Genomic DNA, 230686 nt, shown 5'->3' with positions numbered 1-230686 from the left:
CGCTCGGGGCGACGGGTGCGCTCGGTCTTGACGGATTCGGTCTTGGGCGCCGACACCAGGCGGCCCTTCGTGCCCTGGGGGATGTTGAGGTCCTCGTACAGGTGCGGGCTCGACGAGTAGGTCTCGATGGGCTCGGGCTGGCCGAACTCGAGGGCGCGGTTGATCAGGGCCCACTTGTGCAGGTCTTCCCAATCGACGAACGTGACCGCGATGCCGGTCTTGCCGGCGCGGCCCGTGCGGCCTGCGCGGTGCAGGTACGTCTTGTCCTCATCCGGGATCGTGTGGTTGATGACGTGCGTCACGTCATCAACGTCGATACCTCGGGCGGCCACGTCGGTCGCGACCAGCACGTCGCGCTTGCCTGCCTTGAACGCGGCCATCGAGCGCTCGCGCTGATCCTGGCCCATGTCGCCGTGTACGCCGCCCACGTTGAAGCCGCGGTCGCTCAGCTCGTCGACGAGGCGCTGCGCCGCTCGCTTGGTGCGGGTGAAGATCACGGTCTTGCCGCGACCCTCGGCCTGCAGGATGCGGGCGATGACCTCGTCCTTGTCCATCGAGTGCGCACGGTAGACGAGGTGCTTGATGTTCGCCTGCGTGAGGCCCTCGTCGGGGTCGTTGGCGCGGATGTGGATCGGGTTCGACATGAAGCGACGCGCGAGGGCGACGATCGGGCCCGGCATCGTCGCCGAGAACAGCTGCGTGTGACGGACGGCCGGAACCTTCTGGAAGATCTTCTCGATGTCGGCGAGGAAGCCGAGATCGAGCATCTTGTCGGCCTCGTCGAGCACGACCTCGGTCGCGTTCGAGAGGTCGAGCAGGCGCTGACCGGCGAGGTCGATCAGTCGACCGGGCGTGCCGACCACGATCTGCGCGCCCGCCTTGAGCTGGTCGATCTGTCCCTCGTAGGCCTTGCCGCCGTAGATGGCGACGACGCTGGTCGAACGGTTGCTGGTGAGCAGGTCGATGTCTTCGTACACCTGCACCGCGAGCTCGCGCGTCGGCACCACGATGAGTGCCTTGACGCCGTGTTCCGGGTCTTTGCCGAGGCGCTGGACGACGGGGATGCCGAAGCCGAAGGTCTTGCCGGTTCCCGTCTTGGCCTGACCGATGATGTCCTGGCCGGGAAGACCGAGGGGGATGGTCTGCTCCTGGATGGGGAACGCGTCGACGATGCCCTTGGCGGCGAGAGCGTCGACGATGTCCTGATCGATGCCGAGATCGGCGAAAGTTGTCACTTTATTCAGATTGCCTGTCCGGCGACCCTGCGGGATCGCCACGTTAACGGATCCACGCCGTCTCTTGTGCCACAGGCGCGGGGCCCCGCTCCTGCGGCGGGGACACGCCCAGCCTACCCGAGGGGTGCCGCCGGCCAGGAAGGAGGCTTCGGCACGGGTATTGTGAACGACGTGGTGGACTCGGGAGGACGACCTCGTGGTTAAGTGGTTCTGGCAGCGCGACGACGCGCCGCGACGCACCCTTGCGCTGCGCGGCAGAGGTGAGCAGGGAGATGCGACGCGCATCGACTTCGCCGAACTCGCCCCCGAGCTCAATCGGTTCCTCGGGCAGGCCGCCTATCTGCAGCTGGGCTACTTCGAGACGCTGACGCGACTCATCCGTGCCACGACCGCGCTCTCCGAGAAGGAGTCGCTGTCGCGTGCCGCCGGGGCCGCCTTGACCAAGCACCGGGGGATCGTCGAGCTCATCACCGAGCATGGGGACGACCCCACTCAGCTGATGCTCCCGTTCCGGGAGAACCTCGACGCGTTCCGTCGCAAGACCATCGGCGCGCGCCCGCGGGAGACGCTGCTGGCTGTGTACATCACCGCCGGGATGCTCGACGACTTCTATCTCGCGCTGGCCTCCAGCTACGGCGACACCGGGCGGCGCGTGGCCGAGATCCTCCGGGAGGATGATGCGCGGCACGAGATCGTCGCCATCATCCAGGAGACGATCGAGAGCGACGAGGAGTGGCGTTCGCTGCTGTCGATGTGGGCGCGCCGACTGGTCGGCGACACGATCCTCGTCTGCCGTTCGGCGCTGCGGCCCGAGCGTCTCGAGATCGACGAGGAGCGCATCGAGCCCGTGTACACCGAGCTGATGGGTGCGCACGCTCGCCGCATGGACGCGATGGGGCTGGCCTCCTAAGAGGCGCACCCGGGACCGGTCAGATGCCCAACGCAGCCCTGCTCGCGGCGTCTGAACGCTTGCGCATCCCGGTGATCGCCACGGTCGCCAGCGCGGCGACGACGGGAGCACCGAGAACGCTCGCAAGCCACAGCCAGATGCTGTCCTCGCCCACGCCCGACCATTGCAGGCCCGTGTAGGTGATCGCCGAGACGGCGGTCGCGATCGCCGGGGTGAGAGCGACGCCGCGCAACTCGCGATCGCCGATCAGGAAGTGCGCGGCGATTCCCAGAGCGCACGCGCCGATGAGTGCGAGGAGGATGTACATCGCCGGGTCAGGCGACGAAGCCGACGCGACGCGATTCCTCGGTGCCCAGCTCGATGTAGGCGAGGTTCGCGGTCGGGACGATGTAGGAGTTGCCCTTCACATCGGCGAAGCTCACGTGCGACGCGCTCTGCTCGAGCGCCGCGGCGACCTGGGTGCGGACCTCTTCGGCGCTTGCGCCGGTGTCGAAGCTCAGTTCACGGCCGGTGTTGATGATGCCGATGCGGATTTCCACGCGTGCTCCTTGAAGTTCGGGGACTGCGCCAACTCTACCCCGCGAGCACCGGGCGGGATCGGCCGTTGCAGCCGGTTTCGCCGTGAGCGCACAGCCCGGACCGACGGGACCTCGCGGGCGGCTGGCGGGTGCGGCCGGCGATGTCCGCACGTCCGGATAGCGTGGAGGGCATGACACCGGACTCCGCTCAGCGCGCAGTGATCGCCGCAGAGCCGGCTGCATCCGGAGTCATCATCGGCGCACCGGGAACAGGCAAGACGCGCACACTCATCGAGCGTGTCGTGCATCTGCTCGACGCCGAGGCTCTGCGCCCAGAGCAGGTTCTCGCGCTCACCCCGAACCGCCAGGCGGCGACGGCGTTGCGCGATCGGATCGGCGTGCGCATCGGCCAGGCGACGCCGGGCCCATTGGCACGGTCGCTCGGATCCTTCGCCTTCCAGCTCGTCCGGGGAGCGATGGTGCGTGAGGGCGCTGAACCACCGGCGCTGCTGACCGGCGCCGATCAGGATCGCATCATCGCCGAACTGCTCGCCGGAGACGCGGAAGACGGGCGCATCCGGTGGCCGGACGCGCTGAGCCCCTCGGTGCGCGCCTCGAAGGGGTTCCGCTCTGAGCTGCGCGCGTTCCTCGCCGAGTGCACCGAGATCGGCGTCGACGCCGCAGAGCTGCGGGCATCGGGCAACGACGTCTGGGCGGCGACGGCGGAGTTCCTCGTCGAGTACCGCTCGGTGCTCGACGCGCTCCGCTCGGCGCACCGTGACGCCGCCGATCTGCTCAGCGAAGCGAGCACGATCCTGCACACGGCAGACACGAACACCCTCGGCACGCTCGCTTCTCTGCGCGTCGTGCTCATCGATGACGCACAGGAGCTCACCCGCGGCGGGATCGCCGTCGTGACGGCCTTGCGCAGCCGCGGAATCGCCGTGCTCGCCTTCGGCGATCCCGACATCTCGTCCGGATCGTTCCGCGGAGCCAGTCCCGAGCTGTTCGCGCAGCTCGCCGGAGTGCTGGGCGACGTGCACGTGCTCGACGGCCCGCACCGCCAGCGCCCGGCGCTCACCGCGCTCACCCGCACCGTGACCCAGGCGATCGGCGTGTCCGGTCGGGTCGAGCACCGGCGTGCCCCGGTGCCGGTGACGGCCGAAGAGGTCGAAGCCGGGGTCGCCACCTTCCTCGCTCCTTCCCCGTACGAGGAACTCGATCGCATCGCGGGCGTCATGCGCGAGTGGCACCTCTCCGACGGCGTCCGCTGGGACCGGATGGCGGTCATCGCCCACGACACCCGGCAGGTGACCACGCTCGAGACCGAACTCGCCGCGAGGGAGATCCCGACACGTGCGGCCGGTGTGCAGCGTCCGCTCGGCAGCGAAGGGATCGTGCGCGACATCGTCGGCATCGTGCGTCTGGCCCTCACCCCGGTCGAGGAGCGCACGTCGCCGGCGCTCGAGGAGGCACTGCGCACCCCTTTCGGGGGGATGGACGCGATCGGACTGCGGCGCCTGCGTGCACGCCTGCGGCACGTCGAGCTCGAGCAGGGGGGATCGACGCCCGCGCGCGAGCTGCTGCGGCAGGCGATGGCGAATCCCGCGCACCTCACGCTCATCGACGCGCCCGAATCGCGCACGGCCGAGCGGTTCGCCGAGACGATCGAAGCACTCGCCAGCGGCGCGGCGGCGGGGGAGACGATCCACGACCTGCTGTGGCGGGTATGGGACCAGGCTCGGGCCGTCGACGGCAGGCGGCTGCAGATCGCCTGGCGCGAGATCTCCCTGCTGCCGACGGGAGCGGAGACGGCGCGTTCGCTCGATGCGCTGGTCTCGCTTTTCGACGCCGCGAAGCGCTTCGTCGAGCGCACGCCGAACGAGAAGCCAGAGGCCTTCGTGCGCGACATCCTCGACAGCGAGGTCCCGGAGGATTCGCTGTCGACACCCGACCGGCCGGGAAAGGTCACCCTGCTGACCCCCGCAACGGCCCTCGGCACCGAGTTCGACGCGGTCGTGGTGGCAGGCGTGCAGGACGGCATCTGGCCGAACGTGCGATTGCGCGGCGGTCTGCTGCAGACCTGGCGTCTGCCCGACGCGATCCACGCGGCCCGCACGGGCGCCCTCATCGAGCCTCCGGGCGCCCTGGACCGTCGACGCGCCGCGCTGCACGATGAGCTCCGGCTGTTCGTGCGCGCCGTGTCGCGTGCGCGCGATCGCCTCCTGATCACGGCAGTGGATGACGACGACCTGACGCCCAGCGCGTTCTTCGGCTTTCTGCCCGCGCCGGAGCCACCCGAGCGGCACGCCTCGGCGGAGCATCCGTTGACGCTGCGCGGACTCGTCGCCCGGCACCGACGAACCCTCACGACGGCGGCCGCCGAGCCGGTGCGACGGGGTGCCGCTGCACAGCTCGCCGTCCTCGCCCGCGAAGGCGTCCCGGGGGCGGACCCGGCGGAGTGGTACGGCATGACCCCGCCATCGACCGACGCACCGCTGCGCGATCTCGCCGTGACCGGTGCGCGGGTCTCGCCGTCGAAGATGGAGTCCTACGAGGAATGCGGCCTGAACTGGGTCGTCTCGGCGCTCGGCGGCGACACGGTGATGCCGCCGACCGCCGGCATCGGCACGATCGTGCACGAAGCGATGGAGCGGGTGCCCGATGGCGACCTCGAAGAGATGAGAGCGATCGTGGCCGAGCACTGGCCGGAGCTCGATTTCGAGACCGAGTGGATCGGCCGCAAGGAGCGACGGCGCGCCGATGTCCTCGTCGATCGGCTGCACACCTACCTGGGCGACGTGCGCAGGGAGGGCGGGCGGGTGATCGGCAGCGAGGTCGAGTTCCGCTTCGCCGTCGACGTGGCCGGCGGGACCGGCGAGCACGCCGTGCCTGCCGTGCATGCGGTGGGGGACGACCGAGCGAATCAGGCGATCATCCACGGCTACATCGACCGGGTGGAGGCCTACCCGCCCGGCGCGGGCGAGCATGCGCAGGCACGAGGGCGCGGGTGGGAGCGGATGCCGGAAGGTCCCGACGGCCCGACGGTCGTGGTCGATCTGAAGACCGGGAAGAACGATCCCGAATCCGATGCGGGTGTGCTCGAGCACGCGCAGTTGGCCGCCTATCAGGTCGCCGTTCAACAGGGACTGGTCGAGGGCGCCCCGCCGACATCGCTGGCCGGAGCGCGGCTGGTGATCGTCTCCAAGACTCTCGCCAAGAGCGACTACCGCATCGCGCATCAGCACACGCTCGACGACGAGTCGCGCTCGGCCTTCCTGATGCGCGTGTCCGATGCGGCTCGGGGCATGTCGGCATCGAGCTTCACCGCACAGGTCGAGTCGCACTGCGCCGACACTCAGCGCCGGGTGCATCCCTGCCGTATCCACACGGTGCCGGCGGTGAGCTCATGATCGGTGGGAGCGAATCCGGGTGGAGTGCCGGCGAAGGGATCTCGGCCACCGACATCGCCGCGGCGCTGGGGCAGCCGTCGCCGACACCGGCCCAGCAGCGGGTGATCGAGGCGCCGCCGGAGCCCGCTCTCGTGGTCGCCGGTGCAGGCAGCGGCAAGACCGAGACGATGTCGGGACGTGTGGTGTGGCTCGTCGCCAATGGGCACGTGCGTCGCGACGAGATCCTCGGCCTGACCTTCACGCGCAAGGCCGCGGGCGAGCTCGCGGAGAGGATCGGCCATCGGCTCGCCGTCATCGACGAGTACGGACGCCGCGGGCTTCTCCCGCACCTGTCCGCGATCGTGGCCGACGGCTCCCTGCGCCGGGTCGACGAGGCCGCGCCTGGTCGGCAGCGTGAGCTGGTGCGCACGCACGTGCTCGACGAGCTCGCCGACCAGCGCGCAACCGGGTGGGACCCGGTGACGCCCCGTGCCGCGGAAGACCTGATGATCCGGCCGCGTGTCTCGACCTACAACGCCTTCGCCGACGGCATCGTCCGCGAGCACGCGGCGCGCATCGGACGGGACCCCGACGTGGCGATGCTCAGCCAGGCCGCGTCCTGGATGCTGGCGCGCGAAGTCGTGCTCCGCAGCGACCTCCCCGAGCTGGAGAACATCGATTTCGCGCTCGGCACAGTCATCGATGCGGTGCAGCGGCTCGCCGGTGACGCTCTCGACCACCGCGTCGATCTCGACCTCGCCGAGCGCATCGCGCGGGATCAGGCACTCGCGTTCGCTCCCTATCGCGGCAACGCCGATGTCGAGAAGGCGGCGGTGAATCTGCTCAGCCTGCCGACGCTGTCCCACCTCGTGCGCGACTACATCGACGAGAAGCAGCGCCGCGGCGTGCTCGACTTCGCCGACCAGGTGGGCGGGGCCTACGACATCGTCGAGTCCGCTCCCGACGTGCGGGCCGAACTGCGCGAGCAGCACCGCGTCGTGCTGCTCGACGAGTACCAGGACACGTCGGTGATCCAGACCCGCTTCCTCGCCGAGCTGTTCCGCGACTCGGCGGTCATGGCCGTCGGCGACCCGCACCAGTCGATCTACGGCTGGCGCGGTGCGAGCGCCGACAACCTCTACGCCTTCTCCCGCACTTTCTCGAGCACCGGTACGGCCGAGACCTACAGCCTCATGACCAGCTGGCGCAACGACCGCGCGGTCCTCGGAATCGCGAATCGCGTGCTCGAACCGCTGCAGCGCCCGGGGCTCGACGTGCCGCCGCTCGAGCCGCGCCCCGGTGCGGGAGACGGCACCGTGACGGTGGAGAACCCGTTCACGGTCGACGAGGAGGCATCCGTCGTGGCGGAGTGGTTCGCCCAGCGCCGTGCCGCGCACGATGCCCGCGGCGCCGGCGAGGCGCAGGGGGCGAAGCCGCACACCGGAGCCATCCTGTTCCGCTCGAAACGGCACATGCAGACCTTCGCGGCGGCGCTTGCGGCGCGTGGCATCCCGCACCGCATCCTCGGGCTCGGCGGTCTACTGGCGACGCCTGAGGTCGTCGACGTCGTGTCGACGCTCCGCGTGGTGCACGACCCCACCGCCGGGTCGGCGCTCATCCGCCTGCTCACCGGACCGCGTTTCGGCGTCGGGGTGGCCGATATGGCGGCGCTCTACGACCTCGGCCGCACACTCTCGGAGCGTGACCCCGCGATGGCCCCGCTGCCCGAGGAGGTGCGCGCGCGGCTGCGTTCTTCGCGGGGCGCCGACGAGGCGGTGTCGATCATCGACGCGGTCGACGTGGTGCGGGCCGTGCGCGACGACTATCGACTTCTCGAGCCCATCACGCCAGACGGCAGAGCGCGGGTGCGCGCGGCGGGAGAGATGCTCGAGCGACTCCGCCGCGCGTCCTCCCAGCCGATCCCCGAGCTGATCCGGCTGATCGAGCTCGAGCTGCGGCTGGACATCGAGTTGGCGGCCAACGAGACCAGAGGCCCGGCTCGCATCGCCGCGACGCAGCTGCGAGCCTTCGCCGACGAGGTGCGTGCTTTCCTCGCCGCGGACGAGCGGGGCAGCATCGGCAGTCTGCTCGCCTGGCTCGACAAGGCCGAGAGCACCGACGAGCTCATGCCACGGCCCGAGCCGCCAGAGGCCGGTGTCGTGCAGCTGCTGACCATCCACGGGTCCAAGGGGCTGGAATGGGATGCCGTCGCGGTGGTCCGGCTCGTGGTCGACGAGCTTCCCAGCCGGGTCTCCGACACGTCGGGGTGGTTCGGGTTCGGCGTCGTCCCCTTCGCTCTGCGCGGTGACCGCGACGCATTGCCCCGTTTCGAGTGGGATCCGATCGAGGCGATGGGTGACGAGGCAGACCCCGTGAAGCGCCAGAAGCTCGCGCAGGCATCTCTGTCCGGTGGCGCGACGAAGGCGAACCCACAGGGCGGGGCGATCAAGCGCTTCAAGGACGCCTATCGGGCGTACCAGCAGCAGGAGGAGCGGCGCCTCGCCTATGTCGCGGTGACCCGTGCGCGGACCGATCTGCTTCTCAGCGGCGCGCACTGGGCCGGACAGAAGTCGCCGCGCACGCCGAGCCCCTATCTCGTCGAGGCCATCGAGGTTCAGGGCCTCGATCCGATCGACGCGGTCGATCCCGACGACAACCCGTACGACGGTCCCGGGGCGACCCTGCGCTGGCCCCTCGATCCGCTGGGGGCTCGACGGGCTGTCGTCTCGACGGCGGCTGCCGCCGTGGAAGACGCGGCCCGTGCAGGAACCGCAGAGCCCTCGGTGGAACTCGCCCGCCTGCTGGCCGAGCGCGCGGCCCGACAACGCGGCACCGACGCCGAGGCCCCGACACGCGTCCCGGCATCGAGATTCAAGGACTACGTCACCGACTTCTCCGGCACGCTCGCCTCGATCGTCAGACCCATGCCTGAGCGGCCGTATCGGCAGACCCGGCTCGGCACCCTGTTCCATGCCTGGGTAGAGCAGCGGTCAGAACTGGTCGGTGTCGGCAGCCGCCCGGACGCGGCCCTCTGGGAGCTCGACGAGGACGAGATCGCGGCGGAGCCCGCGCACGTGACGCCGGAGACCTCGGAGGGGCCGGGTGCAGCCGCCGACGCCGCCGATCTCGCCGTCCTGCAGGCGACGTTCGAGAGCTGCGAGTGGGGCGGGCTGCAGCCGATCGCCGTCGAGATCGAGATCGACTTCGCGCTCGGTGCCGGACTCTCGGCGTCGGAGGCGGCGGGGGCGCACATCGTCATCTGCAAGCTCGATGCCGTGTACCGTCGAGCCGATCGCGGCGGACGCATCGAGATCGTGGATTGGAAGACCGGCAAGGCTCCGCGAACGGCGGCCGAGCGCGACGAGCGGATGCTGCAGCTCGCGCTCTACCGCCTGGCGTACCATCGGCGCTTCGGCGTTCCGCTGGAGGAGATCGACGTCGCGCTGTACTACGTCGCGGACGACCTGATCATTCGCGGCGACCGTGTCTACTCGGAGGAAGAACTCTTCCAGCGCTGGAGTGCCGCCCGCGCCGCGCGCTGAGCCTCGTCCGAGTCGGACTCGTCGTACGCGGAGGCCGTGTTCGACGCAGGAGGACGCGTCTCGTCGCGGGGCGCGGAGCCCTGGGTTCCCGCGAAGATGCTCCGAGCTTCGGAGAGATCCTCGGTCTCGACGTTGAGCATTTCCGCGCGATGAGCGCTGTCGTCATGGCTTCGGTGCGTGTCGACGGTGCGCGGGGACTCTGGCGACTCCGTGTCGGCCGGTGTGGACTCCGCCTCCTCCGGAACGTCGATCCACAGTTCCTCGGGGTTGTAGGCGTCGGTGTGCATCGAGGTGTCGACCTCGGCGACGGCATCCCGGGGCACGCGGTCGAGCGCGTCCATCGCAGAGTCGACGCCCGCGCTCCGGGCATCGATGATGCTGAGGTCGTCGGTTCGCAGACCTTCGGCGAGAGCGTCGAGCAGTGCGGCGGCGTCGTCGACGATGTCCGGCCGACGCATGGAGTCGCCGTGCACGAGCCAGCGCGCGAACTCAAGCTCGGCGAGCAGGCGCGCACGCACCTCGAGGCCGGCGTCGGGCGCGCGATCGATGGCCCGGGCATACGCGGCGTGGACGTCTTCGGAGGCGTCGGGAGCCGCGGAGAGCCAGGAGAGGTCGAGTGCCGGATCCCCGACCGAGAGGCCGTGCCAGCCGAGAAGACCGACGACTTCGGGGCCGAGTTCCGGATCGTCCGTGAAGAGGAACGAGGTGGACTGCACGCCCCCGAGGACCACGGTCGATTCGAAGCGCCACAGGTCGTCGTCGGCGATGGCATCGCGCCAGCGAACGGTGAGGCGAGCCGGAACACGTCCGGTGGCCGCGGCCGTGTCGATCAGGCGCTCCAGTTCGGCACGGCTCTCTTCGGCGGTGCGTGTGGCGAGGCCCGCACCACGCACGACCGATGTGGGCAGACCGTGCACAGCGGCGATAGAGGCACCCATCGACGGCGCGGCGCCGCGCCCGGCGGGCACCAGCGCTGCCTCGATCTGGAAGCCGGGGAGGAGTTCAGTGACCAGCGCCCGTCCGTCGCCGATGCGCGTCTCCCCGATGTAGGCGGGTACGCGGAACGGCAGCATGGCGCGAGCGCCGTCGGTGAGCGCACGAAGAGCGATGGCTTCGGCGGCGAGTTCACGCGACGTCTCGTCGTCGTCCGCGACGCGGATCGCGAGTTCACGGCCGTCCGCCAGCGAGGCGACGGCGGAGTCGAATCGACCGTCGCCCCCGGCGCTCAGACCGCGGGCACCCGTGACCTCTGCCCCGGGCAGTGCGGCGGTCACTGCCGCGGCTAGAGTGAAAGGAGAGCGTCCCATGCCCCCAGGGTAGGTCGGCTCAGGGGCGGTCCCGCCTCCGCCACGCCCGTGAAAGAGGGAGTCGATGACCATTCAGCGCCCGTCCCTCGACCGTGCAGCCGAACTCCGCGAGGAGCCGGGCGTGCTCGATCGCCTGCGCGCCGACCCGGCGACCCGCGTCATCGTCGTGCGCGAGGGCCGCGTCCGGGTCGTCGATTCCGCGCTGCTGCGCGTCACACCGAATGCGGTCGTCGAGGCGACGTGGGCTCTTCTCGGACGCGACGCCGATGGCGCCGTGCTGCTCCTCGCCGCCGCCCCGCCGGAGAACGACGCACTCGACACGGCACCGGATGAGATCTGGCTCGGTCTGCGTGATCTCGGCGGACGAATCGACGGGCAGGAGTCCGAGCTCCTGATCAGTGCGATCGCCCTCGCCGGATGGCTCCGCGATGCCCCGTTCTGCCCCGCGTGCGGTGGAGCGACGGAACTTCAGCAGGCCGGGTGGTCGCGGCGCTGCCTCGTGTGCGGGCGCCAGCACTTTCCGCGCACGGATCCCGCCGTGATCGTCGCCGTCGAGAGCAGGAACGGCGAACGACTCCTGCTCGGTGCCAACGCGAACTGGGGCGGACGGATGTTCTCCTGCTTCGCGGGCTTCACCGAGGCAGGGGAATCCCTCGAATCGACCGCGTACCGCGAGATCGAGGAGGAGTCGGGCGTGCGGTTGTCCTCGCTGCGGTACGTCTCCTCGCAGGCCTGGCCTTTCCCGCGATCGCTCATGGTCGGGTTCCGGGCCGTCGTCGACGACGAGTCCGCTGCGCGCCCCGACGGCGAGGAGATCATCGAGGTGCGCTGGTTCACGCGCGCGGAGATCGGATCCGCGCTCGCCGGACAGGGCCCGGTCGGGCTTCCGGGCCCCGCGTCGATCGCCCGCGCCCTGATCGTCGACTGGTACGAGGATCACGCGTGAGTGCACTCGATGCCCTCGATGAGCGGCAGCGGGCGGCGGCATCCGTGCTGCGAGGACCCGTCGCCGTGCTCGCCGGAGCGGGGACCGGGAAGACGCGGGTGATCACGCATCGCATCGCGCACGGCGTCGACACCGGCGCCTACTCGCCCTCGCGCGTCATGGCCGTCACCTTCACCGCCAAGGCTGCGGGCGAGCTGCGAGGCCGTCTGCGCGCGCTCGGGGTGGAAGGGGTCGCCGCCCGCACCTTCCACGCGACCGCGCTCGCGCAGCTGAACTTCTTCTGGCCCACGTTGGCCGGCTCTCCTGCACCGTCGATCATCGACAACAAGGTGAGGATGCTGGGGCAGGCCGCCGACGCGATCCGCCTCCGTCCCAGCACGGCGACGCTGCGCGACATCGCCTCCGAGATCGAGTGGCGCAAGGTCTCGATGCTCTCGATCGACCAGTACGCCGCGCTCGGACGTCCGATCAGCGGCGTCGACGCGGGACAGCTGATCGAGCTGATGCGGGGATACGAGGCGCTGAAGGACGACCGTCGTCAGCTCGACTTCGAAGACGTGCTCCTCGCCTGCGCCGGAATGCTCGAGGCTGAGCCGCGAGTCGCTGCGTCCGTCCACGAGCAGTACCGGCATTTCACGGTCGACGAGTTCCAAGACGTCTCGCCGTTGCAGAACCGGCTGCTCGAGCTCTGGCTCGGCGATCGGCACGACATCTGCGTGGTGGGTGATGCCAGTCAGACCATCTACTCGTTCGCCGGGGCCGAGCAGCGATTCCTGCTCGAGTTCGAGCGCCGCCACCCGGACGCGACGGTCGTGCGCCTGGAGACGAACTACCGTTCGCAACCGCCGATCCTCACCGCGGCCAACGCGCTGATGCACGGCCGCCCCGGCGCGTTGGAGCTCGTGCCGGCACGGGAGCAGTTCACCGCCGATGCTCCGACGATCACCGCGTACGAGACCGAGGGGGAGGAAGCGGCCGGGATCGCGGCGGCGATCTCTGCGCGCCTCGAAGCGGGCGCATCTCCTTCGGAGATCGCTGTCCTCTACCGTGCGCACGCGCAGTCCGCCGTGCTGCAGCAGGCGCTCGCTGCCGAGGGCATCGCGACATCTGTGCTGGGTGGCACGCGCTTCTTCGCCATGCCGGAGGTCCGCCAGGCGATCCTCGCGTTGCGGGCCGCCGCCGTGGCGCCCACCGAACAGGGGTTCCTGCCCGGTGTGGAGCGGGTGCTTCGCGAGCTCGGACTCACGGAGGAGCCGCCAGCGGCGGGGGGAGCGCAGCGCAGCGGATGGGAGGCGCGACGCGCGATCCTGAGGCTCGCGGAAGAGGCGGGGCCCGACGCGGATCTGCGCACCTTCAGCGATGCCCTGATGGCACGCGCGAAGGACCAGCACGAGCCGACCATGCGCACGGTCACTCTGTCGACCCTGCATGCGGCCAAGGGCCTCGAGTGGCCGCACGTGTATCTGGCCGGCTGGGCGGAAGGGTCGCTGCCCATCTCGTATGCGACGACCTTCGAGGCGGTCGATGAGGAGCGGCGGCTGGCGTACGTGGGTGTCACGCGCGCCGCGCGAACGCTGGCGCTGTCGTGGTCGAGGTCAGCGGGGCGGGGGGAGCGGTCCCCATCGCGGTTCCTGGCGGAGATGGGCACCACGAGTCGCGGCACCGGCATTCTTCGTGAAATGACACCGAACGCCACTCGCGCGAACCGTCCGCGCTGACGCGCACCAGCCGCCCGACCGCAGTCTCATCATCGGCGAGGAGCAGGGCTGCGAGACGGCCGGCCTCGGCGACCTGCGCGGCGCGGATCAGGCCCGGATCGCGACCGATCATCTGCGCGTGCAGCAGCGGTCAGGCCGGGTCGAGCTCTCGGGCATGAGCGTCGCGACAGGCGAGGCAGGCCGTGGCGCCTGGCATGACGAGCGGTCCCACCGTCACGCGGCCGGGTTCGAACGACACCGGCAGGTGGGCCGTATCCTCGCGCAGGTAGCGGGCGAACTGCAGAGCGGCGGCCGCGCCGTTCACGAGCACGATGCCGACGCCGGGACGACGGCCGAGGTCGACGAGGGTGATGCCTTCGTCGGTGAGCGCTTCGCGCATCCGGTATTCGCTGCGGTCATCGGTGATCCCGATGCTCTCGACCCAGGCCGGGCGTGCCGGCGCGACGTCATCGAGCAGTAGCGGATCGAGGCGTTTCAGGAGCGCGCGTGACGCATCCCGCGGTGCACCGACCGCGTGCGCGATCACGTCGAAGGACCCCCGTCGGAAGCCGGAGCGCAGGCGACTGAGCAGCGGTTCCACCCATGCGTCCTCCGCATCGATGCGCAGACCGCCGTCGTCACCGAGCTGGAGCGTGTGCTCGTCGCGCCACAGCAGAGGCGAGCCAGGGTGCAGTCGCGTGAGGAGCGGAGGAGTGAGCGGCATCTCTCCGATTGTGGAGAGGACGGCGGCGCCACGGGGACCCAACCGGGCATCCGTGGACAACTCACCGACGGTGCGCGTGTGGGGGAGGAAAAGTGCGGGCTGCCGCGGAATCGACCGGACGCCCGCACTCACCGTGGTCAGACCGGCTTGTCGCCCTCCGGGGCCGCGTCTCCGTCGGCCTCATCCGTCGAGCCCTCTGCGGGCTTGTCGTCGGAGAAGTCGTCGCCGTCGAGCAGACGCGCCAGCGCCTCGTCGAACTCGTCGGCCACCGGCTGCTCGCCGCGCTCAGCGGCCTGCAGACGGCCGACCAGCCCGCTCGGGTCGTCGATGTCCTCGGCCGTCGGCATGAGGTCGGGGTAGTCCCACAGCGAGTCGCGTCCGCTGATGCCGACGGCGTCGGTCACCGCCTGCCACATCGCCGAAGCCTCGCGCATGCGTCGTGGCCGAAGTTTGAGCCCCACCAGGGCGCCGAGTGCGTCCTCCGCAGGGCCGCCCACCGCGCGGCGACGTCGAGCGGCTTCCGCGATGCGTGCGCCGTCAGGCAGACGAGATGTCGCCTCTGCGGTGACCACGTCGACCCAGCCGTCGATCGTGGCGATGAGGTTCTCGAGCCGGGTGAGCGCCTCGCGCTGAGCCTCGCTCTGCACGGGGAGGAGTGCGCCGCCCTCGATCGCCGCGCGCAGCTCCTCGGGGTCGGAGGGGTCGAGGCGGCTCGCCACGTCTTCGAGCGCGTCCACATCGACGGTGACCCCACGCGCGAAGTCGGTGATCTGCGCCATCACGTGCAGGTGCAGCCACTTCGCGTGCCGGTAGAGCCGCGCGTATGCGAGCTCGCGGGTGGCGAGGTAGAGCGCGATCTGGTCTTCGGGGATCTCGAGGCCCTCGCCGAAAGCGGTGAGGTTCTGCGGGATGATCGCCGCCGTCCCCGCAGGGAGCACGGGGATGCCCACATCGCCTCCGGACACGACCTCGAGCGAGAGGTTGCCGAGCACCTGCCCGAACTGCGCCGCGAACACCGAGCCGCCGAGGCCCCGCATCAGCTTGCCAGCGCCTTGGACGACGCCGCGCATCTCCTCCGGCACCTGGGTGTCCAAGGCCGAGGTCAGCGCGTCCGCGATGCTCGTCGACACCGGGTCTGCGATCTCCTTCCACACCGGGAGAGTCTTCTCGACCCATTCGCCGCGGGTCATCGCGGTCGGTGTCTCGGAGAGCTCCGAGATCGTCGTCGCCTCTCCGAGCCACAGGTTCGCGAGCGCGAACGAGTCGGCGAGCGAGGTGCGCGAACCGTCGGTCACACCCTGTCCATCCCGGTTGGCGATGAAGAGAGCCTGGCGCAGCGCGTTCTCCCAGGGGTCGCCGCCGAAGGCGCCCTGCAGCTGCGACATGATCGTCTGCATCATCGCGGGGTCGAGTGTGAAGCCGTCCATTCCCTCGAAAGCGCCCCGAAGCGCCTCGGGATCGATGTCCCCGCCGCTCTGATTCGAGAGCATCTTCCGCAGGAACTCCTGGAAGTCCTCGGGTGTCGGGTCGTTGTCTGCCATGTCGCTCGCCCTCTCAGCACTTCTGTTGCCGTGGCCTCTACGCTAGTCACAGGTTTCTGCGCGCGAACCCGATGCGGGCAGATCGGTGTACGCCGCTCGCGAACGACGGAGGAATGCAGTGGATCGAACGCGGTCTGGGAAGCTCGGACTCGGAGTCTGGGCGCTGATCGTCGCGCTCATCGCGCTGGTCGTGCTGACGTTCCTGCCGTCGCCCTATGTGATCCAGCGGCCGGGTCCGGTGTACGACACCCTCGGCACCGCGAAGGGCGCCGACGGTGAGCAGGTTCCCCTCATCAGCGTCGAAGGTGCCGAGACCTTCGAGACCGCTGGCACCCTGGACCTCACCACGGTCCAGGTCGTGGGCAACCGTGAGCGCACACCGAGCTGGTTCGAGCTCGCGCTGGCATGGATGGATTCTTCCAAGGCGGTCGTCCCGCTCGACGCGGTGTTCCCACAGGGAGTGACGAGCGAGCAGCGCGATGAGCGCAACGCCACGCTGATGGTCGACTCGCAGCACGAGGCGACGGCTGCGGCGCTGAACGAGCTCGGATACGACACCGGCGCCCAGGTCGTCGTCGTCGAAGCCGTCGCCGACTCCCCGGCCGCCGGGATCCTCGAAGCCGACGACGTGATCACCGCGATCGACGGCACTCCGGTGACGTCGGCCACACAGCTGCGCGAGGCGATCCAGGCGGCGGGGGGAGCGGCCGTGCAGCTCACCGTGCTGCGTGACGGGACGGAGCAGACGGTCGAGGTCACGCCCGAGAAGCACACCGAGGGCGACGTGAGCATGTGGCTCATCGGGATCACCCTCCGCACCGACTACGACTTCGAGATCGACGTCACGATCCAGCTCGACAACGTCGGCGGGCCCAGCGCGGGGATGATGTTCGCGCTCGGCATCATCGACACGCTGACGGAAGGCGAGCTCAACGGCGGGAAGGACGTCGCCGGTACCGGAACGATCGACGCGGCCGGCACCGTCGGCCCGATCGGGGGCATCCGGCAGAAGCTGTACGGTGCCAGGGACGCGGGTGCCGAGTACTTCCTCGCTCCTGCGGCCAACTGCGACGAGGTCGTCGGGCATGTGCCGGATGGTCTCCAGGTCATCCGCACCGCGACGCTCGACGAGTCGCTCGCCGCCCTCGAGGTGATCGCGGACGACGGCGACGTCGCCGCGCTCCCGACCTGCGAGCGCACCGGCAGCTGAATGCGATGGAGGCCGTGACCTCGCCGTGACCGGGATGACAGCCTGCCCACAGTGAGCGATGCCTAGGATGGAGGGGTGACCTCCTCGCCTTCAGCTCCGAACCCGGCCACGCCTCGAACCTCACGACGCATTCTCGGCATCTCCCTGGTGATCATCGCCGCCTTGATCGCGGTGTTCTTCGTGTTCGCCTCCCTCTACACCGAGTTCCTTTGGTTCGACCAGGTGGGCTTCACGGGCGTCCTCACGACGCAGTGGATCGCCACGGCGGTGATGTTCGTGGTCGGCTTCCTCGGGATGGCCGTTCCGCTGTTCGTCGTCATCCAGCTCGCGTACCGCCTGCGTCCGGTCTACGTGCGACTCAGCTCGCAGTTGGACCGGTACCAGGAGGTCATCGAGCCGCTGCGTCGCCTGGCGATGTGGGGCATGCCCATCTTCTTCGGGCTGTTCGCCGGCTTCGCGGCCGCGGGGCAGTGGAAGACGGTCTGGCTCTGGGCCAACGGCGTGGCGACCTCTGACGTCGACCCCCAGTTCGGCATCGACACCGGCTTCTACATGTTCGCGATGCCGTTCTACACGATCCTGCTCGCGTTCGTCTCGGCTGTTCTGCTGCTCTCGCTCCTGGTCACCGCACTCGTTTCGTACCTGTACGGCTCGGTGCGCATCGGCCAGGGTGAGCTGCGCATCTCGAAGCCCGCACGCATCCAGCTCGCGGTCATCGCGGGTCTCTACCTCCTCGTGCAGGCGGCGAGCCTCTGGCTCGACCAGTACAAGACGCTCGTCGAGCCCGACGATCGCATCACGGGTGCGGCCTACACGGGCGTCAACGCGACGATCCCCGGTCTCGCGATCCTGGCGATCATCGCCGCCGTGGTGGCGATCCTCTTCTTCGTCACGGCTGTCATCGGCCGCTGGCGCTTCCCGCTGGCCGCGACGGCGCTGCTGATCGTGGCGTCGCTCGTCGTCGGCGTGGGATACCCCTGGGTCGTCACCACCTTCCAGGTGAAGCCGAACCAGAACGCCTACCAGGCCGAGTACTACCAGCGCAACATCGACGGAACGAAGGAGGCGTACGGGGTCGCAGACCTCGAGACCACGCCCTTCGCCGCCAAGACCGACGCCGAAGCAGGTCAGCTGCGCGCCGACGCCGAGACCACCGCGTCGACGCGCATCATGGACCCGAAGGTCATCCCGCCGACGGTACGCCAGCTCGAGCAATACCGCGGGTACTACCAGTTCCAGACGACGATGGACGTCGACCGGTACGAGATCGACGGGAAGATGCAGGACACCGTGGTGTCCGTGCGCGACCTCGACATGTCGGGCCTCGGCGACGGCGACAACTGGAACAACCGTGTCGCGGTCTACACGCACGGCTACGGTCTCGTCGCCGCTGCCGGAAACCAGCGCACGACCGACGGCGAGCCGGTCTTCCTCGAGCGCGGCATCCCCACGTCCGGGTTCCTGTCGGACCGCGAGAACTTCGAGCCGCGCGTGTACTTCGGCGAGAACTCGCCCGAATACTCGATCGTCGGTGCCCCCGAGGGGTCCGAGCCCGCGGAGATCGACTATCCGCGTGGTAAGGACGGCTCGAGCGAGACGAAGACCACGTTCGAGGGGAACGGTGGCCCGAAGATCGGTGACACGTTCACCAAGCTCCTCTACGCACTGAAGTTCCAGTCCGAGCAGATCCTGTTCTCGAACCTGGTGAACGAGGACTCGCAGATCCTCTACGACCGCGATCCCAAGACGCGCGTCCAGAAGGTGGCGCCCTACCTCGAGCTCGACAGCGATCCGTACCCGAGCGTGGTGGACGGCCGCATCGTCTGGATCGTCGACGGCTACACCACGAGTCAGACGTACCCGTACTCGACGAGCGTGAGCCTGTCGGATGCGATCGCCGACTCCAACATCCCGTCGCCGACGCTCGCCATCGACGACATCAACTACATCCGCAACTCGGTCAAGGCGACGGTCGACGCCTACGACGGCTCCGTGACGCTCTACGCGTGGGACGACGAGGACCCGGTGCTGAAGACCTGGCAGAAGGTCTACCCGTCGACGGTGAAGCCCATCAGCGAGATGTCCGGCGAGCTCATGAGCCACGTGCGCTACCCGACCGACCTGTTCAAGGTGCAGCGCGACATCCTCGGTGTGTATCACGTCGACAAGGCCGGATCGTTCGCCCAGCAGGACAACCGGTGGCAGACGCCGAACGACCCGCGCAGCGAATCGATGCTGCAGCCGCCGTACTACCTGACCATGCAGATGCCGGGGCAGGACACTCCGAGATTCTCGATGTTCTCGACGTTCATCCCGAACTCGCAGGGCGCGGGTGGAAGCCGTGACGTGCTGATGGGCTACCTCGCGGTCGATTCGGACGCCGGCTCGGAGAAGGGCAAGAAGGCGGAGGGCTACGGCCAGCTGCGCATGCTCGAGATCGACACCGACACGACCGTTCCCGGCCCCGGTCAGGTGCAGAACACCTACAACTCCGACACGTCCGTGGTGCCTCAGCTCAACCTGCTGCAGCAGGGGGAGTCCGAAGTCATCTACGGCAACCTGCTGACACTGCCCGTCGGCGGCGGTCTGCTCTACGTGCAGCCCGTGTACGTGCAGTCGTCCGAGGGGACGCAGCTGCCTCGACTGCAGAAGGTGCTGGTCGCCTTCGGTGACCGCGTGGCCTTCGAGAACACGCTCACCGAAGCGCTCGACACCCTCTTCGGCGGTGACTCCGGTGCGACCGGCGGTGACGACACGGTCGAACCCGATCCGGATGCTCAGGTGCCCGATACCGGCGAGGTGCCGACGACGGAGCCAACGCAGCCCACGGGCGCCGAGGCGGAGGCGCTCGCGGCTGCGCAGTCTGCCTTGGTCGACCGTGAGACGGCACTGAAGGCGGGAGACCTCGCGAAGTTCGCCGAGGCGGACGAGCGTCTCACCGCAGCGGTGCAGAAGCTGATCGAGCTCGACTCCGCCGCAGGCAACTGATTCGAGACATCCGCATCGAATGGGCGTCCCTCCGGGGGCGCCCATTCGCGTCTGTCCGGTGGACCTCCCTCGGTCAGGCGGGCCGAAGTGCGGCGGAGGCGGCGTCGATGGCCTCGACGTCGAGGGAGAAGTACGCCCAACGTCCACGCTGCTCGCGCCTGACGAGTCCCGCGTCGGAGAGGAGCTTCATGTGGTGGGACACGGTGCCCTGAGAGAGCCCGACGGGCTCCGTGAGATCGCAGATGCACGCCTCCCCGCCGTCACCGGCGGCGATGAGGGAGAGCAGACGCACACGGGTCGGATCTCCCAGCGCCTTGAACACGCGGGCCACCCTTTCGGCCTCCTCGGTGCTGATGGTCGAGGTGATCCGCGGTACGCAGCAGGAGGTGCCGGCGTCGATCGTCGCAGGGATGGTCATAGCGCCATGCTACCCACGTATTGACAAACATCGATAGATCACCCACTGTGTTCATATCGAAGTTCATCAATGTGAGGAACGTGATGTCCGAGCTTCCCGTCGTCGTCATCGGCGCAGGCCCCCAGGGGCTGGCCGTCGCCGCACACCTCACCGAGCGCGGGTGCGATGTGATCGTGTTGGAGCGTGGGTCGGGCCCCGCCACCGCGGTCTCCGAGTGGGGGCACGTGCGCTTGTTCTCCCGCTGGCCCGAGCTGACCGATGCGGCCTCCCGTCGCCTGCTGGAACCCTCGGGATGGACCGCTCCGACGGACGGGTATCCGACCGGCGCGGAGTGGATCGTGCGGTATCTCGCGCCCCTCGCTGAGCTGTTGGGGGAGCGGGTCCGCTACTCGACGACGGTCACCGGCGTTGCGCGCAAGGGGCGGGACCGTGTGGTCGAGAGCGGCCGCGCGGGACAGCCCTTCGTCGTCCACGCGATCGGCGCGGATGGCGAAGAACTCCGAATCAGTGCACGTGCCGTCGTCGATGCGAGCGGTACCTGGGGTCGCCCCAATCCGGCCGGAGCCGAGGGGCTCCCCGCGATCGGCGAGACAGGCTTCGCCTCGCATATCTCCTACCGAATTCCGGATGATGTCACGGCCCAGGCCGGGCGGCACGTGGTCGTCATCGGGTCCGGGCACTCGGCCACGCACACCGTGCTGCGCCTGACCGCGTTGGCGCGACGACACCCCGGTACGCGAGTCACGTGGCTGATGCGCCGGGGAAAGGCGGCGTCCCGCCTGCTCGGTGGCGCAACGGGCGATGCGCTTCCCGAGCGCGCGGCGCTGGGTGCGCGGGCTCGAAAAGTCATCGAGTCCGGTCTCGTCGATGTCATCCAGGGCTTCCGCGTCGCGGAGTTCCGCGCGGACGAAGAGGGTCTCACGATCATTGCGGACAGCGGAGGTGCGGTGAGGGGCGTCTCGCACGTGTTCGCCTTGACGGGATTCCGTCCCGACCTCGGCATGCTCTCGGAGGTGCGTGTGGCATGGGACCCCTCTCTGGAGGCGGTGGCCGGCATCGCCGCAGACATCGACCCGAACGTCCACTCCTGCGGGTCGGTCGGGGCGACAGGGGCGGTCGAGCTCACTCAGCCGGAAGAAGATCTCTACATCGTCGGCGCGAAGAGCTACGGGCGTGCGCCCTCATTCCTGGCGCTCACGGGCTTCGAGCAGGCGCGGAGCGTCGCCGCACAGCTCGCGGGCGACCTGATCGCCGCGCGGAGCACGCAGCTCACCCTGCCTGCGACGGGTGTCTGCGGGGGAGCGGGTGACTTCGATGGCGAAGGAGGCAGCTGCTGCGCGAACCCTCTCGTCCAGGTCGGCACGGTTCGGGCGAGAATGGAGTTGATTCCGGCAACCGCCGATCACGCCGCAGAGAATCCCGACAGCACGCCCGCGAGGAGCACCCGATGACCGACGTACCCGTCAAGCCCTCCGTCCTCTTCGTCTGCGTGCACAACGCCGGCCGCTCGCAGATGGCCGCGGGTTTCCTGCGTGAGATCGCGGGGGATCGGATCGACGTGCGCTCGGCCGGTTCCCTGCCCGCGGATCAGATCAACCCGGTCGCGGTGGAAGCCATGGCCGAGCTCGGTGTCGACATCACGGCCGAATCGCCCAAGGTGCTGACCACCGAAGCCGTGCAGGCCTCCGATGTCGTGATCACGATGGGCTGTGGCGATGCCTGCCCGTTCTTCCCGGGAAAGCGCTACGAGGACTGGGAGCTCGATGATCCCGCCGGCCAGGGGCTGGACGCCGTGCGACCGATCCGCGACGACATCCGCACCCGGATCGAACGTCTGGTGGCCGACCTGATCTGAGCCGGGGCGGCGCATTCCGGCGAATCCGATCGGGCGCGTCGCACGCGAAGCAAAGCGAAAGGCCCCCTGACCTGGATTTCTCCGAGTCAGAGGGCCTTTCATTTGTTGCGGGGACAGGATTTGAACCTGCGACCTCCGGGTTATGAGCCCGGCGAGCTACCGAACTGCTCCACCCCGCGGCACAAGAAGTAACTTATCACGGATTCCGAAGGCGGGCGAATCGAGGGGGCTTCCCGGTGACGCCCCGGGCGTGTCGATACGAGAAGATGGAGGCATGTCCGAGACCGCTGCCGTCCCCGTCGCCGTGTGCCAGTTCGCGCCCACCGCATCCCGAGCCGACAACCGCGAACGCATCGCGGAACTGACGTCCGATGCGGCGTCCCGCGGAGCGAAGCTGATCGTGTTCCCGGAGTACTCGAGCTACTTCGTCGATCCCATGGACGAGAGCCTGGCGGCAAACGCGGAGGACCTCGACGGCGAGTTCGTCGCGAACCTGACCGCGCTGGCCGCCGAGTACGCCGTCGTGATCGTCGCCGGCTTCGTCGAGCGGGCGACCGGGGGGCGCCGGGTGCGCAACGCGGTCGTGGCGGTACGCGGTGACGGAGTCCTCGCCGTGTACCGCAAGCAGCACCTCTACGACGCGTTCGGACAGAAGGAGTCCGACTGGGTCGAGCCGGGCGACGTGGGTATCGCCGCAACCTTCGATCTCGGCGGTCTGCGGTTCGGACTCATGACCTGCTACGACCTCCGCTTCCCCGAGGTGGCCCGGCTTCTGGTCGACGAGCAGGCCGATGTCCTCGTCGTGCCGGCCGAATGGGTCAGGGGGCCACTCAAGGAGCACCACTGGACGACCCTGCTCGCGGCTCGCGCCATCGAGAACACCGTCTACGTGGTCGCGGCAGACCACCCGACTCCGATCGGTGTGGGGCATTCGCAGATCATCGATCCCCAGGGGGTCGTCCTCGCAGGCGTGGGCACCGCTGCCGGTATCGCGACCGCTGTCGTCGAGAGAGAGACGATCGAACGGGTACGGGTGACGAACCCGTCGCTGCGCGTGCGACGGTACTCCGTCGTTCCGCATGAGGTCGATCCGCACGAGGCCGTCGCTCCCGAGGCGTACCTCTAGACCGGGCGCGGTCGGGGCCTCGTCGGACGGCGTCAGGCGGAGGATCGGGCGAGCCGCGCCGCCGCCTCTTCGAGCACGTCGACGCGCTTGCAGGCCGCGAAGCGCACCAGGCCCGAGTACTCCCCCCGATGCGCCTCGGAGACGAAGGCCGTGAGCGGGATCGCGACGACTCCCGCACGTTCCGGCAGTGCGCGGCAGAACGCCGCGGCGTCTATTCCGCCCAGCGCGGTCGCGTCGGCGACGGTGAAATAGCCGCCCTGCGGGGCGTGCACGGTGAACCCGGCCGTCCTCAACCCGGCTCCGAGGATCTCGTGCTTTCGCGCGAGCATGGCGGCGGCATCCGTGAAGTACGCGTCGTCCATCCGCAGCCCCACAGCGATCGCCGGCTGGAAAGGCGAGCCGTTCACGTAGGTGAGGTACTGCTTCACGGTGAGCACGGCGGTGATGAGCGTGGCGGGTCCGTGCACCCAGCCGATCTTCCATCCCGTCGTTGAGAAGGTCTTGCCCGCGGAGGAGATGGTCAGGGTGCGCTCGGATGCTCCGGGCAGGGTCGCGATCGGCGTGTGCGGCGCATGGAAGACCAGGTGCTCGTAAACCTCGTCGGTGACGATGATCGCGTCGTGCTCCTCAGCCAGACGGACCACCTCTTCGAGAACCTCGCGCCCGAAGACCGCGCCCGTCGGGTTGTGCGGATCGTTGACCAGGATGATCCTGGTGCGGTCGGTCACCGCCGCCGCGAGCCGATCGAGGTCGGGCTGGAAGTCGGGGGCGCGCAGCGGCACCGTACGAAGGCGTGCCCCTGCCAGTGCCACGGCCGCGGCATAGGAGTCGTAGTACGGCTCGAAGACGACCACCTCGTCGTCCGGACCGTCGATCAGCGCCAACAGGGTCGCGGTCAGGGCCTCCGTCGCCCCGGCTGTGACGATCACCTCGGCGGCGGGATCGACGGACAGCCCGTAGAAGCGACGTTGATGCGTGCTGATGGCTGCGAGGAGCTCCGGGGTACCGCGACCGGGAGGGTATTGGTTCGCGCCGTCCGCGATGGCCTTCCGTGCCGCTTCCAGCACCTCGGCGGGACCGTCCTCGTCAGGGAAGCCCTGGCCGAGATTGATCGCGCCGGTTCGGGCCGCTGCTGCCGACATCTCTGCGAAGATGGTGGGCGCAACGGTTCCGTCCGCAGCGAGCAGACCTGCACCCGCTGCCGTGCGACGCCATGCGCCAGGAATGACACTCATGAAGAACAGGCTAAGGCCATAGCTGAAACTCATCTTCGACATAAGGAACGCACAGATACAGGCGTCATTCTGAAATGGTCGTCGAAGGAGCACACACCATGAACGAAGACAACCCCCAGGACCAGTCGGTACCCGCGTCGAACGATGCCGTGCCGTCCACCGAGGCCGCAGAGGTCGCCGCTCAGCCGGTGCCGGATGCCGCCGCTGACACCACCCCACCGGCACCCGCCGCGCCCGCCGCCGCCGCGCCGGTACAGGGGCATGAGATGCCGTCGACCTTCACCTCGCAGGCCCCGGCCGCGCCCGTGATCGCCCCGGTCCCGCACGGCTACGCGGCGCCCGCCGCCGCTGCCCCGGCGACCGCCACCGCGCAGGGCGCGGCCTTCGGCATCCCCACTGCATCGTCGTACACCCAGCCGACGCAGCCGCTCGACGGCGGTACCGCCGGCGCCCCGGGCGAGGGGACGAAGACCAAGGAGCAGAAGCCTCGTAGCGGCGCGAAGTTCGCTGCTTTCATCGTCGCGGCCGCTCTGGTCGGCGGAGTCGCCGGGTTCGGCGGCGGAGCGCTGCTGAACGGGCTCCAGGACCAGCCCTCGTCGGGCACGGCGACAGGGCCGCAGACGGTGACGGTGAACAACCCCGGTTCCGTCAACGAGACCACAGCGGTCGCCACGGCCGCCCTGCCGTCCGTGGTCACCATCGAGGTGGCGGGCTCTGACCAGGCAGGCAGCGGATCCGGTGTCATCATCAGCGATGACGGCTACGTGCTCACCAACACGCACGTCGTGACGCTCGGCGGCGCTGTCGCGGATCCGACGATCCGGGTGACCACATCCGACGGACGCATCTTCGAGGCGACCGTGGTCGGCACCGACCCGATCTACGATCTGGCCGTCATCAAGCTGAAGGACGCCAAGGGGCTCACCCCGATGGACTTCGCCGATTCCTCGAAGCTCAACGTCGGCGACACCGCGGTGGCGCTCGGCGCTCCGCTCGGGCTCGCGAACTCGGTCACGACGGGAATCGTGAGTGCGCTGAACCGCAGTATTCAGATCGCCTCTTCCGCACTGCCCGACTCGTCGTCCGAGGACGCTCCGAACCAGCAGCAGACGCCCGATCAGGGTCAGGGCCAGGGGCCGTTCCAGTTCGACATCCCCGGAAGCGGCACACCGCAGACCTCGAACTCCATCTCGATCGCCGTCATCCAGACGGATGCCGCGATCAACCACGGCAACTCCGGCGGCGCGCTCGTCAACAGCAAGGGCGAGCTGATCGGCATCAACGTGGCGATCGCGAGCTCGGGAAGCTCCGAGGAGTCGGGCTCGATCGGCATCGGCTTCTCCATCCCGTCGAACATCGCCAAGCGGGTCTCGGACGAGATCATCGCGGACGGTGCGGCGACGCACGGCCTGCTCGGGGCATCGGTCCAGGACGCGTCGAGCGTGCAGGGTGCGACCGTCTCCGGGGCGTACATCGCCAAGGCGACGGACGGCGGTGCTGCCGCAGCCGCCGGTATCCAGGAGGGCGACGTGGTCACCACGTTCAACGGGGTCCCGATCACCAGCGCGAGCGATCTCACCGCTCAGGTGCGTGCGGCGGCGGCCGGTAGCGATGCCAAGGTCACCTACGTGCGCGGCGGCAAGGAATACGACGTCGAGGTGACGCTCGGCGAACTCGCCGGCTGAACCCCACCGCGCACAGAGAAGGACGCCACCCCGCGATAGGCTCGCGGGGTGGCGTCCTTCTCTTTCGGCACCGGCAATGCGGCCAAGCTCCTGCGGATCCCGCTGTATGCCGTCGGGCGCATCGGCACTCTCCTTCTTCCGCGCGGGCGGCGTTGGGTCTTCGGCTGCGGTGCCGGCGTCGGCGACGGGGCTCTCGCGTTGCAGCGCCACGCGTCCGCAGTCGGTCACGACACGGTGTGGCTCACCTCGTCAGAGCGTGAGGATCGGGATGCGGCCGCCCTCGGCATCCGCTACGCGCGCAAGGGCGGCGTCCGCGGCTGGTGGCACACCGCCAGGGCGGGGGTGCTCGTCGTGACCCATGGACTCGGTGACGTGAACCGCTACGCGAACGGCGGCGCGTTCGTGGTGCAGCTCTGGCATGGCATTCCCCTGAAGCGCATCGGCCTGGACTCGCCCGCGACCACCCAGGTCCCGAACGTTCCCGGTGCAGCGTTGCTCCGCCGTGCCGTCGGCATCCTCTACCGGGCGGCGGCCCAGCGGATCCAGGTGCTTCCGGCGGCTTCACATCGGGCGCGAGGGCGTCTGGAGTCGGCCTTCGGTCTCGGAGACGATCGTGTGGTCGTGACCGGGGAACCTCGAGTCGATGTGCTCTCGCGCGATTCGTTCGACGAGGCACGATCGGCCGCAACCGCTGTGCTCCGCAGCGTCGCCGGAGAGATCCCCGACACGGCGCGCACCCTCCTGTACGCGCCGACCTGGCGTGATGGCGCTCCTGATCCCGCGGTCCCCACCGCAGAGGAGTGGATCCGCATCCTGCGGGTCCTCGAAGAACACGACGCTGTCCTGTTCGTGCGCTCGCATCCGCTGGGCGAGGGCGGATATGCGCCCCCTCTTCCGAGCAGACGGGTGCGCACGCTCGGCGCCGCGTCGCTTCCCGACGTGACACCGGCGCTCGCCGCGTTCGACGTGCTCGTGACGGACTACTCGTCACTCGCGTACGACGTCGGCCTCCTGCGTATGCCGGTGCTGTTCCTGGCGCCCGATGCGCAGGAGTACGCCGCGACGCGCGGCTTCTACGGCCGATTCGAAGATGTCTCAGGACCCGCCGCCGCCGCCGATTGGGCGGAGGCGCTCGTGCAGCTCGAAGCCCTGCTCGTCGACGACGCGGTCCGCGACGCGGCGTCCGTCCGTTCCGCTACGCTCAGCGCGGGGATGCACGCGTATCGGGACGGACGCAACACCGAGCGCGTCTATCAGGTCATCCGCGCGCGGGGGATTCCCGCGCCGAAGGGAGCAGCATGACAACGGCCCGCATCGATGACGCGGCGGAGGCCCTGATCATCGAAGGGACCGGCGAGCGACCGGGGGCGGCCGATCTGCGTGGGCCACGAGCACACGTCGAGGCTCGCATCGGCAGCGACGGCTCGACCTGGAAGGCGACGTTCCCGCTGCAGGCATCCCGGTGGGGTGGCCCTTCGCTCCCGCTGCCGACCGGAGCGTACGAGCTGAGGATCGATGGCGTCGACCTCGATGAGGTCAGACTCCCAGCCGTGGTGCTCACCGGGGTGCGCATCGCCGTCGACGCCGGCGTCGTGCGGATCGCCGCTCCGATCGACCCGGTGTACGAGACCGCTGAGGGGCGGTCGACCCTCGAGGAGCGGTACGTGGCGCAGGCGGGTGGCACCGAGAACGCCGTGTTCTTCGAGAGTTTCTACGGGCGCAGCGTCGGCTGCAACCCTCGGGCCATCGACCGAGAACTCGCGGCACGTGCGCCCGAGGTGCGACGGTACTGGAGCGTGGTCGATCTCTCCGTCGAGGTGCCGGAGGGGGCGATCGCGGTCGTCGAGGGCAGCCCGCAGTGGTGGCATGCCCGGGGAGCCGCGCGACTGCTGGTGGTGAACGACTGGTTACGCCGGCGGTTCGCCCGCAAACCGGGGCAGAAGGTGCTGCAGACCTGGCACGGCACACCTCTCAAACGGCTCGCACTGCACCGCCCCGGCTTCGACCCACGGCGCATGGCGGCTGTCGTGAAGGAGTCGCGACGTTGGGACGTCCTGCTGGCGCAGAACACCTATTCCGAACGCATCCTCCGCAAGGCCTACGCCTTCTTCGGGCGCCCGATCTGGGTGGAGGGATACCCCCGGAACGACGCACTCGTCACCGGTGACGCGTCCGCGGTGCGCGCGGCGTTGGGGATCGGCCCCGACGAGCGCGTGCTGCTCTACGCCCCGACCTGGCGCGACGATCGTGCCGAGATGGTCGACTTCGTCGATGCGGAGCTGCTGGCACGTCAGGCGAACGCGGTGGTTCTCGTTCGTGGTCACTCCCGCACCCTGGAACAGGGGCGTGATCGCGCCGGTGCGCGGGTCATCGATGTAACGGGGTACCCCGAGACCGCGCGGCTGCTTCTCGCCGCTGATGCGCTGATCACCGACTACTCCTCTGTGATGTTCGATTTCAGCGTCACCGGCAAGCCAATGTACTTCCTGGTGCCGGACATCGATCACTATCGCGGACAGTTGCGCGGCTTCTACTTCGATCTCGCGGAGAGGGCACCGGGTCCGCTGGTGCGCACGCAGGAGGAGCTCGCTGCCGCGCTTGGTGACCCGGGGCACATCGACGCATTCGCCGAACGCTATGCGGCCTGGCGGAAGCAGTTCAACTCCCGAGACGACGGTCATGCGGCCGAGCGTGTCGTCGATCGCATCCTCGACCTGGGGTTCGTCGCGCGCTGAGCGTCGAACCGGCGTCGGGGCAGCGGTGTCACGGCAGGGGCGTGTTGCGCGTGCCGAGACGGGAGGAATCCACGGTGTCGCGAGCTCCGCGCAGCACACCGCCGAGGAATCCCAGCCCCCAGGAGATGTGCATCGTCGGCAGGACGAGGAGCGTCCACATCCGCTGGCGCACGCCACCTCCGCCGGGAGCGAGCGCGACACCGAGCACGAGCAGCAGGTACAGCGCGAGCGGTCCGTACACGAGAAGAGACGCGACCAGGGAGGCCACCCCGCTGAGTATGCCGGTCAACTGCAGGACCGCGACGAGGATCGCGAGGACGACGACCACGACGAGTGCCGGCGGGGCGAAGTAACGGAGGCTGTTGCTGCGTCCGAAGCGGCGCACGAGCTCGCCCCGCCAGGCGCCGGTGGCGCGGAACTGCCGTGCCAGGCGCAGCCAGCTCTCCCTCGGCCAATACGTGACGGAAAGGTCGGGATCGAACCAGACCCGGTGGCCGGCCTGGCGGATCCGGAGGTTCAGCTCCCAGTCCTCGCCACGTCGGATCGACTCGTCGAACAGCCCGACCTCATCGAGCACGTCGCGCCGCATCACGCCGAGGTAGGCCGATTCCGCCTCGCCTTCCTGTGAACTCCCGTGGTAGGCGCCTCCGCCGAGCCCGACGGGAGAGTTGTACAGGCGCGCCACGGCCTTCTGGAAGGGCGTGCGTCCCTCGGCGTGCATCACACCGCCGACGTTCGCGGACCCCGTACGATCCAGGGTCTTCAGCGCCCGGGCGGCGTAACCGGGGGAGAGCTCGGAGTGCGCGTCCACGCGCACGATCGTGTCGTAGCGGCTCGCGCGGATCGCGGCGTTCAGGCCGACCGGGATGTGCGCCGCAGGATTGTCGACCAGCCGGATGCGATCGTCCGCGGCGGCGAGTCGTCGCGCGAGATCGTTCGTGCCGTCGGTCGAAGGCCCCAGCGCGAGCACGAGTTCGGTGGGGGCGTCGACGTCCTGCGCGAGAACCGACGCGATCGCGTGTTCGAGGTACGCGCGCTCGTTGAGCACCGGCATCACGAAGGACACCCCGGGCAGGGGAGCGGAGGTTTCGTCGGCGGGCACATGACGATCATGGCATGGTGTCCACGGACGTTGCCTGAGGGGTGCGCGAGGCGCTGCCCCTCAGCTCTTCGAACCACATGCGGCCGGAGGGAGCGACCAGGACGAACTATTCTGGAGGGATGGGTGCACTGTCTGACGCGAAGAAGGCATACCGTCTGCTGAAGCGGGCGCTCGCGTCTCGCACCGCCGTGCAACGCGTGCGGCGGCGGCTCGCCGAGCGCGAACCGCTTCCGGCCGAGCACTTCAAGATCGCGGTCTACTTCGCCGACGGCGCCGTGAACATGTACCAGATGCGGCAGTGGTACCGCCCGCTCGCCGAGCTGTCGAAACGCTGGCCCGTGGTCGTGCTGTCGCGTCAGGCGACCGGAACCGAGAAACTGCTCGAAGAGGACTCGCCGCCGGTGGCGTTCGTGCCCAAGGTACGCGACCTCGAACGCTTCATCGCGACGCAGGACATCCGCGTCGTGCTCTACGTGAACCAGAACACGCGCAACTTCCAGATGTTCCGGTACGGGCGGCGTTGGCACGTGTTCATCAATCACGGCGAGTCCGACAAGATGTACATGACGACGAACCAGTACAAGGCCTACGACTATGCCTTCGTCGCCGGTCAGGCCGCTCGTGATCGCCTCTCGCGCACGCTGTGGGACTACGACGTCGACCGGCGCACGATCGAGATCGGGCGCCCGCAGGCCGATCACTACGCGGGTACCCTTCCCTACACGCCCGATGAGCGCACCGTCGTGCTCTACGCGCCGACGTGGGAGGGCGACCGTCCGAGCGCTCACTACGGGTCGATCGCGTCCCACGGAGAGACGCTCGTCACACGCCTGCTGGCGACCGGTGCCCACCGCGTCATCTACCGCCCGCACCCACGCAGCGGGGTCGTCGACGAGGAGTACGGTGCCGCGCACCGTCGCATCGTGGCTGCGATCAGCGCGGCGAATGTCGCGGACGCGGCGGCTCACCACATCTACGACGCATCTCCCGAGCTCGGCTGGCAGCTCACGGCGGCCGACGTCTCGATCGTCGACATCTCCGCGATGGTGTACGACAGGCTCGCGGCAGGGAAGCCGTTGATGATCACCCGGCCGACGGACGAGCAGGCGTCGATCGACACGCAGGGCTACCTGGCGGACTGCGAGTGGCTGACCGCCGAAGCAGCCGTCGACATCGTCGCCGAGGTCGACCGGGTTCGCGCGGACGAGGCGGCGATCGTCCGGCTGCGGATGTGGGTGCAGCACTACTTCGGTGACACCACGCACGGGGTGGCGACCGCGAAGTTCCACGCAGCGGTGGAGGGGCTCATGCAGGAGTGGGAGCGCTGGCAGGCCCATGAGGTCGGGATCGTTCGTGACGACGAGGACGATGACGACGAAGAAGCCGACGACGAGGACGCCTGACCATGGATCTGCCGCTCGCGCGCGCGACCGCTCGGCGCCTCGAGGTGGTGGCGGACACCGGTTCGACGAACGCCGATCTGCGGGCGAACGCGTCTGACGCCGAAAGCTGGCCGCACCTGGCGGTGCTGGTCACGAACGACCAGACCGCCGGACGCGGTCGCCTCGATCGCACGTGGGTCGCTCCCGCGGGCTCGGCCCTCGCCGTCTCGGTGATGCTCCGGAAGCTTCCCGCCGATCCCGCCGCGCGGGGATGGATCCCGCTCGCCGCCGGAGTCGCGATGGCGGAAGCGATCGCCGAGCAGCTTCCCGCACATGACGTCGCCGTGAAATGGCCGAACGACGTCCTGGTCGATGGGCACAAGATCTGCGGCATCCTCGCGGAGGCGACGACCGATGCGGTCGTCGTCGGCGCCGGCGTCAACACCGCCATGACGATCGAGCAGCTTCCGGTGCCGACGGCGACGTCGTTCGCAGCACTCGGCGGCGTCGCGGATGAGGATCGCCTGCTCGCGGGCTACCTCGAGAAGCTCGACGCCCATCTGTCGGCGCTGACCGTCTCGGAGGATGCGGTCGTGAGCGGGCTGCACGGTGCCGTGTCCGCCCGGTGCGCGACCCTCGGACAGGCGGTGCGGGTGTCGCTGCCGGCCGGTCGCATCCTCGAAGGCACGGCCACGGCGATCGATGGGGAAGGCCGTCTTCTCGTCGAATCGGAGGGGATCGAACACCCGATCTCGGCGGGCGACGTGGTGCACGTGCGCCCGGCCGGAAGCTGACACGCCGCCACACAGACGGCTTTGTCGCCGATCACGGGCACAATGGTGGGGTGACCCAGCCAGTGACGCTCGGCGGGCGGCCCCTGATGCCGCCGCCCGGTACGCCTTCGGAAGAGCTGCTGATCGCGCGCTTCCGCAGCCACGCACGTCGGTTGTTCTGGTCCGCCCTCGTGCTCATCGCCGCTTTCGGGGCGACAGCGTACTTCTTCGGCAACCTGCCGGCTGGGTTCGAGGACTGGATGCTCCTCGCCGCGGCGGGAGCACTGGTGCTGCTCGCCGTCGTGCTGCCGTTCCTCATCTGGTACTCGCGGAGCACCACGGTCACGACCCGGCGGGTCATCGTGCGCCAGGGACTCGGTTCCCGTCGACGCCACGAGATGTCGCACGCTCGGGGCTACACGATCTCCGTTCGTCGCGGGCCCCTGCAGCGCATGTGGGGGTCGGGCACCATCACCCTGTCGAACGGCGTCGATGCACCGCTGCGGCTGCCGAATGTGCCGAACGTGACCCTCGTGCACGAGACTCTCGCCGACCAGATCGAGGTCGGGCAGATCCTCGCGCATCGCGACGCCCAGGCCGTCGGCGACTGAATCGTTCGTCGTCCGCGCGGGTCGACGTCCGCCATCCGCGCCGCCGGATCCGCATTCTGTCGTGCGAGCCCGCATCGGTGCGGGAGAATGGTGGCAGACGAATGGAGGCGGCGCATGGCGTTGCGTGTTGGCGTGATCGGCGGAGGACAGCTGGCTCGGATGATGATCGCTCCGGCGGTCGAGCTCGGGCTCGAGCTGCGGGTGCTCGCAGAGGGTGAAGGGATGTCCGCCGGGTTGGCGGCGACCGCGGTCGGCGACTATCGCGATCTGGGGACCGTCCGTGCCTTCGCGGCCGACGTCGACGTCGTGACGTTCGACCACGAGCATGTGCCGCAGGACGTCCTTCGTCAGTTGGTCGCAGACGGCGTCGTCGTGCACCCAGGGCCGGAGGCGCTCCAGTACGCCCAGGACAAGCTCGTGATGCGCGCACGCCTTGCGGAGCTCGGAGTCCCTCAGCCCGACTGGGCGGCAGTGCGCACCGCCACCGAGCTGCAGGCCTTCCTCGATGAACATGCCGGTGCGGGTGTGGTGAAGACGCCGCGCGGAGGGTATGACGGCAAGGGAGTACGCGTCGTGCGCTCGGCGGAAGAGGCGCAGGACTGGCTAGACGCGCTCACCGACGCAGACGCTTTGCTCGTCGAGGAGCTCGTTCCGTTCGTGCGCGAGCTCGCCCAGCAGGTGGCGCGTCGTGTCGGCGGCGAGATCGTCGCCTATCCGGTGGTCGAGACGGTTCAGCGCGACGGGGTATGCGCGGAGGTCATCGCGCCGGCCCCTGCCGCGGCCGAGCGCCTGGCGGAGGTCGCTGAGGCGATCGGCCGCACCATCGCCGAGGGTCTCGGCGTGACCGGGATGCTCGCGGTCGAGCTGTTCGAGACCGACGACGAACGCATTCTGGTCAATGAGCTCGCCATGCGTCCGCACAACAGCGGGCACTGGAGCCAGGACGGCGCCGTCACCGGCCAGTTCGAGCAGCATCTGCGTGCCGTCGCCGATCTTCCTCTCGGGAGCACCGCACCGCGTGCCGCGTGGTCCGTGATGGTGAACATCCTCGGCGGGCCCGTCGAAGGCACGCTCGACGAGCGCTTCGGCGCGGCGATGGCCGAGCACCCGCAGGCGAAGATCCACACCTACGGGAAGGCGCCGCGGCCGGGTCGCAAGGTCGGTCACGTGAATGTGGCAGACGACGATCTCGACGATGCCGTCTACGTCGCACGTGCCGTCGCCGCGCACTTCATCTGATCCACGCTTCGCATCGCCTCTTCGCCGACGCATGCGCGGCAAGTGGTGTGCCGTTCGGGGAATCTCACAGCGGCAGACCGTACCCTGATCTGGTGACCGAGCCACTGCACTCTTCCGCCGACCCTCTGGTCGGCGTCGTGATGGGATCCGACTCTGACTGGCGCGTGATGAGCGATGCGTCCCAGGCGCTCACGGACTTCGGGATTCCGCACGAGGTCGAGGTGGTCTCCGCGCATCGCACCCCCGACAAGCTCATGTCGTACGCGCGCGACGCGCGTTCACGCGGTATCCGCGTCATCATCGCCGGTGCCGGGGGAGCAGCCCATCTTCCCGGGATGCTCGCTTCGATGACGCCGCTTCCCGTTGTCGGTGTTCCCGTGCCTCTCGCCTATCTCGACGGCATGGATTCCCTGCTTTCCATCGTGCAGATGCCGGCCGGCATCCCGGTGGCGACGGTGTCCATCGGCGGGGCCCGCAACGCGGGGCTGCTGGCCGCGCGGATTCTCGGGACGGCGGACACCGCTCTCGCCGACCGCGTCGAGGAGTACGCACGCGAACTCGAGGCGCAGGTCGAGGAGAAGAACGAACGGCTGAAGGGTTCACTGTGACTCTTGCGCCTCCGCGCGCAACACGGCGCCCGCTCATCGAGACCCGGCCGCTGCGGCATCCTGATCCCGCCGATGCGGGGACGATGGTCAAACGCGGGTGGTGGCTGATCGCGGTGAACCTCCTGGTTCCGGGCTCCGCGCAGGTGCTCGCCGGCAACCGTCGCCTCGGGCGATTCGGTCTCGGCGCCACGTTGCTCTCCTGGTTCCTCGCGATCGTGGCACTGGGCCTCGCGCTCTTCGCCCGCCCTGTCCTGCTCTGGCTCACGATCGGCGGCGGGTTCTTCTCCGCCGTGGTCCTGACGATCGTGCAGGTGCTGCTGGTGGGGTACGTCGTGCTCTGGGCCGTGCTCACCTTCGACACTCTCCGCCTGGTGCGACTCGTGAAGGTGCCCGGGCCGTCGCGGTTCGCCATCCCGGTCGTCGCGTTGGTGCTGCTGGGACTCGTGGGAGGCGGCGCCGGCTACGCTGCGACCGCCGTCGGATCTGTGCGCAACACCATCGGCTCGATCTTCGGTCAGAGCGGCCCGAGCGTGGAGCCCAGCGACGGCTACTACAACATCCTCCTCCTCGGCGCCGACAGCGGTGACGGACGCGACTCCATGCGGTTCGACAGCATTTCGGTGGTCTCGGTGAATGCCGATACCGGGGCGGTAACGATCACCGGCATCCCTCGTGAGCTGCCCAACGCCCCGTTCAGCGACGGCAGCCCGATGCAGGAGCTGTATCCGAACGGGTTCGAGGGCCACGGCTCTTCGACCTGTGGCTGGAACGGCTGGATGAACCACGTCCGCAATGCGGCGGAGGTCTGCCGTGAAGACGGTGGCGCCGGCCTCTATCCCGATGCCAAGGCCAATGGCTCGGAACCCGGTATCGAGGCGACGAAGGATGCGGCCGAGGGCGTGCTCGGGATCGAGATCCCGTACTACGTGTTCGTCGACATGCACGGCTTCGCGGAGCTCGTCGATGCCCTGGGCGGTGTCGAGATCGACGTCACCGAGCGTCTGCCCAAGGGGGGCCCGCCGGAAGGGTGGTCGGGCGATGACGTGAACGAGTGGGCCATCGGATGGATCGAGCCCGGTAAGCAGCGCATGGATGGCGACACGGCGCAGTGGTACGCGCGCTCGCGGTACACCACCAGTGACTGGGATCGTATGAAGCGCCAGCGAGAGCTGCAGGCGGCGATCCTCGCGCAGTTCACACCGCAGACGGTCCTCACCCGTTTCAATGAGGTGGCTGCGGCAGGGACGGCACTGATCAGCACCGATCTCCCTTCAGACAAGCTCCCGGAGTTCTTCGATCTGATGCTCAAGGCCAAGGAGCAGCCGGTCACATCGATCGAGCTCACGCCGGAGGCCGGCGTCGACGAGCACCAGCCCGACTACGCATTCATCCGTGACATGATCCAGCAGAAGCTGCACCCGCCGACGGAGAGCCCGACCCCCGCGCCGTGATGGTGGCGGTTCCGAGTGGCCCGGACCTCGGTACCGGGTCCTGTCGCTGGACCACCTGACAGCGCGCACGACAAAGCCCACGGTCGCCTCCCGAAGGAGAGCGACCGTGGGCTTCCGGTGGGTTCCACCGGATGCACCAGACGACGGTGATCGGAGGGGGAGGGATCACCGTCGTCCAGTCGACCACCGCACGAGGCGGCAGCCGGACCTAGGCGCGCTTGCGGCGAGCGGCTCCGACCACGACGAGGGCTCCGCCGGCGACCAGCGCTGCTGCTCCGCCTCCGAGCACCCACGGCGACACGCTTCCGCCGGTGAGGGCCAGCTCGATGCCGCCGCCGGTGAGCGGCAGCTCCGAACCCGCGGCTGCGACACCGGGATCGTGGTCGCAGCTGGCGGCAGCGTCGTGGCCGTGAGAGACCGTGATGGTCGCCGTGTACGAACGCGAGCCGTTGAAGGCGACGGCGTAGGAGCCTTCTCCATCGGACGGCGGGCGGAACGTGAGGGTCAGGCTGCCGTCGCCGGCAGCGGTGTTGCCCGAGACGGCGGCCTTCCCGGCGTTGTAGCCGGAGACCGACACGTTCACGTTCTCGGACGGCAGGAAGTAGCCCGGGCCGAACACGATCGTCGAAGCCTCGCAGATGTCGATGATCGGATCGCCGACCTTCGCGCCGGGAGGCGTCGGGTACGAGTCGGACGACGCGCCAGGAACGGTCGGCGCAGCGGTGGCCACGGTGGGCGCGACAAGTACGAGCGCGCCGGCGGCAAGGCTGATGGCAGCCAGTTTCTTCAGCATGATTTCTCCCCAGAATTTCACGCGGAATCGCCTTTGGACACACCCCTGCGTCCAACTGCGTGGCGTCTTCCTGCCCCCACGGCAGGATGGCGACGCCAGATATTCCCCAGTGAGTCGACAGTACCCTATCGAGCCGGGAATGTCACGAAGCGCATCGGAGAGGTTTCCGCGTCGTGTCGGGGGTGTCGATCAGCGGAGTGTGAAGAACCTCGGTGAGTCGCTCTCCCGCGCCGGTTCCCTGGAATTCGATCGTGATCGTCGTCGATTCGCCCGGCGCGAGGGACACCTCATGCTGCACCGTGGAACGGTCGCCGATCATCGCCGTCTGCACACCCTCATCGGTGCCGTCTCGATCGATGTGCGAAGGCGTCGCCCCCTCGGGCCCGTAGACGGCGATCAGAGTGCGCACGGTGCCGGCGGGTACGCCGTAGAAGCCGTCTGCCGTGACGTACGCGGGCAGCGAGGTGGCGGCATCGGCGGGGGCGGTGTTGGTCCAGGTCACTCGCACCTGCGTGGTCGGCGTCCCCTGACAGGTCCCGATCGACGTCTCGATCGCTGCGCGGGTGTAGTAGTCCATCTTGCCGCCGGTGGTGTCGTTCATCAGCACGCCCACGTAAGTCGCGTCGACGCCGTCACCGGGGATCGTTCCGCCCAGCGCAGATCTCGCGAGCACGGCCTCTTCGGCTTCGTGTGCGCTCCAGATGCGAATGCGTCCTTCGGCCGCGGAATCAGACAGTGCTCCGAACAGCGCGCGTGGGTCTGCGCCCGACAGCGCGGCACCGAAGAGTGCCCCTGCGGCCTGGGCGAAGATCTCGTCCTGTATCACCGGGTCCGGGACGGCGGCGTAGATCTCCGAGAGGAGGATGTCGGTGACGTTGTCCGATGTCGCGGTGAACGGGCCGAAGGCGAGGTCGCCGGTCGCCGCCAGCAGATGCCTCGCGACGACGGCGTCCACGGCGATGACGCCGTCGACGGTCCCGCCGAATCGTCCCTGCCAGCGGGCTGCGATGGCCGCGCCGGCCTCGCTGAAGTCGGGGATGCTCGTGATGTTCTGCAGATATCGGCCGGGGCGATCCTCGAACAGCGCGATCGTCGAGTCGCTGAGCGGCAGGGCGGTCTCCAGCGGAGGGAAGTCCCGAGTCGACGCCTGGCTCTGCAGCGTGATCCTGCCGCCCTCGGCGTGCAACAGGGCGATCGAGCCGATGATCCCGCCCGAGGAGCGCAGTTCTGCGTTGTTCTGCATCGCGAGCACGTAGTTGCGCGGTCCCTCGCCGCCGAGCATCGTCGGCAGCAGCACGGCGGCGCCGTGGAGCGATCCCACGACCGTCGCGGCCTCGCCGACCGATGAACGCAGCGTGCGGATGGCTTCGGCAAGCGGGGGGAGTGTGGCATCGGCGTCGATGTGTCTGGCCTTCAGCTGCGCGGCGGTGAGCGCGGCGTCGGCCGTACCGAGCGGGCCGGCGATCTCGGCGAACGGTGTCAGGTCGATGGTCCCACCGGCGAAGCCGAGGCTCGTCAGGTCGACGTCCGCCGCGACATCGAGGAGAGGCGTGAGGGCGTCGCTCGCCACATCGTCGGCGATCTCGGCGATGTCACTCACCGCACGGAAGTTCGGTCCGATCCACGGAAGCGCACCGAAGGCGTGCCACACCGGGTCGGAGGTCAGACCGTGGGCGGACTCCGCGTTGTGCGCGACGCTCCGCGCGAGGGGCTTGGCGCCGTCGAGGTCTCCGGCGGCGATCGACGCCTTCAGCTGCGTGGCACCTTTCGCGACCTGCTGGAGGTCGTTCACCGCGCCGATTCCGCGGATGGCGACCCAGCCGATGGCGATGAGGAGAAGGGACAGCAGAACACCGACGGTCCACCCGATCCATCGGCGCCGGACGGGAAGTCGACCATCGCTCACCCGAGCATTCAAGCATGAACCGCTGCAGTGGTGGTGGGCGAAAACTGTGCGAACGCTGACATTCGGGCAGCGCGGGCGGTGCGCTCCCCGGGGGAGTGGCATCGCGAGGATAGCCTGTGGGCATGGGTGCTCGGCTGCGTGTTGTTCTGGATCAGCTCGTGGACGTCGTCGATGCCGATCACGCGGACGCCGCGGTGGGACTCGCCGCCGGACTGATCGCGACGGCGCCCTCCGGTTGCGCGGTGGACGCCATCGTTCCGGTTGGCGCGTCGGTGCCGGTGGCGGGCATCGGAGACATCCGCACACTCGGGATGGGGCGTCGTGAACTCGCCGCGGCCTGGCAGCTCGGGATAGCTCCCGGTGTCGGCGGCGGACTCATCCATTCGCCGACGCTGATGGCGCCGCTCGTGCGCCACGACCGAGTGCACGACAACGACCAGACCACCGTCACCGTGTGGGACTTGCGCGCATGGGATGCCCCGGAGATGCTCTCCAGGGGGCGCGTCGCCTGGCAACGTGGAATGCTCAGGCGAGCCGTGAGACATGCCGACGCGGTGGTGGTTCCCTCCCACGCGGTCGCCGAGCGACTTTCGGAGCTGGCGAAGATCGGCGACCGAGTGCGGGTGATCGCCGGTGCGCCGCCGCAGGGATTCGGCGTTCCCTTCGATACTGCCGTGCGTCGGAGCGCGCTGTCGCTTCCGGACCAGTATGTGGTTCTGTCCGGCTCTCCCACGAGCCTTTCCGACGGGTTCCGAGGTGCGGTGGCGGCAGGTCTGGACGCTGTGATCGTCGATGCACCGGACGGTGCGGAACCCCGGTACGCCGATGCGGCATCGGCTGCAGGGCTCCCGGAGCGGCGTGCACATGTGAGAGGCAGACTGAGCGGCGTGGACCGCGCGGCGGTTCTCGCCGGGGCATCTGCCTACGTGGCGACCGAAGCCGTGGCCGGGTGGCCATGGCGTGCGGTCGAGGCGATGGCGCTGGGCATCCCGGTGGTAGCCGTCGCCAGCGGTTCGCACCACGACGTCATCGCCGACGGAGGGATCCTCGTCCCCTCCGCGGAGATCGCCGACGCCGTGGTCGAGGCGGCCGGGGGAGCGGCGGAGCGGCTCCGGGTGCTCGCCACCGATCGGTCCCGTGCGTTCTCGTGGGCGAGCTCAGCCGAACGGCTGTGGGGCCTGCACGCCGACCTGTGATTCGCTGAGAGCAACCTGCGCATACGGGCGACACGCCGAAAAGTTGTGGCGCAAAGCGTGTAACAGTGGCATCATCCCGCAACTTCCGTCACACTGGTCACATGTCTCGACGTGCCCCACGCTCGCGAAACAACATGAGGTTCCCCCGACTCCTCACCTGTTTCCTCGCTGTCTCCGCCCTGGTCCTCGGCACCGTGGTCCCCGCCACCGCCGCCACCGCATCCGTCTTGGCGGCCGGCACGAGTGTCGCGCGGAACGCCGGCGATCCGGCCGCGACCGGGATGGTGAAGACCACGCTGGCCGGCTTCGAGGCCGGCAACATCATCAGCGACGCCGTGTTCACCGACAAGAACACGATGAGCGAGGCGCAGATCCAGGCCTTCTTCAACAGCAAGGTTTCGAGCTGTCAGAGTGGCTACGTCTGCATCAAGGACTTCTCGATCACCTCTGTCACCCGCCCAGCCGACGCCTATTGCAAGGGCTACACCGGCGCGGCGAATGAGTCGGCTGCGAGGATCATCTACCGTGTCGCGCAGTCGTGCAACATCAACCCGCAGGTGCTGATCGTCATGCTCCAGAAGGAGCAGGGCCTCATCACCCACACCTGGCCGAGCGCGTGGCGCTACAACATCGCATTGGGACAGGGATGCCCTGACACGGCGCCCTGCGATCCGAACTACATCGGCTTCTTCCATCAGATCTACGGTGCCGCACGTCAGATGCAGATCTACATGGAGGGCAAGTGGTTCCAGTGGTACGCGCCGGGCAAGACCTGGAACATCCTCTACAATCCGAACGCGAACTGCGGAAGCTCGCCCGTGTACGTTGCGAACAAGGCAACCTCGGCCCTGTATTACTACACGCCGTATCAGCCGAATCCGGCGGCTCTGCGTGCCGGCTACGGCGAGGGCGACGGCTGCTCCGCGTACGGCAACCGCAACTTCTACAACTACTTCACCGACTGGTTCGGTTCGACACAGGGCGCGGCGAACAACCCCTTCGGTAACATCGAGTTGGTGCAGGCGGCACCGGGGAAGTTCCAGGTCTCCGGGTGGGCCATCGACCCCAACACGACGGACCCGATCGCCGTGCACGTGTACGTGGCGTCCGCAGGAACGGCGATCACGGCGAACGTGCCGCGGGCGGATGTCGGGGCTGCCTATCCGGGGTCAGGCAACAATCACGGGTTCTCAGCGACGGTACCGGCGATCGGATCAGGCGTTGTAAGCGTCTGCATCTACGCGATGAACAGCGGGCCAGGGGCCAACGTGCTGCTCGGCTGTCGTGATGTCGAGTCGAAGAGCGGAGTGCCGCTCGGCGCGATGACGGCGAAATCCACGGATGCAGGCATCCGCGTGACGGGATGGGCGCTCGATCCCGACACGGTGGATCCGGCGACTGTGCACGTCTACGTCGACAACGTCGGCGTTGCGATCACCGCGGACAAGACCACCGGCGACGTTCCGGCCGCACTGGCGGAGTACGGGACCAAGCGCGGCTTCGACACCACGATCCCCGCGTCGGCAGGTTCACACAGCGTGTGCGTGTACGGCATCAACGTCGGTCCAGGCGTGAACGTCTCCCTCGGCTGCACGACGGTCCAGGCGTCGACGCCTGGCATCGTGGAGAAGGGTCGGGCGCCGATCGGTGCGCTCGAGGCGGTGACGGTGTCCGGGAACACGGCGTCCGTGACCGGGTGGACTCTGGACCCGGATACGGCGTCTCCGATCACCGTGCACCTGTACGTCGGTGCGACGGGTACCGCGTACACGGCTGATAAGGCACGCGCGGACGTCGGCGCGGCAAACCCCGGCTATGGGGATCGTCATGGTTTCGCGGAGACGTTGACACTGCCGGTGGGAACCTCGACGATCTGCGCTTATGGGATCAACGCCGGCCCCGGTGGGCACACGTTGCTGGGGTGCAAGACCGCGACCGTCAACGCGCCTGGCATCGTGGAGAAGGGTCGGGCGCCGATCGGTGCGCTCGAGGCGGTGACGGTGTCCGGGAACACGGCGTCCGTGACCGGGTGGACTCTGGACCCGGATACGGCGTCTCCGATCACCGTGCACCTGTACGTCGGTGCGACGGGTACCGCGTACACGGCTGATAAGGCACGCGCGGACGTCGGCGCGGCAAACCCCGGCTATGGGGATCGTCATGGTTTCGCGGAGACGTTGACACTGCCGGTGGGAACCTCGACGATCTGCGCTTATGGGATCAACGCCGGCCCCGGTGGGCACACGTTGCTGGGATGCAAGACCGCGACCGTCAACGCGCCTGGCATCGTGGAGAAGGGTCGGGCGCCGATCGGTGCGCTCGAGGCGGTGACGGTGTCCGGGAACACGGCGTCCGTGACCGGGTGGACTCTGGACCCGGATACGGCGTCTCCGATCACCGTGCACCTGTACGTCGGTGCGACGGGTACCGCGTACACGGCTGATAAGGCACGCGCGGACGTCGGCGCGGCAAACCCCGGCTATGGGGATCAGCATGGTTTCGCGGAGACGTTGACACTGCCGGTGGGAACCTCGACGATCTGCGCTTATGGGATCAACGCCGGCCCCGGTGGGCACACGTTGCTGGGATGCAAGACCGCGACCGTCGCTCCGCCGACCTCGGATGCCGGTCGAGCGCCGTTCGGGAACTTCGAGTCCGCGGCAGGCACTCCGGGTACCATCACGGTGACGGGCTGGGCGATCGATCCCGACACCAAGGACCCGATCTCCGTCCACATCTACGTCGGCGCGGTGGGGCTCGCCTATTGGGCGGACAAGGAGCGAGGCGATGTCGGAGCTGCGTATCCGGCCTCCGGCAGCCGTCACGGCTTCTCACAGCAGATCACGGTTTCGCCCGGAACGTATTCGGTGTGCGCCTACGCGATCAACAACGGCGCCGGGGGGCATACCCTCCTGGGATGCCGCAACGTCGCCGTCGGCTGACGGCCATCGATGCCGAGTCTCCCTCCCGCTTGAGGCGGAAACGAAAGCACCGGAGCCCCGCAGGGGTCCGGTGCTTTCGTGTGAGGCGCGAGATGTCTCCGCCAGCGGGCTGTCAGGCCAGATAGGAGCGCAGCCGGACGAGCATGTCCGACGGGACGAAACCCGTCGAGACAAGCTTCGAGAGATCCAGAGTGCTGTTCGCAGGCCGCGGGGCGACGGCCGCGGCCACGGAGGAGAAGTACTCGTCTGTCGACACGCCGGTGACCCGCTCGGGGCCGTGGCCGGACAGAGCAAAGACATGCTCGGCGAGCTGTGCCCAGCTCTGCGGCTCACCGGAGGATGTCACGTTGTAGATACCAGCGGGTGCAGAGGAGTCGAGCAGATGCCGGATGGCTCCGGCGAGATCGTCCGTGAATGTCAGCCGACCGACCTGGTCGTCGACCACGCTCGGGTCTACCCCCCGCTCGGCGAGCGACGCCATGGTTCGAACGAAGTTCTTGCCATCACCGATCACCCAGGAAGTGCGGACGATGTAGTGGCGCGGAACCGTGCCCACGATCGCATCCCCGGCCGCCTTGGTCTGGCCGTAGACACTGAGCGGACGGATGGCGTCGGCCTCGGTGTACGCGCCCTCCTTCGTGCCATCGAAGACATAGTCGCTCGACACGTGCACCAAGGTGATGCCGTTCTCGGTGGCGATGCGGGCGAGAACGGCGACTCCGGTCACATTGGCCGCCCAGGCGTCCGCGCGCCCGTCGGGGGTCTCCGCGAGGTCGACCGAGGTGTACGCGGCGGCATTGATGATCGCGTCGTAGTCGCGCCAGCGACGCGATGTCGCGAACGCGGGGTCGGAGAGGTCGAGCGTGTCGCGGCCCGCATACTCGTAGCGAGCCGAGTCGCCGAAGACGTCGCGAAGAGCCCGTCCCAGTTGGCCGTTGGCTCCGACCACGAGTGTCTTCTTCGGCGGGATCGGCGTCACATCAGCAAGGCGCGGGTGTGCGAGATCCTTCGCGGATACCTCGACATCTGCGAGGGGAATGGGCCACTGGATCGCCGCGGTCTCATCGGCCAGGTTGAGGAAGGAGTACTCGGCATCGGGTGACCAGTGGTCGTTCACGAGGTAAACATATGCGGTGTCGGGCTCGAGCGTCTGATACGAGTTGCCGACACCGCGTGGCACGAAGATCGCTTTCGAAGGATCGATCTCGGTCGTGAAGACCTGGCCGAATGACGGACCCTCTCTCAGGTCGACCCACGCCCCGAAGATCCGGCCGGTGGCGACCGAGACCCATTTGTCCCACGGCTCGGCGTGGATGCCTCGGGTCGTGCCGACCTCGTCGTTGAAGGAGATGTTGTTCTGCACCGGACCGAAGTCGGGGAGCCCCGCCGAGGTCATCTTCTCTCGCTGCCAGTTCTCTTTGAACCAACCACGGGAGTCGCCGTGCACGGGCAGATCGGCCACGAGCAACCCGGGGATCGCGGTCTCGGTGAAGGAGAGCGTCTTACCGAACTCCGTCATCACTGGCCCTTGGAGGCGTAAAACGATTCGGTGGCGGCCTTTGACGGGGCCCACCATGCTTCGTTGTCGCGGTACCAGGCGATGGTCGAGGCCAGACCCGACTCGAAGTCGCTGAACTTCGGCGACCAACCGAGCTCGGTGCGCAGCTTCGTCGAATCGATCGCGTACCGCAGGTCATGGCCGGCACGATCGGTGACGTGATCGTATGCGTCGGCAGGCTGCCCCATCTCGGTGAGGATCAGTTCGACGACGGACTTGTTGTCCTTCTCGCCGTCGGCACCGATGAGGTAGGTCTCGCCGACTTCACCCTTGTCGAGGATCGTGAGAACGGCCGAGGAGTGGTCGTCTGCGTGGATCCAATCGCGCACGTTCTGTCCGGCGCCATAGAGCTTCGGGCGGATGCCTCGGATCACGTTGGTGATCTGTCGCGGGATGAACTTCTCGACGTGCTGATACGGGCCGTAGTTGTTGGAGCAGTTGGAGATCGTGGCCCTCACACCGAACGAGCGCACCCACGCCCGAACCAGGAGATCGCTTCCCGCCTTCGTGGATGAATAGGGAGACGAAGGATTGTACGGAGTCGACTCGGTGAAGCGTTCTGGGTCGTCGAGCTCGAGGTCTCCGTACACCTCATCGGTTGAGATGTGGTGGAAGCGACGGTCATGGCGGCGGGCCGCTTCGAGCAGTGTGTACGTGCCGATGATGTTCGTGTCGAGGAACGGCCGCGGGTCGTGCAGGGAGTTGTCGTTGTGAGACTCTGCCGCGTAGTGCACGACGGCGTCGGCATCTGCGATGAGGCCGTCGACGAGCTCGGCGTCAGCGATGTCACCCTGGACGAAGCGCACGCGTTCCGGGGGGAGCCCGTCGAGCGACGCCCTGTTGCCGGCGTAGGTGAGTTTGTCGAGGACCGTGACGTGGGCATCGGTGTTGTCGATGACGTGGTGCACGAAGTTCGAGCCGATGAATCCGGCGCCGCCGGTAACGAGCAGTTTCTGCATGTCGTCCAGCGTAGTCGGAGCCCCGCGTGAGACTCGGGGCGTTTGTTCAGGTGGGGCCGATCAGGGAGACTAGTCAGCATGCGTGGCATCATTCTCGCCGGGGGCACAGGCTCCCGGCTGCACCCGATCACACTCGGCGTCTCCAAGCAGCTGGTTCCGGTCTATGACAAGCCGATGATCTATTACCCGCTGTCGACGCTCATCCTCGCCGGCATCCGGGACATCCTGATGATCACGACGCCGCACGATGCCGAGGCGTTCCAGCGACTTCTCGGCGATGGTTCGAAGTTCGGGGTCTCCATCACCTACAAGACCCAACCGTCTCCGGACGGTCTCGCCCAGGCCTTCGTCCTCGGCGAGGAGCACATCGGGTCTGATTCGGCGGCTCTCGTGCTCGGCGACAACATCTTCTACGGCCAGGGGATGGGCACCCAGCTGCGGCAGTACACCGACCTCGAGGGTGGCGTCGTGTTCGGCTACTGGGTCGACGACGCGACCGCCTACGGTGTGGTGGAGTTCGACAAGGCCGGCAAGGTCGTCTCGCTCGAGGAGAAGCCGGCGCAGCCGAAGAGCAACTATGCCGTCCCCGGTCTGTACTTCTACGACAACGATGTCATCGAGATCGCGAAGAACCTGCGGCCGTCGCCGCGGGGCGAACTGGAGATCACGGACGTCAACCGTGAGTATCTCGAGCGCGGCAAGCTCAAGGTGCAGCTGCTGACGAGGGGGACGGCCTGGCTGGACACGGGCACATTCGACTCGCTCGCGGAGGCGACCGACTTCATCCGCACCGTCGAGAAACGGCAGGGCCTGTCTATCGGCTGCCCGGAAGAGGTGGCCTGGCGAATGGGATTCCTCTCCGACGACGAACTCCGAGCGCGCGCAGAGCCGTTGATCAAGAGCGGGTACGGCGAATACCTGCTCAAGGCACTCGCACAGGGACGCTGACTAGGCTCGATGGGTTCGTAGCGCGCGATGCGCGTACGAGGTTCGTGAGTCCGCCCCTCTTGCCGGGGCCCGTGAAAGGATCAGATGACGACGCCTGGGCAGAAGCCAGCACGATTCCCGGACGGCGGCAAGCGCCTCGTGATCTACGTCGTCTATGACCGGCGTGGTGGCGTCGAGGAGTTCGTCAGGTACGCGCTTCAGGGAATGCGAGACGACGCCGATCATATCCTGGCCGTCGTGAACGGCTCGCTGGACGCTGAGGGACGCGCCCTGCTCGATACCGTCGCGGATGAGATCCTCGTCCGGTCGAACGAGGGGTTCGACATCTGGGCGCATAAGGACGCGCTCGATCATGTCGGTGACAGGATCGCCGAGTTCGATGAGGTCCTGCTCACCAATGACACCTGGTTCGGCCCTGTACGCCCTTACGGTCCGGTCTTCGAGCGGATGAACGCTCAGGACGTGCACTTCTGGGGCATGACGGATCACGAGTGGGAATCGGTCAACAAGTTCACCGGTGAGGGCGAGCTGCCCTATCACCTCCAGTCTTTCTGGATCGCTGTGCGCAAGGAGATGTTCCTGTCGCCGCAGTGGCAGACATACTGGCGTGAGCTCCCCGAGATGCCCTCGTACTTCGACGCGGTGCTGAAGCATGAGACGCAGTTCACCAAGCACTTCGGGGACCGCGGCTATTCTCATTCGGTCGCCTTCGCGTCGGCCGACTACCCGACCGAGCACCCGGCGCTCTTCAACGCCGACCTTCTTCTCGCCGACGGGTGTCCGCTCATCAAGCGTCGCCCCTTCTTCCACTACCCGCCGTTCCTCGATCGCCATGCGGTGATCGGACGCCGGACAGTCAACATGATCGCCGGCTACGGCTATCCGATGGAACTGATGTGGAGCAATCTCGCGCGAAACGTCCAGCCGAAGACACTCAACACGGACGCCGGGATGCTCGAGATCCTTCCCGATGTCGAGAGAGCCTACGACCGTTCCGCACCACTGAGCGTCGTCGTGCTGGCGCACTGCGATGATCCTCGCGCCGTGGACCATCTCACGAACCGGCTCGTGGTGCTCCCCGTCGGATTCGATCTTGTGGTGACCACCTCCTCGGCAGACGACGCGGAATCGGTCCGCTCTGCGATCGAGGATCGCGAGATCGCGAACCTGGGGTCGTCGGAAGTGCGGGTCCTGCCCTCGAAGCGTGGCCGCGACATGAGTGCGTTCTTCATCGGATGCAATGATGTGTTGCGTTCCGGGGACTATGACCTGGTCGTCAAGATCCATACCCGCGCGCCCCGCAAGCGCGGCGCCAACATCGCCCGCTACTTCCGGCGGTATCAGCTGGAGAACCTGATCTCCTCGCCTGCTCAGTTCGCGAACCTCCTGGGGCTTTTCCAACGCGAGCCCGGTCTCGGTGCGGTGTTCCCCCCGATGATGCACATCGGTTACCCGTTGGCGGGGCGGGGGTGGTCGCAGTACCGCGAGCAGGCGGAGGAGATGTGCGAGCGACTGGGAATCCGAGTGCCGTTCGACGGAGCGACGCCGCTCGCCCCGATGGGCGGCATGTGGATCGGGCGCCCCGAGGCGCTTCGACTCCTCATCGAGGACGAGGCAGACTACGCAGACTTCGACGTGCCCACGGGGAAGGACGGAGGCGGTGATCGTGCGCGGGTGCTGGAGCGCGTGGTCCCGCTCGCGCTCGGCGAACTCGGGTATCACAGTCGTACGGTGATGAATCAGGAGCATGCCGGGATCGCCTACGCGAATCTCGCATACAAGCTCGACCAGATGTCGATCACTCCGCCCGGGTACCCGCTCGAACAGATCCAGTGGTTGCACCGTGCAGGTTGGGCTGGGGCGGGAGGAATCGTGGCGATGACTCGCATGTACGTCCGCCTGAACCACCCGACGGCAGCCGCGCGGCTTGCGCCGATCGCTCGTCCTTTCGTCAACCTCGCACGATTCGGAATGCACAAGTTGAGAACGGCCTTGGGGCGAGGACACGGCGACGAAGGAGATGCCCAGTGACGACCACTCGACCGCCCGAGAGCATGAAACCGGGAAGCAAGCGAGCCGTCATCTACGTCGTCTTCGATCGGCGCGGCATGATCGAGGAATATGTCGAGTACGCGCTGCGCGAGATGCGCGGGGACGCGGACCATATCCTCGCCGTGGTGAATGGCGCGCTGACCGCGGAAGGGCGCGCTCGCCTCGAAGCGGTCACGGATGATGTTCTCGTGCGTCCCAACGAGGGTTTCGACATCTGGGGCCACAAGGCCGGCCTCGAGCACATGGGCGAGCGGATCGCGGAGTTCGAGGAGATCGTGCTCACGAACGACACGTGGTTCGGACCCGTGCGACCGTACGCGCCCGTCTTCGCGCGTATGGCCGCGGAACGGGTCGACTTCTGGGGCATGACCGACAACGTTCGCATGAAGGACCCGTCGACAGGCACGGGGAGGGTGCCCGATCACCTGCAGTCATTCTGGATCGCCGTCCGCAAGAACATGTTCCTCTCCGACGCCTGGCGCGACTACTGGCGGGATCTCCCGCCGATGGCCGGCTACTTCGACGCCGTGCTGAATCACGAGGTCACGTTCACCCAGAGGTTCACAGAAGCAGGATTCGCGTCGATGGCCGCCTTCCCCGCGGCGAACTATCCGACGAAGCACCCGGCGCTGTTCAACCCTGACCTGCTCATCGCGGATGGCTGCCCTATCGTCAAGCGCCGCCCGTTCTTCCACTGGCCGCCCTACCTCGATCGGCACGCGATCATCGGCCGCTGGATCGCGGATGACATGGCCTCCTACGGCTATCCGATCGATCACATGTATGCGAACCTGGCTCGCAACGTGCCTCCGAAAGACCTCAACGTCGATCTGGGCCTCAACGACGTCATCGGGGATGCCGACACGGGCTACGACCCATCGCGACCGTTGAAGATCGTCGCTGTCCTGCACATCTTCTATGTGGACATGACAGACGAGATGCTCGACCGCGTGGACACCCTTCCCTCGTCATACGATCTGGTGGTCACGACCCAGGATGAGGAGCGTGCGGCGGCGATCAGGGCGATCATCCAGGCGCGCCCCCGAGAGGGGCGATCGGTGCAGGTGCGAGTGGTCGAATCGAACGACGGGCGAGACCAGAGCGCCTTCCTGGTCGGATGCCGCGACGTCCTCCTCGACGGTGGCTACGACCTCGTCGTGAAGCTGCATTCGAAGAAGACACCGCAGGATGGATTCAACGTCGGGCGTGCGTTCAAAGAGCAACAGTTCATGAATCTGCTCTCGAGCCCCGGGTACACGGCGAACGTCCTGGCTCTCTTCCAGAGGGAGAAGGGGCTCGGCCTCGTCTATCCCCCGATGGTGCATATCGGATACCCCACCATGGGGCGTGCCTGGTGGGCGAACAAGCCCGGCTTCGAGAAGCTCGCTGCGCAGATGGGCATCATGGTGCCGCTCGACGACATCTCCCCGCTGGCACCGTATGGGTCGATGTTCATCGCTCGGCCGGAAGCATTGCGGCTGCTTGTCGAGCAACCGTGGTCCTACGGCGACTTCGGGGGTGCGGAGGCATATCAGGATGGTGGCCTCGCGCACGTCCTCGAACGGGTGCCCAGTTACGCGGCCGCGGAGCTCGGCTATCACACCCGCACGATCATGGACGCCGAGTACGCCGCGGTGAGCTACACGACCCTGGATTTCAACTTCGACGAGATGTCGTCGACCGTTCCCGGCCGCACGCACGAGCAGATCGCGTTCCTGCGCGGTGTCGGGCATGTGGGGGAGGGCAAGCTCCGCGATTTCGTCCGCATGTACATGCGGCGCAACCATCCGGGGGCAGGCACCCGCCTCCGAGCGATCCGCGCGCGGGTGAGCTCCGGTATCCGCAGGCGATTCCCGAGGCGCCGCTGAGCCGTCATTGACGCCCTGCAGGTGCAGCCGCAGATAGGCTGAGTCGACCCGAACACCCGTAAAGGACTACCCAAGTGGATAGATTCACTCGGCTCGCTGCCGAGCCATTCACCACGATCGATGCGCGTGGCATGCGTACCGGCGGTCGCTGGGGAAAGCTCGGCGAGCTCTTTCATCGTCGTGAGCTTCTCATGCTGCTGATCCGGCGTGATCTGCAAGCGCGGTACCGCGACAGCTTCCTCGGCTTCCTGTGGACCGTGATCCGCCCACTGGTGCAGTTCCTCGTGTACTACTTCGTGCTCGGGCAGATCCTCGGTGCGGCGAAGGGCATCGACAACTTCGCGATCTACCTCTTCGCAGGATTCACCCTGTATACGTTCTTCGCGGATGTGATCTTCGGCGCCACCGGATCGATCATCGGCAACGCCGGACTCGTGAAGAAGATCTACCTGCCGCGCGAGATCTTCCCGCTGGGCAGTATCGGCGCGGCGTCGTTCATGTTCCTGGTCCAGCTCGGCGTCCTACTGGTCGCCGCAGTCCTGCTGAACGCTCTCCCTGCGCCGATCCACATGCTGTGGTTCTTCCCGTCGCTGGGCATGGTGCTGCTCTGGGGCGTTGCCACAGGTCTGCTGTTGGCGGCGTTGAACGTCTACCTGCGAGACATCCAATACCTCACCGAGGTCGTCATGATGCTCGCCATGTGGGCTTCGCCGATCGTCTACTCCTGGAACATGGTCAAGGAGGTGGTGAAGACCTATTCCCTTCCGGACTGGCTCCTGGAGGTGTATCTCGCCAATCCGCTGACCATCGGCGTGATGGGATTCCATCGGGCGTTCTGGGGGTCGGGCACCGAAGCCGACTATCCACCGAATCTCGGCCTCCGAATGCTCATCATGAGTGTGATCGGCTTCGTCTTCCTCTGGTTCGCGCATCGGGCATTCGTGCGGATGCAGGGCAACTTCGCACAGGAGCTGTGAGTGATGATCGACAACGCTGATATCGAATCACGCCCTGACATCATCCGCCTGAACGGAGTCAGCAAGCACTTCACCGTCCGCAAGGACAACAGCCTCAAGGACCGCATCGTCCATTTCGGACGCCTCGGCAAGGCCTTCCGTGAGGAGTTCGTGGCCGTCGACGAGCTCTCCCTCAACATCAAGGCCGGGACGACGGTCGGTCTGCTGGGACAGAACGGCTCGGGTAAGAGCACGCTCCTGAAGTTGATCGGCGGAATCGTGGCGCCATCGACGGGCACCGTGCAGAGCCGGGGACGAGTCGCGGCTCTGCTCGAACTCGGAGCGGGATTCCACCCTGATCTCTCTGGACGCGAGAACGTGTATCTCAACGCGGCGATCCTCGGCCTCAGTCGCGAGCAGATCGACGCGCGATTCGACGAGATCCTCGAGTTCAGCGGGATCGGCGAGTTCATCGACACTGCGGTGAAGTTCTACTCATCCGGCATGTACGTGCGGCTCGCATTCGCCGTTGCTGTGCACACCGATCCCGATGTCCTTCTCGTCGATGAGGTGTTGGCGGTCGGAGATGAGGCCTTCCAGCGCAAGTGTATGGACCGCATCCACCAGTTCCGTAACGAGGGACGCACGATCATCCTCGTCAGTCACTCCGCTCAGCAGGTTCAAGAGCTCTGCGACCGCGGAATCCTTCTCCACCATGGCAAGCTCGTCTTCGACGGCGACATCAACGGCGCCGTCGACGGCCTCCGGGATGTCCTTGCAGACCGTGAGGTCGGTGAGGCTCCGCCTGAGGAGACGATCCATCCCATTCAGGTCAAGGGCATCGAGCTCCTCGATGACCAGGGCGAGCAGGCGAAGGAGATCAACAGCGGGTCGGCATTCATCGTCCGTGTGCACGTCGATTCGTTGCGCCCGATCGAGCGATGGGAGATCGGATTCAGCATGGACACTCCGCTCGGACAGATGGTCATGGCGTCGAACACCGAGATCCTGGGCGTCCGCCTCGCCCCGATCACTGGCGGCACGCACGTGGATCTGAGGATTGCGGAGGCCCGCTTCGGGCCGGGCGACTACTTCGTGAACGCGAATGCTGCCGGCGTGAGTGAGCCCAGCAGCCATGGTCTGATGCGAGGCGCGGTTCTCCGGGTCCGTACGGATAACACGACCATGGGCACGGTGTCTGCCGAGATCACGGTCAGCGGCGACGCGGAGAAGGTATGACGGGGGATACCGCCGGCGTCGTCCTCGCCTACCTTCCTGACGAGAGCATCCTGTCGAACATCGCACGCCTGCGTGAGCAGGTCGATCGCGTCTACGTGGTGAACAACTCTCCGGGTGACGCGGGCACGAGCACGGTTCTCGACGAGCTCTCGCAGGACAACGGCACCGTCGTTCTGGACCAGGAGAAGAACATCGGAGTTGCTGCGGGCTTCAACGCGGGTATGCGCGAGGCGATTGCCGACGGTTTCGACTACGTGTGGATCTTCGACCAGGACAGCACGGTGGCCGAAGGGATGCTCGACCAGCTCAGGGCGGCCTTCTCGGACTGGCCGGAGCCGGTTGCCATGGCGGGTCCCGCTTTGCGTGCCGAGGAGACCGGCTTCCTGTACGACGCGGACCACCGCGAAGGTCTGGGCGAGCTCCAGACGCTCATCTCCTCCGGTGCGCTGTTCTCACGGGCAGCCTTGGAGAAGATAGGCCTCCACGATGAACGGCTCTTCATCGACTACGTGGACCATGACATCTCTCTCCGCGCGCGGAGGGAGGGTCTCGCAGTGGTCAAGGTCTTCGATACCGTGCTCGATCATCGATTCGGCGCGTCGACGCCGGCGACCTTCCTCGGGCGTCGTATCTACCTGTCGAACTACTCTCCGATGAGGCAGTACTACATGACACGCAATCGCGTGATCATGGTCCGCCGATACGGCTTCGGGCGCTGGTTCTGGGAGGACGCGGCCTACGCGTCGAAAGCGTGGATCAAGGTGCTGCTCTGCGAACGCGACAGACCGCGCAAGATTCGTGCAGGCCTGCGCGGATTCGCCGATGGTGTGCGGTTCCGCGAGGTGCGCACCATCGTGCAATGACCTGACTTCGGGCCACGACGCAGAAGACCGGAGCGCCGGGATCCCCAAGGATCCCGGCGCTCCGGTCTTTTAGGGCTCAGTCGCGTGCCGCGCGCGCCGTCGACACGGCATCGCTCGAATGCTCCGTCGGGACCTCCGCTGCGGTGCCGAGGGCGGGGGTGATGTCATCGGACGAGAGGACCACCGTCTTCTCGATGCGAGGCCTGTGCAGGAAGATTCCCAGCGCGACGAACACGGCGGCGAACGCGAGGCCGCCGATGATCACGATGGCGGCCGGGCTCGGTGCGACGGACCACCACCACTCCGCGCGTGCCCCAGGGTCGAGCGAGATGTCGTCGAGGCCCTTGGTGTAGCGGTTCACGTTGGTGTGGAGTGCGACCAACGCGGCTGCAGTGAGCGCTGCACCCGCGAACGCCACGCGGGAGCCCGCCCAGGTGCGGCGTCCCTTCGTCGTCATCGTGGCGACACCCAGCGCGATCACCATGAGGGGCAGGATGTACCGCGGCTGCACCTCGGATCCGACGATCGCTCTCGACTGCGCGAGCAGCACGAACGGGACGGCCCAGAGCGCGGTGACGGTGAGGGCGACGGCCAGCGCGTGCCGGCGGGTGAGACGGTGGATGCCGATCCCGAATGCCGCGAAGAACACCGCGGAGGAGAGCACCGGGACCATCGTCGGCATCACGGTGTCGAGCCACCCGAGATGCCAGCCGCCGAGCGCACCGGTCCACAGACCGGGGATGTTCAGGAGGTTGCTGAGGTGTTCGTCGGTGGTGAGCGGAGCGTTGGCGGTGGGCAGTCCGTTCACCAGGGCTCCGCCCTGCTTCGCCCCGAGATAGAAACCTGCCCCTGCGACGAGGATGACACCCGCAGCGATTGCGGGGACGAGGATCGGCCGGTCGCGTCTCAGGCCCATGAGCGCGGCCAGGAAGATCGCGAAGGCGGCGAAGATCGCGGCATCGGCGCGCGCGCCGGCACCGATGATCCCGCCGACGGCAGCGAGTGTGCCGAGCACTATCTGGCGTCTGCCCGTGGTCTGGGTCGCACCGTACATGCAGATCCAGACCATCGTCGCCGAGAGCAGCGCCCACGAGGACGGGTTGGTCGACGGGATGATGAACAGCCCCAGCGGCACCATGGTCCCCAGGGCCGACACCACAAGCGCAGGACGAAGGCGACGAGGGAGGGCGACGAACACGCATGTCAGCAAGCCGACGTACAGCGCGGCGTTGAACAGGCGCATGACGATCACGGAGGTCTGAACGTCGGGACTCGCGAAGATCGACATCGTCCCGTAGAACAGCGGGGGGTACAGCGGCGCCGTGTTCAGACGCTTGGCCGTGTCCTGACCGGTCGCCTCGGCGTCCCAGCACCCGGCGCTCTTGTCGGACGCGAATGCGTAGCAGGTGGCGTCCGTGATGGCTTCGGGCACGATGCGAGTGTCCGCATCGCCGCTGGGCTCGCAGACCCCTGCACGCTCACCGAGCCCGCACCAGATCGACGGAAGGTGGAAATCGTCATCCGGCGTTGATCCGGCGGGCGAGGCGAATGCCCACGCCGCGAGGGCGACGAAGAGGAGTATAGGGACCGCGATAAGCCAGGACCGACGGCGGCGTTCGAGGGATAGATGCACGGTTGGCATCGTACCTTGGTGCGCCGCGCAGCTTGCTCGGAGTGCCTGCAGGGTAGACTCTTTCGTTGTGAGTGCTCCTGACCCGCACGTGCCAGTGCTGCGCGAGAACGTCCGCATCGTCCCTTCCGCCGATGTGTCGGATGACGCAGTCATCGGCCCCGGTTCCTCGGTCTGGCATCTCGCCCAGGTCCGGGAGGACGCGAGGATCGGTGCAGGGTGCATCGTGGGACGCGGTGCCTATATCGGCACCGGTGTCGTTCTGGGCGACAACTGCAAGGTCCAGAACTATGCCCTGGTCTACGAGCCAGCGGTCTTGGAGGACGGTGTCTTCATCGGTCCCGCCGTCGTGCTCACCAACGACACCTACCCGCGGGCCATCAATCCGGACGGATCGCTCAAGAGCGCTCACGACTGGGAGCCTGTCGGAGTGACCATCAAGCGCGGAGCAGCGATCGGTGCGCGTGCCACGTGCGTCGCGCCGGTGACGGTCGGCCGGTGGGCGACTGTGGCCGCCGGAGCGGTCGTCGTGAAGAACGTGCCCGACTTCGCTCTCGTGGCCGGCGTGCCGGCCAAGCGGATCGGGTGGGTGAGCAAAGCCGGCTTCCGTCTCGAGGACGTCGGCGATGGAGTGTGGAAATGCCCGGAGACCGGTGAGCGGTACATCGAAGCCGACGGAAATCTGACTGAGGAGAGTATGTGATGGAGTTCATCCCCGCGGCGAAGCCGTTGATCGGAGACGAAGAGCGCGCGGCTGTGGACCGTGTCATGCGCAGCGGCATGGTGGCCCAAGGGCCAGAGGTCGCGGCATTCGAGTCGGAGTTCTCTGACCATTTCGTCCAGGGGCGCCCCGTCGTCGCCGTGAACTCCGGCACCTCTGGTCTTCACCTCGGCCTCCTGGCCGCAGGAGTCGGCCCGGGCGACGAAGTCATCGTCCCGTCGTTCACCTTCGCCGCCACCGGCAACTCCGTCGCGCTCACGGGCGCCACCCCGGTGTTCGTCGACATCGAACCCGACACGTTCTCGCTCGACCCCGCTGCGGTCGCGGCGGCCATCACCCCGAAGACCAAGGGCATCCTCCCCGTGCACCTCTACGGTCACCCGGCGCGGATGCGGGAGCTCTCCGACATTGCCGCGGCACATGGAGTGGCACTCTACGAGGACGCGGCACAGGCTCACGGCGCGGCACTCGACGGTCGCCCGGTGGGCACGTTCGGACAGTTCGCGATGTTCTCGTTGTACCCGACGAAGAACATGACGAGCGGCGAGGGCGGAATGGTCTCCACCGCTGATGACGCAACGGCCCGTGCCGTTCGGCTGCTTCGCAACCAGGGTATGGAGAAGCAGTACGAGAACGAGGTCATCGGCTACAACGCGCGGATGACGGACATTCACGCGGCAATCGGTCGGGTGCAGCTCACCAAGGTCGACGCATGGACCCGCGCGCGCCAGCAGAACGCAGCGTTCCTCGACCAGAATCTCGACGGAGTCGTGATTCCTCCGGTCGCCGAGGGCGCCACGCACGTCTACCACCAGTACACGATCCGTGTTCTCGAAGATCGAGATCGGCTGGCTCAGGCGCTCCGAGAGGAGTACCAGATCGGCAGCGGCGTGTACTACCCGATTCCGAACCACCGACTTCCCTCGCTCGTGGGTTTCGCACCTGATCTCGAACTCCCGGAGACCGAGAAGGCCGCGCGAGAGGCTCTGTCCCTCCCGGTCCACCCATCGCTGGCCGCTGGAGACCTCGACCGCATCGTCGAGGCCGTGAATGCTCTCGCTCGGGCAGGTGCCTGAATGACGGCTCTGCGTGCGGGACTTGTCGGCGTCGGAATGATGGGGCGCCATCACGGTCGCCTTCTCCGAGACATCGAGGGAGTGGAGCTCGTCGCGGTCGCAGACCCCGGCGGCGATCCGCACCGCGTCGCGACAGGGCTTCCGGTCTTCTCGCAGGTGAGTGAGCTTATCGAAGCCGGGATCGACATGGCTGTCGTCGCGATTCCCACGCGTTTCCATGCGGAAGCAGCCTTTGAGCTGGCCGAAGCCGGTGTGCATACGCTCGTCGAGAAGCCGATCGCGGACGACAGCATCGTCGGGCGTCGGATCAGCGAGACATTCGAAGCCCAGGGCCTCGTCGGCGCTGTCGGTCACGTCGAGCGATTCAACCCCGCTCTGCAGCAGCTTCGCATGCGCCTTGATGCCGGCGATCTCGGCGACCTCTACCAGATCGCCACGCGCCGCCAGAGCACCTTCCCCGGTCGCATCGGCGATGTCGGTGTCGCGAAAGACCTGGGCACCCACGATGTCGACCTCACGGCGTGGGTCGCACGCTCGACCTACGAGTCGGTTTCCGCGCAGACCGCTTTCAAGAGCGGTCGCTCGCACGAGGACATGATCGCCATCACCGGTCGCCTCGGCAACGGCATGGTCGTCAACCACCTCATCAACTGGCTCAGCCCGATGAAGGAACGGGTCACGGTGGTGACGGGCGAGCGCGGTACCTTCATCGCCGACACCGCCACCGGCGACCTCACCTTCTTCGCGAACGGCACCGCTGCCCTCGAGTGGGAGTCGGTGTCATCGTTCCGAGGAGTCTCAGAAGGCGACGTGACGCGATATGCGTTCGCCAAGAAGGAACCGCTCAAGGCGGAACTCGAGGCCTTCCGCGACGCGATCCGGGGTGAGGCCACCGAGCTGTCGACGATGTCGGAGGCGGTGCACACCCTGGAGGTCGTGGAAGCCGCACTTGCGTCTGCCGGCAATTCCGGCGCTGTCGTGCCCCTGGGCGAGGCTGCGCGCCGCTGAGGCACGGACAACGACGAGAGAGGGGCGCGGATTCCGAGCGAATCCGCGCCCCTCTCTCGTCGTCACGCGTGAGCCGTTGCCGTCATCGAGAATCCGGCTCGCCCCGCCGGAACGGGGGATATGTGGGCGTGGAGGGGCTCGCTTGGATGTCCAGCTGCAAAGCGCTGATGAGCATCTGTGTCCCGAGCATGAGGGGGAGAGCTGCGAGCATGACGGTACCGGCGGTGGCGATCGTCGAGCCGACGATGAGGAACAGAAGCCAGATGCTGATGCCGAGGCCGAAGACGAACAGCACGAGTCCGAGGAAGAGCAGCAATGCGATGGGCGAGAACGACCAGAGCACGTAGCGGTACCACACGCGGGTCCAGAAGCCGACGGTGAGCCGGTTCATCAGCTCGGGGATCACCTTGCGCAGTTTGATGCTCGAGACCTCGTCGCCGTAAATCGCGGGGACGGGGACGTCGACTGCGGGAACCTGGAGGATGTTCAGGTGGATCAACAGGTCGTTCTCGAAGCTGTAGCGCTTCGCGATCCGGTTCAACGGGAGCCGATTGAGAACCTCGGACCGGATGGCCGTGTAACCGTTCTGAGGGTCGAAGAGGTTCCAGTAGCCCGAGGCGAGCTTGGTCATGAAAGACAGCAGGATGTTGCCGAAGATCCGGTAGCGCGGCATCCCGTCGAACGACTCGGGGGAGTAGAACCGGTTGGCCTTGGCGAATCCGTAGCCCTCGTCCGTCACCTTGTCGAGGAGCGGAGGAAGATACTGAGGGTCCATCTGCGCGTCACCCGCCATGATCACGTTGACGTCGCTGCCGAGCTCCAGGGCCGCTTGATGTCCGGTGAGGATCGCGCCGCCGACTCCCTGGTTCTCCTCATGCCGGATCAGCGTGACGCGGCTGTCTGCGACAGCAGCAGCAGCACCGCTCGTATCGTCGGGACTGCAGTCGTCGACGATCACGATGTGGTCGACGTAGTCGGGCATCGTCGTGATCACCTGCGCGATCATCAGCTCTTCTTTGTAGGCGGGGACGACTGCGGCTACCGTGGCGCCTTTGTACATCTGTGATTAACCCTTGCTCTTCCTCGGGGCGAAGACCCAGTAACGATAGACGAAGTAGTTCCAGACCGTCGTCGCCACGACGGCGGCGACTTTGCCGACGATCCAGGGCAGGCCGATGACGCTGAAGAGCCAGACGATCGCGGTGGTCGCGATGGTGTTGAAGATCACGAGAAGCGTGTAGCGCAGGACGCTGGGGGCCACCGCGTTCTCCGATGCGAATGCGAACTTGCGCTGCAGGGTGTACGTGACGGCGAAACTCAGAAGGAACGCCGCGGCCGTACTGATCGCGAGGTCGATGCCGATCGCGTCGTGGAGGAGCCAGAGGAGGCCGGCGTCGAAGAGGAACGCCAAGCCGCCCATCGTCAGGTACCGGACTGGGCCGAGTGCCCATAGACGCCCGATCAGTGAGCGCGACGGAGTCGTAGAGGTGGTGGACACAATCTCAATCATGCCAGGGAAAGCTCCACAAGCCTCTCAGGAGCGGCTCGGGTCCCGTCGCCTAGGATGGAGCGGGCCGCGCAAGCAGTAGCGGTCCCGGAAAGAAAGTGCGCTCCATGGACCTCCTCGTCGTCGGCTCAGGCTTCTTCGGCCTCACCATCGCGGAGCGCGCTGCGAGCGCCGGCCGCAAGGTCACTGTCATCGATCGTCGTCATCACATCGGTGGTAACGCGTACAGCGAGGCGGAGCCCGAAACCGGGATCGAAGTGCATCGCTACGGCGCACATCTCTTCCACACGTCGAATCCGACCGTCTGGGAGTACGTCAATCGCTTCACCGCCTTCACGGGTTATGTGCATCGCGTGTATACGACGCACAAGGGCATCGTCTTCCCGATGCCGGTGAACCTGGGGACGATCAATCAGTTCTTCCAATCGGCCTACACTCCCGACCAGGCCCGGGCGCTGGTGCGCGCGCAGGCGGGTGAGTTCGACGTCAAGACGGCATCGAACTTCGAGGAGAAGGGCATCGCTCTGGTCGGCCGGCCGTTGTTCGAAGCCTTCTTCCGGGACTACACCGCGAAGCAGTGGCAGACCGATCCGCAGAAGCTCTCCGGTGACATCATCAGTCGGCTTCCCGTGCGGTACACCTACGACAACCGCTACTTCAACGACACATGGGAGGGCCTGCCCGTCGACGGCTACACCGCTTGGCTCGAGCGCATGGCGGATCACCCCAACATCGAGGTGAAGCTCGGTGTCGACTACTTCGACGCATCGCAGCCCTTCAGCAAGAGGGCGACCGTCGGCCAGGTCCCCGTGGTGTACACCGGTCCGGTCGATCGCTACTTCGGCTATGCGGAGGGTGCGTTGAGCTGGCGCACGCTCGATTTCGAGCAGGAGATCCTGAACGTCCGCGACTTCCAGGGAACGAGCGTCATGAACTATCCGGACATGGACGTGCCGTATACCCGCATCCACGAGTTCAAGCACTTCCACCCGGAGCGCAAGGACGTCTACGACTCGGAGAGGACGGTCATCATGCGGGAGTTCTCCCGTTTCGCCGATCGCGACGATGAGCCGTACTACCCGGTGAACACGGCGAGCGACCGTCAGGGACTGCTCGCGTACCGCGAACTCGCCAAGGGGGAGGCAGACGTCCATTTCGGCGGACGCCTCGGCACTTACCAGTATCTCGACATGCACATGGCCATCGGATCAGCGCTGTCGATGTGGAACAACACCCTGAGCGGTGACGTGCGCTGAGTTGCGCCATTCGAACGCGCAGGCTGAGGAGATCCCCAGCCTGCGCAGTCCTCAGGGCGTGAGGACTTCTTCGTCGTCGCGGTCCGGACGTGTCGACGGGACCCAGTCCTCGTTGCAGTAGTCGTCCTTGTAGACCGCCAGCCGCGTGAAGCCGACGAAGGACTGCCAGGCGTCGGAGACGCGGAAGCGGCTCGTGCCGGTCTCGTGCCGGTTGCTGAGCTCGACGGGGACCTCGTGCACGACGATGCCCTGCTGCTCGGCTGCCAGGACGAGCTCGGTCGTCCACATGAGGCCGCTTTCACGCGAGAGATGGGCGAACTCGCGCCCCCAGATCCCGTCCACCCACAGCGTTCCCTGGCTGTCCCCGACCCGGGACTGCAGGAGCGCCGCGCGAAGGAATCGGAAGATGCGCGACTGGATGGTGCGCAGTCGACTCCTCGTCACGCGCGAGGCGGGATGCGCCTTCGATCCGATCGCCACAGCCGCGTCGGCGGGGAGCTTCTCGAACTCGACGAGGTCTGTGAAGCCGAAGGGCAGATCGTCTGCGGTCAGGAGCAGGCGAGAGCCGATGCTGACCTCGACACCCTTCCGCAGTGCCTCGCCCAGCCCGGGGGCGGAGTGAGTGATGATCATCGTCGAGGGATAGGGCCACTCTTCCTGGATGCGCGTCAGGAGAGCGGTGGTTCCATCGGTCGAGCCGTTCTCGACGACGATGACCTCGTCGTCCGTGGTGAGTCTGCCGCCCAGCGCCGTCATCGTCTCCTCGAGGACGTCCGCTCCGTTCCTCGTCGGGACGACGACGCTGATACCGGATGGCGGCATCAGCGGCGAAACCGCGACACCGTCATTGCGACGGCGTCCGCTGAGACGGTTCCGCTCCAGCGAGCGCACATGAGAGGGCATCGAGGTGATGGACCACACGATCGCGCCGAGCGCCACGGCGGTGAGCACTCCGAGCGTCGCCGTCAGCTGCGAGTAGCCGTAGAGAGTCGGGTCGTTCTCGACAGCGGCGATGAAGCCGAGGATGAGAGAGGGGAGCAGGATCCAGGACGCTCCCGCGAGAGCACGCCGCTGCGGGGCGCGGCGCGTGAGCGCCAGGACGAACCCGATGGCGATGAAGCTGATCATGGCACCGAAGTGCTTGATGACGAACAGGCCGCGTCGGAAGTACTCATCGAACGGTTCGACGGTACCGCTAACTCCCAGCGGGAACGCCGAGGTGAATGTCGAAGAGCCGAAGCCCCAGATGATGCCCGAGACGGAGAGATACACCCCTGCTCCGATGAGGAGAGCGGCGAGTGCGCCGCCGACTGCACGTGCGCCTCTCGTGCGCAGAGGCGCACGCCTCCACCAGAGCGCGGACACGGCGATCGCGACGGCGACCGCGGCGTACCAATCGAAGAGGGCGAGGAAGCCGGCGTAGAGGCCGACACAGACCGTGGCGACGACACGATGCGACAACCGCATCGGGATCGTGCTGAGGAGGACCAGCATCGACAGGGCGAGGAAGGTGAGAGATGCCGGGAGGCCGAAAAGTGCGGGGACCCGCAGCGGGCTCGTCTCGTCGGACAGGCCGTACTCGGTACCGACGAGGATCGTGCCGGAGTTGAGCAGCCAGACCAGCGGCGGCAGCAGAACCAGCGCGTAGCCGGCGCGAGCGCGTCGGAAGATGCGGGCGACGCAGATAGGAAGCCAGAACAGCGGAATCGCGATCGCTAGCGCTTGCGCGATGCCGAGTGCCGTGTACGGGGACTCCGCGGAAGCGCCGCCGAACAGCACGGCGAGGAGCACGCTTCCGACACCGGTCGTGTGGGACGTCACGGTCCATGCGGAGAGGGACCCGGTCTCGTTGAACACCTCGAGTGCTTCGCGCAGACGCACGTCTTCGGCAAGCGGCCACGGGAGAGGAGGTACATTCAGGACGACGACGAACGAGAACACTGCCAGCACGACGCCGACGAGAAGGAGGAAGAAGGTCGTCGACCTCGGCCAGAAGTAGTCGGCTGAGGGCCCGGCGCTGTCTGCGGCCGCGGTGCTGCGAGTCATTGGGTCCATCCGATAGACGTTTTGTTCCAGCTTACGGGAGGTCTCCGCTCGGCATACTCGCTCCACCCGTGCCGTCAGCGACTCGCACGATTCGTGTCTGCAGGGTCCGTGCACGATGTTCGGAGGGATGAACGGTAGCCTGGCTTCGAGCATGCCGTGGCGCATCGAGCGCTCACGGACTTTCGACGAGTTCGGGCATCGACAGCGGTGCTCTTCGATTTGAGGGACAGGGGCAGGATGAGCAGGGCCGTGACCGGGGCCCCGGGGTCGCCCCGGAGGTACCTGCATTCGCTGTGGTTGCTGTCCGCCCGTGACCTCAAGGTTCGCTACTCCACGAGTTTCCTCGGCTACCTCTGGTCGGTGCTCGACCCCCTGGTGATGAGTGCGATCTATTGGTTCGTCTTCACACAGGTCTTCAACCGCGATGTCGGCGAGGAGCCGTACATCATCTTCCTCATCAGCGCCCTGCTCCCGTGGGTCTGGTTCAATGCCTCGGTGTCTGATTTCACCCGTGCGTTCAAGAAGGACGCCCGGCTGGTGCGGTCGACTGCGATCCCTCGGTCCATCTGGGTGAATCGGATCGTGCTCAGCAAGGGGATGGAGTACCTGTTCTCCATCCCGGTCCTGGTTCTCTTCATCGTCGTGAACCTGCTGGTAGAGAAGGACCAGGGGCAGGTGGTGCAGATCGGATGGGGCGTGCTCTGGATGCCCCTCGCGATCCTCCTGCAGACGATCCTGCTGGTGGGGATCGGGCTTCTCATCGCCCCGCTGTGCGTTCTCTACACGGACCTGGAGCGCACGACCGCTCTGGTGCTGCGTGCGATGTTCTATGCGACGCCGATCATCTACAACGTCACAGACCTCCCCGGCATCGCGCAGACGCTCGGAACCTTCAATCCGCTGGCGGGGATCTTCATGCTGTATCGGATGCCGTTCTTCCCTGACCAGTGGAATCCGCTGGCCCTCATCGTGAGCGTGTTGATGAGCGTGTTCATCCTCGCTCTGGGAACGTGGGTCTTCCGCACGCTCGAGCGCCCGGTGCTGAAGGAGCTGTGATGACCGCTGCGATCGAAGTCGAGAATCTGGGAGTGCGCTTCCGGCGGAGCAGGCGTGGACGTCGGAGTGTCAAGGACATGTTCGCCGGAGCCTCCAGGAGGTCTCTGCCGGGGGAGTTCTGGGCATTGCGCGGCGTTTCGTTCACGGTGACGAAGGGCGAATCGATCGGAGTCGTCGGGCGGAACGGGCAGGGGAAGTCGACCCTGCTCCGACTCGTCGCCGGTGTCATGTTGCCGGATGAGGGATCCGTGCGTGTGCACGGGGGCGTCGCGCCGCTCATCGAGATCACCGGCGGTTTCGTCGGAGACCTCACGGTGCGCGAGAACGTGCGCCTCACGGCGGGCCTGCACGGGATGTCTCGCGCCGAGGTATCGCGGCGCTACGACGGCATCATCGCCTTCGCGGAACTCGCGGGATTCGAGGAGACTCCGTACAAGCACCTCTCGAACGGCATGAAGGTGCGGCTGGCGTTCTCCGTCGTCTCACAGCTCGACGAGCCCATCCTCCTCGTTGATGAGGTTCTCGCCGTCGGCGACAAGGCGTTCCGGGAGAAATGCTACAAGAGGATCGACGAGCTCCTGGCCGATGGGCGGACCCTCTTCTTCGTCAGTCACAACGAGCGAGATCTTCGCCGCTTCTGCACCCGCGGTCTCTACCTCGATCGAGGCGGTCTCGTGCTCGATGCGCCCATCGCGGAAGTGCTCGAGCGGTACAACGCGGATAGCACGCCAGCCTCCTGACAGCGATTCCAGCTTCGATTCGATAGGCTCGTGCAGGCGCGTGCCCCCGACGTCGCCGAACACACCCGAGAATGTTTGGACAAGTGCGGCGATGCAGAGTGAGATCGTGGAGACAGCGGAGACGAGCGGATCCGGTTCACGCAAGGCCTACTTCCTCCGCAGATACGGACTGATCGGACTTCTCACAGTCATCCTCGGCACGCTGGAGATCTGGAGCAACATCGGCAACGGCTACACGGCCGGATGGGGCGATCACTTTGTCCTGTCGCCGGAGGGGATCAGCTGGGCGCACCCCGGCGCGTTTGCGAACGACTGGTTCATGGAGGCGGCCCCGCAACCTCATTGGTTCTTCGACTTCATCACGTTTGCGGGAGAATCCCTGGGGATTCTCTCCTTCGTCTACGTCCTGTACTGGGGCTTCGGATTGCTGGCCTTCGCGACGGCCACGACGATGCTCGCATTCCGATTCGCGCCGTCGGCACCGTGGAGCGTCGGCATCGGCGTCACCCTGTTCGCCGGAATGTCCTCGTGGATGGTCGGCGGCACGGGATCGCCCGTCATCGCGGTTGCCCTCCCCGCCGTGCTCTCCGCGAACCTGATCTATCTGCTGATCGCGTGCTTCCTCACCCAAAGACGGGTTCTCGCGATGGTGATCGCCCCGCTCATCGCCATCGTCCACGTGCAGCAGGGGTCGATTGCGGCGGTTCTCCTGGTCGGAGCCCTCGTCGCCTACTTCGTGACTGAGCGGCGCATCGATTGGCGGCTGGCGGGGGCGCTCGGATTGACGGGAGCGGCCGTCGCGTTCGGGCTCATCCTCCGGCCGGTGGCGTCGAACCTCAAGGACTTCGTCAAGATCTGCGATCAGATCATCCCGTACCACTGCTCGGCGCACTTGTGGGGATGGCAGGATCTCCTCTCGGCGGTGGGACTCATCGTCCTGTGCGCGCTCACCTTCGTCCTGATGCCGCCGAAGCAGAAGCCGTTGTGGCTCGCGACCGTCGGGCTCGCGGCTCTCGGATACACCCTCGGTTTTCTGGCCGACGCTCTGCGAATCCCGTTCTTCGGCGAGATCGCGCAGGGCGTCAACGTCTACCGGCTCGGGGCGGTGCTGTTGCCGTTCGCGCTCTGGGGGGCTTTCGTGCCGTTCATCGGGCGAATGTCGCGCCGGGCCTCGATCCCCGTCCTGATCATCTGGATCTTCGGCTTCGGTTCCCTGATCCTGGGCATCGGCTGGGCCGGCAACCTCAAGGTTCGCCTCGTTCTCTTCGGCCTGGTCGCCGTCGGTGTCGTCGCCTGGACGATGATCCAACGGCGACAGGGACGGCATACGCACGCGAACATCGTGTCGGTGGCCGCGCTGTCGTTCGGCATCCTCCTCGTGCTCGCCAACGCGCTCAATGGCGGCATGACCGTCCGCGCTCCTGAGTTCCACTTCATCCAGGATCCGAATCTCAGGACCTGGGGCGAGAACGTCCGTGAAGCGGTTCCCACCGGGGAGATCATCGTCGCCTCGCCGCGCACCGAATGGGTGAAGCTCGTGACGCAGCGCGCCGTCATCGTCGACTGCAAGGACGTACCGTACGGCGGCGAGGCATGGACCCAGTGGAACGAACGTCTCGAAGACCTCGGCGGTTGGACGCAATGCGTCGGTCCGCTCCTGTACGACGCCATGACCGCGGAGCAGCTCGTGGAAGCGGCCGACAAGTACGGTTCGGACTTCATCTCCATCTCGGCGGGCGTCCCGGAGGAGGTTCCTGCGGATCTCGTGGAACTCGGATGGACGCCGGTGGTCGAGCCGGTCGGCACCTCGGGGACCACCATCTACGGGCGCGACTGAGGGAACACAGGCAGGCGCGCCCCGCTCCGGCGGAGTGAGAGCTGGGCTTCGCCTGGTTCGAGCCCAGAAGGGGGATCGACGGCACGACGCCGCCGATCCTCCTTCTGCTCTGCGGATCCTGCCTCTGCGGACCGGTCTCTCCCCCGCGGTGGAGCCGCGCCCTCGATACGCCTGCATCGACCGACACCCGATGGGCAGCCGCCCATGGAGGACGGGTGGGTCAGGTCAGAGCCCGGTGAGCGCGTTGAGGTTCGCCGCGGCGTTCCGGGCGGCATCGATCGCCGCGGAGGTGCCGGAATCGGCCGTGACCACGGTGCGGAGCTCGGCGAGCTTCTGCACGTATGCGGAGACGCCGTCGCGCCACTGCGTGGCGATCGAGGAAGGAGGTTGCGCATCGGAGAGCCGCTGCGCGTCTTCCTGAAGGGTGTCGATCACCGAGAGGGCATCCTGCCCCCCAGACCCCGCCACGATGTCGAGACCCCGTCCAGCGTCCCCGAGCCACCCGCCAACCTGCGCGCGGAAGGTCTCGATGGTCGGATCGGTCGCCGGCGGTGGGGTGTCGCTCGGTGTCATCGACGGCTCGGGCGTCGTAGATGTCGTCGGGGTCGGCCCCGACGTGGTGGTGGGTGTCTCGCTGACTCCGGGGGTGGGACCCGCGCCGCGGAGGAGGAGGAAGAACACCAAAGCGCCGACGATCGCGAGCCCGACCATCACCAGGGCGATGATCAGCCAGACTCGCCCCTTGCTCTTCGGCTTCGGTTCGATCGGCGCCCACCGGAGCTCGGGGGTCGGCTCGCTCATGAGGCGTCTTCCAGCGCGGGCATCGGCTCCCAGGAGCGGTCACGGCTGATCTTGCCGCCCTCTTTGAGCCCGCGGAACAGATTGCTCGTGCCGCGCACGGTGCGCTCGACGAAGAACAGGCGGATGAGCTCCTTCGCGAAGGTCATCCCGGTGCCGAGCCCGAAGAGCACGGCGTTGTAGTTGTCGTGCACACGGTAGTAGTGCTTGATGTAGGCACGATTGCGCATGATGTAGAAGCGGTAGGCATTGCTCGAGGCGTTCATGTGGCGGATGCCCATGTCCCACTGCTTGATCTCGCGCGTGCGGCGCAGCACGAATTCGTCGACGATGACGGCCGTGGTCTTGCGCGAGGCGAGCCACCCGTACATCTGGTCATCCCAGTAGATGAAGAAGCGGTGGTCGGGCAGGCCGATCTGCTTCACGATCGAGCGGTGGATGAACATGCCCTCGAAGCATCCGCTGTTCATCTCCTTGTACCCGGAGTCGTCGAAGCCCGAAGGCGCGAAGGGGATCGGGATGCCCATGCGCTCCGCGATGCGGTACTGCCAGTAGAACTCGCTGCCGTCGTAGTCGTAGCGGCGGCCCTGGATGCTCTTGAAACGAGGCGCCCACTTGCCCATCTTCGCGAGACCGTCCGGAACGACCTCGACGTCGTCGTCCATCATCCAGATCCACTCGGCGCCGAGCTCGTACGCGGTGCGCATGCCCTCGCTGAACCCACCGGAGCCACCCGTGTTCGTCTCCAGGCGGCGGTACACGATCTCGGTGCCGATGGTGCCGCGGAAGGATTCGACCACGTCGGTCGTGTCGTCGGAGGAGGCGTTGTCGATGATCACGACGCGCCCGGGTTTCGGGTCCATCGCCGTGATGCTGGTGAGGAGTCCGGTGAGCAGATGCGATCTGTTGAAGGTGACGACGACGATCGTCGCCGCTTTCGGATCGAATGCAGCGGGCGCCGCGGTCATACCTTCTCCTCGAAGATCGATTGGCAGTTCAGGGGGCTGAGGGCTACGCCACCACGCGTCACCGTCGGGGACGGTGCGGGACATGACGAGCAGTGAGTAGCCTACCGTCCGTCGCCTTCGTATCCGCGGTGAGGCTCACCTCGGCGCTCGAGTGACGATGGCTAGACTGGCTGCGATGAAGGTACTGATCACCGGCGGCGCCGGATACATCGGATCCACTGTCGCCACCGCGTGCATCGAGGCGGGGATGGAAGTGGTCCTCCTCGACGACCTGTCCAAGGGGCTTCGGGCCTTCTGCGAGGGGCGAGAGCTCTACGAGGGCGACATCGCCGACCCGGAGATCCTGACCCGTCTCCTGGCGGATCACCCCGACATCGACGCCGTCGTCCATTGCGCGGCCCGGATCGTGGTGCCCGAATCCGTCGCCGACCCCCTCGGCTACTACGACACCAACGTGGGTAAGACGATCGTGCTCCTGCGGCGACTCCGCGACGCGGGTGTCTCGCGCATCGTGTTCAGCTCCTCGGCGGCGGTCTACGCGGGAGAGAGCGGTCAGGGTGCCGACGAGAACAGCCCGCTCGAGCCGTCCAGCCCGTATGCCACGACGAAGGCGATGGTCGAGCAGATCCTGAAGGACGCGGCAGCGAACGGCGACTTCCGGGCGATCACCCTCCGTTACTTCAATCCGATCGGAGCCGATCCGCAGATGCGTACCGGACTGCAGAACCCTCTGCCCTCGCACGCGCTGGGCAAGATCATGCAGGCCCGCGCCGCCGGTGCGCCGTTCTCGATCACCGGCACCGACTGGCCCACGAGAGACGGCTCGGGGCTGCGCGACTACATCCACGTCTGGGACCTCGCGCTCGCGCACGTCGCGGCGGTCCAGAGGTTCGACGACGTCGCCACACCCGACGATCCCTACCAGGTGATCAACATCGGTACGGGTGCGGGCGTGACGGTTCGGGAACTCGTGGCGGCGTTCGAGCGCGTTACCGGCGAGACACTTCCCACGATCGACACCGATCGCCGTCCGGGGGACCAGGCGGGTGCCTTCGCGATCGTCGATCGTGCGGCGGAGGTCCTGGATTGGCGCGCGGAGCGCTCTGTGGACGACGGGGTCCGAGATGCGATCACCTGGGCGGCGAAGCTGCCCTCGGTGCGCTGACCGCGCTCTCCGGCTAATCCTGCGGACGCAGCGTCGGGATGGCGCCCGTATGCGCCGCATCGATGTTCTCGCGCCACGACCGCGACTGCCCGGCACGCAGGGCGCACAGCACGAGCATGAACCACCCCGCGCCGACGAGCGTGAAGCTCTCGAACATCGAGTCGACGGCGAGGGTCACGAGCATGATCGGAGTCCACGCGTAGACGACCGAACGGCGGGTGCTCGCCACGAGCCAGGAGCGGATCAGGGCGACACCGCCCAGGAGCAGGAACACCACCAGCCCGGCGGCACCGAGCTGCAGGAGCACGTCGAAGAACGCATTGAGCGCGCTCTGGTGGCGATCGTCGAGCTGGAAGTTGATGTAGGTGAACGGGTACTCGCCGCGTGCCCAGTCACCGAACCATCCCCAGCCCTGGATCGGCTTCACCGCGACGAAGTCGAGGATGGTGTTCCACAGCGAGGCGCGGATCGAGAAGTCGGATCCGGCGTCGAGCAGGGCGATGATCTGATGACGCAGCGCGAAGCCCGCGGCGAGAGCGAGGGTGACCACGACGCCGAGCATCCACTGCACGATCGTCCGTCGTTCCGGTGGGGCATGCCGGACGATCGTGAGCGCCACGGTGACGACACCCACGGCCCCGGCGAGCACCAGGACGGTCGGAGAGGAGGAGAGTACCGCCAGGAAGCCCGCCAGCCCGATCGAGATCACGGCGAGCGGGGCGTTCACCGACTGCGTCCGCCACTCGATCACGAACGTGATCAGTGCGATGACCGCGACGAATCCGAGCATGTTTCGACTGCCGAACAGCCCTTGGACCGGGCCTCCCGCTGCGAGATTCCCCTGGATGCCGAGGAACGTGAACGGCAGGTCGAGCAGGATGCCCGAGAGGATCTCGACGGCGAGCGAGGCGGCGAGAAGAACACGAAGCGTGTCTCCGATCGCCCGCACGGTCTGAAGCGTGTCGCGGATGTGTCCGATCGTGATGGCCAGGAACGCATAGCCGAACAGCGACATCCATCCGAAGAGCGTGTCGGACTTGTCGGTGCTCCAGATGACGCTCACGAGCGCCCAGGCGAGGAACGCGAGCAGGGACGAGGGAGCGATGCGCAGGAGGGAGAGCTCGTCCCTGCGCACCCACAGGATCGCCGCGCCGAGCAGGCACAGCACGGCGATGATCGTCGCCAGGGTGACGGCCGACGTCATCTGCCGGATCGCGTACGAGCCGAACACCGCGGTCAGAGCGGCCAGTGTGAATGCACGAGCCAGCTCCACCGAGCCGAGCAGTCGGACGATCGGGCGCACCGGCGTCACGGCACCCGCCGCTGCCGAGCACCGCGTTCGAACAGGAGGTCGCGCTCGCCGACACCGACCAGCGGCACCGACTTGAGCTTGAACGACAGCAGGACCAGCAGCATCCAGCCCCACAGCATGATGGGGGTGGACTCGGAGAACCCCTGCACCAGCAGGACCACGGTGAACAGGCTGGGAAGCAGGGTGAGCGGGGAGAACGGCCGTGCGCCGTCGAGATCCCAGCGGGGACGATCGACGGCGAAGAACCAGGAGCGCCACAGCAGCGTGCCGTATGCGACGGCCATGAGCACCACGCCGACGACACCGAGCTGGAGCAGCACGTCCAGCCACATGTTGTGGGCGTGGAACACGGTGATGCCGTGGTCGGTGATCCACTCGTCGAAGGCGGGGTCCGTCGGGATCCAGGGGCTCGAGAAGCCGTTGCCGAAGACCGGGCGCTCGCCGGCGCGTTCGAGCACCTTGGTCCAGATCTTGTCCGAACGGCCCGTGAGATCGGCGCTGCGGCCGAGGAGTCCGAGCAGCGGCTCTCGCAGCAGCCAGACACCCAAAGCCGCGATCACGGCGCCGCCGATGGCGACGACGTAGATGCGCGTGCGGGCGCCGGGGGTGCGGGCGCGTCGCATCAGGAGGGCGACGACGAGGACCACGACGACCGCTGCTGCGCACACCATCGCGGTGGCCGATGCCGTGCGGAACAGGAAGTACGCAGCGAGGAGCATCCACAGGGCGAGGGTCGTGCGCCACCGGGCTCGTGCGGCGAACAGCACCCCGAAGGTGATGATCGCGAAAAGCGAGATGATCGCCAGGAGGTTCGCGTTGCCGACGATGCCCTGGATCCTGCCGCCATCGAACAGGTTGTCGCGCACCCAGTACCACTGCGGGTCGATCTTGCCGTCCGGCAGGGTCAGGAAGTTCGGCAGCAACGGGCCGTGCAGCACCAGGGAGACCCACAGCTCGATGGCCAGGGAGAGACCGAGGATCCACTTGAACGCGGACGAGAGCGCACGGACGATCTCGTGCCAGGTGAGCACGTGCGCGATGAAGAGGGCGTTGATCGTGACGGACGCGAGCAGGACCCAGGTGATGAGCGTCGGGCCCCGCCACTGCGACCAGGCGACGGAGACGAGAGCGAGGGCCGTGTAACCGAGTGCGGTCCACGGCAGGCGCCGCCAGCGGAAGGGCTGCGGCCGATTGCGGGCGAGCATCGGGACGCCGATGCCGAGCGTCGCAAGGGTGAAGACGGCGAGCGTGATCGCGGCGCCCTCCGGCCCGAGCAGGTTGTAGACGGCGGAGTGGGCGAAGGTCACGAAGAGCACGAGGATCGCATACCCGCGCAGCATCAGATGCCCCGTCGACTCGCGCTCCGGCGCGGTGGGCGGGGCAGACACCGGATGCTTCGTGTACTGGGCCATCGCGTTCAGGCTACCGCCCCGCGCTCCGGGCGTCGCTGAACGCCGCAGCACGGCTCTACGCTGGTGGCATGCTGCTGAGCCTCACGAACACGCCCCGCGACTATGCCTGGGGATCGGACTCGCTTCTCGCCGGACTCGAAGGGCGCACACCGACCGGCCTCCCGGAGGCGGAGGTCTGGTTCGGCGACCACCCCGGTGACCCCGCCGATGTCGCCGGCGGTGGCACGCTCGACCAGGTCACGGGAGGCACGCTTCCCTACCTCCTCAAGCTGCTCGCGGCCGGGCGCCCGCTCTCGATCCAGGTGCATCCGACGATCGAGCAGGCGCGTGCCGGGTGGGCGCGGGAGAGCGGTCTCGACGCCGACGACCCGCAGCGCAACTACCGGGATGACAACCACAAGCCCGAACTCCTCGTGGCGCTCAGCGAACGGTTCGAATCGCTGAGCGGACTGCGCCCCGTGGCCGACACGCTCTCCCTGCTCGACCTGCTCGATGGCGGCGACGGCGTCCAGCAGCTGCGCACACGCCTGAGCGCCGAGGGCGACGCACTGCGCGACGTGATCGCCTGGCTGCTCGGCGGCGAGGCGGGCACCCAGGTCGACGGCATCATCCGCGCGATCGTCGCGGCTTCCTCGCGGAGCGACGCGGGGGAGTGGGAGACGACGCTCCGCGCCATCGCCGGCGTGGCGGAGACGTACCCGGGTGACCCGGGCGTCGTGGTGGCTCTTCTCATGAACCACGTGGTGCTCGAGCGCGGAGAGGGCGTGTTCCTGCGCGCCGGTCTGCTGCACGCCTACCTCTCCGGGCTGGGCGTCGAGATCATGGCGGCGAGTGACAACGTCCTCCGCGGCGGTCTCACGCCCAAGCGCATCGATGTCCCCGAACTCCTCGCCATCCTCGACACCACTCCCGGCGAGGTGCCGGTGCTGCGTGCGCAGAGCGACGGAGGGGTCACGCCGTATCCCGTCCCGGTGCCCGACTTCGCCCTCGAACGCGTCGTCGTCGATGGGGGGCCTGTCGCCTTCGACGTGTCAGGGCCGACCATGGTGCTCGCCACCGCGGGTGATGTCACCGTCTCGTCGGCCGCAGGGGAGAACCTGCATCTCGCGATCGGGACCGTTGCATTCGCTGATGCGGACGAAGCGACGATCACCGTCTCGGGTGCGGGTGAGGTCTTCGTCGCCGGCCCCGGGCGCTGAACCCGCGGCCCCGATCTCCGCATTCCGACACGCCGCTGGTGGCCCAAGAACCTTCAAGAGTCGCTTGAGGGTTTACGATCCGCGACTTGACCGGAGCGAATGACACGGGTGTAATTAGTCATGCGCACGGCCCGCCGGGGGGCGGAGACAGGGTTGGAGATCGAGATGACGGGTTACCGTTCAGACGTACCGGAGAACTGGTTCGTCGATCCGATCAACCTCGGTGTTCCCGGGGTTCGACGCACCGACGACGGCGATGACGACAACGCTCTCGCCTGGCAGAGCGACGCTCTCTGCTCGCAGACCGACCCCGAGGCCTTCTTCCCCGAAAAGGGCGGATCGACCAGAGACGCCAAGCGGATCTGCACCTCATGCGACGTGCGCGGCGAGTGCCTCGAGTACGCGCTCAACAACGATGAGCGATTCGGCATCTGGGGTGGCCTCTCCGAGCGCGAGCGCCGGAAGCTCAAGCGCCGCGCGAGCTGAGTTCGCACCGCGCGCGACGATGCGATGCGGCTTCGCGGGCGCGCCGCATCCGCTGCGCGGCCGCAGACCGTCGCGCGCATAGGCTGACGACGTCATGCCAGCCCGAGTTCACGCCATCATCGTCGCGCGCACTGGATCGTCTTCCCGAGCGCAACTCCTCCGCACTCTCGAAGCCCTTCGCGCGCAGACGACCCCCGCAGCCGCAGTGACCCTCGTCGTGTGCGGCAATGCGTCCTCCGTGCGCGAGAGCGAGGCCGTGGCGGCCACGGTAGAGGGGATCATCGAGGCGCGCGCCTCGACGTCCTTCGCCGAGGCGGTGGAGCTCGCCCGACCTCGCGTGCCCGAAGGGTCTGCCCTCTGGCTGCTCGCGCAGGACACGACGCCGCATCCCCGCGCGCTGGAGCGTCTGAGCGGCACGCTCGAGCGCTCGCCGTCCGCCGCGATCATCGCTCCCAAGCTCGTCGCCACGGACAACGACCGCGAGATCGTGTCACTGGGCGTCACGATGACGTCGCTCGGCCGCTCGGTCGAACTCGCGGCCGGCGAGCTCGACCAAGGACAGCATGACCGCTCGGACGATGCTCTCGGTGCCGACGTGCGTGGCATGCTCATCCGCGGCGAGGTCCGCGATGCCCTCCGACCGGATCCGGCGCTCGCGGGAGCCGACGAGGGCCTCGACCTCGGTGTCCGCGCCCGCCTCGGAGGCGGTCGCGTCGTCCTCGCGCCGAGCGCGCGGGTCTCCGCGTCCCCCGGCGGTCCTGCTGCGCTGCCGTCCGGCCGATCGCGTCGCGCCTACGTGACCCGGTTGGCGCAGCTGCACAGACGTCTGGCGTACGCGCCCGCCGCCACCGTGCCGCTGCACTGGCTCAGCCTGTTGCCCCTGGCGCTGTGGCGTTCCGTCACCGATCTCGTCGGAAAACGTCCCGAGGCTGTTCTTCCCGAGTGGGGGGCCGCACTCACCGCGATGTTCCGATTTGGTGCCGTCGCGCGCTCACGTGCCGCGATCCGGGCGTTCCGCACCTCCACCTGGGCCAGCATCGCGCCGCTGCGGGTGACATCATCGCAGCTTCGACGGCGTCTGGATGACGGCCACGGCAGTGAGGGAGGAGCAGTCAGCGAACTGCGCTTCTTCTCCGGCGGCGGTGCCTGGGCCGTGCTCGCGGCACTCGTCGTCAGCATCGCCTCCTTCACGACCCTGTTGGCGTGGCCGACTCTGGGCGGAGGGGGATTGCTGCCTCTCCGGCAGACCATCGCCGCCCTCTGGAGTGACGCCGCGTGGGGAACGCGCGACATCGCCCTCGATCTCGTCGGGCCGGCCGATCCCTTCGCCGCCGTGGTGGCGGTCCTCGGGTCTCTCTGGCCGGCGGGCCCGTCGTTCGCGATGGTGCTGCTGTGGATCCTCGCCCTCCCGCTCGCGGTGCTCGGAGGATGGTTCGCCGCCACGCGCGTGACCGATCGCGAGGGGCTCCGCATCTTCGCCGGAGTCGCGTGGGCATTGGCACCCACGTTCCTCACGGCACTGGTCGACGGACGCCCGTCAGCGGTGCTCGTTCATCTCCTGCTGCCCTGGCTCTTCCACAGCGCCGTCGTCGCCCACCGGTCCTGGGGAGCCGCCGGAAGCGCGTCGCTGCTTCTCGTCGCCGTCGTCGCGTGTGCCCCGTCGCTGGCCCCCGCCCTCGCCGTGCTGTGGATCGTCGCCCTGGGGATCGTGCTGGGAACGGCTCAGTTCCGGGGTGCGGGGCGGCTGCTCTGGCTGCCGGTGCCGACGATCGCCCTGTTCGCGCCGCTCGTGATCTGGCAGCTCGCCCACGGCACGCCGTTGGCTCTCTTGGGGGATCCGGGGCTCGTCTGGGCAGGACCTCAGGCGGCGGCGGACGCCGCCGGGCGTCTCGCGCTGGCCGGCGGCTTCCCGACGGCGGGGCTGGCTGGCTGGATGGACGTCATCCCGCAACCCATCGCCGCATGGGCACCGCTGCTGTGCGCACCGATCGCCGTGCTCGCTCTCGGCGCGGCGGTCGCTCCGCGCTGGCGCGCTGGCGTCACCCTGCTCGTGGTCGCGATGGCCGGGCTCGCGACGGCATTCCTCGCGGTCGGCATCACGGTCAGCTTCGCCCAGGGAACCCCGGTCGCGATCTGGCCGGGCGCCGGACTCAGCCTGGCCTGGATCGGTGTCGTCGGCGCAGCGCTCGTGACCCTCGACACCGCGCTCACTCTTCCGCGTCTGCGGATCTTCGCCGCCGTGGTCGCCGCCGCGACTCTGGCGATCTGCGCGGTGCCGGCACTCAGCGCGCTGCACATGGGGCGCTCCGTGCTCACGAACGGTCCTGATTCGACGCTGCCGGCGTACGTCGCCGCGCAGGCGGCAGGCGATCGACCGATCGCGACCCTCGTGCTCACCCCGCAGAACGACGGCGGGCTGGCGGCAGAAGTGGCCTGGGGCCCCAGCGAGACCCTGGGGTCGCAGTCGACGATGATCTCCACCGCTGTCGAGCCGCAGGGAGCCGACATCTCCAGCTTGGCCGTGGACCTTCTCTCGGCCCGCGACTTCGACGCTCCTGGGGCGTTGGCGGCAGAGGGCATCAGCTATGTGCTGGTCGCGCAGGTTCCCGGCGAGGGGGACAAGGCACGGACTCTCCGCACCGCGGCGGTCGCCTCGATCGATCAGCGTGCCGGCCTCGTCCATGCGGGCACCACCGATCGCGGTGTGCTCTGGCGTCTCGACGCCGATGCCGCCGAACAGCCGTCGCTGACATCCACCCAACAGGGCACCGCCCGACTCGTGATCACCCTGCAGCTGCTGGCCGTGTTCGCGGCACTGCTGCTGTCGATCCCGACACGGGCGTCGCGCCGCGCGGCTCGCGCCCAATCGCGGATCGTCGGTCGGGTCCCCGACGAACCGATCGTCCTGCCACGGCATGCCGAGGACAGGGAACCGCTCGATGAAGCGCCCGTCGGCGCGATCGAGGACCCCCAGGATGCACCCGCACTGAACGACGAGGCTCTGGCACCGATCGCCGAGGCACCGATCGATGCCGCATCCGCGACAGCGGACGACGCGCCGCTGGACCTCGACGAACACGCGAAACCGACGGAGGAGAGCCGATGAGCAGCGGGAACCGTGCGATCCGGGTCGCCGCGACCAGTGCCCGCGTCATCACGGGCGTCGCCGTCATCGCCGCCTGCGTGGTCGGCGTCGCGACAGCGGTGCACGCCCCGTGGCCGACAGTCGAGCACGACCCCGCGCAGGTCGAGGTCACCCCCGTTCCCGGGGACAGCGTCCTCGTCTGCAACGGCGATCTCCGCGCTCTCGGGCGTGACGCGTCGGCTCCGCTGGACATGCTCTCCGCGGCATCACCGACCGTCACAACCGGCGGCACCGACGGGAGACCGGTCTCGGAGGGTCTCGCCGTCACGGACCTGCCGGATGCGGAAGGGCCGCAGCTGCTGACCGGTCCGGTCGATGGACGCACGGCCCCACTGATCGCGGGCGCCGAGTCCGTCACGATCGCGGCGGACGACCTCGCGGGATACGCTGCTCTGCCCTGCGGCGTGCCACGGCTGGAGTCGTGGCTCATCGGCGGGAGCATCGACACCGGCACCGAGGACATCGTGACGCTCACGAACGCGTCCGAGGTGCCATCGACCGTGACCCTCTCGGTGTACGGAGCCGCCCGGAGCACGCGGACGGTGATCGTCCCCCCGCGCTCGCAGACCGCGCTTCCCCTCACGTCGTTCGCCGCAGGGAACGACCTGCCGGTCGTGAAGGTGAGCGCGGTGGGAGCGCCGGTGCGAGCCGCTCTCCAGTCCTCGCTCGTGCGCGTACTCGATCCCGCGGGCATCGATCTCCAGGACTCGGTCGCGGGTCCGCAGCAGAAACTCGTGTTCACCGGTGTGCAGGCTCTCGCAGCCAACGGCGACGACGCGGAGATGGCAGTCCTGCGCGTTCTCGCCCCCGGTGCCGATGCGCGAGTCCAGGTGACGGTGCAGGCAGAGGGCGCCACGGGCCCCGCAGACGAGTTCACCGTGCCCGTCGACGCCGATCTTCCCGCTCAGGTGTCGCTCTCCGGGCTCGAACCCGGTCAGTACACCGTCGAGGTCGAAGCCGATGTGCCGCTCATCGCCGGGGTCCGGCAGCAGGACGGCTTCGGTCTCGACTCGGACTTCGCGTGGGTGACACCGGCGCCCGAGATCGACGTCGACGTGGTCTTCGCGGTGCCAGCCGGTCCTGATGCCCGGCTGCAGCTTGCCAACACCTCTGACCAGACGGCGACCGTCACGATCGAGCCCCTCGATGGCGGCGAGTCCCAGGAGGTCGTGATTCCCGCCGGGGAGACCGGCGGCATCGCTGTGGCCGGACGGACGACCTATCGGATGCAGACGACAGCGCCCGTGCATGCAGCGGTGAGCCTCAGCGCACCCGGCGCGCTCGCGGTGCTGCCCGTTCAGGCGAGCAGCGGCGGAGAGAAGCCGATCACGGTCTATCCCTGATCGGATGACGGTGTGTCGGCGATCGGCACGTCAGTGTTCGTGGCCGAGATCCCAGGGTTCGCGACCCACGTACTCCGCCGCTGCCCGGAAAACCGCGCTCTCGATGGCCATGCGCCGGTGGGCGGCATCGTCGTGCCCCGGGGGCAGGAGACGCTCGATGGGAAGCCGGAACAGGACGATACGCCGGTTCTTCCGGTCGAGATACCAGCGCGGCACCTCGTCCGCCGCGTCGAAACCCGGGATGGCACCGATCTCGAATCGGACGTCCTGCAACTCCGGCCACGTGCCGCGCAGGAACTCCACGGCGGTGCCGACGGTGAGGTCGAATCTGTCGAGGCGGCCGTCGAGCGGAGCCAACGGCGGCCGCACGACCTCGCTGCGGCCGAGACGCCCGTGCCGCCCGTGCCGTGCACCGCGCCGAGGCGCTGCGGAAGCGTGGGCGGCGCGGCGACGGGGCATGACGAAAGTCTAGGCGGTGCCCGGCTCGTCCGGCGCGGCATGCGCCGCTCGGTCAGGGCGCACCGTACGCTGGCGGAGATGGACGGACGACTGTGCTCGAAGGTCGGCTGCGCGCGCGAGGCCGTAGCCACCCTCACCTACGACTACGGCGATCAGATGGCGGCTCTCGGCCCGCTCGGCGCCGCGAACGATCCCCAGGCGCATGATCTGTGCTCGCCGCACGCGGACCGGCTCTCGGTTCCGGCCGGCTGGCTCGTCGTGCGTCACGAGGCTCTCCGCGCCTGACATCGGTGCGTCGACACGCGGACGCAGCCGTCGGGGAGGACCCGAAGTCTGGATACGCTGACCGCAGGCGTGCCAGGGCGGCGCGGCCGGAAAGGCACTCGTGATCGTCTGGCGTCGCTGGATCTTCCCCCTGCTTCTCATCGTGGTCTTCGGAGCGTGCGCCGCCGCGCTCGTCAAGATCGCCTTCTTCCCCGACCGTGCGGAGAGCGTCGTCAGCCCGGAGGCCGGGATCACGGATCCGGTCGTGATGGTGGAACGCGGTTCGGTCGTGAACGCCCTGAGCCTCAGCGGCAACGTGGCGCGCGATGACGCGTACGTCGTCCGCGGCGAGCTCAACGGCACCGTCCTCGCCGTGCACGTGGGCGAAGGCGCGACGGTGGCCGCCGGCCAGAAGCTGTACACCGTTCGCCAGGAAGAACCGCGGAAGGACATCGACGTGGTCGCCCCGGAGGCCGGCGACGTCTCGGAGTTCGCCATCGTCAAGGGCCAGGCCACCACGGTCGGTACCGAGGCGTACAAACTCACGCCCGCGAAGTACCACCTGCTCGCCACCGTCGACCCCGTGCAGCTGTACCGCCTCGTCAACGCGCCGACCGAGGCGACGGTCACCATCACGGGCGGGCCCGCACCCTTCGCCTGCACCGGAGTCGGGGTGCAGGTCACGGCGGAGGGCACGGCGAACGTGCGCTGCGCCATCCCCGTCGACCAGACGGTCTTCGCCGGACTCCCCGCGAAGATGGATCTCGCCCTCGGCCAGGTCGACGATGCTCTGGTGATCCCGGTCACCGCCGTCCAGGGCGGCGCGGGGTCCGGCAAGGTCTGGGTCGACGCGGGCGACGGGTCCGACCCCGAGGAGCGGGCCGTGACACTCGGCGTCAACGACGGCGTCATGGTCGAGGTGACGGAGGGGCTCGCCGAGGGCGATGGCATCCGCCAGTTCGTCCCCGGCTTCGTGGCTCCCGTCGAGGAGTTCTGCTACGAGGTCTCCCCGGGAGTGGAGCAGTGCGACAGCGGGATGAACTGGTGAGTCTCGTCGCGCTCGACGACGTCTCCAAGAGCGTCCTCCTGGCGGACGACTCGCGACTGGAGATCCTCCGCAGCGTCACCCTCGAAGTGGGGGCAGGGGACCACGTCTCGATCGTGGGGCGATCGGGATCGGGGAAGTCGACCCTGCTCAACATCCTGGGCATGCTGGACGCACCCACCTCCGGCTCTGTCGCATTCGAAGGACGCGAGGTGCGCCGGATGCGCTCCGGCCGGCTCGACCGTCTGCGCGGGGACAACGTCGGCTTCGTCTTCCAGCAGTTCAACCTCCTTCCCGGGCGCACCGCGATCGACAACGTGATGATGCCGCTCGGCCACGCCAAGGGACGGATGTTCTGGAACCGTCGTCAGATCGCCGCCGACATGCTGGAGCGTGTCGGCCTCGGGCATCGTGTCGAGCAGATCGCGGACAAGCTCTCCGGCGGCGAACAGCAGCGCGTCGCGATCGCGCGGGCGCTGGTGCGCCGACCCGTCCTGATCCTCGCCGACGAGCCGACGGGCGCGCTCGACATCGACACCGGCGCCTCCGTCATGTCGCTGCTCGATGAGGTGGCGACCGAGACCGACGCCGCGCTCGTCACGATCACCCACGACCTCCATGTCGCGGCACGGGCGCGTCGGCACTACCGCCTCGATGCCGGCCGACTGGAGACCGCCGACCTCAGCCGCGCGTTCGAGGCATCGACCCTCGCGGCGTCGGTGCCCTCCGCACCGCCGGAGGTCATCGCATGACCGGCTTCCTCGGCGCTCTCTCCGATGCCTGGGCCGAGATCCGGGTGCACAAGCTGCGCGTGCTGCTCAGCCTGATCGGCATCGCCGTGTCAGTGGGGGCGCTCACCGCGGTGGTCGCGTTCTCCGAGTATCAGCGCCAATTCCAGGCCGAGCAGTCCGACCGGTGGGGTGGGCGTGCGGCGACCGTCGTCGTCGCCGTCAACAGCGACGACGGCACCCCCGTCGACGCCGACGACTTCGATGCCCGCTTCAGTCGGGTGTCCGAACGCTTCGGGTTCAGCCACACTGCGCGCATCTCCCAGGGGCTGACGATCGACCTGCAGCTCCCCGACGGCATAGCGCCGGTTCCCGCGCGCGTCATGGACCCTGCGTTCTCGCAGATCCATCGTGAACGGCTTCTCGAGGGGCGGTGGTTCCTGGATTCCGACCTCGAAGCGATGGCGCCTCCCGTCGTCATCACCGAGCCCCTCTGGGATCGTCTAGGACGTGTACCCCTGTCACAGCATCCGACCGTCACGCTCAGCGGCGCGGCCGGCGGCACGTATCAGGTGATCGGCATCACGCCGCGCCAGGGCTTCGGTGACGAGGAGCTTCGCGTCGATCTGCTCTACGACGCGTACCGCGCTCGTGTGGACGCGTTGCCCACGGAGGCCTGGACGCAGTACGAGATCTGGATGGGCACGGAGCAGGTCGATCAGATCGCGCCGGTGCTCGCGATGGACCTCCGGGCGGGCCTGCCCGCGGGACAGACAGTCACCGTGAACAGATCGGACTGGGCGGCGCAGCCCGGCGCGATGGACGCCCAGGCGACCTTCGAGATGATCACCGGAGGGATCGCCGCGCTGATCCTCGCCCTCGGAGCGCTCAGCCTGATCAACATCCAGCTCGTGGCGATGCGCCAGCGCGTGCGCGAGATCGGTGTCCGGCGCGCCTTCGGGGCGAGCTCCGGTCGTGTCTTCTTCGCGGTGTTCCTGGAGAGTCTGGTCGCGACGACGGTGGCCGGCGTGATCGGGATCGCGATCGTCGTCGCGGTGCTGCGCTCGGAATGGGTCATCACCTCGTTGTTCTACGGTATCCAGGACATTCCCCCCTTCCCGATGCGCGCGGCGCTCATCGGGCTTCTCGCCTCCGTGATCGTAGGTGCGGTGTCGGGCTTCATCCCCGCGCTCGTCGCCCTGCGGGTGAAGGTGATCGACGCGATCCGTTTCTGACACATCCCTGACAACGGATCCGGCGCGATGGAAGAATGACCGCATGACTGAGCTCGACTACCGCGTCGCCGATCTGTCCCTCGCCGAAGCCGGCCGCCACCAGCTGCGTCTCGCCGAGCATGAGATGCCGGGGCTCATGGCCCTCAGAGAGGAGTTCGGTCCCGCCCAGCCGCTGAAGGGGGCGAGGATCGCGGGATCGCTTCACATGACCGTGCAGACCGCGGTGCTCATCGAGACGCTCGTCGAGCTCGGAGCCGAGGTGCGGTGGGCGAGCTGCAACATCTTCTCCACGCAGGACGAGGCGGCCGCCGCCGTCGTGGTCGGACCCGACGGAAGCGTCGACGCCCCGGCGGGAGTTCCCGTGTTCGCCTGGAAGGGCGAGACGCTCGAGGAGTACTGGGCCTGCACAGACCGCATCTTCGACTGGTCGTCGAGCGGCTTCGACGGGCCCAACCTCATCCTGGACGACGGAGGAGATGCGACGCTGCTCGTGCACAAGGGCGTCGAATTCGAGAAGTCCGGTGTCGTGCCGGCGTCGACAACCGCGGATTCACAGGAGTACTCCGTCATCCTCGACCTGCTGCGTGCGTCGCTCGCGGCCTCACCCGAGCGCTGGACGAAACTCGCCGCCGGATTGATCGGCGTCACGGAGGAGACCACGACGGGTGTCCACCGTCTCTACGAACTCGCTGCTGCGGGGAACCTGCTCTTCCCCGCCATCAACGTGAACGACTCCGTCACCAAGAGCAAGTTCGACAACAAGTACGGCATCCGCCATTCGCTTCCCGACGGACTCAATCGGGCCACGGACGTGCTCATCGGGGGCAAGGTCGCCTTCGTCTGCGGCTATGGAGATGTCGGCAAGGGCGCTGCCGAGGCGCTGCGGGGCCAGGGCGCCAGGGTGATCGTGAGCGAGGTCGACCCGATCTGCGCCCTGCAGGCGGCCATGGACGGATTCCAGGTCGCCCGTCTGCTCGACGTGGCAGGGGAGGTCGACATCGTGGTCACCGGTACCGGCAACAGCGACGTGGTGACGACCGCGCACCTGCTGGCATTGAAGCACCTCGCGATCGTCGCCAACGTCGGCCACTTCGACAACGAGATCGACATGTCGGGTCTCGAGCGGCTCGAGGGCGCGGAGAAGGTCGAGATCAAGCCGCAGGTGCACGAGTGGCGCCTGCCGAACGGACGCAGCGTCCTGGTGCTCAGCGAAGGTCGCCTGATGAACCTCGGCAACGCCACCGGGCACCCGTCATTCGTGATGAGTGCGTCGTTCACCAACCAGGTGCTCGCCCAGTTGGAGCTGTACACGAACATCGCGGCCTATCCGACCGGCGTCTATGTCCTCCCCAAAGCTCTCGACGAGAAGGTCGCGCGTCTGCATCTCGACGCTCTCGGGGTGCAGCTGACCACGCTCAGCGACGAGCAGGCCGCCTACATCGGGGTGCCGGTGGAAGGCCCGTACAAGCTCGAGCACTACCGCTACTGAGTTCCTGCGTGGGACGGCTACACGCTGACGCGACGGCCGGTGAGTCTTTCAGCCCGACGGTCGGAGTTCTCCAGAGCCCGGCGCTCGCGTTCGCGGCGCAGGACGGTGATTCCGATCAGAATCTGCTCTGCCGGCGCCGAGGGCAGGGGAGAGACGAACGGGCTCGCTTCGGTGAGCAGGTCCTGGGCCACGCGCGCCCGCGCGGCAGGGATCATGCGCGGGGCGCTCAGCAGGAACTGGGAGATGCGACGGGCGAGCCGGTCGGGGAGGCGGGCGACATCGGCGATCTGCGCCCAGCCCGCCAGCGGTGGCGGAAGCACGGGGACGTGGGAGATCAGAGCAGGTGTGCGCACGCGCTGGCTGTAGGTTCCGGCGACGAGGTCGCCCAGACGCTGCGATCTCGCATTGAACGCGCCGGTGAGCACCGCGATCCCGCCGAAGGTCATGTAGATCTCGAGCACCCCGAGCAGACCGCGGATGAACGCGTGACGGAAGCCGGCAGCCCCGCCGTCCACGCGCACGATCCGTCCGCCGACCGCGAGCTTGCCGAGGCTGCGGCCCTTCAAAGCGACCTCCATCGTGATCGGCAGCACGACGAAGCTCACCACGAACGCCGAGACCACGGCGATGCGGTCCGTCGTCTCGTCGAGCACGCCGGCGTCCAGCAGCCAGATGCGCAGGAAGATCCACAGGATGAAGACGGCGTACCCGAGGAGCATGTCGATCACCGCACCGAGCGCCCGCAGCAGGAACCCGACGGGCTGCACGTCGAGCGCGACGGCCTCGCCGGACAGCACCTCGTCGGAGACGTCGATCGGGACGGACATGAGTACAGTAAATCAGGTGGATGCCGATGCGCTGACAGATGCACGCCGCGCCGAATGGGAACGGCTCGACCAGCTCAGTCGCGCCCGACTCGACGGGGACGGGGTTGACGAGCTCATCGTGCGATACCGCGCGGCCTCCGCTGATCTCGCGGAGCTCAAGACGTCCGTCGGAGACTCGCCACAGGGCGCGTACCTGTCGACCATCCTGGTCCGCGCCCGGCTGCGACTCACCGGCGCGTCCGACAGCATCCTCACCCAGACCGGCCGGTTCTTCCGGCTGCAGCTGCCCGCCGCGCTGTACGGCCTGCGCTGGACGACGCTGGCTATCGCGATCTCGTTCATCGCGGTCGCCGTCGGCACAGCGGCATGGATCGCGAGCGATCCGGCGCTCGTGGCGACCCTGGGGCCGCCCGCGGCCCTCGAACAGTATGCGGACGAGAGCTTCACGGGGTATTACACCGAGAACCCGGCCGCCGTGTTCATGGGCATGGTCTGGACGAACAACGCCTGGATCGCCATGCAGTGCGTCCTCTTCGGCGTCACGGGGATCTGGCCGGTGTACATGCTCGTGCAGAATGCGATGGGGCTCGGCACCACCGGGGCCGTGATGGCCGCGCATGACAAGGCCGACCTCATGGTGCTGTACATCCTTCCGCACGGAATGCTCGAGATGACCTGCATCTTCGTGGCTGCTGCCGCCGGTCTGCACGTCTTCTGGGCATGGGTCGCCCCCGGGCGCCGCACGCGAGGAGAAGCGCTCGCCGAGCAGGGGCGTGCGCTGGCGACCGTGGCGATGGGGCTGGTCTTCGCTCTCTTCCTCGCCGGTCTCGTCGAGGGTTTCGTGACCGGCTGGGCGCTGCCGTGGCCGGTGAAGATCGGGATCGGTGCCGCGGCGCTGGCCGTGTTCCTCATCTACATGCTGGTGATCGGCGGGCGGGCGCATCGCGCGGGTGAGACCGGCGATCTCGTCGAATACGAAGCGGGCACCCCGCGCCTGGTCGTCGGCTGACGACCGGCGGCGTTCGGTGCCGCGTCAGAGTCGACCGGCGGCCTTCAACTCGAGGTAGCGGTCGGCGATCCGCGGGGGGAGCTCGTCCGGGTCGGCAGCGATCGCCTCCCCTCCGGCCCTGCGGATCGCGTCGGCGACGTTCTCCGCATCACGGAGTGTCCGCTCTGCGGCCGCAGCGAGGTACACGTCTTCGCGGGAGTCACGACGGCGTGCGAGGGCGGAGATTCCGTCGTCTGTGACGGACCCGACCAGCACCGTGGTCGCGCGGGATGCGTTCGGGAAGGCGCCGAGGAAGCCTCGGGCCGACTCTGCCGCATCCTGCGCCGTCAGTGCCACGATCAGCGAGGGGCGGGTCGTGAGCGCGCGCACGGCGGCGAATGCACCATGCCAGTCCGTGTCGACGAGCCGCGCGTGCACCGGTGCCATGGCGTCGGTGAGCGCCGGAAGCAGCGAGGCACCGTCGACCCCTGTCACCCGTCCGCGCACCACTCGGTCGTACATGAGCAGGTGCACGTGATCACCGGCGCGTGAGGCGAGCGCTGCCAGCAGCAGCGCCGCCTCGAGCGAGGCGTCCACGCGTGTGCCGTCGCCGACGCGAGCGGCGGCCGTGCGCCCCGTGTCGATGATGATGACCACGTGACGGTCCCGCTCCGGTCGCCAGGTGCGCAGCATGGTCGTTCCCGCACGGGCGGTCGCCCGCCAGTCGATCGAGCGCACGTCGTCGCCGCGCACGTACTCGCGCAGCGAGTCGAACTCGGTGCCCTGGCCGCGCACCTGGATACTCGTGTTGCCGTCCAGTTCGCGCAATCGAGCCAGGCGCGACGGAAGGTGCTTGCGAGAGGAGAAGGCCGGGAGTACACGGATCGCTCCTCGGACGGAGTGCCGTGCCTGCCGGCCCGCGATGCCGAGCGGCCCGCGGGACCGGATCATCACGAACTCGCTGACCAGCTCCCCACGTCGGCGGGGGAGGAGCGGAATCGCGACACGACCGCGCTCACCCGGCGGGACGATCAGGCGCTGCCGGTCGGTCGGCGCCCCTGCCGTCGGCTGCCAGGCGTCGCGCAGCAGGGCGTGCAGTGTCTTGGTGCCGTGATTGTGCACGGCCACGCTCACCGGGACCGGCTCCCCGATGCGCACCCGTGCGGGCACCCTGCGGCTCACCGTGACCGATCGAGGGCTCGCCGCGAGGGCTGCATCGAGAGCGACGAGCAGCACGCACAAGCCGATCCAGGCACCGAGGACCGCGTACGCGGGATACCCCGCGAGTCCGGCGATGACGAGCGGGATGACGCCCACGGCGAGGGCGACGGCGAGGCGGCCGGTGACGAACACCTAGATCGGCACCCTGGTCTGCTGCACGACGGAGGTGAGCACCGCGTCGGCGGACACCCCCTCCATCTGGGCGTCGGGCCGCAGCTGGAGGCGGTGGCGCCACACCGGCACCAGCATCGTCTGCACGTGGTCGGGGGTCACCGCGGACGAGGCGTTGAGCCAGGCCCAGGCCTTCGCCGCGGCGAGCAGCCCGGTCGAGGCGCGCGGACTGGCGCCCAGCTCGACGGACGGAGACTGGCGGGTCGCCCGAGCGAGATCGACGACATAGCCGAGCACATCGTCTGTGACCTCGACGGCTGCGGCAGCCTGCTGGGCTGCCCGGATCTCATCGGCGGTGACCACGGCCTCCACGCCGGTCAACTCCCGGGGCGAGAAGCCCTCGGCGTGTCGACGCAGCACCGAGACTTCCGCGTCGCGTTCCGGCATGCCGACGACGAGCTTCATCAGGAAGCGGTCCAGTTGTGCCTCGGGCAGCGAATAGGTGCCCTCGTGCTCGATGGGGTTCTGCGTCGCCGCGACCAGGAACGGGTCGGGCAGGGGGCGACTGACGCCGTCCGCCGACACCTGACGCTCCTCCATGGCCTCCAGGAGTGCGGCTTGGGTCTTCGGCGGCGTGCGGTTGATCTCGTCCGCGAGCAGGATGTTCGTGAAGACCGGGCCTGCACGGAAGTCGAACTCGCCGGTGCGTGCGTCGTACACGAGCGAGCCCGTGACATCCCCCGGCATCAGATCGGGAGTGAACTGCACCCGCTTGGTGTCGAGTCCGAGCGCTCGCGCGAACGAGCGGACGACCAGCGTCTTCGCGACGCCCGGCACGCCCTCGAGGAGGACATGGCCTCGGGCGAGGAGCGACACGAGCAGTCCGGTGACGGTGCCGGCCTGGCCCACGACCGCCTTGTCGACCTCGGTGCGCACCCGGTGCATGGCCTGACGCAACGCGGCGTCGTCGGTGGGATGGTTCTCAACGGTCACGTGTTTCCCTCTGCTTCTCGGGGATGGGTGGTCGGATCTGATCGGTCTGCGTGCGTGCTGTCGTCGACCGCCGTCTCGAGTTCGTCGAGGCGCCTGGCGAGGTCGACCAGAGCTGCGTCGTCCGCGGGAAGGGGGCCGGTGAGCAGCGTCTGGAGCGTGCCGCGGGGAATCCGCAGTCGATCCGACGCCGCATCTGCGACCTCGTCCGCGCCGGCATGCACGGCGAGTCCGAGTCGTCGGGCGAGTCGGCGTTGGGTTCCGTCGCGGAGCGCCTGTGCGGCGTGGCGTGCATCCGCGGCTCTGGCCGTGAGACGCGCGCGTCCGTGCATGGTCTCCGACGCTCGCACGGTGACCGGCAGCGTCTCGGCGACGAGGGGCCCGAACCGTTGACCGCGCCAGATCGCCGTGGCGATCCCCGCCGCGATCAACAGCAGGATCGCCGGCGTGACCCAGGGCGGTGTGAGGCTGCCGAGTGAGTCGACCGGCTCTGGCTCGATGTCGGAGTCCGCGAAGCTGGGGACATACCAGACGACGCGATCGGTCTGACCGAGCAGGGCGAGGCCGAGGGCCGCGTTGCCGTTCTCGGCGAGATAGGCGTTGCTGAAGAGCCTGGTGCCCTCCACGACCACGCGTTGGGGACTGGAACGGCGGTCCACGAGTACGGCCGCGCGCTCGTCGTCGCCGAAGCAGGCCTGCACGCCGTCTGCCGGGGTGAACAGGCGATCTGCGCGGATGGTCCCGACCTTCGCGAACTCGGCGACGTCGCAGTCAGGAGCCACCGCCGGCAGTGTTCCCGTGGCGTTGTCTCCGATGCCGAGCTCGTTCAACAGGTGCGTGCTCGTGGAGAGGAACACGACTCGTCCGGCCGGCGCGGTGAGCGTCTCCAGCGCTTCGTCGGTGAGGGTGTACGGGTTGGCCATCACGAGTGTGGTGTTGTCGTCGATCGCCGCGCGCGCCTCGGCCCGGGAGCGGCGCACATCGACCTCGACGCCTTGATCGCGCAGGATGTCCGCGAGCGCCAGGGCACCGGCGTCGTCGCGCGCCTCGGGGTCGAGAGCGCCGCGCGCGCCGGGTGCGGTGACGGCGACACGCAGCCCGACGACCGTGACGATCAGGACCAGCGCGGCGACGATCGCCCAGCCGATGATCGTCTTGGCCCGGCTCGGGCGGCGTTCAGCCGTGGAAGCGGCGGCCGGGGAGGAGAGGGCGTGCTCAGGCTCGATCACGGTCACGCGGACACCGCCTCGGGACGGCGTGCGCGGATCCGGTCATCGGTGTCGACGAGATCCCGATAGGTCTCGGCGCTCGCCGTGTGACCGAGGTAGCGGACGTCGTCGAAGGAGGAGGCCGCCCGACGCATCGCCCCTGCCTCCTCGACGAACACCGTGCTCGCATCGCGGGCGATCGACTGCGCCGTCGCACCCGGTGCCGGGTCGATCAGATCGCGCTCTCGCAGGCTGCGTGCGATCGCCCGGTACCGGAGGATCGTCGCGGAGTCCCAGTCGCGTTCGCGCGCGGCCCGCTCGGCATCCGATCTCAGTTGCGCCGCGCTGCGGTCATCGGCCGCTCCGAGGAGGTCTCCCGCTGCCCGCCTGACCGCGCGAGAGCTGCGCGGTCTGCCCCAGATGATGAGGGCGGCGACCAGCGCGGCCGCGATGATGACGGTGACGATGATCAGGGCAGACGGTCCGATGCCCGCCCCGTTGTCGGAGCTGAACAGGTCGGCCAGGAAACGGCCGATGTCACGCGCCATGAGATCGAACCACGTGGGCTTCGCGTCGGCGTAGCGAGGGTTGGAGAGCTCTTCCTCCGCCCAGCGTCGGGCTTCGTCCCCGTCGGGGACGAACAGATCGTCGAACCGTCGGATCATGCGGTGCCGTCGGCGCCGGGCGCGGCCCATCCGCCGTCATCGGGTACAGCCCCGGTTGAGGGACCGCTCGGCATCGCGGAGTCGCCCGATGCGCCGGTCGGCGCGGGCGGCGGCGGTGGCGGGAACGCGACCGCAGGCGGGGAAACGGGTGCCCCGGTCGCATGCGGCGTCGGAGGCTGTACCGGCTGGACCTGTGCGGGGTAGGGCTGTGCGGGGTAGGGCTGTGCGGGGTACGACTGTGCGGGGTACGGCTGTGGCACTCCGGGTTGTCCGACCGGTGGCTGTGCACCGTAGGCCGGATACGCGTATCCCTGCGACATCATCACGTGCTCGGGTACTTGACGAGGTGGTGGTGCGGACGTGACGGCCCGCGCCGGGTCGACCCGGAACGGATCCTCCTGCTGCTCGTCGGTCCAGCCCAGGTCGCGGCGCTCCACGTACGCGATCAACGTCTGATCCAGCCCCTCGTAGCGCATCCGGCAGTCGAGGTAGACGAGTGCCGATCCGGTGCTCTGGACCACGAGGGTGATCGCCTGGATCACGAGGAGCAGGATCTGCGGGGCGATCAGAGTCACGATGAAGGCCACCACGGCACTCGGGTCCTCCGCTCCCGTCGGCGCGACGACCGAGCCGAGGAGAGAGCCGAGCAGTGTGGCGGGGACGCTGACGACCTGGGCTGCGATGCCCATGATCGCACTGATGAGGAAGGTCACTCCGAACGCGACCCAGAAGCGCCCCCGCGTGAGCCTCCAGGAGCGGACGAAAGCGTCTCGGAAACGTGCACGCTCGAGGACCAGGATCGACGGTACGAGCAGCAGCTTCGTGGTGAGCCACACCGCCAGCGGGATGCAGGCGAGGACGATGAAGATCACCACGAGCACGACGACGCCGACCATCTCGGCGCTCCCGCCCATGCCGCCGGCGATGAAGGCGGCGATGATGACGGCGGCGATGATGAAGATGCCGAACACGGCCGCGACGGATAGCGAGGCGAAGCCGGCGAGTCGCCAGAAGGCCGGTGCCATCCGGCGCCACAGCATCCGCAGCGTCGCCTTCACCCCGATCGCGGCATAGCCGATCTCCGCGGCGACGACGCCTTGCATCATCGCTGTGAAGGCGATCGAGGCGACTCCCACGGCGAGCCCGGCGATCAGGTTCACTGCGATGGTCCCCGCCATCACCGCTTCGAAGTCCGGAGAAGAAGGGGAGACGGTCTCCAGGCGGCTGAACGTCGTGAAGAAGACGACGCCCATGACCACGGCGGTGACGACCACCACGACGAGCTGGATGACCACGGCGAAGCCGAAGAGCACCTTCGGGTTGTGCCGGAGTGCGGCGAAGGCCTTTCCCAGCAGCATTCCGAAGGAGAGCGGATGAAGGGGGATGATGCCCTTCTTCGGGGCAGGCGTCCACGTCTGTCCGGTCACAGGCACTCCCTCTCCATCGTGCGCTCCCATCGTGTCATATCCCTCGTGCGGTGCGTCATATCCCTCACACGGTGCGCAGACCTGGGACCGCTGGGACTCGGTGCCATAAGGTAACTCTTATGACCTCACGTATTCTCGTGGTCGACGACGACACCGCGCTCGCCGAGATGATCGGGATCGTGCTGCGGACCGAAGGCTTCGAGCCGGTCTTCTGCGCGGACGGTGCGCGCGCCGTCGACGAGTGGCGAGCGCAGCGACCTGATCTCGTGCTGCTCGATCTCATGCTCCCCGGCATGGACGGGATCGAGATCTGCACGCGCATCCGTGCCGAATCGGGCGTGCCGATCATCATGCTCACCGCGCGCAGCGACACCGCCGACGTGGTCAGGGGGCTCGAGGTGGGGGCTGACGACTACATGGTCAAACCCTTCAATCCGAAGGAGCTTGTCGCACGCATCCGCACCCGTCTTCGTCCGACGCCGCAGACGACGAGCGAACAGCTTCGGGTCGGCGACCTCACCGTCGATGTCGACGCACACGAGGTCCGTCGCGGTACGGCGCCGATCGCGCTCACCCCCTTGGAGTTCCAGCTCCTCGTCGCGCTCGCATCGAAGCCTCAGCAGGTGTTCTCACGGGAGATGCTGCTGGAACAGGTGTGGGGCTACCACTACAAGGCCGACACCCGGCTGGTGAACGTCCACGTGCAGCGTCTGCGCGCGAAGGTCGAGCTCGACCCCGACAACCCGAAGATCGTCATGACGGTGCGCGGCGTGGGCTATCGCGCCGGGAGCGTCGGCTAGGAGCACGATGGCCGCGACGACAGCGACCACCACGACGGTCGCTGTCCTGCGCGACTGGCGAGGTTGGCCGACGATGCTCGGCATCCTGTGGCGACGCTCGCTGCGATTCCGCACGCTCTCGATCACCCTGCTCGCGACCTCCCTGGCGATCTTCATCACGTGCGTGACGATGGCCCTCGTGATCCAGAACGATCTCTTCATCTCCCGCAAGGACGTCGCGCTCGAGGACTCCCGCCGCGCAGTCGACCAGGCGCAGGGGATTCTGGATGTGGCCGAAGTGGGCGACGACTCCGCGGCGCTCACCGAACTGTGGAACAGCGTCCAGTCGAATCTCACGCGCACGTCGAGCACCGATCAGCTCGCCGGCTTCAAGATCGACAACGCGGACGGTGTGCGTCTGAACGGCTTCGAGGCCGGGTTGAGTCGGAGTCTGCTGAGCCCGGAGCTCCAGGCGCGCGTCGTCGAGTTCGACGACCGCCAGGCCTGGCAGTCGGTGGCTTTGCCCGTCGCGGATGGGGGAGAGGTTCCCGGCATCATCGTCGGGCAGCAGCTCCAGGTGCCGGAGGCCGGGGCGTTCGCGATCTACTTCGCCTACGACCTCGGTGACGCGGATCAGACCCTGGTGTTCGTGCAGCGCACGCTGTGGATTGCGGGGATCGGATTGGTGGCCATCGTCGCGGCGATCTCGTGGATCGTCCTCCGCGCCGTCTCCACGCCGATCGTGCAAGCCGCCGAGACCAGCGCGCGACTGGCGGCAGGCGACCTCGGGGTGCGCCTCGAGGTGCACGGCGAGGATGAGCTGGCCACGCTCGGGCGGTCGTTCAACGCGATGGCCGACAGCATCGAGTCGCAGATCAAGGAGCTCGGCGAGCTGTCCATGGTGCAGCAGCGCTTCGTGTCGGACGTGTCGCACGAGCTGCGGACACCGCTGACCACCATCCGCCTCGCCGCGGACATGCTCAACGATCAACGCGAAGAGTTCGACCCCACCACGGCGCGCACTGCCGAGTTGCTGCACGCTCAGGTGCAGCGGTTCGAGACCCTGCTGTCCGACCTGCTCGAGATCAGCCGCTACGACGCGGGATCGGTGCAGCTCGAGCTGGAGGCGACGAGTCTCACCCACCTGGCAGAGGACATCATCGAGCAGATGCGTCCGCTGGCCGCAGGGCATGGCACCGAACTGCGGCTCGTGGCGCCGGGTGGGTACTCGCCCGTGGACATGGATCCTCGGCGTGTGCGCCGCGTCCTGCGCAACCTGATCGGCAACGCGATCGAGCACGGCGAGGGACGACCGGTCGTGGTGACGGTCGACAGCAACCAGCACGCGGTCGCCGCCGGTGTGCGGGATTTCGGTCTCGGGATGGAGCCGGCCGACGCCGAGCGGGTCTTCGACCGCTTCTGGCGCGCCGACCCCTCGCGTCAGCGCACGATCGGGGGCACGGGGCTCGGGCTCTCCATCGCCCTCGGAGATGCGACGCTGCACGGCGGCACGCTCGACGTCTGGTCGGAGCTCGGCGTCGGGACGAACTTCGTGCTCACGATTCCCCGGCACGGCGGAGTACTGGATGGTCCGAGCCCGATCTCGATCGAACCGCAGGAGCCGTTCACAGAGCTCGGCGATGCGACGCAGCCGATCTCGCTGACGGACGCACCTGCCGGCATGTTCGACGAGGAGGACCGGACGTGACGCGGAAGCGAGGGAATCGGGCGGTGCGCGTCGTCGCGCTGGTGGTCGCTGCGCTGCTGCTTCCCGCGTGCGCAGGCCTCCCCACGAGCGGCGACGTCGCCGTCGGCCTCAAGCTCGGCGAGTCCCCGCAGGACGTCGACATCCTCCCTGTGGCTTCCGGCCCGGTCACCGGGGCGGGACCGGAGGAGATCGTCGAGGGTTTCCTCGAGGCCGGAATCACGACGACGGACAACTGGGACACCGCGCGCGACTTCCTCGCGCCGTCGCTGCAGCGCAGTTGGAGCCCGTCCGCAGGGGTCTCGATCGACCTCGGCGCGGACACCAGGACCGTCACCTCCTCGGTCCCCGATGACGAGGTGGAGAGCGCGGAAACGGCAGAGGTCCAGGTCACGCTCGACCTCGTCGCGAGCGTCGACGAATCCGGCGGCTACTCCGAGGCCCTCGGCTCCTCGAACGTGGCATTCACGCTGCAGCGGATGGAGAACGGCGAATGGCGCATCACGCAGGCGCCGGACGGCATCGTGATCGACGAGACGCGATTCACCAAGGTCTTCGAAGGGTATCCGTTGCAGTACTTCGACCTCGGCTGGTCGAGGTTGGTGCCCGACATGCGCTGGTTCCCGCGGCGGCAGAGTCCTGCGACGACGGTGACACGGGCGCTCATCGGGGGTGCACCCAGTGAGTGGTTGGATCCCGCGGTGCAGAACGCGTTCCCCGCCGACGTGCAGCTGGCGCAGGACGCGGTGCCCATCGTCGGTCAGGTGGCGGACGTCGCGCTCACACGGCCAGCCTCGGGTCTCGACGCGACGACGCTCGCTCGTATGCGCACCCAGCTCCAGGCGACCCTCCGGGCCGCTGGGGTCGCGGTGACCGAGGTGCGGTTCACGGTCGACGGACGCAACCTCGATGCGGGGATGGCGGATGTGGTCGAGCCATCGGCGACGACCGGCACCCTCGTGCTGCAGAACGGTGCGTTCGGGCGCATCGTCGGTGACGAGATCTCGCCGATCTCCGGTATCAGCTCGGAGATCAGCGCCATCACGCAACCCATCGTCTCCATCGACGTGGCCGCCGATGACTCCCGCGCCGCCGTGCAGCTCGCCGATCAGCATGTGTATCTGATCGGCGAGGGGAGCCTCGATGAGCTGGATGCCCGGCCGGGACTCATCAAGCCCGCGCTCGACCCATACGGGTACACGTGGTCGGTCCCCGCGGGAGCACCCACGGCGGTGCAGGCGACGGGAAGCGACGCCGTCGCGCATCAGATCGCGAAGGCGTGGCCGAGCGCGTCGGCGATCTCACATCTGAGGGTCGCGGCAGACGGCGCCAGGGTGGCCGCTGTGTTGACCGTCGGCAAGCAGATGTGGGTCGTCGTCGCTGCGGTGGTCCGTGACTCGGCCGGCGTCCCGATCGAACTCGGCGAGTTCACGCAGCTGACACAGCTCTCCGAACCAGCGGTGGGACTGGTGTGGCTGGGGGCCGATCGTGTCGGCGTGCTCGCCGATCCGAGCAGCCCGCGCCTTCTCACCCAGATGGTCGGAGGGCCGGGCTCGGCAGAGGCCGCACCGAGCAACGCCATCGCGATAGCGGGCGCGCGTACCGCCTCCGGTGTGCGGATCCTCGGCGCGAACGGCGAGTTGTTCGCGCACGCGGGTTCGGCGTGGCGCGAGGTCGCGTCCGGCATCACCATCCTCGCCACACGCGCGGGCGAGTGACCTTCCCTGCACAGATGACCGCCGCCTTCCGGCCATTCGGATAGCGGCCCGTTCCGCTGATCCGTGCCGATTCGAGGTCGCAGAATCGTCGGATGCGGAAAAGGGCTCATCTGCTCGGCATCGGTGCCGAGATCGCGGCACTCCTCCTCGCGGCGACGTGTGCCGGATGCGAGGAGCCGGCCACCCTCCTGTGCCCGCCGTGCGAGGAGGCGCTCCGGGCCGCTCCGCGACTCGGGGTGACGCCCCGCGGGATGCCGGTCAGAGCCGCCCTTCCGTTCGAGGGGGTGGCAGCACGGTGCATCCGCCGGCTCAAGGGCGACGGTGAGACCTTCCTCGCCCGCCCACTGGGCACGGCTCTGGCGACGGTGCTCGCGCCGGTGGTGCGCCCGACCACGTGGGTCGTGCCGGTGCCGACGGCGAGGAGCGCTTACCGCCGCCGGGGATACCGCGTCCCCGACCTCCTGATCCGCCGTGCGCACGCAGAGCCGCAGCGGCTGCTCTCGCTCGCGGCCCGCACCGAGGACCAACGCGGTCTCGACATGCGTGCGCGTGAGGCGAATGTGCGCGGCACGATGCGCGTGCGTCGATCGGGGGAGGGAGCCGAGGTCGTCGTCGTGGACGATGTCGTCACGACCGGGGCGACGTTCGATGAAGCGGCACGAGCTCTGGAATCAGCCGGTTTCCGCGTGGTGGCGGCGATCGCGCTCGCCGCCACGCCGCGGCATGGCGGATTCGGATGAACCTCATCGAGAATGCACCGGCGACACAGCGGAACGAGCCCGTGACATCCGACGGTGGGCGGACTACGGTGGGGGGACACAAGGCGACCACGGTCCGCCCTTGGCCGGGAGGACCGGGACAAGGAGGCAGCAATGGAAACAAGCATCGTTGGCGTCGGAGTGGGTATCACCGATCGCTTCCGAACCGTTGTCGAAGAGAAGATCGCCAAGATCCAGATGCTCGCGTCTCGCGCGCAACGGCTGGATGTGAAAGTCACCCATCGCGTGTATCGCAACGGTCATGTTCCCGATGAGACCGTCGAGCTGACCCTGATCGGAAAGGGACCGGTCGTCCGCGCGGAAGCGACGGACGGCGACAAGTTCGTCGCCCTCGATCTCGCCGTCGACAAGATGTCCGAGCAGTTGCGACGCGCGAAGGAGAAGCGAGTCGACGGACGACAGCACCCGCGCGGCGCCCACTTCGAGAAGGAGAGCGGAGCGCTCGAGGGCATCGACGTCCAGCCGGCATCCGCCGACATCCTCCACGCGGTCGCCACCGGCAGCGTGCCGGTGCAGCAGGCCGAGGAAGAGGAGTACTCGCCCGTCGTCATCCGCACGAAGAGCTTCGATGCCGAGTGGATGACCGTCGAAGAGGCCGTCGACAGGATGGAGTTGGTCGGACACGACTTCTTCCTCTTCGTCGATGTCCGCACCGACCACCCGAGCGTCGTCTATCGGCGCAAGGGCTGGGACTACGGTGTGATCGCGCTGAGCACCCAGGCTCCGCCGTCCGAGGCCCTCGCCTCCTGATCCGATTCGCAGAAACGGCCCGATCCCGGAAGGGTTCGGGCCGTTTCTGCGTCCGGATGCCGCGGGGCTCGACCTCAGTCGAAGATGCCGTCCAGCAGGCTGCCGATCACGAGGCCGCCGAGGATGCCGGAGGCGAGGTCTCCGCCGCCGCCTCCGCGCCGTCCGCCGCCACCGCCCCAGCCGCCACCGCCGCCCCAGCCTTGATCCTGCGGACGGGAGGAATCGATGTCGCGCTGCGCGAGCTGCAGGGCTTCGGAGGCGAGGTGTGCCACACGACGTGCCTGGACGAGCGCCGCTTCACGCGTCTCCTCGGCGGGGAGGAGGTCGGAAAGATCGACCCGAAGTCGCTCGGCTTCGGCGAGGCGGGTGCGCGCGTCTGCGCCGATCCAGCCGCGATGTCCGGAGATGAGGCCACGGGCCACCCCCAGCTGTCGGTCGGCGTCGTCGATCGCGTGCTGCACCTGAGCGATGCTCGGGAGCGGATTCTCGGCGCGGTGACGCGCCTTGGCGATGGCCTCGTCGAGGGCCGAGTTCGCGTCGCGCAGCTGAGAGAGCTCGGCGAACGGATCGTTGGGATGCCCCGAAGGCGTCAGCGCGGCCAGCGCGGTCTGGAGCGCGGCGACCGCCTCGGCGACGGCGGGTACGTTCGGGGCCGTGCGCGCCGCAATGAGGTCGCCGCGGGAATCGGCCACGACCTCGGCGAGGGTGGATTCGGCACGCAGCGCTTCGATCTCGAAGTCCTCCACGGCGTCGAGCAGGGCAGACGCGCGCCGGGTGGCTTCCGTCGCCGTCTCGAGGGCGACGTTGGCCTCTTCGTTCTGCTTCGCCGCACGACGACGTTCCGATACGTCGGCGCTGTGCGTCGCGAAACTGATGAGCTGCTCCGCCTCGGCGGCGCTGGCCGTGATCTGGTGCATCGCAGAATCGGCATATCGGGCCGAGAGGCGGGCGACGGCGTCGTTGGTCTGGGGGATGCGGGCGCTGAGGGCGGCGGCCTCAGCGCGCACCTGTGCGATGATCTCCGGCGCGCGTCGCACCTTCGCGACGGACTCGGCGAGAACGGAGGTCTTCTCGTCGAGGAGGTCCTGCGCCCAGTCGCAGAGCTGGAGGATGCGCGCGTTGCGCGTGCGCAGCTCTTCGTCGGTGTCCGGGATCTCGTCGTGGTTCAACTGGTGGAGCTGGAACGCCTCGCGCAGGTGCGTACGCACCGCAGCGAGGGCTTTGCGCAGATCAGCGGTGAGCGATTCGCCGAGTTCGGCCTCCGCGAAGGAGAGCTCGTCCGAGGTCGTGCGGATCCGCTCGTCGGCGCTGACCAGGGCCTGCTCAGCACGTCGAGCCAGATCGGCGTCCTGTGCGGCGAGTTCTTCCTGTTCGCGTTTGCGTCTGCCCCAAAATCCAGCCATGATCCGATCCTAGTTTCCTTGGACCCCGCGGTGGCTGAGCATCCGCTCGGGGCGAACGGCGATCTGACACGCGGTGTGGCGTGCGGATCGCGGTGGCGGACCGGTCAGAGCGCCGGGACCGCCTCGAGCATCGCCGTCGCGGTCTTCGCCGGCCGCCCGCGCTTGGGTCGATCGGCGGTGAGCTCGAGCGTCATCGCATGGCGCGGGTGTCCGCCGAGGCGCTGCGCGGTGTGGTCGAGCCAGCGCACCTCGGCTTCTGCGGCGAAGATCATCGAGTCGGTCACGAGCGACCACGCGAGCCCTTCGGGATCGTCGGCGTCGCCTCGTGCGCGGCGCGCTTGCTGCAGCGCTTCCAGCTGCCGCATCGAGGCGGATCGCTGCGCGTCGATCGCCGCCGCCGCATCGACGCCGGGAAGTGTCGCGGCGACCGCGAGTTTGATGGCGACCTCGTCCCTGGTGCCCTGTGGGCGCGTGACGGGGGAGGAGAGCCAGTTCACGACCTCGGTGTGTCCCGCATCGGTGATCTGCCAATACACGTGTCCGCGGTCATCGGCATCGCCGCGCGACACCAGCCCGTCGCGTTCGAGGCGCTCGAGGGTGTTGTAGATCTGTCCGACGTTCAAAGGCCAGATCGATCCCGTGCGGCGATCGAATTCGTGGCGGAGCTGATAGCCGTAGCAGGGCCCCTGCGCGAGGATGGCGAGCAGGCTCTGACGTACTGACATTGTTCGTCTCCCGTGACCGTTCGATGGAATGCGATACCGAGTATATGGTTACCGGACAACCCGGCGATCCGACGCGCGGGACCGCCTTGCAGGCGACGTGCAGGTCACGGGCCGGTAACATGGCGAAGTATGCCTGGCGTCGGGTTCACCGATGGCCGGCGATTTACCCACTGACAGGGAGATGACATCCGTGGCCAATCCTCTTGAGAAGCTGCTGCGTGCGGGCGAGGGGCGGGTCATCCGCCGCCTGAATCAGGTCGTCAAGGCAGTGGGGGCGCTGGAAGAGGACATCTCCAAGCTCACCGATGACGAGCTGCGCAACGAGACCGTCGAGCTGCGTGCCCGCTTCGAGAAGGGCGAGACCCTCGATCAGTTGATGCCGGAGGCGTTCGCCGCCGTGCGAGAGGCTGCCAAGCGCACGCTCGGCATGCGCGCCTACGACGTGCAGATCATGGGTGGTGCGGCCCTTCATCTCGGCAACATCGCCGAGATGAAGACCGGTGAGGGCAAGACCCTCGTGGCGACGCTGCCCGCATACCTGAACGCGATCGCCGGCAAGGGCGTCCACGTCATCACGGTCAATGACTTCCTCGCCAGCTATCAGGCCGAGCTCATGGGACGCGTGTTCCGCGCGCTCGGGATGACCACCGGCATCATCGTCTCCGGCCAGACTCCCGCGGTGCGTCGCGAGCAATACGCCGCCGACATCACCTACGGCACGAACAACGAGTTCGGCTTCGACTACCTGCGCGACAACATGGCGTGGCGCAAGGAAGACCTCGTGCAGCGCGAGCACTTCTTCGCGATCGTCGATGAGGTCGACTCGATCCTCATCGACGAGGCGCGCACCCCGCTCATCATCTCCGGCCCGTCGTCGGGCGAGGCCAACCGGTGGTTCGCCGAGTTCGCGAAGATCGCACGCACCCTCGAAGTCGGCGAGGACTACGAGGTCGACGAGAAGAAGCGCACGGTCGGCGTGCTCGAGCCCGGTATCGAGAAGGTCGAGGACTACCTCGGCATCGACAACCTCTACGAGTCGGCCAACACCCCGCTGATCTCCTTCCTCAACAACTCGATCAAGGCACTTGCGCTGTTCAAGAAGGACACCGACTACGTCGTGATGAACGACGAGGTCATGATCGTCGACGAGCACACCGGTCGAATTCTGGTCGGCCGCCGCTATAACGAGGGCATCCACCAGGCGATCGAGGCCAAGGAGGGTGTGCCGGTCAAGGCCGAGAACCAGACCCTCGCGACCGTCACCCTGCAGAACTACTTCCGCCTCTACGACAAGCTCGCCGGCATGACCGGTACGGCCGAGACCGAGGCCGCCGAGTTCATGTCCACGTACAAGCTCGGCGTCATCCCGATCCCGACGAACCGTCCGATGATCCGCAAGGATCAGTCCGACCTCGTCTACAAGAACGAGACCGCGAAGTTCGCGCAGGTCGTCGAGGACATCGCCGAGCGCCATGCCGAAGGTCAGCCGGTGCTGGTCGGAACCGTGAGCGTCGAGAAGAGCGAGTACTTGTCGCGCCTGCTCGCGAAGAAGGGCGTCAAGCACGAGGTCCTGAACGCGAAGAACCACGCGCGCGAGGCCGAGATCGTCGCTCGGGCCGGTCGCCTGGGCGCCGTCACCGTTGCCACGAACATGGCTGGACGAGGCACCGACATCATGCTCGGCGGAAACGCCGAGTTCCTCGCGGTGCAGGAGCTCAAGGGCAAGGGGCTCGACCCCGTGGAGACGCCCGAAGAGTACGAGGTGGCGTGGGACGAGACCTACGAGGCGATGAAGGCCGTCGTCGCGGAGGAGGCCGAGAAGGTCATCGAGGCCGGCGGTCTCTACGTTCTCGGCACCGAGCGTCACGAGTCCCGTCGTATCGACAACCAGCTCCGCGGTCGTTCCGGACGTCAGGGCGACCCCGGTGAGAGTCGTTTCTACCTGAGCCTCACCGACGACCTGATGCGTCTGTTCCAGTCGGGTGCGGCCGAGGCGATCCTCGCCCGTACGAATTTCCCCGACGACGTGCCGATCGAATCGGGGCTGGTATCCCGCGCGATCCGCAGCGCCCAGTCGCAGGTCGAGTCCCGCAACGCGGAGATGCGCAAGAACGTCCTCAAGTACGACGACGTCCTGAACCGTCAGCGCGAGGCCATCTATGCCGACCGCCGCCACATCCTCCAGGGCGATGACATCGCCGACCGTGTACAGCACTTCATCGAAGACGCCATCAGCGGCGTCGTGCGCGACCACACCGGCGAGGGCCACAACGAGAGCTGGGACTTCGACGCGCTCTGGACCGAGCTCAAGACGCTCTATCCGGTCGGAGTCACGATCGATGAGGTCGTGGCCGAGGCAGCCGACCGCAAGGGCGGCATCGACGCCGACGGACTGACGCGTGAGCTGCTCTCGGACGCGAAGATCGCGTACGAGACGCGCGAGGAGTCGCTCGGCGAAGCCGCCACACGTGAGCTCGAGCGTCGCGTCGTGCTGCAGGTGCTCGACCGCCGCTGGCGCGACCACCTCTACGAGATGGACTACCTCAAGGACGGCATCGGCCTGCGCGCGATGGCTCAGCGCGACCCGCTCATCGAGTACCAGCGCGAGGGCTACGCGATGTTCCAGTCGATGATGGGGCAGATCAAGGAGGAGTCGGTCGGCTACCTCTACAACCTCGAGGTCGAGGTGCGCCGCGCCGGCGACTCGCAGACCGCAGAGGTCGAGGCCAAGGGGCTCGCCACAGACGGCGGCGAGCAGCGTCTCGAGTACTCCGCCGCGAACGATGCGGGAGAGGTCGAGGTCCGCAACGACCGCGGTCAGGTCCAGCAGGCCGCGACGGATCGCGTCCGCCAGGCGGCGGCCCGCGCGCAGGCTCCGCAGGCCGAGCCGGAGGAAGCGCCGCGTGGGGCTTTCGGTCAGCGCACCGATGCGGAGGCGCCCGCTGCCGGGAACCGCGAGCAGCGTCGCGCCCAGGGCAAGAAGAAGAAGTAGCGTCAGCGCAAAGGGGAGGGCCAGTCCACGTGGATTGGCCCTCCTTTCGTCGCTGTAGGCTTGGCCGATGACCCCAACGCGCAACTTCGATCAGTCGTCGAAGCTCAAGAACGTCCTGTACGAGATTCGCGGAAACGCCCTCGTCGAGGCGGCGCGCTTGGAAGCCGAGGGTCACAAGATCCTCAAGCTGAACACGGGCAACCCGGCGATCTTCGGCTTCGATGCCCCGCATCAGATCGTGCGTGACATGCTCGCTGCGCTGCCGACGGCGCACGGCTACAGCGACAGCAAGGGCATCATCTCTGCTCGGCGCGCTGTGGTGAGCCGCTATGAGGAGATCGAGGGCTTCCCTCGATTCGACCCCGACGACGTGTATCTCGGAAACGGTGTCTCCGAGCTCATCACGATGACCATGCAGGCGCTGTTGGACGAGGGCGACGAAGTTCTCATCCCGGCGCCGGACTACCCTCTCTGGACGGCGATGACCAGCCTCGCCGGCGGCACGCCTGTGCACTACCTCTGCGATGAGGATGACGAGTGGCAGCCCGACCTCGAGGACATCCGCTCGAAGATCACGCCGCGTACCAAAGCGCTCGTCATCATCAACCCGAACAACCCCACGGGCGTCGTGTACTCGCGACAGATCCTCGAAGGGCTGGTGCAGATCGCCCGCGAGAACCAGCTGCTGCTGTTGTCGGACGAGATCTACGACCGCATCCTGTTCGACGAGGCCGTGCACATCCCGACGGCGACGCTCGCTCCCGATCTGCTGTGCCTGACCTTCAACGGCCTGTCCAAGACCTATCGCGTCGCGGGGTATCGCTCGGGCTGGATGGTCATCACCGGCCCGCAGGAGCACGCCAAGGGATTCTTGGAGGGCATCACGCTGCTGGCGTCCACGCGACTCTGCCCGAACGTCCCGGCACAGCACGCCGTACAGGCAGCGCTGTCTGGGGTGCAGTCGATCGAGGCGCTCATCGCTCCGACCGGTCGCCTGCATGAGCAGCGCGACATCGCATGGCAGGGACTCGAGTCGATCCCCGGCGTCTCCTGCGTCAAGCCGCAGGGCGCCCTGTACGCGTTCCCGCGGCTCGACCCGAACGTGCACGAGATCAGGGACGACGCACGGCTGGTGTACGACCTGCTGGTCTCGGAGCACATCCTCTTGGTTCAGGGCACCGGTTTCAACTGGGCGACCCCGGACCACCTGCGGCTGGTCACGCTCCCCGAGCCCCGAGTGCTGAGCGAAGCCGTCGAACGGTTGGGGAACTTCCTCTCGAGCTACCGGCAGTAGCGGTCGCCGCCTCAGCAGGAGAGAGCGTCGCGGCCAGTCGTCTCACGGCGGCAGCGAACGGCGAACGAGGGGCCACATCGGTCATGGGGCGCGCGTGCAGCAGGGCGGCGTCGGCCGCGCGCTGGTCGAAGGGCAGGAAGACGACCTCGGTGATCCCCGCGAACCGCTCGAGCGTGCGCCGCACCTGCCCACGCGCATCGATCCCGAGCGGCCCCGGTCGCACCTGATTCACCACGACGACCACGGGCGTGTGTGCGGTGATGCGTCGAAGCTCGGCGTGGTCGCGCACGAATCTGCTGATGCCGAGCGGATCGGCCGACGCGATCGCGATGATCAGGTCAGCCTCGTCCAATGATGTCGAGGTCGCCGCGTGACGACGTGGGCCCGTGAGATCGTACGTGACCTCGTCGTCGGCATCGAAAGCGGCGGACACATCGACGACGGTCTCCTCGGTCCACTCCCGGCAGGCGCCGAGCGTCGCTCTGAGGCGCGTCGCAGAGAGCTCAGGCCAACGACTGGGACGGTTGATGCCGGGCAGCACGTCGATGTCACCGCCGCCCGTGGGTACGGTGGTCGCGAGTCTGGTCAGTTCGGCGGAGTCGAGAGCTTCGCGCTCCGCCCGGCGGCATGCGGCGGCCACGCCCGGTGAGTCGTCGCTGAGCCCGAGGAGCAGAGCGAGAGCGGGAGCGACCGTGTCGGCGTCGACCAGAGCGGTCCTGCGTCCGGTGCGGGCGAGTTCCACGGCCAGCTGGATCGCCAGGGTGGATCGTCCTGGGGCGCCGTGCGGGCCCCAGACGGCGATCACGCGATGGGGGAGGACGGAGGGTGGCCGCGGTGCCGCATCCGACTCGGCCGCCAGCATCGCGGCGACCTCCCAACCCGCCGCGTCGGCGCGCAGCGCCGCGGACAGGCCGAGGCGTCCCAGCAAGCGGCTGTCTGCGCCGCCGAGAGCCACGATGCGCACGCCGGCTCGGTCGCAGGTGGAGATCAGCTCGGCGTTCAGCACCGCGCGTGTGGCGGGGACGATGATGGCTTCCGCGCCGGGAGGAATCTCGCCGACGGGCGTGGGGGAGACGATCGCGATGACGTCGACGCCTTCGAGCACCAGTTCCGCCGCCAGCTCGCTGGCGCGCGGCTGGGGGACCGCAACGACGACGGCAGTCACGATCCTGACCCGACCGGCACGACCGAGAGTGCAGCGCCACCGGTGATCGCGGCGAGCACATCGGCCACATCGGCACGGTCGATCACGACCTCGAGTTGACTGCCGGTATCGGCGAGCACGCCCTCCGGGTCGAGCACGTCGTGCACGATCACGTCCGCGACGAGGATGCGGGGGACATCGTACGATCGCCCTTCGTCGAGGGGCGGGGCCTGCCAGATCTCCACGACTGTTCCCGCCTCGACTCCTTCGGGGATCCCGGTGCTGCTCTGGATGACGACCGTCGTGGAGCGGCTGCTGTCGGCGTCGGTCAGGGCTGAGGTCGGGACGAGTTCGCCGTTGCGCAGCGTACGGGCGGCAACACTGCCCGCGCCGATGTCGCCCGGCCCGAGATAGCCGTCGGCCACTGAGCCCAGACCGACGTCGACGACCCGGAAGTCGTCGGAGCTCAGCGCCTCGCCCTGTGTGATCGTCCGCGTCGCCTGGAGCGCCGGTACGGCATCGTCGGCAGCCGAGATGATGAGCCAGACACTGGCGATGGAGAGGGCCACCAGGGCGATGCCCACGAGGAAGCGGATGTCGGCCCAGAACGCGCGCCGAGGGGGAGTGAGGGAAGCCATGGCGATATCGTCACAGAAACGGCGTCGACGGTCGGCGAGTTATCCACAGGGGACGATCGGTCAGGTACACGGGAGGCCCGTGGAGGAGAATGAGGACATGTCCGCCTCTCCCGTCCGCGCTCCGCGCTATCTCGCGCCGGCGCAGGTGGCCGAGTTGCTGAGCATCGGGGTCGACGAGGTCATCCTGCTCGTGCATGAGGGGAGGCTGCGAGGTGCGCAGTTGGGTTCGCCGCCTCGCTGGCGAGTCGAAGAATCCAGCCTCGACGGGTACCTGGCCGAAGAATCTGAGAACTCCCGCCGGATGGCGTTGTGGCGTCAGTCGCAGACGGCGAGCTTTCCCGAGGTCTGGGGCACGTCTTCGGCTCACCGCATCTGATCGCCGGGGGCGCGTACCGCGATCAGTGACGAGAACGGGATGATCCGGAACCCGTGCACCGCTCCGGCAAGTCGGGGCTCTCCTGGGTCGTGCTCCGCGAGATCGAGGTGATCGGCAGCCGCGCGGTCTATCGTGCCGTGGACGTCGTCGCCCACCTGGGTGCTGAGGTGCACCGGGACACGTCGCCTCGCGAGGTCACGCAGCACGAATCCGAGAGTCATCCGCTCTCGAAGCGGCACGTCTGCGGAGGGCGGAGCATCGAGGCTCGCCAGGATCATGCCGTGATCCGTCGCGATGCCGGCGATCGCCGTGAGAGGAAGGAAGAGGGCGACGGACGCGCCGTGCCCCGCGCCGGTGCCGCGTGAGGAGACGGCGACCCAATCCGCCCCGAGAGTCTGGAGCGAGACCGGAATCCGTCGCCCGTCGACGAGGTCGATCGTGGCGTCGGCCCCCACGCCGCACAGTGTCCACAGTCGAGCGCGCAGATCGAGGCGCGCGATGCGCAGCCGCTCGGACTCGGCGTCGAGTACAGCGCGCTCCGCTTCCCATTCCGAGGCCAGCTGGCCTTCGAGGTCTTCGAACAGACGGTCCCAGTGCATCCGACAGAGCGTAGGCGACCTCGCCGCGCGCCATACGAGTTATCCACATTCTTCGTCCGTCTCCGCTCCGGCGCGGTTGCCGCGGTGCTGTACTTGCTCACTCGCAGACCTCCCCGACCGAGAGTTCGACATGACGCCGCACGAGTACTTCGCACCCCAGCCGACATCGACCAGCGAGCTCCCTGATCCCGTGCCCCTTCTGCGCAGCCTCACGCACGGTGTCCTCGAAGTGCTCGCCGGCGTCAGAGAGGTCGATCAGCTCGCCAGGTGGTTCAGCGAAGAGGCGTTCCGCAGTCTCGTCACCCGGGCCAACCTCTCCGCGCGAGCGCGCAGCGCGCGCGGAGTCGCCCCTGCACGACCGACTTTCGAGATCCGAGCGCTGAGGGTCAGCGAGCCGCTCGACGGCGTGATCGAGGCCGTGGTCGTGGTGGCTGGGCCCGGTCGCACCCGCGCGGTCGCCGTGCGTCTGGAAGGGATCGATCGTCGCTGGCGCGCGACGTCGCTGGCGATTCTCTGAGGCATGTGACCGTAGGCTGGTCAGGTGTCAACCCTCAGCGATCTCGCCCATGCCCAGGGACTCCTGAACGACAGCGATGTCGAATGGCTCCACCGTCTCGCCGGCGACGGACAGCTCCTCGCGGACCTCGCCTCCGCCGACATCGTGATCTGGATCCAGACCGACGACGGCTCGTTCATCGCGGTCGCGCACGCGCGACCGAGCGGCGCCGCGACTCTCTTCTATCGCGATATCGTCGGAGAGCGGGTGCGGCCGCAGTGGCGCACCCAGGTGCAGGGCGCCTTCGAGTCGGCCGAGATCGTCGATTCCTCTTCACCTGATTGGTTCGAAGAGACGCCGACCAGGGTGCGAGCCGTGCCGATCGTGAGCGTCCGCCGCGGCGCCGATGCCCTCTCGACGGTGATCGGAGTGGTCACCCGGCATACGAACCTCGGCGAGGTGCGCACGCCTTCGCGTCAGCAGATCACCTTCGACGAGTGCGCCAACGATCTTTTCCGCATGATCGCCGACGGGAGCTTCCCCGACCTCACCGCACCGACGTCACCGCGTCGCGGCGCCCCCCGAGCCTCCGACGGTCTCATCCGCATCGATGTCGACGGGATCACCACCTTCGCCAGCCCGAACGCACTCTCCGCTTTCAACCGGATGGGTTTCGACGACGAGCTCGAGGGGGAGTCGCTCGCCGAGGTGACCACTCGGCTCGTGCCGCCCTCCCGACAGGTCGACGAGTCGCTGCCCGTCGTCGTCACGGGGCGCGCTCCGTGGCGCACCGATATCGAAGCCCGCGGCGTGACGGTATCGCTGCGCGCGATTCCGCTGAAGGACCACGGCACGCGCATCGGCGCGATCGTGCTCTGCCGCGATGTGTCGGAGTTGCGCCATCAGGAGCAGGAGCTCATCACCAAGGACGCGACGATCCGCGAGATCCACCATCGGGTGAAGAACAACCTGCAGACGGTGGCCTCGCTGCTGCGTATCCAGGCGCGTCGCACGCATTCCGACGAGGCGCGCGACGCGCTCACGCAGGCCATGCGCCGCGTGGACGCCATCGCCGTGGTGCACGACACGCTCGCCCAGGGGCTCACGCAGAAGGTCGACTTCGACGAGGTCTTCCACCGCGTGCTCAAGCTCGTCGCCGAGGTCGCGTCGGCACCCAACACGCGTGCGCGGACCCAGTCGACCGGACGCTTCGGAGTGCTGCCGAGCGAGTACGCGACACCGCTCGCGCTCGCGCTGACGGAAGTCGTGACCAACGCTGTGGAGCATGGACTCGCCGGGCAGGAGGGCGTCGTGACGATCGACGCCAAGCGCACGGAGGAGAACCTCCGGGTGACGGTACGGGACACCGGGCTCGGTCTGCCGGAAGGGCGGATCGGGCAGGGTCTCGGCACGCAGATCATCCGCACCCTCATCCAGGGTGAGCTCGGCGGGACGATCGAGTGGCACGGGAGCGACGGCGAAGGCACCGAGGTGGTCATCGACATTCCGCTGCGCTGGCTCGAGAGGTGAGCGCGGGCGCTCCGGAACAGACGGAAGCGGCCTGAGAGTCGATCTCAGGCCGCTTCCGGAAGATCAGGAGGCGCGGCGGGCGCGAGCGGCGCGACGCTTCAGAGCGCGGCGTTCGTCTTCGGAGAGACCGCCCCAGACGCCCGAGTCCTGGCTGGTCTCCAGGGCGTACTGCAGGCAGATCTCGGTGACCGTGCAGGTGGCGCACACAGTCTTCGCCTTCTCGATCTGATCGACGGCCGGGCCGGTGTTCCCCACGGGGAAGAAAAGCTCGGGGTCGACAGTCAGGCAGGCGGCCTTATCGCGCCAGTCCATGGGGGCTCCTCGGTGTGGATTTCAAGAGATGTCGCGATGCGACCTCTCGGATTCGGGTAGTAGTTCGGGTTCCGCTACCCTGTTGAGATGCGGACGGAATGTCCGCGAATTGTGATGCGAGCGTGAAAGCTCGCCCCACGCCGCTGTGGGAGCACATGACTTTCTCTATTCTGTTACATGAAAACCGTGAAATCAAGGGTTTTCTCTTCTTTCGATCCTTGGGAGACATCGTGCGCGCACCCGGAATCGCTCTCGCGGCGGCGGCGGTCCTCGCCCTCGAAGCGGTGGCGCTGCTGGTGTTCGCGGTGATCGAACTCGCCGGCCTCGGGGCAGGCGATGCCGCCTCGCTGCCGACGGCCCTCGCGCTCATCGTGCTGACGCTGATCGGTGCAGCAGCCCTCGTCGCCTTCGCCGTAGGCACGCGTGTCGGGAAGTCGTGGGCGCGATCCGGGGGAGTGGTCTTCCAGGTGCTCGCCGTGGCTCTCGCACTGGCGTCCCTCACGCTGCAGCCGATCTCGTGGACATTCACCCTCGGAGTCGGGCTTCCCGGCCTGCTCGGGTTCGTGCTGCTGATCTCGAGCGCACGTCGTGAGGGCCCGCAGCGCGCTGCCGAGTGACCTCCGACGTCGGATTGACCTCGACGGCTCGGGCGCGGTTCAGGCGTCGATGCCCAGCTGCTTGCGCAGCCGTGCCACGTGGCCGGTGGCCTTGACGTTGTATTGCGCGAGGGCGATCTTCCCGTCTTCGTCGAGCACGAAGGTCGAGCGGATGACGCCCTCGATGAGCTTGCCGTAGTTCATCTTCTCGCCCCACGCGCCGTACGCGGTGTGCACGGCGTGGTCGGGGTCGCTCAGGAGCGGGAAGGTCAGCCCGTCGCGCTCGCGGAACTTCGTCAGCGTGGCGGGGTCGTCGCGCGAGATGCCGATCACGCGGTAGCCGGCGCCCTGGAGCGACGAGATGCTGTCGCGGAAGTCGCAGGCCTCGGTCGTGCACCCGGGGGTCATGGCGGCCGGGTAGAAGTACAGCACGGTCTTCTGCCCGCGCAGATCTTCCAGGCTGACGGTGTTCCCGTCCTGGTCGAGGAGGGAGAAGTCGGGAGCTGCGGTTCCTGGTTCGAGGCGCTGGGTCACGTGTCCAGCCTAACGGCCGGGCGCCTGCTCCGCCTTGTCTGCGAAGGTCTGCAGCAGCCGCTGCAGGGAATCGAGTCGCGCTCGACCGGTCTCGCCCAGTTCCCCGCTCTCCGTCGCTTCGATGAGGGCGCAGTCGGGGGCGTCGGCGAGGTGCGTGCAGCCGCGAGGGCAGTTCTCGGCGATCGCGGCGAGTTCGGTGAAGGCCGCCAGGATGTTCGCCGGATCGACGTGGCCGAGCCCGAACGAGCGCACCCCGGGGGTGTCGATCACCCATCCCGTCCCGCTGGCACCCTCGTAGCGCAGGGACACTGTCGACGACGAGGTGTGCCGCCCGCGTCCGGTGACCTGGTTCACGTGCCCCGTGGCGCGCAGCGCCGTCGGCACCAGCGCGTTGACGAGCGTGGACTTGCCGACTCCGGAGTGTCCGACGAAGACCGTGGAGTGTCCGACGAGCGCTTCGCCGATCTCGTCGACGGGCATCTGATCCTGTGCGCTGGTGAACACACGCAGGTCGAGACCGTCGAAGTGCGTGAGGAACTCGGTCGGATCCGCGATGTCGGTCTTGGTGACGACGAGGAGCGGGCGGATACCGGCGTCCAGCGCCGCGACGAGATAACGGTCGACGAGGCGGGCGCGGGGCTCGGGGTCGGCCGCCGCCACCACGACGAGCATCTGATCGGCGTTGGCGACGATCACGCGCTCGACCTGGTCGGTGTCGTCGGCGCTGCGCCGCAGCAGCGAGGTGCGGTCGACGATGCCGATGATGCGTGCGAGCGTGCCCTCGTCGCCCGAGGTGTCGCCGACCACCCGCGCCTGGTCGCCCGTGACGATCGGCATGCGCCGCAGCTCGCGCGCCCGCGTGGTGGTGATCATGCGCTCTTCGGGCGTGTCTTCGTCGAGGAGGACCGAGTACCTGCCCCGGTCGACGCCGAGCACGCGGCCTACCTGCGCATCCTCGTGCGCGGGGCGCCGTTTGGTGCGCGGGCGGTTCGCCTTCGGGTTGGGGCGGGTGCGGATGCTGCTCTCATCGAAGTCCTCGAAGTCGTCTTCGAGGTCGTCGGTGCCGTCGAGCCAGCTCATCGTCAGCCCCGCAGCATCCGCTCCCAGAGCATCGTGAACTCCGGGAGGGTCTTCGCGGTGGTGCCGATGTCGTCGATCTCGACACCCGGGACGCGCAGGCCGATGAGCGCTCCGGTGGTGGCCATGCGGTGATCGTGATGTGCGGCCCAGCTTCCGCCGCGGAGCGGGCGCGGGATGATGCGGAGCCCGTCCGGCAATTCCTCGGCCTCGCCGCCGAGCATGCGGAGGTTGCCGATCAGGGCGGCGATCCGATCCGTCTCGTGCAGCCGGATGTGTCCGATGCCGCGGATCGTGGTCGGAGACTCCGCGAAGGCTGCGAGACCGACCAGAGTCGGAGTGAGCTCGCTGGCGGCGGACAGGTCGAGATCGAGGCCGCGGATGCTGGAGCCCGCGCGCACGGTGAGCGTGCCACCGTGACGCCCGACATGCGCTCCCATGGCCTGCAGGATCTCGGGCAGCAGGGCACCCGGTTGGGTGGAGTGCGCGGGCCAGCCCGTGATCGACACCGATCCGCCGCTGACGAGTGCAGCGGCCAGGAACGGTGCGGCGTTGGAGAGATCGGGTTCGATCGCGATCTCCTTGGCGCGCGGCACTCCCGCCTCGACCAGCCATTCGCCGACCGCGGGGCGCTCGATGCGGATGCCGCGGCGGCTCAGGGCCTCGATCGTCATGTCGATGTGCGGAAGGCTCGGCAGGTGCTCGCCGGTGTGCACGAGGTGGAGGCCGACGTCGAAACGCGGAGCGGCGAGCAGGAGACCGGACACGAACTGGCTCGACGCGGAGGCGTCGATCTCGACGCGTCCGCCGCGGATGCGGCCGTGGCCGCGGATCGTGAAGGGAAGCGCCCAGGTGCCCTCGTCGTCGATGTCGACACCGAGGTCGCGCAGCGCGCTGATCAGGCCGCCCATCGGACGATGGAGGGCCGTCTCGTGCGCGGTCAGGTGCACGTCGTGCTCGGCGAGTCCGGCAAGCGGGGCGATGAAGCGCATCACGGTGCCGGCCTGACCGCAGTCGATCGTGGTGCCGCCGCTGAGCTTGGCAGGGGTGACGACGAGGTCGGGACCGAACTCGTGCCCGGCGTCCACTTCCTCGATGCCCACGCCGAGCGCACGCAGGGCATCGACCATGCGCGCGGAGTCGTCGGAATGCAACGGGGCGACCAGGCGGCCGGGGCCGTCGGCGATCGCGGCGATCATCAGCTCGCGGTTCGTCAGCGATTTGGAACCGGGGATCGTGAGCTCGGCGTGCACGGGCACGTCGGTCGTGGGCGCGGGATAGGCGCCCTGCACACGGGAGGGGGAATACCTGTCAGCGCTCATCGGTTCTCACCTTAGTAAACACAGGGAGCTTCGTCGCGAAAGACAGGCCTCCCGACCTGAAGGAGAGAGCATGCCGGCGACGCTGGAGCGCGAGCTGATCGACCTCAGCGGCCTAGACTGGCCGGTGATGGATGACACCGCAACCGCAGACACCGTCGGCGACCCTCGGCGCGAGTTCGAGGAGCAGGCGATCCCTTTCATGGATCAGCTCTACGCCGCCGCGATGCGCATGACGCGCAACCCCGCCGACGCCGCCGATCTGGTGCAGGAGACCTTCGTCAAGGCCTACGGGTCCTGGGCGACGTTCTCCCAGGGCACGAACCTCAAGGCGTGGCTGTATCGGATCCTCACGAACACCTACATCAACATCTACCGCAAGCGCCAGCGGGAGCCGTTCCAGGGCACGATCGACGAGCTCGAGGACTGGCAGCTGGGCGGAGCGGAGTCGACCACGGCGTCGCACAGCCGTTCGGCCGAGGCGGAGGCCATCGACCGCATGCCGGCGTCGGTCGTCAAGGACGCGCTGCAGGCCGTGCCGGAGGACTTCCGTCTCGCGGTCTATCTCGCGGATGTCGAGGGCTTCGCCTATCAGGAGATCGCCGACATCATGAAGACCCCCATCGGCACCGTGATGAGCCGCCTGCATCGTGGCAGGCGGATGCTCAGGGAGCTGCTGGCAGATTACGCCGCTGAGCGGGGCATCGCCGCGGCTGAGACGAGGAGCAAGAAATGAGCGACTGCGGCTGCGACAAAGCCCGTCAGGATCTGGAGGAGTACCTCCGCAACGAGGTGTGCAAGACCGAGCACACCGAGATCCGCGAGCATCTCGAGAACTGCCCGTCGTGCCGGGATGAGGCGCTCGTCGCCACCACCCTCACCGATGTGATCGCCCGCGCCTGCAAGGAGACGGCTCCCGAGGAGCTGCGTGATCAGGTGTTCGCCCGTCTGCGTGCCGTTCAGGCGACCCAGCACTGACCGCACATCGAAGCCCCTCGGTAGTGTGGATGGATGACCTCCATCGATGCGCGAGACGTACCCGCTGACACCACCTCGACGGAAAGACTGGCCGGATCGGGGCTCGAGTACCGAGTCGTCGATCTGAACGACGAGGCGAGCGCTTCCGCCTTCGCCCGCGCTGTCGACCGGGGTTTCCTCGGCTCTGACCCCAACACCGAGATGCTGGCTCAGGTGCGCAAGACGTTCGCCGAGCGGCGGAACATCGGCGTGTTCGAGAAGACACCGCCCGCGACCGCTCTGCCGGTGGCGACGATCAACGGCTGGGTGACCCCGCTCACGATCCCGGGTGGGGAGATCCCCATGTGGGCCATCAGCGTGGTCACGGTCTCGGCGACGCACCGGCGTCGCGGGATCGCCCGCGCGCTGCTCGAGGGCGAACTGCGCGCGGCAGCGTCCGCAGGCGTGCCCATCGCCGGGCTCACCGTGTCGGAGGCGACGATCTACGGGCGTTACGGCTTCGGTTCGGCGATCCCGGTCGCGCGCCACACGGTCGACACCCGCCGCGCGGGCTGGAGCGGGCCGACTCCGGCCGGCCGGCTCGAGTACATCGATCGCGAGACCCTCGCCGCCGACCTCGGCACGGTGCATGAGCGTGCACGGGGGCGGGCGTCTGGACAGATCCCCGGCTGGCAGGGCCGATGGGAGGGCTACGCGGGTGTCGCACCCACCCCGGATCGCGACCAGGCCCGTGGGGTGCGCTATCTCGACGAGGACGGCGTGCTGCGCGGTGTCATGGCCTACGCCGTCGGCGAGGCTGGAGGTACCTTCCGCTTCCGGATGGACGTGCGCCTGCTCGTCGCGGAGACCGACGATGCGCGCACGGCTCTCTGGCGGTTCGCGCTGCAGCACGATCTCGTCGACGAGGTGGTCGCCGACCTCCGCCCGATCGACGACCCGCTGCCGTGGCTGGTGCACGACACCCGCGGGGTGAAGCAGGAGGTGCACGATCATGGGTGGCTCCGCATCCTCGATCTGCCGACCGCTCTGACCGCCCGTCGCTATTCCGCACCGATCGACACGGTCCTTCGCGTGGAGGACTCCCTGGGCTTCGCGAGCGGAGACTGGCGTCTGCGCGTCGATGACGCCGGTGTCGCGACGGTGGAGGCGGCGACGGGAGGTTCTGCGATCGACCTCACGCTCGACATCTCGACGCTCTCCGCGCTGTACGCCGGAGGAATCCGCGCGTCGTCTCTGCACGGTGCCGGACGCATCACGGCCGAGTCTGCGGCGGTCGAGGCATTCGACCGCGCTTTCGTCGCCTTCCCGGCGCCTTCGCTCGACATCTGGTACTGAGTCGGAGGGCGAAAGAGAAGGGGCGCCACGACCGGAGTCGCGGCGCCCCTTCTCATCTGAGGGTCAGCCGAGGGTGACCGCCGCGCGGATGAGTTCGGCCTGCTCGGCTGCGTGGACCTTCGACGACCCGGTGGCGGGCGACGCGGAAGCCGGGCGCGAGACCGGACGGAACGAACGGTCTCCGGGGACATCGGCGAACGCGAGTGCCAGGAACGGCCAGGCACCCTGGTTCTCCGGCTCCTCCTGCACCCACACCAGCTCAGCGTTCGGGTAGGAATCGGTGATGGCCTTGAGCTCGTCGATCGGCGTCGGGTACAGCTGCTCGAGCCGGACGAGGGCGACCTCGGGGTTCGGGTTCTTGTCGAGCTCGGCCCGCAGATCCCAGTGCACCTTGCCCGAGTGCACGAGCACGCGCTTCACGGCGGCGCGGTCGAGTCCGCGGTCGTCATCGATGACCGGCTCGAACCGACCGTGCGTGAATGCCTCGACCGGGCTCGTCGCACCGCGCAGACGCAGCATCGCCTTCGGGGTGAAGACGATCAGCGGCTTGCGCGGACGAGCGTAGGCCTGGCGGCGCAGCAGGTGGAAGTACGAGGCTGGTGTCGACGGGCGGGACACGATCATGTTGTCCTGCGCGCACATCTGCAGGAAGCGCTCGATGCGTGCAGAGGAGTGGTCCGGTCCCTGGCCCTCGTAGCCGTGGGGGAGGAGCAGGGTCACGCTGGACTGCTGACCCCACTTCTGCTCTGCGGCGGAGATGTACTCGTCGATGACCGACTGGGCGCCGTTGACGAAGTCGCCGAACTGCGCCTCCCAGAGCACGAGGGCCTCGGGGGCCTCCACGGAGTAGCCGTACTCGAACCCGAGGGCGGCGTACTCGCTGAGCAGCGAGTCGTAGACGAAGAAGCGCCCCTGCGAGTCGGAGAGGTTCGACAGCGGCAACCATTCCTGGCCGTTCGCGCGGTCGTGCAGGGTCGCGTGGCGCTGCACGAACGTGCCACGCCGCGCATCCTGACCGGCGAGTCGCACCGGCGTCCCCTCCACCAGCAACGAGCCGAACGCGAGCAGTTCGCCGAAGCCCCAGTCGATGCCGCCGTTGCGGCTCATGTCGAGGCGCTTCTCCAGCAGCTGCTGGATCTTCGGGTGCACCGTGAAGCCTTCGGGCTTGTTCACGAAGGCGTCGCCGATCATCTGGATGACCTCGCTCGGTACACCGGTGACCTCCGGGGCGCCGACCTGGTCGTCGACGGGCGGCAGCTCCGGGGCGACCGGCAGCGCGCCGGTCTCGGCGGCGTGCGTCTCGGCGAAAGCGATCTCCAGACGGTTCTGGAAGTCGGCCTTGGCCTCGTCGTACTCCTGCTCGGTGATGTCGCCACGGCCGACGAGCGACTCGGTGTACAGGCGGCGGACGGAGCGCTTGGCCTGGATGAGGTCGGTCATCAGAGGCTGCGTCATCGAGGGGTCGTCGCCCTCGTTGTGACCGCGACGGCGGTAGCAGACGAGGTCGATCACGACATCGCGGTGGAAGCGCTCGCGATACTCGAACGCGAGCTGCGCGACGTGGATGACGGCCTCGGGGTCGTCGCCGTTCACATGGAACACCGGCGCCTGGATCGTCTTGGCGACGTCGGTCGAGTAGATCGAGGTGCGACCGTCGTTCGGTGTCGTGGTGAATCCGACCTGGTTGTTCACGACCACGTGGATCGTGCCGCCGGTGCGGTACCCGCGCAGCTGAGACATCTGCAGCGTCTCGACCACGACGCCCTGACCGGCGAAGGCCGCGTCGCCGTGCACGAGGATCGGCAGCCAGGCGAAGGTGCCGATCGGCTTGCGGTCCTGCTTGGCGCGGACGATGCCTTCCAGCACGCCGTCGACCGTCTCGAGGTGCGAGGGGTTGGCGGCGAGGTACACCGGGAGCTCGGAGTCGTCGTCGGCGACGAAGGTGCCCTCGGTGCCGAGGTGGTACTTCACGTCACCGGATCCGCGCTGGTTGCCCGGCGTCTGGGTGCCCTCGAACTCGCGGAACACCTGACCGTAGGTCTTGCCCGCGATGTTGGTGAGCACGTTCAGGCGGCCGCGGTGGGCCATGCCGATCGCCGCGCCCTCGAGCCCGGCGGTCGCCGCGCCCTGCAGGATCTCGTCGAGCAGCGGGATCAGCGATTCGCCGCCCTCGAGCGAGAAGCGCTTCTGACCGACGAACTTGGTCTGCAGGAAGGTCTCGAAGGCCTCGGCCTCGTTGAGCTTGCGGAGAACCCGCAGCTGCTCGTCGTGACCGGGCTTCTGGTACTTGACCTCGACCTTCTCCTGGAACCAGCGACGCTGCTCCGGGTCCTGGATGTGCATGTACTCGATGCCGAGCGTGCGGCAGTACGAGTCACGGAGCACTCCGAGGATGTCGCGGAGCTTCGCGATGCGCCGACCGCCGAAGCCGCCGGTGACGAACTCACGGTCGAGGTCCCAGAACGTGAGGCCGTGGCTCTCGATCTCGAGGTCGGGGTGCGAGCGCTGCACGTACTCGAGCGGGTCGATGTCGGCCATCAGGTGGCCGCGCACGCGGAACGAGTTGATGAGTTCCTGCACACGGGACTGCTTGTCGACGCGCTCGGCGAGGTCGACGGCGATGTCGGGGTTCCACCGGATCGGCGCGTAGGGGATGCGCAGGGCCGCGAAGATGTCGTCGTAGAACCCGCGCTGGCCGATGAGCAGCTCGTGGACCTTCTTGAGGAACTCTCCGGAGCCGGCGCCCTGGATGACGCGGTGGTCGTACGTGCTGGTCAGTGTGATCGTCTTGCCGATCGCGAGTTCGTTGAGCGTCTTCTCGCTCGCGCCCTGGAACTCGGCAGGGTACTCGAGGGCGCCGGCGCCGATGATGCAGCCCTGGCCCTTCATCAGACGCGGCACGGAGTGCACGGTGCCGATGCCGCCCGGATTGGTCAGCGAGACCGTGGTGCCCTGGAAGTCGCCGGCGGTCAGCTTGTTGCCGCGGGCGCGCGTGACCAGATCTTCGTACGCCGAGAGGTACTCGGTGAAGGTCAGCGTGTCGGCGCGCTTGATGCTGGGCACCATGAGGGCGCGCGTACCGTCGGGCTTGGGCAGGTCGATCGCGATGCCGAGGTTGACGTGCGCCGGCGCGACGACGGAGGGCTTGCCGTCGACTTCGGCATAGAACACGTTCTGGCTGCGGAACTCGTCCAGAGTGCGGATGAGCGCCCAGCCGATGAGGTGGGTGAAGCTGATCTTGCCGCCGCGGGTACGCGCCATGTGGTTGTTGATGACGATGCGGTTGTCGATCATCAGCTTCGCCGGCACCGTGCGCACGCTGGTTGCGGTCGGAACGGTGAGCGACTCGTCCATGTTCGCGGCGAGGGTCTTGGGCAGACCGCGCAGCGGCGTGACCTTGTCCTCGTCAACGGGGGCCGGGGCCTGCGTGGACTCGGACTTCGCCGCCGGCTTCGGGGCCTGTGCCGGGATCGGAGCGGCGGCAGCGGGCTTGGCCGTCGTGCGGGCCACCGGCTGCGAGCCGATCACGGGGATCGGCGCCGTGACGGGATGAGCCGTCGGCGCCTGTGCCTCGGGCGCTGCCGCGGGGGCGGCCGATGCCGTCTCGGAGTGGTACTTCTCCAGGATGGGCCACCACTCCTTGTCGACGGAGTCGCGGTTCACCTTGAACTGCTCGTAGAGCTCTTCAACGAGCCAGGAATTGGCTCCGAACCCCCCGTCGCCGTTGACGCCGGTCACCTGGTTCGACACTCTCGATCGCCCTCTTTCATCGCTGAAGCTCTCTGGTGCGGACGTCGACGCAGGATGCGTTCGGGCCCGCACACTCTCGACCAACAAGCCTAACGTGTTTCGCTAGGGGAATCGTCGAAGCCGAGCACCCACCGCGTCGCGATCTGGGTACCGTGGAAGCATGAAGTTCTCTGGAGCGCAGCCGACCGTCGATCTGACCTACTCCGACGTCTTCCTGGTGCCGCGCCGATCTGCGATCACCAGCCGTCTCCAGGTCGACCTCGCCCCGCAGGACGGCACCCCGGCGACACTGCCGCTCGTCGCCGCGAACATGAACTCGGTGACCGGGCCGCGCATCGCCGCCGTGCTCGCGCGGCGTGGCGCCCTCGGCGTGCTGCCACAGGATCTGCCGCTGCAGGATCTCGACGCCGCCATCCGTGAGGTCAAGGCGCAGCCCGTGCTCTGGGACACGCCGATCGTGCTGCCCCCCGAAGCCTCGGCGGCCGATGCGCTCCGTCTGCTTCCGGCGACCAGCGGTCACGGGATCGTCGTCGCGCGCGGTGCGGCGCCGGTCGATGTCGAGCACATCCTCGGGATCCTCCCCGCGACCAGGCTGGCCACGGCCCTCCCCGATGCGCAGCTCGGCGACCTCGTGCACCGCGGTACGCCCTCGATCGATGCGGACGACATCGGCTCGGAAAGGCACGCGTTCGACGTGATCACCGACGCGGGCGTTGAGATGGTGACGGTCGTGCATCACGGACACCTCGTCGGTACGCTGAGCGCCCGCAGCGCGCTGCGTTCGACGCTCTATCGTCCGGCGGTCGATTCCGACGGGCGTCTCGCCGTCGCCGCCGCCGTCGGCATCAACGGCGACGTCGCGGCGAAGGCCAAGGCTCTCGCCGCCGCGGGTGTCGACGTCCTGGTCGTCGACACGGCCCACGGTCACCAGGAGGGGATGCTGCGGGCTCTGCGGGCCGTCGCCGAACTCGATCTCGGCCTCCCCGTCGTCGCGGGCAACATCGTCACGGCCGACGGCGTGGCGGATCTGGTCGACGCGGGTGCCTCGATCCTCAAGGTCGGTGTCGGGCCCGGTGCGATGTGCACCACCCGCATGATGACGGCGGTCGGCCGCCCGCAGTTCTCCGCCGTGCTCGAGACCGCGCAGGCGGCGCGCGAGCTCGGCGCACATGTCTGGGCCGACGGCGGGGTGCGCTACCCGCGCGATGTGGCCCTCGCTCTCGCCGCCGGCGCCGCCTCCGTCATGGTCGGATCCTGGTTCGCCGGCACCATCGAGGCACCGGGGGAGCTGCAGCGCGACGCCGAGGGGCGTCTGTTCAAGGAGTCGTGGGGTATGGCGTCGACCAAGGCGGTCCAGGCGCGCTTCGGCCGTCTCGACGCCTACGAACGTGCCCGTAAGGAGCTGTTCGCCGAGGGCATCTCCTCATCGAAGATCTATCTCGACCCGCTCCGCCCCGGGATCGAGGACCTTCTCGACATGATCACCTCCGGTGTGCGCTCCTCGTTCACCTACGCCGGTGCCTCATCGGTGCCGGAGTTCCACGACCGGGCCGTGGTGGGTCTGCAGTCGGCGGCCGGCTACGAAGAGGGCAAGGCGCTGCCGGTCAGCTGGTGACTGCGAGCGCACTCCCCGTCGGCTTCGGTACAATCGTCGGCATAATGGACGACCCTCCCAGTTGTAGAACATCGCCCCACTGTCCGCCTCTCTCCCCGGAGAGGAACCTCTGATGGACTACATCATGTTGGGCGTGGGGCTCCTGCTCACGGTCGGCACCGGCCTCTTCGTGGCGAGCGAGTTCGCATTGGTGAACCTCGATCGCGCCGAACTCGAGGCCAGGCAGGCACGCGGCGAATCGCGGCTCTCGCTCACGATCAGCGCTCTCAGGCACACGTCGACGCATCTCTCCGCGGCGCAGCTCGGCATCACGCTCACGACGCTGCTCACCGGTTACACGATGGAGCCGGCGCTGTCGAACCTCCTGCGCCCGACCCTCATCGCCTGGAACCTCCCTGAAGCGGCCGTCGCGCCGATCGCGACCATCGTGGCGATGCTGGTGGCGACGGTGCTCTCGATGATCCTCGGCGAACTCGTCCCCAAGAACTTCGCCCTCGCTCTGCCGCTGGCCACCGCGAAGCTCGTGATCCCGTTCCAGATCGCGTTCACGACCGTCTTCAAACCCGCCGTCGTGGTCCTCAACGGCAGTGCGAACGGCGTGCTGCGCGGCATGGGGATCGAGCCGAAGGAAGAGCTGTCGGGAGCCCGCAGCGCCGAGGAGCTGTCGTCGCTCGTGCGACGGTCGGCCAACGCGGGCCTGCTGGAGGCCGACACCGCCTCGCTGCTCGACCGCACCCTCATGTTCTCCCGGCTCACAGCGGCCGACGTGATGACCGCCCGACCGAGCATGCACGCGATCGCCGCCGGCGATTCCGTGGACGACGTCATCCAGCTCGCGCGGCGCACGGGCCACAGCCGTTTCCCGGTGTATGACGACGACCTCGACGACATCATGGGCGTCGTGCACCTGAAAGCCGCCATCTCGGTTCCGCGCGATCGCCGGACCGAGGTGCCGGTCGGAGCTCTCGCGACGGAGCCGCTCCGCGTTCCGGAGACCGTGCACGTCGACGCGCTGATCGCGGAACTGCGTGCACGCGGGTATCAACTCGCGATCGTCGTGGACGAGTACGGCGGGACGGCAGGACTCGTGACCCTGGAAGACCTCGTAGAGGAACTGGTCGGCGAGGTCGCCGATGAGCACGATCGCACGCGAGCGGGAGTCATCCGCAATCGGGAGGGCGTCACGTTCCCCGGCGAGCTTCGACCCGATGAGCTGCGTCGTCGTGCCGGTGTGGAGGTGCCGGAGGGCGATGTGTACGACACGGTCGGCGGCTACGTCATGAGCGTGCTCGAGCGCGTGCCATCGGTCGGCGACGAGGTTCCGCTCGACAGCGGCGTGCTGCAGGTGGTCCGTATGGACGGGCGACGCGTGGATCGGGTGCGCTACGTTCCGAGACCGCTCGATGGCGATGAGGAGGTGACCCGATGAGCGATTGGGGAGGACTCGCCTGGCTCGTCGTGCTCCTGGTCGCGAACGCCTTCTTCGTCGGCGCCGAGTTCGCTGTGATCTCGGCCAGGCGTTCGCAGATCGAGCCCCGTGCCGACCAGGGGTCGCGCGCCGCCAAGACGGCCCTGTATGCGATGGAGCACGCGACGCTGATGCTCGCGACGTCGCAGCTGGGCATCACGATCTGCTCGCTGCTCATCCTGAACGTGTCCGAACCGGCGATCCACCACCTGCTCTCCGTGCCGCTGCACGCGCTCGGCTGGCCGGATGGGGCGGTCGACGCCGTCTCGTTCACGATCGCCCTGTTGATCGTGTCGTTCCTGCACGTGGTGTTCGGCGAGATGGTGCCGAAGAACCTCGCGTTCTCGGTGCCGGATCGGGCCGTGCTGATCCTCGCTCCGCCGCTGGTGTGGGTGTCGAAGGTCTTCATGCCGGTGATCTGGGTGCTCAATGCGGCGGCCAACGGCGTGCTGCGCCTGTTCCGGGTGGAGCCGAAGAACGAGGCCGCGTCGACGTTCACGCTCGACGAGGTCGCGACCATCGTCAGCCAGTCTCGTCGCGAGGGTGTGCTCATGGACACCGCGGGAACGGTCGCTGCGGCGGTCGAGTTCACTGACAAGAAGGCACGGGACGTCGCCGTGCCGTTGAGCGATCTGGTGACGCTGCCGCAGTCGACCACCCCGGACGATATCGAGAAGGCGGTCGCCCGCTACGGGTTCTCGCGCTATGTGATCGTCGACGACGAGTCCGTGCCGATCGGATATGTGCACCTGAAGGACATCCTTCGCGCCTCCGAGGGCCCGGACGCGGAAGTCAAGATGATCGAGCCGGTTCCGGCCAAGCGCATCCACCACATGGTCCCGGTGCAGGAGGACACGGACCTCGAGGACGCGCTCGCGGTCATGCGCCGTGCAGGTCGGCATCTGGCGAAGGTGCGCGACGCGCAGGGGAACACCACCGCCGTGCTGTTCCTCGAGGACATCCTTGAGGAGTTGGTCGGAGAGGTGCAGGACGCTACTCGTCGCTTCCGCGGACGCTGAGCGTCGATCGGACAGACGAAGGCCGTCGAACCCTCCGCGGGTCGGCGGCCTTCGTCTGTGTGGAGGGCGCCCGCGCGACGACGCTCAGCGCAGGCGGGCGCGCTCGTACTGCGGCGGCCAGACGATGTCCGCGTCGAGCTCGTGAGCGGCGCGGAGGGCGAAATGCGGGTCGCGCAGCCATTCCCGCCCGGCGAAGATCGCATCTGCGGCACCCTCCACGAGCACTCGCTCGGCCTGGGCCGCCGCGGTGATGAGACCGACCGCCGCTACCGGGATCCTGCCACCCTGACGCACGGTCTCTGCGAGCGGTACCTGATACCCGGGGAAGACACTGATCCGCTGGTGCGCGACGAGGCCGCCGCTCGAGACGTCGATCAGGTCCGCACCCCGCTGCGCGGCCCAGTCGCCGACGATCGCCGCTTCGTCGGGCGTGAAGCCGCCGTCGGCGTGGTCGGTGGCGGAGATCCGGACGAACAGCGGCACGTCGGCGCCGGCGGCGGCGCGGACGGCGTCGACAACGCGCAACAGCAGCCGGGCACGATTCTCGAGCGAGCCGCCGTATTCGTCCTCGCGCAGGTTCGACAGCGGGGACAGGAACTGGTGCAGGAGGTAGCCGTGCGCCCCGTGTACCTCCAGCACGTCGAAGCCGGCGTCGATCGCGCGCCGGGCCGCGGCCGCGAACGCCTCGACCACACGGTCGATCCCGGCGAGGTCGAGCGACACCGGCTCGTCGAAGCCGTCGAAGGCGATGGCCGACGGCGCGGACGTCGTCCACCCGCCTTCGGCCGCCGGCACCGATCCTCGGTCGGGAGCCCACGGCCACCACGTCGAGGCCTTGCGGCCGGCGTGGGCCAGTTGGATGCCGGCCGAGGCTCCGCGGTCATGGATCGCCCGCACGATCGGGGTGAGGGCGTCGCGCTGCTCGTCGTTCCAGAGCCCCACGTCACGCGGAGAGATGCGTCCCTCGGGCACCACGGCCGTGGCCTCGGCGATGATGAGTCCGGCGCCACCGGACGCGAACTGGACGAGGTGGGTGTGATGCCACTCCTGAACCACCCCATCCACGGCGCTGTACATGCACATCGGCGAGACCCAGAGGCGGTTGCGGAAGTCGACGGAACGGATGCGCAGCGGGGAGAAGAGAAGACTCACCGTTCGACGGTACCGCCGCCCGGGTGCGGAGCGGGCCGTCGCACTAACGTGGAGTCATGGTCGAGGTGCACGAGTGGACACGCGGCGACACCGCGCGGTTGTTCCGTGCCCCCACCGCAGATGACGACAAGTACGCCCGTGGGGTGGTGGCGCTGCGCACCGGATCGCCCGCCTATCCCGGCGCCGCGGTACTCGGTGTCGAGGCTGCGTGGCGGGCCGGAGCGGGATTCGTCCGATACGTGGGGGCGGAGCGGGTCGCCGATGCCGTGCTCGCTCGACGCCCGGAGACCGTCGCCGGGGTGGACGCGGGGCGTTCGCGGGTCGATGCCTGGGTGATCGGCTCGGGGACGGACCCTGGGCATCGCAGCGACGCGGAATCCGGCGCGCTGCGGGAGATCCTCTGCGGCACCGCTGCCGTGGTGATCGACGCCGGAGCGTTGGACCTCGTGGAAGGGACGACGGCGCCGTTCGTCGTGACACCGCACGCGCGGGAGTTCGCCCGGCTTCAGGAGAACCTCGGCGTGTCCTCGACCGAGGAGGATCGCGTGCAGGCCGCGCGGCACATGGCGGACACGCTCGGGGGTACCGTGCTGCTCAAGGGGGCGCGCACGCTGATCGCGGCAGCGGACGGGGCAGTCATCGCCGTCGATGCGGGGACCGGCTGGTTGGCGACGGCCGGGACGGGCGATGTCCTCGCCGGGGCGCTGGGTGCGGTGCTCGCGGCGAATCCCGGACGCCCGATCGCCGAGGTCGCCGCGGCCGGAGCATGGGTGCACGGACACGCCGGCCGCATCGCCGCCGGAGTGCGCGACGGCGGGACGGGACATCCGATCGTCGCGATGGATGTCGCCGAGGCCCTTCCGCTCGCGATCGCGGACGTCCTGGCGTGAGTCGCGCGTCGATGACCCGGGTGGTCGCGCTGTGGAGCGTCTTCCTCGTCGTGCACGCGCTCACCGCGTGGCTCGGCTGGGTGTACCCCAGTCAGCCCATGGGCGACGTCGTCCTCGTGTACGAGCCCTGGGCGTCCTCTGCACTCGGTGGGGGACCGATCGTCGGTGTCACCGAGACGTGGGTCTACCCTCAACTCGCCCTCGTACCGATGCTCGCCGCCGCCGCGCTCTCCACGCCGCTCGTGCCGCTGCTCGGAGTGTCCAGCGCGTATCTGGTGGGATGGGCGTTCCTGGTGGTCATCCTCGATGCCGTCGCCTTCGGTGTGCTCGTCGGGCGCTCACCCTCGCACGCACGCCGTGTCGCGGCCTGGTTCTGGTGCGGTGCACTGTTGCTCCTCGGACCGATCGCGCTCTACCGCATCGATGCGATCACCGTCCCGATCGCCGTGATCGGCGGGCTCTGGCTCGTGTCGCGGCCTGCTGTCGGCGCCGCGCTCCTCACGATCGGGGCATGGATCAAGATCTGGCCCGGTGCACTCGTGCTGGCCGCCGTCATCGCACTCCGGGCGCGCCTGCGGGTGCTGATCGCCGCCGCCGTCGTCAGTGCCGGGGTCGTCGCAACGCTGTTCCTGCTCGGAGCGGACACCGAGATCCTCGGCTTCCTGACCGAGCAGACCGGACGGGGACTGCAGATCGAAGCCGTGGCCGCAACGCCCTTCCTGTGGCTCGCGGTCGCCGGAGCCGCCCGCATCGAGTACAGCTTCGAGATCCTGACGTTCCAGATCACCGCGCCAGGGGTCGATGCCGTCACCGCCGCCCTCACTCCGCTCATGGCGATCTCCGTGGCGGCGGTCACCGTGCTGGGTGCGCTCAAGGCGGTGCGCGGTGCGACCTTCCCGCGATTGTTCCCTCCGCTCGCGCTCACACTGGTGGCGCTGCTGATCGTCACCAACAAGGTCGGTTCGCCGCAGTTCCAGACCTGGCTGATCGCTCCGGTGATCCTCTGGCTCGTGCTCGATCGGGTCAGGGCACGCCTTCCCGCCGTCGTCGTCCTCGCGCTCTGCGTGCTGACCTGCCTCGTCTATCCGATCGGCTATGACGCGTTGCTGCGCGCCGATGCCCTCGCGGTCGCCGTCCTCACGGTGCGCAACATCCTTCTCGTCGTCCTGCTCGTCCTGGGCACCCGCGCGCTCGTGCGCGTGCCCGTCCGTCATCCGAACACCCAGGAGTGAACCATGCTGATCGCCTTCTCCGTCGCCCCGAGCGGCACCCCCGTCGAAGGGGAGGAGCGCACCGACGCCTCCGTGCACGACGCCGTGGCCGCTGCCGTGCGCGTGGTTCGCGAGTCGGGGCTGCCGCATCGCACCACGAGCATGTTCACCGAGATCGAGGGTCCCGACTGGGACACGGTCATGGAAGTGGTGAAGCGTGCGACCGAAGCCGTGATGCCGTTCGGGTCGCGTGTCTCCCTCGTGCTCAAGGCCGACATCCGACCCGGGTACTCCGGAGAACTGGACGCGAAGATCCAGCGGCTGGAAGCAGCCATCGACGGGGCAGCGGTCGAGGGGTCCGGTGACTGATCGCCGTTCGTCCGTGTCGATCGCTCTTCGGCCGGCGCTGGCGGAAGATGCCGAGTGGATCGCGGAGCTGCGGGCCGACGTCCTTCGTGTCGACCTGGAGCGGCTGGGTCGCTACGACGATATCCGTGTCCGGCAGCGGTTCCGGGATGCCTTCGATCCCATGCAGACCTGGATCATCGTCGTGGACGCCACCGATGTCGGCTCGATCGCCATCCGGTCGGAGGGCGAGTCCCGTTGGCTGGAACACTTCTACATCGCGACATCGCATCAGGGACGCGGTGTCGGCGGCCGAGTGCTGGGGATGGTGCTCGATGACGCCAGCTCGTATCGACTCAACGTGCTCCACGGCAGCCCGGCACGCGGGCTCTACGAACGCCATGGTTTCGTCGTCGACACGCAGGACGAGGTGGATGTCTTCATGAGACGCGACCGCAGAGGGCGGACGGGTCCGAGACGGACGGGCGAGGGGACCGACGGCCGCTAAGATGGTCCGGTGAATCCCTCGACTGAATCGAGGGGTGCGGCGAAGTGGGCGCTCCTCTCTCTCGCCATCGGCAGCTTCGGCATCGGCATGACCGAGTTCGTGGTCATGGGCCTGTTGCCCAACATCGCCGCCGATCTGTTGCCTTCGCTATGGGCGACCAGCCAGGAAGACGCGCTGAGCCAAGCCGGTTGGCTGATCTCGCTGTACGCGCTCGGCGTGGTGGTGGGCGCTCCGACCATCGCCGGCTTCGTCGCGCGCTACCCGCGGCATCGGGTGATGATCGTGCTTGCCCTCGCGCTGACGGTGTTCAACGCCCTCACGGTGGTGCTGCCCACGTTCGAGCTCGTCGCCGCGTCCCGCTTCCTTGCCGGACTCCCGCACGGCGCCTACTTCGGCATCGGTGCGCTCGTGGCGGCCGATGTGATGGGGCCGGGCAACCGTGCCAAGGGCGTGGCGTTCATCCTCACCGGTCTCACCGTCGCCAACGTCGTGGGTGTGCCGCTGGGTACCTTCCTCGGGCAGCAGTGGGGCTGGCGCTCCGCGTTCGCGGTCGTGGCGCTCGTCTTCGCTCTCGCCACACTCTGCATCGCCCTCTTCGTCCCGGAGCATCCGGGAGATCCGGGACGCACGATGCGGCAGGAGCTGCGAGTGTTCCGCATCCCGCAGGTGTGGTTCACCCTGGGCGTCGGCGCGATCGGCTTCGGCGGGTTCTTCGCCGTCTACAGCTACATCGCCCCGCTGGTGACCGAGGTCTCCGGTTCCCCGGAATGGGTGGTGCCGATCGTCCTCGTGCTCATGGGGCTCGGCATGACGGCGGGAAACCTCGTCGGCGGTCACCTCGCCGACATCGATCTGCGCCGCACGCTGCTCTTCGGGCTCGCCGCCATGGCCGTGGTCTTCGCGCTGCTGGCGTTCCTGTCGTTCTGGATCGTCAGCCTGGCCGCGGTGGTGCTGGTGGTCGGGTTCGTGTCCTCCGTGCTGAGCCCGACGATCCAGACCCGACTCATGGACGTGGCGGGCGACAACCAGTCGATCGCCGCAGCCATGAACCACTCGGCGCTCAACATCGGCAACAGCCTGGGTGCGTTCCTCGGCGGCGTCGTGATCGCCGCGGGCTGGGGGTTCACGGCACCGGCATGGACCGGTGCCGCGCTCGCTGTGGCCGGTCTGCTGATCGCGCTGCTCTCGTACCGCGTCGAAGGACGTCGCCCGGCGGCAGCGGAGCTCGTCGCCTCGTAGTTTCGCCGCGGTCGGTCCGGTCGTAGAGTGACGGGGTGAGTGCCGCCAAGCTGTCCCTGCCCGTCGCCGGCACTGCTGTGCTGCTGCGCGCGTCGCACCCCGCCTTCGAGGTGCTGCTGATGCGTCGACCCGATCGCGGGTCGTTCGCGGGTGCATGGGTCTTCCCCGGGGGCAAGGTCGAACCGGGCGACGTCCACGACGGCGACGACGAGTCCGAGAACGCGCGCCGTGCCGCGATCAGGGAGACGCGCGAGGAGGTGGGCCTCGCTGTCGACGACCTCGTGGTGCTCTCCGAGTGGCAGCCGCCGGTGGAGGCCCCCACGCGTATCCGCACCTGGTTCTTCCTCGCCGAGGCGCCGGACGGAGAGCCTTCGCCCGCTGTCGACGAGGTCGCGGAGATCGCCTGGGTGCGGGCGGCGGAGGCGCTCGCGCGGCACGGGGCAGGCGAGTGGACGCTGTACCCGCCGACGTGGATCACGCTCCACCAGCTCTCTGCGTTCAGCGACGTGGAATCGGCCCTGTCATCGGGCGGTGCGGCGCAGCTGTTCCAGACCCGGGTGCTCGAGTCCGACGCCGGGCGTGCCTTCGCCTGGGAGCAGGGACGCCTCGAGGCGGGCGCGCTGCCCTGGCGGTTCGTCGAGGCCTGAGCGATCGGGCTCAGCTGTCGAGCAGACGTCGCAGGTTCGAGCCCACCGCCTCGGTCTCGATCAGGAAGCCGTCGTGCCCGAAGTCACTCGCGATGACCACGGCTTCGTCGTCGATGACATTCGGGATGCTGCGGGCGATGCGCTGCTGTCCGTCGACGGGGAAGAGGCGATCGCTGTCGATGCCGAGCACCAGCGTGGTGGCGGTGACGCCGTGCAGCGCCTCTTCGACGCCCCCTCGTCCACGGCCGACGTCGTGCGAGTTCATGGCCTCGACGAGCGTGATGTAGCTGTTCGCGTCGAAGCGGCGCGTGAACTTGTTGCCGTGGAAGTCGAGGTACGATTCCACGGCGAAGCGACCGCCGTGCCCGAGCGGCGACACGTCGGACTGCCACGACCGCTGGAAGCGCTGATTGAGCTCGATCGGGCTGCGGTAGTTCAGCAGCGCCATTCGTCGGGCCAGGGCGAGGCCGCGGTGCGGGCCGTCCCCGTCACCGAGATCGTAATACTCGCCGCCCTGGAACCGCGGATCCATCCGGATGGTCTCCAACTGCACGGTGTTGAGCGCGATCTGGTCGGCGGTGGTCACCGGGGGAGATGAGAGCACGGCGAGGCGTTGCACGCGCTCGGGATGTGTGGCCGCCCACTCCAGCGCATGCATCCCGCCCATGGAACCGCCGATGACAGCGGCCCAGCTCTCGATGCCGAGGGCATCCGCCAGGCGGACCTGGGCGGCGACCTGGTCACGGATCGTGAGGTACGGGAAACGGGAGGCCCACTCGTAGCCGTCGGGGGCGACGCTCGCGGGGCCCGTCGAGCCCTGGCAGCCGCCCAGCATGTTCGGGGCGATCACGAACCAGCGGTCCGTGTCGAGCGGAGCTCCCGGGCCCGTGATGTCCTCCCACCAGCCCGCGGTGGGGTGCCCGGATCCCGCTGCGCCGCGGACATGGCTGTCCCCGGTGAGCGCGTGCAGCACCAGAACGGCGTTGTCCCGTGCCGTGTTCAGTTCCCCCCAGGACTCGTAGGCGATGCGGATGCCCGGGAGCTCGGCACCGCTCTCGGTGGAGAATGCGCCGAAGGCGGCGAAGCGTCGACCGCCCACCGGGTCTCCGTCACGCCATGCGCCGGTCGCCGGCGGGCGGGCACGGAGCAGCCGGACGTCGGCCTCCGTCACGGGCGCCGAGGGCACCGTGTCCTCGGAGGTCGTCTGCCAGTCCATGCTTCCATTCTCGCCTGGTACGTCGTCCGTCGGTGGCAGGTTACGACCCCGATGTCCGTCCGGCTCTCCCGACCGCGCGGATCGGAGCGTCCTCGCCCGTTCCCTCGGGGAGGCGACGATGGAGATGTCCGCGTCCGCCGGCCCGGGTCAGCGCACGCGGGTCACCGTGGCGAGATGATCGCTGTTCCCTGCCCTCACCGTGCCGGACGCGACGACATCGAGTCCGCGGACGAAGACCTGGTCGATGCGCACGAGGGGGAAGGAGACGGGCCACGTGAGCCCGAGGGTCCCGTCCGTCGGACGCACCCAGTCCGCCTCCGCGCGCAGGGCAGCCAGGCTCGGGTCGGTCGACGGTGCGTTGAAGTCGCCGACGGCGATGAGGGATTCCGCGGGATCGGAGGCGACCTGAGCCGCGAGGCCGCTCAGCATCGTGTCGCGGTCCTGCTGGTGTCCTGGCCGCACCGAAGCCGCGTGCATCACGTACACGGCGACCGGAGCAGACGGTGCCTGCACATCGACGCGGAGAGCGCGCTTCCAGCTGAGTCCGAGCGTGAGGGGCTCGGCGTTCGTGAGGGGATACCTGCTCCAGATGCCGACGGTTCCGACCGTGTAGGAGTGCGGGTACTGCCCGGCGAGGGCGTTCTGCGCCGCGGTGAGGCTGTCTCCATCGAGCTCCACGAGGGCGATCACGTCGGCGCCGCTCTGCGCGAGCTCGGTTGCGGAGGCGGCAGCCCCGCCGGATCGCGCCCGCACGTTCTGACTCACGACCGTCAGTTCCGAGGCCGAGGCCGAGGCCGACTCCGATCCCGTCTGACCGGGAAAGGTCGGAAGGGCCGGTGCCACCGCGAGGATCCACAGGAGTGCGGGGACAAGGATCACGACGACCACTCGTCGCGCGAGGAACAGCGCAGCGATCAGCAGGGCGAGAAGCACGAGACCGAGCCAGGGAAGGGCGGCCGCAACCGCGGTGCCGACGATCCCGGGGATCCAGCCGCAGGCGATGACGAGAAGCAGCGCGACGCCGGCGGCGGCGAGCCAGCGCGCGCGGGTGGTCGTCACGCGTCGGACGCTCGTTGGTCGGTGTTCGACGTCGATCATGCTCTCCTCACGGCGGTACTCCATTGTCGACGTCGCCGCCTGTGGGTCGGCCGGGTGAGTGGTCGTCACCGGCACGCGAAGATGCCCCGGAGCGCGGGCTCCGGGGCATCTCGTGGGGTGCGGGTCAGGCGCGAGCGGCCTCCGACACGGCGCGGGCCGCGGCGAGAGCCTGCTCGAGGTCGGCCTTGAGATCGTCGACGTTCTCGATGCCGACGGAGAGGCGGACCAGGCCAGGGGTCACACCGGCGGTGAGCTGCTGCTCCGGCGTCAGCTGCGCGTGCGTGGTCGAGGCGGGGTGGATGACGAGCGAGCGCACGTCGCCGATGTTGGCGAGGTGGCTGAACAGCGAGAGGCTGTTCACGAACTCGCGACCGGCCTCGACGCCGCCCTTGAGCTCGAACGACAGCACGGCGCCGACGCCCTTGGGCGCGTACTCGTTCGCCTTGGCGTACCAGGGCGAGGAGGGCAGACCCGAGTAGTTGACGGTCGCGACGTCATCGCGGCTGTCGAGCCACTCGGCGATCTCCTGGGCGTTCTGCACGTGGCGCTCGATGCGCAGCGACAGCGTCTCGACGCCCTGGATGAGGTTCCAGGCGCTCTGCGGGGCGATAGCGGATCCGAGGTCGCGCAGCAGCTGCACACGGGCTTTGATGATGTACGCGAGCGGGTCGCCGACCGCGGCGGTGTAGCTGGCGCCGTGGTACGAGGGGTCCGGCACTGTGAGGCCGGGGAACTTGTCGACGTTCTTCGACCACTCGAACGTGCCGCCGTCGATGATGACGCCGCCGATCGTTGTGCCGTGACCCCCGAGGAACTTCGTGACCGAGTGCACGACGATGTCGGCGCCGAACTCGAACGGGCGGATCAGGTACGGGGTGGCGATCGTGTTGTCGACGATCAGCGGGACGCCGTTCTCGTGCGCGACGTCGGCGACGGTACGGATGTCGAGGATGTTGATCTGCGGGTTGCCGATCGTCTCAGCGAAGAACAGCTTCGTGTTCGGACGGACTGCACGACGCCACTCTTCGGGGTCGTCCTGGTTCTCGACGAACGTGACCTCGATGCCGAGCTTGGCCAGCGTGTACTTGAAGAGGTTGTAGGTGCCGCCGTAGATCGAGCTCGACGCCACGAAGTGGTCGCCGGCCTGTGCGATGTTCAGGACGGCGAAGGTCGATGCCGCCTGGCCGCTCGCGAGGACGAGCGCTCCGGTGCCGCCTTCGAGTGCGGCGAGGCGCTGCTCGAGCACGTCCTGCGTCGGGTTCTGGATGCGGGTGTAGATGTTGCCGAACTCCGCGAGGGCGAAGAGGTTGGCCGCATGGTCCGCGCTGTCGAACACGTACGAGGTGGTCTGGTAGATCGGCGTTGCGCGCGCCTTGGTGACCGGGTCGGGAGCAGCGCCCGAGTGGATCTGCTTGGTCTCGAAGCGCCAGGACTCGGGTGCGGACATGTGATTCCCCCAGGAGTGGTCGGAAGGTCGTGTGGCGGATGCCGTTGCAGCGAGAGTACGGAATCTCGGTGCGTGTCAACAACAGAAGGGAAATGTGACGTAACAGACAGGAGGCCCGGAATCATGCGGCGGAGCGATCCACGACAGCCCCGTGGGGGAGTCCGCATTCCGCGGAGAACGCCGTACGGTGGAGGCATGGTGAACAGACGTGCAGTGGTGACAGGTGCGAGTTCGGGCATCGGCGCAGCGGCGGTGCGTGCGCTCCGCGTCCGGGGATGGGACGTCGTGGGGGTGGCGCGACGCGAGGACCGGCTGTCGGCGCTCGCCGCGGAGACCGGAGCCTCGGCCATCGCCTGCGACCTCACGGATGCCTCCGCCGTCGAGGCGCTCGTGAGCGAACTCGAGAGGTCGGGACCCGTGCACGCTCTCGTGCAGGTCGCCGGAGGCGCCCGAGGCACCGATCGCGTCGAGGACGCCTCGGCGGACGACTGGCAGTGGATGTTCGACGCGAACGTGCTGGCGAGCCAGCGCCTGGTCGCGGGGCTGCTCCCGCTGCTGCGCCGTGCCGCAGCGGTGGACGGTCACGCGGACACGATCTTCGTCACCTCCACGGCCGCGCAGACCGCATACGCGGGCGGTGCGGGCTACAACGCGGCGAAGGCTGCGGAGTCGATGCTGGTGAAGGTGCTCCGTCAAGAGCTCAACGGCGAGCCGATCCGCGTGGTCGAGGTGGCGCCGGGCATGGTGCACACCGAAGAGTTCACACTCAACCGTCTCGGGGGTGACTCCGTCGCAGCCGAGGCCGTGTACGCGGGTGTCGACGCTCCGCTCCTGGCCGACGACGTGGCCGATGTGATCGCGTACGCGCTGGAGTCTCCCGGACACGTGAACCTCGATCAGATCACGATGCGGCCGGTCGCGCAGTCCGCACAGCACCTGCTCGCCCGCGGCCCGCTGCGGGTGCGCTCGATCGACTGACGATGGGGCAGACTCTCGCAGAGCTCGCCGAGGACGGGCGGATCGACGCCGGCTGGGCCGAGGCGCTGGCTCCGGTCCAGGACACGATCACCTCCCTGGGGAAGCGGCTCCGCGAGGAGCAGGAGGCGGGGCGCGGGTACCTGCCGGCGGGCCCGAACGTGCTCAGGGCCTTCCAGCGGCCGCTGTCCGATGTGCGCGTCCTGATAACCGGGCAGGATCCGTACCCCACCCCCGGTCATCCCATCGGACTGTCGTTCGCCGTCGATCGCGACGTGCGCCCGCTGCCTCGCAGCCTCTCGAACATCTACAAGGAGCGCGAGAGCGACCTGGGCATCCCGCCCGCACCGCACGGCGACCTGACGGCGTGGAGCGATCAGGGCGTCCTCCTGCTCAACCGTGTGCTCACCGTGCGTCCTGGCGAGGCGGCCTCTCATCGCGGTTGGGGGTGGGAGGAGGTCACAGAGCTCGCGATCCGTGCACTCGTCGCCCGTGAACAGCCGCTCGTCGCGGTCCTCTGGGGCAAGGATGCGGCCGGCCTGCAGCCCCTCCTCGGGGAGACACCCGTGATCTCTTCGGCTCATCCGTCTCCACTCTCGGCTCGCCGCGGCTTCTTCGGGTCACGTCCGTTCTCCCGGGCGAACGCGCTGCTCGAGGAACGGGGGGCCGAGCCCGTGGACTGGCGGGTGGAAGGCGAAGCCTCTCCCTCTCTAAGCTGAGCGCATGCAGTTCGAGCCGGGGGACCGTCGTCGAGTCCTGCCGCGCCATCTGCGCCCCGCCCCCGCGCCCGAGATCTTCTCGTACACGATCCGCGCCGCCCGGCCCTCAGACCTGCCCCATGTGCGCGAGATCTACAACCATTTCGTGAGCAACTCGGCCGTGACGCTCGACGAGCGACGCAGCAGCATTCCCTACTGGCGGGAGAAGTACGCCCTGCTCGCCCGGCTGGAACTGCCGTTCCTCGTCGCGGTGTCTCCAGGCGGTGAGGTGATGGGGTATGCCCTCGCTCAGCCCTGGGCGGGGAAGAACGCCTACAAGTACACCGTCGAGGATTCGATCTACCTGGGCCCCGGAGCAGGAGGCAAAGGGCTGGGGGCGGCCCTGCTGCAGGCCCTCATCGATGCCTGCGAGCAGATCGGCCTCCGCGAGATGGTCGCGGTCATCAGCGACCACGGCGCCGAGGCGTCGATCCGACTGCACGAGAAGCTCGGTTTCGTCGAAGCGGGACGCATGGGGCGCGTCGGGTACAAGTTCGGCCGCGACCTGGGCACCGTGTACATGCGTCGCGTGCTCAAGCCCACGGGGCGGCGGCGGGGGAGTCTGTTCGGCTCGCGGCGCTGAGGACGCGTGGTCGGAGTCGGGAACTCGGGTCAGCGTCCGGGGGAACCGGGGATCACGGGGATCGCGGCGAGCAGCCTCTTCGTGTAGTCCTGCGTCGGATGCAGGAGCACGTCGCGCGTGGAGCCCCGCTCGACGATGTGCCCGTCCTTCATCACGACGACCGTGTCGCACAGGTTCTGCACCACTCCGATGTCGTGTGAGACGAGCACCAGCGTGAGAGCGGTCGTGCGTCGCATCTCGATCAGAAGCTCGAGGATCTGGGCCCGCACCGTCACGTCCAGCGCCGACAGCGGCTCGTCGCCGACCAGGATCCGTGGGCCATGCACGATCGCCCTTGCGAGGGCGATCCGCTGCCGCTGCCCGCCCGAGAACTCATGCGGGTAGCGGTCACCCATCTCGGGTTCGAGCCCGACCTGGGCGAGCACTTCCCGCACACGCGCACGGTGATCGCCTTCGATACCGAGGGCCCAGAGTGGCTCCCGGACGATCTGACCGGCCGTCATCCGGGGATCGAGCGACGCGTACGGGTCTTGGAACACCAGCCCGGTCTCCCGACGCAGCCAATGCAGGGACTTCGCCGATGCGGTGGCGTCGACCGTGCGGCCGTCGACGGCGATCGTGCCGGATGTGGGGCGGTCGAGACCCAGCAGCAGCCGGACCAGCGTGGACTTGCCCGATCCGGACTCCCCGATGATGCCGACGGACGATCCTTCGACGATGTCGAGGTCGGTGGGAGCGAGGGCCGTCTGGGTGCGGGTGCGCTCGAACGCAGAGCGCTTCGGTACGAAGAAGTCGCGCCCGAGCCCTCGGGCTTCGATCAGGCTCATGCGACGCTTCCGTCCGGACGCCACAGGGTCGCCGTCGCATCGCGCAGCAGCCCCTGCGTGACGGGGGAGGAAGGCGCGGAGAGGAGCGTCGAGACCGGGGCGGCTTCGACGACGTGCCCGTGTTCGAGCACGACCCCCTCGGTCGCGACCTGGGCGAGCACCGCGAGGTCGTGCGTGATGAACACGAGGGACATTCCTTCGTCTGCGACGAGTGCGAGCAGCAGGGAGAGGATCTCGGCCTGGATCGTGACATCGAGCGCAGTCGTCGGCTCATCGGCGATGAGCAGCCGCGGGCGGCACGCGAGTGCCATCGCGATAGCGACGCGCTGGCGCTGACCGCCGGAGAGCTGATGCGGGTAGCGGTCAACGATCGACTCCGGGTCGGGCAGCCGCACCCGCGCCGCTGCTGCGATCGCCCGTTCTCGGGCTTCCCGGCGGCCGAGTCCCTCGTGGATGCGGATCGATTCCGCGATCTGCCGCCCCACGGTCCTGATCGGGTTCAGGGCCGTGCGCGGCTCCTGGAACACGATGCCGATGTCGTCGCCGCGAAGGCGGGCCAACTCGCGGTCCGGCATCCCGATCAGCTCGGTGTCGTTCCAGCGGATGCTGCCGTTCGCGGTCGCGCCGTCGGGGAGCAGCCCCAGCACGGCAAGTGCGGTGAGGGACTTGCCGGAGCCGGACTCGCCGATGAGTCCGAGGCGCGCACCATCGGGCACCTCGAAGGAGATGCCGTCGACCACCGGTCTCCCGTCGATCTCGACCACGAGGTCCTTCACGGAGAGGCTCATGCGACCACCCCCGGGGTGTGGATCTCGGCGGCGCGATGCCGCAGGGTCGGATCGGTCGCCTCGCGCAGACCGTCACCCAGCAGGTTCAGCGCGAGCACGGTGATGGTGATCGTGAGCCCCGGCCAGAGGACGGACAGCGGATGCACTCCGATATACCGCTGGAGATCGGCGAGCAGCAGGCCCCAGCTCGGCTCGACCACGGAAGCGCCGAAGCCCAGGTACGAGAGCCCGGCTTCGGCGAGGACGGCGACGGCCATCGACCACGACAACTGCACGATGAAGACCGGGGCGACGTTCGGCAGCAGGTGCCGCACGAGGCTCTGGGTCGGTGTGAGACCCGCGGCTCGCGCCGCCAGGACGAAGTCGCTCTGCTGCACACGGCGCAACTCGGGTCGAGTGACTCGCGCGATGTTGACGCCGAAGCCGATTCCCACCGCCCAGATCACGACCCAGAGGGATCCGCCCCAGACCGAGGAGATCATCATGGCGATCAGCAGCACGGGGAACGCGATCAGGATGTCGACGAGCACCGCCACGGTCTCTCGCAACCAGCGCGCGGTGAGCGCCCCGAGGGCGGCGAGGGCGATGCCGACCACTGTGGCGACGACACCTGCTCCGATGCTCACGAAGACGGTTGTGCGGGCGCCCGCCATCAGCAGGCTCAGGATGTCGCGACCCGTATCGTCGGTGCCCAGCAGGTGCGGCCAGCTCGGCGGCAACCACCGATCGCCGATGTCCGAGGCCTGCGGATCGAAAGGCGTCCAGAAGACGGCGACGACCGCGGTGAGGGCGATCACGACGACGACGATGACTCCGAAGCGCCCCGTCGAGGTGTCCCACAGTCGGCCCAGCCAGCGCGGAGTCATGCGGCCTCCCGCTGTCGAGGGTCGATCGCACGGTGTACGAGGTCGACCAGGAAGCCCACGACCAGCACGAATCCGGTGAGTACGAGCAGTTCGCTCTGCACCTTGATGAGGTCGCGCGTTCCGACATCGGCCACGAGCATGCGTCCGATCCCCGGGAGGGTGAACAGCTGCTCGATCACCACCGAGCCGACGATGATGCCGGCCACCTGGAGGCCGAGCACCGTGATGATCGAGAGACCGACGGCCGGGATGCCGTGTTGGATGAGCGCCCTGTTGCGAGTGAGGCCCTTCGCCGCGGCTGTGCGGACGAAGTCCTGGCCTGCGGCTTGGAGGGTCGCGCTGCGCACGAACCGCATCAGCATCGCCCCCTCGACGATCCCGATCGTGAGGGCGGGAAGCAGCAGGGATTCGATCGCCTTACCGGGCGTCGACCAGCCGGTGCGGGGGAAGCCCTGCGGCGGAAGCCAGCCCAGCCAGACCGAGAAGACCACGATGAGCATCATGCCGGCCCACACCACGGGAACCGCGGCCAACGCCTGAGCGCCGACGCTGAGCGCGGTACCGCCCCGTCGGTTGCGCAGGAGCGCGGCCAGGATGCCGAAGGGTACGGCGATGAGCACGGCGATCAGGAGCGACATGATGCCCAGCGGAACGGTGACCTGGGCCTTGAGGAAGAGCTCTTCGCCGACGGAGGCACCCGACAGCAGGGAGGTGCCGAGATCGCCGCGGAAGATCCCGCCGATCCAGTCGGTGTACTGGGGGAGCAGAGGGCGGTTCAGTCCGAGGGATTCGCGCAGGGCGTCGACCTCGGCGGGGGAGGCCTGCGTGCCCGCGATCAACTGCGCGACGTCGCCGGGGAAGACACGGAGCGTCAGGAAGATGAGCACGCTCGACACGAGGAGCCCTGCGATGAGCAGGGCTCCTCGGACGAGCGCGTAGCGGATCACGAAGGGGTGACCGCTCGCTACTTCTCAGCGGAGACGGTGACGCCGGCGAGGTTGATGCGCGAGTTGATCGAGTCTTCGGGGAAGCCGGTGACGATCGGGCTCACCGCCGTGATGGTCTCGCCGTTGTAGAGCCAGTCTGCGGCGTGGTCCTCGGAAACGATGCGCGCGGCCTGTGCGAGAAGATCCGCGGACTTGTCCGGGTCGACCTCGGCCAGTGCCTTCGCGTACAGGTCCTGCACCTCGGCGTTGTCGTAGCCGAAGTAGTAGTCCGGGTCGGCGAAATTGCCGAAGTCGCGCGGCTCGACGTGCAGCACGAAGCTGAGGTCGTAGTCGTGGTTCGTGTAGACGTCTTCCAGCCAGGTGGGGAACTCGACGGAGTTGACTTCGAGAGTCACGCCGACCTTCTTGAAGTCCGAGATCAGCACCTTCGGCACCGTCGTGCCGTAGAACGAGGGGATCGTGAGGGTCAGCTCCAGGTTCTTCTGTCCGGCCTCCGCGAGCAGTGCCTTGGCCTTCTCCGGGTCGTAGGAGATCACGTCGGACAGGTCTTCGTAGCCCGGGTCGAGCTCGGGGATCGGACCGTACAGCGCGGTCCCTGCGCCGACGGCGTCGATGAGGGCCTCGTGGTCGATGGCGAGCCGGAGGGCCTCGCGCACACGGACGTCGTCGAGGGGGGCCTTCTTGTTGTTGAAGGCGAGCGTCGCCTTGTCGGTCGTGCGCCCTGTCGTGAGAGCGAAGTCTCCGGAGTCCTCGAGCTGCGGTGCGAGGTTCGGGTCCACGGCGGTGAGCACGTCGACATCACCGGCCAGCGCGGCGTTCACACCGGCGGTGAAGTCGGGGATGTACTGGAACTCGACCTGGGCGACCCCGGCCGCCTCCCCCCAGTAGGCGTCGTTGCGCGCGAACGTGATGGTGCTGCCCTTGTTCCAGCGCGTCAGCGTGAAGGGTCCGGTGCCGTTTTCGGCCGTCTTCAGATCGGTGGTGTCGCCGGTCTTGAACACCAGACCAGCGGGACCCGTGAGGGCGAACAGGAAGTTCTGGTTCGGTGCGGACAGCACGATCTCGACCGTCGTCGGGTCGGGTGCGGTGATCGCCGTCACGGAGGCGAAGTCCGCGTTGCCCTGCACGGTCGTGTCGGTGCGCACGGTCTCGTAGGAGGAGACGACGTCGGCGGACGTGAGCGGCGTGCCGTCGTGGAAGACGACCCCGTCGTTCAGGGTGAAGGTGTAGGTGAGGCCGTCGGACGACACCTTGTAGTCGGAGGCGAGGCGGCCCTCGATCTCGTTGTCCTGCGTGCGGGTGACGAGACCCTCGTAGATGTTGTCGATCAGGATCTGTTCGAGCGCGGCGCCACTGGTGTGGCGGATGTCGAGGTTGGTGGGTTCGAGGACCAGCCCGACGTGGAGGGTGGCGCTCGGGTCGGGTGTTCCCGGGGCGCTGCTGGGCTCGGGGTCGGTGGCGCCGGAGCAGGCGCTCAGGATCACGGCGGTGGCCGCGAGCGCGGATATCAACGCGAGACGTCGGGTGCGTCGGAACATGGGCGTTTCCTCTCGGTACGGCAGCTGCTGTGTGCCGTGGGATCGAGCCTAGAGATGTGTGGCGGGGTGAGGGTCGGGTGTGGAACGGAACGTCATATTCCGCGAACGGGTGTTGCCGAGTCGATGAGCCCGGCGAGCGCGGCCGGCGCCGTCTCCTGCACGTTGTGGGTCGCATCGAGGACGACCACCTGCGCCGCAGGCACGCGTCGCTGGAACTCGGCGGCATCGGCCTCGCTGACGAATCCTCGTGCGGCACGCACCAGGGTGATCGGTGCGTTGACTGCGGCCAGGTCATCCCAGCCCGTCTCATGCAGAACCGATGGAGCGGTCGCGGATCCGGGGTCGTGAGCCGCAAGAGCCTGGGCGGCGAGGTGCGCGAAGTGGTGCTTCCACTCCACGCGTCCGTCCGCGCGCACGCGCGTGTTCAGGAAGACACCGCGTTCGGTCTCGGGACGGGATCCGCCGAACCCGAGCGCGATCGCCTTGTCGACGAGTTCGTCCCGCGTGGCGAAGTCGGTCGGGCCCGCGTAGAACTCACGCAGCGCTGCGGGCCCTGCCGTCACGTCGATCCCCGGCGTGATGTCGACGATGATGAGCTCGGAAACAAGGTCGGGTCGCACCGCGGCCAGAGCGGCGCCGGTGAGTCCGCCGAGTGACTGGCCGACCACGAGCTGCGGCTGCGTGGTCCAGGCGTCGAGCGCCTCGGCGACGTCACGGGCGAGAGTGCGCGGTGTGTAATCGACGTCTTCGCGCCAAGACGAGTCTCCGTGCCCGGCGAGATCGATCGCGAGCAGCGGTTGCTGCGCGGCGAGCGACGTCGTGTCCCAGGTGTGCGCATTGAGACCGGCCCCGTGGAGCAGGGTTACCCGGGGTGCATCGGCCCCGAAGCGGAGTGCGCTCAGGGTGCGGCCATCGGCGAGGGGGAGCGTGAGACGCTCCACGCTCGGGAGCGCAACGCCGAGTGCGTCGGCCTGTGCGGGAAGATAGCTGAACTCGCTGATGTCGATCGCCACGTCCACATTCTGCGCCCTCACGAGGACCGGCACGAAATGCGAGAGCGATATGACAACGCGGTACGTCACTCTATTGCGCAGTATGTCATGAGATTACAGGTCAACGTTGTCGAAGTGCATTTCGGAGGTATCGCGTCGTCCTGGGCTACGCGCCCGTCCGCCGAATATCATGGAGTCATGAGCGAGACGCGTGTGCACCTGTCGAAGACCGAGCCGACCGCGTACCAGGCGCTTGACGCGTTCTCGAAGACGGTGGGGCAGATCTGCGCGGCCAACGGCATCGACGATCGCCTCAAGGAGCTCGTCATGATCCACTGCTCGCAGCTCAACGGCTGCGCCTACTGTGCGCGGATCCATGTGGATAGGGCGATCGCGGCCGGGATCGACACCGACACGCTCACGCAGATTCCGACGTGGCGTGAGAGCGGCGTGTTCAGCGACCGCGAGCGCGCGGCACTCGAGCTCGCCGAAGCCTTCACCTTCATCTCCGAGGACGGGATCTCCGACCAGGTGTACGACCAGGTCGGAAGCGTGTTCACCGAGAAGGAGTACGCGGCGCTCAGCTGGGCGTGCGTATCGATCAATGCCTTCAACCGCATCGTGATCGCCGGGCGCTATCCCGTTCCCGCCCGCGCCCCGCAGGCGCAGGCATGACGATCCTCGACATCGAGGGTGTCTCGAACTTCCGGGATGTCGGTGGCATCCCCGCGGAGGGTGGTCGTATCCGCGCGGGCGTGCTGCTGCGATCGGGGCAGCTCTCCGGCGTCACCACATCCGGCGCCGCCGCCGTGCGATCGAGCGTTCAGCACATCGTCGACCTGCGTGACGGGGAAGAGGTCGCGGCGGAGCCGACCGAGATCGAGGGTCCGGAAACCACCCACCTCCCGCTGTTCCTCGGCTCGGTCCGATCGTTCTTCGAGGCCGACACCAGCCTCGATGATCTCTATCTGCACCTCCTCGAGGAGAGCGGAGACCGGCTGGTGGAGGCCATCCGCATCATCGCCGCGGGGGAGCGGACCCTCGTGCACTGCACCGTCGGGAAGGACCGCACGGGAGTCACGGTCGCGCTCGCCCTCTCCGCGGTCGGCGCCGATCGGGAGGCCGTGATCGCCGACTACGCGCTGACGGAATCGCAGCTCCCGGTTCACCGTACGCAGCGGATCGCCGAGTACCTGCGCGCTCAGCATCCCGACGCGATCCACGCGGTCGCCCTCGCCACGCAATCCCCGGCGCCCGTGATGCGTCGCCTGCTGGAGCAGGTCGATGAGCGGTGGGGTTCCGCCGCCGGGTACCTGCGCGCGCAGGGGATGACCGAGGCTGAGCTGGCGGCGCTGTCGGGGGCGCTCGTCGAGCCATCGCCCCAGGGGTGACGGCTCGATCATCGCCTCGTCGATGCAAGGTTAGGCAAGCCTTCACTTGGTGTACGATGGACTCACCATGAACACCTCGCTCGAGACCCGCGGCACGCGTGCCGAACGTCGCGCAGCGCGACGGCGCGCGCACCATCTGGTCACGGCCGATGAGAACTCGCTCACCGAGCTCGAGCTGTTCCTGACCACGCTCCCGCTCTGCGCGTCCGGCCGTATCTTCATCGAGGTTCCCGAGACCGCCGATATCGGCGTGATCGAGGCCCCCGGCCGCATGACGGTCACGTGGCTCGCGCGCGAGCAGCGCTCCGGTGCTCCCGGAAGCGGGCGCGCTTGCGCACCCGGTCAGGCTCTGGCGCGTGCGACCTGCGCGTGGGCCGACGAGATGATGTGCGACGACGAGATAGAGACCCGCGTCACGCTGCTCGGCGGCTACCTGGGTACGGCCGACATCGTCGAGCACCTGACGAGCTCGCTGGAGATTTCCCCGGCGCTCATCCACGCTCCCGAGCGCTTCGGCCTGCTGCCTGCCGACCGCTGATCCTCGCTTCCCGACTCGGAGACCTCAAGATCGGTCGCCTGACTCGGTCAGCGCGTGCGGCGCACGTAGTTGCCGTCTTCCAGCCCCGCCTCGATCTCGAAGCGGTTGTGCAGCGGGTCGCGCCCGGCGAACAGGTACAGGACGGGCATCAGGAAGCCGTAGCGGAGCCACTGCGCCTTGTGCACGGCCTCATGTCGGAGTACCGCCTCGCTGGGGCGGACGTCACCGGTCAAGAAGCAGCCGCCTACGCAGACGCCTCCTCGGTTGAAGGTCCAGCTCGGCATGCCCTGGAACACCCACAGCCCGGCGCGTCGCTCGACGGGACCCGTGCTCCACAGCGATCCCCAGAGCCAGCCGATGCCCGTGCCCCAGAGGTAACCGAGACGGCTGATCGGGGAGCGCAGCAGGAACGCCGGGATGCGACGGTCGAAGCGCCGTCCGCGCGCGAGGGCTTCTTCGGCCTCCGGTCGCCAGTCCGTCGCCGCGGTCACGCCACGGCTCCGACCAGCCGTAGCAGCGCGCCCAGGTCGTCGACCGCGTCCGCAGGAGACCGCGGAGCGAACCCGGCGATCGTCGCCCCTGCCAGCGGCAGGTCGGTGCGCAGCGCGCGGATGGCGGTGCTCAGTGCTGCAGGCGAGAGCCCGAACGGTACCGATGACGACACACCGGCGAAGTCGGAGGGATCGAGCACATCGACGTCGATGTGAACCCACACTCGCGTCGCCCCGGTCGCCCGGACCGCGTCGAGCAGCGCTTCGGGGCGCGCGAGGTCGTCGACCGAGAGGTTGGTCAGAGGAGTGATCTGCTCGACTTCCGCGTCGTCGAGATTGCGCATGCCGACGGTCACCACACGGTTCGCCGGGATCGCGGGGGACAGCACGAGCTGATCTTCACCCTCACCGAGCAGGGCACGCAGTGCCATGCCCGAGAACGCGCCTGACGGTGAGGTCTCGGGGGTGTGCATGTCGGCGTGCGCATCGCACCACACCACGGCGAGCCCCTCCGTCCCTCCCGGGAGCGCATCGAGGGCGGCGACGGTGACGCTGCAGTCGCCGCCGATCACCACGGTGTCGGAGTCGACGTGCCCGTGCACCATCTCACGGGTGCGCAGCAGAGCGCTCAGGCGGCGGACCCCGGTGCCCAGGGATTCACCGGCCTCGACCGGTACGTCGAGCACCGTCGTCGCAGCGCGGGGGAGGTCACCTGCGATCGCTGCGGCGCCGTCGGTGAGAAGCATCGCGCGCGGTGCGGGCGAACCCTGCCACTGCGGGATGACGAGGAATCGCACCATGGGTGCCTCCGAAGAAGAGAGGGCGGATACCCCTGGCGCGCAGCCAGGGGCATCCGCCGGTCGTGTCAGTTGCCTTCGATGGCCTGGCGGGGAGCGCTGCCGCCGGCCTTGAGCTCGGCGAGGCGGGCCTCGACCTCGGTCAGTTCGCCGAGGTCTTCCAGGCTCTCGAACTGCGCGTCGAGGCTGGACGCCGCGAGCTCGATCTTGCCCTGGGCGATGGCCTCCTGGCGGCGGACCTTGTCTTCGAACCGTCCCAGCTCGCTGGTGGGGTCGAGCACGTTGATCGAGCCGACAGCGTCCTGCACCTTGGTCTGCGCCTCGGCGACCTTGGCGCGTGCGAGGAGCTCGCTGCGCTTGTTCTTGAGCTCGACCAGCTTGTCCTTCATGCCGTTCAGGCCGCTCTTGAGCTTGTCGACGATCTCGGTCTGCGCCGCGATCTGAGGCTCGGCGCCGGTGGCCTCGCGCTCGGCGCTGATCTGGCGCTGAAGTGCGATCTTGGCGAGGTTGTCGAACTTGTCGGCGTCGGCGGTGTTGCCGCTCGATCGCATCTCATCGGCCTTGCGGCTGGCGGCGAGGGCCTTGTTGCCCCACTCGGTCGACGCCTGGACGTCTTCCTCATGGTCGCGCTCGAGCAGGCGCAGGTTACCGATCGTCTCCGCGATCGCCGACTCGGCGTCGGCGATGCTGTTCGTGTAGTCGCGAACGAGCTGATCGATCATCTTCTGCGGGTCCTCCGCAGAGTCCAGCAGGGAGTTGATGTTCGCGCGGACGAGGGTCGAGATACGTCCGAAGATGGACTGCTTGGTCATGCGTGGTTCCTTTCAGAGGGCGTCTTCGAGAGCTTGTCGTAAATGTCTGTGTAGGGGATCAGAAGCGTCGACCTCCCGATCGGCCGCTGCGGCCGCTGCTGCGGGAGCCGCCGCCCCCTCCGAACCCGGAGCTGCGGAATCCTCCGCCTCCGGACGAGCGCCAGCCGCTGCTGCTTCCGCGTCGTGAGGAGCCGCCGCTTCCGCCGCCGGCGAGGAGTCCGCCGATGATGCCGCCGAGGATGTCCCCACCGATCCCCGAGCCGCCGGACGACGATCCGGATCCGCCGAACGGGCCTCCGAATCCGCCCTGGTCGTATCCGGGAGGGGTGTAGGCCTGCACGTCGGATTGCGCCGCGGAGGTCGCCTGGCCCGCCAGAGCGAGCGCGCGATTGGCCTCCGCCAGCGCGGCGTCGGGGTCGGTCGCCCGCAGATTCAGTGCGCGCGTCAGACTCGCTTCCGCGTTCGCGAGGCGGGTGCGTGCGGTGGAGCCCACCGTTCCGCGCCGGGTCTCGATGAATTCGCGAGCGGCGCGGATCTCGGAATTCGCCTGCGTGAGGGTCTGCTCGAGCATCTGCTGCACACGACGCGCGCGCTCGACGCTCTCCCTGCCCTGAGCGATCGCGGCATCGATCTGCGTGTTGGCCGCCGTGAGCGCCTCGAGCACGCGCTGGGGATTGCGGGCCGAACCCGTGAGATCGGACTGCGCCACCTGAAGCTGCTGGGCGGTCGCGGATGCGGCGCCCGCGATCGTGCCCTCGGGGTCGGGCAGCTGCTGAGCCGCCGCGAGGTCTGCCTGCAGCTCGGCGACGAGCGCCTGGGACTGGGCCTCGATCGTCGAGAGTTCGGTGCCGAGCGTCGTGACCGCTTGGGCGAGCTGAGCGGCTTGAGCCACGGACTGCTCGGCCGTGCGGATCGCGAATGCCGCCTCACCCGACCGTCCGGCCGCGATCGCCTGAGCGGCGGCCTCGATCGAGCGATCCGCCAGGTCGGCACGCTCGCGGGCCTGGTCAGGATTGTCGGCCACCATCGCGAGTGCCGCGGGGGCATAGGTCGCAGACAAGGCGGCGAGGGCCGGTGCGGCTGACGAGAGGACGCCCTCCAGAGCGGCGCGCTCGGCGCGAACCCTCTCGAGCTCCTGCGGGGCGTTCTGCTCCAGTTTGCGGAGGGCGTCGAACGCCGCGGTGTTGTCGTCGAGGATGTCGTCGATCTCATCGGCGATCTGGATGATGCGGATGTGCCACGCCCTGCGGTCGTGGATCGTGTCCTCGATCTCGTCATCGAGCTTCTGCTTCAGGTCGAAGGCCTCGGAGATCTTGGCCTTCGCCGCATCGACGACGCGCGTGAATTCGTCGGTCGCGCCCTCGCCGAACTGGGCGACGGCGAAACCGAGCTCTTCGCGGCTCGAGGTGATCGCGTCATCCGCCTGCACGAGCGCGAGGCCGGCCTGCGTCTCGACCTGCTGATCGGTGAGCGTGGAGAAGGGATCGGCGGGATCGGGCGTCTCGGGCATCGCGCCGCGTTCGCGGACCTCGGCCCTGCGGCGCGCGCGGCGCACCAGCGCGACCACGAGCCACACGAGCAGCGCAACCACGACGATGGCGACGACGATCAGTCCGATGCGGAGCGCACCGGCGCCGCCATCTCCCTGGATCTCGTCGGCGGCGAGGGTGATCGCCCCGACCCAGTCGCCGTCGGAGGCGAAGGGGACCATCTTGTCTTCGATGCTGTCGAGTTGGCTGAAGCTCACGGGGCCGTCCGGGGCGGCGGAGATGTAGTAGCTGCGCCCGTCGACCGCGATCGCGAGGAGATACTGCTCGGTGCCGAGGTTGTTGTTCTGAGCGACGGTGTCCGCCCATTGCACATTGTCGGTGGGATTGGTGAAGTCGTCGACGAGGACGACGAAGAGATCGGCGTTCGAGTTGTCGGTCAACTCCTGGAGCCGGGCTTCGACGGTGGCCTCTTCATCGGCGCTCAGCGCACCCGCCTGATCGGTGACGTACCCCGCGTCGAGGGTGAGCGGATCGGTGGCTGATGCCGCGGAGGCAGTGAACGCCCCGGCAATGGCGGCGAGCGTGAGTGCGGCCAGCGCGAGCCACCGTTTCGTCATCGTGTTCCCTCCGACCGGCAGCCGAGCCCCATGTCATGAGTCTATGCATTGAGTCCGACACGCGACAGCACTCGATGCGGCTTCGCCGTTCGCCCTCAGCGCAGACACATACGCTGGGAGGCATGGACGACATGTACGGTTCGGATGTGCTGGCCACCGGCTGGCGCGACCGCGGCGCGAAGCAGGTGCCCCAGGTGGCGGCGGAGACGGATCTGGTGGTGGAGGTCGCCGACGACGGCTTCTGCGGGGCCGTGACCCGCGTGCAGGGTGGGAACGTCGAGCTCGAGGACCGGGTCGGACGTCGACGTCTGTTCCCCCTCGGAGGCGGATTCCTGATCGACGGTGCACCGGTTCGCCTGGTCGTCCCCGCGGCGCGCGCCCAGGGGCCACGTCGGACGGCATCCGGATCCTTCGTGGTCGCCGATCAGCGTGCCCGCGTCGCGCTGCCCAGCCGCATCCTCGTCGAGGGCAAGCACGATGCCGAGCTCGTCGAGAAGGTGTGGGGCGCCGACCTGCGCGTCGAAGGCGTGGTCGTCGAGTTCCTGCAGGGGGTGGACCTGCTCGACGATCTGCTGGCGGCCGAACCGCCCAGCGCGACCAGACGCTACGGCGTGCTCGTCGATCACCTCGTCCCTGGTTCCAAGGAGTCGCGGATCGCCGAGGCGGTCGCCCGCGGTCCGCACGGTCGCCATCTCCGCATCGTGGGGCACCCCTTCGTCGACGTCTGGCAGTGCGTGACTCCGCGAGCCCTCGGCATCACGAGGTGGCCGGAGATCCCGCGCGGCATCGAGTGGAAGGTCGGCATCTGCCGTGCCTTCGGCTGGCCGCACGAGACGCAGGCCGACACCGCGCGCGCCTGGCAGCACATCCTCTCGAAGGTCACGACCTATCGGGATCTGGAACCTGCCCTGTTGGGTCGGGTGGAAGAGCTCATCGACTTCGTCACGGCGCCGCCGGCCTGAGAGCGGCTCCCGCCGGAGGCACCGGACGCCGCGACGCCGACGGCTACCCTGGAATCATGCCCGAACCCCGTACCTTCCGAGACGAACCGGTGTCGTTCGTGCGCCGTAGCGGTCGGATGTCCGATGCCCAGGAGCGCGCGTTCTCCGAGCTCGGCCCGCACTACCTGCTCGATGTGCCGAGAGATGTCGCCTGGACGTCTGTGCACCCCGAGGCCCGTCTGGACCCCGAGAGCGAGTACGGACGCGCGGCGGATCTCTACGTGGAGATCGGCTCCGGGCAGGGGCACGCGATCGTGGCTGCGGCGTCGTCGCGTCCGGATGACGACTTCCTCGCCGTCGAGGTGTTCCGTGCCGGACTCGCACGGACGATGCTCGACGCCGACCGTGAAGGAGCCCGCAACCTGCGTGTGGTCGAGGCGAATGCGCCCGAGGTGCTCTCGTCGTTCCTCCCCGAGGCTGCGGCGCGGGAGGTGTGGATCTTTTTCCCCGACCCGTGGCACAAGAAGAAGCACACGAAACGTCGACTGGTGCGCCCGGGATTCGGCGACACCGCGGCGAGGGCGCTGCGCGACGGCGGACTGCTGCGACTCGCGACGGACTGGGAGGACTACGCGCTGCAGATGCGCGAGGTGCTCGATGCTGAACCGCTGTTCGAGCGTGCGTTCGAGGGGGAGTGGGCGGACCGTTTCGACGGGCGTGTCATGACCGCGTTCGAGCGCAAAGGCATCGCCAAGGGGCGAGACATCCGTGACCTCGTGTATCGGCGCAGGGCTCGTCCGTGACCGACGTGCGGCGTGACACGATGCAGCGGCTGGGCTTCGTGCCGGCACTGCTCGTGTGCGCCGCGGCCCCGGCGTTCTTCGTGCTGGAGATCCCGTGGCTCGGTTGGGCGCTGCTCGCGGTGGGGATCTGTGCGGCATGGGTGATCGAGCGCGGTCGTACGGCCGAGGGTCAGGTCGTGAGCATGGGTGCTCGACAGGAGACGGCGACGGTGATCGGTGTGCACAGGCCGCCGTCGCTCACCCGAGACCTCTCCCTGATCGCGGTCGGTCTGCTGATCGTGAGCGTCATCCCGTTGGCCGCCGAACTCGACAACCTCGCCATGCTGCGCTTCACGCTCGCGCTCGGCGGGGCGGTGGCGGTCCCCTATGTCATCTCGAGGTTCGTCTACCGCGACCGCGCGATCGGCTTCCCGTGGCGGACGCACAGACGCTGGGGGTGGCTGCAATGGGGATGGCTCGTGGCCGTGCTGGTTCTCGGCTGGCTGATCCTGCCCTTCTACTTCATCACCAGCGGGGTCTACCAGAACTGGCCCGTGGTCGACACTCCCGACCTCATCGCGAGGCTCTTCGTGGGCGTCGGCGCTGTCGGAATCTGGGACGAGCTGTTCTTCATCTGCACGGTGTTCGCTCTGCTGCGACGTCACTTCCCGGATCTCGTCGCGAACGTGCTGCAGGCGATCGTCTTCGTCTCCTTCCTCTGGGAGCTCGGGTACCGCGAGTGGGGACCGCTGCTGACCATCCCGTTCGCTCTGCTGCAGGGGTACATCTTCCTCCGCACGCATTCGCTCGCCTACGTCGTCACGGTGCATCTGCTTTTCGACGCCGTGGTGTTCGCCGTGCTGGTGCACGCGCACAATCCGGGGCTGCTGCCGATCTTCCTCGTGTAGTACGGTCACCGGTCGGCTTGCTCCTGGCCTCTCGGAACGGGAGAATCAGCCCATGCTCATCGTCGGTCTCGTCCTCGCTGCAGCCGCCGCTGCGTTCCACGTCTTCATCTTCGCGCTCGAGTCGCTGAGATGGACCGACCCCGAGACGAGGAAGATCTTCGGCGTCGCCAGCGAGGCCGACGCGGTCACGATGAAGCAGCTCGCCTTCAACCAGGGGTTCTACAACCTCTTCCTCGCGCTGACGACCCTGCTCGGCATCGGTCTCGTGATCGTGGGCGCGGAGACGGTGGGGCTCACGCTCGTCTTCGCCGGTACCGCGATGATGCTCGCCGCCGCGCTGGTGCTCGTGCTGTCTGACCGCACCAAGGTGCGCGCGGCCACGATGCAGGGCGCTCTGCCTCTCCTTGCCGTGGTCGGCACGGCGATCGGCGTCGCGATCAGTTGATAGCGCAGGGGTGACATCCGCCGCGACAGCGACCACACTCGTTGCATGGCCGACTGGGTGCTGCACGTGGACATGGATCAGTTCATCGCCGCGGTCGAGGTTCTGCGAAGGCCCGAGCTCGCCGGCCTCCCGGTGATCGTGGGCGGTCGGGGAGATCCCACCGAGCGCGCTGTGGTGTCGACCGCGTCGTATGAGGCTCGCGCCTTCGGGATCGGTTCGGGTATGCCTTTGAAGATCGCCGCGCGCAAGGCGCCCGATGACGCGGTCTTCCTCCCCGTGGACCACGAGGCCTATGCTCTGGCCTCTGGCGAGGTGATGGCCGCGCTCCGGACGTTGCCGGATGTCGTGCTCGAGGTCGTGGGCTGGGACGAATGCTTCCTCGGCGTGACGACGGACGATCCGGAGACGGTGGCGCGGACCGCGCAGGCCGCGGTGCTCGATGCGACCGAGCTGCACTGCTCGGTGGGGATCGGCGACAACAAGGTGCGGGCGAAGATCGCGACCGAGTTCGGCAAGCCCGGCGGCATGTTCCGTCTCACGGCGGAGAACTGGTTCGAGGTCATGGGAGACAGAACGACGCGCGAGTTGTGGGGCGTCGGGCCCAAGGTACAGAAGCGACTGGCCGCGCATGGCATCATGACCGTGCGTGAGCTCGCCGATGCCGACGAGCAGACGCTCGTGGCGGAGTTCGGACCGCGGATGGGCGTCTGGTATCACGGCTTGGGCTCGGGGGTCGGTCCGCGTACCGTCGATGACACGCCCTGGGTCGCTCGCAGCCACAGTCGGGAGATGACGTACCAGCAGAACCTGACGACACCGGACGAGGTCGAGGCGGCGATCAGGGAACTCGCGGCCCAGGCCTTCGACGACTGCGCCGCCGAGGGGCGACCCGTCGTGCGTGCGCACCTCAAGGTTCGGTACGCCCCGTTCGAGACCAGGACGATCGGTCGCAAGCTTCCGGGGCCGACCACGGATCGTGAAGATTTCGTCGCGGTGGCAGCGGCACTCGGCGCCACGCTCGACCCGGAGCGTGAGGTTCGACTCCTGGGCGTGCGCGCGGAGATGACGATGCCGGACGACGCCGACGACACGGAGCGGACGCCGGTGCGTGGCAGGATCTGACCTGTGTCCACCGCGCGCGGAGCCGAGCGCCGGGACCGATCATTTCCGCACGACGGCCGCCACGGCGCTCACCTCGATCAATGCACCGGGTACTCCGAGCCCTGCCACCAGCGCAGCAGTGACGAGGGGCGGGGCGCCATCCCTGGCGAGCCTCGAGGCGACCGCTCCGTAGGCTGCGCGCAGATCCGCATCCTGATGGATCAGAACCGTCCAGCTGATCACGTCGTCGAGGCCGGCGCCGACCGACTCGAGAGCGATCCTGGCGTTCTCGACCGCGCGCAGCGACTGCTCGCCGGCATCGGACGAGACGACGGTTCCCGTGGTGTCGACGCCGTTCTGACCACCGACGTAGATGGTCGTCGCCCCGGGAGGGACGACGGCCACGTGACTGAATGCCGGACTCGCGACGAGTCCTTCGGGCTGAGTGAGTGTGATGTCCATGCGCACACTCTGCACCCGGGGGCCGACATCGGGAAGACCCCCGGGTGCAGACGCGCTCAGAAGCGGAGAAGCACCTTGCCGACGCGCCCTGCGGTATCGCTCGCCTGCACCGCCGTTCGGATGTCGGCGGCGTCGAAGATGCCGGCGACGGGCAGGGTCAGACTGCCGTCGGAGAGGCGCTGGAACAACTCGCCGAACAGTGCACTGCGCGTGCTCGGATCCAGCTGCGGGATCACCTTGCTGCCCCAGAACCCCTTCACCGTGGCCTGTTTGAAGATCACATCGGAGGAGGCGATCTCCATGGTGGGGGAATCCATCGCGCCGAACGCGATCAGGGTTCCTCCTTCAGCGAGCAGTGAGAGCACCTGGCCGGCTGACGCGCCGCCGACCGAGTCGACACCGGCGACGATGGGTGCACCGCCGGTGAGAGCGCCCACCTGCGCCTTCCAATCCTCCTGATCGGTGGCGACGACCCTGTCGATGCCCTGTTCCCGGAGCTCCGTGATCCCCGCCGTCCGGCGCACGAGGCCGACGACATTCACACCGCGCGCGGAGCCGAGCTGCGCGAGCATGCGCCCGACGGCACCGTTCGCCGCGTTCTGGACGATCCAGTCGCCTTCCTTCACCGTGAGGAAGTCGAGCAGGGTGATCGCGCTGAACGGCATCGACACGAGCTGAGCGGCCGTTTCATCGGGAAGTCCGTCCGGGATGGGGATGAGTCCTGCGGCGTTCGTCACGATGTACTCGGCCCATGCGCCGAAGCTGCCGCCCGTGGCGACGCGCTGGCCGACCGTGAGGTGCTCGACACCGGCGCCCAGCGCATCGACGACGCCCAGCGCCTCCGTGCCCGACGCGGCGGGCAGCTCGGGCTTGAAGCCGTAGGTGCCGCGTACTGTCCAGAGATCGTGATTGTGGATGGGGGAGAGCACCACTCGCAGGCGGACCTGCCCGTCGCCGGGCTCGGGAAGCGGGCGGTCTTCGATGCGGAGGACGTCTTCCGGATCGCCGAAGGTGGGGTGGATGAGTGCGCGCATGGCGGTTCCGTTCTGTGGGAGCTGGGGTCAGTGGGCGTCGCCAGGGTGGGCTCTGCCGAGGTCGACGGTCGCCTGCTGGAGGCGATCGGTGATGTCGTGCAACTCGGCGATGAGCGCCCTGCGGTGGTCGTCGTCGTGGAGTCCGGAGATCGCGGTGATCCTGGAATGGATGGGCGCGACTTCGGAGCGAAGGTCGCGTCCCTTGTCGGTGAGGGTCACGGTCACGACGCGTTCGTCCTCACGACTCCGCGATCTCGCCACGAGTCCTGCCTGCTCAAGGCGTCGGACCAGGGGGGAGAGGGTTCCGGAGTCCAGGCGCATCACCTCGCCCAGGGAGCCGATCGTCTGTTCGCCGTCGAGCCAGAGTGCGGCGAGGACCAGGTACTGCGGATACGTCAGCCCCCAGGGGGCGAGCAGGGTCCGGTACGCCTGTGTGGTGGCGCGCGCGGCGGAGTAGAGCGAGAAGCACACCATCTCGTCGGTCACGGGCATGACTAAAGCATTGCATGCCATTTGATTGTGCACAACTTGAATGATGGAGAAGAGGGCGTGCTCGCGATCGAGCACGCCCTCTTCTCTGTCGGTCTAGCGGAGGACCTTGGCCTTGATGGTGTTGTACTCCTCAGCCGTGATCGTGCCGGAGTCCAGGAGGGCCTTCGCCTTCGCGATCTCCTCGCTCGGGCTCGTGCCGGCGACCTGCTGGATGTACGCGTCGGCCGCACTCCGAGCGTTCGCCGCCTCGGCGTTGCTCCGCTCCGCCATGCCCGAACCCCGAGCGATCAGGTACACGAGCACCGTGAGGAACGGAACGAAGATCAGGAAGATGATCCACACCGCCTTCCACCAGCCGTTGAGCTTCCGATCACGGAAGAGGTCGGCGACGATGGCGAACAGGGCGAACAGGTACGAGATGAAGACGAAAGCCAGCAGGAACCACCAGATGATGTCCCAGAACGATCCCCAAAAACTCATGATTTCTCCTTCAAAAGATGTTCCGCGCGAAGTCGGCGGCCCGTCGGACGTTACTCGGTGCGAAGGAGTGCACGCACCGTCCGCGGTCGGAGTTCACCAGGGTGAGTCGAGAGTCCGATCCTTTCCTCCCGTGTTCCTGCGGGCATGCGCCGCAGTACGCTTCTGACGACCCGAAGACGGAAAGGCGGATGCCGTGACGAGACGACCGCCGTGGCTGTTCAGCACGGTCGTGGGCTATCAGCGCACCTGGATCCTCCGCGATGTGATCGCGGGGCTCTCGGCAGGTGCCGTCGTGATCCCGCAGGCGATGGCCTACGCGACGATCGCGAATCTCCCCGTGCAGGTGGGGCTGTACACCTGCATCGTGCCGATGATCGTGTACGCGTTCCTCGGGGGGAGCAGGGCGATGAGCGTCTCGACGACGTCGACCATCGCGACGCTGACCGCGACGACCCTGGTCTCCGCAGGTGTGGCCGCCGGATCCGACGAGGCGCTCGGCTCTCTGATGATGCTGACGCTGCTCGTCGGAGCGGTCCTGCTGATCGCGCGGCTCTGTCGGCTCGGGTCGCTCGTCGAGAACATCAGCGGGGCAACGGTCCTCGGCCTGAAGATCGGTGTCGGGGCGACGGTCGCCGTCGGACAGCTGCCGAAGCTGCTGGGGGAGAGCGACGACTTCTCCGGCCATGGATTCCTCCGCTCGCTCGGCGCCGTGGCCCAGGCTGTCGGAAGCGCGAACTGGCCGACGATCGCCCTCTCAGCCGGATCGATCGCGGTGATCCTCGTGCTCAAGCGCTTCGCTCCGAAGGTGCCGGGCACTCTGGTGGTCGTGGTCGGCGGAATCCTCCTGGTCGGGCTGGCCGGAATCGATCGGCTCGGGGTCGATCTGATCGCACCCGTGCCGAGCGGCATGCCCGTTCCGGGGATACCGGACTTCGGACAGGCCGTGGCGCTGGTTCCCGGGGCTCTCGCGATCGCCGTGATGGCCTTCCTCGAATCCGCAGCCGTCGCCCGCAGCCTCCGCAAGGCCACCGAGCCTCAGATCGACAGCGATCAGGAGCTCTTCGCGACCGGAGCGGCGAACACGGTCGGTGCCTTCTTCGGCACCATGCCCGCCGCCGGCGGATTCTCCCAGAGCGCGGTCAATCAGAGCGCGGGGGCGCGCTCGCAGGTGGCGACCGTCGTCACCGTGGTGCTGGCCGTCCTCGTCGCCCTGTTCCTCGGCCCGGTTCTCAGTCTGCTGCCCGAGGCGACGTTGGCCGCGATGGTGTTCGTCGCCGTGGCCGGGCTCATCAACATCCCCGAACTCGTGCGCTGGGCGCGGATCAGTCGTGTCGACTTCTGGATCGCGCTGTCGGTGGCCATACTCGGTCTCACGGCAGGGCTGCTCCCGGCCGTGGCCGTCGGTGTCGTCGTGACCCTCGTCCTGGTGCTGCGCGAGGTCAACGTTCCCAAGGCGACCATCGTGGGCAGTGACGCCGGGGTGCTCGGCGTCGACCTGGACCGTGGCCTCTACACGGCGAACGCGATGGCGAACGAGCGGATGCTCCTCGAGACCGTGGCGGCGCAGGGGGAGCGGACCCACGCGCTCGTGCTGGGGTTGAAGCAGCAGGAGGTGATGACGATCACCGTGCTCGACGCGCTGGAGAACCTCGACCGCGAGCTCTCGCAGCTCGGAGTCGTGCTGCACCTCGCCGCATTGCCCGAGGCGGCGAAGACCGTCGCGGAGCGCACGCACTGGTTCGCCGGTCTCGAGTCGACGGGTCGCGTCCACGATTCGGTGCAGGAGGGCATGACCGCGGCCGCATCGGCGATCGCTGCCTCAACGCCCAGCGTTCACCAGGGTGAAGTGGACGGCGCTCCCTGACGCGGCGCGCTCGTCGTCCCTAGGCTGGCACCACGAGCGGGAGCGGCGGGCAGCAACCGCGAGAGGGGGCGGTCGTGTCGAGCGTCGTGCGGGTGATAGCAGGGCCGAGGTGGACACGGTGGATGACCGCGCGGGTCTGAGTTGGCGATGGTCTCGATTCGGCCTCGGGATCCTCTTCGCCGTGCCTGCGATGGCCGTCGCTCCGTTCGATCTGTCGCTGGCTGTCGCCTTCGGGATCGGAGTCGTGCCCGCGGCGGCGTTCGGCTTGCCGCCGCGTCGGCGGGATCGAGCGATCATCCCGCTCGTGGGAGCGCTCAGCGCTCTGGCGCTGCTTCTCGGGTCGGTGCTCGCGGCGATCCCGGTCGTCGCCGTCGTCGCAGTCTTCGGGCTCGCCGTCCTCGCGAGCGAGAACGCGACCCGCGGGCGCTGGGCGCAGCTCGTCCTGGTCCTGGCGCTGCCGATGACCGGAATCGGACTGAGCTTCACCTGGTCGACGGTCACGCTCGGCTTCGCCGCGTGCATCGTGGCCGGGTCGGTCTATGCATGGCTTCTCACCTTGCTCTGGCCGGAACGCGACGAACAGCCCCACCCGGCGCCCCCTGTGCCGCGCGGTCGCGCCATGCTGGTCTACGGAATCCTGCTCGGTGCCGCCGCAGCCACAGCGGCGACACTCGGCTTCCTGCTCGACCTCGAACACGTCGGCTGGGCGACCGGTGCGGTTCTCCTGGTGATGAGGCCGGTGAGGGGGCAGCTCATCGCGCGAAGCATCGGGCGTGCGGCATCCGTTCTGGTCGGTGCTCTGGCGGCCGCTATCGTGGCCGTGCTCAGCCCGGCCGATGTCGTCGTCGGGATCCTGGTCGGACTGGTCATCGGTTCGGCCTGCGCGATCCAGGAGAGTCGGTGGTACGTGGTCCCCGGATTCACCACCTTCCTCGCGCTGACACTCATCATGTCGACGTCCCCGGAACCTCCGGCTGAACGATTCCTCGAGCGTGCGGTGGAGACGCTGATCGGTGTCGGACTCGCCCTGTTCTTCGGCGCCGTCGTGCCCTCGATCGTCTCGCTGATCGTGAGGAATCGGCGTCGCTCAACCGTGTGAACCGCGCTAGACGAAAGTCCCTTGAGCCCGCGTTCGCTGGAATGGGATACTTCGAATGGGAGAGGAACAGTGTCGTCTAACATGTTACGGGGGGACCGATGACATCACTTGTACATGACCCGCATTCGGCGTGGGCTCTCATGCCTTCGGCTGTCGCGGGGGATGTCTCACGGCCGCGCCTGCTGTCCCGACTGACCGCCGCGATGGATGAACCGTGGACGCTGACCGTGCTCTCTGCGCCGGCCGGCACCGGGAAGACGCGGCTGCTGGGCCAATGGGCTGACGTGGTCGACACCGGTGACGGTACGGCCGTGGTGTGGTGGGCGCTGCAGCGTGACGAAGTGGACCTCGAGTTCTTGCGAACCGCTCTGGAAGCCCTCGATGATGAGCGGGTGCGGGCGAGCCTGGCCAGGGTCGCCGACACCTGGTCGATCGACACGGCACGGGCGCTGGCGCGGTGCCTCCGCGTCGCGCGCCGACGTACCGTCATCATCATCGATGACGTGCACCTCGTCGAGACGGAGCAGTTCGCCGAGATGCTGTCGGCGTTCGTGAACGCCGTTCCCGGAAACGCGCACGTCGTGCTCTCCGGTCGCGGAACGGGCAGGATTCCGCTCGCACGTCGACGAATCGCCGGGATCGCGCTCGAACTCGATGCGAAAGACCTCGCCTTCACCCCGGCGGAGGTGCGCTCCTTCTTCCGTGCGAGGGGCGTGAGTCTCTCGCAGGGCGAGATCACGTCCGTGCTCCGCCGAACCGAAGGATGGGCGACCGGGCTGCGTCTGTTGGAACTGGCCGCCCATCATGACTCGTTCGCAGCCGTGCTCCCGTTGCGCGGCGACTCTCCGACAGTGACCGACTACTTCGTCGAGGAGGTGTTCGCCGACCTTGACCACGAACTCGGTGAGTTCCTGGTCCTCACCGCCATCCCCGAATCGTTCACCCCGCAGCTGGCATCGCGCCTCACCGGCGGAGCACCGGCCGCGGGGCTGATCGATCAGCTCCTCCGCCTCAACGTGCTCATCAGCCGAAACCACGACGAGCCGGGGTGGTATCACTACCACCCCCTGTTGCGTGAGTTCCTGTACTCCCGGCTGAAGGAGCGCGGCGATGCCGTGGTCGAGTCCCTCGAGAAGAAGGCGGCGGAGTGGTTCGCCGCAGAGCAGAACCACAGGCTCGCGCTCGCTCATGCGACGCGCAGTCACGACGCCGTATCGATGTCGCGGATCCTGCGGCAGAGCGGGATGCAGCTGCTCCTCATGGGACATGCCTGCGAGGTGATCACCGCAACCGCCGACCTTCCGCGCTCGGTGCTCACCGAACCTTCCGTGCAGTTGCTGATCGCTTCGGCGCGACTCGCACGAGGCGATGCCTCCACAGCCGCCGCTCTGCTCGAATCGTCACCGTCATCGTCTTTCGGTGAGGCGTCCGCGGTCGTTCGTCAGTGGCGCAAGGGGCTGGAACTGCACGTCGCCGTCCGGCGTGGTGGCCTCACCGACACCCTCGACCGGCTGGAGCTCGTGCTCGACGAAGTCGTCGGCGAAGCGCAGTTGGACACCTACGTGTTCCTCCAGGCCGCCATGGCGGAGCTCTACGTCGGAAACCTGGACCGCGCCGGTCGGTTCGCGCGGTTCGCGTCTGATCATGCCCTCACCGCCGACGCCGCCGCTGCGGAGCTGCAGGCGGCAGCCATCCTGAACACCGCTGAGCTCTTCCGCGGTCGCATGGGCGAGGTGCTCCTTTCGGGTGCGCGCCTCGATCAGCGCTGGGTCGAGCTCGGCACACCGGACGACTCGTTCTACGAGGTCACGAGAGTGTGGCGCTATTGGGTTCCCTTCGAGCGGATGCTCGTCGGCGACGTCGACGAGACGCTGAAGGTCGCCACCGACATCATCGAGTCGGGCGCCGAGCCCTCGATCGCCCGGGGGCTGCGAGGGATGCTCGCACTTCTGGGGGCCGATTCCGCGATCGACGCACATGCCGCGGCCATCGACCTCCTCGACAACCTCGCGCCGCGCGCCGACATGCCGCTTCCGGTCCACTGGTACGCGATGATGAGCGCATTCGCCGTGCGAGCGTTCAACCGGCTCGGGGAGCGGTCTGTGCGGGACCGCTTCATCGTCGAGATCGAGAAGACGATCGGCTCGACCGGCGACGTCTTCGTGCTCCGCGCGATAGCGGCTCTGCATGACCAGGAGTTCGCGCGTGCACGTCAGGCGCTCGCGCCGGTGCTGGACGGGAGCTCGCCGTGCCTGCTACCGGCATCGATGGTCGACGCGTGGCTGGTCGCGGCCTGCATAGAGGTGCAGTCCGGGCACCCCGACCAGGCGCAGGTCTCGCTCGCCTTCGCGCTCGCGCTGGCCGAACCGGAAGAACTTGTGCGACGTTTCGCCGATGCCGGGCCGGTGGTGGCTCGTCTGCTCGCCGCACGGGCCACACCCGGTTCCCGAGGGCGTTTCGCGGACTGCGTCCGCGAGCGCCTCGCCGCTGCGGGCATGCTGATCGACGAGGAACTCACGCGACGGGAACGCATCGTGCTCTCCGCCTTGAGCCGCAATGCGACGCTGCGGGAGATCGCCCAACAGGAGTTCATCTCGCCGAACACCGTGAAGACCCACGTGCGGAACATCTATCGGAAGCTCGGCGTGTCCGACCGCGACGGGGTGACAGCAGCCGCGCACGCTCTCGGTATCGAGTGAGCGTGCGCGGCTGTCGTCGGTCAGAAGGCTGTCAATCCCGGGCCAGAGCAGCAGCCAGGTGGGATTCCAGATCGAGGTACGCGTCGTCCGCGATGTCGAACACGACCTTCGAGATCTTGCCTCCGGTGAAGTCGAAGCCGTAGCCGTACAGAGACGACACGGGATCGGCGCTGTCACGTCCGATGGTCAGACCCTCACCGCAGAGGGAGAAGTGGCCGAGGACCGTGCGGATCCGCTTCTCGCCGACCACCTGGTCATCGATGTACAGCTTCACCGGGCCGACGCCCTCGCGGTGCTCGCCCATCCCTTCCTTCGTGAACTCCACACCGATGATGTGCGTCCCGGATGTCGGGACGGGGGCCGAGACACGGTCCTCGGGTGGGATTCCGAGGAAGTTGTACACGTAGTGCACCTGCCCGTCCTTCACCACGAGCGCGTGCCCACCGAAGCGCGAGCCGTGAGCGAAGATGACGCCCTCCGTGTCCGGAGTGAATTCCACTTCGGCCGCGATCTTGTAGGAGACGCCGTGGGTGTTCGCCGCGGATCGTTCGGGCACCTCGCTCGTACCCGGGTAGTAGACGAACCGGCCCGAGGGCGGAGCGGGCTGGTGGAACTCCATGGCGACGAACGTCTCGAAGTCCCGTGGATTGCCGATGATCTGCAGGTCGTTCAGCGGCAGGACGTTGTTGATCTTCGCCTCGTCCATCCAGAGCGCCTTGAGCTCTTCGAGCTTGTCGGGGTGCTCCGCAGCCAGGTTCTTCGCCTCGGCCCGATCGACGTCCGTGTGATACAGCTCCCACTCGTCCTTGTCGAAGTTGCTGATCCCGCTCATCGGACCGTGGACGGCGACCGCCTTCCAGCCCTCGTGCCAGATGCCGCGCTGGCCCAGCATCTCGTAGTACTGCGTCTTCTTCTGTGTCGGACCGTCCGGTGCCGCATCGAACGAATAGGCCATCGAGACTCCGGAGAGCGGCGTCTGCTCGACGCCGTTGTAGACGTCGGGGAACTCCACCCCGCAGGCCTCGAGGATCGTCGGCACGATGTCGGTCGAGTGGTGGTACTGATGGCGCACCTCGCCGCGGGCCTTGATCCCGGCCGGCCAGTGGATCACCAGCGGATCGCAGACGCCGCCCTGATACGTGTAGCGCTTGAACATCTTGTAGGGCGTCGAGAACGCGGCCGCCCAGCCCGTCGGGTAGTGGTTGTACGTGTCGGGGGAACCGAGCTTGTCGACGAGTCGGAGGTTCTCGGCCTCGTCGTCGGGGTATCCGCCGAAGATCTTGCCCTCGTTCACCGAGCCGTTGGGGCTTCCCTCACCGGATGCACCGTTGTCCGCGCAGTAGAGGATGAGCGTGTTCTCGAGCTGCCCCGATTCCTCCAGGTAGTCGACGATGCGGCCGACCTGCGAGTCGGTGTACTCGCTGAAACCGGCGTACACCTCGGCCATGCGCGAGAACATCGCCTTCTCTTCGTTGTTCAGGGTGTCCCACGGGCGGACCTCGTCGGTGGGGTTGAACGTGCCGTCGGTCATGGGGTTCAGCGCGGTCAGGTCGGTGTCAGTCGGAAGGATGCCCTTCTCGACCATGCGGGCGAGCACCCACTCGCGGTAGGCCTCGTAACCGTCGTCGAACTGTCCCTTGTACTTGTCGATGTACTCCTGCGGGGCGTGGTGGGGTGCGTGGTTGGCGCCGGGGCAGAACCACATGTACCAGGGCTTGCCCGGTTCGGTCTGCTTGACGTCGCGGATCATCGTGAGCGCCTGGTCGGCGAGATCCTTGGACAGGTGATAGCCCTGCTCCGGGAGGTACGGCTGGTCGATGTAGTGATTGTCCTCGGCGAGCGACGGATACCAGTTGTTGGTCTCTCCGCCGATGAAACCGTAGAACCGGTCGTAGCCCTGAGCAAGCGGCCAGTGCTTCTTCGACGCTCCGGCGGTCCACTCGTCGATCGGCACGTTGTGGTTCTTGCCGACCCAGAAGGTCGACCATCCGGCGTCTCGGAGCACATGCGCCATCGTGGTGTTGGAATCCGGGATGTGCGAGTTGTAGCCAGGGAATCCGGTCGACGACTCGGAGATGGTCGCGAAACCGTTCAGGTGATGATTGCGACCGGTCAGGAATGTCGAGCGCGTCGGCGAGCACAGCGCGGTCGTGTGCCACTGGGAGTACGTCAGGCCGTTCTGGGCCAGTCGATCCATGGTGGGCATGTTGATGCGTCCGCCGTACGGCGACCAGGCTGCCATGCCTGTGTCGTCGTACAGCACGACGAGCACGTTGGGCGCGCCCGCCGGCGGGGTCGTTGGGCGGAACGCATCCCAGTCCGCGACGGAATCGCGCACATCGAGTTCGATCTTGCCCTGGAATTCCCGAGTCATCTCCGGTCTCCTTCATCTGGTTGAAACACGGACCCGCGAGCCTCAAAGTACTGCGGCGCGTCTGACGCGTCAGGAACCTGAACCGGCTTCATCCGGGTGAACTTGCCGATCGATGCGGTCAGATCAACCCCGTTATGCCCTTCTCCAACTGGAGGGCGCCGATGACGAGGAGCAGTGCCGCGTTGAGGACATGAGTGTTTCCGGCGATCCACGTCCGCACGCGATCGAGGAGCGGCTGTGCGTCGGCCCCGCGTACGACCACGTAGAGCACGGGCAGTGCGATGGGCAGTGTCCCGATGACGACGAAGATGACGGCGATCCACACACCGGCGCTCTGAGTGACGTCCGACAGCGAGATGTCGAGGGCGGCGAGGATCGCACAGGAGGCGTCGACCGGGTTCAGGACGAAGAGTCCGAGTCCGAGGAGCAGAGTCCGCCCGGGCCGGAAGGACTCCACGGAGTGCAGCCAACCCGGCAATTGCGGAGAGGCCGCGACGACGTCGCGCGGAGAGGATGCTGCGGCCATCCGCGCGATGTGCACGCGCCCTCTCCGGTACACCCACACGGCAGACCCGATCAGGAACAGTCCGAGGATGACGCGAACGATCGGGACCCACAGTGGTGGTTCGCTGAGCTCGTGCACGGCGATCAACGGGAACAGCCAGAGGCACAGCGCCATGAGCCCGCCGAGCCCGAGGACCCACCCGATGAGATAGGTGATCCCGTTCATCCGCGCATTGCGCGAGAGCAGCACGGCGACGAGAGCCATGATCGCCAGGGGGCTCAGGACCACTCCGAGGGCGACAGGGACGAGCGCGAGTATCAGTTCTCCCATATCCGCATCCCTTCTGTGGGCCGGGTGCCCCGGCCGATCGTGGTCCTAGAAACTGCCGATTCCCTTGCCGATCATCGACACGCCGATCACCAGGAGCAGGACCGCCATGATGACGGCGTTCTCCTTCGCCAGCCACCCGCGCAGGGCGTCCAGGGGCGCGCGAAGACGGTCAGCCGCGACGAGATACCCGACGACCGGGATCAGCACCGTCGATGAGGCGATGAGCGTGTAGATGATGACGACGACGACGGCGGACCCGACGGGAAGGGCGGCGCCGCCGATGTCGGTGCCTGCGCCTGCGGCCATGATCAGGTTCTTGGGGTTCACCGCGGACAGGAGGAATCCGAGGCCGAACGCCACCGGGAACGTGACCGTGTCGATCGCCTTCATCCACTTCGGCAGCGCGGCGTCCTCGCCGGGCTTGGGACGCTTGCGCCACTGCCCGAAAGCGAGAAGGAAGAGCAGTAGCCCGAGGACGAGCTGTACCACGCCACGGATCGGTCGTGAGGCATCGGGATCGTCGGCCGGCAGGATCGACGACACCAGGGTGAACACGGTGACGGCGACGACGATCCCGATCACCCAGCCGAGGAGGAAACCGACACTGGTGACCCGAGCCTTCGGCGAGAGCAGCATGAGGATCGCCGCGATGATCGGGATGGGGCTGATCGCGACCCCGAGTGCGAGCGGGAGGATCTCCCCGATGACGGTTCCCATCATTGACCTTTCTCTGGAGCGGACCCCGTCGTCGACGGAGCCAGTTTCGTGATCGCTTCGCGGTTGGTGGCGTAGACGTCTTCGGTCTCGAGCAACCCGAGCTCGGTCAGACGGTGCAGCGTGTTCGGCCGCACCCTGCTGAACGCGAGCGAGACCGACTGGCCGGAGAGCCACTCCTTGAGCGCGACGAACGACTCCGCGCCGGTCACGTCGACATCGGTGACGGCCTCCATGTCGACGACGAGGTGGGCGACCGTCCCCTCGCCTGCGGATCGGATGGCGTCCTTCACCGCCGATGAGAACACGGCGCCGTTCGCGAAGAACAGCGGAGCAGCCAGCCGGATGACGATCACCCCCGGTGCCGTCACCGTTCCGGCCGGAGCATCCTCGAGCAACGACTCACCGGGGTCGCCGCTGGACTCGAGCACGTCGATGGCGGGATTCGATGCGCGCTTGGCGATGTTGATGAGCGCGAGCACGAAGGCCACCAGGATGCCGGGGATCGAGCCGATCAGCAGCGTGACGAGGAAGCAGGTCGCGCCGATGAGGAACTCGAACCGGTCCTTGCGCCACAGATCGATGAAGTCGCGGATGCCGAGCAGAGGGATGATCGCGACTCCGACGATCGCGCCGATGGCAGGGGAGGGGATGTCGGCGAGGAGCGCCGTGCCGAACAGGAGAAGCAGGAGGGTCCCCGCGGCGAGGATCAACGCAGGGAACTGCGTGCGCGAGCCTGCCTGATCCATCGCCGCGGTGCGGGAGGTCGATGAACCGACGGCGAAACTGCCCTGCGCCCCGGCGACGATGTTCGAGGCGCCGAACGCGAGGAGATCCCGGTTCGCATGGAACGGGTAGCCGTGCTTCTCGGAGTACGACCGCGAGACGAGGAGACCCTCGGCTGTCGTGACGAGCGTCAGGGCGATCGCCGACGGCACCAGCATGAGCCAGAGCGACCAGTCGATCACGGGCCAGGTGAGCACGGGGGGACCCGCAGGGACTTCTCCCAGGATGTCGACGCCGCGCTGGTCGAGTTTGGTCAGTACCACCACGAGCGTCGTGGCGATCAGGACGATCAGCGCCCAAGGGACGGCGCGGAGGAAACGTCGCCCCAGCAGGAGCACGGCGACCGAGCACACCGAGATCAGGACCGCCCACCCGTTGAGCGTCGTGAATCCACCGACGAGGTCTCCCACCTTCCCGATGAAGTCCTTTCCCGAGTCGATCTTGACGCCGAGCATCTTCGCCACCTGGCTGACCATGATGTCGAGCGCCAGGCCGCCCACGAATCCCACGAGGATCGGCTTGGAGAGGAAGTTCGCGAGGAAGCCCAGCTTGAAGACCGCGAGCAGCACGAACATGACGCCGCAGATGATCGCCTGGGCCAGCGCGAGGGTCGCGTAATCCGCGCTTCCGGCGGCGGCGAGGCCACCGATCGAGGAAGCGACGAGTGCGGCGGCTGCGGCATCGGGCGAGGCGACCAGCTGTCGGGAGGAGACGATCAGCGCGTACACGATCGTGGGGACGATCAGGGCGTAGAGACCGGCGGTCGGTGGGAGGCCGGCGATCTGGGCGTAGCCGATGTTCAGGGGGATCGCGATCGCGAGGAGCGTGACTCCCGCCGTCAACTCCGTGACGAAGTTCTTCTTGGTCAATCCCGCGAGTGGACGTTGCACATCGCCTCCATCCGCCGGCGCCCCCGTCGAGCGCTCTCCCGACCACGATCCCACCGGGAGGGTTCTCGGGACCACGTCTCGACGGCAACCTCACCCCTGGTGATTTACGGGGATCGTGCGAGCACGGCGAGGCGGGTCAGGGCGCTCGCGGAGGCGTCAGGGACGGCGGGGGGCGCGAAGCCGGCGACGTCGTCGCGCGGGCTCGACCGGCTCCGGCTCCGGTACCGGGGGTACCGCGGTGCGGTCACCGGAGAGCCAGCGCAGCCAGGTCGCATCGGTATCGCCCTCGAAGACGAGCGTCCGCGCGAGCAGTGTCAGCGGGATCGAGAGGATCGCGCCGAGGGGACCGATGATGAAGGTCCAGAAGATCACCGAGAAGAAGCTGAGCGTCAGACTGAGATCGACGGCATCGCTGACGAACTTCGGTTGGACGAGCACCTGCAGGACCACATTCACCACGCAGTACACCGCGATCACGCCGAGCAGCAGGGGCCAGCCGCCCACGACGAATGCCAGGATCGCCGGCGGGACGAGGCCGAGGACGAAGCCGATGTTCGGGATGAAGTTCGTCACGAACGCGAGGATCGCCCAGACGACCGGAGCCGGAACCCCCATCCACCACAGTGCGAGACCATCGATGATCGCGACGATCGCGCCGAAGGTCGCATTGACGATGTAGTAGCGGCGGACGCCGGTGTTGAGACGCGAGATCCGTGCGATGACCGCGCCTTTGGTCGCGCCGAAGATCGAGGGCGCCTGGCGGTAGCGGGCGGCATCCACCGCCATGAAGATGATGTAGGCGCACACGAAGAACAATGCCGTCGCGACGCTGACGACCGTTCCACCGATGCTGCGGGCGAGCCCGAGCAGTGTGGTGGGGTCGAGGACCGAGGCTGCAGCGTCGGAGGCCTCTTCGTCCAGGCCGAGGGACTGCAGCCACGCGACGAAGTCATCGACGGTCTTGGCCAGGCCGCCCTCCGAGACGAGATCGCCGATCAGACGGGCGAACTGCGTGCCGGCGAGCCAGAGCAGTGCGCCCATGATCAGCAGGATCAGGTACGCGACAATGATGACCACCGTCGTGCTCGCCCACTGCGGCCAACCCCGACGATCGAGTGGACGGCGAAGGGGCTCGCAGATGACCACGATCACGATCGCGAGCGCGATGGGTCCGAAGAGCTCCCTGGCGAAGTACACGCCGGCCAGGGTGACCGCGCTCGCTGCGAGCAGGAGCACTACCCGCAGACTGGGAGAGAGCATCCGGTCGGGGGCGCGCTCCGGCGCAGGCGAGGTGGTCACGCGGACAGCGTAGTCGACGAGTTCAGAACGGTTCCGGTACGACGAGTGGTGCCGGTCCCTGCTGCGGGGCGACGACAGCTCGCACACCGGCGGATTCCAGCGCCTCAGCGACACCGCGGACCGTCGCCGACATCACGGCCGTCGCATGCAGCGGGTGGTGCCAGACCCGAAGGGTGAGCACCCAGCGAGTCGGGGAGACCGAGGCGAAGGACACCGCGGGATGCTCGCGCGAATGAACTCCGTCGACCTCGCCGGCCGTGCGGGAGATGATCGCCACGACGTCATCCACGACGACCCCGTCCTCCCTCGCGACCCGGATCTCCACCGCGCTGCGTCGCGCACCATGACGGGAATCGTTGACCAGGATTCCGGTGAGCAGCGTGGCATTCGGCACGTGCACCGTCCTGCCGTCGACCGTCGACAGGATCACGGCGCGTCCGTTGAGCTCCTGGACGACGCCGCGGATAGGCCCGTCGGGGCCCTCGATCTCGATCTCCTCTCCGATCTTCACCGACTGGCGGGATTGGATGAGCACACCGGCCGCGAAGTTGTCCGCGACGCCGCGCAGCACGAGGATCAGCACGACCACGGCGATGGCCGTCATCGCCAGCAGCGGCTGCACGTTCGCCCCGAGGAAGGCCAGCCCGACGCCGATGCCCACCAGCAGCAGAGCGTACTGCGTGAAGCGCGCTGCCAACTGCGCGACGGAATCGGAGATGCCCGGCGTCCGTTTCGTCAGCTTGAGCACGCCTTTTCGGGCGAAACGCGACAGCAACCAGCCGATGAGGATGGACAGCACCGCCAGCACGATCTGCCAGGGCGAGAGCCCATCGGGGAACAGGGCGTCCAGCGTCACGTTCGCCGACCTCTCGGTCGGGGGTTCCAGCGCATCATCCGACCAGGATGCTGGGTGCGCGCTCGCCGCGGCGACTGCGCTCATCCGGAGCGGGTGAGCGCGGAGCATCGGCGCCCGGGTATCGCCCGTTGGGGATGAACGACGGTGGCCCTCGATCCCGCAGCATCGGAGACTGAGGACATGTCGTCGACGCCCCCATCACCGGATCTCCTCACGGCAGCCCGCTCGCACGGCGCGACTCGGGAACGAGCGCGGGAGGCCATCGGACTCCAGATCTCGATCTTCGCCTTCGTCCTCGCCGCACTCGTGGCGCTCGTGGTGTTCCGCCTGCAGTCGGCTCCCATCTCCGGTCCCGATTCGCTCGGGCAGTTCGCGGCACTGGCATCCGCCGTCACAGCGGTCGTCGTGTTCGTGCTGGGTCGCGTCATCGCCGCCGATCCCGACAGGCAGAAGCGGCTCGGGGTGCTCGACATCATCGACATCGCGGCCTTCGCCTTCGCGCACGCCATGATCGCGCTGCTCGGGTGGACGCTCGCCGCGACGATCATCGAAGCGGGCCTCATCGGAGCGGTCGTCTATCCGGTGCCCGTCCTGATGCTCGCCGGCGCCGCGGCGGGCCTGACGGCCTATGTCACCTACTATTCCGCGACCCACCTGGATCTGCAGCTCCTGGCGACGGTCCTCGCGGTGTTCCTGGTCCTGGGGATCCTGGCCAGCATGCTGACCGCCAGCGATCCGCAATGGTGGAAGGAGAACCTCAGTGCACTCGGCATGACCGACGATCTCTCGGCGCGTGCGTTCAACCTGACGCTGATCGTCGCCGGGATCCTCGTGACCACGCTCGCTCGCTACGCGACGAAGGGCATTCCGACGACGCACCCGCGCGGAGTGACCTCGGTTCGGACCTGCCTCATCATCGTCGGGCTCTTCCTCGGCATGGTCGGCGTGTTCCCCGTCGACGAGCATTTCGCTCTTCATACCGCGGTGGCCTCGGGAATGGTCGTCGCGTTCGCCGTGCTCGTCGTCGCCATGCGCTGGTGGGTGCCCGGCGTCTCGCGTACGTTCCTGCTGCTGGGGTACGTGTTCACCCTCCTGATCGTGGTGCTGGCCGTGTTCTTCGCCGTCGGCTACTACACGCTCACGGCTGTCGAGCTGGTGGCCGGGACCGTCGTGTTCACCTGGATCATCCTCTTCATCCGCACCGCTGATGCCCTCAAACGAGACGAGGTGTCTGGCACGGGCGGGTAAACATCACCCGGAGGATGCCCTTGAGGGGTGCTCCCCACGCCGCTAGCTTTGGTGCCATGTCGCACCCCGTACGCTCGACGAGGCCGGGACCCGCGGTGCGTTTCCGGCCACCGGCCCCCCAACCGGGCGCCATCCGTCGCGATCGGGTGAGCGCGGCGATAGCGCAGGCCGTCGCGAACGCGCAGTTGGCAGTGATCAGCGCCCCGAGCGGATTCGGGAAGACGATCTCGGTCGCCGATTGGGCCACGGGTCTCGATCAGGTCGCATGGCTCGGGCTCCACACGTTCGACTCCGACCCGTCCCGGTTGACCCAGGGTGTCGTCAACGCCCTGATCGCCGGTGCCGAGCGTTCCGGGCGTGCTCTCGACCTCGACCGTGATCTGGACGATCCTGACCGGGCGTACGAGGAGATCTGCAGGGCGCTGCAGGATTCGGACGAGCGCGTGCATCTGATCATCGACGATGCGCAGCGTGCAGGCGAGCACTGGGGCAGGGGGATCCTCGGCATGCTCGCGGAGCAGGCGCCGGACGGTCTGCACGTCGTGCTGGTGGGAACGACACTGCTGGAGTTGACACTCTCCCGGCATCGGCTCATGCACCCTGAGGCCTTCGTTGGCGCCGACACCCTCAGCTTCACGGGGGAGGAGGTGCGGGTGCTGCTCGACGGGGAAGAGGTCGACCTCGCTCCCGAGACGATCCTCGAAGAGACCCAGGGGTGGCCGATCGCCGTCAGGTTGATGATGATCGGCGGAGCGAGGCCGGACGCACGCGCGCAGAGCGCCTCGAGCTTCCTGGGCAGTTACGTGAAGGAGCATGTGCTCGGGAGTCTTCCCCCCGACGTCGCGGACTTCGTCCTCGAGGCGAGCGTCTGCGGCGAGCTCACTCCCGAGCTGGCCGCTGCGGTCACCGGGCGTCTCGACGCCGCCGCCCTGCTGGAGACCTGTGTGCGACTCGGTCTGTTCCTCGACCGCTTCGAGGGTCCTCATGGCGTCGTGTATCGATGGCATGCCGCCTTCGCCCGGCGCTGCGCCGAGATCGTGGGCCTGGACGCCCCTCGCGCGAACGCATGCCATCGCCGCGCAGCGGCCGCCCTGGAGTCGACGGATCCGACGGCGTCGATCGCCCACTCGCTCCAGGCGTCCGACGTCTCGACCGCGCGCGCAACCCTTCTTCGGCACTGGCTCGGGCTCGTGGTCGGGGCCAGAGCCGACGAGGTCGAGCGCACCGCGACCGAGATGCTGCGGCGCATGCCAGACGACGCACAAGTGCTGCTCGTGCGTGCCTGCGCGAGCGACGTGCTCGGCGATCATCGCGTGGCCCGGGAGCTGTTCCGGCGCGCGGAGGCGATGATCGCTCGATCGGCCGACGCCGATGAGCCCGCTGTCCTGCAGATCGCCCGACTGTTCATCGCCGACGAGCGGGCAGAGGTCGCGAGCGCGAGCGCGAGGGTGCGGCAGATGCTGCTCGATGACGACTCGACCGAGCTGAGCGACCGCGCCGCACTCAATTACCTGCTGGGGTGGACCGAGATCCGGCATCGGGGCAATCCCCTGATCCCGCTCGAGTACTTCTCCGCGGCGGCCAGGGAAGCGCACGGCTCCGGAGATCGCGAACTCGCGAAGCGCGCACAGGGGCACCTCGCCTTCGGCCAGACCTGGGCGGGTCGCCTCACCGATGCCCGGCAGTCGCTCACTCGCGTGCGTGAGGCGGAGGACGTCGGTCTTCCCTGGAGCACCTACGCCGGCGGCAGCGCTGCCGCAGCCGCAGGGTTCGTCTATTACTGGTCGGGTGAGCTCGTCGACGCCATCCGCGAGTTCGGGACGGTGATCGCGAACGGCAGCTCCGACCGCTCTTTCACCAGCGTGGCACGGATGATGATCGCCTATGCGGCGGCGGAGACCGGAGACGTCGCCGTCTGCCGCCGAGCGGCGATCGGGATCCAGGACATCCCGCTGGAGGTCGTGCACGGCATATCCTGGCCGGCGTTCCGCGAATCGTCGGTCGCCCTGCTCGAAGAGGCCGTCGGTCGGCAGGACCGGGCGATGCGCATCGCGCGCCGGTACGTGAACTGCCCGGACCTTCCCGTCGTCAACGTCGCGCTGGCGGGGGTGCTGCGCCGGGCCGGCGAGTACTCGGCCGCGTTGGAGATGCTGCGATCACTGCGGGCTTTCGGGGAGGTGTCGTATGTGAAGTCGGCGACGCTCATCACTGCAGCGCTGCTGCGCCGTCATGCCGGACACCCCGACGAGGCACACGAACTGTGCGAGGCAGCCGTCGCCGTCGCCTCGGCCGAGAACATCCGCCTTCCTTTCGGACCGCGTGAGACCGCGGTGCGCAAGCTGCTCGGCGAACACGTGCACTTCGGTACGCAGTTCGAGGATTTCATCGGCGGCTGTCTCGCTGCGGACACGTCCGGGTCGCTCGTTGACGCCCTCTCCGAACGGGAGCGTGATGTGTTCCAACAACTCCAGACCGCGCGCACGTTGCACGAGATCGCGCAGGAACTTTCGGTGTCGATCAACACCGTGAAGACCCACCAGCGTGCGATCTACCGCAAACTCGGGGTGTCGTCGCGGCGCGAGGCCGTGCGGACCACCGTCTGACGGAGACGGTGGTCCGTGCGTGGCCTCACACCTGGCGCAGCGCCGACGCGAGGATCGTGTTCGCGATCGAGGCGGGAATCGGTTGGGTCGCGAGGATGCGGTCCTCGCGACGGTCGACGTCGCGGGCGAACCGCTCGACCCAGGTCGGTTCCACGAGGATGAGCGCCGCGCGTGCGCCGGGGGGAACCCTCGCCGCGAAGTGGCGCGCATCATCCTCGCCGACGAGACCGGGAGTCTCGAGGGTGAGGCCGGCGAGTGCGAACTCATCACGGTCGACCTCGACGATCCGGTGTTCCTCGAGGCTGAGCCGCTCGATCACCAGGAAGTCGAGAAGGCGGACGGTGCCGGCCTCCACCTGCCGCAGCAATGCCTCGAGGAGGTTCGGGCCGAGGCGGTCGCCCGCGAGGCGCACGGCGACGAACTCGACGTCTCCGAGCGCCTGCAGGCTCGTCACATCGACCACCTCGGCCACGACGTCAGCTCAGAGCGCGGGTCTTGATGGCCGCGAACTCGTCCGGGGTGATGGTCCCCGCGGCGAGCAGCTTCGATGCCTTGTCGATCTCGTCGCTCGGGCTGGAACCGGCGACGCTGCGGATGTAGGAGTCGGCGGCGTGCTGCTGGTCCCGGTAGGCGGAGGCGCTCCGCTCGCCCATGCCCCTGCCGCGCGCGATCAGGTAGACGAGCGCCGTGAGGAAGGGGACGAAGATGAGGAAGATGATCCACACGGCCTTCCACCAGCCGTTGAGCGTGTGGTCGCGGAACAGGTCGGCGACGATGTTGAAGAGCACCATCAGGTAGGAGACGAACACGAAGACCCAGAAGAACCACCAGATGATGTCCCAGAAGCTTTCCCAAATGGACATGTCGCACCTCTTTCGTTGAGTGATTGCGTACCGCGATGGTGTCAGGGAGCATCGGCGCGCGGGGGAGTCGCTCACCCTGATCGGGCGACCCCTGTGCCGACGCCGGGGGACGAGGCACTCATCCGCTACGGGTGAGAGTGCTGCCCGTGCCGGGCATGGCGATGCGAGCATGGTCCACAGTCGCGGTCCACGTGCCCCGTGAGAGAGGACTTCCCATGAATGACTTCCGTTTCGGCCCCGCCGAGTTCTACCTCGTGGGGTTCGAAGGAGCCCGTCCGGACCCTGCGACGTTCCGCGCATTGACCGACCTCGTCGACAGCGGCGTCGTGCGCCTGCTCGACTTCGTCGTGCTCGCGAAGTCCGAGACCGGGAAAGTCGAGATCGTCGAACTCGACGACGACGACGGAACCCTGGATCTCGGCGACTTCGAACCGATCGCGGCGGGTCTCGCAGGCGAAGAGGACGTCGAGGCGTTGGCGGGTGCGCTCGCCCCGGGGCAGTCGGCCGCCCTGGTCGTGCTGGAGCTCGCCTTCGCCCGCACACTCGCACAGAACCTCGCCGCCGCGGGCGGGCAGGTGCTGCGCAGTGAGCGCGTTCCCGCACCCGTGGTGAACGCCATGATGGACATCCTCGACCAGGAAGGTGAATGACATGCCCTTGAGAAGATTCGGGCGGCCGGGCCTGATCGGCCTCGCGGCCAGGACCGCCGTGGTCGCGGGAACCGCGACCGCCGTCGGCGGCGCCATGTCTCGGCATCAGCAGGAGCGCGCACAGGGTCAGTACGAGCAGGAGCAGTACGAGGCCGCTCAACAGCAGGCGCAGATCGACGCGGCGGCTCAGAACGCAGCTTCCCAGTACTCGTCCCCGCCACCAGCCGCGCCCGCCCAGGGGGACGACCTGATCGCGAAGCTGCAGCAGCTCGCGTCTCTCAAGGACTCCGGCGTGCTCTCCGAGGCGGAGTTCGCCGCGGCGAAGCAGAAGCTCCTGGGCTGACGAGACCGGTGATGCGTCGGCTGAACGACGGTCGAGACGAGGAGAACGAATGAGTGAACTGGACGATCTGCGCGCACGCGTCCTCCTCCTCGAACGGGAGAACGAGACCCTCAAGAAGCCCCGTCGTCGTCCGGCGGCCAGAAGCATCGTCGCGGGAATCGTGTTGACACTCGCGGTGCTGTTGGCCCCGATCGCCGCGATGGGGACCTGGGCGCGGGTGCAGCTCGTGGATGCCGACCGCTTCGTCGCGACGTTCGCGCCTCTGGCCGAAGACCCTGACGTGCAGGACTTCGTCGCGGACCAGGTCAGCACGGCGATCCACGAGCAGGTGGACTTCGACGCGATCGTCGGAGAGGTGTTCGACGGGATCCGCGAACTCGATCTTCCGCCCCGTGCCTCCTCCGCGCTGTCGCTGCTGGAGGCTCCGGCGGCCAGCGGGCTGACCTCCCTCGTCGACGGTGTGATCCATGACGTGGTGGCGTCGGACCAGTTCGCCGACATCTGGGCGCAGACGCTGCGCATCACCCATGAACGCGCCGTCGCGATCCTGCAGAACAGCCCGGATACCGCCTTGCAGCTCGCCGACGACGGAGTGCTCTCGATCGACCTCGGTCAGGTCGTCGAGCGTGTGAAAGCGGTGCTCACGGATCGCGGCGTCGGATTCGCCGACCTCATCCCGGAGATCGACCGGTCGGTTCCCATCGCACAGGCGGATGCCCTCGTCTTGGTGCGCACCATCTACCAGATCGCCGTCGCCGCCGGATTCTGGATGCCGTGGCTCGTGCTCGGTCTCGTCGTCGCCGGCATCCTGCTCGCCAGGAATCGCGCGCGTGCGCTCTTGTGGACCAGCGCGGCGTTCGCGGTCGCGTTCCTGCTCCTCTCAGCGGGGATGGGCATCGGACGGACCTTCTTCGTCGGTGCTGTGAGCCCGTCGATCATGACGGCGGCGGCCGCCCAGTCGTTGTTCGACGAAGTCACCTCGCTGCTGAGCTCGACGATCGTGGCGCTCGCCCTGGTCGGAGTGCTCGTCGCCGTGTGGGCGTGGCTGGCCGGATCGAGCCGAAGTGCCGTGACCACGCGCGCAATCCTGGAGAGCGGCTTCTCGGCGATCCGGAGGACCTGGGAGCGACGAGGCCTGTCGACCGGACGATTCGGCGTCGCGATCGATCGCTTCCACGGACCGATCCTCCTGGTCGGGCTGGCGCTCGCGCTCCTCATCCTCATGACGACGAGGCCGGTCTCGTTCGGTGCGGTGTTCGGGGTGACCGTCGGGCTCATCGTCTTCGCGATCGTGGTCGAGCTGCTCAGGCGGCCCCACGGCGCGGTGATCGCTTCGACGACACAAGAGCCGACGGTCGACGAGGCGGAGGGGACAGAAGCCGCAGAGACCACTGTTTCCGAGGTGCCCTGAGCGAGGGAGCGGAGAACGCCCGGCGATGATCCTCCGCCGGGCGTTCCCCATGACATCTCAGGCGTGCGTGGAGTCGGGGAAGATCTTCTCCCAGTCGTCCTTCACGCTCACGACGGTGTAGCCCTTGTCCGCAGCATCGGCGAGAGCCTTCTCGGCGCCCGCGTCGTAGGGGATGTCGCCACGTGAAGGATCGTCGTGGTGGACGAGGAGCGCGAACCCCGGCCGGGGACCGCGGCGCGCGAAATCCATCATCGCCGTGTCGCCGTTGGAGTTGCCACCCACGAGCAGGGGGCGTCGACCGATGCGGGTCCAGATGCGGATCGGCTTCTCGGGACCGTCGTCGAAGAAGGCAAGAGAGGACGAGTACCGCACGGTCGCTTCGGCCTCGTCCCACGCGAGGCCGAAAGCCGACCCGACCACGCGTTCCGGGGGGATCCCGTAGTTGGCCTGTGTCATCGGACGCATGAAATCACGTTCACCTCCCGAGACGATGTAGCAGGTGAACCCGTGGTGCTCCAGATACCTGAGCAGCTCGACCATCGGCTGGTACACCGTCTCGGCGTAGGGCCGCTTCAAGGTCGGATGCTGTGCGGTGCGGTAGAACTCCGCGACCGATGCCGCGTAGTCCTCCACGCTCATTCCGTCCGTGAGTCCCACCAGCGCCTGGATGATGATCTTGAGGTCGGAGTCGTCACCGCCGTAGTGCTTGTCGATCGCCGTGCCCAGCCACTCGAAGTCACCGCTCACGGCGGCGAGGTACGGCTGTCTTTCGGCGAGTTCGGGTGCGCTCTCCGCCGCTGCGCGCCACTGCTCGACGACGTAGTGCAGCTGCGTGATCATCGGCTTCTCCGACCACAGGGTCCCGTCGTTGTCGAACACCGCGATGCGCTCCTCGACGGGCACGGCGTCGGGTCCTGCGGTCACGGAGGCGACGAACGCCTCGATGTCTCGGAGCGTGCGCGTGTCGCGCCAGGAGGACAGGGAGGGGTGGGTGGTCATGTGTGATCCTCGTGTCTCGTCGAATGCCGGCGGAAACACCAGCGTGGCATCGTCTCGGCGTGCTCGACAGGTCGTCGTCACCCCGGGTGGGTGATGTCGCGTGCGCTCGAGAGCGGACGCCCACGGTTGACGGGAATACCCCTGGAGGGTATAGGGTTGACCCGAAGGAGTACCCCACCCGGGTATGTTGAACGGAGAGAGGAATCGTCATGAGCACGAGCGAGTACCAGGTGAGCGGAATGAGCTGCGGTCACTGCGAGGTCGCGATCCGCGGCGAGGTCGGCCAGGTTCCCGGTGTCGACGCGATCGACGTCAGCGCGCAGACCGGCAGGCTCGTCGTGACCAGCGCAGAGCCTGTCGACGACGCGGCGATCCTCGCGGCCGTCGACGAGGCGGGTTACCAGGCAGTACGCGCCTGATGAACACCGCAGGCCGTCTCGGCATCTACGGCGCGGGTCTCGTGCTGGTCTTCGGCGTCGCGTTCGCGGCGGCCGGCGCCCTCGTCCCCGACAGCGCCGTGGCCTCCTGGATGGAGCGTGGGGGAGCCGGTCATGATGAGCAGTCGGCTGAAGCTGCCGGGCAGAAGACGGACAACGGGAAAGAGCAGGGAACAGACGTGAGTGGAGTGACGATCGCCGCATCCGGATACACCATCGGCGTGATCTCGGCCCCGGGGGAGACCGGGATCGAGGGGGAACTCTCCTTCGTCGTCCGAGGTGCCGACGGCGAACCGGTCACCTCATACGAGACGGCCCACGGCAAGCAGCTCCACCTGATCGTGGTGCGCAGCGACGGCAGCCGGTACCGGCATGTGCATCCCGTACTCGATGCCGGAACGGGCACATGGTCGCTGCCGTGGACCTGGGACGCTGCCGGCACCTACCGGGTGTACGCCGACTTCACCGCATCGGGTGGGCTCGGGGTGACGCTCTCACGGACGGTCGATGTGGGCGGGCCTTTCACTCCGCAGCCCCCGACCGAGACCAGGACCACCGCGACCGTCGACGGGTTCGACGTGTCGATCAGCGGAGACCTCGTCGCCGGTGCGGGAAGCGAGCTGACGGTCGACGTCACGCGCGACGGGGTGCCCGTCACCGCGCTCGAGCCGTACCTGGGCGCATTCGGACATCTGGTCGCCCTCCGCGAAGGAGATCTGGCCTACCTGCACGTGCACGCGCACGGCGATGAGCCCGAACCGGGTGACGTCGCCGGTCCCGAGGTGGTCTTCACCGCGCAGGCCCCCACTGCCGGTCGGTACCTGCTCTACCTCGACTTCCAGGTCGACGGGAAGGTCCACACGGCACCGTTCGTCCTGGACGCGACTCCCGCAGACCCGTCGTCGAACGACACGGGCGACGACCACGGCGGGCATTGAACCGCACGGCACCACTCTCTCCACGTTCTCGGACGCGGAGCGCAAGGATCGAGGAGATCACCATGACGGACACGCAGTCCGCGGCCGCACCGGCCAGCGTGGAGCTGGAGATCGGCGGCATGACCTGCGCATCGTGCGCGATGCGGATCGAGAAGAAGCTCAATCGGTTGGACGGGGTCACCGCGACCGTGAACTATGCCACGGAGAAGGCCAAGGTGACCGCGCCGGCCGGCTTCGATCCGGCTGTGCTCATCGCGGAGGTGGAGAAGACCGGATACACCGCAGCCCTTCCCGCCCCTGCAACGCCCACGCCGCAGGACGATGCGGGAGATGCCCCCGACGCCGAACTGACGAGCCTCAAGCACCGGCTCATCGCCTCGATCGTCCTGACGGTCCCGGTCATCGCGATGGCGATGATCCCGGCGCTCCAGTTCATCTACTGGCAGTGGCTCTCGCTCGCGCTCGCCGGTCCGGTCATCGTGTGGGCGGCGTGGCCGTTCCACAAGGCGGCGTGGACGAATCTCCGCCACGGCGCGGCGACGATGGACACCCTGATCTCGATGGGGACGATCGCCGCACTGCTGTGGTCGCTCTACGCGCTGTTCTTCGGGACCGCGGGAGTCCCCGGGATGACGCACCCGTTCGAGCTGACCGTGGCGCCCAGCGACGGCGCTGCGAACATCTACCTCGAGGTCGGTGCGGGAGTGACGATGTTCATCCTCGCCGGACGCTACTTCGAGAAGCGCTCCAAGCGCCAGGCCGGGGCAGCGCTGCGCGCACTGCTCGAACTCGGCGCCAAGGACGTCGCCGTGATCCGCGACGGCATCGAGATGCGGATTCCCACGTCAGAACTGAAGCCCGGAGACGAGTTCGTCGTGCGGCCCGGCGAGAAGATCGCCACCGACGGGATCATCGTCTCGGGGACATCGGCCGTCGACGCCTCGATGCTGACCGGCGAGTCGGTGCCGGTCGAGGTGGGTGAAGGCGACGCCGTGACCGGCGCGACCGTGAACGCGGGTGGCCGCCTGGTCGTCCGTGCGACGCGTGTCGGTTCCGACACCCAGCTGGCGCAGATGGCGAAGCTGGTCGAGGATGCGCAGACGGGGAAGGCCGAGGTGCAGCGCCTCGCCGACCGTGTCTCCGGGATCTTCGTGCCGATCGTCATCGCGATCGCCCTCGCCACGCTCGGTGCCTGGCTGGGGGCCGGATTCCCGGCATCCGCCGCCTTCACCGCCGCCGTCGCCGTGCTCATCATCGCCTGCCCCTGCGCGCTGGGCCTCGCCACTCCGACGGCACTGCTGGTGGGGACGGGACGCGGAGCGCAGATGGGGATCCTCATCAAGGGCCCCGAGGTGCTCGAATCCACCCGTAAGGTCGACACTGTCGTGCTCGACAAGACCGGAACCGTGACCAGCGGCAAGATGACGCTCACCGCGGTGCACACTGCGGAGGGCGTCGACCGGCGCGAGCTCCTGCGGCTGGCGGGCGCGGTGGAAGACGCGTCGGAGCACCCCATCGCCCAGGCGGTGGCCAAGGCCGCGACTCAGGAGATCGGTGTTCTTCCCGTGCCCGAGGACTTCGTCAACGTCGAAGGCAAGGGCGTTCAGGGAGTCGTCGACGGTCACGCGGTGCTCGTGGGCCGGGAATCGCTGCTGGCGGAGTGGTCGCACCACCTTCCCCCCGAGCTCGCCGCCGTGAAGGGGGAGGCCGAGAGTCAGGGCAAGACCGCCATCGCGGTCGGATGGGACGGCGAGGCGCGGGGCGTGCTCGTCGTCGCCGACACGGTGAAGCCGACCAGCGCTCAGGCCATCTCGCAGCTGAAGAGCCTGGGTCTGACGCCCATCCTCCTCACCGGAGACAATCGTGCGGTGGCCGAGCAGATCGCGGCCGAGGTGGGCATCACCGAGGTCATCGCCGAGGTGCTCCCGAAGGAGAAGGTCGACGTCGTCATCCGGCTCCAGCACGAGGGCAGGGTCGTCGCGATGGTCGGAGACGGCGTGAACGACGCCGCCGCTCTCGCGCAGGCCGATCTGGGGCTCGCGATGGGCACGGGGACCGATGTGGCGATCGAAGCCAGCGACATCACCCTGGTCCGCGGAGATCTGCGCAGTGCCGCAGACGCCATCCGTCTGTCCCGCAGGACCCTGGGCACGATCAAGGGCAACCTGTTCTGGGCCTTCGCGTACAACGTCGCGGCGATCCCGCTCGCAGCGCTCGGCCTGCTCAACCCCATGCTCGCCGGTGCGGCGATGGCGTTCTCCAGCGTCTTCGTCGTCGGCAACAGCCTCCGCCTGCGTTCCTTCCGGAGCCAGGCGGTGGACCCCTCTCCGGCAGGGAGCGGTGCGACGCGGGAACGCGCGACACCGGCAGTCCCCGCAGGAACCCACTGAAACCGAAAGAGAGCACCTCATGTCCGATTCCCCCGCAGAGTCCTGCTGCAGTGTCAACAGCAACGGTGCGGTCTCCGCCGACGGTCGTCAGGATCTGCTGGCGCCGACCGTCGGCGCGACGGCGGAGTGCCCGGTGATGGTCGGCAGCGCTGTCGTCATCGCAGACGCCGAGGCCGCCGGTCTGTTCCGCGACTACGAGGGCACGCGCTACTACTTCTGCTGCGCAGGATGCGGCCCGGCGTTCGACGCCGATCCGGCGAAGTACGTCACCGCAGCCTGACCCGTTCCCCCCGTGCAGGACCGCGCCCGCGGTTCTGCACGGCAACGTCTTTCCGAGGAGGAGAGGTCAATGAGCACTCCACGACACGAGAGCACTCCGAGACACGAGAGCACTCCACAGCACGAGAGCATTCCGAGACACGACAGCACCGCGCACGACCCGTCGCACGACGGGAGCGGCGACGCCGAAGAGCTGCACGGCCTTCACGGTGCTGCCGTGCACGACTCCCATGCCGGGCACGCGGGTCATGACGGTCACGACGGTCACGCGGGGCACGCAGATCACGTCGGACAGTTCCGGCGGCTCTTCTGGATCATGCTCGCCCTCGCCGTGCCGACGGTCGCGTTGTCGGGGATGTTCGCGATGATCCTCGGCTATGCCCTTCCCGACATCCCCGGCCTGGTGTGGGTCTCGCCCGTGCTGGGAACCGTGATGTACGTGTGGGGAGGCAAGCCCTTCCTCGTGGGTGCCGTCAGCGAGATCCGCGCGCGCAAGCCCGGCATGATGCTGCTCATCGGCCTGGCGATCACGGTGGCCTTCCTCGCATCGTGGGGGGCGAGTCTCGGCATCCTCCACCACGAGCTCGACTTCTGGTGGGAGCTGGCCCTCCTCATCGTGATCATGCTGCTCGGGCACTGGATCGAGATGCGCTCTCTCGCGCAGACCACCTCTGCACTCGACTCGCTCGCCGCTCTCCTGCCGGATGAGGCCGAACGCGTGGAGGACGGACAGGTCGTGATCGTCTCACCCGCAGATCTGGTGGTCGGCGACATCGTCGTCGTTCGTCCGGGCGGAAGCGTTCCAGCCGACGGGCGCATCGTCGACGGCCGGGCGTCGATGGACGAGTCGATGGTGACGGGGGAGTCTCGCACGGTCGCGCGCGGTGCGGGAGACCAGGTCACCGCCGGCACCGTCGCCACCGACTCCGGGCTCCGCGTGCAGATCACCGCGACCGGAGACGACACCACCCTCGCCGGCATCCAGCGTCTGGTGACCGAGGCGCAGAGCTCGTCCTCGCGAGCCCAGCGCCTTGCGGACACCGCCGCGGGGTGGCTGTTCTGGTTCGCGCTGGGTTCGGCGGCGATCACCGCGATCGTGTGGACCCTCGTCGGGCTCCCTGACGCGGCAGTCATCCGTACGATCACCGTCCTCGTGATCGCCTGCCCGCATGCGCTGGGTCTGGCGATCCCGCTCGTCGTCTCGATCGCCACGGAGCGCGCGGCTCGCGGCGGAGTGCTGGTGAAGGACCGACTGGCGCTGGAGAGCATGCGCACCGTCGACACCGTGCTGTTCGACAAGACCGGAACCCTCACCAAGGGTGAGCCCGTCGTGTCGGAGGTGTCCGTCTCGGGCGCGCACGATGCCGATCGAGTGCTGGCGCTCGCCGCCGCTGCCGAAGCCGACAGCGAGCACCCGCTCGCGAAGGCGATCGTCCGTGCCGCCGCCGAGAAGAACCTCTCCGTGCCGCAGAGCCGCGACTTCACGTCATCGCCGGCGGTCGGGGTCACGGCGACCGTCGAGGGGACGACCGTGCGCGTGGGCGGCCCGCACCTGCTCGCGGAGGAGCAGGGGCGCGAGCTCGCCGTCGCCGAGCAGTGGCGGGAGGATGGCGCGATCATCCTCCATGTCGTCCAGGACGGTCGAGTGATCGGGGCGCTGAAGCTCGCCGACGAGGTACGTCCGGAATCCCGCGAAGCCGTCGACGCCCTGCATGTGCTCGGTGTGCAGGTCGTCATGATCACGGGCGACGCCGAGGCCGTCGCACAGACGGTTGCGGCGGATCTCGGGATCGACCGGTTCTTCGCGGGAGTGCGCCCCGAGGACAAGGCCGCGAAGGTGCAGGAGCTGCAGCGGGAGGGGCGCAAGGTCGCGATGGTCGGCGACGGCGTCAACGATGCGCCCGCGCTGGCGCAGGCCGACGTGGGTCTGGCCATCGGCGCCGGTACCGATGTCGCGATCGCTTCAGCCGGAGTCATCCTCGCGAGCGACGACCCGCGCTCCGTGCTCTCCGTCATCGAGCTCTCGCGGGCCGCGTACCGGAAGATGAAGCAGAATCTGTGGTGGGCCGCCGGATACAACCTGCTCTCGGTGCCGCTCGCGGCCGGCGTGCTCGCGCCGATCGGATTCGTGTTGCCGATGTCGGTCGGAGCGATCCTGATGTCGCTGTCGACCATCGTCGTCGCTCTCAACGCCCAACTGCTGCGTCGCCTCGATCTGCGCCCGGAGGTGACGACCCGCGCGATCCTCGATCGCTGATCTGGATCAGGCGGCGTAAGGTCGCCCGGCGATCGTTCGGCTCGCCTGCCGGCCGGCGTTCACGACAGGAGGCCCCGTCCACCCGGACGGGGCCTCCTGTCGTTTCTGTGCGTGCTACTGGTGTCGCAGCGCCGCGTTCAAGTGCTCCTCGGGGTCGATCAGGTGGTTGTGGTCATCGGTGCCGAGAGCCACCTCTGCCCAATCGATCGTTCCGCTGAACTTGCCGCCCCACTCCTTGTATCCCTCATAGGCGGGCATTCCGGTGTCCTCGCCGGTGTCGAGACCCTCGTCGAAGGAGAAGTACAGCGGGTGCGTGTGCTCCACGCGTCCGGAGCCGACCGCTGTCCCGTCGATGAACAGCGTGACCTCGCCGCCCTTTCCGATCCCGCCTCCGTCGTAGGCGAACTCGGCACGCACGAGGTGGTCGCCGCCGCCGATCTGCCCGTCGGAGAACACCGTCGTGCGCACCAGGCCGCAGTAGTTGTAGTGATACCCGAGCTTGCCGTCTTCCGCGAAGAACGACCAGCCGCCGGTGCGGCCTCCCTGTGCGACGATGGCACCCTCGAGCGCGCCGTCTTCGGGGACCGTGAGCTGGGCGGTGACCGAGTACGAACGGTTCTTCACGTTCAGCGCGACGTTCTCGCCGAGGCGGATCATGCCTGGGTACAGCCGCAGCCTGTCGCCCGTGACGAGGGTCGGCCGGCCGGCGATCGCCGGATTCATGCGCTCTGCTGCCCGGTCGTCGAGGGGGAACACGTTGTGTCGTGCCGCCTCGATCAGGAACATCTGCTGCATCTCCGCCAGCTTCTCCGGGTGCTCGGACGCCAGGTTGTTCGACTGCGTCCAGTCGACGGAGGTGTCGTACAGCTCCCACACGTCGGCCGAGAAGTCCGGCGCCTTCGAGACGACATCCCAGGGGGTACGGTGCTTCGTCTGGGCCGTCCAGCCCTTGTGGTAGATGCCGCGGTTGCCCATCAGCTCGAAGTACTGCGTCAGGTGCCGTTCGTCGGCGTCCGGCGCGTTGAAGGTGTACGCCATCGAGACGCCGTGCATCGGGATCTGGGTGACCCCGTTCACGGTGTGCGGCTCGGCGAGTCCGGCGACGTCGAGGACGGTCGGGGCGAGGTCGATCACGTGATGCCACTGGTGCCTGACCTCGCCGGATCCCTTGATCGTGCTCGGCCAGTGCACGATGGTCCCGTTGCGTGTTCCGCCGTAGTGCGACGCCACCTGCTTGGTCCACTGGTAGGGCGTGCACATTGCGTGTGCCCACGCCACGGAGTAATGGTTGTAGGCCTCGGGACCGCCGACCTTGTCGAGGTGCTCGTTCCAGAACTCGACGGTCTCGAACTGGCCGCCGCCGTTGGAGGCGGTCGTCAGCATGTAGGCGCCGTTGATGCCGCCCTCGGCGCTCGCGCCGTTGTCGCCGATGATGTAGTAGACGAGCGTCTCATCGAGGATGTCCTGCTCCTCCAGCGCATCGATGACGCGACCGGTGTGGAAGTCCGCGTACTCGAGGAACGCCGCGTAGACCTCCATCTGGTGCGCGAGGATCGGCTTCTGCTCGTCGGGGACGTCGTCCCAGGCAGGCAGCCCCTCTGGACGCTCGGTGAGCTTCGAGTCCGGAGCGATCACGCCGAGCTCGATCTGCCGGGCGAAGGTCTGCTCGCGCTGCGCGTCCCAGCCATGGTCGAACGCGCCCTTGTACTTCGCGATCCAGTCCTTCGGAACGTGATGCGGGGCGTGCGTCGCACCGGGTGCGAAGTAGATGAAGAACGGCTTGTCCGGGGTCAGGCTCTTCTGCTGCCGGATGTAGTCGATGGTCTTGTCGGCCAGATCGGGCATGAGGTGGTAGTCCTCGTCGGTCGGCGGTTCGACCGCGGTGACGCCGTCGACGAGAGCCGGCGTCCACTGGTTGGTCTCGCCGCCGATGAAGCCGTAGAAGCGCTCGAAGCCCGAGAAGGCCGGCCAGTGGTCGAACGGTCCGGTCGGGCCCGTCTCCCACACCGGCACCTCGTGGCACTTTCCGAACTGGGCGGTGTTGTAGCCGTTCTGACGCAGGATCTCGGGCAGCGGAACGGCCGAGTTCGGACGCGTGGAGCGGTAGCCGGGGGACGGGGTCGCCGTCTCGGTGATGTGGCCCATGCCCACTGCGTGGTGGTTGCGTCCGGAGAGCAGCGCGGCACGAGTGGGGGAGCACAGTGCGGTGGTGTGGAATCGGGTGTACTTCAGACCGGCGTTCGCGAGGCGTTCGGCCGTCGGGGTGTGGATCGGGCCACCGAAGGCGCTCGATGCCCCGAAGCCCACGTCGTCGAGGAGGATGACGAGGACGTTGGGGGCGCTCTTGGGCGGTCTCTTGGCGACGAGGGGAGGGAAGTCGGACTCCGACTTCTTCGCGTCGAAGACGACCGGCCCCTGATACTCGCGGTCAGGCAGCGGCAGGATCGATCCGGGCAGTTCCACGGTCATGGGGGTTCCTTCTTCTCATTTGGGGGTGGGATCGCGAGGTGGACACCGAGCACGGGGTCGGACGGAGCCGGCCCCGTGCTCGGTGTCCGCGCGAATCGACTACTGGGCGCCGCCGAGGTCGTGGATGAGCTCCTTCTCGTCTTCTGCGGAGAGGGACGTCTGGACGACCGTGCCGTTGAACGGCGCGAGTGCCGCGGTGAACTTGTCCTCGGTGATCTTCGTCGCGTACACGACGACGGCCGACTTGCCGGCGGAGACGGTGCTCTTGACCCGGTCGCGGAACTCGGCATCGATACCGCTCTTGTCGAGGCCGGCGAACAGAGCACCGAAGAGGCCTCCGAAGAGCAGGCCGGCGATCGGCACGAAGAACAGGAGACCGATGAGCATGCCGAAGAGCGCACCGCCCGCGGCTCCGACGCCGACGTTGCCGGCGGCACCCGGGTACTCGACCTTGGTCTTGCCCTTCTCATCGACCTTGACGAGCGCGAGGCCCGCGAGCTCGACGACCAGGTCGTTCTGCAGCGACAGGATCTCGTCGTAGGCGCCTTCTGCCTGGGGCTCGGAATCGAAGGAGATGACGATCAGTTCTGCCATGGATGACTTCCCTTGTTCAGGGCTGAGTCGACCACCCTCAGCCGTTGACGACAGGAGTCCACTCCGCGGTGGCTCCCGCTTCAGGTCAGGCTAATCGCGGACCTCTCGCGAAACGCGGGCGTCGTCGCGAATTCACCCGGGGTACCTTCGCCGGTCTCTGGGCGGAGCGCAGGTGGCAGAAAGTCGAGTAGCGCTGCGGCGCCGGCGTTGCCAGAGTGGACGGCACGACCGGCGTCAGCCAGCGAGCGTCTCGCCGGTGTGACGCCATCAGCGATGCGAGAGGTTCCGGATATGAGCACACCCTCCACCGACGACCAGCCGATCTTCACGAGGCCGGGGGAGGCGACGCTCACTTCGCGTCATGTCATCCCCTCGGGCGAGTCACTTCCTGACACGGCGAAGCAGATCGTGGACGACGAGACGATCCTCGACGGAAACGCGCGGCTGAACCTCGCGACGTTCGTCAGCACCTGGATGGACGATGACGCCAAGCAGGTCTACGCCGCGTCGTTCGACAAGAACATGATCGACAAGGACGAGTATCCGCAGACGGCGGCGATCGAGGACAACTGCTGGCACATGTTGGCGAACCTGTGGAATTCCCCGGATGCCGAGAAGAGCATCGGCACCTCGACGATCGGTTCGTCCGAGGCGTGCATGCTGGGCGGCCTCGCCTTCAAGCGGCGGTGGCAGCACGCCAGGCGTGCAGCCGGGAAAGACGCCTCTACGCCGAACCTCGTGATGTCGTCGGCGGTGCAGGTGTGCTGGGAGAAGTTCTGCAACTACTTCGATGTGGAGCCCCGTTACGTGCCGATCAGCGCGGAGCACAAGACGCTCGACGGGCATGATCTGGCGAAGTACGTCGACGAGAACACGATCGGTGTCGTCGCGATCATGGGAGTGACCTACACCGGCATGTACGAACCCGTCGCCGAGATCGCCGCCGCACTCGACGAGATCCACAAGAGCACCGGCCTCGACATCCCCATCCACGTCGACGGTGCCTCCGGCGCGATGATCGCGCCGTTCCTGCAGCCCGATCTGGTGTGGGACTTCCGGCTCGACCGGGTGCACTCGATCAGCACGTCGGGTCACAAATACGGGCTCGTGTACCCGGGGCTCGGCTGGGTGGTCTGGCGTGATGCGCAGTGGCTGCCGGAGGACCTGGTGTTCACGGTCAGCTACCTGGGCGGGGAGATGCCCACTTTCGCCCTGAACTTCTCCCGGCCGGGTGCGCAGGTGGTGCTGCAGTACTACCTGTTCCTGCGCCTCGGATTCGAGGGATACCGTGCGGTGCAGCAGGCCTCGCAGGACGTCGCGAAGTACCTCTCCGCCGGCATCGCGAAACTCGACGCGTTCGAGCTCTGGAACGACGGCAGCGACATCCCTGTGTTCGCCTGGCGCCTCAAGGACGGCCACACCAAGAACTGGACGCTCTACGATCTGCAGGATCGCCTCAGGATGAAGGGATGGCTGGTCCCGGCGTACCCCATGCCCGCCGACCTCGAGGAGATCACGGTGCAGCGCATCGTCGTCCGCAACGGTCTGAGCATGGACCTCGCGGCAGAGCTGCTGCAGGCGATCGAGACCGAGGTCGCATATCTCGACGCACTCGAGTCGCCGATGCCGTCGGACAACCCGCGGTCGGCCTTCCACCACTGAGGGACGCGCTCGCCGCCGTGCGCCTTCCGTCCGGTCCTGGTCAGAGCACCGTCGCCGATGTCGTCCTGGCGTGCGCGTTACTCCGCGCCAGGACGATGCCGCCCAGGACGGCGGCGACGAACGACCCGACCAGCACGCCGATCTTCACGTGCTCGTCGGCGACGGAGCTCGATCCGTAGGCGAGCTCGCCGACGAGCAGCGAGACGGTGAACCCGATGCCGGCGAGGAAGGCCATGCCGGTCAGATCGGGCCAGCGCAACGTCTCGTCCAACCGCAGCGCGGGTATGCGGCTCAGCAGGAACGTCGTCGCCAGGATTCCGAGAGGCTTGCCGGCCACGAGGCCGACGACGATCCCGATCGTGATCGGGTCGGTGAAGGCGGAGGTGAGTCCTTCCCACCCGCCGACGGTGACACCCGCGGCGAAGAACGCGAAGACCGGCACCGCGAACAGCGTGGCCACGATGCTCCACCGGTCGGCGAAGTGCGCGGCCATGCCGTCGTAGACCGGCCGACCGGCGTCGTCCGTGCCGACCCGCACCCGAGCGCGCTCGGTCGCCGTGACGGGCACGACGAAGCCGAGCAGCACTCCCGCGACGGTCGCGTGGACCCCGGAGGCGTGGATGCACACCCAGACCGCGATGGCGAGGGGGACCAGGATCCACCACGCCCGCACGCCCTTCGCCACCAGGGCGGCGAAGCCCGCCAGTGGAAGCAGCGCGAGGATCAACCACGGAAAGCTGATGGTGTCGGTGTAGAACGTCGCGATGATGGTGATCGCGATGAGGTCATCGATGATCGCGAGAGTCAGCAGGAACACGCGCAGGGCGGGCGGCAGGAACTTGCCGACCACCGCGATAACGGCCACGGCGAACGCGATGTCAGTGGCCGTGGGGATCGCCCAGCCGCGCAACGCATCCGTACCGCTGGCGACATTGATCAGGACGAAGATGAGCGCGGGAACCACCACGCCGCCCACCGCAGCCGCGATCGGCAGAGCGGCCCGACGCGGATCGCGCAGGCGTCCGGCGATGAACTCTTCTTTCAGCTCGAGACCGACCACGAAGAAGAAGATCGCCAACAGTCCGTCGGATGCCCACGCGCCGATGCTGAGTTCGAGATGCAGCTCCGGGATGCCGAACGTGAAGTCGCGCACGGACTCGTACCAGGAGGCGGCCGGGCTGTTCGCGAGGATCAGCGCCGCCAAAGTCGCCGCGAGCAGGAGCGACCCGCCGAAGACGTCGCTGCGGGCGTTGGAACGGATGCCGTTCCACAGCGCATGCGGGGCGAGGGAGAAACGGGCAGGGGAAGAATTCGGGGACACGGAAAAGACCTCACGCGAGAGAAGGGGGTGAATGGCGCAGAAGACCACCGCCCCGTTCGAGGCGTGGTCTAGTTCCGTGGCGGCGGGCAGCCGGCGATCTCGCCGTGCGAGAGGGTGCCCCACACACTGGTCCACCCGTTCGTGCCCGGGTGCAGGATGACACGCATCCATTCCTTCATCGGGGTCGCCGAGCGAAGACGGTGCGGGGCACGCGTCGAACCGGCGATCGAGAGGAGGGGCACGCCCCCAGCCTATCGGGAGCCGCTGAGAAACTCCGGGTCGCGGAGGGGAGCCGTGCCGGACGCAGAGGACCCCGTCCATCCGGGCGGGGTCCTCTGCGCTGATCGTACGAGGCGGCCGTTCCGCCACGTGATTCCGGGCGGGCCGCACCCTCGTCACCCCTTTCGCATGGGCACCTGCAGGTAGGACGCATGGTCGGCGCCGGTGTGGATCACGTGCGCGCCCTGGTTGACGGGGACGTACTCCTCGATGCCCGGCATCAGGGTTCCCAGCAGGTTGCGGGCGCTGACGATGAACCGGAGCTGATCGCCGGCGGCGAAGGCGAGCCCGAGCGGGAGCAGGTCGAGCTCGATCTCGACGATCTCGCCAGGAGACAGCTTCTCGACGCGATCGAAGGAGTGCGCCGGCACGTCGTCGGTCGTGAGCGTCTCGTCGAGGTGGCGTGCGGAGACGCGCAGTCGAGCGTCGGACCCCTTGTACTTGAGGATCGTCGCGCCGTGGTCGGTGAGGTCGTGAGCCATGGCGCTCTGGTTGGGCACGGTGAACTGCTGCAGAGGCGTGCCGTAGGCGTCGAGCTTCTGGATCAGGACGAACAGGTCCATGTCGTCGGCGTCACGGGCTTCCACGAACAGGTGCGCTTTCGGATACCCGACGAGTTCCGTGACGTCGTCGAAGCGGAGCAGGAACGACGCGGCGTTCGGGTTCTTGTCGACGTCGTACGCGACGGTCGAGGCATCGACCGGAGTCTCGGGCGTCAAGCGTCGGGTACGTGCGTCGAGATAGAGCTTCGTCGAGACCGCGTCGGTCGGAGGGAACTCATCCGCCGGCTCATTGACCCTGTCTCCTCCGGCGAGATCGAGCACGGCGTAGCGCACGCGCGGCGTCGACTCCCATCCGTTGTCGATGCCCTTCAGATAGTGGTCGAACAAGCGACGGAGGTCTTCGACGTTGTCCTCGTCGTAGTAGTCGGGCCATTCCTGGCCGTTGTGGATGCGCAGCCACTTCTGTTCAGAGGCGATGCGCCGCCAGGCGCGGAACGTGCCTGCTGTGTGCAGGGTGTTGGAGTAGCTCGCGACGATGTAGGCGGGCACGGTGATCCTGTCGAACTCGGGGACCTTCTCGGACCAGAGTGCGTCGAACAGGGGGTGCGCGTCGACTTCGGCGAGGATGTCCTCCTTGCGGTTCTTGCCGAAGAAACTGCCTTCCTGCAGCTGGCGAGCGAAACCGGTGTCGGGCATGCCGCCACGCAGGACGAGATCGCGGTAGACGTCGCTGACGCCTTCCCAGGGGTTGATGGCGGCGAGGTGCGGCGGCTGCTCGGCCGCGGCGAACCACTGCGAGACGGCGAGGTAGGAGGTACCGGTCATCCCGACTCTGCCGTTGCACCACTCCTGCTCGGCGAGCCATTCGATGAGGTCGTAGGCGTCACGTCCGTCCTGTCGGTCCCAGAGCACGCTGTCGCCCTCGGAGTCGACGACGCCACGGATGTCGGGGTTGCAGACGGCGTATCCCCGGGCGCACCAGTAGGCGGGGTCGGGGCCCTCGAACTTCTCGAGTCCGGAGACGATGGAGTCGGGGAGCCCGACGAGCCCGAAGACGCCCATGACGCTCATCGAGGTTCCCTGTGCCTTGCCGTACGGGCTCCACCCCAGGATCACCGGCACCGTCTCCGACCCGACCGGGCGGAGGACGTCGATGTAGATGGTGACGCCGTCGCGGAGCTGCACGGCTACGTCCTTCTCGAAGACGACGTCGACCGGGAGCGGGCGGAACTGCGGCGCGATCTGGTAACCGGCTTCGAGCACCCTGGTGCCGGGTGCGAACGCAGTGAGGAGTCCGGTTCGGCCGGTGGGGAGCGGGTGAGAAGGCGTGAAGATCTTCTGTTCGGTGGACATGGCGATTCCTTCATCTCGGAGAAGCGGCCCAGGATCTCGGGTCGCTGCGAGCGTACGTCCGATCCGAGTAAAACTCAACACGCGTTGAGAAACTGTCGGGGGAGGCGTACATTGAAGGGGTGAGCACAGAGGAGAAGCCGGTCAATACTCGACGTCCTGGGCGGCGACCAGGCCCGGGCAACACGCGCCTCGCCATCCTTGAGGCCGCCAGGGCGCGGTTCGCCGCCGACGGATTCGCCGCGACGACGATCCGTCGCGTTGCGGCAGACGCCGACGTCGATGCCTCTCAGGTGATGCAGTTCTTCCGTTCCAAGGACGAGTTGTTCGCCGCGGTGATGGCGGTGCCGGCATCCGCGCTCGACCGGTTCGACACAGCTTTCGAAGGCCCCGACGAGCACGTGGGGGAACGGGTCGTCCGCGCGTACCTGCAGGCCTGGGAAGGGCCGGAGGACGAATCCGAACCGCTCATGGCCATGCTCCGTGGCGCCATCGTGAATCAGCATGCCAACGACCAGCTTCGAGACTTCATCCAGTCCCGCCTCCGGGAAGGCACGCGAGCCAGTGGCGCCGCGGATGCCGTGCTGCGCACGGGGCTCGCGTCGGCCATGCTCGTCGGCATCGTCACCGCCCGTCGCATCATCGGCGTGCCCACCCTCGTGGATGCGGATGTCGACGATCTCGTCCGGGTGGTCGGCCCGGCTCTTCAAGAAGTGCTCGCACCCCGGCTTTCCTGAACCCTGCCGCGATCTGCGGCATACTCCGAACAGAGCGAGAGGACCCGGTATGACACAGCCCACAGGCGACGAGGTGAGTCGTCGCCGCGGCGGAGTCTTCCGACGTCGCACGGTCGGCACTTCGATTCCCGCTGAGGGGACGACACGGCGGACACGGTACGTCGACGACGGTCACCTGGTCCGGGCGCCCCGCGACACCACGGTGGACGGCGCTCAGGCGTTCACCGATGAGGACCAACACCGCACGGCCCTCCTGCTGTACCCGAGGCCGACGGCGGAGGACATCGCCGAACTGGCGAGCGCCTGGGACCTGCACCCGCTGCTGGTCGAGGATCTCCTGCATGCCGGGCAGCGTCCGAAGCTGGAACGCTACGGCGAGACGCTCTTCCTGGTCGTTCGGTCGGCCTGGTACATCGACGCGAAGGAAGACGTCGACTTCGCCGAGTTCCACATCCTCGTACGGCCGCAGGCTGTGGCGGTCCTCTGCCAGGACGGGCGGTGGATCGACGGTCTCGACGCCGATGACGCATCCGGCGCCGCCGATCGTGGAGACCGGACCCTGCTCGATGACGAGCAGCTGCTGCACCACGGCCCCGAAGCCATCGTCTATCGTCTCCTCGACGCTGTCGTCGACGGCTACACGCCGGTTCTTCGAGGTCTCGCCATAGACCGCGAGCAGATCGAACGCCAGGTGTTCAGCGGCGATGCGACCGTCACCGAACGCATCTACCGCCTGAGTCAGGAGGTCATCGACCTGCAGCAGGCGACGTCCGGTCTCGCCGAGGTGCTCGCGGCCCTCCGGAAAGGGTTCCGTCGCTTCGACATCCCCGAGGCGCTGCAGTCGTACCTCCAAGACGTCGCCGACCACCTGAGCCGTGCGGAGACGCAGGTCAGCGAGCTGCGCGAGTCCCTCTCACAGATCCTCACCGTCAACGCCACTCTCGTCGCACAGCGGCAGAACGAGGACATGAAGAAGATCTCGGGCTGGGCGGCGATCCTGTTCGCGCCCACTCTGATCGGAGCGATCTACGGCATGAACTTCGACAACATGCCTGAACTCCACTGGGCGTTCGGGTATCCGCTGGCCGTCGGTGGCATGGTTGCGTTCGCGCTCGTCCTGTACATCATCTTCAAGCGACAGAAATGGATGTGAAGCGCGCCGTCTGGGCCGCGATAGCCGCGAAAGCATGAGAAAAGCCGCCTGAACCCAGGCGGCTCTTCTCGTACGCGGAGGAACCTCTCGCGTACAAAATGTGTGGGTTGTACGCGGAAGGTGTTTTGCCGCGTGATTCCGGGGGAATTGGCCTGGCTCGCGGACGTCGATCCTCCACAAGCTCCGTCGTAATCCTCCAGCGCCGTAATGCTTGTGCGGCGACGACTCCCGAATCCGGTCCGGTCGATGCGCCTAGCGTGGTTGTTGCCGGAATGCTAAGGGAAGTGGGGTCCCGTATGCGTCACCCGATACTCCATCGTCGGCGACTTGAGGTCTTTCACCAGGCCCATCAAGTCCGGGTAGATTGTCGCCGTTGAGAGCCCTGCCGTCTCCTCCAGGTAGTAGCGAAGCATCGGCTTGAAGCTCGGGGGGATGTGGATGGTGACGAACGGCACGAAGCGGCGAAGGTCCTTGGGGATTGCGGCGTGCTGTGACGGGCGTCGGTCGTAGGGGACCGGCACGCCGAGGAATGACGTGGCGTTGGCGATCTCTGTGGTGTTCCACTGCTCACCGAAGTACTCGGAGTACAGGTCCGCAACAGGCGTCGTGACGATGCTGGATGCCCCGATGAGGAACCCCGCGCGCTGCGCCCGCATGCGGTCGTTCCCGGCCGCCGGCGGGAACCACGGCCACATCGAGGTGCCTGTTCCCCAGTCGAGCTTTCGGCGGAGGTCTTCCGAATCCCATTCGTGCCAGAACGGCGTTGCATCTTCCGTCGGGAAGTCAGGGGCTGACTTCTTGAGGGCCCATACGACGACGCGTGCGGCCTTCGACTCGAGCTTTGGGCCGGGCTCGACAGCAAACCAGCTGGCGACGTTCGGGTCGACGCTGACGTCCAGCAGACGCGTCGGCGCACCGTTGTGCTGCAGAAGCGACAGGAAGCTCATCGCAGGTGTCGTCGGAATGCCCCACTGGGATGCGACGGCGAATGCACGTTGCTCGTAATCGACGAGGTGCTCCTCGGATCCATCGCTGCCCTCCATCTCGACGAGATGACGGTGCAGGGAACTCTGCACGGGCCATGCGGCATTCTGTTGTCCACGCCAGACGAGGCGCCGGCCACTGTAGTTGCTCTGTATCGTCGCGATGACATGCAGGAACTGGTCGATGCTGCGCACGGTCACCGCGTGCTTGCCGAAGAACGCTCGAGGGCTGTTCTCTTTCCGCGCCGCGGGTCCTGCGGGCTTCTCCCCGCCGTCCAATTCTGGTGGCGGGTAGAGCTTCTCATCGGACGATGCGTTGGCTGCGGCCCGGGCGGAGAAATCCAGTAGTGATGCCCACTGTCCGCCGGGTGCGATGCTCCTGCGCAGCACCTCATCCATGCGCTCGCGTACTTCGGCGAGTGCCGGGGAGCTCGCAATGATTCGGTCGCCCATCTCGTCAAGCTGTTCCCGAAGTGGATGGCGTTGAAGGATGCCGTGCATGAGGTCATCCATGGCCGGAGAGATCTTGCGGAGGATCTCAGCCGAGTCGCCCGAGTACGTCTGGGAAGCTGCTCGCTCCGCGAAGCGGCGGATCTGCTGTTCCGTCTCAGGCGGCAGGACGATGTCGTCGGAGTCCTCTGGATCTGGCACGTTCGTCATGCTACTAGTGCCTGCGGCTACTGGCGGATCTCGCCCTCAATCCAATTCCAGGAACGGAACGCCAGCCTCTTCGAGCTCGTTGTACAGATCGTGGACCTTCCGGCGAGAGACTCCATAGGTCGTATGGGTGAAGACGATGCGTTCCGCAGCGCGGGAGACACCCACGAAGAAGGTCATCGTGGATTCGATGGAGTTGTTGGCGTGCGACCACCACTGGTTGTCGTCGAGACCGACGATGAAGACCGTGTGATACTCGAGACCTTTGCTGCGATGGATGGTCATGAGGGGCACCGCGTCGTCCTGACGGAAAGCGCCCGCCACCTCGTTCCAGGCCGACGTCTCCTCCAGCACTGAGGCCAAACGAATCCCGATGGCGGTGAGCTTGGTGGTCACCTCGTCACGGTTCTCCGCGAACCGCCGCGAGCCGCTGAGTTCCTCCATACTGATAAAGCTCGTCACTCGTTCGAGAACGGCTGCCGCGAGTTCCATCGCGCCGGTAGTCGCAGGAAGCAGCTCGTTCGTCTCTCGGAACCACGTTCGCAGGTCGGTGAGGAACACGCTCAACCGGTCCTCCCACGAGTCCCGTCGATGCCGCGTCTGCTCGGGCAGCGCTTCCAGTGTGGAGGTCACGTTCATCCAGGCGTCGGGTTCACCACCGATGGACGCTCCGAGCCGGATCACGTCGATGAGGAGGGCCGTGAGCTCGTCGCTGAGAAGGTCTTGCAGCCGAATCTCGCCAACGAGGAGGTCATCGTTGCGGACACGAAGGTCGTGTTCTTCGAACGCCGTCCGGAATCGCGGCTCCATCAAGGCGACCTGCTGGCGGGCGAGGATCGCGTAGTCGGATGCCGTCCGACCCGAGTCGTTCATGTCCTCCCGAATCCATTCACCGATCTTCGAGGCCTCGGTGTCCTCGTCTGTGAATGACCAGACCTGCGCGGGAGCGTCCCCCGTCTCGCTCAGTACGTGAGAGGTCTGCTTACTCGCCGTCGGGCTCAGGATCCTCGCGAACCGGTGCTGTAGCTCAACGAGCTCGGGCGAGGAGCGGTAGTTGGCTGTCAGGACGAAAGTTTCGGCAGCGAAGTCGACCTCGAACTCCGCGAACGCGTCGTCAAGCGCACCCGCCCAGCCCATGATGCGTTGGTTTCGGTCGCCAACGGCGGTGACCTGAGTGCCGGAATTTGCGAAGACCTCTTTGAGAAACGAGTATTGCGCGAAGGTGGTGTCCTGAAACTCGTCCACGAACACGAACGGGTATGTCGCGGCCAGTGCCGTTCGCAGCTGCGGGCTCGAGCGGATGATGAGGTCGGCGAGCCGGTTCAGCATCACGAAGTCCACGGTCGCACGTGCGCGTCCGATGTAGTTCTGCGTCCACCATGCGTGCACGGCGTAGGCTTCCGCCGTCTGCGGGGACAGCAGATCGTCATCGAGAGAAGTTGCGCCGACGTGCCTGGCCAGGAAGTCGAATGCGGGAATGCTTCGGATGTCGTCTACGAGGTGCGGCGGCGCGGAGCCGGCGATGTCGTCGAGGAAGGCCTCGACCTCCTTCTTGTTGGAGTAGCTGATCTTGTATTCGTCGAGCGTCCACGGCGCCGGCAGTAGTGCGGAGAACCGGTCGACAATCATCTTCGTGAATGCGTCGAACGTCATCGAGGTGAACCGGGGTGCGTAGTCCGGCAACCGCTTCTGCACGCGGTCTCGAAGGTTCGACGCCGCAGACTTCTTGAAAGAGATCGCGAGGATCTCCTGCGGGTATGGGCAACGGCCGGTCTGGAACAGAAATCCTGCGCGTTGTGCAAGGAACTCCGATTTGCCCGAGCCTGGCCCCGCCGCGACGGACGCAGAACTTGCCTTCAGAGCCTCCCATGCCGCTTCTTCGAGATCGTCGATGCCTTCGCCGAGGGGTTCCCAGTCGTCCTCGCTCACCAACATCAGTCGCCGACCGCCTTGCCGATGCGGTCAAGCAGCTTCCCGAGGCCTCCGCCAAGTCCCGCGAGGTCAACTTCGGAGACTCGAGCGAGCGCTCGAAGGTGGCTGCTGGGCTTGGAGTTGGTCAGGAACAGGTACCGATACCAGCGAAGGTCGGGGATGCGCGCCGGGTCATCCCACAACGCGACGTCGGGGCGCACGTCCGCAGCGCCGAGGACAGCAGACTTCGGAATCGTCTTTGACATCGGTCCGCGCCCTCCGGGGACCTTGACGCGGTAGGCCTTCGGGAACGCTATAAGCAGGCGCATGTCCAGGTCGAGGGGAGCAGAAAAATAGACCCCGTACCTTCGGAGATGCGTGAGCCACGGTGCGATCTTCTGGATGGTGTCGAGACCCTTGAGGTCAGCAACTGACGTTGCCCCTCCGGGTGCTTCATCGAACGGGTCGTAGCCGATCTTCTCCAGCTCGTTGCACACGTCCTTCAGGCGATCTCCGCCACCGCCTGCCCGACCGAAGTCGAGGTCCAGGAGAGTCGCGTAAGGGATGCCAAGGCCGTCGAGGAGCTGCCAGAAGTAGTTGGTGTGACGCCCGCCCAGTGGGACGACGGCGACGAATGACTGGTCGATGTGGATGCCGCGGGCTGCGGCGAGGATGGGGAGAACGACGGACTCGGATTCTCCCTCGCCGAGGACCACGAATCGCGCGAAGTACAGCTCAGGGTAGGAACGTACCGCCTGACGCAGATACTTGCCCGCGTCGGTGTTTGGTGCGGGGAGGGGGACTTCCTGCACCTTTGTCGTCAGCTTCTTTCGACGCAGGCGGAAGTGGCGGATTTGCTCGGGTTCGATCCGGGACACGACGCTCGCCGAATGGCTCGAGATGATGGTCTGGGACCTGCCGCGCTCCGCGACATTCAGCAGCTGCTGAACGACGCGGGACAGGAAGAAGGGAGAGAGGTTGTTCTCCGGCTCTTCGAGGATGAGCAGCGTGAGTACCGGTAGCGACGACGGTGTGAGGTCGAACGTGTCCGGATGCTTGCCGCCCACGATCTCCTGTTCAATGTCCAAAGTCGCCGCGGTCAGAGCGATATGCAGGAGCGAGCGTTGTCCGTCGCTGAGTTCCCCGGCCGAGCGGGTACGCCCGGTGGGGGACGGTTCGAACAGCATCTCCGCGTTGGAGACCATCACTCGCAGTTCACGGTTGATGGGTTCGAAAGTGGGGTTTGTATCCGACTTCAGATGGTGCAGTTGCTGCCACCTGGTCGTGATGGCTTCTGTGACGGATTTCACCACCAGCTCGTCTTTGAACTTCGTGGAGAGCTCATCGGCCGCAGTGGTGAGGTGGCTCCGGAACGTGTCGGACCACTGGCTGGCCCTCCAGAGCCTGCCGCGGAGGAAGCCCGTCACCTCCCGCGCGCCATCTCGGGTCGCGGGGACGTAGATGGCCTGAATCTTCTCGCGTGCTGCTTCATCGAAGCGAGCAGTACGGCCTTCTACATCATCGTCGAATGTGTAGACGATCTTCCGCTCGGTGCGAATCGTGCCGGATGCGGGGCCTTCATCTGTCCACGTTGACTCCAACACGATGCGCAGCTTCAGTTGCCCGTTGTCGTCGGCGGTCATGTGTCGGAAGAACTCCGGTACCGTCTGCGCAGCATCCGAGTCGGGGTCGTCCAGCTCGGGGAACGCGAAGATCGCCTCGATGCGCATCTCGCGTGAAGCCGGTGCTTCCTCCTCATCGGCGGGAACGTGAAAGTCGGAGAACCGGATGGCGCGCTGCTCGGCAACAACACTGAAAAGGCGCAGCAACGCTTGGCTGGCAGCCGTTTTACCGGTCGCGTTGCCGCCGAGGAATGCCGTGAGTTTCTCGTCGAACGAGATAGATGTTGGTGTCGGCCCGAAGCTCTGAAAGTTGAGCAGCGTCAGTCGTTCAAGGAACATTGCCGGGTCCTTCTCGTTCAGTGCCGCTCTTACCCAAAATGCCAATATGCGACGGCGTCGTCGACACCTACCGTAGCTGTCAACGCTCGCGAACAAGGCCAAGCGAGGGTGGGTGAGGACCCTGGATGGCGAGTCCAATCGCCCTACCTTCTGCGCGGAGGGCCTCTCAGCCTAGGGTGAGCAATCCAGCTGTCGGAGAGCGATGGGAGTACGGGGCGCCGTCGAAGGCGTCGAGAATACATGCACCACGAACGTGCTGGTGATTCGCGCGGAGGCCTCCTAGTCAACATCTCTATAGATCATCTGGCAGAAACTGCCGCAGTCGCTCTTGGCGCCCGTCATAGGATTCAGCTGTGCCATCTACGTTCTTCCTGCGAACCGACACTCGCTACTTCGCTGCTGCTCTCGCGGAAAACACGACGCACTCTGGAATCGACACTTTCGAGATGTCTCTTCGCCTCGCCACGGTCGGCAACAAAGGGGAACGGGCGAACCAGATCGTCGCTTTCATGTTCAGTGAGTCAGACACTGATGCTCTCGTGATTTCGATGCTGAATTACCTCTACGTAGAAAACCCGTACGCAGATACGACCCTGAGGAGCGAGTCCTATCTGAACCTCAAGCAGTACGTTCTTGACCGCCGCGGGGTCAAGATGACGGACAACGGCTTCGCTCTCCCAGACGGTCGAGATGCTGATGCCCTCGAGCGAGTGGAACGTGAGCCCGCTGCGCGGCCGGACTCCGTGGACTCGACGAGCGATATGTCATGGCCGTCCGCAACATCGTCACCTCCCGAGCTAGCGCGTCCAGTGATGCGGGACTCGACGAAGGTCTTCGTGGTCCACGGTCGCGACCTACGGCCAGTGGCAGTGGTGAGGCAGTTCCTCCAACATCTTGGGCTACACATGCTGACCTGGTCGGAAGCTGTGGCACTCACGGGGCAGACTCAGCCTCACACTTACGACATTGTGCGGGCGGGGATGGACGGCGCCGCCGCTATCGTTGTGATTTTCTCCCCTGATGACCTCGCCCGAGTGAAGGATGACTACTCCGATGTGGGCGACGCAGATCGCGTTCCGACCGGACAGCCGAGACAGAACGTGCTTCTTGAAGCTGGGCTCGCGTTCGGGATTGGTCGCGAGCGAACCATCTTCGTCAAGAGTGCGTCGACAAGGGTCATTTCGGATATTGACGGGTTCAACTGGGTGAAGCTCAACGGTGCTTACGAGAGCCGACTCGACCTCAAGGGGCGTCTCACGCGCGCGGGCGCAGCAGTCCGAACTGGGGAGTACGACCTCGCCGATCCAATTGCTGGCCCATTCGCCGTCGCGGGCGGGGGAGCTTAGGAAAGGGTCGGGCGCCTCCGCCAGCGTGCTCGCAGTCGCGGTCTGCGTAGCTTGCCCAACTCCGCGTTCATCGAACCCTCACGGACCACATGAGAAAGCCGCGACCATCTCCAATCCGCTTCCGGGAAGTTGCTCGGTCGAGTGTGTGCTGACGGGTCAATGGAGGATTGCGCGGGAGCAGTCACGCTGACCAGTAGCATCCCAACATGGGGTTTGACACATACTTCGACGTCGCCGACCGCACGCTGATCGACTACCGAAAACAGGTCGGTGACCTTCCCCGGTTCGTGTTCGACTCGTCCGACGTGGTCATCGAAGGTGGTAGCAACGCGGAACCTCCCGAGAGCGTCGAGCTCGTGACCTCCGTCGGGCGTGCGCTGACGGTGCTTGACGAACAGGGCTTGGGATGGAACGCTTGCGTCGCCGCTTACAGAGCGGTTCGAGATGGCGGGGTCGCCGAAAGTCTTCTCATCGGCATGTACATAGGTGAATCTCTGTCGGCTAAGAGCAAGAAGACGTTCAAGAAGGTTAAGCGTGAGGCAGAACAGCGCGTCGAGGACGAAGCTAAGGCAAGCGCGCACGAAGATCTGACTGCGCTTGGACAGCTCTTAGCGGCATCCTGGTTGGATGATTCAGTCACCAAGCCCTTATTTCTGAACCAGTTCCAGTTTGGCGGCATGCCCGAACAATCTACCGGGCACATCTCTCAAGTGATCTTCGCGGCCCAAAAGGCCGGGCTTGATCCTCTGCCGCCAGCGAGGGCCATCGAGACTCTGGGAAGCCTGTTCCGCGAAGCTCGGCTCGTGGCCTGGCCGATCCTCATGACCGTTTTTCTGACTCATCTGCCCGACGATGCTCCTGTCAGCTATTCGCTTAGCGGTGGCATGGATGAGTTCGACATCGTCGACAGGGCGTCCGCGCAGATCTTTGTGGACAACTGGTGGTCGGGTACGGGTGAGGCCGTGGCTGACTACGCACGCAACCTCGGAGTCCTGTTCGGTGTACTGGCCGACTACGAAGGACGCCTGGGTCCTCAGTACTGGTTCGGTCAGGGCATTGCGGCCCTCGACCACCTCGAGGCTCTGAACGCTGATAGATCGGCGAGCACGAACAAGCAGCGAGGCGATGCGCTCGAGCGCCTTGTAGAAGCGTTGTTCAACGCGGAGGGGCCAGACCTACTCGTGGCGGAGAAGAACTTCCGCACCGAGGAAGAAGAGATAGACCTAGTTTTGCGGAGCAACCTGCCTGACCCGTTCTGGCTAGCGCAGAAGAGTCCGTACTGGTTTGTTGAGTGCAAGAACTGGTCCAGCCCGGTCGGTGTCGAAGAGCTTCGCGTGTTTGAGTCAAAGATCGACGACCGTCGGTCGACTGTTCGGGTTGGGGTCTTCGTGTCTACCCAAGGGTTCTACGGAACCGCAGTCGACCGTCTGAAGACTGCTCAGACCAAAGACATCGGCCTCATCTACGCCATCACTCTCGAGGACATTCGTGGGTTGCTCGACCGACGCCAGAGTCTCTCGGACTGGTTGCTGAATGAGGGGGCCATGCGCGTTTTCGGTAAGGGCCTGAAGCCTGAAAAGGACTGACTGCGAGGATCAGCTGGCGCGAGAAGAGTAGGTAGTCAGTCAGCAGTGGCTGGCGATAGACGGGTTGGTCAGCGCTTGCTGTGGATACGTGCGACACGAGCAGCGAGGGTCTCGGTGGCATGCCGGTACGTCATCATCGAGGCGAGGAGTGCGTTTGTCGTGTGTGCGAGGTTCATAGATGCGACGACATAGAGGGTGCCGTCCTCGTTGTCGACGGTGTCGCCGTGCTTGCTCGTGCTCATCATGCGCAGGGGGGAGGGATGGGTGAGGCCGGAAATGAGTCGCCAGACGGCGGAGGCATACTTGCCGTTCAGGTCCGGGTGGTCGGTCGCTTGCTCGACAATGAGACTGTGCCCGGGCGCGCCGCCGACGTAGTCGTCGACGCTGATGCCTTCAGTTTCGGCGATCTTCGCCATCTGGTGCAGGTGGCGCTTCCGGCGAGCAACTCCGCCGCGGATCGCGGCTTGCGAGGCTGACCTTCCTTGGGGCGTGCTCAGGTCAGCGAGCTTCGCCGCGGCCTTGATGAGGGTCAGTCGTAGTCGATGTCGGTTGTGCGGAGCTGGAGGAGCCGGATGATGCGGTCGCGTTGAATGTCGGGTCGGAGCAGCCATAACGCCGTGGAGGCGGACTCGAGAGCGGCACGCAGTAGAGGGAAGTGCGCGGTGACGCGGTGCTCGAGCTGTGCTCCGTCTGGAAGGAGCAGCTGCTTGGTGGCGGCCAGGTTGTCGGTGGCCATCGACATGCACGACGCGACGAAGTGGCTCAGGTGGAGCCAGCTCGTGCGTCGGTCGTCGTCACCGAGCTCCGAGGTGGGCTTCGCTCGAAGTTGAGCGATGGTCGCGTAGCGCGCAAGGATCGAGTCGATTTGACGCAGCCGGTCGGTTAAGACGCGCGACGCATCGAGTTCGTCGGGCTCAGTGACCGGAACGCGGATTAGGCCTCGCTCAGGCCACGGGGGATGCGCCATGGCTCGACCATATCGGCGCAACGCCTCCGAGCATCGAACGGCGTCAGCAGCCTCAGTTGCGTGTCGAGAGGATGGAGAAGGCGTATATCCGGTAATCGCGCGGTGGATGCAGCTGACGTTCGCCAAGGAGCTACGCCTTGCCGCCATCGACTCCGTAGCGCGTGGCGCTACTGGCTCACCGCGCGAGGGGCGTCACGCCCGCCAGGAATCTGGAGGGCGATCTCAGGCCGCCGCGTCGTGCAAGGTCGTCAGGCCTCGGATGGGGGTTCCGCCTGCCGGTGCAAGTAGTCCAGGAAGGACTCTTGAGTAGTCCGTTCGGTTGCAGGCGGGGCCGACCGACGTTGCAACCGGATCGAGCCGTCAGCACGCGCCTCCTCGATAGCCCTGTCCAGCTCGCGGTCAGCATAGCGTTCAAGCCGACGTGCGGCTGCCATCTGATTGTCAAGCTGCGCGACCAGCTCTTCCAGCTCGGGTGACGGGCCTTCGTGCATTATCCGCGAGTGAACTTGCTTGATCTCTTCGTTCAGCGCCGAGATCATCTGGCTCACCTTGGCGAGAACGCTCGTTGCCTGAGCTATTGTCTCGTTGCCAGGGGATACTGTGCCCGCCGACACACTCTCGAGCTGCGGGTGTCTCGCCCGCCACACCCATTCAGCCGCCGTAAGAGTTGCGTCACGGGCCTCTCGCGCCTTCTCGCTCTTGGCGGACTCGCGCGCGATGGACTCCAGCTCGGTAACGGACTCAGTGCTGATGTCAGTGACTTGGGTCGTTGCGAAGTCCAGAAATCGGTCAGTAGTCATGAAATGAACGCGCTGCCCGGATGCTGCGTAGTACTCCTCGATGAGCTCGGGGCGCCCACCGTGACGCTCAGAGTCGACGATGTACCACCAGTCTTCTTTCTGGTCGTTCGTGACGAAGATCGCAGACCTCTTCACTTTGCCAACGTGCGAAAGAGCCTGTTTCCACAGGACGAGATCCCCATACTTCCCCGGTTCGCCCTTGTTGGCGTCCTTGTAGCCCGGTGGGATCTGCTTCTCGTAACGGGCTTCGCCCTCCTTATGGACTGTCGCGAGCTCGTCGTCAGTGAATGCCGGGCCGACTCGGCCGTCGTACAGGTCGGTGATTTGAGCGAAAATCTTCTCATTCGTGTTGCGCGCCACCATGCTCGCGCGGTGCTCTTCGCGTGCCGTGTGCAGTTTCCCGATGACTGCCTTGACGGCGGTTTCGAACTCCGCCTGCAGTGGGCTGATATCCAGGGAGGGGTGTCGCTTGTAGGTGTTGAACGCGTTGTCGACCTGGCCGCGGGCCTTGTCTAGCGCCTTCTCGATCTCTCCGAACGCTGAACCCTGTTCGTTGATGATCTCAATTCGGCGCCGATGGAACTCCATTCCCACCTGGTGAGGGAGCCAAAGGTCGCCTGCCTTCGCGGTGAGCACTTTCAAGAAGTCTTCGCGAGCCCGCTGGGAATAGCGAAACAGGTTGAGTAACGCGTTGGTGTCCAAGATGAGCAGCCCATCCGCCCACAGCTCAGCCATCTCGGTGGTCGTTGGTGGGTAGTAAGCCCGGAAAGCATCTCGCACGACATCAACATAGCGGGTGGCGTGGAGACAACATCAAGCTCATGGAGATATGACGGTCCCGCTCGCTGGGAGGAATCGAGCGCCGCCTCAGCGGACCACGAGAGGTCGACCTCTGCGCTACGTTGAGCGAGTGACTAGCGAAACTGTGCAACCGGGCTGGCATTCAGATCCATCCGGACGGTTTGAGCAAAGATACTGGGACGGCGCCAATTGGACGGAACACGTCTTCAACGCCGGTATTCAGTCTGTCGCTCCGGTAGTCCTGAGCCGTGCCGAGGCTCGCGCACTTGCGGCACAGACCGCGGTCGCCTCGCGCGTGGATCCGAGCGCGGCTACAGGCCGAGCTGTGGTCGCACCCATCCCTTCGAGCCCGAGCACCCAGAACGCGTTGGTCCTTGAGAACATTCCGCTGGTCGGCGCACGCAAGCACGCCGAGAAGCTGCGCTCCGAGGTCGCGCGACTTCAAGGACTCGTCGATCAGTACGGGCTCCAGGACGTGGCCGCCCTCGATGACCTGAAGCGTCACTTGAACCGGGAAGTCGATGGCGTGCGGGGGCAGGTAGCTGCCGCTGCGGCGGAGCTGTCGTCTCGTCAGGCCGACATCGCGGCGACGGAGGCTTCACTCCTTGACCTGCGCGGTGCCGTCGAGGTGCAGGAACTTGGGCTCTACGACTACGAGCATCCCGCCGAGGACTCTGTCGCCCTGGCCACCCAGCTTGAAGCGCTGCGTGCAGACATCAAGACGGCTGTCCGCACTGGTGGTGCGACGCAGGCGACGAGCAACTTCACGTTCAACAACAGCTCGGCCAAGGGCGCGAAGTTCGTTCGCGATATGTCGAAGCTCATGCTTCGCTCCTACAACGCCGAGGCCGAGAACTGCGTCAAGGCGGTCCGTGCCGGCAACCTGGCCACGGCTCAGAAGCGCCTCACGACCGCGATGGAGCAGATCGCTCGTCTCGGCACCATGATCGACCTGCGCATCACGTTGTACTTCCATCAGCTCCGACTGCGTGAGCTTGAACTCGCCAACCGACACCTCCGTGCTGTTCAGGAGGAGAAAGAAGCCGAGCGGGCTCATCGCGAAGAGCTCCGTGAGCAGCGCAAGGCGGAGAAGGAGCTGGCCGCCGAGAAGGCCAGGTTGGAGAAGGAGCGCGGTCACTACGCCAACACCATCGCTGCGCTCGAAGCCAACGGCGACCACGAAGGCGCCGAGCGCATGCGAGCGCGTCTAGCCGATGTCGAACACGCCATCGAGAACGTCGACTACCGCGCCGCGAACATCCGCGCCGGGTACGTGTACGTCATCAGCAACGTCGGATCCTTCGGACCCGACGTCGTGAAGATCGGCCTGACCCGCCGACTCGAGCCCATGGACCGCGTCAACGAGCTCGGCGACGCGTCCGTGCCGTTCCGCTTCGACGTTCACGCCCTGTTCTTCGCCGACGACGCCGTCAGCATCGAAGCGATGCTCCACCAGCATTTCGCCGACCGACGCATCAACCAGATCAACCTGCGCCGCGAGTACTTCCGCACCACCCCGACCGAGGTACGTGAGGTGCTGAAGGCACACTCCGTGGAACTCCTCGACTTCAAGCTCGAGCCTGCGGCCGAGGAATACCTGGCAACGCGCGCCCTGCAGGGCAACTAGAGGCGTATCCATCGACGACTCCCCGCGGTGTCCTCAGACGGTCAGGGCGACTGGGGCCCAGCACTCTCCTCGTTGCGCACGTGGTTGGGAAGTCGCGCGAATCCAGAGTGCTCGGGAAGGCCTGTGATTCCCCATGGCTGGGCGAGGACCGTCGTGTTGCCTGCGCGTTCGATATGTGTCGGAGAATAGATGACCCAGGGGAGCCCGTCTGCAGGACGGATGGTGAGCGTCTTCCCTTCCGCAGTCTGGTCGATGAAGGCTTGTCGGAGAGATTCGGCGTCGTCGACCAGTGCGTGGTGCGTGTAGTAGGCCAAACCGTCGATCTCGAGGACTTCACCGAAGAACTCGATGCCGAATCCGCTCTGCCGAATGACCGCGGCACGGTCCCCGGCGAGTAGACCTTCGATCCCTGGGTCGGAGGTACCATCGAGGATCCCGCCGAAGGTGCCGTTGTGTGGGTGTGCGGTTGCCCTGCCTTCGACGAGCATGCGCATGATTCGCGCCCAGATCAGATCGGTGCTGTCGATGTTCGAGGGCAGTCGCAGGTCTACTTCGAAGTAGTCCTCCAGCGCGCACACGTCGTCGATGAAGGTCGTGAGGTTGCCATCCGGGGAGGTCGCTTCCGGGCCGTCGAAGTTCAAGAGAATCGGAAGCATGCCGTCGAAAGTGAGAGCGATGATGGGTGCTTGATGGGTCTTGTCGATGAAGCGCAGCGCTCGCCGTATCTCCCGCGCTCGGAACCCGACGAAGTCGGTGCTGAATGTGATGGCGCCACTTTCGCTTCGGTCGAGAGGGAGGGTCCATCGTTGTGTGATCCCGCCCTCGAGGTCGGCATCGAAGGTGTAGCCACCGTAGCCGTGGGCGAGCGCGGTGGTCTTCCCTCGCACCGCGGCGAGCACCTGACCCGACTCGTCCCGTGCCTCGACGCGAATGGATCGCGGCTCGTGCGTTTCGTCCGCGGGTCCGAAGTGAACTTCGACCTCGTCGAGGACTTCGCTAAACCAATCCGGACCGGTTTTCTCGAAGGACCTGATGACATGGGTGGGAAGCACGACGGTGTCGATAGTGCCGAACTTCATGGCCGACTCCCACCGGGCCTTGAGAGGACTGTCATCTGGGGTGAACTGCAGAGTGAAGTTCGCGCCTAGCGGTTCACGGTCGAGGGCGTCTGGGCGCTTGGGGAAGTATGTTTCGAGGTAGGAGCCGTCAGGCTCCATCGCGAATGAGGTGCCCCAATATTCGCTGCGGCCATGGAGTCGGTCCGACATTCTGGTCACTTCAGATCGGAGGTCGCCGGGGCGGGCGAGGGCAGATGGATTACCACAAGACGTTCCTCGGCTACCAGGACAGCTATGCCGGCGCAATCATGGTCGACGGCAACTGGTACTGCGCCTCCATGCCACAGATGCTCATCGACGCGAGCAAGCGCTACCGCGAGGGCGAGGACGCCGACGACAAGAACCGCTCACTGACGAAGTCTCAGCGCGCAGCACGTGCTCAGTCTCGTCTGGAGCAATGGCAGAGCGACGTCGAGGCACGCGCGCCCTATCTCTTCAGCCGCAAGGAGCTGCCGGACGCTAAGGGCCGCACACCCTGGATGTGCCCCGCCGCCGGCAACTCACCCACTGCTGCCTGCCCACGTAAGCCCACCAACCTGGCATCCGGTAAGGTTCCGCTGACCATCATCAGACGACCGGTCGAAGGACCCGCGAAGGTCTGCGATAACAAGACGAGCACGACCTTCCCCGCAGAAGCGGGAGGCAAGTTCGCCCAGGAGTACCAATACGGCTCAAAGGAGTGGCGCGAGATGTACGGCCACGGGCGCAACAGCGTGGAGTCCTTCAACGCCTACCTCAAAGACGGCGGCACTCACGCGCTCGAGGACGGCTCCCGTCGGCGCCTGCGCGGCTCAGTGGCACAGTACTTCCTGGCCACGATGACCGTCGTCGCGGCGAACCTCGACAAGATCATCGACTTCGCTGCCCAGAAGACCGAGGACGGCGACGACTACGAAGCCGGCATCGAGGCGCCGCGCGCGAAGCAGCGCAAGCCGCGTCGGACCACGGCCTTGCAGCGCGTCACACACAACCGCGGCCGAGCGCGACGAAACCCCGTCCGCACGTAACTCGCCGCAGGTCAGAATCACTCACGTCACCGGCTCGAAGGTCGGCGCCAGCATGCCCAGAAGTGGCTGCGGCGCCGGCCTTCGAGTTGTTTCTGCGCCGACGCCGGTCTTCGCGGACGGCGAACCGCCAGCGAGAAGTGCTTCCAACGAGAAAAGCCGCCTGAAACCAGGCGGCTTTTCTCGTACTCGGGGGTTACGCGTACGTATTCACATACCATCCGCGTACAACCCTGTGTGCCCCCGACAGGAGTCGAACCTGCGACCTACGGTACCGGAAACCGGCGCTCTATCCACTGAGCTACGGAGGCGTACCGGTCGACAATATCACTCGTCGGGGGTGGTCTCCGACCCACCGGCCACCGTGACCGGCGCGGCGCGCAGTTCGTCCAGCGCTGCGGCGAGCTTCTCGGCCAGATATCGGTGGCCGTCGGTGGAGGGATGCTTGCGCCCCACCTCCACGTCGATCACGTCGAGGTAGTTCTGCGGGGTGATCCATTCCTGGGCGATGGGGGAGATGTACCACCAGCCACGCGCGGCGGCGAGTTCGGAGAGATCGGTGTCGATGCGTGCGGTCGCGGCCCCGACCGGGAGCTCGTGCGGTGCCGGACCGAGCACCACGATCGTAGCGTCGGGATACGTGGCGGCCATCGCGTCCCACGCGGCGTTCACGGCCTCGCGGTAGCCGGTCACGCCCTGCGCGCGATCGTTGATGGACCCCTGGATGATGACGAGATCCGGTGAGAGGGATGCGTCGAGAGCGGCGATCCGCTCGCCGAAGGTGGGACCGTCGATCCCGGGCTTCAGATAGCCGCTGCCGCGGACGCCGTTCACGACGGTTTCGCCGCCGAGGAGGTCCGCCAGGAGGTAGGCGTAGCCGAGGGTCGGGACGGTAGCCGCCGATCCGTAGGTCCAGGAGTCGCCGAACACCAGTACGGTGGGATGCTCCGGCAGGACGAGCGGCGCCGGCGCGATGGTGGCCGAGGCTCCGGACACCGCATCGGCGGGGGCGCTGATCGGCGTCGTGGAGGGCGCGGGGATCCATGGCCGCCACACGCCGAGGACCACTGCCGCGACGGCGAGGAGTAGGCCGGCGGCGATACCGGCAGCGCCCACTCGGCGACGGGTGGCGGGCGGCTTCATGGCATGAGAGTAGATCACCGGAGGCCGAACGCAAATTCGTCGCGCCCCACGCCGTCGGCCGCGGCGGTCCGGGCCCGTAAACTGAGGATGCTATGAATCCCGAAACCCTCGCCGCAGCCCTCCTCGCCGTCCTCGCACCGATCGCCGAGGAACGACGTCCCGGCGAGCCGCTGGAGCTCTCCGCTTCCGACATCGTGCTCGAGCGTCCCCGCAACCGCGACCACGGCGACTGGTCCTCGAACATCGCCATGCGCCTGGCCAAGCCGTTCGGCACGAACCCTCGCGAGCTCGCGCAGCAGATCGTCGACGGTCTCGCCGATGTCGACGGCATCGCCAGCGCCGAGGTCGCCGGCCCAGGGTTCATCAACATCCGTCTCGACGCAGCCGCTGCGGGCGCGCTGGCGAAGGTCATCGTCGAGGCCGGCGCCGCCTACGGCACGAACACGTCGCAGGTGGGAGTGAGCGTGAACGTCGAGTTCGTCTCCGCGAACCCGACCGGTCCGCTGCACATCGCCCACACGCGCTGGGCGGCTCTCGGCGACTCGATCGTGCGTCTGCTCCTCGCGAGCGGCGCGAACGCGGTCCGCGAGTACTACATCAACGACGCCGGTGCGCAGATGGAGCGGTTCGCCGTCTCGGTGCTCGCGGCGGCGAAGGGCGAGCCCACCCCCGAGGGCGGTTACCCCGGCGCGTACATCACGACGCTGGCAGAGCGCGTGCTCGAAGCGCGCCCCGACCTGCTGCAGCTGCCGGACGCGGAGCAGTCGGCGGTCGCGATGGAACTCGCCTACGAATTCCAGCTCGCCGAGATCAAGAGCTCGCTGGACCGCTTCAACGTGCCGTTCGACGTCTGGTTCTCGGAACGCACCCTGCACGCGAAGGACGCCTCGGGCACGAGCCTGATCGATCAGGCCGTCGACCGTCTGCGCGAGCAGGGCCACGTGTTCGACGACGAGGGCGCGGTGTGGGTGCGCACGACAGACTTCGGCGACGACAAGGATCGCGTCATCCGCCGCTCGAACGGCGAATACACGTACTTCGCGGCCGACGCGGCCTACTACCTGAACAAGGGCGACCGCGGCTTCCAGAACAAGATCTACCTGCTCGGCGCCGACCACCACGGCTACGTGCACCGCCTCAAGGCGGTCGCCGGCGCGGCGGGAGAGGACCCCGAGAAGAACGTCGAGGTGCTGATCGGCCAGATGGTGTCGATCAACGGCGCCCGTCTCAGCAAGCGCGCGGGAAACATCATCGAGATGGACGATCTGCTCGACTGGCTCGGCACCGATGCGCTGCGCTACTCGCTGGAGCGTTCACCCGCCGACTCCCCGCTCGATCTCGACCCCGAGCTGCTGCAGAAGCGGACGAACGACAACCCGGTCCACTACGTGCAGTACGCGCATGCGCGCACGCACAGCATGCATCGAAACTCCATCGACTCGGGGGTGGACCTCTCGGAGTTCGCTCCGGAGACGCTCACGCACGAGACCGAGGCGGCGCTGCTCGGTGCGCTGCAGGAGTTCCCGCGCATCGTGGCGTTCGCCGCCGAGGTGCGCGAACCGCACCGTGTCGCCCGGTACCTCGAGGAGCTCGCCGGTCTGTACCACCGTTGGTACGACAACTGCCGCGTGATCCCGCTGAGCGATGACCCGATCGAGGCCGTGCACCGCACCCGGCTGTGGCTCAACGATGCCACCGGGCAGGTGCTGCGCAACGGTCTCGACCTCCTCGGCGTCTCCGCTCCAGAGCGCATGTAGTGCGCCCGGGCGTTCTTTCCGGTACGGCAGGATGGCAGGCATGAGCGACGACAACCACACCCTGCCGTACCCGGACGCCGCAGCGGAGCATCCGACGCTCGTCATCCCGGGCTCCGCTCCTGATCAGGAGACAGTTGCTGCGTCGCGCACGCGGCCACGTTGGCCGTGGGTGCTGCTGATCGTCGTCGTGGTCCTCGCGCTGCTCGTGGTCGCAGCGGAGTTCATCGCGCGGGCCGTGCTTCCCGGGGTCGTGCGGTCGATCGTCGTGGAACAGCTCGATCTTCCCGCCGACCAGCAGCTCGACGTCGAGACCCAGGGGCTCCTGCTGCCGCAGTTGATCGGCGGCACGCTCGACACTCTGCGCCTGTCGACGGATTCGGTCACGCTCGAGGGGATCACCGGCGCTGCCGATGTGACCGCGACGGACGTCCCGCTGCGCGGTGGCGACCTCGGCGGTGCCTCGGGGACCATCCGCATCGACCAGGACCAGTTCACGGCGCTGCTCGCCGGTACCGACCTGCCCGTCGACTCCGTGGAGTTCGCCGCCCCGAACGCCACGGTGAGCGGGTCGATCAGCGTGCTCGGGGCCGCGGTTCCGCTGTCGCTGACGCTCACGCCCGGGACGGTCGACGGCGACCTCGAGCTGACACCGGTCGCCGCGAGCATCGGCGGCCTCGACATCGATCTCGACCGGGTCGCGTCGACTCTCGGCTCCCTCGGCGAAGGCCTGACCCAGCCGCAACGGGTGTGCATCGCCGATCAGTTGCCCGCGGGCCTCACCCTCACCGGACTCGAGGTGGTCGACGGAGCGGCCGTGATCGATATCGATGTGAACGGGGCGATCGTCACCGACGCGACGCTGCAGGACAAGGGCGTCTGCCCGAGCTGACCCCGAGGGGAGCCGCGGGCAGTTGGTGGTCGCCGCGACGGCTATGCCGGGTGCGGCTGGTCACCGAGCGTCGCCTCGATGTGCCGGGCGAGCCACGCCGGGCGCTGCAGCGGGATACCGTGTCCGCAGCCGTCGACGACTCGCAGGTCGCTGTGGGGGAGCGCGGCATGCAGGGCAACCGCCGAACGCTTTATGAGGGACCGCTCTTTCCCTCCGACGAGGATCGACGCTGCGCCGGGATACGACCGCCACGTGGCCGGCGGGGTGAAGCGGAGGTTCTGCTCGACGGAGCGCAGGAGGCTTTCTCGCGAGATGCCGGCCGACGTGCCCACGTAGTCGTCCAGGAGTTCGTTCGGGATGAACAGCTGCCGGGCCTGCATCCGGGCGAACCATCGCCTCTTCGCGAGGCCGGCCGTCGCGCCGAGGAGAGCGAGTGTGGGACGACTCGCCCGCATCGGCGTGGCCTGCGCGCTGATGACGACGACGTTCCGCACGTGCTCGGGGCACTGCGCGGCGAACTGCACGGTCAGCTGGGCTCCGAGCGAAAACCCGACGACGGTGGCCGGGCTCCCCTCGTCCACCAGAAGGCGGGCCAGGGCGGCGGTCGTGGCCGTGTGCGAGACGTACGTCTCGTCCGCGCTGCGTCCGTGGCCGGGAAGGTCGGGGACGATGACGCGCAGGCTCTCACCGAGGTGGGCACGCAGCGGTTCCCACATCCATCCGGCGACACCGCCGCCGTGCAGAAGCAGCACGCGGTGTCCATCGCGTGCTCCGAAGGTCTCCACGTGCATGGTCAGGTCCTCTCGAAGGTCTCGGCCATGCGGCCGATCGTGTCGATCGCGCGTTCGAGCTGCGTGGGTTCGAACGGCCCGAGCAGTCGCGCCGCGGAGAGCAGCCCGATCGATGCGCTCGAGAGCGCGAGGGCGAGGGCCTCGACATCCACGTCCGCCACGATCTCGCCCTGGCTCTGCAGACCCCGCAGCCACTCGACGACGCGCCGCTGTCGATCGCGATATCGGCCGTCGGTGATCTCCGCCACATGTGCACCGAGGATGCCGCGGTCATCGAGGAAAGCCGCCGTCATCAGTGCGTCGGCGCTCAGCGCGCGTGCGGAGGCGCGATACGCGGAACTCAGACGGGGCCGGGCACCCAGCTCACGGCTGACGCGGTCGTTCATTCGCGCCGTCCCGCGCTGCAGGAGCGCATCGAGGATCTCCCGCTTGCCGGTGAACTCGAGATACACCGCGCCCTTCCCGATCCCGGCACGGTCGGCGATCGCCGCCACGCTCATACCGTCGAAGCCCTGCGCGAGAACGAGTTCCTCCGCGGCGTCGAGGATGCGCTCGCGACGGTCAGGGACGCGGGGTCTGGGCATCGCCGCTCCTTCCGAGGTGGTCGAGCATCGCCGGGATCACGAGGTCGGGGCGGTCGCGCTGTACCCAGTGCCCGGCACCGGGCACCGTCACCAGCGATCCTTCGGGCAGCAGCTCGGCGGCGACTCGGATTCGGGCGAGGGGGACTCCCGAGTCACGATCGCCGTGTAGGAGGAGCGTCGGCGTCGTGATCGCTGGAAGCTGCGCGGTGTACACGGTGCGCAGTCGATTCCACAGCACCTGGTCGCGCTGCCACTCGCCGAAGGTCTCCAGGCCTGTACCGGTGGCGGCCTCGGCGAGCACCGCCTCCACGAGTTCAGGCGTGCGCGCCTTCGGGTTGCGTACGAGGTCCCGGAGTCCTCGCTCCATCGCAGAGGTGTTGCGCGCGTAGGAGCGAGTCATCGCGGCGAGCAGTCCCGAACGCAGAAGCACGAAGGTGCCGAACTGGGTGATCCGGCCGGAGATGCCGTCAGCGAGGCGCGGCATCAGGCCGTAGCACCCGAGCAGCACGGCGGTGCGGGCGCGCCCCGGCTGATCCAGGAGATGTCCGACCGTCATTCCGCCGCCGAGGGAGAGGCCGGCGACCGCATAGTCGTCGAGACCGATGCCGTCGACGAGTTCTCCCACGTGTCGGACCAGTCGCTCCTGAGTGAGGGGCCAGCCCGCGCGGGCGCTGCGGCCGAAGCCCGGATGGTCGGGCGCGATCACGCGGTGTCCGGCCTCGGCGAGAGCAGGCCCGACCGCGCTCCACGAGAGCTCGGCGCTATCGGCACCGCCGCCGTGCAGGAGCAGGACGGGGAGGTTCGACTCGGATGCCGGTCGCCACTCCACAGCGGAGACTGTGGCGTGGGGGAGGCTGATGCTCGTGCGTCGGGGATCCATGGCACCCTCTCGTTGTGACCAATCTACTTGATGCGGTCACAACGAGAGCGCACCTGTCAGGACGAGGTATCGGGTGCCGCCGCCTTCTGTGCCGCGCGGAGCTCGGCCGTGGCGATCTGCACCTCGACCTCTGCACGCTGCAGCCGTCGCTGGGGGAACGTGGTGGCGGCGAACCTTGCGTGCACGCGATCGGACTTCTCCTCTTCCGCCGTGACGATGTAGGCGCAGGCGAACAGCATCACCTGAGCGGAGAAGTTCAGCCAGATCAGCAGCGCGAGCAGCGAGGCGAACGAGGCCAGCAGCGGATTGCTCGTGGCGCCACCCACGAAGAGGCCGGACAACTCCTGCAGCGCCAGGAGACCCAGTGCGCCCAACAGCGCACCGGACCAGAGCGACCGGGACGAGGGGCGGACACCGGACAGCAGGCGGAACACGCCGATGATGATCACCGTATCCAGGGCGAAGACGACCACGAGCGACACCAGGCGCACCGTCCAGGCCGCGACGGGAGAATCCTCGGGAAGCCCGAGCAGCCCCGCGATCCACGTGACGCCGAGCTGGCCGGCGAAGGTGAGGAAGGCCGAGGCGACGAAGGCGACACCGATGCCGAGTGCGAGCGCGAGGTTGCGCAGGATCACCCAGATCCAGAGGATGTCGTCCTGCACGGTCCCGGCGAGCACGCGCACGGCCGTCCGCAGTGAGCCGATGGCCCCGAGCGCGGACCCCACCAGAGCGACGAGGGAGATGATGCCGGCGATCGACAGCGAGGCCGGAGCACGGAGGTCCTTCGTCTTGATCACCCCGTCCTCGCCGATCAGACCCGGTACCGCCGCCTGCACCGCGTCGATGATCGCCTGCCAGGCCACGGGATTCCCGGCGAGCCACAGCGCCGCGATCGAGAAACCCAACAGCACCCCGGCGAACACGCTGAAGAGCGCCCGATAGGTCACGCTGTCGGCGAGCATGGGCCCGCGACGTTCGGTGTAGAGCAGCGCGGCCCGCACCGGACGGCGCGCGAGAGCCCAGGCGATCACCGGCCCGGTGAGGCGCGCGATCAGCCCCGGCCGCGCGGGGGAGACTGTTCCAGTTTCGCTGTTCGTCACGCCCCCACCCTAAGAGGCGGTGCCGGCCGCCCGCAGGGGGCTTGACGCCGCACGTCACCCTGACCAAGGGCGACCGGGCGGTGCCCTAGAATCGGGTCAGCCTCGATGTGCGCGCCCCGCCCGAGATCCTTCCCACGATTGGTGATCAGTGCTTCTCCCTGCCGATTCGCTCGCTCCGGAATGGCTCGCTGTCCCCGAAGACGCGAACGACCTCGCCGACGGTGTCTGGCCTGCCTCCGCGGTGCGCGATCCCGACGGTGCTCTCGACATCGCGGGCGTCAGCGCCACCACGCTCGCCCGCACCTACGGCACTCCGCTGCTCGTGCTCGATGAAGACGAGGTGCGGGGTCGTGCGCGGCGCTTCCGGCTCGCCTTCGACCGGGCCGCGGCCGAGAACGGCACCACGGCTCAGGTCTACTACGCGGGCAAGGCCTTCCTCTGCACGACGGTCGCGCGCTGGGTGGTCGACGAGGGGCTGCGGGTCGACGTGTGCACCGGCGGAGAGCTGGCAGTGGCCCTCGCGGCCGGTGTCGTACCGGCATCCATCGGCTTCCACGGCAACAACAAGTCGGTCGCCGAGCTCGAGCGGGCCGTCGAGGTCGGCGTCGGCACGATCATCGTCGACAGCGCCATCGAGATCGAGCGCCTCGCGGCGATCACCGCGCGCACCGGAGCCACCCAGCGCGTGCTGGTGCGCGTGATCAGCGGTGTCCATGCCGAGACCCACGATTTTCTCGCCACCGCCCACGAGGACCAGAAGTTCGGGTTCCCGCTCCCGGACGCCGAGAAGGCGGTCGCGCGCATCCGCGAGATCCCGGGCCTGGTTTTCGCGGGTCTGCACTGCCACATCGGATCGCAGATCTTCGGCGTCGCCGGGTTCCGCGAATCGGCGTCCCGCGTGCTCGACCTGCATGCGGCACTGCTCGAGGGCGGCCCCGTGCCGCAGCTCAACCTCGGCGGCGGCTTCGGCATCGCCTACACGCGTGTCGACGACCCGACGCCGATCGAGGAACTCGCCGGCGCGATCATCACCGCCGTCGCCGAGGACTGCGCGGCCAGGGGAATCCCGGTCCCTGCGCTCTCGTTCGAGCCTGGCCGGGCCATCGTCGGCACGGCGGGCGTCACGATCTACGAGGTCGGCACGACCAAAGACGTCACGATCGATTCCGGAGCCGTGCGCCGTTACATCAGCGTCGACGGCGGCATGAGCGATAACGCGCGCCCCGCTCTGTACGGGGCCCAGTACTCCGCACGGCTCGCCTCCCGCGCGGGCGAGGGCGAGCCCCGTCTCAGTCGCGTGGTCGGCAAGCACTGCGAGTCCGGCGATATCGTCGTCGACCACGAGTACCTGCCCGAAGACCTCGTGCCGGGTGATCTGCTGGCGGTTCCTGCGACCGGCGCCTACTGCGTCTCGCTCGCGAGCAACTACAACCATGTTCCGCGTCCACCGGTCGTCGCCGTGCGCGACGGACGCTCGACGGTCATCGTCCGTGGCGAGACGATCGACGACGTGCTGGCTCGCGATGCGGGCATCGACGGGGCGAACGCCCCCGAGGGAGACCAATGACCCACCTCCGAAGGAGTAACCATGACTGACTACCGACGACTTCGCGTGGCGCTGCTGGGTGCCGGGGCGGTCGGCTCTCAGGTGGCAGCGCTCCTGCTGCGGCACGGCGACGAGCTCGCCGACCGCGCCGGTGCCGAACTCGAGCTCGCCGGCATCGCCGTGCGCGATGTCGACGCTCCCCGTGACGTCGACCTGCCCAAAGAGCTCTTCACCACCGACGCCGAGTCGCTGATCCTGGGTGCCGACATCGTGATCGAGCTCATCGGGGGCATCGAGCCGGCCCGCACGAGCATCCTGCAGGCGATCGGCTCCGGAGCCGATGTCGTCACCGCCAACAAGGCGCTGCTGGCGACGCACGGGCCCGAGCTGTTCGAAGCTGCCGACCGCGTGGGTGCCTCCGTGTACTACGAGGCTGCGGCCGCCGGAGCGATCCCGATCATCCGTCCGCTGCGCGACTCGCTCGCCGGCGACCGTGTGGTTCGCATCATGGGCATCGTGAACGGCACCACGAACTACATCCTCGACCGGATGGACACCGAGGGTGCCGATTTCGCCGACGTGCTCGCCGACGCGCAGCGCCTGGGCTACGCCGAGGCCGACCCGACGGCCGATGTCGAGGGCTACGACGCCGCGCAGAAGGCGGCGATCCTCGCGAGCCTCGCGTTCCACACCGCGGTTCCGCTCGATGCCGTCTACCGCGAGGGCATCACCTCGATCACAGCCTCCATGATCGAAGAGGCTCGCGCTGCGGGCTTCGTGATCAAGCTGCTCGCGGTGTGCGAGCGGATCGAGGCGAACGGCGCCGAGTCCATCTCGGTGCGGGTCTACCCGGCGCTGGTACCCACCTCGCACCCGCTCGCCTCTGTCCACGGCGCCAACAACGCGGTGTTCGTCGAGGCCGAGGCCGCCGGCTCGCTGATGTTCTACGGCGCGGGTGCCGGTGGTGTGCAGACCGCATCCGCCGTGCTCGGCGACGTCGTCTCGGCCGCCCGTCGCCACATCGCCGGCGGTGTCGGGGTGGGGGAGTCCACCCGCGCCAACCTTCCCGTCGTGCCGATCGGACACGTCACCACCCGCTACCAGATCACGCTCGAGGTCGCGGATGCGCCCGGCGTGCTGGCCACCGTCGCGAGCACCCTCAGCGACGGCGGCGTCTCGGTCGCGACGGTCGTGCAGACCGTCGAGGGGGAGGACGAGCCGACCGCACGTCTGATCATCGGCACGCACCGCGCGACGGAGCAGGCGCTCAGCGCCACCGTCGATTCTCTCGCCGACAGCGAGGTCGTCGCCCGTGTGGTCTCGGTGCTCCGGGTGGAAGGCGAGTGACGATGGCGGCAGCCCTCGCGCCCACCGCGGGCGACGCTGTCGATGGGCGCACCGTCGAGGTGCGGGTTCCCGCGACAAGTGCGAACCTCGGGCCCGGCTTCGACACGCTCGGCCTGGCGCTCAGCATCTACGACACGCTGCAGGTGACGGCTCTGCCTGCGGGAGAGCTCGAGATCGAGGTGACGGGTTCCGGGTCGACCGAGATCCCGCGCGACGAGTCGAACCTGATCGTGCGCACCATCGCCTACGTCTTCGCCGATGCGGGCCGTCCGGTCCCCGGGCTGCGCATCGTCGCCGAGAACGGTGTCCCGCACGGTCGCGGCCTCGGCTCTTCCGGAGCTGCCGTCGCCGCGGGGGTCCTCGCCGCGAAAGGTCTGCTCGCGGGCGACGTCGACATCAGCGACACCGACCTCCTCCGTCTCGCGACCGAGCTCGAGGGGCACCCCGACAACGTGGCGCCGGCGCTGTTCGGCGGGTTGACGATCGCCTGGATGTCGGAGCGTGGACCGCAGCACAAGAAGCTGCTCGTGCATCGCGGTGTCTCGCCCCTCGTACTCGTCCCCGCCTACACGATGTCGACCTCGCAGGCGCGGTCGTTGCAGCCGCCCCAGGTGTCCACCGCCGACGCCGTGTTCAACGTCTCGCGCTCCGCCTTGCTGATCGCTGCGCTGATGCAGAGCCCCGAGCTGCTCCTGGATGCGACCGCAGACCGCCTGCACCAGGACTATCGGGCCGGGGCCATGCCCGAGACGCAGCGTCTCGTGCAGGCACTGCGGGCCGCGGGCTTCGCGGCCGTCGTCTCCGGGGCAGGCCCGAGCGTGCTGGTGCTGGCGGACGGTCCTGGCAGCCGCCAGGACGCGGTCGAGCTGGCCGATCGAGTCACCGACACCCCGTGGGAGGCACTCCTGCTCGCAGTCGACGTCCGTGGTGGTACAGTGGGGACTCGAGCGGAGGGCTCCACGTAACTGCGTGAATCTGGCCCCATTGCACATCTTGCAAGACCCGCACGCAAACCCCTGTGGCACAAGTGCCGAGGCTGGCTGGCGCCGAGCGTCAGCCCGTGCGATCGCGCGCAGCACCCGTTGTGTGCGTTCAACGCTCATTCCCCATGACATATAAGGGAGTACTCGTGGAGAACCTCTCCGAGACCCAGAACGATCAGTCGGCGCCTGCCGCCGCGGCACCCGCGGCATCCGCGGAGTCGACGACCGAGACCGCGCCTGCCCGCAAGCGCGCACCGCGTCGTGCGAGCACGGCGACTGCCGCGGCCAAGGCCGAGAAGGCGGAGGCCGCGAAGGCCGACAAGGCGGCGAAGACGGATGCCGCGCCGGAGGCGACGGCATCCGAGCCCGTATCCGCCGGAGCTGAAGCCCCCGAGCCTGCACCGAAGGCGAAGCGCCCGAGCCGCAGCCGTGCGAAGAAGGCGGATGCCGAGACACCTGCCGCCGACACGGCTGCCGCCGAAGCGCCCGCCGCCGACGCCGCCCCCGCCGAGGCCCCGGCCGAGCCGGCACCCAAGACGACCGGGCGTGGACGCCGCGGCGCGCAGAAGCCCGCCGCCGACGCCGAGGCGCCCGCTGCGGAGCCGGCAGCGGACTCCAGCTCCGACTCCGCGCCCGCGGAGACGTCGCAGAACGGCGACCAGGACGCATCCGACGGCGGCGAGGAGCAGGGCGGCCGTGGCCGTGGCCGCAGCCGCAGCCGCAACCGCGGACGCGGCCAGAACGGTGCGGCGCAGGAGCAGCAGCAGACGCAGCCCGCAGCAGACGACGACCAGGCTGGCGGCAACAACCGCAACCGTCAGCGCAACAAGCGCCGCGGCGGGGCGCCGACCGATGAGTTCGACACCGAGATCGGTGAGGACGACGTCCTGATCCCGATCGCGGGCATTCTCGACGTGCTCGACAACTATGCATTCGTGCGCACGACCGGCTACCTCGCCGGTCCGAGCGACGTCTACGTCTCGCTCGGACAGGTGAAGAAGTACAACCTCCGCAAGGGCGACGCCGTCGTCGGCTCCATCAAGCAGCCCCGTGAGGGCGAGCAGCAGGGGCGCCAGAAGTACAACGCGTTGGTCAAGGTCGATTCGATCAACGGTCTGTCGATCGACGACGCCGCCACCCGCGTGGAGTTCGGCAAGCTCACCCCGCTCTACCCGCAGGAGCGTCTGCGCATGGAGACGGCCCCCGAGAAGCTGACGCAGCGCATCATCGACCTGGTCGCCCCGGTCGGCAAGGGCCAGCGCGGTCTGATCGTCGCGCCGCCCAAGGCCGGCAAGACCATCGTCCTGCAGCAGATCGCGAACGCCATCGCGCAGAACAACCCAGAGGTTCACCTCATGGTCGTGCTCGTCGACGAGCGCCCCGAAGAGGTCACCGACATGGAGCGCTCGGTCAAGGGCGAGGTCATCGCCTCGACGTTCGACCGTCCGGCGGAAGACCACACCACCGTCGCCGAGCTCGCCATCGAGCGCGCGAAGCGCCTGGTCGAGCTCGGCCGCGATGTCGTCGTGCTCCTCGACTCGATCACCCGCCTCGGCCGTGCCTACAACCTGGCGGCTCCGGCATCCGGGCGCGTGCTCAGCGGTGGTGTCGACGCTTCGGCGCTGTACCCGCCCAAGCGCTTCTTCGGAGCGGCGCGCAACATCGAGAACGGCGGATCCCTCACGATCCTCGCCACGGCTCTGGTCGAGACCGGGTCCAAGATGGACGAGGTCATCTTCGAGGAGTTCAAGGGCACCGGCAACAGCGAGCTGCGTCTGTCCCGCCAGCTGGCCGACAAGCGCATCTTCCCGGCGGTCGACGTGAACGCATCCAGCACTCGTCGCGAAGAGATGCTGCTCTCGGCCGACGAGGTCAAGATCACCTGGAAGCTGCGTCGCGCCCTCGCCGGCCTCGACCAGCAGCAGGCCCTCGAGGTCGTGCTCGGCAAGCTCAAGGAGACCAACTCGAACGTCGAGTTCCTCGTGCAGATGCAGAAGTCGATCCCTACGCTCCCCTCGGGCGCGCACGGGCACGACAACAACATCCGCTGAGCGGCTGAGCCGTGTTCGAGTCCGTCCAGACTCTGATCGACGAGCATCGCCGGGTGCAGGAGGAGCTCTCCGACCCGGCGGTGCATGCCGATGCCGCCCGAGCGAAGCGCGTGAACCGTCGCTATGCCGAGCTGTCGCGCATCGTCGCGGCGTACGAGGCCTGGGTCGCTGCGACCGACGATCTGGAGACCGCTCGCGAGTTCGCTCGCGAGGACGAGTCCATCGCCGCGGAGATCCCGGCGATGGAGGAGGAGCTGCAGCTCTCGCAGGAGCGCCTCCGACGTCTGCTGATCCCGCGCGACCCGGATGACGCTCGCGACGTGATCATGGAGATCAAGGCGGGGGAGGGCGGCGCGGAGTCCGCGCTGTTCGCCGCCGACCTGCTGCGGATGTACATCCAGTACGCCGCCTCCAAGGGATGGAAGACCGAACTGCTCGAGCGCAACGAGTCCGACCTGGGGGGATACAAGGACGTCCAGGTCGCGATCAAGGGCTCGTCGTCGGATCCCGCTCAGGGCGTGTGGGCCCACCTGAAGTACGAAGGCGGCGTGCATCGCGTGCAGCGCGTCCCGGCGACGGAGTCTCAGGGGCGCATCCACACCTCGACCACGGGCGTGCTCGTGTTCCCCGAGGTCGATGAGCCGGAAGAGATCCACATCGACCAGAACGATCTCAAGATCGACGTCTTCCGGTCCTCCGGCCCCGGCGGGCAGTCCGTGAACACCACCGATTCCGCCGTGCGCATCACGCACGTGCCGACGGGGATCGTCGTATCGATGCAGAACGAGAAGTCTCAGTTGCAGAACCGCGAGGCCGGCATGCGCGTGCTGCGTGCGCGTCTGCTCGCGAGGCAGCAGGAGGAACTCGACGCCGCGGCCTCCGACGCCCGCCGTTCGCAGATCCGGGGCATGGATCGTTCGGAGCGAATCCGCACCTACAACTTCCCCGAGAACCGCATCGCCGATCATCGCACCGGGTTCAAGGCGTACAACCTCGATCAGGTCATGGACGGCGCTCTCGATCCGTTGATCGAGAGCGCCATCACCGCGGACGAGGAAGCGCGGCTCGCCGCCGTCGGCTCCGACTCCTGACGAGTGCGTCGCCTCGACGGCTCAGGTACGTGCGGCGTATCGATGCTCGGGGCGTCCCGTCGAGCCGTAGTTGAGGCGTACCTCCACGACGGTCCTGGCAGCCAGCGCCGCCAGGTGCCGTTGTGCGGTGGCCCGTGAGATCCCAACGCGTTCGCCGACCTCTGCGGCCGACGCCTCGCCGTCGCCGAGCGCGGCCAGCACGAGCTGCTCCGTCGCCGACCGTGAGACGGACACCGGCTCTCCCGCTCCGTGCAGGATGGCCAGCGCACGGTCCACGTCGTCCTGTCGGAGGGCACGGTCACCGCTGAGGAGATTGCGATAGCGGACGTAACGGTCGAGCAGACTCGAAAGTGCTCGCCGGTCGAACGGCTTCACGAGGTATCCCACCGCGCCCGATCGCAGCGCCCTGCGCACCGTGGGCGCGTCGTCGGCCGCAGAGATGAGGATCGCGTCGATCCCGGACTCGCGGACGAGGGAGATGCCGTCGCCGTCCGGGAGGAAGACATCGGCGATGAGGAGGTCAGGGCGCGAGGAGCGCATGCTGTCGCGGGCTTCGGCGAGGGATCGCACGGTCTCGGTCACAGCGAATCCGGGCCGGTCTTCCACGATCGCCTGGTGCAGTTGAGCGACCCGGAAGTCGTCGTCGAGGATGAGCACGCGAAGGGAGGCGGTCATGTGTTCTCCTTCTCGTCAGGGCGGGTGTGGTCCACGGCTCCGCCGATACGCGCGGCGAACACCGCGCCGCTGTCTGTTCCGCCGGCATCGATGATCCAGACGTCCCCGCCGCTCCGACGGGCGATCTCCGTCGAGAGGGGGAGCCCGATCCCGTGGCCGTGCACGCCGTCGGCGGCGTCCTGCTCCCGCGACCGCGGCGCCCAAGGATCGGCGTCCCCGAGTCCGGGCCCCGAATCGGCGACGGTGAACACCAGGGCGTCGCCGTCGTCCAGCACGGCGACCTCGACCCAGCGCGGACTCCGCTCACCCGTGACGGCGGCGGTGACGGCGTTGTCGATGAGGTTGCCCAGCACGGCGGCCACGTCTTCTGCCTCGCTCACGGTTCCGATCAATTGAGTGTCGTCCGCGATCCGGAGGGCGACGCCGCGCTCTCCGGCCTCCACGCCCTTCGCGCCGAGGAAGGAGTGCACGAACGGATCGCCGAGGAGGTCCAATCCCGCGACGGGGAACGCGACCGCACCTCGCTCGACGAGTTCAGCGAGGAACGCGCGAGCCTCTCGCGTTCGATCGGCGTCGATGAGTCCGGCCGCCACGTGCATGCGATTGGCGAACTCGTGCCGTTGCACGCGCAGCGCCGCCGTCATCGTCCTGACCGTCTCCAGACGCTCCGTGAGGGCCACCAGATCGGTGCGATCACGCACGATCAGCACGTCGCCGAGCGCGCGCCCGTCGCGCACCACGGGGCGGGAATCGAGATAGAGCATGCGGTCGCCGACGACAGCACTCGAACGGGCGCGTGTGCCTGTCGCCGCATCGAGGACGGCGGTGGCCAGGCCGAGCTCGTCGATGGGTCTTCCGACGGGATCGTCGAGCCCGAGCAGGCGATCGGCCGCGGCGTTGCTCACGCGCACCACTCCTCGGGGGTCGACGGCGATGACGCCGTCATCCACGCCGTTCAGCACGGCCGTCTGGTTCTGGACGAGCGCCACGAGCTCCTCCGGTTGGACCCCGAGGGTCAGACGCTCCCAGCGCCGGCGGAGCAGCAGGAATGCGAGGCCGGCCACGGCGAGTGCTCCCGCCGCCGTGACTGCGATCACCGCCAGCAGGGGAGGGAGGTCGTCGAACACCCCCGCACGCTCGAATCCGACGCTGACTTCTCCGACCGGAGTGCCGGTGTCGTCGCGGACGGGGACCTTCGCCCGCGCGGATTCACCGAGTGTGCCGGTCTGCCAATCGACCACCTCGGCACCGGCGAGCACCTCTTCATACGGAGTGCTGACCTCCTCGCCGAGGCGTGAGGGGGTGGGATGCGTGAGGCGGATGCCGTTGTCGTCGGTGAGCACGACGAACAGCGCCCCGGTGCGGCTCGTCACGTCGGAGGCGATGCTCTGCAGGTCGCCGTCGCGCAGATCCGCCGCGTCCGGTGCGCCTTCCGAGAGCGAGATGCGCGTGACCTCCGCGCGCACCTGCGGGTCTTCGGCGAGGGTGCGGGCGATGCCCAGCGCGGTCGACTCGGCCTCTGCGCGCAGTTGCTGGACGGCGAGGAGCAGATACACGCCTGTGCAGAGAGCGACGACGAGGGTGACGGTGGCGAGCTGGAGCAGCAGAGCGCGCGTGGCGAATCGCGGTCTGGTCGACGTCGTCCTCGTCACTGTGCTTCTCCCACGCTCATCCCGCGCAATATGCGCAGAACCCACGCTACGCGCACAACGTCCGGGAATGCGGGATATCGCACCCAGAGGTCGTCGATTGCCTAGTCTCGACGGGATCCGTCGCCGATGACGGAGCCACGACGAAGGAGTCAACGCATGCCAGACGCACTCACCGGCCTGTTCACGGCCGCCGAAGAGGCGCCGACCTACGACGTGGCGTTCGTGCCACCCGAATGGGTGCTGGTGCTCCTCGGATTCACGATGGTGCTCGCGTTCATGACGCTCATCATGACCAAGCGGCTCACACCCATGGTGGCCCTCATCCTCGTGCCGACCGCGTTCGGACTCTTTGCCGGGGCGGGCCTCGGCCTCGGCGACATGATCCTCGACTCGATCGGCGCGATGGCCCCGACCGCGGCGCTGCTCATGTTCGCGATCATGTTCTTCGGCATCATGATCGATGTGGGGCTGTTCGATCCGCTCATCCGGTTGATCACTCGACTGCTCGGAGACGACCCCGCGAAAGTGGTCCTCGGCACCGCGATACTCGCCGGGGCCGTCTCCCTCGACGGCGACGGCTCGACGACCTTCATCATCACGACCTCGGCGATGCTGCCCATCTACCTCCGACTGGGGATGAGCCCGGTCGTGCTGACCTGCGTCGCCGGACTCATGAACGGCACCCTGAACATCGTGCCGTGGGGCGGTCCCACGGTGCGGGCGGCGACCGCTCTGGGACTGCAGCCGACGGACATCTTCGTCCCGATGCTTCCCGCGCTGGGCGCCGGGATCATCGTGACCCTCGGCTTCGCGTGGATCCTGGGCCTGCAGGAGCGCCGTCGACTCGGACGGCTGGACTCCGAGGGACTGCTGGCCGGTGCCGACGGGGGATCGCTCTCGACGGTGCCGAAGATCTTCCGCGGAGCCGAGCCGAAGCCGGGCGCGCGCGCGTCGCTGCGCACCGGGAACCTGGTCGTCGTCGCCGGGGGACACGCTCCCGTCTCCGCCGCGAACGTCGATCCCGCCGACACGGCCATGGCCGATACGATGCTTGATCCCGCACGCCCCACCCTCCGGCCGAAGCTCATCTGGTTCAACCTGGTGCTCACGGTCGCGGTGATGGTGCTGCTGGTGCTCGACATCCTGCCACTGCCCTACGTGTTCATGGTGGGAGCCGGGCTCGCGCTCGTCATCAACTTCCGTGGCATCAAGGAGCAGGCGTCGGAGATCGTGGCGCACGCGCCCAGCATCGTCGGCGTCGTCTCGATGGTCATCGCGGCCGGCGTCCTGGTGGGCGTGCTCACCGGCACCGGGATGGTCGATGCGATGGCCACCTGGATCACGAACGTGCTCCCGCCGGCGCTCGGTCCGTTCCTGGCGCCGATCACGGGGGTCCTCTCGATCCCGTTCACGTTCTTCATGTCCAACGACGCGTTCTACTTCGGCATCCTCCCGGTACTCGCCCAGAGCGCGGCGAACTTCGGCATCGATCCCGTCGAGATGGCGAGGGCGTCCATCACGGGGCAGCCCGTGCACCTGCAGAGCCCGCTCGTGCCGGCGATCCTCCTGCTCGTGTCGCTCGCGAGCGTGAACCTCGGTGATCACCACCGCAAGGTGTTGTGGCGTGCGACGATCGTCTCGCTGGTCATGCTCGGTGTCGGCATCCTGACCGGCGCCGTCCCGTTCTTCGTGGCGCAGTGACGAACCGCCGGCGGGCAGCGCGGGTGCCGTGCTCCCCGCCGGTCGGGGTGCTGAGCGCTATGCTCGGCCCGTGATCACATTCCTCTTCCGCGGCCTGCTCTACGTCGTGTCGGCCGGTCTCGGCCTGATCGCCGCCGACCTCCTGCTCGACGGCTTCGAGATCGAGTGGGACAAGTGGTGGGGCTTCGTCATCTGCATCCTGATCTTCGCGATCCTGCAGAGCGTGCTCTCGCCGTGGGTCGCCAAGATCGCCAATCGCTACGCCCCGGTGCTGATGGGAGGCATCGGCATCTTCTCGACGTTGATCTCCCTCATCGTCGTCGTCCTGCTTCCCATCGGCGGGCTGCGCATCACCGACCTCACCGGATGGCTGCTCGGCTCGGTCATCGTGTGGCTGATCACGGCGGTCGGCAGCGTGCTGCTCCCACTCATCTTCCTGCGCAAGAGGGTCGACGCGGCCAAGGCCGAACGTCGGTAACCGATCCGCTCAGATCGCGTAATAGTCCGGCGCCGCGAGCAGCGCCCTGGTGTCTTCGCCGACGGTGCGGTGGCGCGGCTTCGCCGGCACGCCGACGAGCACGCTGTCAGCCGGGGCATCGCGGGTGACCACGGCATTCGCTCCGACCACGCAACCGGCACCGATCGTGACGGGCCCGAGGATCTTGGCGCCGGCACCCACGGCGACCCCGTCGCCGAGGGTGGGGTGCCTCTTGCCGGAGGTACGTGTGCGTCCGCCGAGGGTGACCCCGTGGTAGAGCATCACGTCATCGCCAACCACGGCGGTCTCCCCGATCACGACACCCATACCGTGATCGATGAAGAAGCGTCGGCCGATCCTCGCACCCGGATGGATCTCCACTCCCGTGAGCCAGCGCGAGATCTGCGAACCGGCACGCGCGAGCAGGCGCAGCCGTCGCCGCCAGAGCGCGTGCGAGACCCGGTGCGCCCAGATGGCGTGCAGGCCCGGGTACAGCAGAGCGACCTCGGCGGCGCTGCGCGCGGCAGGATCGCGGAGGCGGGCAGCCGCGATGTCCTCGCGCATTCGCCCGAAAATGCCCATCGACAGCCTCAGTCTTCGCGCAGGTCCTCGAACAGCGCGGTGGAGAGGTAGCGCTCACCGGTGTCCGGGATCACGACGACGATCGTCTTGCCGGCGTTCTCCGGGCGGGCGGCGACCTTGAGTGCCGCGGCGACGGCCGCGCCAGATGACATCCCGACGAGGAGGCCCTCCTTGGCGGCGAGCTCACGCGCGACACGGATGGACTCGTCGAACTCCGCGGTGAGGATCTCGTCGAGCACCTCGCGGTCGAGCACGTCGGGAACGAAGTTCGGGCCGATGCCCTGGATCTTGTGCGGCCCGGGGTGGCCCTCTGTCAGCACCGGCGAGTCCTTGGGTTCGACGGCGATCACCTGGACGCCGGGCTTGGCGGCCTTGAGCGCCTGGCCGGTACCCGTGACGGTTCCTCCGGTGCCGACGCCCGCGACGAGGATGTCGACGGCGCCATCGGTGTCGCGCAGGATCTCCTGCGCTGTGGTCTCGCGGTGGATCTGGGGGTTGGCGGCGTTCTCGAACTGGCGGATCCAGATCGCCCCGGGGGTCTCTGCGACGATGCGCTTGGTCTCCTCGATCGCACCGCTCATGCCCTTGGTGGGATCGGTGAGCACGATCTCCGCGCCGAACGCCTTGAGCAGGACCCGGCGCTCCTTCGACATGGAGGCGGGCATCGTGAGGATCACCCGGTACCCGCGCGCGGCGCCGACCATCGCGAGGGCGATGCCCGTGTTGCCGCTCGTCGACTCGACGATCGTCCCGCCCGGCTTCAGCTCGCCCGACGCCTCGGCGGCGTTGATCATGGCGATGCCGATGCGATCCTTCACGCTCGATGCCGGGTTGTAGTACTCGAGCTTGGCGAGGACGGTGGCACCCAGCCCTTCGGTCACCCGGTTCAGGCGGACGAGCGGGGTGTTGCCGAAAGCGGTCGTGATGTCGGAGTGGATACCGGGCATGGTGAGCCTTCCTGTGCGGGGGTCGCTGCGGGACCAGCCTAGGGGAGCACCCTCATGACTGAGCCTTTGTGACGGCGCTGGCACTCTACGCTGGAAGTCATGCCCGACACCTCTCTCGCTGCACTGGTCCGCACGGCGGCCCAGCGTCTTGCCGACGTCGGGGTCCCCGACCCCCTGGTCGACGCCGAGCTCCTCGCCGGTCACGTGCTCGGCCGGCGACGCGGCGAGGTGCAGGCGGCAATCGTCCGAGGCGACACCGTCGGCGACGAGGAGGCGGCGGCTCTCGATGTCCTCATCACGCGCCGCGCCGTGCGCGAGCCGCTGCAGCACATCACCGGAACCGCGCCGTTCCGTCACCTCGAGCTCGCCGTCGGTCCCGGCGTCTTCGTGCCTCGCCCGGAGACCGAGACAGTCGTGCAGCACGCGATCGACGCGCTGCTGAACTCCGCGGAGGAGGCGCCGATCGGCATCGATCTCGGAACCGGCAGCGGCGCGATCGCCCTTGCCATGGCAACCGAGGTCCCGCACGCTCGCATCTTCGCGGCCGAGCTCTCAGCGGATGCCCACGCCTGGGCCAGCCGAAACGTCGCAGGCGTCGACAACCTGACGCTCGTCCTGTCCGACCTGGGCGAGGCGTTCCCGGAACTCGACGGCACGGCGTCCGTGGTCATCTCGAATCCGCCCTACGTGCCGGATGCCGCGATCCCGCGTGATCCGGAAGTGCGACTCTTCGATCCGGCCATGGCGCTGTACGGGGGAGAGGACGGACTCGACATCGTGCGCGTGCTCAGCTCACGGGCGCTGCGACTGCTTCGTCCCGGGGGCCTGCTCGTCATCGAGCATGGTGAGCTCCAGGGGGAATCGATCAGAGGGATCCTCACCGTCGACGGCTGGCGCGCGGCGGCGACGCATCGCGACCTGACGCTGCGCGATCGCAGCACCACCGCACTCCGACCCTGATCAGCAACCTCCGAGCGTGCTCACCGGCCGCGCCGCATAGAATCGAACCGTCATGTCAACCATCTTCGACTGCAGCGACGAGTCGCAGCTGCTCGCCGGCATGCGCCATGCGCGCCAGGCGATCGGCCGCGGCGACCTCATCGTCATCCCCACAGACACGGTGTACGGCGTCGCCGCCGATGCCTTCTCCCCGGCCGCCGTCCAGCGGCTCCTCGACGCCAAGGGGCGGGGCCGTGACCAGCCGCCGCCCGTGCTGATCGGCACCAAGGAGACACTCGCCGCCCTCGCCGAATCGGTTCCCGAGCCGGTGGAGCGGCTGGTCGAGGCGTTCTGGCCCGGTGGCCTGACGATCGTGCTGCCGGCGCAGCCGTCGCTGGTGTGGGATCTCGGGGAGACGCTCGGCACGGTGGCCGTCCGCATGCCGGAGGGCCGGGTCGCTCTCGAGCTGCTCGCCGAGACCGGTCCGCTGGCGGTCTCCAGTGCGAACCTCACGGGGGAGGCCGCCGCGATCTCGGCGTTCGATGCCGAGAAGATGCTGGGGGACAGCGTCGCCGTCTATCTCGCCGATGGACTCAGCAAGGACGGCATCGCGTCCACCATCGTCGATGCGACCTCGTTGGTCCGCCGCGGAGCGGACTCCGAAGCGGGCAGCGTGCGCATCCTCCGCGATGGTGCCGTGACGCGGGAGCAGCTGCAGGAGGTGCTCGGCGATCTCCTCGAGCCCGAGGACGATGCCGAGCACGAGCATCACCACGAGCGTGCGCAGGAGCAGGACGGGGATTCGTGAAGCAGTATCTCTTCACGATCATCCTCACCGCCGCGATCACTTTCGTACTGACCTGGGCGGTGTGGAAGCTGAGCCTCCGGTTCAAGCTGTACCCCGCCATCCGCGACCGCGATGTGCACACCACGCCCAAGCCCCGTCTGGGCGGCGTCGCGATCTTCCTCGCCATCGCCGCGGCATTCGGGTTCTCCGCCGTGAACCCCTTCTTCCAGAGCATCTGGATCCCCCCGCAGACCATGTGGTCGATTCTCGGCGCCTCGCTGCTGATCGCGATCATCGGTGTGGTCGACGATCTGTGGGACATCGACTGGATGATCAAGCTGGGCGCGCAGTTCCTGGCGGCGGGCGTCATCACCGTCGGGGGCGGCCTGCAGATCCTCTCCCTGCCCTTCGGCGACCTCATCGTGGTGTCGAGCTGGTTGAGCATCACCATCACGATGTTCGCGATCGTCATCGTGATGAACGCGGTGAACTTCATCGACGGGCTCGACGGCCTCGTCGCGGGAGTGTGCCTGATCTCGAACGGCGTGTTCTTCGCCTACTCCTACATCTTCACGCGCGACTCCGGCGCGTCCAGTTACTTCAACCTCTCGACCTTCATCGCGGCGGTGCTCATCGGCGCCTGCCTCGGCTTCCTGCCGCTGAACTGGAGCCCGGCGAAGATCTTCATGGGCGACTCCGGGGCGCTGGTGATCGGTCTGCTGATGGCCACATCAGCGATCGCGATCACCGGGCAGATGGACCCGTCCGCCCTCGACCCCGAGCGTCTCGGCCGCTCCCAGCTGGTCGGCGCGTTCCTGCCCATCCTGCTGCCGCTGCTGGTCGTGTTGCTCCCGCTGCTCGACTTCGGCCTCGCCGTGCTCCGGCGGATGAGCGCCGGTCGCTCGCCGTTCTCGCCCGACCGGAAGCACCTGCATCACCGCATGCTCGACCTCGGTCACCGCGACCGCGACGCCGTGCTCATCTTCTACGCCTGGACGGCCGTCGTCTCGCTCTCCGTCCTCTTGATGTACGTCGGTGCGCGAGAGGACTGGCCAGGCCAGTATCTGCCTGGCGTCATCTTCGGCATCGTGGGCATCGCCGCCTGCCTCGTCGTCACTCTGAGTCCCACCCGCCGTAGGAAGAGCGCAGCGGGCGCCGAACCCGATCCGACACCCGTGGAGTCCTGATGAGTCCCAACCCCGTTTCCAGCACGCCGATCCTGCGTCGGACCCTCATCTGGTCGGCCATCGCCACGGCGGTCCTCGCGATCGTGGCCGGTGGCGTCGGCTACCTCGTCGCACAGGGGGAGGGGCTCGTCAGCGGGCTGCTCGGCGTCGTTCTGGCAGCTGTGTTCCTGGGCATCACCGGACTCAGCATCCTGATCGCCAATCGCTGGTTCGGAGACCCGCTCTATGTGCAGCTGTTCTTCGCCATCGTGCTCGGCGGCTGGCTGCTCAAGCTGGGTGTCTTCGTCGTGGTGATGATCCTCCTCGCCGGTCAGCCCTGGCTGCAGCCGATGGTCTTCTTCCTCTCGATCGTCGCCGGTGTGCTCATGTCGCTCGTGATCGACGTCGTCGTGCTCACCCAGATGCGGCTCCCGAACGTCAGCGACACCACGCTGCCGACCGAGGTACCCGAGGATCGTGCCCCCGGTGCGGCCAATCACATCGACGGCGGGCCCGTCGAGGGCGGCCAGCGGTCTTAGGGGACCCTCAGATTCTGATAGTGTTGAAACGTGCCCGCCGCTCGCCCGCGAGCGCTTGCGCTGTGAAGCACACCGACCATCGTCGCCCCGGTTCTGACCGGTGCCCCGAAGCTGGAGCCCGCGCTGTTTAATATCGCTGCGACCCTGACCCCCCGACTTGCCACCGACGGCGAGTTCCACGGCCCTTCGATCGATGAGTTCTTTCCGGAGATCCTCTTCCACGTAGGACCCATCCCGGTGAACCGGATCCACCTGATCCAGTTGCTCTCCGTGATCGCCGTGGTCCTCATCCTCTGGCTCGGCACCCGACGCATGAAGGTCGTCCCCGGCCGTTTCCAGAGCGTCGTCGAGATGGGCCTCGGCTTCGTCCGTGGCGGCATCGCCCATGACCTGCTCGGTCGCAAGGACGGTGACCGATTCCTCCCGATCCTGATGACGATCTTCTTCATGACCCTGTTCATGAACATCACCGGCATCATCCCGTTCCTGAACATGCCGGGTACGGCGATCATCGCGGTGCCGCTCACGCTCGCTGTGGTCAGCTACGTCACCTTCATCTACGCCGGCATCAAGAAGAGCCCGAAGAACTTCTTCAAGAACTCGCTCTTCCCCTCCGGTGTGCCGTGGCCCGTGTACTTCATCGTCACGCCCATCGAGCTGATCTCGACCTTCATCATCCGCCCGGTGACCCTCACCCTGCGACTGCTGATGAACCTGGTCGTCGGTCACATGATCCTGGTCCTCTGCTTCGCAGCGACCCAGTTCTTCTTCTTCACCGCGGGTGGCGGCTGGGCCGCTCTCGGTATCGGAACCCTCGCCTTCGGCGGCGCCTTCACTCTCTTCGAGATTCTGGTCGCCGTCCTGCAGGCCTACGTCTTCACCGTCCTCACCGCGGTCTACATCCAGCTCGCGGTCGCAGAAGAGCACTGAGCGGGCGGGCAACAGCCCTCCCACCCAACGAAAGGAAAAACCCCGTGGACGCAACTACGGTTCTCGCTGACATCAACGGCAACCTCGCGGTGATCGGCTACGGCCTCGCAGCCATCGGCCCGGCCATCGGTGTGGGCATCGTCGTGGGCAAGACCATCGAGGGCGTCGCTCGTCAGCCCGAGCTGGCCGGCCGTCTCCAGGTCCTCATGTGGATCGGTATCGCCTTCACCGAGGCGCTTGCATTCGTCGGCATCGCCGTCGGATTCATCCCCTTCCCGTAATCCGAACCGACTTCTGAAGGAGACAGGATGCTGAACGCTCTTGTCACGAACCTCGCAGCAGAGGAGGGCGCGGCTAACAACCCGCTCATCCCGGCGTGGTACGACATCATCTGGTCGGGCCTCTGGTTCCTCATCATCCTCATCGTCGTGTGGAAGGTCGCCCTTCCCAAGCTGACGAAGATGCTCGACGAGCGGTCCGCCGCCATCGAGGGAAACATCGCCAAGGCCGACGAGGCGCAGAAGCAGGCGGAGGCGGCACTCGAGGAGTACACGCGTCAGCTCGCTGAGGCGCGTACCGAGGCCGGCGAGATCCGCGAGGCCGCCCGCGAGGACGGCAAGAAGATCGTCGCCGAGGCGAAGGACGCTGCGACCGCCGAGGCCGCACGCATCACCGCCACCGCGCACACGCAGATCGAAGCAGAGCGTCAGACCGCTCTCGTCTCGCTGCGCAGCGAGGTCGGATCGCTCGCGCTCGACCTCGCCGGTGGCGTGGTCGGCGAGACCCTCTCCGACGACGCACGTGCGACGGCGGTCGTCGATCGCTTCCTCGCCGAGCTCGAGGCATCCGAG

Annotated in this window: 201 protein-coding genes and 2 tRNA genes (2 of these 203 running past the window's edge); 115 read left to right on the top strand and 88 right to left on the bottom strand. The window is 67.7% G+C overall.

Going from position 1 to position 230686, the window contains the following annotated elements:
* Nucleotides 1-1235: the 5' portion of a DEAD/DEAH box helicase gene (locus tag ACIQLD_RS05145; protein WP_402605826.1), read on the bottom strand. Its footprint begins 286 nt before the window's first position; 1235 of the gene's 1521 nt are visible here — the first part of the coding sequence; its start codon is at nucleotides 1233-1235; its stop codon lies beyond the left edge, outside the window.
* A gap of 196 nt (nucleotides 1236-1431) precedes the next feature.
* Here ACIQLD_RS05145 and ACIQLD_RS05140 point away from each other — a divergent pair, with 196 nt between their 5' ends.
* On the top strand, nucleotides 1432-2145 hold the full coding sequence (locus ACIQLD_RS05140) for a ferritin-like fold-containing protein (protein ID WP_402605824.1): 714 nt from the start codon (nucleotides 1432-1434) through the stop codon (nucleotides 2143-2145).
* Nucleotides 2146-2164: 19 nt separating this feature from the next.
* Here ACIQLD_RS05140 and ACIQLD_RS05135 read toward each other — a convergent pair whose 3' ends face one another.
* Together ACIQLD_RS05135 and ACIQLD_RS05130 are read right to left on the bottom strand one after the other, a co-directional pair.
* Nucleotides 2165-2452: a hypothetical protein gene (locus tag ACIQLD_RS05135; protein WP_402605822.1), complete on the bottom strand. Its 288-nt coding sequence runs from the start codon at nucleotides 2450-2452 to the stop codon at nucleotides 2165-2167.
* 7 nt (nucleotides 2453-2459) lie between these two features.
* On the bottom strand, nucleotides 2460-2684 hold the full coding sequence (locus ACIQLD_RS05130; protein ID WP_017828623.1) for a DUF3107 domain-containing protein: 225 nt from the start codon (nucleotides 2682-2684) through the stop codon (nucleotides 2460-2462).
* Nucleotides 2685-2854: 170 nt separating this feature from the next.
* Between ACIQLD_RS05130 and ACIQLD_RS05125 the strand changes: the two genes are divergently transcribed.
* Entirely contained in the window at nucleotides 2855-6076 is a 3222-nt protein-coding gene (locus tag ACIQLD_RS05125; protein ID WP_402605820.1) for an ATP-dependent helicase, read from the top strand.
* Nucleotides 6073-9597: a UvrD-helicase domain-containing protein gene (locus ACIQLD_RS05120; protein ID WP_402605817.1), complete on the top strand. Its 3525-nt coding sequence runs from the start codon at nucleotides 6073-6075 to the stop codon at nucleotides 9595-9597. The genes ACIQLD_RS05125 and ACIQLD_RS05120 overlap by 4 nt, the downstream gene beginning before the upstream one ends.
* On the opposite strand, the gene ACIQLD_RS05115 is transcribed toward ACIQLD_RS05120, so the two are convergent.
* Nucleotides 9543-10904: a hypothetical protein gene (locus ACIQLD_RS05115; protein ID WP_402605815.1), complete on the bottom strand. Its 1362-nt coding sequence runs from the start codon at nucleotides 10902-10904 to the stop codon at nucleotides 9543-9545. The two genes, ACIQLD_RS05120 and ACIQLD_RS05115, sit on opposite strands and share 55 nt — an antisense overlap.
* 64 nt (nucleotides 10905-10968) lie before the next feature.
* Here ACIQLD_RS05115 and nudC point away from each other — a divergent pair, with 64 nt between their 5' ends.
* Both nudC and ACIQLD_RS05105 read left to right on the top strand, forming a co-directional pair.
* Nucleotides 10969-11850, top strand: a complete 882-nt coding sequence (nudC, locus tag ACIQLD_RS05110) for an NAD(+) diphosphatase (protein WP_402605813.1) — start codon at nucleotides 10969-10971, stop codon at nucleotides 11848-11850.
* Complete coding sequence (locus ACIQLD_RS05105; protein ID WP_402605811.1) at nucleotides 11847-13568, top strand: ATP-dependent helicase; 1722 nt, start codon at nucleotides 11847-11849, stop codon at nucleotides 13566-13568. The genes nudC and ACIQLD_RS05105 overlap by 4 nt, the downstream gene beginning before the upstream one ends.
* A 130-nt stretch (nucleotides 13569-13698) precedes the next feature.
* Here ACIQLD_RS05105 and ACIQLD_RS05100 read toward each other — a convergent pair whose 3' ends face one another.
* Together ACIQLD_RS05100 and ACIQLD_RS05095 are read right to left on the bottom strand one after the other, a co-directional pair.
* Nucleotides 13699-14271: a hypothetical protein gene (locus ACIQLD_RS05100; RefSeq protein ID WP_402605809.1), complete on the bottom strand. Its 573-nt coding sequence runs from the start codon at nucleotides 14269-14271 to the stop codon at nucleotides 13699-13701.
* A gap of 137 nt (nucleotides 14272-14408) precedes the next feature.
* Nucleotides 14409-15812, bottom strand: a complete 1404-nt coding sequence (locus ACIQLD_RS05095; RefSeq protein WP_402605807.1) for a zinc-dependent metalloprotease — start codon at nucleotides 15810-15812, stop codon at nucleotides 14409-14411.
* A gap of 118 nt (nucleotides 15813-15930) precedes the next feature.
* Between ACIQLD_RS05095 and ACIQLD_RS05090 the strand changes: the two genes are divergently transcribed.
* The gene (locus tag ACIQLD_RS05090) at nucleotides 15931-17022 is read left to right on the top strand and encodes a PDZ domain-containing protein (RefSeq protein WP_402605804.1); all 1092 of its coding nucleotides are present in this window, start codon (nucleotides 15931-15933) and stop codon (nucleotides 17020-17022) included.
* Between the two features lie 75 nt (nucleotides 17023-17097).
* A complete protein-coding gene (locus tag ACIQLD_RS05085) occupies nucleotides 17098-20010 on the top strand; it encodes a UPF0182 family protein (protein WP_402605801.1) in 2913 nt (970 codons plus the stop codon).
* Between the two features lie 73 nt (nucleotides 20011-20083).
* On the opposite strand, the gene ACIQLD_RS05080 is transcribed toward ACIQLD_RS05085, so the two are convergent.
* Entirely contained in the window at nucleotides 20084-20428 is a 345-nt protein-coding gene (locus ACIQLD_RS05080; RefSeq protein ID WP_029260314.1) for a helix-turn-helix transcriptional regulator, read from the bottom strand.
* 83 nt (nucleotides 20429-20511) lie between these two features.
* Here ACIQLD_RS05080 and ACIQLD_RS05075 point away from each other — a divergent pair, with 83 nt between their 5' ends.
* Entirely contained in the window at nucleotides 20512-21879 is a 1368-nt protein-coding gene (locus ACIQLD_RS05075; protein ID WP_402605799.1) for an FAD-dependent oxidoreductase, read from the top strand.
* Entirely contained in the window at nucleotides 21876-22283 is a 408-nt protein-coding gene (locus tag ACIQLD_RS05070) for an arsenate reductase ArsC (RefSeq protein WP_402605797.1), read from the top strand. Before ACIQLD_RS05075 ends, ACIQLD_RS05070 begins: the two co-directional genes overlap by 4 nt.
* A gap of 105 nt (nucleotides 22284-22388) precedes the next feature.
* On the opposite strand, the gene ACIQLD_RS05065 is transcribed toward ACIQLD_RS05070, so the two are convergent.
* Nucleotides 22389-22462, bottom strand: a tRNA-Met gene (locus ACIQLD_RS05065).
* Nucleotides 22463-22557: 95 nt separating this feature from the next.
* Here ACIQLD_RS05065 and ACIQLD_RS05060 point away from each other — a divergent pair.
* Nucleotides 22558-23409, top strand: coding sequence for a carbon-nitrogen hydrolase family protein (locus ACIQLD_RS05060; RefSeq protein WP_402605794.1), 852 nt, complete (start codon nucleotides 22558-22560; stop codon nucleotides 23407-23409).
* A gap of 32 nt (nucleotides 23410-23441) precedes the next feature.
* On the opposite strand, the gene ACIQLD_RS05055 is transcribed toward ACIQLD_RS05060, so the two are convergent.
* On the bottom strand, nucleotides 23442-24644 hold the full coding sequence (locus ACIQLD_RS05055) for an aminotransferase class I/II-fold pyridoxal phosphate-dependent enzyme (protein ID WP_402605791.1): 1203 nt from the start codon (nucleotides 24642-24644) through the stop codon (nucleotides 23442-23444).
* A 98-nt stretch (nucleotides 24645-24742) separates the two neighbouring features.
* Between ACIQLD_RS05055 and ACIQLD_RS05050 the strand changes: the two genes are divergently transcribed.
* The 3 genes from ACIQLD_RS05050 to ACIQLD_RS05040 are packed head-to-tail and all read left to right on the top strand — an operon-like array spanning nucleotide 24743 to nucleotide 29064.
* On the top strand, nucleotides 24743-26329 hold the full coding sequence (locus ACIQLD_RS05050; RefSeq protein ID WP_402605788.1) for a S1C family serine protease: 1587 nt from the start codon (nucleotides 24743-24745) through the stop codon (nucleotides 26327-26329).
* A 48-nt stretch (nucleotides 26330-26377) separates the two neighbouring features.
* Complete coding sequence (locus ACIQLD_RS05045) at nucleotides 26378-27631, top strand: CDP-glycerol glycerophosphotransferase family protein (RefSeq protein WP_402605785.1); 1254 nt, start codon at nucleotides 26378-26380, stop codon at nucleotides 27629-27631.
* A complete protein-coding gene (locus tag ACIQLD_RS05040; RefSeq protein WP_402605783.1) occupies nucleotides 27628-29064 on the top strand; it encodes a CDP-glycerol glycerophosphotransferase family protein in 1437 nt (478 codons plus the stop codon). The genes ACIQLD_RS05045 and ACIQLD_RS05040 overlap by 4 nt, the downstream gene beginning before the upstream one ends.
* Before the next feature lie 28 nt (nucleotides 29065-29092).
* Here the strand turns inward: ACIQLD_RS05040 and ACIQLD_RS05035 are convergent, their stop codons facing one another.
* Nucleotides 29093-30166, bottom strand: a complete 1074-nt coding sequence (locus ACIQLD_RS05035; protein ID WP_402605780.1) for a glycosyltransferase family 2 protein — start codon at nucleotides 30164-30166, stop codon at nucleotides 29093-29095.
* A gap of 119 nt (nucleotides 30167-30285) precedes the next feature.
* On the opposite strand from ACIQLD_RS05035, the gene ACIQLD_RS05030 reads away from it, so the two are divergent.
* From ACIQLD_RS05030 to ACIQLD_RS05005, 6 genes are all read left to right on the top strand, one after another.
* Complete coding sequence (locus ACIQLD_RS05030) at nucleotides 30286-31569, top strand: CDP-glycerol glycerophosphotransferase family protein (RefSeq protein WP_402605778.1); 1284 nt, start codon at nucleotides 30286-30288, stop codon at nucleotides 31567-31569.
* Between the two features lie 2 nt (nucleotides 31570-31571).
* Nucleotides 31572-32342, top strand: a complete 771-nt coding sequence (locus ACIQLD_RS05025) for a biotin--[acetyl-CoA-carboxylase] ligase (RefSeq protein WP_402605775.1) — start codon at nucleotides 31572-31574, stop codon at nucleotides 32340-32342.
* Nucleotides 32343-32428: 86 nt separating this feature from the next.
* Nucleotides 32429-32932 carry a PH domain-containing protein gene (locus ACIQLD_RS05020; protein ID WP_402608484.1) on the top strand — a complete coding sequence of 168 codons (504 nt, stop codon included), beginning with the start codon at nucleotides 32429-32431 and terminating at the stop codon, nucleotides 32930-32932.
* Nucleotides 32933-33046: 114 nt separating this feature from the next.
* Complete coding sequence (locus ACIQLD_RS05015) at nucleotides 33047-34171, top strand: 5-(carboxyamino)imidazole ribonucleotide synthase (protein ID WP_402605772.1); 1125 nt, start codon at nucleotides 33047-33049, stop codon at nucleotides 34169-34171.
* 140 nt (nucleotides 34172-34311) lie between these two features.
* Entirely contained in the window at nucleotides 34312-34779 is a 468-nt protein-coding gene (purE, locus tag ACIQLD_RS05010) for a 5-(carboxyamino)imidazole ribonucleotide mutase (protein WP_402608483.1), read from the top strand.
* Nucleotides 34776-36230: an LCP family protein gene (locus ACIQLD_RS05005; protein ID WP_402605769.1), complete on the top strand. Its 1455-nt coding sequence runs from the start codon at nucleotides 34776-34778 to the stop codon at nucleotides 36228-36230. The genes purE and ACIQLD_RS05005 overlap by 4 nt, the downstream gene beginning before the upstream one ends.
* A gap of 208 nt (nucleotides 36231-36438) precedes the next feature.
* Here ACIQLD_RS05005 and ACIQLD_RS05000 read toward each other — a convergent pair whose 3' ends face one another.
* Both ACIQLD_RS05000 and ACIQLD_RS04995 read right to left on the bottom strand, forming a co-directional pair.
* Complete coding sequence (locus ACIQLD_RS05000) at nucleotides 36439-37023, bottom strand: hypothetical protein (RefSeq protein WP_402605767.1); 585 nt, start codon at nucleotides 37021-37023, stop codon at nucleotides 36439-36441.
* Nucleotides 37024-37165: 142 nt separating this feature from the next.
* Nucleotides 37166-38929: a DUF4012 domain-containing protein gene (locus ACIQLD_RS04995; RefSeq protein WP_402605764.1), complete on the bottom strand. Its 1764-nt coding sequence runs from the start codon at nucleotides 38927-38929 to the stop codon at nucleotides 37166-37168.
* A 122-nt stretch (nucleotides 38930-39051) separates the two neighbouring features.
* On the opposite strand from ACIQLD_RS04995, the gene ACIQLD_RS04990 reads away from it, so the two are divergent.
* Together ACIQLD_RS04990 and ACIQLD_RS04985 are read left to right on the top strand one after the other, a co-directional pair.
* Nucleotides 39052-40125 (top strand): glycosyltransferase, encoded by a 1074-nt coding sequence (locus ACIQLD_RS04990; protein ID WP_402605762.1) that lies wholly within the window; start codon nucleotides 39052-39054, stop codon nucleotides 40123-40125.
* A 134-nt stretch (nucleotides 40126-40259) separates the two neighbouring features.
* Nucleotides 40260-43067, top strand: coding sequence for a hypothetical protein (locus tag ACIQLD_RS04985; RefSeq protein WP_402605760.1), 2808 nt, complete (start codon nucleotides 40260-40262; stop codon nucleotides 43065-43067).
* Nucleotides 43068-43179: 112 nt separating this feature from the next.
* Here ACIQLD_RS04985 and ACIQLD_RS04980 read toward each other — a convergent pair whose 3' ends face one another.
* Nucleotides 43180-44586 (bottom strand): sugar nucleotide-binding protein, encoded by a 1407-nt coding sequence (locus ACIQLD_RS04980; RefSeq protein WP_402605757.1) that lies wholly within the window; start codon nucleotides 44584-44586, stop codon nucleotides 43180-43182.
* The gene (gene rfbB, locus ACIQLD_RS04975; protein WP_402605755.1) at nucleotides 44586-45584 is read right to left on the bottom strand and encodes a dTDP-glucose 4,6-dehydratase; all 999 of its coding nucleotides are present in this window, start codon (nucleotides 45582-45584) and stop codon (nucleotides 44586-44588) included. The genes ACIQLD_RS04980 and rfbB overlap by 1 nt, the downstream gene beginning before the upstream one ends.
* Before the next feature lie 78 nt (nucleotides 45585-45662).
* On the opposite strand from rfbB, the gene rfbA reads away from it, so the two are divergent.
* The 6 genes from rfbA to ACIQLD_RS04945 all read left to right on the top strand — a co-directional run bounded on the left by rfbA (nucleotide 45663) and on the right by ACIQLD_RS04945 (nucleotide 53510).
* A complete protein-coding gene (gene rfbA, locus ACIQLD_RS04970; protein ID WP_402605753.1) occupies nucleotides 45663-46532 on the top strand; it encodes a glucose-1-phosphate thymidylyltransferase RfbA in 870 nt (289 codons plus the stop codon).
* Between the two features lie 84 nt (nucleotides 46533-46616).
* On the top strand, nucleotides 46617-48563 hold the full coding sequence (locus ACIQLD_RS04965) for a rhamnan synthesis F family protein (protein WP_402605750.1): 1947 nt from the start codon (nucleotides 46617-46619) through the stop codon (nucleotides 48561-48563).
* Entirely contained in the window at nucleotides 48560-50452 is a 1893-nt protein-coding gene (locus ACIQLD_RS04960; RefSeq protein WP_402605748.1) for a rhamnan synthesis F family protein, read from the top strand. Before ACIQLD_RS04965 ends, ACIQLD_RS04960 begins: the two co-directional genes overlap by 4 nt.
* A gap of 74 nt (nucleotides 50453-50526) precedes the next feature.
* Entirely contained in the window at nucleotides 50527-51429 is a 903-nt protein-coding gene (locus tag ACIQLD_RS04955) for an ABC transporter permease (protein WP_402605746.1), read from the top strand.
* Nucleotides 51430-51432: 3 nt separating this feature from the next.
* Nucleotides 51433-52647, top strand: coding sequence for an ABC transporter ATP-binding protein (locus ACIQLD_RS04950; protein WP_402605743.1), 1215 nt, complete (start codon nucleotides 51433-51435; stop codon nucleotides 52645-52647).
* On the top strand, nucleotides 52644-53510 hold the full coding sequence (locus tag ACIQLD_RS04945) for a glycosyltransferase family 2 protein (RefSeq protein ID WP_402605740.1): 867 nt from the start codon (nucleotides 52644-52646) through the stop codon (nucleotides 53508-53510). Before ACIQLD_RS04950 ends, ACIQLD_RS04945 begins: the two co-directional genes overlap by 4 nt.
* A gap of 76 nt (nucleotides 53511-53586) precedes the next feature.
* Here the strand turns inward: ACIQLD_RS04945 and ACIQLD_RS04940 are convergent, their stop codons facing one another.
* Entirely contained in the window at nucleotides 53587-55152 is a 1566-nt protein-coding gene (locus ACIQLD_RS04940) for a DUF2142 domain-containing protein (protein ID WP_402605737.1), read from the bottom strand.
* A 58-nt stretch (nucleotides 55153-55210) separates the two neighbouring features.
* On the opposite strand from ACIQLD_RS04940, the gene ACIQLD_RS04935 reads away from it, so the two are divergent.
* The 3 genes from ACIQLD_RS04935 to ACIQLD_RS04925 are packed head-to-tail and all read left to right on the top strand — an operon-like array spanning nucleotide 55211 to nucleotide 57945.
* Complete coding sequence (locus ACIQLD_RS04935; RefSeq protein WP_402605734.1) at nucleotides 55211-55843, top strand: DapH/DapD/GlmU-related protein; 633 nt, start codon at nucleotides 55211-55213, stop codon at nucleotides 55841-55843.
* On the top strand, nucleotides 55843-56937 hold the full coding sequence (locus tag ACIQLD_RS04930; RefSeq protein WP_402605731.1) for a DegT/DnrJ/EryC1/StrS family aminotransferase: 1095 nt from the start codon (nucleotides 55843-55845) through the stop codon (nucleotides 56935-56937). The genes ACIQLD_RS04935 and ACIQLD_RS04930 overlap by 1 nt, the downstream gene beginning before the upstream one ends.
* The gene (locus tag ACIQLD_RS04925; protein WP_402605728.1) at nucleotides 56938-57945 is read left to right on the top strand and encodes a Gfo/Idh/MocA family oxidoreductase; all 1008 of its coding nucleotides are present in this window, start codon (nucleotides 56938-56940) and stop codon (nucleotides 57943-57945) included. It abuts the gene before it with no gap.
* An 82-nt stretch (nucleotides 57946-58027) separates the two neighbouring features.
* On the opposite strand, the gene ACIQLD_RS04920 is transcribed toward ACIQLD_RS04925, so the two are convergent.
* Nucleotides 58028-59005, bottom strand: a complete 978-nt coding sequence (locus tag ACIQLD_RS04920) for a glycosyltransferase family 2 protein (protein WP_402605725.1) — start codon at nucleotides 59003-59005, stop codon at nucleotides 58028-58030.
* A 6-nt stretch (nucleotides 59006-59011) separates the two neighbouring features.
* On the bottom strand, nucleotides 59012-59443 hold the full coding sequence (locus ACIQLD_RS04915) for a GtrA family protein (protein ID WP_402605722.1): 432 nt from the start codon (nucleotides 59441-59443) through the stop codon (nucleotides 59012-59014).
* A gap of 116 nt (nucleotides 59444-59559) precedes the next feature.
* On the opposite strand from ACIQLD_RS04915, the gene glf reads away from it, so the two are divergent.
* Nucleotides 59560-60708, top strand: coding sequence for a UDP-galactopyranose mutase (gene glf / locus ACIQLD_RS04910; protein WP_402605719.1), 1149 nt, complete (start codon nucleotides 59560-59562; stop codon nucleotides 60706-60708).
* A 51-nt stretch (nucleotides 60709-60759) separates the two neighbouring features.
* On the opposite strand, the gene ACIQLD_RS04905 is transcribed toward glf, so the two are convergent.
* Entirely contained in the window at nucleotides 60760-62754 is a 1995-nt protein-coding gene (locus tag ACIQLD_RS04905) for a glycosyltransferase (protein WP_402605716.1), read from the bottom strand.
* A 237-nt stretch (nucleotides 62755-62991) separates the two neighbouring features.
* Here ACIQLD_RS04905 and ACIQLD_RS04900 point away from each other — a divergent pair, with 237 nt between their 5' ends.
* The 3 genes from ACIQLD_RS04900 to ACIQLD_RS04890 all read left to right on the top strand — a co-directional run bounded on the left by ACIQLD_RS04900 (nucleotide 62992) and on the right by ACIQLD_RS04890 (nucleotide 66387).
* Nucleotides 62992-63810 (top strand): ABC transporter permease, encoded by an 819-nt coding sequence (locus ACIQLD_RS04900; protein WP_402605713.1) that lies wholly within the window; start codon nucleotides 62992-62994, stop codon nucleotides 63808-63810.
* Entirely contained in the window at nucleotides 63810-64550 is a 741-nt protein-coding gene (locus ACIQLD_RS04895) for an ABC transporter ATP-binding protein (protein WP_402605710.1), read from the top strand. Before ACIQLD_RS04900 ends, ACIQLD_RS04895 begins: the two co-directional genes overlap by 1 nt.
* A gap of 106 nt (nucleotides 64551-64656) precedes the next feature.
* Complete coding sequence (locus tag ACIQLD_RS04890) at nucleotides 64657-66387, top strand: DUF6798 domain-containing protein (RefSeq protein WP_402605707.1); 1731 nt, start codon at nucleotides 64657-64659, stop codon at nucleotides 66385-66387.
* Between the two features lie 225 nt (nucleotides 66388-66612).
* On the opposite strand, the gene ACIQLD_RS04885 is transcribed toward ACIQLD_RS04890, so the two are convergent.
* Together ACIQLD_RS04885 and ACIQLD_RS04880 are read right to left on the bottom strand one after the other, a co-directional pair.
* On the bottom strand, nucleotides 66613-67188 hold the full coding sequence (locus tag ACIQLD_RS04885; protein ID WP_402605704.1) for a hypothetical protein: 576 nt from the start codon (nucleotides 67186-67188) through the stop codon (nucleotides 66613-66615).
* Complete coding sequence (locus ACIQLD_RS04880) at nucleotides 67185-68153, bottom strand: glycosyltransferase family 2 protein (RefSeq protein ID WP_402605701.1); 969 nt, start codon at nucleotides 68151-68153, stop codon at nucleotides 67185-67187. Before ACIQLD_RS04880 ends, ACIQLD_RS04885 begins: the two co-directional genes overlap by 4 nt.
* A gap of 175 nt (nucleotides 68154-68328) precedes the next feature.
* On the opposite strand from ACIQLD_RS04880, the gene galE reads away from it, so the two are divergent.
* Nucleotides 68329-69318: a UDP-glucose 4-epimerase GalE gene (gene galE, locus ACIQLD_RS04875; protein ID WP_402605698.1), complete on the top strand. Its 990-nt coding sequence runs from the start codon at nucleotides 68329-68331 to the stop codon at nucleotides 69316-69318.
* Between the two features lie 13 nt (nucleotides 69319-69331).
* Here the strand turns inward: galE and ACIQLD_RS04870 are convergent, their stop codons facing one another.
* The gene (locus ACIQLD_RS04870) at nucleotides 69332-70630 is read right to left on the bottom strand and encodes an O-antigen ligase family protein (protein WP_402605695.1); all 1299 of its coding nucleotides are present in this window, start codon (nucleotides 70628-70630) and stop codon (nucleotides 69332-69334) included.
* The gene (locus ACIQLD_RS04865; protein ID WP_402605692.1) at nucleotides 70627-72042 is read right to left on the bottom strand and encodes an O-antigen ligase family protein; all 1416 of its coding nucleotides are present in this window, start codon (nucleotides 72040-72042) and stop codon (nucleotides 70627-70629) included. The genes ACIQLD_RS04870 and ACIQLD_RS04865 overlap by 4 nt, the downstream gene beginning before the upstream one ends.
* Nucleotides 72043-72110: 68 nt before the next feature.
* On the opposite strand from ACIQLD_RS04865, the gene manA reads away from it, so the two are divergent.
* The 4 genes from manA to ACIQLD_RS04845 all read left to right on the top strand — a co-directional run bounded on the left by manA (nucleotide 72111) and on the right by ACIQLD_RS04845 (nucleotide 78215).
* A complete protein-coding gene (gene manA / locus ACIQLD_RS04860) occupies nucleotides 72111-73241 on the top strand; it encodes a mannose-6-phosphate isomerase, class I (protein WP_402605689.1) in 1131 nt (376 codons plus the stop codon).
* A gap of 165 nt (nucleotides 73242-73406) precedes the next feature.
* A complete protein-coding gene (locus tag ACIQLD_RS04855) occupies nucleotides 73407-73727 on the top strand; it encodes a WhiB family transcriptional regulator (protein ID WP_402605686.1) in 321 nt (106 codons plus the stop codon).
* Between the two features lie 94 nt (nucleotides 73728-73821).
* Nucleotides 73822-76833 (top strand): glycosyltransferase, encoded by a 3012-nt coding sequence (locus tag ACIQLD_RS04850; protein WP_402605683.1) that lies wholly within the window; start codon nucleotides 73822-73824, stop codon nucleotides 76831-76833.
* Nucleotides 76830-78215, top strand: a complete 1386-nt coding sequence (locus ACIQLD_RS04845; RefSeq protein WP_402605681.1) for a DUF5719 family protein — start codon at nucleotides 76830-76832, stop codon at nucleotides 78213-78215. Before ACIQLD_RS04850 ends, ACIQLD_RS04845 begins: the two co-directional genes overlap by 4 nt.
* Nucleotides 78216-78245: 30 nt before the next feature.
* Here the strand turns inward: ACIQLD_RS04845 and ACIQLD_RS04840 are convergent, their stop codons facing one another.
* Nucleotides 78246-78674 carry a metallopeptidase family protein gene (locus ACIQLD_RS04840; protein ID WP_402605679.1) on the bottom strand — a complete coding sequence of 143 codons (429 nt, stop codon included), beginning with the start codon at nucleotides 78672-78674 and terminating at the stop codon, nucleotides 78246-78248.
* A gap of 78 nt (nucleotides 78675-78752) precedes the next feature.
* Between ACIQLD_RS04840 and ACIQLD_RS04835 the strand changes: the two genes are divergently transcribed.
* From ACIQLD_RS04835 to ahcY, 5 genes are all read left to right on the top strand, one after another.
* The gene (locus ACIQLD_RS04835; protein ID WP_021199833.1) at nucleotides 78753-78959 is read left to right on the top strand and encodes a DUF3499 family protein; all 207 of its coding nucleotides are present in this window, start codon (nucleotides 78753-78755) and stop codon (nucleotides 78957-78959) included.
* A gap of 100 nt (nucleotides 78960-79059) precedes the next feature.
* The gene (locus ACIQLD_RS04830; RefSeq protein WP_402605677.1) at nucleotides 79060-79986 is read left to right on the top strand and encodes an efflux RND transporter periplasmic adaptor subunit; all 927 of its coding nucleotides are present in this window, start codon (nucleotides 79060-79062) and stop codon (nucleotides 79984-79986) included.
* The gene (locus ACIQLD_RS04825) at nucleotides 79983-80735 is read left to right on the top strand and encodes an ABC transporter ATP-binding protein (protein WP_402605674.1); all 753 of its coding nucleotides are present in this window, start codon (nucleotides 79983-79985) and stop codon (nucleotides 80733-80735) included. Before ACIQLD_RS04830 ends, ACIQLD_RS04825 begins: the two co-directional genes overlap by 4 nt.
* Nucleotides 80732-81946 carry an ABC transporter permease gene (locus ACIQLD_RS04820; RefSeq protein WP_402605672.1) on the top strand — a complete coding sequence of 405 codons (1215 nt, stop codon included), beginning with the start codon at nucleotides 80732-80734 and terminating at the stop codon, nucleotides 81944-81946. Before ACIQLD_RS04825 ends, ACIQLD_RS04820 begins: the two co-directional genes overlap by 4 nt.
* Before the next feature lie 43 nt (nucleotides 81947-81989).
* Complete coding sequence (gene ahcY / locus ACIQLD_RS04815; RefSeq protein ID WP_402605669.1) at nucleotides 81990-83435, top strand: adenosylhomocysteinase; 1446 nt, start codon at nucleotides 81990-81992, stop codon at nucleotides 83433-83435.
* Between the two features lie 17 nt (nucleotides 83436-83452).
* Here the strand turns inward: ahcY and ACIQLD_RS04810 are convergent, their stop codons facing one another.
* The gene (locus ACIQLD_RS04810; protein WP_402605666.1) at nucleotides 83453-84262 is read right to left on the bottom strand and encodes an RDD family protein; all 810 of its coding nucleotides are present in this window, start codon (nucleotides 84260-84262) and stop codon (nucleotides 83453-83455) included.
* A 16-nt stretch (nucleotides 84263-84278) separates the two neighbouring features.
* Between ACIQLD_RS04810 and ACIQLD_RS04805 the strand changes: the two genes are divergently transcribed.
* A complete protein-coding gene (locus ACIQLD_RS04805) occupies nucleotides 84279-85271 on the top strand; it encodes a stage II sporulation protein M (protein WP_402605663.1) in 993 nt (330 codons plus the stop codon).
* 24 nt (nucleotides 85272-85295) lie between these two features.
* Here the strand turns inward: ACIQLD_RS04805 and ACIQLD_RS04800 are convergent, their stop codons facing one another.
* Genes ACIQLD_RS04800 through ACIQLD_RS04780 form a run of 5 tightly spaced genes read right to left on the bottom strand, consistent with a single transcriptional unit; the run spans nucleotide 85296 to nucleotide 90872 of the window.
* A complete protein-coding gene (locus ACIQLD_RS04800; RefSeq protein WP_402605661.1) occupies nucleotides 85296-86603 on the bottom strand; it encodes a DUF58 domain-containing protein in 1308 nt (435 codons plus the stop codon).
* Nucleotides 86604-87527: a MoxR family ATPase gene (locus ACIQLD_RS04795; RefSeq protein ID WP_208323723.1), complete on the bottom strand. Its 924-nt coding sequence runs from the start codon at nucleotides 87525-87527 to the stop codon at nucleotides 86604-86606.
* 44 nt (nucleotides 87528-87571) lie between these two features.
* Nucleotides 87572-88807 carry a DUF4350 domain-containing protein gene (locus tag ACIQLD_RS04790; protein WP_402605658.1) on the bottom strand — a complete coding sequence of 412 codons (1236 nt, stop codon included), beginning with the start codon at nucleotides 88805-88807 and terminating at the stop codon, nucleotides 87572-87574.
* Entirely contained in the window at nucleotides 88804-89445 is a 642-nt protein-coding gene (locus tag ACIQLD_RS04785; protein WP_402605655.1) for a DUF4129 domain-containing protein, read from the bottom strand. Before ACIQLD_RS04785 ends, ACIQLD_RS04790 begins: the two co-directional genes overlap by 4 nt.
* A complete protein-coding gene (locus ACIQLD_RS04780; protein ID WP_402605652.1) occupies nucleotides 89442-90872 on the bottom strand; it encodes a hypothetical protein in 1431 nt (476 codons plus the stop codon). The genes ACIQLD_RS04785 and ACIQLD_RS04780 overlap by 4 nt, the downstream gene beginning before the upstream one ends.
* A gap of 119 nt (nucleotides 90873-90991) precedes the next feature.
* Here ACIQLD_RS04780 and mtrA point away from each other — a divergent pair, with 119 nt between their 5' ends.
* From mtrA to hpf, 5 genes are all read left to right on the top strand, one after another.
* Entirely contained in the window at nucleotides 90992-91672 is a 681-nt protein-coding gene (gene mtrA, locus ACIQLD_RS04775; RefSeq protein ID WP_136043429.1) for an MtrAB system response regulator MtrA, read from the top strand.
* 7 nt (nucleotides 91673-91679) lie between these two features.
* Nucleotides 91680-93359 carry an MtrAB system histidine kinase MtrB gene (gene mtrB, locus ACIQLD_RS04770; protein WP_402605649.1) on the top strand — a complete coding sequence of 560 codons (1680 nt, stop codon included), beginning with the start codon at nucleotides 91680-91682 and terminating at the stop codon, nucleotides 93357-93359.
* Nucleotides 93356-95074: an LpqB family beta-propeller domain-containing protein gene (locus ACIQLD_RS04765; RefSeq protein ID WP_402605646.1), complete on the top strand. Its 1719-nt coding sequence runs from the start codon at nucleotides 93356-93358 to the stop codon at nucleotides 95072-95074. The genes mtrB and ACIQLD_RS04765 overlap by 4 nt, the downstream gene beginning before the upstream one ends.
* Nucleotides 95075-95166: 92 nt before the next feature.
* A complete protein-coding gene (locus ACIQLD_RS04760) occupies nucleotides 95167-95814 on the top strand; it encodes a ComF family protein (RefSeq protein ID WP_402605643.1) in 648 nt (215 codons plus the stop codon).
* Between the two features lie 132 nt (nucleotides 95815-95946).
* Entirely contained in the window at nucleotides 95947-96603 is a 657-nt protein-coding gene (hpf, locus tag ACIQLD_RS04755; protein ID WP_402605641.1) for a ribosome hibernation-promoting factor, HPF/YfiA family, read from the top strand.
* Between the two features lie 74 nt (nucleotides 96604-96677).
* Here hpf and ACIQLD_RS04750 read toward each other — a convergent pair whose 3' ends face one another.
* Nucleotides 96678-98006 (bottom strand): hypothetical protein, encoded by a 1329-nt coding sequence (locus ACIQLD_RS04750; RefSeq protein WP_402605638.1) that lies wholly within the window; start codon nucleotides 98004-98006, stop codon nucleotides 96678-96680.
* 104 nt (nucleotides 98007-98110) lie between these two features.
* Nucleotides 98111-98731, bottom strand: coding sequence for a PadR family transcriptional regulator (locus ACIQLD_RS04745; RefSeq protein WP_402605636.1), 621 nt, complete (start codon nucleotides 98729-98731; stop codon nucleotides 98111-98113).
* A 190-nt stretch (nucleotides 98732-98921) separates the two neighbouring features.
* Here ACIQLD_RS04745 and secA point away from each other — a divergent pair, with 190 nt between their 5' ends.
* Nucleotides 98922-101723 (top strand): preprotein translocase subunit SecA, encoded by a 2802-nt coding sequence (gene secA / locus ACIQLD_RS04740; RefSeq protein ID WP_402605633.1) that lies wholly within the window; start codon nucleotides 98922-98924, stop codon nucleotides 101721-101723.
* Between the two features lie 67 nt (nucleotides 101724-101790).
* Nucleotides 101791-103017 (top strand): pyridoxal phosphate-dependent aminotransferase, encoded by a 1227-nt coding sequence (locus tag ACIQLD_RS04735; RefSeq protein WP_402605630.1) that lies wholly within the window; start codon nucleotides 101791-101793, stop codon nucleotides 103015-103017.
* Here the strand turns inward: ACIQLD_RS04735 and ACIQLD_RS04730 are convergent.
* Nucleotides 102941-104182: a CpaE family protein gene (locus tag ACIQLD_RS04730; protein WP_402605627.1), complete on the bottom strand. Its 1242-nt coding sequence runs from the start codon at nucleotides 104180-104182 to the stop codon at nucleotides 102941-102943. The two genes, ACIQLD_RS04735 and ACIQLD_RS04730, sit on opposite strands and share 77 nt — an antisense overlap.
* Complete coding sequence (locus ACIQLD_RS04725) at nucleotides 104179-104799, bottom strand: SAF domain-containing protein (RefSeq protein WP_402605624.1); 621 nt, start codon at nucleotides 104797-104799, stop codon at nucleotides 104179-104181. The genes ACIQLD_RS04730 and ACIQLD_RS04725 overlap by 4 nt, the downstream gene beginning before the upstream one ends.
* A gap of 97 nt (nucleotides 104800-104896) precedes the next feature.
* On the opposite strand from ACIQLD_RS04725, the gene ACIQLD_RS04720 reads away from it, so the two are divergent.
* On the top strand, nucleotides 104897-105175 hold the full coding sequence (locus tag ACIQLD_RS04720; RefSeq protein WP_402605621.1) for a helix-turn-helix domain-containing protein: 279 nt from the start codon (nucleotides 104897-104899) through the stop codon (nucleotides 105173-105175).
* Here the strand turns inward: ACIQLD_RS04720 and ACIQLD_RS04715 are convergent.
* A complete protein-coding gene (locus ACIQLD_RS04715; RefSeq protein WP_402605619.1) occupies nucleotides 105163-105774 on the bottom strand; it encodes a hypothetical protein in 612 nt (203 codons plus the stop codon). The genes ACIQLD_RS04720 and ACIQLD_RS04715 overlap by 13 nt on opposite strands.
* Before the next feature lie 130 nt (nucleotides 105775-105904).
* Between ACIQLD_RS04715 and ACIQLD_RS04710 the strand changes: the two genes are divergently transcribed.
* Together ACIQLD_RS04710 and ACIQLD_RS04705 are read left to right on the top strand one after the other, a co-directional pair.
* Complete coding sequence (locus tag ACIQLD_RS04710) at nucleotides 105905-106291, top strand: Rv3235 family protein (RefSeq protein WP_402605617.1); 387 nt, start codon at nucleotides 105905-105907, stop codon at nucleotides 106289-106291.
* Nucleotides 106292-106315: 24 nt separating this feature from the next.
* Complete coding sequence (locus tag ACIQLD_RS04705; protein WP_402605615.1) at nucleotides 106316-107800, top strand: sensor histidine kinase; 1485 nt, start codon at nucleotides 106316-106318, stop codon at nucleotides 107798-107800.
* Nucleotides 107801-107863: 63 nt separating this feature from the next.
* On the opposite strand, the gene ACIQLD_RS04700 is transcribed toward ACIQLD_RS04705, so the two are convergent.
* Nucleotides 107864-108112, bottom strand: a complete 249-nt coding sequence (locus ACIQLD_RS04700) for a WhiB family transcriptional regulator (protein ID WP_017203224.1) — start codon at nucleotides 108110-108112, stop codon at nucleotides 107864-107866.
* Between the two features lie 230 nt (nucleotides 108113-108342).
* Between ACIQLD_RS04700 and ACIQLD_RS04695 the strand changes: the two genes are divergently transcribed.
* The gene (locus ACIQLD_RS04695) at nucleotides 108343-108729 is read left to right on the top strand and encodes a hypothetical protein (protein WP_402605613.1); all 387 of its coding nucleotides are present in this window, start codon (nucleotides 108343-108345) and stop codon (nucleotides 108727-108729) included.
* Between the two features lie 39 nt (nucleotides 108730-108768).
* Here the strand turns inward: ACIQLD_RS04695 and bcp are convergent, their stop codons facing one another.
* Genes bcp through aroA form a run of 3 tightly spaced genes read right to left on the bottom strand, consistent with a single transcriptional unit; the run spans nucleotide 108769 to nucleotide 111641 of the window.
* Nucleotides 108769-109242, bottom strand: a complete 474-nt coding sequence (gene bcp / locus ACIQLD_RS04690; protein ID WP_402605611.1) for a thioredoxin-dependent thiol peroxidase — start codon at nucleotides 109240-109242, stop codon at nucleotides 108769-108771.
* Between the two features lie 9 nt (nucleotides 109243-109251).
* A complete protein-coding gene (rsgA, locus tag ACIQLD_RS04685) occupies nucleotides 109252-110322 on the bottom strand; it encodes a ribosome small subunit-dependent GTPase A (RefSeq protein ID WP_402605609.1) in 1071 nt (356 codons plus the stop codon).
* A 2-nt stretch (nucleotides 110323-110324) separates the two neighbouring features.
* Entirely contained in the window at nucleotides 110325-111641 is a 1317-nt protein-coding gene (gene aroA, locus ACIQLD_RS04680) for a 3-phosphoshikimate 1-carboxyvinyltransferase (protein WP_402605607.1), read from the bottom strand.
* A 70-nt stretch (nucleotides 111642-111711) separates the two neighbouring features.
* Here aroA and ACIQLD_RS04675 point away from each other — a divergent pair, with 70 nt between their 5' ends.
* From ACIQLD_RS04675 to ACIQLD_RS04665, 3 genes are read left to right on the top strand one after another with little or no spacing between them, the layout of a single operon-like run.
* Nucleotides 111712-112374: a sigma-70 family RNA polymerase sigma factor gene (locus ACIQLD_RS04675; protein ID WP_402605605.1), complete on the top strand. Its 663-nt coding sequence runs from the start codon at nucleotides 111712-111714 to the stop codon at nucleotides 112372-112374.
* Nucleotides 112371-112616, top strand: coding sequence for a zf-HC2 domain-containing protein (locus ACIQLD_RS04670; RefSeq protein WP_021199864.1), 246 nt, complete (start codon nucleotides 112371-112373; stop codon nucleotides 112614-112616). Before ACIQLD_RS04675 ends, ACIQLD_RS04670 begins: the two co-directional genes overlap by 4 nt.
* A 33-nt stretch (nucleotides 112617-112649) precedes the next feature.
* Nucleotides 112650-113951 carry a GNAT family N-acetyltransferase gene (locus ACIQLD_RS04665; protein WP_402605603.1) on the top strand — a complete coding sequence of 434 codons (1302 nt, stop codon included), beginning with the start codon at nucleotides 112650-112652 and terminating at the stop codon, nucleotides 113949-113951.
* Between the two features lie 63 nt (nucleotides 113952-114014).
* Here ACIQLD_RS04665 and ACIQLD_RS04660 read toward each other — a convergent pair whose 3' ends face one another.
* On the bottom strand, nucleotides 114015-117701 hold the full coding sequence (locus ACIQLD_RS04660) for a multifunctional oxoglutarate decarboxylase/oxoglutarate dehydrogenase thiamine pyrophosphate-binding subunit/dihydrolipoyllysine-residue succinyltransferase subunit (protein WP_402605600.1): 3687 nt from the start codon (nucleotides 117699-117701) through the stop codon (nucleotides 114015-114017).
* 160 nt (nucleotides 117702-117861) lie between these two features.
* Between ACIQLD_RS04660 and ACIQLD_RS04655 the strand changes: the two genes are divergently transcribed.
* The 3 genes from ACIQLD_RS04655 (at nucleotide 117862) to ACIQLD_RS04645 (ending at nucleotide 121803) form a co-directional block, all read left to right on the top strand.
* Entirely contained in the window at nucleotides 117862-119316 is a 1455-nt protein-coding gene (locus ACIQLD_RS04655) for a GuaB1 family IMP dehydrogenase-related protein (protein ID WP_402605598.1), read from the top strand.
* Between the two features lie 112 nt (nucleotides 119317-119428).
* Nucleotides 119429-120745 (top strand): hemolysin family protein, encoded by a 1317-nt coding sequence (locus tag ACIQLD_RS04650; RefSeq protein ID WP_402605596.1) that lies wholly within the window; start codon nucleotides 119429-119431, stop codon nucleotides 120743-120745.
* Nucleotides 120742-121803, top strand: a complete 1062-nt coding sequence (locus ACIQLD_RS04645) for a hemolysin family protein (protein WP_402605593.1) — start codon at nucleotides 120742-120744, stop codon at nucleotides 121801-121803. The genes ACIQLD_RS04650 and ACIQLD_RS04645 overlap by 4 nt, the downstream gene beginning before the upstream one ends.
* A gap of 84 nt (nucleotides 121804-121887) precedes the next feature.
* On the opposite strand, the gene ACIQLD_RS04640 is transcribed toward ACIQLD_RS04645, so the two are convergent.
* Nucleotides 121888-122955: an NADH:flavin oxidoreductase/NADH oxidase gene (locus tag ACIQLD_RS04640; RefSeq protein WP_402605590.1), complete on the bottom strand. Its 1068-nt coding sequence runs from the start codon at nucleotides 122953-122955 to the stop codon at nucleotides 121888-121890.
* Between the two features lie 56 nt (nucleotides 122956-123011).
* Between ACIQLD_RS04640 and ACIQLD_RS04635 the strand changes: the two genes are divergently transcribed.
* Genes ACIQLD_RS04635 through ACIQLD_RS04610 form a run of 6 tightly spaced genes read left to right on the top strand, consistent with a single transcriptional unit; the run spans nucleotide 123012 to nucleotide 127795 of the window.
* Nucleotides 123012-123845, top strand: a complete 834-nt coding sequence (locus tag ACIQLD_RS04635) for an NAD(P)H-hydrate dehydratase (protein WP_402605588.1) — start codon at nucleotides 123012-123014, stop codon at nucleotides 123843-123845.
* Nucleotides 123846-123856: 11 nt separating this feature from the next.
* The gene (locus ACIQLD_RS04630) at nucleotides 123857-125077 is read left to right on the top strand and encodes a hypothetical protein (RefSeq protein ID WP_402605585.1); all 1221 of its coding nucleotides are present in this window, start codon (nucleotides 123857-123859) and stop codon (nucleotides 125075-125077) included.
* A 3-nt stretch (nucleotides 125078-125080) separates the two neighbouring features.
* Nucleotides 125081-125425: an MTH1187 family thiamine-binding protein gene (locus tag ACIQLD_RS04625; protein ID WP_402605583.1), complete on the top strand. Its 345-nt coding sequence runs from the start codon at nucleotides 125081-125083 to the stop codon at nucleotides 125423-125425.
* Nucleotides 125418-125909 carry a GNAT family N-acetyltransferase gene (locus tag ACIQLD_RS04620; protein WP_402605581.1) on the top strand — a complete coding sequence of 164 codons (492 nt, stop codon included), beginning with the start codon at nucleotides 125418-125420 and terminating at the stop codon, nucleotides 125907-125909. The genes ACIQLD_RS04625 and ACIQLD_RS04620 overlap by 8 nt, the downstream gene beginning before the upstream one ends.
* A 9-nt stretch (nucleotides 125910-125918) precedes the next feature.
* Nucleotides 125919-127148, top strand: coding sequence for an MFS transporter (locus ACIQLD_RS04615; RefSeq protein WP_292766396.1), 1230 nt, complete (start codon nucleotides 125919-125921; stop codon nucleotides 127146-127148).
* 35 nt (nucleotides 127149-127183) lie between these two features.
* Nucleotides 127184-127795: an NUDIX hydrolase gene (locus tag ACIQLD_RS04610; RefSeq protein WP_402605578.1), complete on the top strand. Its 612-nt coding sequence runs from the start codon at nucleotides 127184-127186 to the stop codon at nucleotides 127793-127795.
* 10 nt (nucleotides 127796-127805) lie between these two features.
* Here the strand turns inward: ACIQLD_RS04610 and ACIQLD_RS04605 are convergent, their stop codons facing one another.
* The 3 genes from ACIQLD_RS04605 to ACIQLD_RS04595 all read right to left on the bottom strand — a co-directional run bounded on the left by ACIQLD_RS04605 (nucleotide 127806) and on the right by ACIQLD_RS04595 (nucleotide 131556).
* Complete coding sequence (locus tag ACIQLD_RS04605; RefSeq protein ID WP_402605576.1) at nucleotides 127806-129011, bottom strand: homoserine O-acetyltransferase; 1206 nt, start codon at nucleotides 129009-129011, stop codon at nucleotides 127806-127808.
* Nucleotides 129012-129158: 147 nt separating this feature from the next.
* Nucleotides 129159-130070, bottom strand: coding sequence for an endonuclease/exonuclease/phosphatase family protein (locus ACIQLD_RS04600; RefSeq protein WP_402605573.1), 912 nt, complete (start codon nucleotides 130068-130070; stop codon nucleotides 129159-129161).
* Between the two features lie 163 nt (nucleotides 130071-130233).
* Entirely contained in the window at nucleotides 130234-131556 is a 1323-nt protein-coding gene (locus ACIQLD_RS04595) for a bifunctional o-acetylhomoserine/o-acetylserine sulfhydrylase (RefSeq protein ID WP_387183702.1), read from the bottom strand.
* A gap of 195 nt (nucleotides 131557-131751) precedes the next feature.
* Here ACIQLD_RS04595 and ACIQLD_RS04590 point away from each other — a divergent pair, with 195 nt between their 5' ends.
* Genes ACIQLD_RS04590 through ACIQLD_RS04580 form a run of 3 tightly spaced genes read left to right on the top strand, consistent with a single transcriptional unit; the run spans nucleotide 131752 to nucleotide 133872 of the window.
* Nucleotides 131752-132534: an SDR family oxidoreductase gene (locus tag ACIQLD_RS04590; RefSeq protein ID WP_402605570.1), complete on the top strand. Its 783-nt coding sequence runs from the start codon at nucleotides 131752-131754 to the stop codon at nucleotides 132532-132534.
* A gap of 2 nt (nucleotides 132535-132536) precedes the next feature.
* A complete protein-coding gene (locus ACIQLD_RS04585; RefSeq protein WP_402605568.1) occupies nucleotides 132537-133250 on the top strand; it encodes a uracil-DNA glycosylase in 714 nt (237 codons plus the stop codon).
* Between the two features lie 4 nt (nucleotides 133251-133254).
* A complete protein-coding gene (locus ACIQLD_RS04580) occupies nucleotides 133255-133872 on the top strand; it encodes a GNAT family N-acetyltransferase (RefSeq protein WP_402605566.1) in 618 nt (205 codons plus the stop codon).
* A 29-nt stretch (nucleotides 133873-133901) separates the two neighbouring features.
* Here ACIQLD_RS04580 and ACIQLD_RS04575 read toward each other — a convergent pair whose 3' ends face one another.
* The 6 genes from ACIQLD_RS04575 to ACIQLD_RS04550 form a co-directional block, all read right to left on the bottom strand.
* Nucleotides 133902-134699, bottom strand: a complete 798-nt coding sequence (locus ACIQLD_RS04575) for an ABC transporter ATP-binding protein (RefSeq protein WP_402605564.1) — start codon at nucleotides 134697-134699, stop codon at nucleotides 133902-133904.
* Nucleotides 134696-135487: an ATP-binding cassette domain-containing protein gene (locus tag ACIQLD_RS04570; protein ID WP_402605561.1), complete on the bottom strand. Its 792-nt coding sequence runs from the start codon at nucleotides 135485-135487 to the stop codon at nucleotides 134696-134698. The genes ACIQLD_RS04575 and ACIQLD_RS04570 overlap by 4 nt, the downstream gene beginning before the upstream one ends.
* Nucleotides 135484-136353, bottom strand: coding sequence for an ABC transporter permease (locus ACIQLD_RS04565; RefSeq protein WP_402605559.1), 870 nt, complete (start codon nucleotides 136351-136353; stop codon nucleotides 135484-135486). The genes ACIQLD_RS04570 and ACIQLD_RS04565 overlap by 4 nt, the downstream gene beginning before the upstream one ends.
* Complete coding sequence (locus tag ACIQLD_RS04560) at nucleotides 136350-137300, bottom strand: ABC transporter permease (RefSeq protein WP_402605557.1); 951 nt, start codon at nucleotides 137298-137300, stop codon at nucleotides 136350-136352. Before ACIQLD_RS04560 ends, ACIQLD_RS04565 begins: the two co-directional genes overlap by 4 nt.
* A 17-nt stretch (nucleotides 137301-137317) precedes the next feature.
* Nucleotides 137318-138838, bottom strand: coding sequence for an ABC transporter substrate-binding protein (locus ACIQLD_RS04555; protein ID WP_402605555.1), 1521 nt, complete (start codon nucleotides 138836-138838; stop codon nucleotides 137318-137320).
* Between the two features lie 92 nt (nucleotides 138839-138930).
* A complete protein-coding gene (locus tag ACIQLD_RS04550) occupies nucleotides 138931-139857 on the bottom strand; it encodes an alpha/beta fold hydrolase (RefSeq protein ID WP_402605553.1) in 927 nt (308 codons plus the stop codon).
* A gap of 171 nt (nucleotides 139858-140028) precedes the next feature.
* Here ACIQLD_RS04550 and ACIQLD_RS04545 point away from each other — a divergent pair, with 171 nt between their 5' ends.
* The 3 genes from ACIQLD_RS04545 to ACIQLD_RS04535 all read left to right on the top strand — a co-directional run bounded on the left by ACIQLD_RS04545 (nucleotide 140029) and on the right by ACIQLD_RS04535 (nucleotide 141759).
* Entirely contained in the window at nucleotides 140029-140505 is a 477-nt protein-coding gene (locus ACIQLD_RS04545) for a carboxymuconolactone decarboxylase family protein (protein WP_402605551.1), read from the top strand.
* On the top strand, nucleotides 140502-141221 hold the full coding sequence (locus ACIQLD_RS04540; RefSeq protein ID WP_402605548.1) for a tyrosine-protein phosphatase: 720 nt from the start codon (nucleotides 140502-140504) through the stop codon (nucleotides 141219-141221). The genes ACIQLD_RS04545 and ACIQLD_RS04540 overlap by 4 nt, the downstream gene beginning before the upstream one ends.
* 67 nt (nucleotides 141222-141288) lie before the next feature.
* Nucleotides 141289-141759 carry an SIP domain-containing protein gene (locus ACIQLD_RS04535; protein ID WP_402605546.1) on the top strand — a complete coding sequence of 157 codons (471 nt, stop codon included), beginning with the start codon at nucleotides 141289-141291 and terminating at the stop codon, nucleotides 141757-141759.
* A 47-nt stretch (nucleotides 141760-141806) separates the two neighbouring features.
* Here the strand turns inward: ACIQLD_RS04535 and ACIQLD_RS04530 are convergent, their stop codons facing one another.
* From ACIQLD_RS04530 to ACIQLD_RS04515, 4 genes are all read right to left on the bottom strand, one after another.
* Nucleotides 141807-142250: a Fe-S oxidoreductase gene (locus ACIQLD_RS04530; protein WP_402605543.1), complete on the bottom strand. Its 444-nt coding sequence runs from the start codon at nucleotides 142248-142250 to the stop codon at nucleotides 141807-141809.
* The gene (locus ACIQLD_RS04525) at nucleotides 142247-143050 is read right to left on the bottom strand and encodes an arginase family protein (RefSeq protein WP_402605540.1); all 804 of its coding nucleotides are present in this window, start codon (nucleotides 143048-143050) and stop codon (nucleotides 142247-142249) included. The genes ACIQLD_RS04530 and ACIQLD_RS04525 overlap by 4 nt, the downstream gene beginning before the upstream one ends.
* A gap of 65 nt (nucleotides 143051-143115) precedes the next feature.
* Nucleotides 143116-143859, bottom strand: a complete 744-nt coding sequence (locus ACIQLD_RS04520) for a PspA/IM30 family protein (protein ID WP_105668571.1) — start codon at nucleotides 143857-143859, stop codon at nucleotides 143116-143118.
* Between the two features lie 58 nt (nucleotides 143860-143917).
* Nucleotides 143918-145966 carry a TPM domain-containing protein gene (locus ACIQLD_RS04515; protein WP_402605537.1) on the bottom strand — a complete coding sequence of 683 codons (2049 nt, stop codon included), beginning with the start codon at nucleotides 145964-145966 and terminating at the stop codon, nucleotides 143918-143920.
* Between the two features lie 122 nt (nucleotides 145967-146088).
* Between ACIQLD_RS04515 and ACIQLD_RS04510 the strand changes: the two genes are divergently transcribed.
* From ACIQLD_RS04510 to ACIQLD_RS04490, 5 genes are read left to right on the top strand one after another with little or no spacing between them, the layout of a single operon-like run.
* Entirely contained in the window at nucleotides 146089-146928 is an 840-nt protein-coding gene (locus tag ACIQLD_RS04510; protein WP_402605534.1) for a DUF3097 domain-containing protein, read from the top strand.
* Nucleotides 146929-146984: 56 nt separating this feature from the next.
* Nucleotides 146985-147710 carry a tRNA (guanosine(46)-N7)-methyltransferase TrmB gene (trmB, locus tag ACIQLD_RS04505; RefSeq protein WP_402605531.1) on the top strand — a complete coding sequence of 242 codons (726 nt, stop codon included), beginning with the start codon at nucleotides 146985-146987 and terminating at the stop codon, nucleotides 147708-147710.
* Between the two features lie 20 nt (nucleotides 147711-147730).
* Nucleotides 147731-148597: a CPBP family intramembrane glutamic endopeptidase gene (locus ACIQLD_RS04500; RefSeq protein ID WP_402608482.1), complete on the top strand. Its 867-nt coding sequence runs from the start codon at nucleotides 147731-147733 to the stop codon at nucleotides 148595-148597.
* A 52-nt stretch (nucleotides 148598-148649) separates the two neighbouring features.
* The gene (locus ACIQLD_RS04495) at nucleotides 148650-149042 is read left to right on the top strand and encodes a DUF1304 domain-containing protein (protein ID WP_402605528.1); all 393 of its coding nucleotides are present in this window, start codon (nucleotides 148650-148652) and stop codon (nucleotides 149040-149042) included.
* A 45-nt stretch (nucleotides 149043-149087) separates the two neighbouring features.
* Nucleotides 149088-150164, top strand: coding sequence for a DNA polymerase IV (locus ACIQLD_RS04490; RefSeq protein WP_402605526.1), 1077 nt, complete (start codon nucleotides 149088-149090; stop codon nucleotides 150162-150164).
* 39 nt (nucleotides 150165-150203) lie between these two features.
* Here the strand turns inward: ACIQLD_RS04490 and ACIQLD_RS04485 are convergent, their stop codons facing one another.
* From ACIQLD_RS04485 to ACIQLD_RS04470, 4 genes are all read right to left on the bottom strand, one after another.
* A complete protein-coding gene (locus tag ACIQLD_RS04485) occupies nucleotides 150204-150605 on the bottom strand; it encodes a RidA family protein (RefSeq protein WP_402605523.1) in 402 nt (133 codons plus the stop codon).
* A 56-nt stretch (nucleotides 150606-150661) separates the two neighbouring features.
* Nucleotides 150662-151639 (bottom strand): zinc-binding dehydrogenase, encoded by a 978-nt coding sequence (locus ACIQLD_RS04480; RefSeq protein WP_402605521.1) that lies wholly within the window; start codon nucleotides 151637-151639, stop codon nucleotides 150662-150664.
* A 27-nt stretch (nucleotides 151640-151666) separates the two neighbouring features.
* Nucleotides 151667-152131, bottom strand: a complete 465-nt coding sequence (locus ACIQLD_RS04475) for a MarR family winged helix-turn-helix transcriptional regulator (protein WP_402605518.1) — start codon at nucleotides 152129-152131, stop codon at nucleotides 151667-151669.
* Nucleotides 152132-152224: 93 nt separating this feature from the next.
* A complete protein-coding gene (locus tag ACIQLD_RS04470; RefSeq protein ID WP_387183768.1) occupies nucleotides 152225-152611 on the bottom strand; it encodes an SHOCT domain-containing protein in 387 nt (128 codons plus the stop codon).
* A 193-nt stretch (nucleotides 152612-152804) separates the two neighbouring features.
* Here ACIQLD_RS04470 and ACIQLD_RS04465 point away from each other — a divergent pair, with 193 nt between their 5' ends.
* The 3 genes from ACIQLD_RS04465 to ACIQLD_RS04455 all read left to right on the top strand — a co-directional run bounded on the left by ACIQLD_RS04465 (nucleotide 152805) and on the right by ACIQLD_RS04455 (nucleotide 158273).
* Nucleotides 152805-154475, top strand: a complete 1671-nt coding sequence (locus tag ACIQLD_RS04465) for a SulP family inorganic anion transporter (RefSeq protein ID WP_402605514.1) — start codon at nucleotides 152805-152807, stop codon at nucleotides 154473-154475.
* A 118-nt stretch (nucleotides 154476-154593) separates the two neighbouring features.
* On the top strand, nucleotides 154594-155574 hold the full coding sequence (locus ACIQLD_RS04460) for an FUSC family protein (RefSeq protein WP_402605511.1): 981 nt from the start codon (nucleotides 154594-154596) through the stop codon (nucleotides 155572-155574).
* 98 nt (nucleotides 155575-155672) lie between these two features.
* Nucleotides 155673-158273 (top strand): LuxR C-terminal-related transcriptional regulator, encoded by a 2601-nt coding sequence (locus ACIQLD_RS04455; RefSeq protein ID WP_402605509.1) that lies wholly within the window; start codon nucleotides 155673-155675, stop codon nucleotides 158271-158273.
* Nucleotides 158274-158304: 31 nt separating this feature from the next.
* On the opposite strand, the gene ACIQLD_RS04450 is transcribed toward ACIQLD_RS04455, so the two are convergent.
* The 6 genes from ACIQLD_RS04450 to ACIQLD_RS04425 form a co-directional block, all read right to left on the bottom strand.
* A complete protein-coding gene (locus tag ACIQLD_RS04450) occupies nucleotides 158305-160647 on the bottom strand; it encodes an arylsulfatase (protein ID WP_402605506.1) in 2343 nt (780 codons plus the stop codon).
* A gap of 118 nt (nucleotides 160648-160765) precedes the next feature.
* Complete coding sequence (locus tag ACIQLD_RS04445) at nucleotides 160766-161482, bottom strand: GAP family protein (RefSeq protein ID WP_402605504.1); 717 nt, start codon at nucleotides 161480-161482, stop codon at nucleotides 160766-160768.
* 45 nt (nucleotides 161483-161527) lie between these two features.
* Complete coding sequence (locus ACIQLD_RS04440; protein WP_402605502.1) at nucleotides 161528-162202, bottom strand: GAP family protein; 675 nt, start codon at nucleotides 162200-162202, stop codon at nucleotides 161528-161530.
* On the bottom strand, nucleotides 162199-163851 hold the full coding sequence (locus tag ACIQLD_RS04435) for a SulP family inorganic anion transporter (protein WP_402605499.1): 1653 nt from the start codon (nucleotides 163849-163851) through the stop codon (nucleotides 162199-162201). Before ACIQLD_RS04435 ends, ACIQLD_RS04440 begins: the two co-directional genes overlap by 4 nt.
* A gap of 177 nt (nucleotides 163852-164028) precedes the next feature.
* Entirely contained in the window at nucleotides 164029-165171 is a 1143-nt protein-coding gene (locus ACIQLD_RS04430) for an AI-2E family transporter (RefSeq protein ID WP_402605497.1), read from the bottom strand.
* 22 nt (nucleotides 165172-165193) lie between these two features.
* Nucleotides 165194-166111, bottom strand: coding sequence for a mechanosensitive ion channel family protein (locus tag ACIQLD_RS04425; RefSeq protein WP_402605494.1), 918 nt, complete (start codon nucleotides 166109-166111; stop codon nucleotides 165194-165196).
* A gap of 96 nt (nucleotides 166112-166207) precedes the next feature.
* On the opposite strand from ACIQLD_RS04425, the gene ACIQLD_RS04420 reads away from it, so the two are divergent.
* Nucleotides 166208-167275, top strand: coding sequence for a DUF998 domain-containing protein (locus tag ACIQLD_RS04420; protein WP_402605492.1), 1068 nt, complete (start codon nucleotides 166208-166210; stop codon nucleotides 167273-167275).
* A gap of 56 nt (nucleotides 167276-167331) precedes the next feature.
* Complete coding sequence (locus ACIQLD_RS04415) at nucleotides 167332-169878, top strand: LuxR C-terminal-related transcriptional regulator (RefSeq protein ID WP_402605489.1); 2547 nt, start codon at nucleotides 167332-167334, stop codon at nucleotides 169876-169878.
* 25 nt (nucleotides 169879-169903) lie between these two features.
* Here the strand turns inward: ACIQLD_RS04415 and ACIQLD_RS04410 are convergent, their stop codons facing one another.
* Together ACIQLD_RS04410 and ACIQLD_RS04405 are read right to left on the bottom strand one after the other, a co-directional pair.
* Nucleotides 169904-170350, bottom strand: a complete 447-nt coding sequence (locus ACIQLD_RS04410) for a DUF6325 family protein (RefSeq protein WP_402605486.1) — start codon at nucleotides 170348-170350, stop codon at nucleotides 169904-169906.
* Between the two features lie 4 nt (nucleotides 170351-170354).
* Complete coding sequence (locus tag ACIQLD_RS04405) at nucleotides 170355-170741, bottom strand: hypothetical protein (RefSeq protein WP_402605483.1); 387 nt, start codon at nucleotides 170739-170741, stop codon at nucleotides 170355-170357.
* A 215-nt stretch (nucleotides 170742-170956) separates the two neighbouring features.
* Here ACIQLD_RS04405 and ACIQLD_RS04400 point away from each other — a divergent pair, with 215 nt between their 5' ends.
* From ACIQLD_RS04400 to ACIQLD_RS04390, 3 genes are read left to right on the top strand one after another with little or no spacing between them, the layout of a single operon-like run.
* Complete coding sequence (locus tag ACIQLD_RS04400; RefSeq protein WP_402605480.1) at nucleotides 170957-171391, top strand: DUF6325 family protein; 435 nt, start codon at nucleotides 170957-170959, stop codon at nucleotides 171389-171391.
* A gap of 1 nt (nucleotide 171392) precedes the next feature.
* The gene (locus ACIQLD_RS04395) at nucleotides 171393-171734 is read left to right on the top strand and encodes an SHOCT domain-containing protein (protein WP_402605477.1); all 342 of its coding nucleotides are present in this window, start codon (nucleotides 171393-171395) and stop codon (nucleotides 171732-171734) included.
* 49 nt (nucleotides 171735-171783) lie between these two features.
* Nucleotides 171784-173145 (top strand): hypothetical protein, encoded by a 1362-nt coding sequence (locus tag ACIQLD_RS04390; RefSeq protein WP_402605474.1) that lies wholly within the window; start codon nucleotides 171784-171786, stop codon nucleotides 173143-173145.
* Nucleotides 173146-173202: 57 nt separating this feature from the next.
* Here ACIQLD_RS04390 and ACIQLD_RS04385 read toward each other — a convergent pair whose 3' ends face one another.
* Nucleotides 173203-174144, bottom strand: coding sequence for an HAD family hydrolase (locus tag ACIQLD_RS04385; protein ID WP_402605472.1), 942 nt, complete (start codon nucleotides 174142-174144; stop codon nucleotides 173203-173205).
* A gap of 209 nt (nucleotides 174145-174353) precedes the next feature.
* Here ACIQLD_RS04385 and ACIQLD_RS04380 point away from each other — a divergent pair, with 209 nt between their 5' ends.
* The 5 genes from ACIQLD_RS04380 (at nucleotide 174354) to ACIQLD_RS04360 (ending at nucleotide 180445) form a co-directional block, all read left to right on the top strand.
* Entirely contained in the window at nucleotides 174354-174563 is a 210-nt protein-coding gene (locus ACIQLD_RS04380; protein ID WP_402605469.1) for a heavy-metal-associated domain-containing protein, read from the top strand.
* Nucleotides 174563-175519, top strand: coding sequence for a heavy-metal-associated domain-containing protein (locus ACIQLD_RS04375; RefSeq protein ID WP_402605466.1), 957 nt, complete (start codon nucleotides 174563-174565; stop codon nucleotides 175517-175519). Before ACIQLD_RS04380 ends, ACIQLD_RS04375 begins: the two co-directional genes overlap by 1 nt.
* Nucleotides 175520-175581: 62 nt before the next feature.
* Nucleotides 175582-177909 (top strand): heavy metal translocating P-type ATPase, encoded by a 2328-nt coding sequence (locus ACIQLD_RS04370; RefSeq protein WP_402605464.1) that lies wholly within the window; start codon nucleotides 175582-175584, stop codon nucleotides 177907-177909.
* Nucleotides 177910-177928: 19 nt separating this feature from the next.
* Nucleotides 177929-178189, top strand: coding sequence for a YHS domain-containing protein (locus tag ACIQLD_RS04365; protein ID WP_402605461.1), 261 nt, complete (start codon nucleotides 177929-177931; stop codon nucleotides 178187-178189).
* Between the two features lie 69 nt (nucleotides 178190-178258).
* A complete protein-coding gene (locus ACIQLD_RS04360) occupies nucleotides 178259-180445 on the top strand; it encodes a heavy metal translocating P-type ATPase (protein ID WP_402605458.1) in 2187 nt (728 codons plus the stop codon).
* 114 nt (nucleotides 180446-180559) lie between these two features.
* On the opposite strand, the gene ACIQLD_RS04355 is transcribed toward ACIQLD_RS04360, so the two are convergent.
* Nucleotides 180560-182914 carry an arylsulfatase gene (locus tag ACIQLD_RS04355; RefSeq protein WP_402605455.1) on the bottom strand — a complete coding sequence of 785 codons (2355 nt, stop codon included), beginning with the start codon at nucleotides 182912-182914 and terminating at the stop codon, nucleotides 180560-180562.
* A 99-nt stretch (nucleotides 182915-183013) separates the two neighbouring features.
* Nucleotides 183014-183508, bottom strand: a complete 495-nt coding sequence (locus ACIQLD_RS04350; RefSeq protein WP_402605452.1) for a DUF1269 domain-containing protein — start codon at nucleotides 183506-183508, stop codon at nucleotides 183014-183016.
* A gap of 291 nt (nucleotides 183509-183799) precedes the next feature.
* Here ACIQLD_RS04350 and ACIQLD_RS04345 point away from each other — a divergent pair, with 291 nt between their 5' ends.
* Nucleotides 183800-185170 (top strand): glutamate decarboxylase, encoded by a 1371-nt coding sequence (locus ACIQLD_RS04345; protein WP_402605449.1) that lies wholly within the window; start codon nucleotides 183800-183802, stop codon nucleotides 185168-185170.
* A 40-nt stretch (nucleotides 185171-185210) separates the two neighbouring features.
* Here ACIQLD_RS04345 and nhaA read toward each other — a convergent pair whose 3' ends face one another.
* The 3 genes from nhaA to ACIQLD_RS04330 all read right to left on the bottom strand — a co-directional run bounded on the left by nhaA (nucleotide 185211) and on the right by ACIQLD_RS04330 (nucleotide 188626).
* A complete protein-coding gene (nhaA, locus tag ACIQLD_RS04340; protein WP_402605446.1) occupies nucleotides 185211-186491 on the bottom strand; it encodes a Na+/H+ antiporter NhaA in 1281 nt (426 codons plus the stop codon).
* Between the two features lie 68 nt (nucleotides 186492-186559).
* Nucleotides 186560-186733 (bottom strand): hypothetical protein, encoded by a 174-nt coding sequence (locus tag ACIQLD_RS04335; RefSeq protein ID WP_402605444.1) that lies wholly within the window; start codon nucleotides 186731-186733, stop codon nucleotides 186560-186562.
* Between the two features lie 153 nt (nucleotides 186734-186886).
* Nucleotides 186887-188626 carry a CocE/NonD family hydrolase gene (locus tag ACIQLD_RS04330; RefSeq protein WP_402605442.1) on the bottom strand — a complete coding sequence of 580 codons (1740 nt, stop codon included), beginning with the start codon at nucleotides 188624-188626 and terminating at the stop codon, nucleotides 186887-186889.
* A 119-nt stretch (nucleotides 188627-188745) separates the two neighbouring features.
* Here ACIQLD_RS04330 and ACIQLD_RS04325 point away from each other — a divergent pair, with 119 nt between their 5' ends.
* Together ACIQLD_RS04325 and ACIQLD_RS04320 are read left to right on the top strand one after the other, a co-directional pair.
* On the top strand, nucleotides 188746-189360 hold the full coding sequence (locus tag ACIQLD_RS04325) for a TetR family transcriptional regulator (protein ID WP_402605440.1): 615 nt from the start codon (nucleotides 188746-188748) through the stop codon (nucleotides 189358-189360).
* A 49-nt stretch (nucleotides 189361-189409) separates the two neighbouring features.
* On the top strand, nucleotides 189410-190513 hold the full coding sequence (locus ACIQLD_RS04320) for a magnesium and cobalt transport protein CorA (protein ID WP_402605437.1): 1104 nt from the start codon (nucleotides 189410-189412) through the stop codon (nucleotides 190511-190513).
* 275 nt (nucleotides 190514-190788) lie between these two features.
* Here the strand turns inward: ACIQLD_RS04320 and ACIQLD_RS04315 are convergent, their stop codons facing one another.
* The 3 genes from ACIQLD_RS04315 to ACIQLD_RS04305 all read right to left on the bottom strand — a co-directional run bounded on the left by ACIQLD_RS04315 (nucleotide 190789) and on the right by ACIQLD_RS04305 (nucleotide 196025).
* Entirely contained in the window at nucleotides 190789-192009 is a 1221-nt protein-coding gene (locus tag ACIQLD_RS04315; protein ID WP_402605434.1) for an FRG domain-containing protein, read from the bottom strand.
* Between the two features lie 183 nt (nucleotides 192010-192192).
* On the bottom strand, nucleotides 192193-194082 hold the full coding sequence (locus ACIQLD_RS04310) for a UvrD-helicase domain-containing protein (protein WP_402605432.1): 1890 nt from the start codon (nucleotides 194080-194082) through the stop codon (nucleotides 192193-192195).
* 5 nt (nucleotides 194083-194087) lie between these two features.
* A complete protein-coding gene (locus ACIQLD_RS04305) occupies nucleotides 194088-196025 on the bottom strand; it encodes an ATP-dependent nuclease (RefSeq protein WP_402605429.1) in 1938 nt (645 codons plus the stop codon).
* 446 nt (nucleotides 196026-196471) lie between these two features.
* Here ACIQLD_RS04305 and ACIQLD_RS04300 point away from each other — a divergent pair, with 446 nt between their 5' ends.
* Together ACIQLD_RS04300 and ACIQLD_RS04295 are read left to right on the top strand one after the other, a co-directional pair.
* Entirely contained in the window at nucleotides 196472-197371 is a 900-nt protein-coding gene (locus ACIQLD_RS04300) for a TIR domain-containing protein (protein ID WP_402605427.1), read from the top strand.
* Nucleotides 197372-197577: 206 nt separating this feature from the next.
* Nucleotides 197578-198957: a restriction endonuclease gene (locus ACIQLD_RS04295; protein ID WP_402605424.1), complete on the top strand. Its 1380-nt coding sequence runs from the start codon at nucleotides 197578-197580 to the stop codon at nucleotides 198955-198957.
* 68 nt (nucleotides 198958-199025) lie between these two features.
* On the opposite strand, the gene ACIQLD_RS04290 is transcribed toward ACIQLD_RS04295, so the two are convergent.
* From ACIQLD_RS04290 to ACIQLD_RS04280, 3 genes are all read right to left on the bottom strand, one after another.
* The gene (locus ACIQLD_RS04290) at nucleotides 199026-199373 is read right to left on the bottom strand and encodes a hypothetical protein (protein ID WP_402605422.1); all 348 of its coding nucleotides are present in this window, start codon (nucleotides 199371-199373) and stop codon (nucleotides 199026-199028) included.
* Between the two features lie 113 nt (nucleotides 199374-199486).
* Nucleotides 199487-199924 carry a hypothetical protein gene (locus tag ACIQLD_RS04285; protein ID WP_402605419.1) on the bottom strand — a complete coding sequence of 146 codons (438 nt, stop codon included), beginning with the start codon at nucleotides 199922-199924 and terminating at the stop codon, nucleotides 199487-199489.
* A gap of 248 nt (nucleotides 199925-200172) precedes the next feature.
* Nucleotides 200173-201459 carry a PIN-like domain-containing protein gene (locus tag ACIQLD_RS04280; RefSeq protein ID WP_402605417.1) on the bottom strand — a complete coding sequence of 429 codons (1287 nt, stop codon included), beginning with the start codon at nucleotides 201457-201459 and terminating at the stop codon, nucleotides 200173-200175.
* A gap of 94 nt (nucleotides 201460-201553) precedes the next feature.
* On the opposite strand from ACIQLD_RS04280, the gene ACIQLD_RS04275 reads away from it, so the two are divergent.
* On the top strand, nucleotides 201554-203152 hold the full coding sequence (locus ACIQLD_RS04275) for a DUF4041 domain-containing protein (RefSeq protein WP_402605415.1): 1599 nt from the start codon (nucleotides 201554-201556) through the stop codon (nucleotides 203150-203152).
* A gap of 41 nt (nucleotides 203153-203193) precedes the next feature.
* Here ACIQLD_RS04275 and ACIQLD_RS04270 read toward each other — a convergent pair whose 3' ends face one another.
* Nucleotides 203194-204516, bottom strand: coding sequence for a hypothetical protein (locus ACIQLD_RS04270; protein WP_402605412.1), 1323 nt, complete (start codon nucleotides 204514-204516; stop codon nucleotides 203194-203196).
* Between ACIQLD_RS04270 and ACIQLD_RS04265 the strand changes: the two genes are divergently transcribed.
* Complete coding sequence (locus tag ACIQLD_RS04265; RefSeq protein ID WP_402605410.1) at nucleotides 204465-205277, top strand: hypothetical protein; 813 nt, start codon at nucleotides 204465-204467, stop codon at nucleotides 205275-205277. The two genes, ACIQLD_RS04270 and ACIQLD_RS04265, sit on opposite strands and share 52 nt — an antisense overlap.
* Nucleotides 205278-205512: 235 nt before the next feature.
* Here the strand turns inward: ACIQLD_RS04265 and ACIQLD_RS04260 are convergent.
* Together ACIQLD_RS04260 and ACIQLD_RS04255 are read right to left on the bottom strand one after the other, a co-directional pair.
* Nucleotides 205513-205585: transfer RNA gene (locus ACIQLD_RS04260), tRNA-Arg, on the bottom strand.
* A gap of 16 nt (nucleotides 205586-205601) precedes the next feature.
* On the bottom strand, nucleotides 205602-206417 hold the full coding sequence (locus ACIQLD_RS04255; protein ID WP_402605407.1) for an SGNH/GDSL hydrolase family protein: 816 nt from the start codon (nucleotides 206415-206417) through the stop codon (nucleotides 205602-205604).
* A gap of 92 nt (nucleotides 206418-206509) precedes the next feature.
* On the opposite strand from ACIQLD_RS04255, the gene argS reads away from it, so the two are divergent.
* Entirely contained in the window at nucleotides 206510-208174 is a 1665-nt protein-coding gene (gene argS / locus ACIQLD_RS04250) for an arginine--tRNA ligase (protein ID WP_402605404.1), read from the top strand.
* 40 nt (nucleotides 208175-208214) lie between these two features.
* Nucleotides 208215-209063, top strand: coding sequence for a DUF2993 domain-containing protein (locus tag ACIQLD_RS04245; protein WP_402605402.1), 849 nt, complete (start codon nucleotides 208215-208217; stop codon nucleotides 209061-209063).
* A gap of 41 nt (nucleotides 209064-209104) precedes the next feature.
* Here ACIQLD_RS04245 and ACIQLD_RS04240 read toward each other — a convergent pair whose 3' ends face one another.
* Genes ACIQLD_RS04240 through ACIQLD_RS04225 form a run of 4 tightly spaced genes read right to left on the bottom strand, consistent with a single transcriptional unit; the run spans nucleotide 209105 to nucleotide 212421 of the window.
* A complete protein-coding gene (locus ACIQLD_RS04240) occupies nucleotides 209105-209854 on the bottom strand; it encodes an alpha/beta fold hydrolase (protein WP_402605399.1) in 750 nt (249 codons plus the stop codon).
* Between the two features lie 2 nt (nucleotides 209855-209856).
* Nucleotides 209857-210438: a TetR/AcrR family transcriptional regulator gene (locus ACIQLD_RS04235; protein WP_402605397.1), complete on the bottom strand. Its 582-nt coding sequence runs from the start codon at nucleotides 210436-210438 to the stop codon at nucleotides 209857-209859.
* Complete coding sequence (locus ACIQLD_RS04230; protein ID WP_402605394.1) at nucleotides 210416-211318, bottom strand: alpha/beta fold hydrolase; 903 nt, start codon at nucleotides 211316-211318, stop codon at nucleotides 210416-210418. Before ACIQLD_RS04230 ends, ACIQLD_RS04235 begins: the two co-directional genes overlap by 23 nt.
* A gap of 56 nt (nucleotides 211319-211374) precedes the next feature.
* Entirely contained in the window at nucleotides 211375-212421 is a 1047-nt protein-coding gene (locus ACIQLD_RS04225) for a YihY/virulence factor BrkB family protein (protein WP_402605392.1), read from the bottom strand.
* 148 nt (nucleotides 212422-212569) lie between these two features.
* On the opposite strand from ACIQLD_RS04225, the gene lysA reads away from it, so the two are divergent.
* The 5 genes from lysA (at nucleotide 212570) to prfA (ending at nucleotide 219439) form a co-directional block, all read left to right on the top strand.
* A complete protein-coding gene (lysA, locus tag ACIQLD_RS04220; protein ID WP_402605389.1) occupies nucleotides 212570-213988 on the top strand; it encodes a diaminopimelate decarboxylase in 1419 nt (472 codons plus the stop codon).
* A gap of 21 nt (nucleotides 213989-214009) precedes the next feature.
* On the top strand, nucleotides 214010-215314 hold the full coding sequence (locus ACIQLD_RS04215) for a homoserine dehydrogenase (protein WP_402605387.1): 1305 nt from the start codon (nucleotides 214010-214012) through the stop codon (nucleotides 215312-215314).
* Nucleotides 215315-215316: 2 nt separating this feature from the next.
* The gene (gene thrB / locus ACIQLD_RS04210; protein WP_402605385.1) at nucleotides 215317-216279 is read left to right on the top strand and encodes a homoserine kinase; all 963 of its coding nucleotides are present in this window, start codon (nucleotides 215317-215319) and stop codon (nucleotides 216277-216279) included.
* A 143-nt stretch (nucleotides 216280-216422) separates the two neighbouring features.
* Entirely contained in the window at nucleotides 216423-218348 is a 1926-nt protein-coding gene (gene rho, locus ACIQLD_RS04205; protein WP_402605383.1) for a transcription termination factor Rho, read from the top strand.
* Nucleotides 218349-218359: 11 nt separating this feature from the next.
* On the top strand, nucleotides 218360-219439 hold the full coding sequence (prfA, locus tag ACIQLD_RS04200; protein WP_402605381.1) for a peptide chain release factor 1: 1080 nt from the start codon (nucleotides 218360-218362) through the stop codon (nucleotides 219437-219439).
* A 21-nt stretch (nucleotides 219440-219460) separates the two neighbouring features.
* Here the strand turns inward: prfA and ACIQLD_RS04195 are convergent, their stop codons facing one another.
* Nucleotides 219461-220114, bottom strand: a complete 654-nt coding sequence (locus tag ACIQLD_RS04195; protein ID WP_402605378.1) for a response regulator — start codon at nucleotides 220112-220114, stop codon at nucleotides 219461-219463.
* Nucleotides 220111-221766 carry an ATP-binding protein gene (locus tag ACIQLD_RS04190; protein ID WP_402605375.1) on the bottom strand — a complete coding sequence of 552 codons (1656 nt, stop codon included), beginning with the start codon at nucleotides 221764-221766 and terminating at the stop codon, nucleotides 220111-220113. Before ACIQLD_RS04190 ends, ACIQLD_RS04195 begins: the two co-directional genes overlap by 4 nt.
* Nucleotides 221767-221922: 156 nt before the next feature.
* Here ACIQLD_RS04190 and ACIQLD_RS04185 point away from each other — a divergent pair, with 156 nt between their 5' ends.
* Entirely contained in the window at nucleotides 221923-223467 is a 1545-nt protein-coding gene (locus ACIQLD_RS04185; RefSeq protein ID WP_402605373.1) for a CitMHS family transporter, read from the top strand.
* 70 nt (nucleotides 223468-223537) lie between these two features.
* Nucleotides 223538-223945 carry a hypothetical protein gene (locus ACIQLD_RS04180; RefSeq protein ID WP_402605370.1) on the top strand — a complete coding sequence of 136 codons (408 nt, stop codon included), beginning with the start codon at nucleotides 223538-223540 and terminating at the stop codon, nucleotides 223943-223945.
* 9 nt (nucleotides 223946-223954) lie between these two features.
* Here the strand turns inward: ACIQLD_RS04180 and epsC are convergent, their stop codons facing one another.
* The gene (gene epsC, locus ACIQLD_RS04175; RefSeq protein ID WP_402605367.1) at nucleotides 223955-224527 is read right to left on the bottom strand and encodes a serine O-acetyltransferase EpsC; all 573 of its coding nucleotides are present in this window, start codon (nucleotides 224525-224527) and stop codon (nucleotides 223955-223957) included.
* A gap of 8 nt (nucleotides 224528-224535) precedes the next feature.
* Nucleotides 224536-225474, bottom strand: a complete 939-nt coding sequence (gene cysK / locus ACIQLD_RS04170) for a cysteine synthase A (RefSeq protein ID WP_402605365.1) — start codon at nucleotides 225472-225474, stop codon at nucleotides 224536-224538.
* 99 nt (nucleotides 225475-225573) lie between these two features.
* Between cysK and prmC the strand changes: the two genes are divergently transcribed.
* The 7 genes from prmC to ACIQLD_RS04135 all read left to right on the top strand — a co-directional run.
* A complete protein-coding gene (prmC, locus tag ACIQLD_RS04165) occupies nucleotides 225574-226434 on the top strand; it encodes a peptide chain release factor N(5)-glutamine methyltransferase (protein ID WP_402605363.1) in 861 nt (286 codons plus the stop codon).
* Between the two features lie 52 nt (nucleotides 226435-226486).
* Nucleotides 226487-227221: an L-threonylcarbamoyladenylate synthase gene (locus tag ACIQLD_RS04160; protein WP_402605360.1), complete on the top strand. Its 735-nt coding sequence runs from the start codon at nucleotides 226487-226489 to the stop codon at nucleotides 227219-227221.
* Nucleotides 227218-228387, top strand: coding sequence for an MraY family glycosyltransferase (locus ACIQLD_RS04155; RefSeq protein WP_402605357.1), 1170 nt, complete (start codon nucleotides 227218-227220; stop codon nucleotides 228385-228387). The genes ACIQLD_RS04160 and ACIQLD_RS04155 overlap by 4 nt, the downstream gene beginning before the upstream one ends.
* Nucleotides 228387-228905 carry a hypothetical protein gene (locus ACIQLD_RS04150; protein ID WP_402605354.1) on the top strand — a complete coding sequence of 173 codons (519 nt, stop codon included), beginning with the start codon at nucleotides 228387-228389 and terminating at the stop codon, nucleotides 228903-228905. Before ACIQLD_RS04155 ends, ACIQLD_RS04150 begins: the two co-directional genes overlap by 1 nt.
* 132 nt (nucleotides 228906-229037) lie before the next feature.
* Nucleotides 229038-229835, top strand: a complete 798-nt coding sequence (atpB, locus tag ACIQLD_RS04145) for a F0F1 ATP synthase subunit A (protein ID WP_036271459.1) — start codon at nucleotides 229038-229040, stop codon at nucleotides 229833-229835.
* 44 nt (nucleotides 229836-229879) lie between these two features.
* The gene (atpE, locus tag ACIQLD_RS04140) at nucleotides 229880-230116 is read left to right on the top strand and encodes an ATP synthase F0 subunit C (RefSeq protein WP_021199373.1); all 237 of its coding nucleotides are present in this window, start codon (nucleotides 229880-229882) and stop codon (nucleotides 230114-230116) included.
* Between the two features lie 27 nt (nucleotides 230117-230143).
* Nucleotides 230144-230686: the 5' portion of a F0F1 ATP synthase subunit B gene (locus ACIQLD_RS04135; protein ID WP_402605350.1), read on the top strand. It continues 15 nt past the right edge of the window; only the first 543 of its 558 coding nucleotides appear in the window; it begins with the start codon at nucleotides 230144-230146; its stop codon lies beyond the right edge, outside the window.

It is taken from the genome of Microbacterium sp. NPDC091662, from assembly GCF_044756705.1.
In the GTDB taxonomy this organism is placed as follows: domain Bacteria; phylum Actinomycetota; class Actinomycetes; order Actinomycetales; family Microbacteriaceae; genus Microbacterium.
This window is presented reverse-complemented; position numbering and strand designations above follow the sequence as displayed.

Coding starts and splice junctions, on each gene's coding strand:
- ACIQLD_RS05075 (WP_402605799.1), top strand. CDS start 20,512: ATGTCCGAGCTTCCCGTCGTCGTCATCGGCGCAGGCCCCCAGGGGCTG.
- ACIQLD_RS05040 (WP_402605783.1), top strand. CDS start 27,628: ATGACAACGGCCCGCATCGATGACGCGGCGGAGGCCCTGATCATCGAA.
- rfbA (WP_402605753.1), top strand. CDS start 45,663: ATGCGTGGCATCATTCTCGCCGGGGGCACAGGCTCCCGGCTGCACCCG.
- ACIQLD_RS04580 (WP_402605566.1), top strand. CDS start 133,255: ATGCAGTTCGAGCCGGGGGACCGTCGTCGAGTCCTGCCGCGCCATCTG.
- ACIQLD_RS04725 (WP_402605624.1), bottom strand. CDS start 104,799: ATGGCTTCCCTCACTCCCCCTCGGCGCGCGTTCTGGGCCGACATCCGC.
- ACIQLD_RS04420 (WP_402605492.1), top strand. CDS start 166,208: ATGTCGTCGACGCCCCCATCACCGGATCTCCTCACGGCAGCCCGCTCG.
- ACIQLD_RS04700 (WP_017203224.1), bottom strand. CDS start 108,112: ATGGACTGGCGCGATAAGGCCGCCTGCCTGACTGTCGACCCCGAGCTT.
- ACIQLD_RS04440 (WP_402605502.1), bottom strand. CDS start 162,202: ATGATGGGAACCGTCATCGGGGAGATCCTCCCGCTCGCACTCGGGGTC.
- ACIQLD_RS04540 (WP_402605548.1), top strand. CDS start 140,502: ATGACGATCCTCGACATCGAGGGTGTCTCGAACTTCCGGGATGTCGGT.
- ACIQLD_RS04450 (WP_402605506.1), bottom strand. CDS start 160,647: ATGACTCGGGAATTCCAGGGCAAGATCGAACTCGATGTGCGCGATTCC.
- ACIQLD_RS04835 (WP_021199833.1), top strand. CDS start 78,753: ATGGACGGACGACTGTGCTCGAAGGTCGGCTGCGCGCGCGAGGCCGTA.
- ACIQLD_RS04485 (WP_402605523.1), bottom strand. CDS start 150,605: ATGGACATCACACTCACTCAGCCCGAAGGACTCGTCGCGAGTCCGGCA.
- argS (WP_402605404.1), top strand. CDS start 206,510: ATGAATCCCGAAACCCTCGCCGCAGCCCTCCTCGCCGTCCTCGCACCG.
- mtrA (WP_136043429.1), top strand. CDS start 90,992: ATGACCTCACGTATTCTCGTGGTCGACGACGACACCGCGCTCGCCGAG.
- aroA (WP_402605607.1), bottom strand. CDS start 111,641: ATGAGCGCTGACAGGTATTCCCCCTCCCGTGTGCAGGGCGCCTATCCC.
- ACIQLD_RS04520 (WP_105668571.1), bottom strand. CDS start 143,859: ATGACCAAGCAGTCCATCTTCGGACGTATCTCGACCCTCGTCCGCGCG.
- ACIQLD_RS04265 (WP_402605410.1), top strand. CDS start 204,465: ATGGATTACCACAAGACGTTCCTCGGCTACCAGGACAGCTATGCCGGC.
- mtrB (WP_402605649.1), top strand. CDS start 91,680: ATGGCCGCGACGACAGCGACCACCACGACGGTCGCTGTCCTGCGCGAC.
- ACIQLD_RS04255 (WP_402605407.1), bottom strand. CDS start 206,417: ATGAAGCCGCCCGCCACCCGTCGCCGAGTGGGCGCTGCCGGTATCGCC.
- ACIQLD_RS04895 (WP_402605710.1), top strand. CDS start 63,810: ATGACCGCTGCGATCGAAGTCGAGAATCTGGGAGTGCGCTTCCGGCGG.
- ACIQLD_RS04510 (WP_402605534.1), top strand. CDS start 146,089: ATGGACGACATGTACGGTTCGGATGTGCTGGCCACCGGCTGGCGCGAC.
- ACIQLD_RS04930 (WP_402605731.1), top strand. CDS start 55,843: ATGGAGTTCATCCCCGCGGCGAAGCCGTTGATCGGAGACGAAGAGCGC.
- ACIQLD_RS04375 (WP_402605466.1), top strand. CDS start 174,563: ATGAACACCGCAGGCCGTCTCGGCATCTACGGCGCGGGTCTCGTGCTG.
- ACIQLD_RS04795 (WP_208323723.1), bottom strand. CDS start 87,527: ATGCACCGGGTGCGCACCGAGGTCGACAAGGCGGTCGTGGGCCAGGCC.
- ACIQLD_RS04240 (WP_402605399.1), bottom strand. CDS start 209,854: ATGCACGTGGAGACCTTCGGAGCACGCGATGGACACCGCGTGCTGCTT.
- ahcY (WP_402605669.1), top strand. CDS start 81,990: ATGACTGAGCTCGACTACCGCGTCGCCGATCTGTCCCTCGCCGAAGCC.
- ACIQLD_RS04295 (WP_402605424.1), top strand. CDS start 197,578: ATGGGGTTTGACACATACTTCGACGTCGCCGACCGCACGCTGATCGAC.
- ACIQLD_RS04495 (WP_402605528.1), top strand. CDS start 148,650: ATGCTCATCGTCGGTCTCGTCCTCGCTGCAGCCGCCGCTGCGTTCCAC.
- ACIQLD_RS04670 (WP_021199864.1), top strand. CDS start 112,371: ATGAGCGACTGCGGCTGCGACAAAGCCCGTCAGGATCTGGAGGAGTAC.
- ACIQLD_RS04650 (WP_402605596.1), top strand. CDS start 119,429: ATGGACTACATCATGTTGGGCGTGGGGCTCCTGCTCACGGTCGGCACC.
- ACIQLD_RS04300 (WP_402605427.1), top strand. CDS start 196,472: ATGTCTCTTCGCCTCGCCACGGTCGGCAACAAAGGGGAACGGGCGAAC.
- ACIQLD_RS04645 (WP_402605593.1), top strand. CDS start 120,742: ATGAGCGATTGGGGAGGACTCGCCTGGCTCGTCGTGCTCCTGGTCGCG.
- ACIQLD_RS04985 (WP_402605760.1), top strand. CDS start 40,260: ATGAGGTTCCCCCGACTCCTCACCTGTTTCCTCGCTGTCTCCGCCCTG.
- ACIQLD_RS04490 (WP_402605526.1), top strand. CDS start 149,088: ATGGCCGACTGGGTGCTGCACGTGGACATGGATCAGTTCATCGCCGCG.
- ACIQLD_RS05115 (WP_402605815.1), bottom strand. CDS start 10,904: ATGGGACGCTCTCCTTTCACTCTAGCCGCGGCAGTGACCGCCGCACTG.
- ACIQLD_RS04365 (WP_402605461.1), top strand. CDS start 177,929: ATGTCCGATTCCCCCGCAGAGTCCTGCTGCAGTGTCAACAGCAACGGT.
- ACIQLD_RS04880 (WP_402605701.1), bottom strand. CDS start 68,153: ATGACCGCGGCGCCCGCTGCATTCGATCCGAAAGCGGCGACGATCGTC.
- ACIQLD_RS04750 (WP_402605638.1), bottom strand. CDS start 98,006: ATGGCTGGATTTTGGGGCAGACGCAAACGCGAACAGGAAGAACTCGCC.
- ACIQLD_RS04525 (WP_402605540.1), bottom strand. CDS start 143,050: ATGGTGCGATTCCTCGTCATCCCGCAGTGGCAGGGTTCGCCCGCACCG.
- ACIQLD_RS04980 (WP_402605757.1), bottom strand. CDS start 44,586: ATGACGGAGTTCGGTAAGACGCTCTCCTTCACCGAGACCGCGATCCCC.
- trmB (WP_402605531.1), top strand. CDS start 146,985: ATGCCCGAACCCCGTACCTTCCGAGACGAACCGGTGTCGTTCGTGCGC.
- ACIQLD_RS04445 (WP_402605504.1), bottom strand. CDS start 161,482: ATGGGAGAACTGATACTCGCGCTCGTCCCTGTCGCCCTCGGAGTGGTC.
- ACIQLD_RS04230 (WP_402605394.1), bottom strand. CDS start 211,318: ATGGATCCCCGACGCACGAGCATCAGCCTCCCCCACGCCACAGTCTCC.
- ACIQLD_RS04385 (WP_402605472.1), bottom strand. CDS start 174,144: ATGACCACCCACCCCTCCCTGTCCTCCTGGCGCGACACGCGCACGCTC.
- ACIQLD_RS04665 (WP_402605603.1), top strand. CDS start 112,650: ATGACCTCCATCGATGCGCGAGACGTACCCGCTGACACCACCTCGACG.
- ACIQLD_RS04865 (WP_402605692.1), bottom strand. CDS start 72,042: ATGGCCCAGTACACGAAGCATCCGGTGTCTGCCCCGCCCACCGCGCCG.
- ACIQLD_RS04720 (WP_402605621.1), top strand. CDS start 104,897: ATGTCCGCCTCTCCCGTCCGCGCTCCGCGCTATCTCGCGCCGGCGCAG.
- ACIQLD_RS04215 (WP_402605387.1), top strand. CDS start 214,010: ATGACTGACTACCGACGACTTCGCGTGGCGCTGCTGGGTGCCGGGGCG.
- ACIQLD_RS04235 (WP_402605397.1), bottom strand. CDS start 210,438: ATGCCCAGACCCCGCGTCCCTGACCGTCGCGAGCGCATCCTCGACGCC.
- ACIQLD_RS04355 (WP_402605455.1), bottom strand. CDS start 182,914: ATGACCGTGGAACTGCCCGGATCGATCCTGCCGCTGCCTGACCGCGAG.
- ACIQLD_RS04405 (WP_402605483.1), bottom strand. CDS start 170,741: ATGTCCATTTGGGAAAGCTTCTGGGACATCATCTGGTGGTTCTTCTGG.
- ACIQLD_RS04150 (WP_402605354.1), top strand. CDS start 228,387: ATGAGTCCCAACCCCGTTTCCAGCACGCCGATCCTGCGTCGGACCCTC.
- ACIQLD_RS05055 (WP_402605791.1), bottom strand. CDS start 24,644: ATGAGTGTCATTCCTGGCGCATGGCGTCGCACGGCAGCGGGTGCAGGT.
- ACIQLD_RS05050 (WP_402605788.1), top strand. CDS start 24,743: ATGAACGAAGACAACCCCCAGGACCAGTCGGTACCCGCGTCGAACGAT.
- ACIQLD_RS05025 (WP_402605775.1), top strand. CDS start 31,572: ATGGATCTGCCGCTCGCGCGCGCGACCGCTCGGCGCCTCGAGGTGGTG.
- ACIQLD_RS05125 (WP_402605820.1), top strand. CDS start 2,855: ATGACACCGGACTCCGCTCAGCGCGCAGTGATCGCCGCAGAGCCGGCT.
- ACIQLD_RS04590 (WP_402605570.1), top strand. CDS start 131,752: ATGGTGAACAGACGTGCAGTGGTGACAGGTGCGAGTTCGGGCATCGGC.
- ACIQLD_RS04760 (WP_402605643.1), top strand. CDS start 95,167: ATGCGGAAAAGGGCTCATCTGCTCGGCATCGGTGCCGAGATCGCGGCA.
- ACIQLD_RS05135 (WP_402605822.1), bottom strand. CDS start 2,452: ATGTACATCCTCCTCGCACTCATCGGCGCGTGCGCTCTGGGAATCGCC.
- ACIQLD_RS04470 (WP_387183768.1), bottom strand. CDS start 152,611: ATGAGTTTTTGGGGATCGTTCTGGGACATCATCTGGTGGTTCCTGCTG.
- ACIQLD_RS04635 (WP_402605588.1), top strand. CDS start 123,012: ATGGTCGAGGTGCACGAGTGGACACGCGGCGACACCGCGCGGTTGTTC.
- ACIQLD_RS04330 (WP_402605442.1), bottom strand. CDS start 188,626: ATGTCCACCGAACAGAAGATCTTCACGCCTTCTCACCCGCTCCCCACC.
- prmC (WP_402605363.1), top strand. CDS start 225,574: ATGCCCGACACCTCTCTCGCTGCACTGGTCCGCACGGCGGCCCAGCGT.
- ACIQLD_RS04885 (WP_402605704.1), bottom strand. CDS start 67,188: ATGAGCGAGCCGACCCCCGAGCTCCGGTGGGCGCCGATCGAACCGAAG.
- ACIQLD_RS04415 (WP_402605489.1), top strand. CDS start 167,332: ATGTCGCACCCCGTACGCTCGACGAGGCCGGGACCCGCGGTGCGTTTC.
- ACIQLD_RS04275 (WP_402605415.1), top strand. CDS start 201,554: ATGACGGTCCCGCTCGCTGGGAGGAATCGAGCGCCGCCTCAGCGGACC.
- ACIQLD_RS05080 (WP_029260314.1), bottom strand. CDS start 20,428: ATGACCATCCCTGCGACGATCGACGCCGGCACCTCCTGCTGCGTACCG.
- ACIQLD_RS05030 (WP_402605778.1), top strand. CDS start 30,286: ATGGGTGCACTGTCTGACGCGAAGAAGGCATACCGTCTGCTGAAGCGG.
- ACIQLD_RS04285 (WP_402605419.1), bottom strand. CDS start 199,924: ATGGCGCATCCCCCGTGGCCTGAGCGAGGCCTAATCCGCGTTCCGGTC.
- ACIQLD_RS04945 (WP_402605740.1), top strand. CDS start 52,644: ATGACGGGGGATACCGCCGGCGTCGTCCTCGCCTACCTTCCTGACGAG.
- ACIQLD_RS04535 (WP_402605546.1), top strand. CDS start 141,289: ATGAACACCTCGCTCGAGACCCGCGGCACGCGTGCCGAACGTCGCGCA.
- ACIQLD_RS04195 (WP_402605378.1), bottom strand. CDS start 220,114: ATGACCGCCTCCCTTCGCGTGCTCATCCTCGACGACGACTTCCGGGTC.
- ACIQLD_RS04715 (WP_402605619.1), bottom strand. CDS start 105,774: ATGCACTGGGACCGTCTGTTCGAAGACCTCGAAGGCCAGCTGGCCTCG.
- rho (WP_402605383.1), top strand. CDS start 216,423: ATGACATATAAGGGAGTACTCGTGGAGAACCTCTCCGAGACCCAGAAC.
- ACIQLD_RS05095 (WP_402605807.1), bottom strand. CDS start 15,812: ATGGCAGACAACGACCCGACACCCGAGGACTTCCAGGAGTTCCTGCGG.
- ACIQLD_RS04785 (WP_402605655.1), bottom strand. CDS start 89,445: ATGATCCGACGGTTCGACGATCTGTTCGTCCCCGACGGGGACGAAGCC.
- ACIQLD_RS04745 (WP_402605636.1), bottom strand. CDS start 98,731: ATGTCAGTACGTCAGAGCCTGCTCGCCATCCTCGCGCAGGGGCCCTGC.
- ACIQLD_RS04290 (WP_402605422.1), bottom strand. CDS start 199,373: ATGGCGAAGATCGCCGAAACTGAAGGCATCAGCGTCGACGACTACGTC.
- ACIQLD_RS04920 (WP_402605725.1), bottom strand. CDS start 59,005: ATGTACAAAGGCGCCACGGTAGCCGCAGTCGTCCCCGCCTACAAAGAA.
- ACIQLD_RS04160 (WP_402605360.1), top strand. CDS start 226,487: ATGTCAACCATCTTCGACTGCAGCGACGAGTCGCAGCTGCTCGCCGGC.
- ACIQLD_RS04360 (WP_402605458.1), top strand. CDS start 178,259: ATGAGCACTCCACGACACGAGAGCACTCCGAGACACGAGAGCACTCCA.
- ACIQLD_RS05015 (WP_402605772.1), top strand. CDS start 33,047: ATGGCGTTGCGTGTTGGCGTGATCGGCGGAGGACAGCTGGCTCGGATG.
- ACIQLD_RS04480 (WP_402605521.1), bottom strand. CDS start 151,639: ATGCGCGCACTCATCCACCCCACCTTCGGCGATCCGGAAGACGTCCTC.
- ACIQLD_RS04840 (WP_402605679.1), bottom strand. CDS start 78,674: ATGCCCCGTCGCCGCGCCGCCCACGCTTCCGCAGCGCCTCGGCGCGGT.
- rfbB (WP_402605755.1), bottom strand. CDS start 45,584: ATGCAGAAACTGCTCGTTACCGGCGGCGCCGGATTCATCGGCTCGAAC.
- ACIQLD_RS05000 (WP_402605767.1), bottom strand. CDS start 37,023: ATGCTGAAGAAACTGGCTGCCATCAGCCTTGCCGCCGGCGCGCTCGTA.
- ACIQLD_RS04820 (WP_402605672.1), top strand. CDS start 80,732: ATGACCGGCTTCCTCGGCGCTCTCTCCGATGCCTGGGCCGAGATCCGG.
- rsgA (WP_402605609.1), bottom strand. CDS start 110,322: ATGAGCTGGCTCGACGGCACCGACGACCTCGAAGACGACTTCGAGGAC.
- ACIQLD_RS05020 (WP_402608484.1), top strand. CDS start 32,429: ATGCCGCCGCCCGGTACGCCTTCGGAAGAGCTGCTGATCGCGCGCTTC.
- ACIQLD_RS04630 (WP_402605585.1), top strand. CDS start 123,857: ATGACCCGGGTGGTCGCGCTGTGGAGCGTCTTCCTCGTCGTGCACGCG.
- ACIQLD_RS04570 (WP_402605561.1), bottom strand. CDS start 135,487: ATGAGCCTCTCCGTGAAGGACCTCGTGGTCGAGATCGACGGGAGACCG.
- ACIQLD_RS04395 (WP_402605477.1), top strand. CDS start 171,393: ATGCCCTTGAGAAGATTCGGGCGGCCGGGCCTGATCGGCCTCGCGGCC.
- ACIQLD_RS04245 (WP_402605402.1), top strand. CDS start 208,215: ATGAGCGACGACAACCACACCCTGCCGTACCCGGACGCCGCAGCGGAG.
- ACIQLD_RS04575 (WP_402605564.1), bottom strand. CDS start 134,699: ATGAGCCTGATCGAAGCCCGAGGGCTCGGGCGCGACTTCTTCGTACCG.
- ACIQLD_RS04515 (WP_402605537.1), bottom strand. CDS start 145,966: ATGACGAAACGGTGGCTCGCGCTGGCCGCACTCACGCTCGCCGCCATT.
- ACIQLD_RS04850 (WP_402605683.1), top strand. CDS start 73,822: ATGCCAGCCCGAGTTCACGCCATCATCGTCGCGCGCACTGGATCGTCT.
- ACIQLD_RS04500 (WP_402608482.1), top strand. CDS start 147,731: ATGCAGCGGCTGGGCTTCGTGCCGGCACTGCTCGTGTGCGCCGCGGCC.
- ACIQLD_RS04950 (WP_402605743.1), top strand. CDS start 51,433: ATGATCGACAACGCTGATATCGAATCACGCCCTGACATCATCCGCCTG.
- ACIQLD_RS04655 (WP_402605598.1), top strand. CDS start 117,862: ATGAAGTTCTCTGGAGCGCAGCCGACCGTCGATCTGACCTACTCCGAC.
- ACIQLD_RS05060 (WP_402605794.1), top strand. CDS start 22,558: ATGTCCGAGACCGCTGCCGTCCCCGTCGCCGTGTGCCAGTTCGCGCCC.
- epsC (WP_402605367.1), bottom strand. CDS start 224,527: ATGGGCATTTTCGGGCGAATGCGCGAGGACATCGCGGCTGCCCGCCTC.
- ACIQLD_RS04280 (WP_402605417.1), bottom strand. CDS start 201,459: ATGGCTGAGCTGTGGGCGGATGGGCTGCTCATCTTGGACACCAACGCG.
- ACIQLD_RS04390 (WP_402605474.1), top strand. CDS start 171,784: ATGAGTGAACTGGACGATCTGCGCGCACGCGTCCTCCTCCTCGAACGG.
- ACIQLD_RS04585 (WP_402605568.1), top strand. CDS start 132,537: ATGGGGCAGACTCTCGCAGAGCTCGCCGAGGACGGGCGGATCGACGCC.
- ACIQLD_RS04940 (WP_402605737.1), bottom strand. CDS start 55,152: ATGCCAACCGTGCATCTATCCCTCGAACGCCGCCGTCGGTCCTGGCTT.
- ACIQLD_RS04900 (WP_402605713.1), top strand. CDS start 62,992: ATGAGCAGGGCCGTGACCGGGGCCCCGGGGTCGCCCCGGAGGTACCTG.
- ACIQLD_RS04905 (WP_402605716.1), bottom strand. CDS start 62,754: ATGACTCGCAGCACCGCGGCCGCAGACAGCGCCGGGCCCTCAGCCGAC.
- ACIQLD_RS04595 (WP_387183702.1), bottom strand. CDS start 131,556: ATGTCCGCACCCGAGTCCTGGCGCTTCGAGACCAAGCAGATCCACTCG.
- nudC (WP_402605813.1), top strand. CDS start 10,969: ATGACCATTCAGCGCCCGTCCCTCGACCGTGCAGCCGAACTCCGCGAG.
- ACIQLD_RS05100 (WP_402605809.1), bottom strand. CDS start 14,271: ATGCCGCTCACTCCTCCGCTCCTCACGCGACTGCACCCTGGCTCGCCT.
- galE (WP_402605698.1), top strand. CDS start 68,329: ATGAAGGTACTGATCACCGGCGGCGCCGGATACATCGGATCCACTGTC.
- cysK (WP_402605365.1), bottom strand. CDS start 225,474: ATGCCCGGTATCCACTCCGACATCACGACCGCTTTCGGCAACACCCCG.
- ACIQLD_RS04990 (WP_402605762.1), top strand. CDS start 39,052: ATGGGTGCTCGGCTGCGTGTTGTTCTGGATCAGCTCGTGGACGTCGTC.
- ACIQLD_RS04345 (WP_402605449.1), top strand. CDS start 183,800: ATGAGCACACCCTCCACCGACGACCAGCCGATCTTCACGAGGCCGGGG.
- ACIQLD_RS04400 (WP_402605480.1), top strand. CDS start 170,957: ATGAATGACTTCCGTTTCGGCCCCGCCGAGTTCTACCTCGTGGGGTTC.
- ACIQLD_RS04350 (WP_402605452.1), bottom strand. CDS start 183,508: ATGGCAGAACTGATCGTCATCTCCTTCGATTCCGAGCCCCAGGCAGAA.
- ACIQLD_RS04455 (WP_402605509.1), top strand. CDS start 155,673: ATGACATCACTTGTACATGACCCGCATTCGGCGTGGGCTCTCATGCCT.
- ACIQLD_RS04855 (WP_402605686.1), top strand. CDS start 73,407: ATGACGGGTTACCGTTCAGACGTACCGGAGAACTGGTTCGTCGATCCG.
- ACIQLD_RS04810 (WP_402605666.1), bottom strand. CDS start 84,262: ATGTCCGTCCCGATCGACGTCTCCGACGAGGTGCTGTCCGGCGAGGCC.
- ACIQLD_RS04565 (WP_402605559.1), bottom strand. CDS start 136,353: ATGACTCCGCGCTGGCTGGGCCGACTGTGGGACACCTCGACGGGGCGC.
- glf (WP_402605719.1), top strand. CDS start 59,560: ATGGACCTCCTCGTCGTCGGCTCAGGCTTCTTCGGCCTCACCATCGCG.
- ACIQLD_RS04370 (WP_402605464.1), top strand. CDS start 175,582: ATGACGGACACGCAGTCCGCGGCCGCACCGGCCAGCGTGGAGCTGGAG.
- ACIQLD_RS04625 (WP_402605583.1), top strand. CDS start 125,081: ATGCTGATCGCCTTCTCCGTCGCCCCGAGCGGCACCCCCGTCGAAGGG.
- ACIQLD_RS04185 (WP_402605373.1), top strand. CDS start 221,923: ATGCCAGACGCACTCACCGGCCTGTTCACGGCCGCCGAAGAGGCGCCG.
- manA (WP_402605689.1), top strand. CDS start 72,111: ATGCTGCTGAGCCTCACGAACACGCCCCGCGACTATGCCTGGGGATCG.
- ACIQLD_RS04475 (WP_402605518.1), bottom strand. CDS start 152,131: ATGCCCGTGACCGACGAGATGGTGTGCTTCTCGCTCTACTCCGCCGCG.
- thrB (WP_402605385.1), top strand. CDS start 215,317: ATGGCGGCAGCCCTCGCGCCCACCGCGGGCGACGCTGTCGATGGGCGC.
- ACIQLD_RS04315 (WP_402605434.1), bottom strand. CDS start 192,009: ATGGATGACCTCATGCACGGCATCCTTCAACGCCATCCACTTCGGGAA.
- ACIQLD_RS05070 (WP_402605797.1), top strand. CDS start 21,876: ATGACCGACGTACCCGTCAAGCCCTCCGTCCTCTTCGTCTGCGTGCAC.
- ACIQLD_RS05120 (WP_402605817.1), top strand. CDS start 6,073: ATGATCGGTGGGAGCGAATCCGGGTGGAGTGCCGGCGAAGGGATCTCG.
- ACIQLD_RS04320 (WP_402605437.1), top strand. CDS start 189,410: ATGACACAGCCCACAGGCGACGAGGTGAGTCGTCGCCGCGGCGGAGTC.
- ACIQLD_RS04965 (WP_402605750.1), top strand. CDS start 46,617: ATGACGACGCCTGGGCAGAAGCCAGCACGATTCCCGGACGGCGGCAAG.
- hpf (WP_402605641.1), top strand. CDS start 95,947: ATGGAAACAAGCATCGTTGGCGTCGGAGTGGGTATCACCGATCGCTTC.
- ACIQLD_RS04735 (WP_402605630.1), top strand. CDS start 101,791: ATGACCCCAACGCGCAACTTCGATCAGTCGTCGAAGCTCAAGAACGTC.
- ACIQLD_RS04925 (WP_402605728.1), top strand. CDS start 56,938: ATGACGGCTCTGCGTGCGGGACTTGTCGGCGTCGGAATGATGGGGCGC.
- purE (WP_402608483.1), top strand. CDS start 34,312: ATGGGATCCGACTCTGACTGGCGCGTGATGAGCGATGCGTCCCAGGCG.
- ACIQLD_RS04380 (WP_402605469.1), top strand. CDS start 174,354: ATGAGCACGAGCGAGTACCAGGTGAGCGGAATGAGCTGCGGTCACTGC.
- ACIQLD_RS04305 (WP_402605429.1), bottom strand. CDS start 196,025: ATGTTCCTTGAACGACTGACGCTGCTCAACTTTCAGAGCTTCGGGCCG.
- ACIQLD_RS04605 (WP_402605576.1), bottom strand. CDS start 129,011: ATGGACTGGCAGACGACCTCCGAGGACACGGTGCCCTCGGCGCCCGTG.
- ACIQLD_RS04545 (WP_402605551.1), top strand. CDS start 140,029: ATGAGCGAGACGCGTGTGCACCTGTCGAAGACCGAGCCGACCGCGTAC.
- ACIQLD_RS04555 (WP_402605555.1), bottom strand. CDS start 138,838: ATGTTCCGACGCACCCGACGTCTCGCGTTGATATCCGCGCTCGCGGCC.
- ACIQLD_RS04675 (WP_402605605.1), top strand. CDS start 111,712: ATGCCGGCGACGCTGGAGCGCGAGCTGATCGACCTCAGCGGCCTAGAC.
- ACIQLD_RS04710 (WP_402605617.1), top strand. CDS start 105,905: ATGACGCCGCACGAGTACTTCGCACCCCAGCCGACATCGACCAGCGAG.
- ACIQLD_RS04845 (WP_402605681.1), top strand. CDS start 76,830: ATGAGCAGCGGGAACCGTGCGATCCGGGTCGCCGCGACCAGTGCCCGC.
- ACIQLD_RS04425 (WP_402605494.1), bottom strand. CDS start 166,111: ATGAGCGCAGTCGCCGCGGCGAGCGCGCACCCAGCATCCTGGTCGGAT.